This is a genomic window from Neobacillus canaveralius, from assembly GCF_047237705.1.
Lineage (GTDB): Bacteria > Bacillota > Bacilli > Bacillales > Cytobacillaceae > Neobacillus > Neobacillus niacini_K.
Genome location: NZ_JBDFLL010000001.1, coordinates 2909044 through 3139729, shown reverse-complemented (window position 1 = coordinate 3139729; position 230686 = coordinate 2909044). Strand labels below are relative to the sequence as shown.

Below are 230686 nucleotides of genomic sequence, written 5' to 3'. Positions count from 1 at the left end.
ACAATATGTTGATTAATTGGAAATTTCTAAATAAACTCAATATTACAGCCGTAAGAAAGCTGTACATAAAAAATAGCAGGAGAGGGGAAATGAGATGAAAAAGAAAAAAAGGATTGCCTCAGCATTACTTGCATTAACTATGGGAGTTTCTTTGTTTGCCTCAGCCGCTTACGGTGAGGGCACAGATTCAAAAGAAACGTACCGAGTCTTTATTAAGGGACCAAGTACTGAAAAAGCAAAAGCAAAGCAAACAACTGGAGTACGATGGGATTTTGGCGATGAAGGATATTCAACCACTGTCAATTCCAAACAATATCAAGCTCTACTAAATAATAAAAATTTAACGATTGAGCAGGTTTCAGAAGTACAATTGGATCGAATAGACAATGCTTCAAAAGACAAAATCGGTACAACAGCCATTACGTCACTTCCAAGTGACCGGACACCGTGGGGAATGCAAGCGATTTACAATGATCCAAGTATTACCGTTACATCAGGCGGCGCAGGGATTAAAGTTGCTGTTTTAGATACTGGAACGTATATCAATCATTACGATTTAGTAGGTAGCGTAGAACAATGTAAAGACTTCACCCAGTCATCTTCACCTATTGTTAATAATTCATGTACAGATCGAAACGGACATGGTACACACGTCGCTGGCACTGTATTGGCACACGGGGCCTCTGATGGTTTAGGTATCTATGGAGTAGCACCACAAGCGAAACTTTGGGCTTATAAGGTATTAACGGACAGTGGATCAGGTTATTCCGATGATATTGCAGGAGCAATTCGGCATGTAGCGGATGAAGCAGTAAGAACAGGCTCAAAAGTAGTTCTTTCTATGTCACTCGGCTCTAGCGGAAAAGATACGATGATTGCTAGTGCAGTAGATTATGCATATAGCAAGGGTGTTTTAGTTGTAGCAGCAGCAGGTAACTCCGGATATGCGGCCAATACGATTGGTTATCCAGGTGCCTTAAAGAATGCTGTTGCAGTAGCAGCCTTAGAAAATGTTCAGCAAAATGGCACCTACCGCGTTGCAAATTTCTCATCCCGTGGTAACCCATTAACAGACGGTGATTACGTTATTCAAGAAAAAGATGTAGAAATCTCTGCACCTGGTGCTGCGATTGAATCAACATGGTATGATGGAAATTACAATACGATCAGTGGAACTTCAATGGCTACTCCACATGTATCTGGCTTAGCAGCAAAAATTTGGTCATCTAATTTGTCTTGGACTAACGCTCAGCTTCGTTCTGAGTTACAAAGAAGAGCCAAGCTGTACGACATTAAAGGCGGATATGGTGCAACAACTGGAGATGACTATGCCTCTGGATTTGGTTTTGCAAGAGTAAAATAATCATAGAGAAAAGCCATCTGATACTTCAGATGGCTTTTCTCGTTACCGTTTGACTACGGAAAGTATAAAAATGGTTGCAATTATAGATAGTGCTCCCAGCCATTCAATTGGACTAAAGGAAACATGAAGCCAGGCTACGGCTAGAAAGGCGGCAGAGAGCGGTTCAATACAGGCTAGAAGGCTCGCTTCAGAAGCTTTTATGTATTTTAGGCTTTCCATAAAGCAGAGAAACGCGATTAATGTACCAACTAGAACGACAAATGCAACTGCCATAAAAGAAGCAGGTGACCAGTGACCTTCAAATTTCCATGGGGGATTGAAGATACTCAAACCAATACCTCCGATCATCATACCCCATCCAACTGTTAAAGTCGTTCCCCATTTTGAGAGCAGTTTTACCGGGTAAAGAGTATAAAAAGCCAGTGCAAATGCAGAAAGTATCCCCCAGCCAAACGCCGATCCGGATATCGCTAGTGAATGGATATTACCTTTTGTGACAAGCAGAAATGTCCCGCCTAGCGCAAACACTATGGCCATTACCTCATGGTTTACAGGTAAAGACTTGGTACGGAAGCAAAAATATAAGGCGATAAGTACCGGTGCCAAGTATTGCAAAACGGTAGCAGTGGCAGCATTCCCTTGCTCTATAGCCATAAAAAAAGTATATTGAACACCGAGCATACCGATAATTCCAAACAAAACAAGCTGGAGAACATCCTGTTTATTTTTCCAAATACTCCATATATTTTGTTTCCCAACTATTTGAGCATATAGTAATAAACCCAGTCCGGCCAAAAGTAATCGGATCACCACAAGCCAGTTAGTACTGAAGCCTTGCTGATGAAATAGATACTGTGCCACTGTTCCCGAGACACCCCATGATGTCGCCGCGATTAATACTAATAAAATTCCTTTTGTCCGTGGATACGACAAAGAAGCACCAAGTGTGGTCAAAATATATCCCCTCCAATTAAACCATTCTATTAATTTATCAGAAATTGAAAAAGTTTAAAAGAAGATTTTGGATAGAAATTTAATAAAAAGTAAAAGTCATTAGACGTTTTAAATGTCTAATGACTTTTACTTTTATCTTGGCGTTAGCGTTTTTACAGAAATAGCAGGGGAGTAAGAGGTAACGATGCAGCCTTCTAGATGGTTTTCACTTAATAAACCCAATTGAAGTGCGGATTTAATTTTTGCGTCATCTGCCTTCTTAACAACCTGAACCAGTTCGTTCATTTGTAATTCTTCTAATCTTTTTACGGTAACGTCTTCATTATATTTTTCAATTTTCCTAATTTGCCTTTGCAGCTTATAGCCATTTATCGTGATTTCGGCCTTATTATCAGGACCTACCAGTTTATTAAAATAATCCTGAAACAGGTCCTTTAATTGATTCATTTCTAGTTCAATTTCCTTTTTCTTCTTATTAAGCTCATAATATTTAACCACCATCTCATCTGTAATGAAGGAATCATTCTGTTTAACCAAGATCCTCTCCTCCTTATCGAACGTATATTCTATTGTATTAGCACCAAAAGGGTATTAGTACGATTAACCTTCTACAATTATTTTAAAATCGGCCATTTTTGACACTAGGAAAAGAGGCGGACTCACACTAAAAATTTCTGATTTAACCACACGTTCACCTAGGTATATTTAGCGAATTCTGAAAATAAGATGAAGGTAGGATTTGCCCATGTTTCTAGTTTTCGCTACATAGGCAGTAGGACTCCAATGTTATGGGCGGTGCTATAAAAAATAGAAAAGAGGTGTTAGGGTTGAAGAAGATTTTAAGTATTGTATTTTTTATGTTACTGCTTGCGCTATTGGCAGCTTGCGGGAATGATGAAAAGACTACAAGTGATGAACCGGCAACGGAAGAAACAGCTGGCAGTGAAGATTCCAGCGGGGATGAGGATTCTGGTACTACAGGTGATTCAACATCAACATCTCTAGCAGGCAATGAAGTTTTCCAACAGAGCTGCATTACATGCCACAGTTCTGGTGACATTACAGGTGGTCAAGCGAAGCTTGATGGTGCCAAAATTCATGGAGATTTTAAAACAAAAGAGGATCTCTTAGCATTTGTTGAAAAGAATATGCCAAAAAGTGCTCCTGCTTCTTTATCAGCAGATGAGTACCAAGCTGTAGTAGACTATCTTTGGGATCAAAAATAAATAAATTACTATTTAAAGGTATTGGTTCAAAATAGAACCAATACCTTTTTTGAGCTCTTACAAATCCTGAAAATCTCTCATACGGTCTAAAAGCAATCCGTCAGTTTTGGTATTTTCTCCAATAACAAAATCCTTCATATAGCAGGTTAAATATTGGCCATATTTATTGTTTGTTTTTAGTAATAACTCGTCAACATAATAAACACCATTTGGTATTTGGTCAAGCAAGAGGACGGATAGGGAAGCATAAATCCCACATGCAACCTGGAAGTACGTGGCATTTGTTTTATATTGAGCAAAGATACTTTCGTTATCCAGCACGTTATAAATATAGCGCTCTTTATCTGGATAAACTAGCAATACTCCGACTAAATCCTCACCAGTCAATGGGGCAACCAGGGGATCGAGTACTTTCATTTCAAAATCCCACAAAACATCTGAGTCATCTATATGTTCGCGGATAATTTTAGTGGTATGGTCATTTACCTTATACAAAAATCCACTTTCCATATCGAATAGCTTGCCTAACGTATAAACTTCTTCATGTGGCATTAAACAACCGTAGAAAGTTTTCTTCCCTAAGGTTACTTTAAATTCGATATCATAAACGTTTTCATATAAAAAAAGCGGTGTACCTTTTTTCATGAACATTGGATAACACAAAATAGCTTCGTCTAGGAAGCATTCAGGGGACCAAGTTGTATAGATGACATCCTTTTTTGCCTGTGATTTCTTCTTGAAAAAAGATGTATCGTGCTCGACAATGTAGCAGCCCAGCGGTTGTTCATCCCCATGTTGTTTCATCAGTTCAAATGCCATCCACTGTACCACTCCTGGGTTCATACCAGAGCATACAATGGCAGTTGTATTTTTAAAAGTGTCCTTATGTTTTTCAAAATGATGTATTCGTTCTATCAGTGGAAAGCCTGCGAATTGTTCTTCATGGTCATCAATAAATGTATTTTCTAGAGCAGTATTAATATATTTGATCCCCAGCTGGTCACAGCATTGCAGCATTTCAACCGTATCGGCCCATGAAACATCAATCACAATACTTGTATTCGTACTGGTCAAATGGTTTTTCAACTGCACTTTATCTTTAAGGTCGAACTGATGGTAGGTAATCTGTTTGGTTAAATTTGGAACTAGACTTTGATAATATTGGGGATCCTTTTGTTTATGATCAATTAAGTGAATCGCACTATTTGCCATAAATTGATGTATAGGATCTTTCGTATCACTTGCTGAATTATTCAAAATGGAAAGAATAGATTTTGCGACCCCGCCAGCACTTCCCAAAATGGATATAACTGTTTGGTGATCTTTCATTTCAACACCTCGTCCATATTTTTTATAATATAATATGTTCAAAAGGGTGCAAAGGATTGGATTATTATCTGAGAATAATAATATATGAAAATTTTTTTTACGTTACCACTAGATTTTAAGGTAGAAGAAGTGATAATAATAGTAGATACACTAGCACATAGAGTAGGAGTTGAAGTTGTTGAGTAGTACATTTCCAAAATGGTATGATTTTTTTATGGGACCTTTGGAACGAAAGAAGTTTAAAAGGGTACGTCAGGACCTGCTTAAAAGCGCGACAGGGAAGGTGCTTGAAATTGGTTCAGGAACTGGAGTTAATTTTCCTTTGTATAGAAATGCTGAACATGTCCTCGCCATTGAACCGAGTCAGTATATGATCGACCAATCACTGTCAAAGCTTAAATTAGCAGCGGTACCAATTGAGATGGTTAATGCGAGCGCAGAGAGGCTTCCGTTTGAAGATCATACATTTGATACCGTCGTTGCAACTCTTGTTTTTTGTACGATACCTAATGCCGAAGAGGCTATTGATGAAATAAAAAGGGTGTGTAAACCTAACGGTAAAATACTATTATTTGAACACGTCAAGATGGAAAATACCGTGCTTAACACCATGCAGGAAGGGCTAACACCTCTGTGGAAAAAAATCTGCGATGGCTGCTGTCTGAATAGAGAAACATTAAAGGCATTTACATCTCGTGGATTGAAGATTGAGAGAGTAGAGAAATTTTATAAGGACCTTTTTATTGTAGTTGAGCTAAGGAATAGAAAAGCATAAGTAGCTTTTTATTCCCTCAAATCAGCTTTTTTCTCCTTGCAGGGAGTCAAAAATAACTTTTGATTCCCTCTTATCTGCTTATTTCACTTAGTGGGGAACCAATGACGCTTTTTGATTCCCTCGAATCAACTATTCTCACTCAGTGAGGCACCAAAGACAACTTTTGATTCCCTATAATATATATTTTTCGAGTTGAAGGGAAGCAAAAAAACCTCAAAATAATTTGAGGTTTTTATTGCGTTCTACGGGCAAAGTCGACAAATCTGAATTTGTCAGGACGGTGCCTGGATTCAGTATATTGAAAAAGGCTTGCATCCTCTAAATATACATAGTTTTTGATGACGACAATATTATGAAAACCATCCAGGTCCAAAAATGAACGATCTTCAGCAGTTGGTTCCTCTACGACGATTTCCTTTTTTGCAAAGCTAATCTTTAGGTTTAAGTCATTTTCAAGATAGGCATAAATCGAGTTTGCGCAAATTTCCTCTGTAATAGAAGGGACGTATTTTGCAGCAAGATAATCTTTATCAAGAATGATTTTCTTGCCGCCAATTTCCCGTGTTCTAACGATTTTCCATACTTGGTCCTTACTCGAAAGCTGAAGCTGTTGCTTGATATAGGCATCCGGCTTAAAAATTAACGATAACTCATTGACAATCGTCCTTGGCTTTTTGTCCATTTTATCGGCTAGTTCTTTAAAACTAACTAGGCCAGAAACCGGAAAATCAAATTTATTAATATCAATAACAATTGAACCTTTACCCCTTACTTTTTGAATGTAACCATTTTGAGCGAGCAGGTTTAAGGCCTTCCTAATCGTCTCTCTTGAAGTATCGAATTGTTCCTTTAAATCATTTTCAGAGGGGAGAAGGGAATTTGGTGGAATTTCCCCACTTTTAATCTGATCCACAATATTATTAAAGATTATTTGATACTTATTTGTCATAAAAATCTCCCATTATTTTTTCAAATGATAAACAATGGACTCATATGGGCGTAACGGTATTGCTTTCTCAAGCGGTGCTGAGTCCTCATAATTTGAGAGTAACACACTGCTTGTCAGTCCATCAATGTCTAACCCCACTGGGAGAGCATAAACAATGTCTTTTCCATAAAAATTATTAATAACCAACAGCATTTCATTTTTTGTTTTGCGTACAAATGCAAAGATTGATTCATCGTCTTCGGAAATCAATTCATAATCCCCGTTCGTGATGACGTCATATTCTTTCCGTAAGCCGATGAGTTCTTGATAATGATAAAACACAGAATCTGAATCCTGCATGGCATTTTCTGCATTAATTTCCTTATAGTTAGCCGCCGTATGAATCCACGGAGTGCCAGTTGTAAAACCAGCATGTTCGTGCTTATTCCATTGAACTGGTGTGCGAGAATTATCCCGGGATTTTTGTTTTAAAATCTCGATAATCTCTTGCTCTGGCAGTCCTTCTTTTTTCTTAATCTCAAAGATATTTAATGACTCAACATCTCGATAATCTTCAATCTTGTCAAACTTGGGATTGGTCATTCCGAATTCTTCCCCTTGGTATATATAAGGAGTTCCTTGCATCATATGAATGGTCGTTGCAAGCATTTTGGATGATTCTTTGTGATACTGTTGATCATTACCAAAACGAGAGACAACACGCGGTTGGTCATGGTTGCACCAGAAGAGGGCATTCCAGCCGCCGCCTTTATTCATTTCAACCTGCCAATTAGACAGAATGTTTTTCAAAGCTTGGAAGTCAAAATCCGCTTTCGTCCATTTTTCTCCATTCGGATAATCCACTTTTAAATGATGGAAGCTGAACGTCATATTGAGCTCTTCTTCACGTGGGTTCGTGTAGCGAATGCAATTATCAATAGAAGTAGAAGACATTTCACCAACAGTCATGATGTCATATTTTGAAAATACCTCTTGGTTTATCTCATGGAGGTACTCGTGGATTCTAGGACCATCTGTATAAAATTTACGTCCATCACTGTTATCCTCAGGGAACTGCTGATCTTTGGATATCAAATTGATAACATCTAGTCTGAAGCCATCGACACCTTTTTTAAGCCAAAAATGCATCATTTCATATAAAGCTTCACGAACTTTTGGATTTTCCCAGTTTAAATCAGCCTGGGTAACATCAAATAAATGAAGGTAATACTGTCCTGTGGTCTCATCCCATTGCCAAGCGGATCCGCCAAATTTGGATTCCCAGTTGGTAGGAGGGAGGTTGTCTTTACCATCTTTCCATATATAAAAATCGCGGTATGGATTATCTTTTGAAGATTTTGCTTGTTTGAACCACTCATGTTCAGTGGATGTATGATTGATGACAATATCCATAATGATTTTGATTCCGCGCTTGTGTGCTCCTGCAAGAAGCTGGTCGAAGTCATCCATCGTACCGTATTCCTCTTGAATGTTGTAATAATCGCTTATATCGTAACCATTATCTTTTTGTGGGGATTTATAGATCGGAGTAAGCCAAAGAACATCTACACCAAGCTCCTTTAAGTAGTCGAGCTTTTTGATGATTCCTTGAATATCGCCGGTACCATTACCGGTCGTATCATAAAAACTTTTTGGATAAATTTGATATACTACTGCTTTTTTCCACCATGATGTTGACATGATATACACCTGCCTATATTTTTTGAGACTCTAATAATGAAAAGGAGGGAGATGGTCTCCCTCCTAAATTGGAGTATTACTTTTTAAAAGAAAATTTGTTCATTCCTGTTTTTGCAAAGATAATTGTTAAAAGGAAAGGCACTACAATAGCCACTAACATGGCAATTGCAAACATCATCATGTGCTGTGGCTGGATAGAAAGGAATCCTGGAAGACCGCCAACACCGATTGAGTTAGCCATTACATCACTACCTACAGAAATAACTGCTGCTACTAGAGATCCAATCATAGCTGCAAGGAAAGGGAAGCCATATTTTAAGTTAATACCGAACATCGCTGGCTCTGTAACACCTAGGTAACAAGAGATCGCTGCTGGGATTGAAACTTGTTTTTCTTCTTCATTTTTACGATTAATGAAGATCATCGCAAGAACTGCAGAACCTTGAGCAATATTTGATAAAGCAATCATTGGCCAAAGGTTAGTTCCGCCAAGCTCAGACATTAATTGTAAATCAATCGCATTTGTCATATGGTGTAAACCTGTGATAACAAGTGGTGCATAAGCAAAACCAAAGATAGCGGCAAATAACCAGCCAAAAGCAGAAGTTAAGCTTGTATATACAACATCAGAAATCCAAGAACCAATTGTCCAACCGATAGGACCTAAAACGGTATGTGCAATTAAAACAGTTGGAAGTAACGCTAAGAATGGAACAACAATCATAGAGATTGAATTTGGAACAATTTTTCTAAGTCTTAACTCTAAGAATGAGAGTAAAAATCCAGCTAAGATAGCAGGGATTACTTGAGCTTGATAACCAATCATTTCAATTTGAGCAAAACCAAAATCCCAAGTAGGAATTTCTTTCGCTCCTGCGACGCCATAGGCATTTAGTAATTGAGGCGATACTAACGTAATACCAAGGACAATACCTAGGATTGGTGTTGCACCCATTTTTCTAGCGACTGCCCATGTGATACCGACTGGCAGGAAGTGGAACACAGCTTCACCGATTAACCATAGGAAAGCATGAACACCTGCCCAGAATTGAGACACTTCAACGATGGTCTTCGTTCCATCTTCAAGCAATTTAATATCACCGATTACGTTTCTAAATCCAAGGATTAAACCACCAACCACGAGTGCAGGAATTAACGGCGTAAAGATATCTGCAAGATGAGCAATCATACGTTGCAGCCAATTCATATTTTGCTTTGCAGCAACTTTTGCTTCGTCTTTCGATGCTTCACTAACACCGGCAACTTTAACAAAGTCATTATAGAAGGTAGATACATCATTTCCGATGATTACCTGGAATTGTCCTGCTTGGGTAAAAGTACCTTTTACCGGTTTAAGAGATTCAATTTTTGTTACATCCGCTTTACTAGGATCGTTTAACACAAAGCGCATTCTCGTAACACAATGGGTTACAGCCGCAATGTTTTCCTTACCTCCAACGTGTTCGAGCAGTTCTTTCGCTGACTCAGTGAACTTCGTCATTATTTTTTCCCCCTGTTGGAATTGGAAGTCTCCAATTCTATATATAGTTTATTATTTACTTGTATTTACCAATTAATGTGTACGGTTTCAACTCGCCACTCGAACGTGTATATACAAGTTTCTTGGTTACGGTTACATTCTAACTTGTATATACAAGACTGTCAATAAATTTATTTTTAATAAAAAATTGGGTGTTGACCCTTACTAATGAATTACTTATTATAGGAGGTATTATTACAAGTTCATAACTTTTCAACTTTAACGCTTTAAACTGTTGAAAGAATTTTCGGAAAATGGTACAATCAACTTGTTTAAATTCTTCTGAGTTTAGACCTCCTAAAACTAGAGCTTAGCCTTGACCACTAAGCTCATCTTTTGCCTTTGACAATTGTTCAAAGGTCTTTTTTTTGGTTTTTTTGATTAAAAGCTATATTTTATGAAAAACTAATATATTGTGGCTTATTAATATAAGGGAGTGTTTAACGTGAAGGAACAGATTACACCATATTTATCGTTTGATGGTAATGCGAAACAAGCTTTGGAGTTTTATAAAGAAGTTTTAGGGGCAGAAATTACAGGAGTCCAAACCTTTGGAGAAGCAGATTACCCAACTCCACCTGAAGCAAATGATCGGGTAATGCACGCGCAGCTTAAAAAAGGTAACATCTCGCTTATGTTTTCAGATACCTTCCCAGGTCAATCGACTGTTGTAGGAAACAATATAACACTTACTCTCGAGCCTGAAAGTGAAGAAGAAATTCAACATTTGTATGACGCTCTACGTAAAAACGGCAAACCACTTAACGAGCTAGAGGATACCTTCTGGGGAGCAAAATATGCAAGGGTTCAAGATCAGTTCGGGATTATTTGGGAATTGAATTATCAAAAGTCATAATGAAAAAGCACTTTTAGGAGTGCTTTTTTGAGTACAGAAAAAAAGAAAGTGGTGGGGCCACTTTCTAAAGGAGGTATTGTATCATGGGTTAGTATAATATATGTCCCTCTATGTACAGGCATGTAGTGAACATGTCCATTTTTCGAAAATTTTTTTCTTAATTTAAGGCTGTTTTGGGTAAGACTGTTGTTAAAATCCTAAAGCCGATTTTAACGTGGAAATAGTTATTTTGCACTTTTGAATTTAGGTTGCTGGCTCTTTTCTTATACGATATTTGTGCATTTTCTCCGGTAAACTTTATATTTTGTGTTCTATGGCAACAAAGTTTAGAAAAGAGCCTAATCTAAAAAGCGTTTTTTCATTTCCGCAGCAGGCAGCATGCAGCTGTCGCTTTTGCCAAACCAGTTATAACGATTTTTTGCCACCATGTCATAAAGGAAATCTCTAAAAATAGGAGGGAGGACCCTTAGTATCGAAAAGAACCTCCAAAATCCAGTTAATTTTCTGCATATCTGTAATGCTGCTTTTGATTTGATATATACTTTTTGCTCTTCAATAACTATGAGGCTGTCGATCTCTTTACTAACCCCATATCGCTTTAATAGCTGCTGTCCCGTGTCACTTTGGAGTGAAGCGAATTTGAAATATCCAGCTGGATCCCTCTTAATAATGAACTGAACACTGCTATTACAGAAGTTACATATTCCATCGAACAAAATAATTGCTTTCATATTTTCACCCATCCCTTGTTACAGTATAAATAATGATTACAATAATGTTAAATGGAAAGAATTCTTGAGACTTTAGAATACAAAACCCAATCAAAAAAACCTATTTCTAAAGGTCGAAATAGGTCATTACATATATAGTCCTGCCAAAAAGATCCCCAGTGTCTCTTCATAAATCTCGTCAAATTGGGTAAGTGGGAGGGGATTTGTACCTGTTCCGAGCTCGACGGTAAATCCTGGACGGCGCCAGTCTTGAATAAACCAATCCTTATACCCGGCATAGCTTTCGATACTCTTGACAGGCTCGTAGCCACTGACTCTTGCAAACTCATTAACAAGCACCTCAGACTCTGGCGGCTCCAAATTTTCAAATCCCCAGTAGATAACTTCACCTTGGGTATGAAAGGCTATGACGCGGGCAAAGTCACGTCTTCTTGTCAGATCTGCCATCGCAATTGCTTCAGGCTCCGATAACGGCCGTTCACCCCCATAATCCCGTGGTCCGGGTTCAGTAGGATTCCTAGCTTTCTCCAATTCCCAGAGAGCAGGGAACTGGTCATTTAGGTCAACACCTCTAATATTTGCTTTCCAGCCAGAAAAATCAGTGCTTCCACGATTAAGTTCGATGACTCTATTTCTCCAAGTGTCATTTTCCGGCGGACCATTCATTACAAGACTAACTCCGTCTGGGTTAACCATCGGGACTAGAGACAGCATGCTTTGCCTGTATAATGGAAAAGTAGATAGACCTCGTATGGAACTGCCATTCGTAAGCGATAAACAATAATCATTTAAGAATGTCATTAAGACAGGGGTAGTTATCCATTCATTTGCATGAAAAGAAGCATTATAGTGAACTCTTTTACTGCCATTACCTAGTAGAACTTCAGGTATCCGGTTGCCAAGGACTGAATTTCCTGCATTGGTTACCCGGAGAAATGGATACACCTCTTGCAAACGTGCGATATCCCTGATCATACGGCTAAAATCATAATGCTGCTTTCCTTGAACGAGTCTCCACGTAACCCTAAGTGGAACCTTGATATTTTGCCCGACTACTAGACGATTAGGATTTACGTTAGGGTTAGCGAGCAGCAGCGCATCAAGTGACAGATTACGGTTTTGCGCGATACTCCAAAAAGAATCTCCGCGTCGGATCTGATAATTTTGACCAAGAAATCCGGGAATTCGGATTCGCTGTCCGGCAGCAAGCTGACTGGGTTGAATATCCCGGTTAGAATCAATAATCAGTTGAATATTGATTCGATACAGTTGACTGTAATACCATAAAGTATCACCTTGCCTCACATAGATGTCCATGGAATCCTCCTGATGTTCAAAAATGGTCTTACTTAAAATGTATGCAGGAAAGTTTAGCATTTATGTAGGGTTTTAGATTATTTGCAGAAGAGGGCTAATAAAGGCTGTTTACTTGAAGATGGTTGTTAAAATCCTAAAGCCGATTTTAACGTGCAATGAGGTTTTTTGAGCTTTAGATTAAAGTTTGCAGGCTCTTTTCTCAAATATAGTTGCTTTCAAAAGCAACTATATTTGAGAAAAGAGCCTAAATAAAAGAGTGCCGCCCTTAGGACACTCTGTGATAGTTATATAGAGCGAATTTGGTCATTATTACCGAGACTAGGCTATCCTCATATTTTATGTCATATGAACGGTTTTAATATGTTGAAGATTTAAATTGACAGGATCACCTTTAGCCGTCAGCAATTCCACAAAATTATTTTTTATTCCCATTACTTTCCCCATACAATGCTCATTTTCCCCGATATTAAATACAATTAAAGTCCCAATCAATTTTTCAATCTGGACTTCAAACGATCGTGCGAATGTAATGTTAGAGGGGTTTACTGGTAAATTTGCATTGCTTAAACCATAGGGACGCTGATTGTTGGTATAAGGAATTAACCATTTTAAATGATTAAGGGATATAAACATGGTTTTGTAAATAGGGGAGTAAAATACAAAATAATTATTCATAATGCTGATAATGTAGCCGTGTACGGCTTGTTTACTTGTCACAAATATTTCGGTAAAAATACCCTTAGCTGCCGTTAGCGTTTTTCGTAATGAAATTTCCTCGTTAGGATTGAAAATAGGGGATTGGTCATCTGATAGAGTAATGATTTCATCAATTTCTTCCTTCTTAGGAATCTTCCAATTTTGAATATGGACAGTAGGAATGTATAAATAATCATAACCATTGTAGATAACCCACAAATCACTGCCGATGTCAATTAAGATTCCGCTTATGGGTTTATTCCCTGAGAGTTCAAGTTTTATATAGGTACCAACATGGTCTTTTAATTTCATTTACTCACATCCTTTCTAGTAAAATGATTCTACAAAAAGAGCAGGTGCATATAACTGTATATACAAAGAAAGATGCCCAGCTCTTTATTGTAAAATTTATAATGGATATTAATCGGCACAGGAATAGTAAATTTATGTTTACGGATAATCATTTGCTGCCATTATCTTGGGGGAGTGATTAAATGCGTTTTTGTGAGTTATTCCGATTCGGCCAGCCAGAGAAGATAGATCTTCGGTCAAAATCACGCATAGCTGGTTCACCAGAGAAACGTGATGCCCCAACTTCTTGAGCCTTAGGTTTTTTATCTTCTTTTTTTATCTCTACGGTGTTTATTTTTGTCTTTTCTATTTTCATTAGTGGATTGGTATCAAGGGTTTCTTTTACTTTTTTAACTTTATTTAATAGTTCCTGTGTAGAATTCGCTGTTACTTCCTTTTTCGGTGCAGGTTCTGCTTTCATTTGCTCACGTACAGGCTGTTTTACCTGAGCTCTTTTTTCCAATGAAGGTGCAGCAGGTTTTTGAGCAATTTCTTTATCATGTTTCACGATGTTTTGAACAACAACCTCGGATTTCTGCTTTTTCACTTCTTCTTGATGAGATTGAGGTATTTCAGTTCTTGACCACTTACTTTCCGAACTTTGTTTTACATTATGCTGAATGCTTTCATTGTGAACGCTCTGCTTTTTCTCTTCTTTTTTGCTTACATTGCTGATTTTTTCGAGTGATATCGAGGATTTAATAGGTTCAGCCCAAACCTTTTTCTCATTTTCCGGTTGATTTACAATTACTTTTGGTGAAGTTATCACGTCAGTTTCTACCAGAGTTACTACTTGTTGAACATCAGATTCCTTTTTGTCTGCCTTCATGAAAACTTCAGTTTCAACATAATTGTCGTTTGTATCTTCCGCTTTACTTTCGGAAACAGTTGATTCCGTTTCATTTTTGTTTTCTTCTTGTTTTTCTTCTTTGCGATAGCCTTTTAATATATTTGAAATGTGAGAGATTTTGATGAGAATTCGATCTTCACCATTGATTAGCGTAACAAAGTCGGTATCGACAATACTTAGTACACCGGTAAAAGATTGCTTATTTAAGCACAAAATAGAGACCCATGAATTCTTTAATGAGCTTAAAAGGTCAGCTAAGCTTTGAGTTTTCATAAATTCAGTGGTGATTTCTTCACCTTTATATTGCTTGGTATTTTTTGTAATTGCCTGTATTTTATCAATACTATAGTAATAGACATATGCCTTTTCGTCTTCTAGGATAATATGATCAGACTCTACGCCCATTAATTTACCTTTTATAATTTCTTCACCAACATACAGATTTACATTGTAGCCTTTTAGTAAATCCACAGTCGATGAAAAATTATCAGATCCCATTCAACGTTCCTCCTTATGGTAAATTTGTCGCTTCTCAAGCAAGAAGCGACAAGAGTTTTATCTTTTTACTGTCTTACTTGTGAGTTTTCTGCACGTGCCACTCTTTGTCTCACAACTTGTTTTTCTGTTTGAGACATAGTGTTTTCTTCTTTACCTTGATCTTTATTTTCTTCTTGTTTTTCACTTTCGATTTTTAATCCATAGCTAATATTACGGATATGCCACATAGATACGCGGACAACTTCTTCTTTGCTAATTAGCGATACAAAGTCTTTGTTAATTTCGCTAATAACACCTTCAAGTTTTTCCGGACCTCCACGGTTAATTCTTACCCACTGGAATTTTAGGTTTTCTAATAGACCTTGGAAGTTTTCGGCTTTTTTAAATTCGAAATTCTCTGGAACCTCAATTCCTATATCCATTGTGTCCTTTGAATTTTCTGTTACACTTTTGACATGGTGCGTATTGTAATAAAGTACACCATCATCCTTAGTTAACAGTACTAGATGGTCATCAAGAACAGCCATTAATTTACCAATTCTTGATTCTGGACCGCCTCTGTCAACCTTGATCGTCTTCCCCACTAAAGACTTCCACATGTCGTTATTCATAACAATATTTATCCTCCTTTAATTAAATAAACATTTACACTGCATTTATATGTGTCACGGTATGATGTTGTACTAAACGACGAGCCTTTTTTCTTACCTTTTTGTAAAAATAGGCAAAAAAAGAAGTATATGGAGTCCATATACAAGGAAAAAGGTCATAATGACGCCAGTTCTTTCGTTAAATAGCTATTTCTTTTGGTAATAAATTGGAGAATGACATCTTTTTCTTTATCAAAATATTTTTCATCCATATTTATATAGGGATCTGTCCGAATAAATGGCTTTAATAATTGAAATTGTTCTTCGATTATTGGCTCCAGAGTGTCGATATTAAAGTGAGTAGTTAAGATGGAAGACAAGATTTCTTTGTATTGTACTCTATATGGTTGAATATGGAGAAGTCGTCCTGTTAAGGTATTATACCCGGTGATGGGTACGAAATCGTAATCAAGCTTCCTTCCGTGAAGGTCTCTTCCCCAGGTCCCATCGTAATCCCAAGGGGTTATTTCAAATCGGTTGGTTTTGCTATTTAGATAGAGAGCATAGTTATGGATAAAACCGTCAAAGTTCTGGGTACAAACGACACCCGCAAGCCATTTGAGATATTTCTCAATATCTAGGATTTTACCAACCTCTTTTTCAAACTCCTCATTAGGTACGGTGTTAATCATTTCAATAAAACCCTCTAATAAAGATAGGTCTTTTTCCTCGCCGTATTTTATCGTATAGCCCTCATCTAAACTCGTTTTCAATTCGTTCTCAGGAGAGATTAAAGAGAAGTTCGCAAAATAATTAGTGGCATATATGATGGGCCCATCTGGAAGATTTCTTTTTTTCAAAAGATGTTGGTCGAAGGATTCTAGTTCTAAATAAATTCCTTTACAGAAACCATTGATATAAAGAAGCACGTGCTTGGAGTGGGGGGAAATGACCCCAATGATATCAAAAAAATCAAGAGAGAGTTTGTTCCGGCTCAGTGAAATATCATCGTATTCAGCATTTAGATGAATTTCATGTGCACCATCAAAGAGATAAGGTTTTTGAAAAATGATATTATAGGATTTTTTTTTCTTCTTTCTAATGACATTTCCCCTATAGGTGAGTCCTACTTTGTACCTTTTATTTCCAATTTTCAATAAGGCTGGAAAATGTTCATCCTCCCAAATATCATCTTCCAACTTTTGCAGCCATTTTGGATTAATGAAGATTTCATATTTTAACACGTAGATACTCCTATACATACATTTTTTCTAGATAGTATGCTGCCTCTAGGAGGATTGTGCAGTACAAACATCTAGTATTTTGATATTGGACAAATGCCAACACTTAAATATTTATGAACTGAAAGTAAAAAAATAAATGTTTGTCTATATCAAGCACCACTTTTTTACCATAAATTAGAAAGTGAAACGAATATATTTATGGAAAGTGGTGGAAAACCAAGATGGGGATGGACATGAATCAAATGCTGTCAAAAGCAAAGGATAATGGAGTCGTTTTATTTCTAAATAACAATCCAGATGATAAACAAGATAAAAAATGTTTCTGTAATGATCATTCAGATTCCAGTGGCAGCAAAGGGTCAGACGGAAGTTGTGGCTCTAAAGGAAGTAAAGGATCAACGGGCAGTAGTGGCAGTAGCGGCAGTAAAGGCAGCAAGGGCTCAGGCGGAAGTAGAGGTTCCGAAGGTTCACGAGGCTCTGGTGGATCCAAACGAAGAAAAGGCCCAAAAGGTCCAAAGGGTCCAAAAGGACGAAAAGGCAAACACAGTTCTGGTGGAAGTAGAGGTTCAAAAGGCTCTCGTGGTTCTGGCGGTAGCAAAGGATCAAGAGGCTCTCGCGGTTCTGGCGGTAGCAAAGGATCAAGAGGCTCTCGTGGTTCGGGAGGAAGTAAAGGTTCTTCTGGCGTCTATGGTTATGGCCGTAAAGACTCCGGCGGCAGCAAGGGATCTCGTGGAAGTAAGGGATCTCGTGGAAGTAAGGGCAGCAAGGGGTCAAGAGGTTCCGGTGGATCTCGTGGTAAAAAAGGTCCAAAAGGTCCAAAGGGTAGAAGAGGCAGTAAGGGTTCTCGCTCTTCGGGCGGTAGCAAAGGATCAAGAGGCTCTCGCGGTTCGGGTGGAAGTAAAGGTTCTTCTGGCGGTTATGGTTATGGCGGAAAAGACTCTGGCGGCAGTAAGGGATCTGGTGGTAGTAAAGGCAGCAAGGGGTCAAGAGGTTCCGGTGGATCCCGTAGATCTCGTGGTAAAAAAGGTCCAAAGGGTCCTAAGGGAAGACGAGGAAGCAAGGGATCAAGAGGTTCCGGCGGTAGTAAAGGATCTAAAGGCTCTCGTGGTTCCAGCGGTAGTAAAGGGTCTAAAGGCTCTAAAGGCTCTAAAGGTTCTGGCGGCAGCAAAGGATCTAAAGGCTCTCATGGTTCTGGCCGCAGCAAGGGGTCTAGAGGCTCTCATGGTTCTGGCGGAAGTAAAGGATCTCATGGCGGTTATGGTTATGGTGGTACAAAAGGATCTAAAGGCGGGCACGGTTCAGGTGGAAGCAAAGGGTCCAAAGGTGGTAAAGGCTCTGGCGGCAGCAAAGGCTCTAAAGGTGGTAAGCACTCCGGTGGAAGCAAGGGACCCAAAGGCGGTAAAGGCTCTGGCGGCAGCAAAGGCTCTAAAGGCAGTAAGGGTTCTGGCGGCAGCAAGGGATCCAAAGGTGGTAAACACTCTGGCGGCAGTAAAGGCTCTAAAGGCAGTAAGGGTTCTGGCGGCAGCAAGGGATCCAAAGGTGGTAAACACTCTGGCGGCAGCAAAGGCTCTAAAGGCAGTAAGGGTTCTGGCGGTAGCAAGGGATCCAAAGGTGGTAAACACTCTGGCGGCAGCAAAGGCTCTAAAGGCAGTAAGGGTTCTGGCGGCAGCAAAGGATCCAAAGGCGGTAAACACTCCAGTGGAAGCAAAGGCAAGGCCTCTAAAGGAAAAAAATAATAAACCCCAAACCGGTACTTCTGGAGTACCGGTTTTTTGTGGACCCATTACATTCGTAAGACAGCTGCCTGCAAATAAACCCTTTAGGCATTGGTTTAGCAACAAAAAAACAGGCGTTTATCCAACCATTATTTTAAGGAAATTTCTAGATACCTGCTGATTTACATAAATTCAAGATATTCGTTTAGTTCAAGCCTCTTAGAACCTACGTATGATAAAGCAAAGGACAAGAGAAGACACGAAAAGGAGATTTCTTAGAATGAAATTTTAATATAGATTGAAAGGAGAGAACTAACATATATGTATCAACCATCGACGGTAATCATAACCATATTTGCATTTTTTCTAACCATGGTGATGATTTTTATCCGTCCGAAAAACATGAATGAAGCTATTCCTGCAACGATTGGTGCAGTCATTGTGATGTTAAGCGGCAGCGTTTCTCTAGCTGACTTAATGGATATAAGCTCGAAAGTCACAGGGGCTGCTGTAACCATCATTGCAACCATTGTTATGGCGATTGTACTCGAAAGTTTTGGCTTCTTTAGATGGACCGCGGCATTGATGTTAAAAGTATCAAAAGGATCCGGAATTCGCTTATTCTGGTATACATTATTACTTTGCTTTTTGATGACGATGTTTTTCAATAATGACGGAAGTATTTTAATTACCACACCTATTCTCATTCTTATATTTAAAAATATCGGGTTAAAGAACAGCCAAAAGATACCATACCTATTAAGCGGTGCCTTAATAGCGACTGCTTCGAGTGCTCCAATTGGAGTAAGTAATATTGTTAATTTAATAGCACTAAAAATTATCGGCATGGACCTCTACCTTCAAACAGCCATGATGTTTGTTCCAGCAACGATTGGACTACTATTTTTGGCGTTTTTACTACTGCTTGTTTTCAAGAAGGACATCCCTAAAGAAATCCGGCTCCATTCCTACACGCTGCCATTGTTAAATAACAATCGTTTTCACCCATTACAAAGAAAAAACGAGGATATGTTTGAAAAACAAAAGAAGTTAATGATTCAAATGCTTATTTTTGTCTTTATCGTTAGAATCGGCCTTTTTGTAGCCTCGTTTTTGAATATCTCTGTTTCTTTGGTAGCCGTATTAGGTTCAATTATTTTACTAATCTGGAGATGGATCCATCTAAAGAAAAATCCAAAAGACGTATTATTTAAAATACCTTGGCATATCTTGATTTTCGCTTTCTGCATGTATGTAATCATATACGGTTTACACAATATCGGGTTAACAGCCCTTCTGGTAGAACATCTGAGTTCTATTGTAAATGGCAGTTTACTCCACGCAAGCGTTACCATGGGAATTATAACCGCTTTCCTATCGAATATATTTAATAACCATCCGGCATTAATGGTTTCGACACTCGCATTAACAGAGATGGGATTAAAACCATTATTGACGCAGACCGTTTACTTAGCAAATATTATAGGGAGTGATATCGGTTCCTTAATCCTGCCGATTGGTACCCTTGCCACATTAATTTGGATGGATATATTGAAGAAAAACAATATTAAAATATCCTGGTTAGAGTATATAAAAGTTACAATCATTGTCATTCCGCCAACGCTCGTTTTTACACTTATAGGTTTGTACCTATGGCTGCTGCTCGTTTTTGTATAAAGTAATTACAGCCCTTTCAAAGTGAAAGGGTCTTTTTAAGTTTTTTTTTTAATTAACCAAGTTTTCCATTGAAAAACTTGAACTATTCTACCTCATCCTGAATATATTTTAGGGAAGAGAGCAAAGGGAGGGAAGATGATGAGTTTCCGCGCTGACCAAATGTCAGAACCGCGCCGTAGAATCATACAGTTTATCAAAAATAACGGATCCTCATCAATGAGCGAGCTGGCTTCCTTCTTAGATATAAGTGGTGAAGGAGTACGGCAGCACCTTCTTCAATTAGAAAAAGAAGGTTGGGTGACTCGACATTCAGAAAACAATGGTGTTGGTCGTCCTGTACTACAGTATCGCTTAACAACTGCAGGCGAACATCTTTTCGAAAAGAATTATGATCACTTAACGATTGAAGTTCTAGATACATTAGCAAATTCCCTTGGAGAAGAAGCAGTAAAACATTTACTTTCCGCTATGATTGAATCAAGAATTGTCCAGTGGGAACCAAAATTAAAAGGATTACCCACAGAAAAGCGTTTAAATGTTTTAAAGGATTTCTATAAAAAAGATGATTCATTTATGGAAATAGAAAATAAAAATCATACTTATTCCCTGATTGAACGTAACTGCCCCTTCCATAATGTTGCATTGCAGCGACCTATACTTTGTAGTGTAAGTGTTTCTGTCTTAACACATTTATTAGGATGTACTGTAAAGCGAGAGAAACGACTTCAGAATGGTGATGGTTGTTGTGTTTTTCAGGTTCTTTTGGATGAACCTGTTAGTGAAAACACTCCTCGAATCATCATTGAGGATGAGTAGTCCTAAAAACCAAAAAGGGATGATGTGATCATGAAGAGTGAGCAGTTACAGATTTTATCTAAAAAATATCCACATTTATTTAACCAGCTAACTGATACCGAAAATGGCAACATTACCAGTGTTACTCAGTTTTCAGAGGCAGTAAAACAATTAATTAAACTTTGCGGCGACGACCCCGAGCGTGATGGTTTACTAGATACCCCATTTAGAGTCCTTAAAGCTTTTCTTGAGTACACAGAGGGTTACCACGAAGATCCGAAAATTCATTTAGAAAAGACGTTCGATATTCATCATAAAGGTCTCATTCTAATAAAAGATATTGAGTTTTACTCTTTATGTGAACATCACTTTTCTCCATTCTTTGGAGTCGCACATATCGGATATATTCCTAAAGAAAAAATTACAGGTCTTTCTAAGATGGGGCGATTAGTGGAAGGTTACGCAAAAAGATTTCAAGTTCAAGAAAGATTAACAACTCAGATAGCAGAAGCGATTGAAGACGTATTGGATCCAGAAGGAACGATTGTTGTGGTAGAAGCTAAGCATATGTGTATGTGCAGCAGAGGAATTAAGAAGGTGAACACCGTTACCACTACATCCAGTCTTCTTGGAATCTATGAAAATCGACCAGATCTTCGGGCTGAATTTTATTCACTAATAAAAAACACAAGGGAGTAAGTGACATGAATAATCAAATAAAAATTTCCGATAATGGTCCGTTAGAAGTTAGCGGTGATTTCCAGTTATATGATTCAGAAGGTAATGAATATCCGAAAAAAGGAAAAGTATATCTTTGCAGGTGCGGACTATCGAATAAGAAACCTTTTTGTGATGGCTCCCATAAGCGAGGCGGATTTGAAAGCAGCCCCAGAGTTTAGAGGATAATGTTTTTATATAGAATACCAAGAATGACACATATATGCTGTCATTCTTTTTTGTTTATAGAGAGCCTTTTTTTTAAAAAAGTCACGAAGCAAGGGTTTGTCTTTAACCTTTATTGCTTCCTTTCAATACTATAGTATTAAAAGGCAGGTGAGTAAAATGTACTTGGTCGGCTTTTATTCGCCAAAGGCGAAATCAGGTGTTACGGAATTATCATTATCTATTTATCATTGGCTAAAAATGAATACAGATTTATCAGCTGCATTTATTTCATATGGAACATTGGAAAAAGAAGGTCTCTCTGATGAGGTAATCCATGAATTCTCTAAATTATCTCTTACTGAACAGAAACGAATCGTTAAAAATATGAAAAAAGAGTACGATATTATTATTTATGATGCCTCGAGCCAGCTTTCTGAAGGAGTATTAAAGCTTTTGCCTATTGTGGATCGATTATTTGTTGTCGGTGAAGAAAATACAGACTTTGCTGTAAAACTCCATCAAATCATTGAATTCAACAAAATCTTTGATAAAAGTGTGAAAAGTTTCATCCAGCATTTAAAAAGAAATAAAACCTTTATTATCCGTGAAAATAAGGAAGGCCGTGTGATTGGCTTTAATCATACAAAAAAAGAAACAAATGATATTGGGCAAATGGTATATAGAGATTATGTAACGCGGTATTTAGAAGAAAAATTTATTGAAAAGAACGAAAAAATCTATCGAAAAATAAAACAAATCCCTAAAGAGACCTTGTTTCGAGGCTTATATGAGCTTGGAATTGATTTTGAGAAAGCATTGCTATTTCATGAATATGTTCTTTTACGTGAAGCGTTAGGGCAAAATTATGATGAAGCACTTGAAAATCTTTTCCCGCTATTAATCAATTCATCGTTTGTAGAAATACTAGAAAAATTTCAAAATGAAATAAAATTTATCACAAAACTAAAATTATCCTAAAAAAGTCAGGAACCTAAATTCCTGGTTTTTTTGATGCCTATTATAACTGTTGATCATAAATACTTAACAAATTTTCTCTTTACGGTATAATATTTTAGAAAATGGTTGAAGATGTAATCTATTTCTATTACTATTTTTATGTAGAGCCAAAGTTGAAAGTGAGTGGACAAAAATGGGCCGTAAATGGAACAATATTAAAGAAAAGAAAGCCTCAAAGGATGCAAATACAAGTCGTATTTATGCAAAATTTGGCGTTGAAATTTATGTTGCAGCGAGAAGAGGCGAACCAAATCCTGAATCAAACCAGGCATTAAAATTCGTTTTAGAACGTGCAAAAACCTACAATGTACCTAGACACATTATTGACCGTGCAATAGACAAAGCAAAAGGCGGATCAGAAGAAAGCTACTCTGAGCTCCGTTATGAAGGTTTTGGACCAAACGGATCAATGGTCATCGTGGATGCTTTAACAAATAACGTGAACCGCACCGCTTCTGACGTACGTGCTGCATTCGGTAAAAATGGCGGAAACATGGGTGTCAGTGGATCTGTCGCTTATATGTTCGACGCAACAGCAGTTATTGGTCTTGAAGGTAAAACAGCAGATGAAGTTCTAGAATTATTAATGGAAGCGGATGTAGATGTTCGTGACATTATTGAAGAAGATGAATCTGTTATCGTTTATGCTGAGCCTGATCAGTTCCATGCTGTACAAGAAGCATTTAAAAATGCCGGTATCACTGAATTTACTGTAGCTGAATTAACGATGCTTGCACAAAACGAAGTTACCCTTCCAGAGGAGAGCTTAGCTAAATTCGAAAAATTGATTGACACATTGGAAGACCTTGAAGATGTTCAGCAAGTATACCACAATGTGGATTTAGGTGAATAGGATTTCGAAGAAGACCTTTGTTTTCACAAAGGTCTTTTCTATTAAATGATTCGTAAAGCAGGTGGCATAATGTCCAAAACAATAAAAATACAACAACCAAAAATACCAGATGGTTTAACAACTAGAACTTTTCAAGCAATGGAAGATCCTTTTTATGAAATGTGTATCATAAGCGATTGTTCTATTTCGAGCGAAGAAATACATAGAATACGTTTTGAACAAGTCATTTTTAAAAATGTTACCTTTTTGGATGTTTCTTTTAGAAATATCGAGTTAACAGATGTTATCTTTGATCACTGTGATTTATCGAATACGGATTTTAGAGATGGCAGCATCCATCGGGTTGAATTTAAAGACTCAAAAATCTTAGGTCTTAATCTTTCAGACACTTCACTTGGGAACGTTTTATTTGAAAATTGTAATGCAAAAATGATTTCGTTTGGTTATGCCAAACTAAAGCAGGTAAACTTCAATTCTTGTTCCCTTCGTAACGCAGACTATTATGAATCCAAATTTAATAAGGTAGGATTTAAGGACTGTGATATAAATGAAGCCAATTTTGAACAAACCCCTTTGAAAGGGATTGATTTGACCACCTGCACCTTTGATACAATCAATGTATCCATAAAAGACATCGCGGGCTGTGAAGTTACAGCAGATCAAGCCTTAGGATTTGCACGATTACTAGGATTGATAATAAAATAAACCTAATCGGGAGCAATCTTATCAGATTGCTCCTTCTTACGGTATAAACATTGCTTCAAAAAGTATGAAAACAATACCAGCTGGGATGGCATGAAATAAAAACAAAATCGACAAACTAACTAAAAAAAGGGGATTTCAAAATGAAGCAAACTCTGGATTCAAAAGTGCTATCAGTATTAGAAGATAAAATTCAATTAATTAAAACAGATAAAGGTGCAATTTATTTAGTTGGACCGATCAAGCTTCCCGTTAATTTATACGGAGAAACAGTGGAGTTCAAATGGTACTGCTGGTTAAATTGCGATGAGGTTACTGAGAATTACGAAAGAATTATCGATAAATTATCGTCTTCAAACTTAGCAGAATTGCAACAGTCAAGTGTCTTAGTTTATGGAGATTTTGAGTTTGCTGAGGACGCAATAATTCGCATGCATTCTATTTGCCATACCGGTGATATTTTTGGCAGTAAAAGATGCGATTGCGGCTATCAGCTTAAAAAATCAATGAAAATGATTCAGGAACATGGAACAGGGGCATTATTCTATTTAGCTAACCACGAAGGAAGAGGTATTGGCTTATTCAGTAAGGCAATGGCTTATGTGCTTCAAGAAAATGGCTATGATACGGTTGAGGCTAATGAAGGTCTTGGATTTGTAGATGACTCCAGAAACTACAGCGACGCCATCCAAGTATTAAAAGCTATTCGTCAAAAACCGGTTACCCTAATGACAAATAATCCTAAGAAGTTGAATGCCTTAAAAGAAGCCGGATTAGAAGTTTCGGGCAGACAGCCGCTTTGGGGAGATATCTCCGAGTATAATGAGAAGTATTTACAAACAAAGATTAATAAGTCTGGACATCTTGAAGAAGATGAGGGGACTTGTCCAAATGACTAATCACGAATTTTATATGGATTTAGCCTTAAAAAACGCCCAGGCAATGAAGGGACAGACTGACCCGAATCCATTAGTGGGTTCCGTTATTGTTAATGACAACCGCGTTGTGGGGATTGGTGCTCATTTGAAGGCTGGGGAGCCTCATGCTGAAATCCATGCCATTCGAATGGCCGGGGAGAAAGCAAGAGGCGGTACCATTTACGTAACGCTGGAGCCTTGTTCCCACCATGGAAGAACAGGTCCATGCGCTGTTGCGATTGTAGAGGCTGGGATAAAGAAGGTTGTTATTGCGACCCTCGACCCAAATCCAATAGTAGCAGGAAATGGTGTGAAAATTTTAGAGGATGCCGGTATCGAAGTCATTATTGGTGTCCGTCAAGAAGAGTCACAAAGAATGAACGAAGTGTTTAATAAGTTCATTGTTGAGAGAACACCTTTTGTCACATTGAAAGCAGGCATTACCCTTGATGGGAAAATTGCGACTCATTCGTTTGATAGTAAATGGATTACTTCTGAGGAAGCGCGAAGAGATGTACACCATCTCCGAAATGAAAACATGGGGATTCTTGTTGGCGTTAATACGGTCATAAAAGATGATCCAGAGCTAACGACTAGGATACCAAATGGTCGTAATCCTATTCGGATCATTTTGGACTCTACTTTAAGAATTCCATTCGAATCTAAGGTACTGAATGATAACCTGGCGGAAACATGGATATTTACAAGCGAAACTTATGATAAAGAAAAAGCCAGGGTATTAGGAGGATCAGGGATTTCTATTTTCCCAACGAGCGGATCAAAACATGTTAACCCGACTGAAGTCCTCCAAATTTTGGGGGAGAAGCTTGTTTCCTCTGTATTAATTGAAGGAGGAGGCACGGTTAACTGGGCATTCCTCGAAAATAAATTAATTGATAAGGTAGTTATATATATGGCACCAAAAATTATTGGCGGCAGCAATGCCCCGTCCTTTTTAGCAGGGGCAGGGATGGATAAGATGAAAGATGCAGTACAATTAACAGACCTATCTGTTCAGCAAATTGGTCCTGATTATAAGTTTACTGGATATCCGATTTACTCACACGAGGGGCAATAAGATGAAATTTGGTTTTGATATTGATGATACCTTAATCAATTTAAGAGAACATGCATTTACTATCTACAACAAAAAATTAAATAAAAATGTACCGTCCGAAGTATTCCATGAGTTAAAAAGAGTAGAAATTCATGAGCCCTTTGGTTTAAGTGATGAAGAAGGTAGTCAAATGTGGAAATCCTCTTTAGAAGAGATTTACTATACAGACTGTCCACCTTTTCCAAATGCGGTTGAAACGTTACAAGAACTAGATAGAAACGGGCATGAAATCTATTACATAACTGCACGGCCAAAAGAACACGGAGAACGGACAAAAAAATGGATGAAAGAGCAGGGCTTTCCTGTTCGTGAGGACCGTTTTTTCTATGGCATGCAGGATCACGAAAAGGTTGAATTTATCAAAGAATTAAAGCTAGACTATTACTTTGATGATAAAGCCGAAGTTTTAGATACATTGACTCACGATTCCTTAAAAGTCTTTGTAAGGGACCAGTCTTATAATCGGCATTTAAAATATCCACGTATTTTAAATTGGACGGACTTAAATGAAATATTGAAAAAAGAGCTTGAATAGGTGAAATAAAACAGGAGGTGTAAATAGACCCTTCTGTTTTTTGTTTTTCATCAATTCTGGTGATAACAAGAGAATTATCGTGAAAAACAGTAATAATGACAAATGAGTGCGTTTACATTCAGTTTCACAAATTTGTCACAATCCTATATACTGTGTTTTGTTCACAACGGACCCGACTTTCATGAGAGTTGAGAGTCATAAAAAATGATTAGAAAGAGGTGCTTCATGAACCTTAACAAAATTAAAAATGAATGGTTCGGTAATATCAAAGGCGATGTATTATCCGGAATTGTGGTAGCTATGGCTTTAATTCCTGAGGCAATTGCATTTTCGCTTATTGCTGGCGTTGACCCGATGATCGGTTTGTACGCGTCATTCTGTATTGCTGTTGTCATCGCATTTGTAGGGGGAAGGCCGGGGATGATTTCGGCCGCAACTGGTGCAACTGCCCTGGTAATGGTAACGTTAGTGGCAGACTATGGGTTACAGTACTTACTTGCTGCAACCATTCTTACGGGAGTGCTTCAAATCATAATGGGCGTTCTCAAATTAGGACGTCTAATGAAATTTGTCCCGCGTTCTGTTATGATCGGCTTCGTAAATGCGCTTGCCATACTAATCTTTTCTGCCCAATTAACTCACTTTGTTGGGGAATCTTGGGTAATGTATGCAATGGTAGCAGGAGCTCTGGCGATTATTTATATTTTTCCCCGTTTTACAAAGATTGTTCCATCTCCATTAGTAGCAATCATAACCATTACTGTTATTGCGGTTATGACAGGTAGTGGAGTACGAACAATTGGTGATATGGGAGAATTGTCTCAAACTCTGCCATTTTTCTTAATCCCTGATATTCCGTTTACTTTTGAAACATTACAAATCATTTTTCCATATTCACTTTCGATTGCCATTGTTGGTTTGGTTGAATCTTTGTTAACCGCTTCTATTGTCGACGATATGACGGATACAAGTAGTGACAAGAACAAAGAAGCAAGGGGACAGGGAATTGCCAATATCGTTTCAGGATTCTTCGGCGGTATGGCTGGCTGTGCCATGATTGGACAATCGGTCATTAATGTTAAATCTGGCGGTCGTGGGAGATTATCAGCGTTAGTAGCAGGTGTATTTCTTATGGTGTTAATTATCCTGTTAAATGATTTCTTGGTGAGAATTCCAATGGCTGCATTAGTTGGAGTCATGTTCATGGTTTCCATCGGAACATTTGATTGGTCATCTCTTAGAAACATTCACAAGACTCCGTTTTCCGATACAATCGTCATGATTGCAACGGTTGGAACAGTTCTCGCGACCCATGATTTATCAAAAGGTGTTTTAGTAGGAATTTTATTAAGTGCGATTTTCTTTGCTTCCAAGATCTCAAAAGTAAAGGTAACAACTTTAGCTTCAAAAGGTTCACATAAAAAAGAGTATACTGTCTCTGGTCAATTATTTTTTGCTTCTGTTACAGACTTTGTAGAGAGCTTTAACTACACTGAGGATGTAAAGGAAGTAAGTATTGATTTAACACAAGCACATTTATGGGATGATTCAGCTGTAGGTGCCATTGATAAGGTAGTCATAAAATATCACCAGAATGGCATTAAAGTTCAGTTAATCGGACTGAATAAAGAGAGTAATAAATTGATAGAAAAACTTGCCGTTCATAATAAACCAGGCGGTCTTGAAAAGGCTGTCGGTCATTAATATATGGGTTAGCACGCTGATGATAATAGAATCAGCGTGCTTTTTTTATAGAATATAATTTCACAAAATCTCCATATTTTTCAATTATTACATCGATAGGATTCGACATAATCAGTTTGTATACCATTCCTGTTCCATACGAGATAAAGCTTATTTTTGAAGGTAAAAAAGATTTTAGTCGAATATCCAGCTTAACCGTCGCAATTTATTGGTGTGTTCCATTTAGTACAGGTGCTACAATGAGGGCAAATAAGTATTACATATCGGATTTGTCAATGAAAGAGGTGGTAAAAATGACTCAAAAACAGTGCATTGCCATGTTGTTAGCAGGAGGGAAAGGCACACGTCTAAAGGAATTAACTCGCAACGTAGCAAAGCCAGCTGTCCCGTTTGGAGGGAAATACCGGATCATAGATTTTGCGTTAAGTAATTGTAAAAACTCTAGCATTGATACGGTTGGCATCCTAACTCAATATAAACAAGAGACACTTCAGAATTATATAGAGAATGGAGAAAAGTGGGGGCTTAACCGAAAGATAGGGGGAGTAGCCATCCTTCAGCCAAATCAAAGTAACTATAAAGAAAATAGCTATGAAGGTACTGCACATGCTGTTTATGAAAACTTCCGGTTTATTGAAAGTCAAAATCCAGAATATGTACTCATTCTATCGGGGGATCACATTTATAAAATGGATTACAGTCATATGGTCAATGCTCACAAACGGTCTGGAGCCGATGCAACCATTTCCGTTATTCAGGTCCCATGGAGTGAAGCCAGCAGATTCGGAATTATGAATATTGATCAAGAGACAAATCAGATTATCGAGTTTGAGGAAAAGCCTGTTTATCCAAAGTCAAATCTTGCTTCTATGGGAATCTATTTATTTAACTGGCCAATTCTGAAGAAATTTCTCCAAAAAGAAGAGAACAATCCTTTTTCCACAAAGGATTTTGGCAAAGATGTTATTCCATCTATGCTTCAGGATAACTGCCATTTACATGCCTATCACTTTAAGGGTTATTGGAAGGATGTTGGAACCGTTCAAAGCTTTTGGGAAGCACATATGGATCTTCTATCAGTAAACACCAACCCTATCTTAAAAAATGAAGAATGGATAATTTATACGAACGGAATGAGCCAACCACCTATGTATTTGGATGGAAAAGCTTCCTTACACCAATCGATTATAAGTGAAGGCTGCAAGGTTTATGGAGAAGTTGAAAATTCAGTGTTATTTTATGGAGTAACAGTTCGAAAAGGGGCAATTATCAAAGATTCGGTCATTTTACCTAATACCGTAATAGGAGAAAATGCTGAGATCTATCGCTCTGTTGTAGGAAGTGGAAGTTTCATTGGGGCTAATTCTAAAGTGGGAGATTCAACACCATATAGTGAAATTACTCTAATAGGTGATAACGAATTTATTCAACCCCTAGTTTATAAATAATATCTAATGCGAAATCAAATGGTAGATCTCGCATTTTTTTTTAGATTCTGGAGTATCTAGGCTGCTTATTATGATATCTACAAAGTACGTCATTGACATTCATAGGAAGTTATCATACTATTATCTCATATTCAAGATAGCTTATTTCGAGTTACTTTTTGAACACATACCTCGAAATCGAGATAATAATTAATGAAATCAAATAAATGGGTAAAATAAATTATCACTTAAGTTCTACAGAAAGAGATATTTCAAAAAAACGCCCTAAATGATTTTTGGAGGTAAAAAGATATGAAACATATATTTAATAAGGGAAAAGATTTAACGAAACCAACCTTTTTAATGCTTCATGGTACAGGTGGAAATGAATTAGACCTGCTGCCACTCGCTGGAATGATTGACGATGAAGCTTCTGTATTAAGTGTACGTGGAAATGTGTTAGAAAATGGAATGCCGCGATTTTTCCGAAGATTAGCAGAAGGTGTGTTTGATGTAGAAGACCTCCAAATCCGAACGAATGAATTAAACGAATTTCTAGATGAAGCGGCGGGGAGCTATGAATTCGACCGTGATAATATCATTGCCATCGGTTACTCTAACGGAGCTAACATCGCAGCAAGCTTACTATTCCATTACCAAAATGCATTAAAAGGTGCAATTCTCCATCATCCAATGGTGCCGAGAAGGGGAATAGACCTTCCAGATTTAACGGGTAAAAACGTATTTATCGCAGCTGGCACCAACGATCCTATCTGTCCACCATCGGAATCATCTGAATTACAATCCTTATTAGAGAATGCCAATGCAAAGGTTGTCCTGCATTGGGAGAATCGGGGTCATCAATTGACGAGAGAAGAAGTGGATGCCGCGGCAGAATGGTATCGAAGATTATAAATATAAAAAACCAGATTGGATTTCCCATTCTGGTTTTTTCTGCTTATTTTTTCTCCGCAAGCCATGAAGCTACGGCATCTGCATCTTCTCCTGAAAGGATTCCTGCAGGCATACCGCCTTTTCCATTGGCAATAATTTCTTCAATCTCGTCTTTTGAGTATTTAGAGCCGATCTTGTCTAGGTCAGGAGCTCCTCCACTTTTTAAATCTCCACCGTGACATGACGAACAGCTTTGCTGAAATAGAGCGTCTCCATCACCAGCATCTGCTGTTTGTTGTTCATCGCCAGCCTGTTCCTCAGTAGTGGTTGTATCTTGTTCCGTTTCATCGTTACCGCCACCACAGGCAGTCAGAAAGCCAAGGAAGGCAATACAAACAATACTATAAAGTAGTTTTTTCATTTTTTTCACCTCCATATAATAATAGGTTTTCTAAGAAGGCGGTTGAATATTCTGCAATATCTCAAGAAATTGAATAGGTCTTGAAATCAATTATTACTTGATTTACTATATAAGTAAATAGTTATATATTAATAGGAGGTGATAATCTTGTCCAAAGCAAAAGTAGAATTAGAAAGGACTGCTACCGTTTTAAAATTATTAGGTGATAAAACACGCTTAACAATCGTTGCTATTTTACAAAAACGAGAATGTTGTGTATGTGAATTTCTTGAGGTGTTTGATACGAGTCAGCCATCAATCAGCCAGCACCTTCGAAAATTAAAAGATGCGGGGCTCGTAAAGGAAGAAAGAAGAGGTCAGTGGATATATTATTCTCTGAATCAACAATGTGAATTCTTCAGGCTAGTTGAAACGATTATGAGTAGTGTTCCAGAACCGATAGAAAAAATCAAAATCATTGAACAAAGCAATCCTACGCTTCGCTGCGGTTGCTAATGAGGAGTGTAATAAATTGAGTAGTACAGAAAAGAAACGTCTATCATTTTTAGACCGATACCTAACGCTATGGATCTTTCTTGCAATGGCAGTAGGTATAGGTTTGGGATTCATTTTTCCTGGGTTTGTAGAGGGAATGAATCGTCTGCAAGTTGGAACAACATCGATTCCATTAGCGATTGGTTTAATTTTAATGATGTATCCACCTCTTGCAAAGGTTCGTTATGAGGAAATCGGGCGGGTTTTTAAAGACGTAAAGGTGTTGTCCCTTTCTCTTGTACAAAACTGGATCATCGGTCCAATACTTATGTTTTTATTAGCAATCATCTTCCTTCCTGATAAACCAGAATACATGATTGGTCTAATCATGATCGGTTTAGCACGTTGTATTGCGATGGTTATTGTTTGGAATGACCTTGCAAAGGGAGATACGGAATATGCAGCTGGTTTAGTCGCTTTCAACTCAATATTCCAAATGTTATTCTTCTCCGTTTATGCCTATGTGTTTGTTACCGTCATTCCACAATGGGTCGGACTTGAAGGAGCGGTTGTAAATATAACGATATTGGAAGTTTCTAAATCAGTTTTCATTTACTTAGGAATCCCTTTTATTGCTGGAATGATTACCCGTTTTACATTGGTAAAGGCAAAAGGGAGACAATGGTACGAGAAAGTATTTATTCCTAGAATTAGTCCTATTACACTAATTGCTTTATTGTTTACGATTATTATTATGTTCTCGCTTAAAGGGGACGCTATTGTAAGCCTGCCATTAGACGTGATACGCATTGCTATTCCATTACTAATTTACTTTATTGTAATGTTCTTCGTTTCCTTTTTCATGGGTAAGAAAATTGGTGCAAACTATCCGGTCACTACCACTCTTGCATTTACAGCAGGCAGTAATAACTTTGAATTAGCGATCGCGGTTGCGGTTGGTGTATTTGGAATCCATTCTGGTGCCGCCTTTGCAGCAGTTATTGGACCACTTGTAGAAGTACCAGTCATGATAGCGTTGGTGAACGTAGCATTATGGTTTAAACGAAAGTACTTTAAAGATTCAGCAGCCTAGAAAAATAATAAAGGTGGGAAACATAGTGAAAAACAAAAATACGATTTACTTTTTATGCACTGGTAACTCTTGCCGAAGCCAAATGGCAGAAGGCTGGGCTAAAAAACATTTAAGCGTTGAATGGGAAGTAAAAAGTGCTGGTCTTGAAGCTCATGGATTAAACCCTAATGCAGTAAAAGCTATGAGTGAAGCAGGCATCGATATCTCCAATCAAACATCTGATGTGATAGATCCAGAAGTACTTAATAATGCAGATTTAGTGGTTACATTATGTGGACATGCTGCTGATCATTGCCCTGTAACACCGCCACATGTGAAACGAGTTCACTGGGGATTTGACGACCCAGCGAAAGCAGAAGGGACAGAGGAAGAAAAATGGGCATTTTTCCAACGTGTCCGTGATGAAATCGGAAACCGCATTAAACGATTTGCTGAAACTGGGGTATAGAACTATCATATTAATATTGAATAAACAAAAGGGGTAATTAGTGTTATTGCACTGATTATCCTTTTTTCAAACTGATGGTTACTATAAATCAAATTTTTTTGATTTTATAATTGACATATGAAAATATTGGATATATGATAAATACATCAAGAAAATTTGATTTAAAAAGCAGGTGAAAGAGTGAAGGAAGAAATCCAACTACAGGACATTTCAATGGATTCATTTTATGAAAAGTACGAGTTAAAGTTTAAAGCGATTGCTGATAAAAAGAGATTACAGATTATGAATATTTTAACGCAGAAAGGTGCCATGTGTGTTTGCGATCTTGCACCACTGGTTGATATGGCCCAGTCAAAGCTATCTTACCATTTAAAGATTTTATTAGAGGCAAACATTATTACAAAAGAAACCCGCGGAACATGGAGTTATTATGAACTAAATCAAGAAGAGCTCAACCATTTGTTATCACACGAACTGTGCTGCGTGTTTAAACCGAGTTGTTAATTTTTTTAAAGTATATACCAATTTTTTTTGATTAATATATCAATATTATTTGATTTAGGAGGGGTCAAGTATGTTTAATCAGTATGCGGAATATCGCTTGTTGAAATTACGTAAAGAAGAAATAGAAAGAAACGTTCAAAATACCTGGATACATTACAATAATGGAACCGAAATAAACGAATGTAAGAAAATCGATGTGAAATCACCTCTCGCCATAATGCCCTGCTGTGAGTGCACATGTTAATAGTATTAATTCTTTAGTAGTTAAGCTTCTTGTGGTTTATATTAGTAAAATGGAGGGAAAAGCATGAAAATGCATGTTGGAATTAATGTAACAGAGTTAAAAAGGTCGATAGAGTTTTACACAAAAGTATTTAATTCAGAACCAGTAAAAGTAAAGTCAGACTACGCAAAATTCTTACTCAATGATCCTGGTCTTAATTTCACTTTAAATGTAAAAGATGAAGTCTCAGGTAATCAGGTAGGTCATTTTGGATTCCAAGTTGAAACTCATGAAGATGTCCTTCAGCATAAAAATCGATTAGAAAAAGTAGGATTTTTTGCAAGAGAAGAGATGGACGTTACCTGTTGTTATGCAACCCAAGATAAATTTTGGGTTACAGATCCTGACGGGAACGAATGGGAATTCTTCTACACCAAAGGTGAAGTAGAAGCTACGGTGACAAATACTCCGTGCTGTAATACACCACCAGCTAGTCTAAAATAAAAAATAACTCCTGTTGTTAACACTACTACTAGAAAACGCTGAACGAATTCAGCGTTTTTTATTAAACATTCAAACAATTGTTTGACCATTTGAAACGCAATTGTATATACTAATAATCAAATGAACGTTTGAATGAGAAGGCTAATCGGGTGAATGATTATTCGACTTGTCTTTGCTAACCAAATGGAGGGGAAAGCTTATTATGAGTAATGCGTTAGAAAAAGCTAATGAAAAAACGGTTTATCGCGTTCAAGGATTCACCTGAGCAGGCTGTGCGACAAAGTTCGAAAAGAACGTAAAACACCTGGATGGTGTTTCTGACGCAAGTGTAAACTTCGGTGCTGCAAAATTAACCGTTTATGGCCATACAACCATAGAGGAAATCGAAAAAGCGGGAGCCTTTGAAAATATAAAAGTGGTTCCTGAAAAACAAAAAGTAGAAGAGAAGAAAGTACAATTTGTACCAAAACATACAACGGTCATCGTATCAGCTCTTTTCTTACTTATAGGATGGTTTTCAGGGCAAATGAATGGGGAAGAGAGTATCCCTTCCATTCTAGCCTATGGTGCGTCTATTTTAATAGGTGGGTTTCGGTTATTTAAAACTGGAATGAAGAATCTTATCCAGTTGGAATTTGATATGAAAACCTTGATGACCATCGCTGTCATTGGTGCTGCATTTATTGGAGAATGGGGAGAAGGAGCCACGGTTGTTATACTGTTTGCAATCAGTGAAGCACTTGAATCGTATTCAATGGACAAAGCACGACAATCAATCCGTTCTCTCATGGATATTGCCCCAAAGGAAGCCTTAATCCGAAGAGGAAAAAAGGAGTTAATAGTTGAAGTAGATGATATCCAGATAGGCGACACACTAATTGTGAAACCAGGGCAAAAAATAGCCATGGACGGGATTGTTATTAAGGGATTATCAGCAGTAAATCAGGCTGCGATTACCGGTGAATCTGTACCTGTTGAGAAAAGTGTTGATGCTGAAGTATTTGCCGGAACCTTAAATGAAGAAGGGTTACTTGAAGTACGAGTAACCAAACCTGTGGATGATACTACAATTGCGAAAATCATTCATCTGGTCGAAGAAGCCCAGGCAGAGCGTGCACCCTCGCAGGCATTTGTAGATGTGTTTGCAAAGTATTACACACCAATCATTATGCTCATCGCATTAGGTGTTGCTGTTGTACCACCATTGTTCTTTGGTGGAGATTGGGATAAGTGGCTTTATCAAGGCTTAGCTGCACTAGTGGTTGGCTGTCCATGTGCTTTAGTCATTTCCACTCCTGTTGCAATCGTAACTGCAATTGGTAATGCAGCTCGAAATGGTGTGTTAATTAAAGGCGGAATTCATTTAGAAGAAATGGGCGCAATCAAAGCCATCGCTTTTGATAAAACAGGAACCCTAACAGAAGGTGTACCAGTAGTTACAGATTATTTGCCACAAGCAAATACAGAAGCTAACGAACTATTAACCATTATCGCGGCCTTAGAGAACGGTTCTCAGCACCCGTTGGCGTCAGCAATTATAAAAAAAGCAGACCAGGAACACTTGCCATATAAAGATATTGTTATACAAGACTTTTCTTCTATAACTGGTAAAGGAATAAAAGGTAGAGTTCAAGGTAAAATGTATTATATTGGAAGTCCTAATTTATTTGAAGAAATCTTAGGTAATGGAATTCCTACACACATAAAGACAACTATTACAGGGCTTCAAAATAAAGGTAACACGGTCATGATTGCGGGGACTGAAACAGAAGTAGTAGGAATCCTTGCGGTTGCCGATGAGGTCAGAGGGAATAGTAAAGCTGTTATCCAAAAACTCCACTCGTTAGGCATTCAAGAAACCATCATGCTAACAGGGGATAATAAAGGGACTGCAAATGCAATTGGGAAACAGGTAGGGATTTCCACTATTAAAGCTGAATTGCTTCCACAGGATAAACTAACCTTTATTAAAGAATTAAGAAAAAAGTATGAACGTGTTGCAATGGTCGGGGACGGTGTAAATGACGCACCGGCATTGGCTGCTTCCACAGTTGGTATTGCAATGGGTGGAGCGGGTACGGATACGGCACTGGAGACTGCAGATATAGCGTTAATGGCAGATGACTTAGGGAAACTTCCATTTACATTAAATCTCAGTAGAAAAGCTTTGAGTATCATAAAACAAAACATTACATTCTCCTTAGGAATTAAACTTGTCGCATTATTATTAGTCATTCCAGGATGGCTGACGCTCTGGATTGCAATATTTGCGGATATGGGTGCAACACTGATTGTCACCCTAAATGGTTTAAGACTACTCAAAATCAAAGACAAATAATAAGGGGCTTCCAGTTTAGTTTAATAGTAAAGAGTTCCGTTCGGGTGCTTTTTTATTAAAATGAAACAGAGAATTGACGTATGAATTGCATACGTCTTTTTCTTTATTTATCAAGGTCAACCTTGAAATAGCTATAGAAATCTTTTTCGATAAAAAGCTACTGATTTCCAACTCTAGGATCAAGAGAGTCCGCACTTTTCGGTTGGGGGATCAGGTAAGCAACTGAGTCAATAAATAGGCGGAGAAATTCCGCTTAATTCGTTATCAGTATTAAAACAAGCCTAAATATACGGAGATATTCCGCCTATTGGCTCGAAAAAATCGAAAATGGGGGATTTTGCTTCGATTAAGCGGAAAATCTCCGTTTATTTTACTTATGCTTGTTACTCGATTAGAGGACAAGACACTTATTTAAAAAGGAGTGGGTTTTATCTAATAAATCAAAGACCAACCTCATTTTGATTAATAGAGAGGAAAAGAAACTCGCCCTATGGCGAGTTTTACTATTTTATATACTAATAATGATCGATGCTAATACGACTTGCATTTGAACACGTAATTTTAGAGTAGCACCTTAAAACGGAACCCTTTGCTTTAACGGGAAGCTTTAACTTACTGTAAACATCCAAGTAACACCAAATTTGTCCATCACGGAACCATGAAGCTTAGCAAAGAATGTTGGTTGAAGATCCATATGAACAGTACCGTTATCTTTTAGTACATTCCAAGCTTTAATTGCACTTTCCTCAGAATTAAGCTCCACACTGATACACACTTTTCCATCGCTTTGTAAATCCTGCCTATAATCAGAACCCAAGATAAACCCTGTTTCTGTTATTTTTAATTCTGCATGCAGAACAAGGTTTTTATCATCCTCAGCGACAGGGAAGTCTGGACTCGGAGGCATATCCCCATATTTCTGTATGGCAACCATTTCTCCATCAAACGCTTTTTGATACACTTTAAAAGCCTCATCGCATTCTCTGTTAAACATTAAATATGGTTTAATCATTTTTTTGTACGCTCCTTCTAGTTTTTTCTATGTATGAAAGCAATGGTGATAATATCATTATAACCGAACCTTTGTTCTATTATCAATTTTTAATAATAGTGAGTACAAAAGAAAAGCTGTCGATGAATTCTCGACAGCTTTTAAGGTTCAATTTTACGGTCTTCTTCCCAATATCGGACACTCTCTGTCTTAGATGTTGGTTCTCTTTTAACCACTTTTCCAGCTTCGTCGTAATAGACTTCATATTCCTGATAGATTTCCACGAAATAACCGTTCATTTTTTTTATATCATCGAGCCTATATTCCAACACTGGCACATCTGTCGGCGGTTCTACCTCCACCGGTTGTGCCACTGCAGGTTCACTTACCGTCGAGTAGGAATATTTACTATGAATAAACGAATACGGCGAATCAAGATAGGCTACAAACGCAACAATGACACACAGGAATAAAAACGTCGTGAAATGAGAGACTATTTTCATACATCTCGACTCCTTTTAACAAGTACATCCTCGTAACCTATCTTATGCATGTCCTTTTCACATATGCTAGTTTGTTTTAAGGACTAAGGATTTTCTCCGATAAAATTGATATAGTACCAAGGCTATAACTGAAATAATGGCACCAGATATATAAGGTAAACCGATTGAAAGCGAGAACAACCACCCTCCAAGAGGTGGACCAATTATTCTGCCTAACGAGTCAAAGGAAGAAAGCAGTCCGGTTGCACTTCCATGACCTGCGTCAGTAGTTTTCGTAAGCAGGGAAGAGACGCTAGGGCGAATAACGCCATTTCCAATACCAAAGATGGATAAAAATATAGCCGCAGTGGTGAAACTGTCAACAAACAGGATTAATCCAAAACCAATTGCAGATACAACAATTCCACCTTGAATTACTTTACCTTCACCATATTTCTTTGTTAATCTGCCGACCATACCGCCCTGGACCATAGCACCAGCAAAGCCCATAATCATGAATATATAGCCTAACTGAGTAGCACCTAGTCCTGCCTTTTTCGCAGCAAAATAAGCAAAGGTTGCTTCTAAGCCAGAAAGTGAGAGAGAAATTAACAGTTGTAACAAAAACAATACTGCTGCAGGACCAGAAAAAGCCTTCCATCTCGATTGCTTATTGTTTTGGTTCAAATCTTCATTATCTTTTTGTAAGGATTCTTTCAAGAAAAAGAAAATGATGACTAACGTTATCAAGGAAGAGGCACCAGCTAGATAAAATGGCATACTCATACTTGATTTTGAAAAAATACCGCCAATCGCAGGACCAAATACAAATCCTAATCCTACTGCTGCACCTACAATACCCATTCCTTTCCCACGGTTTTCCGGAGTGGTAACATCTGCAACATACGCCATCGCAGTCGGCATATTGGCTGAAGAAAGTACTCCGCCAATTATTCGTGCGGCGAATAACATCCATAGCTCAGTAGCCATCGCTTGGATGAAGAAGGATAATGATAATCCAGCAATTCCAATCATCATGATCGGCTTACGACCAATACGGTCTGATAATTTCCCCCAAAACGGTGCGAAGATAAGCTGCATCAGCGAATAAACAGCCATTAATAAGCCTAATTGAGTAGGAGAAGCACCCATTTCTTCAGCATAAAATGGCAGAACTGGAATAATGATACCAAAGCCTATCATTACAAGAAACATTACTAAAAATAAAATAGGTAAAGCTTTTTTTGTTTCCAAATAACTCCAACTCCTAAATGATCTAAACATTATGTAAAAAGTACTACAAATTTTTGGCGCTATGCTTAGGATAATAGAAAACATGAATCTAATACAAGCATTTCAAATTATTATTTAAAATTAATTTCTATGCTGATAGGATGGCACCTTATTACCCTCTATCAATAAGGTAGCACTAGTCTATCATCTGCTAGCAGAATTATAGCGGGGGGATATAGCTAAAAAAGAGCACAAGTCTAAAGTGACATGTGCTCTTTATTTAACAGCTTTACGAGTTGTTTCTGATGCGAAGTCTGCTATTAGGACAAGAATCATGTAACACAGTAATAGCAAGGTAATCTGTGTATAGTTAAAATAACTCATCGCAAGCTTAAAGTCCATCCCCAGACCACCTGCACCTACAAAGCCAACAACGATGGTTGTTCTCATTATAACTTCCCATCTATAGAGAATATAGGTAAGAAATCTTGGCAGAACAATGGGTAGAATTCCGTAAAATAGGATTTCAATTTTCGAAGCACCTGCAACTGCCAGGTTTCTGATTGGCCGGGGGTCCATATCTTCAACAGCCTCAGCCCAAAGTTTCCCAAGGATTCCGAAGTTGTGAAGGGCAAGCGCTAAGGCTCCTGGTAAGATTCCAGGTTTAAAAATAAAGATAATCATCATCGCCCAGACTAACTCTGGAACAGACCTTGAAAAAATATAAAGAAGACGGATGAAAGCGAATAACGGCCAGTTATACCATCTCTTTTTTAATGTAAGATTTCCATTGGCAATATTTCGTGCAGCAGGAATAACTGTAATGAAAGCGGCAATCGTGGAAAAACCAATGGCAATTATGCTCATTTCAAGTGTTTCCAACGTAAGCTTGAGTGCAATTGCCCAGCTTTCTCCATCTAAGAAGGCTGGATTCTCTTGATTGAATCCTAGGAGACCGCCGAAGAACTTTTTAGCATATTCCATATTTTTTTCAGATAATAGCTCAAATAATCTAGCATTTTCACCATAGGTAATATACATCCAAGAACCGACTATTAACAATGTAGCAAATAGCACTGATATCCAGCCAGATACAAATCCACTTTTTCTTTTATGATCTGTTAAGCCCTTTCGAACAAAATGACTCCAGCCATCAACAAATATCACAAGTGCAATTAAAAAGAAAACAAATGTCCAAACCGCATCATATTTTAAATCAGCCAGTGCCAATTGAATTTGAAAACCAAGTCCTCCTAAGCCAACAAAACTCATAATGGCTGAAGAACGAATAGCACATTCAAACCGGTACAAAGTATAACTTATAAAATCTGCCCAGACTAAAGGGAGATATCCATAAAACAGCGTTTGAAGTCGAGAGGACCCTGTTGCTTTTAAGGCGATAATTGGCTGCTCGGGAACGTCATTCAGCATATCTGCAAATATTCGCCCTAGAATCCCGCCATAAGGAATGGCTAGGGCTAGGATTGCAGCATATGGGGATAGTCCTACCGCTGCTACAAAGAGCCACGCCCAAATTAATTCATGAATCGAACGAGTAAACCCTAATATTCCTCTAAAAAACACCTTAGAAATTAAACGTGAAAATTTGCTAGAAGTTAACGTTCCAGATGCAAGGACACCTACAATAAAAGCATAAACAATGGCCAGTGACATCCCCGCTACTGCATAAGCAAGGGTAATCCAAGCTGATTCCAATCCGACTAATAATATATTTGGTGCTAGATTAGGCTTGATTAGCCCCTCAAATATCTGCAGCATGGTTGGAATACCGCCTGCATGAAAAAGCTCAGAGTTCCAATGAATGGAGGTAAGACTCCATACGAAAACTGCCAGCAACAGTAAAGTTAGAATGTATCTTTTATGCAATTGAAGGGAGGGGATCAGCTTCATCATACTAATCATTCCCCTTAAGCTGATAAAGCTCAGTTAACAGCTCATCACTTACTTTTTCTGTTGGCAAATCAAAAAATATTTCGCCATTTTTGAGCGAAATGATTCTTGTAAAATACTTCCGTGCGTAATCCACTGAATGCAGACTGGCCACTAACGTTTGATTTTCCTCTGAAGCAATTTTTGTCAGCATGGAAAGTACATCATCTGCACGAGCAGGGTCGAGTGAAGCTACTGGTTCATCTGCTAGAATGATCTCTGGATTTTGTACCATTAATCTTGCCATCGCCACACGCTGTTGTTCACCGCCTGACAATGTCGCCGTTATTTCGTAAGGTTTATCTCCGAGTCCGACTCGATTTAGAGCAGTAAGGGCTGCTTCTTTATCTTGAGGGATCAGGAGTGAAAATAAGGATTTGATTAATCCCCACTCTGCTAATTTGCCAGCAAGAACATTATGAATAACCGCTAGTGGGCCAATTAAATCGAACTGCTGTCGGATAACACCAATTTTTTTTGCAAACACCTTTCCTCGTTTGTAATCGGCAAGAGGAAAACTGTCAATAAGGAGCTCGCCGCTTTGAAGAGGAACAAGACCGGCAATGGAATTCAATAAAGTTGTTTTTCCAGCGCCGCTTGGACCAATTAAGGCGACCAATTCACCTTGTTTAATAGAAAAAGAAAGGGAAGATAAGGCTATCTTCCGCTCAAAATGTTTTGTTATGTTTTTGGCTTCAATCATTGTATTTAAAGACATGGAGCAACACCTACTACTTTATAATCTCTAATTCTTTCGCAACTTTTTCAATCTTTTCATAGTTATCATTTTTTGTTTCAATAAATTTGTCGGTCTGGAACAAATCAGAAATTTCTTTTGTATCACCTGGCATAGAAAGCAGGGAGTCTTTTACTTTTTGTTTTGCGTCTTTACCAAATACTTCTTCAACATTGCTATTGATTGTCCAGTTATAATCATAATAATCTGGAGTCGTATAGAAAACTTTTACTTTACTTGTATCTACTTTACCTTCTTTAACCGCTGCTTCCCAAACAGAAATATTTAACGCACCCGCTTGGTAGGAACCAGATTCGATTAATTTATAAGTTGTATCATGCGAGCCTGAGAAATTAGGCTTCCCATTAAAATCAGTGTTAGGGTCAATGCCTTCTTCATTTAAGAAATAACGTGGCATTAAATGTCCGGATGTAGAGCTTTCACTGCCAAATGTGAATGATTTTCCTTTTAAATCAGCTAATGTATTAATACCTGAACCTTCTTGGGTAATAAATACAGATTTGAACTCTGCGTCACGTGGACGCTGCACAATGGATTCAGCTTCCGGAACAAGATTTCTTGCCTGAACACTCGTTAAACCGCCAAACCATGCTAAATGTATCTCGCCACGTTGGAATCCTGTCACTAATGCAGCATAATCAACAGAAGGGACAAATTCTACCTTCATGCCTGTTTCATCACTTAATTGCTTCGCAACTGCGTCCATTCCTGTTTGAAGGAAAGCCGCATTTTGATCAGGAATCGCACCAATTTTAAATACTTCCTCAGTTTTTGTATCCTTATTTCCTTCTTTTTCTTCATTTGCTTTATCCTCAGTTTGCCCACAGGCTGCTAATGAAAAAACAAGCATAAATAAAATAATACCAGTTAACCATTTTTTCATAAAATCATTCACCTCATAAATTATGTAGTTTTTCACAGTAGTTATAACCTTTCCCAATTGATTATAATGAATAGTATCATTCTATTAAATTCATTTTATCTATAAAACAAATCGGTATTAATCTAAATTAACGATAGTAAAATAGGTCAATAGTAGTAACCCTTTAATAATAAAGAATTCTCCCGCACAGGATGAAGGAGATTGAGATTTCTTTATGCGTTTATCTTTTATGACTATTCTTTGACATTCGAAACTTCGATCAATAAATAAAGGAAAAGATGGATTAAAATAGAATTATTAGATAAAAATAGTTGAGGTGATTATATGAACGTAATAGGTTTTGGCGGAGTCTTTTGGAGGTCTAGGAACATCAATGAACTTAAAAAATGGTATTGTGAGGTATTAGGTATACCGTTGAATAACGAATGGAATGGTACCATTTTTCCTTCCCAAGAAGGTAATGAAACAATCTTTTCCTTTTTTAAAGAGGACAGTGATTATTTTCCAAAAGAACAGCAGGTGATGTTAAATTTTCAAGTTGAAGATATGAATGAATGTTTAGATCATCTCAAAAAACTTGGAGTTCCTTTACTTAAGGAAACTGAGAAGAGTGAGTTTGGTACATTTACCAGGATTGCAGATCCAGAAGGAAGATGGATAGAACTTTGGGCAAAATAAACATTAAAAAAGAATGAGCCGGCAGCTCATTCTTTTTTAAATGTTAGTTATTCGAAGACATGGAATCTCGGTCCACTGCCTGTGGCGGTTTTTCCATCCATCCTTCATCTATAAAGATTTTGGCCCCATCCTGCACATAAAGCCCTATATCCAATAAAAACTTGCTGTACATTGCGCCTATATCATGCCGCCCATTAAGGGATGAAGCATTCGCATATGACCTGATTTTCATGCTGAACATATCAATTTTATGAAACATCATTAATTTATCTGAAAATGGGGCAAATGTTGAGTTTTCTAGTAAGTCATCTAACAATGGATGTGCAGGTAAATCTTCATTATTTAACTGATGTCTACATGCTTCAATATGTTTCATCGTAATTTCTTTTCCACGATGCATAAAATTTTTAACTTTTTCATTTTTAGCCACCTGTCCAAAGGCCATTAATAACACTTTGCTGGTGGAGTTATTTTCCATATTATCGTATAAATGAGCAATCTCGAGACCATGCAAAGGGCGGACATGACCTAAGAAACCATTAAAATAACTTTCCTTTTGTACGAATTCAACCTTTTCTGGGACAGGAATCACAGGCGGTCTCGTTAAAAATCCCTTTTCTTTTAACGTATCATTTAGGGTTACTAACAAATCAGTGGTCAATTGATTACACTTTAGGATAAAATCCCTTACATCTTGTCTAAGCATTAATGGGATTGCAGTCGAGTAAAGACTTAAGCCTGCTTTCGCTGCGTACTTCAAATAATGAAGATAAAATTCATCTGCAAATAGTCTAGGAGCTCCTAAATTAACGTCATCCTCCGTAAAGCCAATAGGAATGGGAAAATTTTCGCTATCAAATATCTTTTTAATGTCTTTTAGAAATTCGTTACCAAGATTTAAGGCATTTTTAAGAATTTCTTTTATGTCTTTGTCATTCACATGCTGTAGGTAAAAACTAATTACACATTTTGACATGGTATTGCCCATATATACAGCCCAAAGCTTACCCATTTCAGCTGAAGTTAATTTTTCGACTGGTTGATCCGTAAGTTTAGAGGTAATCTTAATTGGCTTAATGGTCTTCATTAGATAAATTCTCCTAACGCTAATCGTTTCTTCTAGTTTTTTCATCTAATGTAAATCTATTCGTTTCAGTAAAGAAATCTCCACAAATAGAAGGTAGCGTAGGATTCCCAATTCGTCCAATTTACTGCTAATTTCAAGATCTCATCATTAGCGGGTTTCTTTTCTCTGCCTAGTCGGTGTTTAATCGCATTCTGCAGTCCCACATCATCAATAGGGAAAGCAGAGGGATATCTTAAGCAGCGCATCAATACATAATTAGCCGTCCAAGGACCGATACCACGTATTTTAACTAGCATTTTCTCAGCACTTTTATAATCTCCTATTTCGAGCAGCATTTCTTTTGATAATTTTCCATCAGCCATTAGTTTTGCAGCACCAAGGAGATATTCAGATTTCTTTTTCGTCATTCGAAGGCTTTCCAATTCCTCGACAGGTAATTCAGCAATATCTTGTGGGGAAGGGAAGACCCAATAGGTGACACCATTATGCATAACACTTCTACCGAATTTTTCTACTAAACGTCTTTTTAAGGTGTAGGCAAACGAGAGGTTTATTTGCTGCCCCAGTATGCCCCAGCAAAGCGCCTCAAATAAGTCGGGAATTCCAATAATCCGCAAACCATAAAAGGATTCTACGGCTTGACCCAAGAGTAAATCCTTCTTTGCCATATCATAAAATGGCCTCAAATCCCTGTCTAAATCAAACCATTCTCTGACATATTGGGTGACATCAGTACGGAGATTTTTGCTAGTTGGTACACTCTCTCCTAAAAAACGTACGATTAAATGGTTTGCATCTTCAGAATTAACTTCGATAATTGGTGTTTCTTCACCTATCGGAATTGCCTTGTAAATACGATTATCAGCGATGTGAAAAAGGCATTCGTTATTACTCCTCGATAGATAATTTATATTTTCTTGAAAGTTGAATTCTTTTGGTAAAACCAGTTTCAGTTCATTCTCAGTATCATCCCAAGGTTGGATCCTCATGATAAACCTCCGCTATAGATTACTAATTAAAGTTATACCACTTTGGAGGACTAAAAATCTTGTTTTTTTCATTCTGAAAGACTTAAATATGATTAATAGGTATACTGATTGAAAGAGCAGTAATTATGGCGGAGGTGTTGGTGATGAAACAAACACTATACTGGACACAGTTAGTTTATGAAAATTGGAAACTGTATATGGCAGCAACTTCTAATGGACTCTGTTACGTTGGCTCTCAGGATAAGCCTTTTGAGGAAATGGAGATTTGGGTAAAAAAACATTACACTGGCAGTCAATTCGTGCAGGATGTAACCGTAATGCAGCCATACGTAGATGAATTTAAAGAATTTTTTCAAGGTAAAAGGAATTCTTTTACCATTCCTCAAGAATTAAAGGGAACCAAATTTCAGACAGATGTGTGGAATGCACTCTGTAAAATCCCTTACGGAGAAATATGGACATATTCAGATATTGCCAATGCAATTGAAAGACCATCAGCAGTCCGAGCCGTTGGTGCGGCAATTGGAGCAAATCCAGTCCTCTTAACAGTACCATGTCATCGAGTAATTGGAAAAAACGGTAAACTTACCGGTTTTCGCGGCGGATTGGATATGAAGGAACAGCTTTTAAAGCTAGAGCAGAAAAACCATATAAATAGTTGATAAATGCATGAAGTTCCTGGACATACTATTTCTTATGAATTAAGAAAACGAGGTGCTTATTTCATGGAAGAGATCCAGGAAGTTAGATTTTGTGAAAACTGCGGCAGAGAAACAGTACATATGGTGAGAGAAGACCCGTTGGAAATCGAGTATATCTGCAAGGAATGCAATGATCAACAAGAACTGTTTAAATCGTTTTTTTAAGAAATGATAATATCATATTAAACAGAGCCTTTTCCTTTAGGCTCTGTCCTTTTTTTATCATGAACCCTATACCGACCCATACATAACATAGTAGTAACACCAAGGAGGGGTTACTTTGGTCACCAACCATAATAATGTTTCAATTGGGACAGTTTCTGGAGGCATTGTAAACTTTGGCGGTGCTGTTTACATTTCACCCATATCCATTACCAAAACTATCGGTGGCTCTGGCGAAAACAACACAAGCGCAGATTCTGGAATGGACTCAGAAACTGAGCAAAACATGAGTTTCCCTAAGCGATGCTAGAAAAGCACCGCTTTTTTTTTTGCAGTAAAGCGAGGCTGGTATAAAGAGGTTTCGTTGGTAAATAATACTTTAAGCGTACATCTTTAGTGGACAGAAGGGATGAAAGTGTTCTTTAAAAAGCTGTTTTCTTCAAGAAATCAATTAAAACCTAAAAACCAGGGTCTAATACCAGAGACAAGAGAAAAAATGTCCACTGAGTTTAAACAAAGACTGCAGAATAGTGCCGACATTTTGGAGAATGAAATAGGAATTTCAGGGATTACCATATTTTCTATAGGTACATTAATAGACAAAACCATGCTTCACAGAGATATTATTTATCCACTAAAAGACCTTTCCTTCGATTCGATCCAAAATATTATGGAGCATTTGTCAATTGGTGAAATTGAAAAGGTAAATCAGATGGAAAAGGCTGTCCAAGCTGCTCTAGACGGAAATGTAATCATTTTTTTAGAAGGGTATTCATCAGTTCTATTGGCAAAAATCCCTTCCAGAGTTGGACGTTCGATATCTTTTGCACAAAATGAATCCCAGGTCATAGGACCACAGATGGCGTTTACTGAAAGCTTAATGACAAATATCACCCTTGTTAGGAATTATATTAAGGATTCATCTTTATGTATTGAAAATTTACAAGTTGGGGCTCGAACTAATAAATTGGTTTCCATAGTCTACATTAACGGTATTGCCTCCGAACAAATGGTTAACAGCCTTAGAAAAAGGATTCAAAACTTAAAAATTGATGGAATTCTTGACAGTTCGATGTTAGAACAGCTTTTGGCAGAGAATTCATTGACCATATTTCCACAAATGGCGTTAACGGAACGACCTGATCGTGTATCAGATTGGCTGCTAAAGGGAAAACTGGCTGTCTTTGTAGATGGGAGCTCATTGACGATTGTTTGTCCACAATCCTTTTTGGAATTTTTTCAAAGTATGGAGGATAGTAATGTAAATTGGCAAATTGCCACATTCTGGCGATTATTAAGATTCATTGCGTTATTCCTGTCCGTTTTCTTTACGGCTCTGTATGTTGCGTCTTTAACTTATCACTATGAGGTCATCCCACAAACTTTATTGTTTACGCTTAGTGAGTCACGGGCAAAGGTACCATTTCCTCCGATAGTAGAAGCACTATTATTAGAATTTATTATGGAATTATTACGGGAAGCGGGTGCCCGTCTGCCAACAAAGGTAGGTCAAACAATGGGTATCGTTGGCGGTATCGTAATCGGAACAGCTGCTGTAGATGCAGGGTTCACCAGTAATATCCTCATTATCATCATCTCCTTAGGAGCTCTGGGGTCGTTCGTAACTCCAAGTTATACAATGGGAAATGTCATTCGTATCGTTCGATTTCCCCTAATCGTATTGGCTGGTTGCTGGGGATTTTATGGCATGATGTACGGCTTTTGTTTTTTACTCCTGCATCTGTTAAGACAATCCAGCCTGGGAACACCTTATTTAGCACCATTTTATCCGCCGCGTTTTGCAGACTGGAAGGACAGCATCATTCGACTGCCATTATCCTTCACAAACAAAAGACCGGACTTAACAATGGCTGAAGACGAATATAAATATGATCCTATAAAGGCAAAAAAACATACTTGACCTTAGGCAGCGGGTGACTCAATGAAAGTTCAATATCAACCTAACCCTCAATCTCTTTTAAGTACCTTTATACTATTTTTTATTATTCATTCCATACAAGTTGGGATAGGTATACAGGGGTTCCAACGGATCATTTTTTTGGAAGCGAAGCACGATGCATGGATTTCCGTTATTGTAGCTGGCCTTTTTACTCATATTGTTGTAATGATTATGATTAAGACCTTGCAACTTTATGAACCGACAGATATATATGGTATCCACATTGAAGTGTATGGAAAATGGATTGGAAATATCGTTAATAGTTTATATATCCTTTATTGCTTATGGATATTTGTAATTGTTTTAATTAACTATATTGAGGTTATGCAAACATGGGTTTTTCCCACCGTACCCACATGGTTATTTTCAATCTCTATCCTCTTATTAGTTATTTATGGGGTGACTGGTGGATTAAGGGTAATCGTTGGTGCATGTTTTTTCAGCATCATTCTTTCAATCTGTATGTTGGGTTTGATTGGCTTCCCTTTACGTTTTACTGATATTCATCATCTTTTTCCGGTGATGGAATCAAATATTACATCCATTCTAAAGGGTGCCCATAAAATGACTCTCACGATAATTGGTTTTGAAATTCTTTATGTGGTTTACCCTTTCTTAAAGGATAGAGAGAAAGTAACAAAGTTTGCACATCTCGGAATTGCCGGAACGAACCTCTTATACTTGATCGTTATGCTTATAACCATTACTTATTTTAGTCCTGGTCAAATGGAAAATACGATTTGGCCAACTCTTTCCTTATTTAAAATCGTAAAACTACCTTTTATCGAAAGAGCAGAGTATGTAGCCGTTTCTTTTTGGCTGCTCATCATCCTTCCAAATCTAATGTTATATTTGTGGGCTGCTGTACGAGGAGTAAGGCGTACTTTTGAAAAAAAAACGAAAGGACTCATCTGGTTTTTTTCGCTTGTCATTTTTATCGGCAGTTTGTTTTTCAATACACGATCAAAGGTCAATCATTTTAACGACCTTTTTGCTAGTATTGCATTTTATGTTACGTTTTGTTATCCATTTATTCTTTTTATCCTAGCTTTAATAAAGAAGAAGATAACATCCCTTAAGGAGAAATAAAAATGAGAAAAAAAGGGTGTTTTGGGTTTTGGACATTTACCTTTTTGTTGCTATGTGGCTGTGCAGAACCTAGGATTCTTGAAGAAGTCGGTCTTATTACTACTTATGGACTTGATATTGCAAAAAATGGCTCTATCTTAGGAACAATAGTTGAGTTAAAAATTGACCCTAGAGCACCCCAAGATGTAATTATTTTAGAAACTGAGGCATATTCGATAAGGGGAATCCGAAATAATGCAAATAAAAAGTCCTCTAAAAGACTTGCCTCTGGGCAGCTTCGTGTAATTGTATATGGTGAAGAATTGCTTAAACAAGGTAACACAGGGATAGCAGAAACTTTGACCAACGACCCATCCGTAAGTGATTTGGCATACTTAGCGATGGCAGATGGGCCAGCACGTGATATATTACAAGTGAAAGCTAAACATATTCCAGATATCGGAATTTATCTTTTTGACCTTATCGATCAAAACACAAAAGGAAAAATAATACCGTCAGCTACTTTGCAAGAAGTTTTACATAACCATTACGCGGTTGGCAGAGAACCAATTTTACCCATTTTAAGAACAGAAGGGAAGGAGGGAATAGGTTTTTCAGGGATAGCTTTGTTTAAAGGCAGTAAATTTGTTGGAAAAATAAGCACTCACCAAGGCTTTTATCTAAATCTAATCATAGACAAATATAAAGGCGGAATCAAAGATATCGAGATCGAAAGTTCGAAATTAAAGCCGAGAAACCGTCGGCTTAACAAGACGGTTGCCTCTATCGATTCCCTCGACAGCAGTAGTGATATTAAGCTAATAAACAAAGAAAAACCGGAATTTGATATCGATATTAAACTTTCTGGCAGGCTGCTTGAAATTACGAGTAAAATTGATCTAGGAAATCCGGTAACGATTAAACTAATCGAGAAGGCCATTACGAAGAGCATGACAAAAGAGATTGAGAAACTCATTGCCTATTGCCAAACAAAGGAAACTGATATTTTTGGTCTCGGAGAAATATATAGAAGTTCAGTGAGACACTCAAAGCTTACAGATGAAAAATGGTACAAAATGTTTAAAGAGGCTAAAGTAAATGTAAATGTAGACTTTAGTGTGAAAAGAACAGGGCTTATTGAGTGAAAAAAGCTGCCATTGAATTGGGCAGCTTTTTACTAATACTATTAAGCAGCACCTTGACTGCTTGGCTTTGTTGTCTGACTTTGCTTTCTAGGTCCAGCTATATTAAATACAATGTTTAAGAAAATAGCCGTCAAGCTTCCAGCGACAATTCCATTATTGGTAAGAATTTTTACACTTTCAGGAAGCTGTGCAAAAAGGTCAGGAACAGCGGTAACACCCAGACCCATTCCCACTGAACAAGCAATAATTAAGAGATTTTCCTGTGAAGCAAATTCAACTTTACTTAACATTTTAATTCCGTATGCGATAACCATTCCAAACATTGCTACCATAGCGCCGCCCAGAACAGGGGTAGGGATAACGGTTGTTAGAGCTCCAATTTTAGGAACGAATCCTAAAATAATTAACATTGTACCCATGGTGTAGATAACATTCTTACTCTTAACACCTGTCAGTTGTAAAAGTCCAACGTTTTGCGAATAGGTAGTATATGGGAATGCATTGAACAATGCACCTAACATAATCGCAAGTCCTTCGGCACGATAACCTTTTGCTAAATCACTTTCCTTTAACTTTCTTCCAGTGATATCACTTAGAGCAAAGTAGACACCCGTTGATTCTACTAAACTTACAATCGCAACAAGGGTCATCGTAATAATCGGTGTCCATTCAAAAGTAGGGGTACCGAAGTAAAAAGGCTTGACCATATGGAACCATGAGGCATCACCAACTGCTGCAAAGTTTACCTTACCCATTAATGCAGCTGCAATTGTTCCTCCCGCAAGACCAAGGAGAATTGCAACAGAACGAATAAAGCCTTTTGTAAAACGGTAAAGCAAGATGATAAATAATAATGTTCCAAATGCTAAACTGATATTTGAGAGACTACCAAAATCAGGACTTCCTTGACCACCAGCTATATTATTCATGGCAACAGGAATTAATGTAATACCGATTATCGTAACAACAGAACCCGTCACAACAGGAGGGAAGAACTTGATTAACTTACTAAAGAACTGAGCAATCAAGACAACAATTAAACCCGAGACGAGGATAGAACCATAGATTGCTGAAACACCATACTCTCCGCCAATGGCAATCATTGGACCCACAGCAGTAAACGTACACCCTAGAACAATCGGTAACCCAATTCCAAAAAAGCGATTCTGCCAAACCTGTAATATAGTCGCGATACCGCACATTAAAATATCTATCGAAACTAGATAGGTTAGTTGCTCTCCAGTAAGGTTCAAAGCACCGCCGACGATAAGAGGGACGATGACAGCTCCTGCATACATTGCTAATACATGTTGAATACCTAAAGATGCGATTTTGAATGGATGTTGTTTCATTAGACCAATTCCTCCATTTTTTCGTGTTTAAACGTTACTTCTCCATTTGATAGCGAGGCGATTCTAGCTAATGACTCAACTCGTAATCCTTGCTCCTTTAATTTATCAGCACCAGGCTGGAAGGATTTTTCGATCACAATACCGATACCAGCAACGGTAGCATTCGCCTGTCTGACCATTTTGACTAAAGCGAGAGCAGCTTCACCATTAGCAAGGAAGTCATCAATAATAAGAACTTTATCGTTTTCATTTAGATACTTGCCTGCAATAGCAAGCTCATTCGTTTCATTTTTAGTAAAAGAATGGACACTTGCTGTCAGAAGGTCATCCGTTAACGTAACGGATTTTCTTTTTCGAGCGAAAATAACGGGAACATTCATATATAAACCAGCCATCACAGCAGGGGCAATCCCAGAAGACTCAATCGTAACGATTTTCGTAATTCCTTCAGCTGCAAAACTTCTCGCAAATTCCTTCCCAATTTCATTCATTAATTGAGGATCAATTTGGTGATTTAAGAACGAATCCACCTTTAATACATTGCCATTAAGGACTCTGCCTTCCTTTTTAATCTTTTCTTCTAGTAATCTCATATTTATTTATCCCCCTATGAAAAAATAAAAAGCCCAAACGCCATTGCTCACATCAAATTTGAGTGAGGCAATGACATTTGGGCTTATTAACCAAATGGATGGACGCAAAAATTGCGCCGTTAGCATTACCCACTCATAGTCGGATTGTTAACGGCAATCCGGTAGAAACTTGCAGGCCATATCCCTGCGATTATATGAGTGAAACCTTATAAATTTATTTTCATTATAATCCTGGTGAAAAGGGAAAGCAATTGTTTTTTAACCAAAAGACGAACGAAAGATATTTTTAAAGACGTATTGTTCGTGTAAGGAAAACGCTTTACTTATTATTTTAAAAGGTCTCACTCTATGATTGAATAACCATTCATTTTCCGTTACTATTAAAATAGGAAGTTTATTCAGAAAATTCTAACCAAAGGAGAGTCGAACATGCAAAAAACAATCCCTGAAAATTGGTGGAACCAATTGAGGCTGCCTGTTATTTCTGCACCGATGTTTTTAGTGTCGGGTCCGGAACTAGTGAAAAATTGCTGCTTGAATGGTGTTATTGGGTCATTTCCAGCTCCAAACGCAAGACCAATTGAGGTACTTGATCAATGGATGGGTCAGTTGAATGAAGAATTAGAAAAAGCCAGGGCAGCAGAGCCTGACCGAAAAATTGCCCCTTGGGCAATGAATATGGTGGTACATAGCACCTATAGCCGTCTTCAGGATGAATTAGAGTTAATCAAAAAGCACAAGCCACAATTGGTCATCACTTCTTTAGGAAGTCCTAAACATGTGGTAGATATTGTTCATGCATATGGAGGATTAGTTTTCTCAGATGTCAGCGACCTAAAGTTTGCCCGTAAGGCTGCAGAAACGGGTGTTGACGGACTAATTCTTGTTGCAAGCGGTGCTGGCGGCCATGCTGGACAAATCAATAGCTTTGCGTTTGTCGATATGGTTCGTACTTTTTGGGACGGCATAATTGTCCTTGCCGGTGCGATTTCAACCGGAAAGAGTATATTAGCTGCACAGGCAGCCGGTGCTGACTTAGCTTACATGGGTACAAGATTTATTGTGGCTACAGAAAGTATGGCAAATGATGATTATCGTAAAATGCTTGTGAATTCTAGTCAAGAGGATCTCATCCTAACCGATGCATTTTCTGGTGTCAGGGCAAATATGCTAATTCCAAGTATCCAAAAAGCAGGACTTGATCCTGCTCAGTTGATTAAAAAGGAAAAAGTTGATTTTGATAATATGCACGGTAAACCAGAAGCGAAAGCGTGGCGTGATATTTGGAGCGCAGGGCATGGTGTCGGTGCGATTGATAAAATTGAATCTGCTGCAGAAATCATTCAACGACTAGAAGGAGAATATCAAGAAGCCCTAAAAAAAGTGAACCAAACTGCTGCAAAAGTAAGCAGGTTAACTGTTAAATAACAGAACCCTTCCCGATAACGGGAAGGGTTCTCTTTTCGGGTGCATTATTAGTGTCCTCATTTATCGGCTGAGGGTTCATGTTAAATACACGAGCTGATAAATAGGCGGAAGAATTCCGCTTAATTAGTCATTCATATAAAAAATGGCTAATATAGACGGAGAGTTTCCGCCTATTGGCTCGAAAAATTCAAAAAGGGAAGATTTTTCTTTGATTAAGCGGAAAATCTCCCTTTAATTACCCCGAAAAGAGCTCCATTTTGCATTTAACCGGAAAATCTCCGTCTATCATACTTCTGCTGGTTACTCGAATGCATTATCGGGAAGGTTCTTTTTTCTTGGAAACCATTTTAATTACTTTATAGCCAGGCTTTATTTTCACTCGTTTTGTTTCCTTAGCAGTTTTTACTTGATATAGAGTGAATTTTTTCGGCTGGTGCTCCAGCATTTCGACTTTTTGGACATTTTCATTGCGATAGGTTTTGTGAATCTTACGAATTTGTTTTTCTTGTTTTTCTCCAAAAAGCAAATCGTAAAGGTAAATAAAAATAAACACAAAAATGCCGCCTACAATAATTGTGTATAGTAATGATGAGATTGATTCCACGTATTTACATCCTTTCTGTTCCTAAACATGTATGCTCTCCATTATACCTTTTTTGCTTCATTTGAAAAATAACCTGTTTTCAAAATGGATAACCTAAAAATGTAAAAAAAATTTTATAGCGAATGTCTTTTTGGGATGAACATTTTCAAAAAAATGTGATAAAGTATAGTTAAGAAACCCTTTAATCAAGGGTATTAACTGAACATTTCAGTGTCCGTCTCAGGAGGACAAATGTTTTTCTAATAGCGACAATAAGGGGGAATAAAAGTGTCCAGTACTATTTTGGAGCAATTTTTAAATGAAAACCTGGAAGATTTAAAAGGTAAGGGTTTGTACAATGTCATTGATTCATTAGAAAGTCCAAATGGCCCAATGATTACAATAAATGGTAAACAGTTAGTTAATCTTTCTTCAAATAACTATTTAGGGTTAGCAACGGATGAACGCTTAAAGCAAGCAGCAAAAGAGGCAATTGAAACGTACGGTGTAGGGGCGGGAGCCGTTCGCACGATTAACGGAACATTAAAGCTTCACGTTGAGCTGGAAGAAAAATTAGCAGAATTCAAACATACAGAAGCAGCAATCGCATATCAATCTGGTTTTAATTGTAATATGGCCGCGATTTCCGCTGTCATGGATAAAGATGACGCGATATTATCCGATGAATTGAATCATGCATCGATTATTGATGGCTGTCGGTTATCCAAAGCGAAGATTATTCGTGTAAATCATTCCGATATGGAGGATTTACGAAGAAAGGCAAAGGAAGCAAAGGAATCTGGTCAATACAATAAAATTATGGTGATTACAGATGGGGTATTCTCCATGGATGGCGATATTGCATTATTACCAGAAATCGTTAAAGTTGCTGAAGAATTCGACCTTATTACATATGTAGACGATGCACATGGATCTGGTGTCCTTGGTGATGGTGCTGGTACGGTTAAGCATTTCGGCTTGTCTGATAAAATCGATTTCCAAATTGGGACTCTCTCAAAGGCCATAGGTGTAGTTGGTGGATATGTTGCAGGGAAGAAGAATTTAATTGATTGGCTAAAGGTAAGAAGCCGTCCGTTCCTGTTCTCTACATCACTAACACCAGCAGATGTAGCAGCAAGTAAACGATCCATTGAAATCTTAATGGAAAGTACCGAGCTTAATAAAAAGCTTTGGGAAAATGGAGATTACCTTAAAAAAGGCTTAAAGGGCTTAGGTTTTAATATCGGAAATAGTGAAACACCAATTACTCCATGTATTATTGGCGACGAGTCTCTTACACAGCAATTTAGCAAACGTTTAAATGAAGAGGGAGTATATGCAAAAGCAATTGTATTCCCAACCGTCCCGAAAGGAACAGGACGCGTTCGCAATATGCCAACGGCTGCACATACAAAAGAAATGCTTAATCAAGCGATTGCTATCTATGAGAAAGTCGGAAAGGAAATGGGCATTATTTAATCATAGAAAACCTTTGATGGGCGGATTTCATGACTTAAGTGAGGAGGACGGGGCAGAATGAAACGGATATTAATTACAGGTGCACTTGGACAGATCGGTTCTGAGCTCACCATGAAATTACGGGAAACGTATGGGGCGGATAATGTAATTGCTACTGATATAAGAAAGAATGAAAGTGAAGCTGCACAGAGCGGTCCCTTTGAAGTTTTAGATGTGACAGATTTACACATGATGGGTGAGATTGCGAAAAAATATAAAGTTGATACCATCATGCACTTGGCCGCACTATTGTCGGCGACAGCAGAGGCAAAACCAGTCTTAGCTTGGAATTTAAATATGGGTGGGTTGATGAATGCATTAGAAACGGCAAGGGAGCTTAATGCACAATTTTTCACTCCAAGTTCGATTGGCGCATTCGGACCATCGACACCAAAAGACAGCACACCACAAGATACCATCATGCGTCCCACGACCATGTACGGTGTAAATAAAGTAGCAGGCGAGCTTTTGGGCGATTATTATTATCACAAATTCGGAGTCGACACCAGGGGTCTCCGATTCCCAGGCTTAATTTCACACGTAGCACTGCCTGGTGGTGGAACCACCGACTACGCTGTAGAAATCTACTATGAAGCCATTAAAAATGGACGATATACTTCTTATATCGATAAAGGTACTTATATGGATATGATGTATATGCCTGATGCACTAAATGCAATTATCGATTTGATGGAGGCAGACCCATGCAAACTTAAACACCGTAACTCATTCAATGTTACGGCAATGAGCTTTGATCCAGAAGAAATTGCAAATGAGATTAGAAAGCATATCCCAGGATTTAAACTCACTTATCATGTGGATCCAGTCCGCCAAAGAATTGCCGACAGCTGGCCAAATTCGATTGATGCCATTGCAGCAGAGGAAGAATGGGGTTTCAAATTCGAATATGACTTAGCGGGAATGACTGAAGATATGATTAATAAGTTATCGAATAAGTTGACTATGAACCAAACGAAGGCGAGCGGAATTTAATCTTTTTTTAGGAAGATGACCTGTTTTATCGGGTCATCTGTTTTTTTGTTTTTATGGTCAATTTGTATAAGCTGTATGGTTTTTTGTAGGAACTGTACGGTTTTTTGTAGAAGCTGTACACTTTATTGTATGAACTGTACGGTTTTGCGGAGGTACAAAAAAAACAGCGTAGCACATGCCACGCTGTTATCTACTAGCATAAATTAATTTCTCTTTCTTCTCCGTAACCCTGCCGACAATCGCAGCATGGTGTTTGCCAGCTGAATGCAGGTTGTCCACATATTGAACAGCTTCTTCTTCACTCATTGAAACGAGGAGTCCTCCAGACGTAATCGCATCACAAAGAACTAATTGTTCCTCAGGAAGCAGGTCCTCATATACGACATCACCAAGTATCCATTTGTGATTCGATTTTGAACCTCCTGGAACCACTCCATCCCTGGCTAACTCTAACGCACCATCCAGGATTGGAACCTTTGAATAGAAGATTTCAAAGCTTACATCACTGCCGCGAGCCATCTCACTGCTATGGCCTAACAATCCAAATCCTGTAACATCCGTTACAGCATGAGGATGATAGTTCATTAACAATTCAGCTGCTGTTTTATTTAACTCAGCCATTGTATCCGTAACAATTTGTTCTTGCTCCGGTGTTACCACACTCCGCTTAATCCCGGTAGTGATGATACCTACACCTATCGGCTTCGTTAATACTAAAACATCGCCAGGCTTAGCGCCAATGTTTTTCCAAACCTTTTCAGGATGAACTATTCCTGTTACAGAAAGACCAAATTTTGGCTCTTGGTCATCAATCGAATGACCTCCAACCGTTAAGGCGCCAGCTTCTTTTACTTTATCCGCTGCACCACGCAGAATATCGGAAAGCATCTGGGCACCAAGCTTTTTAATTGGATACCCTACAATATTTAACACTGTTTTCGGTTCTCCACCCATTGCATAAACATCGCTTAATGCGTTCGCAGCGGTAATTTGTCCAAACATATATGGGTCGTCTACGATTGGAGTAAAGTAATCGACCGTTTGAATTAATGCAATCGAATCCGTTAATTGATACACACCTGCATCATCAGAAGTTTCATGACCTACTAGTAACTCTGGAACAGGGTCTTGCTTTGGTAATAGACGCAAAACTTGCGCCAGGTCCTCAGGACCGATTTTACAGCCTCAACCAGCTTTAGTTGATAAAGAGGTTAGGCGTATTTTCTCTTGCTCACTCATAGTTCCACCTCCATTTATTAGTATAACTGTTTCGAAAAAAAACTGCACACACTATGTACAAGCAAAAGATTTGCATGGAAAATACCGGTACGATAAAATGTTTTTACTATAGTGAAGTAGGAAACTAGAATTTTGTAATGGAGGAGTTAAAAGATGAGCAACTATCACGTTATTGTTGAATTCTGCATGCAATGAAACTACGCACCTAAAGCCGCGGGTCTCGCGGAAGAACTGTTTACACACTTTAACCGTAACATTGGAAAAATGGAATTAATTCCTGTTTCAGGTGGAGCATTCGAAGTAACTGTCAATGGAGAAAAAATCTATTCTAAGTTAGATACCGGGGTGTTTCCTGACACCGACGATATCATTAATAAAATATCACAAAAATAAACATAACCCTCATATCAGCCATTTGATATGAGGGTTTATTGTTTTAATAACGGTATTATGATAACTGGATTGGCAAAAAAATAATGCCGTAAGATAACTTAGGGCAGTGTAATGTAGCAGTTTTTCCCTGAACCTTTTTCATTTTTTGAAATGAGAACCTCTAATATACCATTAATATAATTCGCACTTACTTTTTGATTAATAACCTCAAAGGGGAACTCAATAGTACGTATTCTCTTTTGTTGATTAGAGGGAGTGGAAGATTTAACAGCAGTGATAACGAGCTTATTATCTTCAATAAAGACTTTAATTTCCGAGCTGTTATACTCGTTAAGTAATGCCTCCACGATCCATTCTTTGTCAGTCTCATATAAATCAATTCGAAATTGAACCAGGTCATCCTGGGTAGTTAGAGGATCGAGGCAGTAGTTTTCCAACCACTTTTCCACAAGATCAAAATCGATGGGCTGTATATTTTTTTTGGATTTCATAGCAATCCCCCTTGCATGGTTTATTTTATTCATTCAGAATGAAAGGGTGTAATGAAAAAACAGGACTAAAGTAGGTATAGTAAAGGAGTTTTTTTGGTGAAAGAATGGTTACGCTCAATTCCGGCGGTACATGAACTACAAAACCACAAGCAGTTCGAATCCCTCCTAAGGGAGAATCATTTGGATGTTACTCAACTAACAAAGCAATTAAAGGAAGCACTTGATCAAATACGATCATTACTAATAAATGGAGACTGGAATGGCGCCATCCCGGGCACAAATCAGTTTATAGATGATATTTTTCAACTATTAGGTGGCAATATTAAGAAACAATATTCTTATACCCTTGAAAGAGTAATTAATGCAACAGGAACCATCCTTCATACGAATCTTGGAAGAGCTAGGCTAAGTGACAACGCCATCCAGCATGTTGTCGAAACAGCCCAAAATTATTCAAACCTTGAATACAAGCTTGCTGAAGGGGAGCGTGGATCAAGGCATAGCCATGTAGAAGCACTTCTTAAAGAAATTACCGGTGCAGAGGCGGCAATGGTCGTTAATAATAATGCAGCCGCTGTTTATCTTGTTTTAAGAGTGCTTGCAGAAAATAAGGAAGTCATTGTTTCACGAGGACAGTTAGTAGAAATTGGCGGCTCATTTCGTATCTCCTCCATTATGGAAGAGAGCGGGGCGAAATTAGTCGAAGTCGGAACTACAAATAAAACTCATTTATATGATTATGAAAAAGCCCTGAATTCTGAAACGGCTATTATCATGAAAGTACATACAAGTAATTTCAAAGTGATTGGTTTTACCAAATCAGTCGAAACAGAAGACCTTATTAGACTGACTCAAGCTGCCGACGATGTTATTTTTTATGAAGACCTTGGGAGCGGTGCCCTTTTTGACTTCAGAAAGCATGGAATTGGAGATGAACCCGTTGTAGGCGAGGTCATTGATATGGGTGCAGACATTGTTACTTTTAGTGGGGATAAGCTCCTAGGTGGACCTCAAGCAGGAATTATTGCTGGAAAGAAGAAAATCATAGATATTCTAAAAAAACACCAATTAGCACGTGTTGTTCGCGTAGATAAAATGACTCTAGCCGCGTTGGAAGGTACACTAATTGATTATGCACGCGGGGAAAATGGAGTACATAACATTCCCACCATCCATGATTTATTAGTTTCTATTGATATATTAGACGAAAGAACGAAGAGTTTTGTTACAAACTTGTTACAAAACTCAAATGATTTTCAGGCGAAAATTTTTCCTGGTACAAGTCAAGTAGGCGGGGGAACGATGCCGGATGTGCAACTGCCAACCCTGGTCATTTCTCTTAAACATCACACCCTAACAGCAGAACAAGTTGGAAGAGAATTAAGAACAAAATATAAACCAGCAATTGTTGGAAGGATTCAAAAAGATGAATTTATCATTGATTTAAGAACAGTTACCGAGGAAGAAGAACAGCTTTTACTAGAAGCCTTACTTCAATTATAAAAGCAACCCCCTCATTGGTCTAGAGGGGGTTAGCACTATTTCAAAGGTCCCATCAATATATATTTTCAGCTATGAGAATTGTCCAGCTCCTGTCTCCGAGAAGCAGGCGCCATCCTCTTTTCTACATATCATGATGTGAATTGTGTTTTTGGCGTGTATGGTTGCGGTTCTTTACTTTTTTCGATCCGCTTAAAGGCTCAGGCTGGCCAGATATCTTTGGTTGATTTCTACGCATATCTTTGCCGTCGTTTTTGTTCACCATTTTCATCCCTCCTCCTATATTGTTAGGATGCAATGCCGCAGACTTTTTATGCTGAATAATTTGTTGTTGTGCTGTGCAATTTAACGTTATAGAAACATGAGGGGAGTGAAACAGTCAATGCCGGAGATTGATCGATTTCCATATAATAAGGACAAGCAGCAGGCTTTTCAGGCTGCTCAGCAGGGCTATGAAGAGGCACAGGGATTATTTAACACGATCATTAGTGACAGTGCCAGTTACGGTCATCAATTAAAGCATTTAAAAGAAGAAGTTAATGAAGCTTATCAGCAAATTGAAAATGCGTTAGAAGTGGCTTCAGAGCATCAAAGATCCCAGCTCGAGCGCTTTCAACAAGATTTGCAGAGCATCGTAGAAGAAGTTAATCTTACTGAATAGATCAAATTTAAAAAGCAGGGGATAACTCCTGCTTTTTATCTATCCATTATTGATTCTTTTTACGTTTTTTATTGTTCATTTTTTCTTTGATTGTTAGGGGCTCGTTAGACATTTCCTCATTATATCCAGCACCCATACCTTGACCTTTTGCTGCATTGGCGCCTGGAATTACATGATTTGACTTCTTTCGTTGCATGTTATTCACCTCCTATAAGAATTCAGTAGAATTCTCACTGATAAAGATAATATTTCCTTTTAAGTAAAAATAAATGACAAGAAAAAAGTTTTTTGAGATAATAAAAAGGTACACTATTCTAATCTTTAAGACTATTCAGTTATACGTCGTTATAAGATTTTTCTAAATATTTTGAACAATATACATAAAAAACATAAGAAAAACTTATCAAGCGCAATAACTTTCTTGTTATTTACTTATGTAAATGGTTGTATTAAGATTAGAATTGTGAGAAAAGTAGGGATGGATATGAATTTTCAAACTTTTCGACTTTTCGTTAATTTAGTTAATGATGACGAATTAGGGGGTTTTCACTATGGTGAAAAATGATGTATTTAACGCACGCACTTCCTTCGAAGCAAACGGTAAACGTTATCACTATTACCGCTTAAGTGCACTTGAAGAGGCTGGTATTGGCAATGTTTCTAAATTGCCATATTCCGTAAAAGTATTACTTGAATCTGTGCTTCGTCAGTACGATGGCCGTGTCATCGCAAAGGAGCACGTTGAAAACTTAGCAAAATGGGGAACTGATGAACTTAAAGATGTGGACGTTCCATTTAAGCCATCTCGCGTAATCCTACAAGACTTTACAGGTGTTCCTGCAGTTGTTGACCTTGCTTCTTTAAGAAAAGCAATGGCTGACCTTGGAGGCGACCCAGATAAAATTAATCCAGAAAAAACAGTTGACCTTGTTATCGACCACTCTGTACAGGTAGATGCTTACGGTTCAGCTGACTCTTTACGCGTTAACATGGATTATGAATTTGAACGTAATGCTGAGCGTTACCAGTTCCTAAGCTGGGCGCAAAAATCATTCAATAACTACCGTGCTGTTCCACCAGCAACTGGTATCGTACACCAAGTTAACCTTGAGTACTTAGCAGATGTGGTACACGTAGCCCAGGCAGCTGACGGTGAATTAGAAGCATATCCAGATACATTAGTTGGTACTGACTCCCACACTACTATGATCAATGGTATTGGTGTTTTAGGATGGGGTGTTGGTGGTATTGAGGCAGAAGCAGGAATGCTTGGACAACCTTCATACTTCCCAGTTCCAGAAGTAGTCGGTGTTAAATTAACTGGCGAACTTCCAAACGGGGCAACTGCAACTGACTTAGCATTAAAAGTAACTCAAGTTCTCCGAAGCCAAGGTGTTGTTGGCAAATTTGTTGAATTCTTCGGTCCTGGAGTATCTGTACTTCCATTAGCAGACCGTGCAACAATTGCGAACATGGCTCCTGAATATGGTGCTACATGTGGATTCTTCCCAATCGATGATGAATCCCTTGCATATATGCGTTTAACTGGCCGTGAAGAAGAGCAAATCAATGTAGTAGAACAATACTGTAAAGCAAACGGATTATTCTTTGATCCAGCTTTAGAGCCAGTTTATACAAATGTTGTTGAAATTGACCTTTCAGTTATTGAAGCGAATCTTTCAGGTCCTAAGCGTCCACAAGATTTGATTCCACTTTCAAAAATGAAAGAAGAATTCGTTAAGGCAGTTTCTGCACCACAAGGAAACCAAGGCTTCGGCTTGCAAGCAGATGAGCTTGAAAAGTCAGCTGTTGTTAATTTCAAAAATGGTGACGAAACAACTATTAAAACTGGTGCAGTAGCGATTGCTTCCATCACTAGCTGTACAAATACTTCTAACCCATATGTACTAGTGGGTGCAGGTCTTGTTGCGAAAAGAGCAGTTGAATTAGGAATGGAAGTTCCAAAATTCGTTAAAACTTCTTTAGCACCAGGATCAAAGGTTGTAACAGGATATCTTCGTGATTCTGGATTACTTCCATACCTAGAGCAAATCGGCTTCAACCTTGTTGGTTACGGCTGTACAACATGTATCGGTAACTCCGGTCCATTAAAAGAAGAAATTGAAAAGACAATCGCTGAAAACGATCTTTTAGTTACATCTGTTCTTTCAGGTAACCGTAACTTTGAAGGACGTATTCACCCGCTCGTAAAAGGTAACTACCTAGCTTCACCACCACTAGTTGTGGCTTATGCACTAGCAGGTACTGTGAACATCGATTTCGCTTCTGAAGCAATTGGTAAAGATAAAGATGGAAATGATGTATTCTTCAAGGATATTTGGCCATCCACTGCCGAAGTAAATGACGTTGTTAAACGTACTGTAACTCCTGAACTATTCCGCAGAGAATATGCGAATGTGTTCGGAGACAACGAGCGTTGGAACGAAATCCAAACGAGCAATGAGCCATTATATACTTGGGATGAAGATTCCACTTATATTGCAAACCCACCATTCTTTGAAGGCTTGTCACCTGAACCAGGTACAGTGGAACCACTAACTAACCTGCGTGTAGTAGCGAAGTTTGGGGATTCTGTAACAACTGACCATATTTCACCTGCAGGAGCAATTGGTAAGAACACTCCAGCTGGTAAGTATCTGCTTGAAAAAGGTGTTCAGCCTCGTGACTTTAACTCTTACGGTTCTCGTCGTGGTAACCATGAAGTTATGATGCGTGGAACATTTGCAAACATTCGTATCCGTAACCAAATCGCTCCAGGCACTGAAGGTGGAGTAACCACTTACTGGCCAACAGGCGAAGTGACACCAATTTATGATGCTTGCATGAAGTACAAAGAAAACGGTACTGGACTTATTGTTCTTGCTGGTAAAGATTACGGTATGGGTTCTTCACGTGACTGGGCTGCGAAAGGTACAAACCTTTTAGGCATTAAAACAGTTCTTGCTGAAAGCTTCGAGCGTATTCATCGTTCAAACCTTGTGTTAATGGGTGTTCTTCCACTTCAATTTAAAGATGGTGAAAGCGCTGAAACACTTGGGTTAACTGGTAAAGAAACAATTGATGTTCAAGTGGATGAGAATGTTAAACCACGTGACCTTCTAAAAGTTACTGCTACTGATGAAGCTGGTAACAAGAAAGAATTTGAAGTACTTGTTCGCTTCGATTCTGAAGTTGAAGTTGATTACTACCGTCATGGTGGTATCCTACCAATGGTACTTCGCGAGAAATTACAAGAAGCATAATATTCAAACCACCATGCAGCATTTGCATGGTGGTTTTTTAGGGTAATAACGTATATTCTAGAGAAAAATAAACTATTTACTTGTAGAGCGAGGGGTACGATGTAAATGGACTTTTCAAAAATCGCTGAAGATAAAATTAAGGAAGCCATAAAGAAGAAAGAGTTCGAAAATCTTCCTGGCACGGGGCAGCCACTGGAAATAAAGGATCATTTTCCGGGAATGTCTGATGAATGGAAAATGGCATATCGGGTGTTAAATAATGCGGGGTATTCACCTGAGGATGTAAAAAAAGAAATTTACAGGATTGAAGAATTGCTTGAAGGTGCAGTAGACGAAGAACAGAAAGAACGTCTACAAGCAAAACTGATGAAAAAAAGGTTGGAAATGGAAAGATTACTTGAAAAAAGAGGAACAGCGACAAATTCTCGTTTTGGGAGCTATGCAGATAAAATTTATAAAAAATTAAAATAGGTGCTCATTTAGAAAGAGTGATTAACAATGAATACTGATCATATTTTACGTTTATATGGCTGTAAAGAAGGTACTCTCATTCCAATCAATGACGGCTTTCATAATACCGTCTATACAAATGGAAAGCTTATATTTAGAGTTTCACCCTTCAGCAGGCGAAATCTTGAGGATATCATAAATGAATTGGCATTTATTAAGGGGTTATGGGAGAATGGAGTGCCAGTCTCACTACCTGTGGAATCTTTGCATAAGAAGTTAGTAGAACCAATTGGCAGGAACCATTTTGTCGTGGCATTCGAGAAAGCAAAGGGGACACCCATTGATGTTACCCATACTGAAGTATGGAACCATGATCTATTTTATCGATGGGGAAATGTAATGGGGAGGATGCATAGTGCTGGGAAAAAAATAAATGTAAATCGGCCCATTTGGACAGTGCACCAACCAGATTTATTAAATCTTTTCCCAAAAATTACTTCTGAAACAATAGCAGAAAAATACAAACAACTATTAATGCAGTTAGCAAAGTTCCCACTGACTCCAGACCTTTTCGGACTTATACATAATGATTTTCATCAAGGGAATATCTTTGTGGATAGAGGGCTGCTAACCATTTTTGATTTTGATGATAGTGCTCATCATTGGTTTGCTTACGATTTAGCCACTTCTTTTTATCATGCCTATTGGCAAGCTACCTCTTATACACCAGAAAACACCCAATTTAGCAGAGACTTTTGGGTGCATTTCTTACGTGGTTATCAGCAGGAACACACACTAAGCAAGGAACTCATTCAACAAATTCCAATCTTTTTGAAAATTAGAGAGATCTTTTTATATATTTTATTTTTGGAGAAGTGGAATTTGGATAACTTACAGGATTGGCAGGAGTATACACTTACCAATTTAAAAAATAATATTGAGAGCGGTAAGCCGTATTCCAATGTTAATTTTACGGAAATCATTGACAATTTTGACCTAGGTGAAATAAAATAATCATAACAAACGTAAAGGAATGGTAAAGAGGAATGAAGTTATAATCTTATTTTTTCAGACATTTATTCGAATAGCGAAAAAATGATGAACCTGAAGAATAGGATTAGTCTATCCTTTTTTAGTCCTGAACGTTTATATTTCAATTAAACATAAGTTAACTTTGGCCTTTTTAGGCTTATTAACGTATGGTTTTTTTGATTGAGTAAACTACATGACTCAAACTCTCTTCAGGTTCAATCGAAGGGAGTTTTTTTATGAACAAAAATAATTTATCTGTTATAAAAGTAACTGGGTTAGAAATGAGCTTTAATCTACGGAAAATCTTAGATAACATTTCTTTTGATATAAAACATGGCGAAAGAATTGGCCTAGTCGGATATAATGGGACAGGGAAAACAACATTGGCCAATATCCTTACTGGAAAACTCATACCTGATAAGGGATTCATTGAAAAATCACACGAATTAAAGATCGGTTACCTCACACAGTCTATTGATTATGAAGGCAGTGAATTTCAACATTCACTATCAGCTGAAGGTGAAATCTTGCAGCACTCAAGTAAGTTAGGCTTGAGAAAGGTTTCTGAATGGGAAGAGAAGCGCTTAAGCCATTTAAGCGGTGGAGAGAAGTTAAAACTCGCATTATCCAACGTATGGGCTTCCAAGCCTGGGTTCTTAATTCTGGATGAACCGACCAACCATCTTGATTTTAAAGGGATAGAATGGTTGATGGAAGAGTTGGAGAAATTTAATGGTCCAGTGTTGATTATTTCTCACGACCGTCATTTCTTAGACAAAACAGTGACACGTATTTTTGAGATAGAGAATATGAAGGTCAACTTCTACAATGGTAATTATAGTGATTATCAGAAGGAGAAGCAGCACAGACACGAAACTCAATTACACCATTATGAAGTGCAGCAGCGTAAAAAAGAAGAAATCGAAATGCAAATGGAGCAATTATCGTCCTGGTCCGAGAAAGCTCACAGAACATCAACAAAACAAGGCAGAGATTATGGAAAAAAAGAATATCACCGGGTTAAGGCAAAAAAACGAGATGCTCAAGTGAAATCTAAAATGAAACGTCTTCAGAGTGAGCTTGAAAAAAACAAAGTCGACAAACCGCTAGAGGAGATAAAAGTCAGATTTCAGTTTGATACAAAAGGTAATAGAGGAAAAAGGATTATCGAGGCAAAGAGTTTAACAAAGTCATTTGAAAAGAGAACCCTTTTCAGTGAATGTCACTTTTATGTTAATCACGGAGAACGTATTGGTTTATTAGGAGAAAATGGCTGTGGTAAAACGACCTTGATTAAAATGATTCTAGGAGAAACCTCGGTTTCTAGTGGAGAGCTTTGGAAAAGTGAATCGTTAAAAGTTGCATACCTAAGTCAGGATGTTGATAACTTACCACCTGATAAGTCAGCTTTAGAGGCATTAGGATTTACGGACCGAGAGAACATTCTAAAGGCGAGAACTTTATTTGCGAATCTCGGATTAAAGGAACAGTTTATTACCAAGCCGATTGGGACACTGAGCCTTGGAGAGAGAACTCGCGTTAAACTAGTCGACATGCTAATGAAAGACTATGATGTTCTGATCTTGGATGAACCTACCAATCACCTCGATTTGCCAAGCAGGGAACAGCTTGAAAAAACACTTAATGAATTCACAGGAACGATTATTACTGTTTCGCACGATTTTTATTTCTTAAATAGGCTGTGCGATAAACTACTTGTATTTGATAATCAAAAAATAATGCGTTTGGAAATGAAGCCGGAAGAGTACTTTAATAAGACCAGCAAAGCTGAACCTTCTGATAGTAAAGAAACTTTAATGTTAATCGAAAATAGAATTGCTACGATTTTAGGTGAATTATCCCTAATTGACCAAAAAAGTCATAAATACATGGAATTAGACAATGAATTTAACGAACTCTTGAAGCAAAAGAGAAAATTAATGTAAAAAAGCAAAAAGAGCTGAGCGAACTGCCCTAAAAATGGTCCCACCAGGAGGGACCATTTTTCATACATATTTCCTAATATCATAAACGAGACTAATCAAAACAACGGTTTTCATAACGGAAAGCAGGGTTTAGATGATTATCGAAATCAAATACAAAAAACTTTTATGTGATATTGGAAAACGTGTGTATGAAAAAGGATTCGTTGCAGCCAATGATGGAAATATCTCTGTCCGCATTGATGATAATGAGTTCTTAATTACTCCAACCAATGTAAGCAAGGGAATCCTGACCCCAGAAATGATTATTAAAGTAGATGGAGAAGGTAATGTCCTAGAGGGAGATTATAAACCTACTTCGGAAATGAAAATGCACCTCCTTGTTTATCATGAACGTCCTGATGTACATGCCGTTTTACATGCTCATCCACCACATGCAACGGCTTTTGCGATTGCTGGACTTCCTTTGGATCAGGCAATTATGCCTGAGGCCGTTGTCTCACTAGGTACCATTCCATTAGCCCAATACGGAACGCCTTCAACTGATGAGGTTCCGGAAGCAGTCAAAACACATGTTTACGATCATCAAGGTGTATTATTAGAAAACCATGGAGCCTTAACATGGGGGAAGAATTTAGAACACGCTTATTATTTAATGGAATCTTTAGAGTTCACTGCAAAAATAAATTGGATATCCAGACAATTAAAAGGGGATCGCGAACTTTCTAAAGAAAATGTGGCTAAACTCATTGATATTAAAGAGATGATGGGGGTAAAAGGTATTTCACCATTAGGTGTCGATGTACCCGAAGGCACGCAGGCAAAGAAGGTAACCGCAGTGAATGAACAGACTTTATCTGAACGGGATCTCGATTTAATTGTAGACCGGGTGACAACCAGTGTTCTTAACGCCTTAAAAAAGTAACATTATTTGCTTTTCTAGAATACTTTTACTACACTATTTTTAAAATGTCACATATTTGGCATATACAAACTGTATTTCAACTTACTTTATAGTGTAAAATCGATGTAGCATATTATTGAATCAAGGGGGTTCGGGGTATGGTGAAGAAAGTCATTGCTGCTGTGGTGTTAATAGCCTTACTTGGAGTTGCAATCGTGCAGGCTATGGATAAAAAGGCTGAACCCGAAAATGTAAGTCAAGAAGCTGCTAACATGGGCGGATTAAAGGTTGGGGCAAAAGCTCCAGATTTCGAACTTAAAACATTAGCCGGCGATACAGTTAAACTTTCCGATTTTAAAGGGAAAAAGGTTATGCTCAATTTCTGGGCTACTTGGTGCCCGCCATGCAAAGCAGAAATGCCAGCCATGGAGGAGTTTCATAAAGAAGCTGGGGATGATGTTGTTATTTTAGCCGTGAACATTGACCCACATTTAGATGTAAAAGCTTTTGTAGACGAAAATGGGATTACTTTCCCGATTCCGTTAGACGCGGAAGATATAGTAAATGAAACGTATCAAGTCCTATCTATTCCAACTACGTATTTTATTGACACAAAAGGCAATATCGGAAACAAATATATTGGCGCGATGAATCTTGACGCCATGAAACAGTATGCAAATGAACTGAAGTAGACAGTGGATGAGTAATCCATTGTCTTTTTTTATTGGTTTGACTGTGTTAGATGGGCTGTTGATTTCCACTCCAGGCACTTCGCTTTCCGCGGGCGTGCCGGGGAGCCTCCTCGGCGCTTTAAGCGCCTGTGGGGTCTCCCCAGCCCCGTACTCCCGCAGGAGTCTTCGTGCCTTCCGCTCCAATCAACAGGTGCAAAATCAACAATTAGCTTTAACACAGCCAATTGTTTAGCCCTTTAATGCTTTATCGCATACTTTTCTTTATAATTTTCAAAAAGTTGTAATAATTGCAACCGTTTCCGGGAATAATAACTGTTAGAATAGGTCATAAGGAAGGTGATATACATGAGAAAGCCTAGAAAACGTTCTTTTGCAGAACTTGTATCCGAAAATAAAAGTCAACTTTTGAAAGATAGAGCTGCGATGGAGAAAATTGAAATGCGTTTAGAAGAAAAGCGTCTTGGTAAAGCCGAATAAACTCACATAGATTACCAATCATGTTCCTCCTTTAAATCGGACAAAATGTTAAGGAGGAGGGATGATACATGAGTAATCCAAAACATAGTCAACAGGGCTATAGCACTGATGAACTTGGGAATAAATCATCACAGAAATATGGAGGCAACAAAGGGAAAAAATATCAGGATACATCAGGTAAACACGCACAAGTAATCCAAACTAAAGGTGAATAAATAAAATGGTAAAGACTCGTCTGGCAATTGCCAGCGGGTCTTTTTTATAGAAAAAATTTTCAGTGATTATTTTTTTCACTTCGAAACAAACTATATCTGTACCATGACACCACCAAGGAGGAACAATTCAATGACTAATAACAACAAACCGAAACCAGATGATCGAAGTGATAATGTAGAAAAGCTTCAATCTATGATTCATGATACGATTGAAAACATTGAAGCAGCAGAAGAATCATTAGCATTTACAGATAGTGAAACTCAGCGTCAGCAAATAAAAGCGAAAAACGAAAGACGCCGTGAAAGTATTGACTCCTACCGTGCAGAAATTAAGGATGAAGTTTAATTAAGAATTCAGGACCTGTTCATTTCGTACAGGTCCTTTTTTATTAGAGCCTTGAATTTCGTGTCAGAGAACAGGTTGTGGTAAGATAAAAGGTGAAATTTTGAAGAAGAAGTGATCCTAATGATAAGACAACAAACAAATCCGGTAAACGATAATGAAAAATTACTCCAGTGGGAAAATGAACTCAATGAAAAAGGGTTTATTTCTAATGAAAATGAGCTATTAACAGCCATACGCAGTGAATCCAACCCAGTTCTTTTATCTGGAATGTTAACAGTTGCTGCGTTATCACGTTTAGAGCGAAAGAACCAGGATTCATTAGCCTCAGCGTGGCTTCACAAGGCATTAGAAGTTCATCCAGAGAATAGAAAGGCGAAGGCCTACTTCATTCAATACGATTGGAAAAAGAAAAAAGACATTCTTGAAGTGCTAACGTTTCCTGCCATGCGTGAAACAGATAATCGAACAGCAAAGAAAAAAGTTGCGGAACAATACATACAAATTTGTCAAAGATTTTTAGCAGAAGCTGATGATCAGGTCGAGGATCTTACGGAAAAGATGAATCTTGCACAGACGATTGGAAACACGACGCTTTCCAATCAATACAAAGACCTTATTGAATTACTGTCTACTGCGATTGAGGTTAGTGGTAACCTCCTGAAGGCTGCTGAAGAGTATGAGGAATCCATTAAAGGTGTTTTTCATACGGCAACTTACTATGATGACTTAAAATTACATTTATCCAGTCTCGAAGACATTAAAAAAGATTGGCAGAAGTTTTTTTTGATTGAAGAAGACGACCGTCAAGAGTCAGCTAATGCCTTAGACCAATTAAATGAAATGGTTGGTATGGATGTCGTTAAAAAGCGAGTCAATAATTTTTATCAATTTTTAAAATACCAAAAGGACCGTAAAAAACTTGGATTCCAAATTAAGGATGAACTAAGTCTTAATATGGTGCTGACTGGAAATCCTGGAACAGGGAAAACAACGATTGCTCGGTTATTAGCAAAAATCTATCACGAGCTTGAGGTCCTGCCACGACCAGAAGTAATTGAAACGGACCGATCTCAGCTCGTTGGGGCGTTTGTAGGTCAAACAGAGGAAAACGTTAGAGCTGTCGTTGAGAAAGCGATTGGCGGGGTTCTGTTCATTGATGAGGCCTATAGTTTAAAACGTGAAGGACAATCAGGAAATGATTATGGGCAAACAGCGGTTGATACCCTTGTTTCACTTATGACCGGAAAGGAATATGGTGGAAAGTTCGCGGTTATTCTAGCAGGATATCCAGATGAAATGCGTATCTTTTTAGATGCCAACCCAGGATTAAGGAGCCGCTTCCCTCAATCGAATCTCATCCATTTGCCCAATTATTCCAATGAGGAATTACTTTTGATTGCCGACAAGATTTCCTCTGAAAACGACTATATTCTTACGGAGGAAGCGAAGATAGAAATCAATCATCGCCTTGAACAGGAACGGGTAGATGATACGTTTGGTAATGCAAGATCCGTGCGTAATATTGTGTTGGATGCGATCTTCAAGAAAGGGTCCCATAATCCCGCTTCAAATGAAGATATACTCACATACACACTATTGGAAAAAGAAGACTTTGGAGTCGAGAAGTATGAACACCGTGAGTCACCTTTTGAAAAGTTAGAACGGTTAATTGGATTGACTGAACTAAAAGGTGAATTGGAGACCCTCGTTTCCTTTGTTAAAATGCAGCAGTTTAGAAAAGAAAAAGCTGCCAACGGTACCGATTCAGCTTCATTCCGTGTTCACAGGTAACCCAGGAACTGGTAAAACGACTGTGGCAAAAATTTATGCTGAGCTCCTTAAAGAATGCGGGATGTTAAAAAGAGGTCATTTAATCGTCGCCTCTAGAGCAGATTTCGTTGCAGGATATGTGGGTCAAACCGCAGGAAAAACAAAGAAGAAGATAAGAGAAGCGCTCGGTGGCGTGTTATTTATTGATGAAGCCTATTCACTTTTAAGCCAGACAGCGGGTGATTTTGGTAAAGAAGTAGTTGATACCCTTGTTGATGAAATGACCAAGCATAATGAAAATCTTGTTGTGGCGCTTGCGGGTTACCCAAAAGAAATGGACCAGCTGCTAGAAAGTAACCCTGGGCTGCGCTCTCGGTTTAAGAAATTCTTTCTGTTCCCGGATTATTCGCTTGAGGAGCTGCTGGCCATTATCGAAACATACTTAGAAAGCTTTCAATACCAATTAACTGAAGTGGCCAGAACTCTTTTGAAACAAAGTATTGAAAATCATACTTTCGAAGGGAACGGAAGATTTGCTACCAATTTGGCTGATGAGATGATACAAGCTCAAGCAATGAGGCTCATGGGAGCACCACAGGAAGAGGATCTATTAGAAAAAGCCATTCATATTGAAGGTGAAGATGTGGAAAAGGCGCTAAATAAATTTCCTTTAAATAGGGAAGGGGAATAGAAAATGGATAATGTATTTATTTCAACGAGAGAAATTCAACTTTTATATGCGGATACTGACATGATGGGAGTCATCTATCACGCAAACTATTTGAAATACTTTGAGCTCGGAAGAAGCGGGTTAATTGAGGATCTTGGATATAGTTATGTAGATATGGAGAACGCGGGATATTTTGCGCCTGTATATGATATCCAGGCAACCTATAAAAAACCCTTGCGTTACGGCGATCGGGGTTTTGTAAAGACGTGGATTGAGAAAAATGATGGACTTAAAACAGTTTATGGCTATTCCATCATAAATGGTGACGAAGAAGTTTGTGCAGAAGGAACATCGACTCATATTGTTGTCAAAAAGGACAACTTTAGACCGATCGCATTTAAAAAGGCGTTCCCTGAATGGTTCCTGAAGTATGAAGAAATAAAGAAAAAGTAATGGAATGAGCTTTGGGGTGAATTTATGGCATTTGGAATCAAGAGACAGGAAGTAAAAGAGTGGAAACAAAAAATCGATGAGGGTGAAATCGCATTTCTAACTCATTATTGGCTGGATGACCGCTTCCCAGGAAGCAAAACGGTAACCAAGGTAGGGTGCAAGGACCTTGAAAAACTGGCTGAATGGGGAAGCAAATATGGGTTAAAAAAAGAATGGATTCACCACCGCCGTGACGGCTATTCACATTTTGATTTAATCGGAGAAAGACAAAAAGAAATATTACATAAAGAAGGATTGCTTCATCATATTTGGTGAAGGCAAGTAAAAAGTGTAAAAGCACACTTAAATGCAGAACTTTAAGTGTGCTTTTTATCGTTAAGGTTTTTTGTATTCTAAAACAGGCTCTTCATATTTTTGATGAAGGTTGACAATTAGATCATGGTCATCAAAATACCACAAATCTTTTTCTTCAACATAAAAGGTAATTCCACCTTCGGTTGTCTTTGCACCAATATCATTGGGTTCATCATTCGATATGCCAAGTGAAAATCCTTTTTGTACCGGACTGAATCCGCCATAACGGACATAGAAACGGACAAAATCACCGTTTTTTAGACTAAGCTCTTGTTTGTACCACTCTGCTGCTGCACTGCTGATTTGGATGTTCATTTGTTTCTCCTTTCAAAAATACCTCTTTAGTTATTATATAATAAAGCTTCTATAATTATCGATGATGTTGCTTTACACTATAATATTGGCAGTTGAATCCAGCCATTTAAGGAAGAGAATAGTAACACCACCGTATGAACTAAAATAACAGGCAAAATGCTTTTATATTTAGTTGTTAAAAAACCAAATATCAAGCCTGCAATTAGATACGTTAGAAGAACAGCGGGAGAGAATCCAAATATTGTTGTATTAACACTAAAGGCGATACCAGTAAACAGGATAGCCGTTGTTTCACTCGTAATCTTAATCATCTGTGTTAACAAAATACCGCGCCAAATGACCTCCTGAGCGGTGGCATGAATAAGTGAGAAGGTGAAAATGGAGAGGAAAACGGCGAAACCATCTTTTCTAAAAAATAAAAAAAGAAATCCTGCAACAATAAAAAGCAAAACGAGATATAGGATACTAAAAGATTTCGGTTTTTTTAAAAAGAAGCTAAGCCTTTTATTGAACTGTTTGATAACATACCACATCGATAGGATTGGAATGATGAACAAGATTTGATTGATGATAACTCGATAGAAAGGATCCGCAACTATACCTGCGATAAACTTATCTAGATAAACAACAATAAAATTGCCTCCAAAGAAAGAAATTACGACCCATGCAAATAAACGATTCTCTTCCTTGAGAAATACTAGCAGCAGGAATAAACCAAGGATTGTCCAAAAGAAGGGACTATAATAATTCCTAGTAAAAAAATAGACTAAGACAATAAACAACAAAGATAAAAAATTACCTTGATAATTGTTTTGTTTCATTCCGAAACATCCTTCCAAAATACTCATAAAAGGCCCCGAATTAACGGAGCCATTGAGTCATATGATCTTGAATTTCCTGATATTTAGCCGAAGCATTTTCAAGTCCAAAAGAGCCTGCATTTTCAAGAGGGACTACTTGATAATTGCTATTTCTTTGGCTTGAAACATAGGTTGGATAAAACGCAGGGTTTGATAATTCAATTTTCTTTCCTGATTCCGTAACATGTTTAGTTATTTCAACGGTGGCCATACCGCCAATATCCTTATAGTCCCGTACCTGACCAGAGATGAAGTTACCCAAGGAATAAATAACGAATGAGTTCCTGCCATCTTCTGTTTTAATCCATTCCATTGGCTGAAGCACGTGAGGGTGAGAGCCAAAAATAATATCTACACCTTCATTTGCAAGGAAGGCAGCCAAGTCCTTTTGTTCAGTTGTGGGAATTCGCTGGTATTCATTTCCCCAATGAATACTCATAATCACAACATCTGCTTCTTTTTTTGCCCGCACTATTTCTTCACTCATGATATCCCGATTTATCAGGTTTACTAAGAAATCCTTGCCATCGGGTATCGGTATTCCATTTGTACCGTATGTATAAGATAGAAAAGCTAATTTTATGCCATTTTTGTTAATGATTCTAAGTTTCTGCCGATCGTCTTCATCTAGAAAACTTCCAACATGAGGCAGTCCAATACTATTTAAATAATCTGTTGCGGAAAGAATTCCTCTTTCCCCCTTGTCTAACGTATGATTATTTGCAAGTGAAACGATATCGACCCCTGTATTAACGAGCGCATCTGCAACTTCATGTGGACTATTAAACATAGGATAACTTGAAACACCGATGTCAACGCCGCCTAACATACTTTCTTGATTCGCGGTTAGAACATCTGGGGATTCTAATATACTTTTTACATTTTCAAAGATAGGATTGAAATTATACTGTGTGCCATTAAAGGCGTCCTGATAAACCCTATCATGAATCAATATATCTCCGATGGCACCTATGGTTAATTTTTCTGTCAATGTCCTGCCCATTACAGATTGTATTCTGGCAGTATGCTCCTTAACAGGATGTTGTTTGGCAGCGGCAGCCTTATTATTGTGTTGTTGAATCAGCAGCACCGAAGCAAGAAGAATACACGCAGAAATGATGAATACGGAAGTTATTATTGCTTTTTTTCTCATAATTTCTCCTTCATGATTTGTTTTGAGGCAAAATATTTTAATGTATTCTACCAATACTATATTATATTTATATGCTATTTTTCGACTTTTTCCTGCATATTTCGAAAAAAATTAAGGAAGTGGTTTGTGATGTTTACAATAACCGAGAGTGCATGCACTATATTAGAAGATGTAATCGAGAGAGAAAAGCAATCCCCTCAGGAAGAACTGTTGGTTCGATTGAGTATGGGAATTGGCTGAGGTGGTCCAAAACTAAATCTGTCTCTGGAAGAGCGGAAAATTACTGGGGATCAGCTATTTGAATTTGGCAGGGTAAAAATTCTCATTCATGATCAGGATTATGTCCACTTTGACCAGACAAAGCTTGATTATATTAGGAATGAAGACGGTAAATTTGCATTTAAACTTATAAGAATATAAAATACGGAGTTTGTTTATTAAAAAATGGCTTTAAGGAATCAAAATTCCTTAAAGCCATTTAATTTTAGGTTCTGTTTTATTCTTGATTCGCGTAATATTTGCGCGATGTCGATAAATCACAAATGAGGCCAAAAGAGTTACAGCAATAAGGAGCGGGATGTCTCCATCAATAGCAGCATAAATCACTGCACAAATGCCGGCGAGCATAGATGACAGAGATACATATTTGGTCGTGTAAAGACTTGCAAAAAAGACCAAGAAAATAACTAAAAACATTAGCGGGGAGCAAAACAATAAAACACCGCCAGATGTGGCTACTGCTTTACCGCCTCTAAAACCAGCAAAGATTGGATAGGTGTGTCCGATAACAGCAAAAACCCCAGGAAGTAAAGGATTTATATCATCCAGTCCAAATATGACCGGCAAGGAAGCAGCTAAAGTTCCTTTTAGGATATCAGCCAATGTTACAGCTATACCTGCTTTTACTCCTAATGTTCGAAATGTATTCGTTCCTCCTAAGTTTCCACTTCCATGTTCACGGATATCAGTTTTATAAAAAACTTTACCAATGATTAAACCTGAGGGAATGGAACCTAGCAAGTAGGCGAGTAGTAAAACTAAAACAATTTGAACCATCAACGAATTCTCCTTCTATAAATAGTGCATGTCCTGTTATTTTACCATGTATTGGTGAAAAAACACTACTCCTGCTTTTAACTAATTCAAAAAGTACTTAAAAATACCTTCTCAATTTTTCGTTGATACCGTACGATAGAAGTGAGGAGGAAAAAGAATGGCACATATTGAATACCAGAAAAAGAAAGCATTATCACCAAAATGGATCTTAGGAGGATTGATGATTGCAACTCTATTGATTGCATCTTCTATTCTTTTTTTATTATATCCGTTTGCCTCTAAAGAAAGAGCAACCTATTTTACCGAAAAAAATCCGATCCTTTTCGAAGGAAGTCAGCGGGGAAATGCACTAATTGAAGGCAATTCTATCTTTCTTCCACTTTCATTTATGCAGGAGAACATAGATGACAGCATTATTTATGATGAAAAATCAAAGTCTATCATTATTACGACTGCAGAAAAAGTCATCCAAATGCCCACTGATTCCTTAACCTTCTTTGTTAATCAACAGCCGGTGGAGCTTCAAGTATCACCGATTATCTCTAAAGAGGGTCAAATATTTGTGGCAATCGACCCGCTGCTCTCATACTACCCGATTCAGTATACGGTATTAAAGGAAACCGGAGCACTTTGGATTCAGAAAAACGGGGACCACTATACGCAAGGTGAAATCATTGCTGAAGATGTTCACCCGGAAAACCTACGTTTACGAACGCAGCCTTCTCTAAAAGCACCGTATACCGCGGAAATGTCTAAAAAAGAGACTGTAATGATTGAGGCCGAGGAAAAGGGTTTTTATTTAGTTAGGAAAGAAAATGGAGTAAGTGGATTCATCAACAAGAAATATGTTGATAAAAACAATGAGGTTACCATTACAATCTCACAGAAAAATGAAACAGTAGCGATTCCAAAAATTAATGGACCAATTCAGTTAACGTGGGAAGCCGTATACACGAAGAATCCAGATCATACCCAAATACCGGATATGATGGGGGTTAATGTTGTATCACCAACTTGGTTCTCATTGACTGGGAATGACGGGACAATAAGTAACTTAGCGTCCTTAGATTATAGTAAATGGGCACAATCCAAGGGTTATCAAGTATGGGGATTGTTCTCAAATTCGTTTGATCCGGTGCTTACACATGAAGCGTTAAAAGACTTTGAAACACGTCAAAAGATCATTGTCCAGCTGCTGCATTTTAGTCAAATGTATCAATTGCAAGGGATAAACTTTGATATTGAAAATGTCTATCCCGCAGATGGACCACTTGTCACTCAATTGCTGCGGGAGGCAACACCGTATTTGCATGAAGCAGGGTTAGTTGTTTCAATGGACATTACGTTTTATGCAGGTGAAAACAATAATTGGTCATCCTTCTATGAAAGAGATAAACTTGCAGGCATTGTGGATTACCTCATTATTATGGCATATGATGAACATCCAGGATCGTCTCCTGTTGCTGGCAGTGTTTCAAGTCTTCCATGGGTTGAGACGAACCTGCAAAACTTGTTAAAAGAAGTACCAAAAGAAAAGTTAATACTAGGTGTCCCTTTATATTCAAGGTTGTGGAAGGAACAAGTGAAGGAAGATGGTACAACAGAGGTTTCCTCACAATCTATATCGATGGCAAAGGTAAAAGAATGGCTTGTAGAAAAAGGGATTCAGACTGTGTATGATGAGGCTAGCGGCCAAAATTATGCGGAATATTATGCAGTAGAAGAAAATTCCACCTATAAAGTATGGATTGAGGATGAATTATCGTTAACGAAACGAGCAAATCTGGCAGCCAATTATCAGCTGGCAGGTATGGCTTCTTGGTCCAGAGTCTTTGGAGATCAGACCGCGTGGACTGCGATGACCATAGACCCTAATAAAGCTGTAACACAGAAATAGACCACAAAAATGGTCTATTTTTTGCTTTTTTTAAATTAATATTCTGTCTAAGTTAAGAACAATTAGAGTCAATTTTATTACAAATATATGGAGAATTTTCAAACCATTTAGTTATCGATTGATGTGATTGTTTACAGGAAATATAATTTAACTATAACATTGAATAACATTAGGTAGGCCGGCCGAGTGGTCGGTTTTGTCATATACAATTTTAAGTAGGATGAAAGAGGTGAAAGATCATGGCCATTACAGTACCACAAAATCACAATTATCAATACCAAGATGTAAAGGTCTTATATGTAGAAGATGAGGTGTTTTCACGCGAAAAATTATTACGGATCTTAAATCGCCGTTTTTCAGATGTCCATGTTGCGATAGACGGTGAAGAAGGCTTTCAGCTTTATCAACAGCACCATCCTGACTTGATCATTTTAGATATTAAAGTTATGAGCGGTTTAGACATCATTAAAAACATCCGGAAGCATAATGAAAAAGTTCAAATTATTGTTACCACAGCACATGATGATAACGATATCTTTATCCAGTGTATTGAACATACCGTCAATCATTTTATTTTAAAACCGATCGATTTAGATCGATTTTTACTTGCAATTCAAAAATCAGTCCAGCAAATTCTGCAGGAAAAGGGATTATTGAAACAAAACCAGTTAACAAAGGCACTCTTAGATACACAGGATCATTTATTATTCATTGAGGACCACGGACATATTGTAGAGTTTAATCAAGCATTTGCTACCTTTACAGGTATAGAAAAGAAGAAGGGATTACATAAATCTAACCTTGTTGCTGAATTATTTGTTGAAGATCCAAATTATTTTTATCCTAAGAACAAAGGAAAATGGATAGAAGAATTTCTTCAGACAGAGAAAAAGTATGCAAAGGTCATGTGGAAAGGTCAAAAAGACAAACAAGGGATATATTTAATGAAAGGCACTCAAATTCCAGGTAAAAAACAGATCTTATTTGTCTGTACAGAAATTAGTTTGTTAGAAGAAGAGTATAAAAAGAATGAAATTCTATCCATGATGGACCCATTAACACGCAGTTTAAATCGGAAAAAGTTCGAGGAGCTGCTTGCAAGTGAGATAAGTCGGTCAGAACGATATAACCATCCTTTTTCTATTATTCTCATGGATATTGATTATTTTAATAATGTAAATGATTATTCTGGCCATAAAAAGGGGGATGAAGTGCTCGTTACAATATCAACCATTGTTCAACAAAGGATTCGTGAATCAGATGTGTTGGCACGTTGGAGCGGGGATGCATTTATTCTTTTAACACCTGAAACCAACAGCCCTGGAGCGATGGTGCTTTCTGAATCCATCCGTGCCTTAATTAATACATTTGTCTTTCCAAAAATAGGTTCCGTAACCTGCAGTTTTGGAGTTGCAGAATTTTCGGCTGGCAAATCGAAAATAGAGCTCATTTCTGAGGTTGAACAAGCATTATCTAAATCAAAAATTAAGGGAAGAAACTGCGTAACTTTTTATAACAGTTCAATAGGTGAATAATAGTGCTGGGTATATATATTTCAATTCTTTCAGTAGGATTAATATTCATTTCTTTTGTTATAAGCTATATTATTTTGCGTCATGTGTTAATGAAAAAGCAAAAGGAAAATGAAGAGAACTACAGGGAAATGGCAGAAAAATATGAGGTTGTAGTAAGAAACTTAGAAAGCAGAGTCGAGGAAGAAGCAGCGAAGAATCTTCAGAAGGATCATTACCTTCTTCAACATTCTAGGTTTGCATCGATGGGTGAAATGATCTCAAGCATTGGATATCAGTGGCAGCAGCCGCTCAATAGCCTCTCCCTCTTAATCCAAGACGTCCGTGAAGCCCTACAATATGGCGAAATAAATGATCAATATATTGACACTTTCACCAAAGAAGGCATGACTGAAATTAATTATATGTCAGGTACAATCAATGATTTCCGGAAATTCTATCAACCGACTAAACAGAAATGCACCTTTTCTATATCAGATTGTATTGAAAAAGCACTATCGATTTGTTCCTATAGCCTTAAGAATCATGACATTCATGTTGAGTTTGAATACCGAGAAGAGCATATGGCTTATGGATGTCCAAATGAATACAGTCAAGCTGTTTTAACGATCCTAGCAGACGCACGCAATGCATTTATATCAAGCAAAGTTAAAAAGAGAATATTAGATATTAAGATAGCGACAGAAGGCAGCTGTTTAGTTGTTGATTTTAAAGATAATGCTGGTGTCATTGATCCGTTATTGCTTTCAAGAGTTTACGAACTCAATCTCAACACAATAAATAGTAATACTTCGGGGATTGGGTTATATATGGCGAAAATAATGATAGAAAATATGGATGGAAGTGTTGCTGTTAAAAATACTGGGGACGGAGCGCAGTTTCGCCTTTCAGTGCCAAAGGCTGCTTCCAGGGACATTCCATCACCTGTCTGAAGTTTAATCACCAATGCTCCCGCTACACGGGAGCTATTTTTTTTTACAAATAATTGAGTTATGTTATAGTGAAGGTGGATAGTAAAATTAAGGAAATAAAGGGAGTGTTTGTTCATGGCAGTTGAAAATCCATCCTTAGAAGAAATCGGAGCTATATTAAAAAAAGCTAAACGTATTGCTGTTGTGGGGTTAAGTGACAAACCTGACAGAACTTCGTATATGGTTTCAGAAGTTATGCAAAAAGCAGGTTATGAGATTATTCCGGTGAATCCAGTTGTTGATGAAGTGCTTGGAGTGAAAGCGGTTGCTTCGTTAAAGGACATCGAAGGACATATTGATATCGTAAATGTTTTCCGCCGATCAGAACAATTGTTCGATGTCGCGAAGGAATTTGACGAAGTCGACGCCGATGTTTTTTGGGCACAGCAAGGCTTAGTAAATGAAGAAGCATATAAGTTTTTGAAGGAAAAAGAATATACCGTGATCATGGATCTTTGTATTAAAGTGGCACATGCGTTAACAAAATAAAGTATTTACGAAAGAAAAGCTGCTATCATTTGGCAGTTTTTTTTCATTTTTTTACTAAAAATACTGTTACAAAAATATGTTGTTTCAAATAAGACATTTGCCAAATCGAAATAAATCGCTAAAATAAAGCATAGACGCCGCAAACATGTGATACAATTAAGAGCGGCAAACATTCGTTCTAAATAATGGAAATAACTTTTTTACACGAATGAATAAACTTACTCATAAAGATAGCAATTAACAGATGTTTTTTCTTTTGCAGGGAATGAAAGGGGTATTTTAGTGGCAAGTAATCAGAAAGCTTTTGAATATAATGATGATGCCATACAGGTACTAGAGGGACTGGAGGCCGTCAGGAAGCGACCAGGAATGTACATCGGGAGCACTGATACACGCGGATTACACCATCTTGTATATGAGATTGTCGACAACTCTGTCGATGAGGCTCTAGGTGGATTTGGGGACCAAATCATTGTAAAAATTCACAAAGATAATTCAATAAGCGTCATGGATAAAGGACGCGGAATGCCTACTGGCATGCATAAAATGGGAAAACCAACTCCAGAAATCATACTAACTGTCCTCCATGCTGGAGGGAAATTCGGTCAAGGCGGATATAAAACCAGCGGTGGCTTGCACGGTGTAGGTGCCTCTGTCGTTAATGCCTTATCTGAATGGTTAACGGTAACGATAAAGAGAGATGGTTTTGTTTATGAACAACGGTTTGAAAATGGTGGTAAACCGGTTACGACCTTGGAGAAGATTGGGAAAACCAATCAAACAGGGACGACGATTCACTTTAAACCGGACCCGACGATCTTTTCTACCACCACCTATAATTTTGAAACATTATGTGAGAGGTTACGAGAGTCAGCGTTTCTTCTAAAAGGACTAAAGATAGAAATCATTGATGATCGTAATGATTTTCATGAGGTTTTTCATTATGAAAATGGTATTGAAGCCTTTGTTTCTTACTTAAATGAAGAAAAAGATGTCCTTCATCCCGTCGTTAGCTTTGAGGGAAGCCATAATGGCATTGAAGTGGAATTTGCCTTTCAATTTAATGATGGCTATTCAGAGAACATGCTTTCATTTGTAAACAATGTCCGGACGAAAGACGGCGGAACACATGAAGTAGGTTCAAAAACAGCTATGACTCGTGTTTTTAATGATTACGCACGAAAAGTTTCATTGTTGAAAGAAAAGGAAAAAAATCTTGAAGGTGCGGATATTCGTGAAGGATTATCTGCGATTATCTCTATCCGGGTTCCTGAGCAATTATTACAATTCGAGGGTCAGACCAAGGGTAAACTTGGTACGAGTGAAGCGAGGTCTGCAGTAGATGCAGTCGTTTCTGAACACCTGACTTACTTTCTTGAAGAAAATCCAGACATTAGCGCGTTATTGATTAAAAAGTCGATTAAAGCGTACCAAGCCCGTGAAGCAGCACGGAAAGCAAGGGAGGACGCTAGAAGTGGAAAGAAACGAAAGCGTTCTGATGCTCTTTTATCAGGGAAGCTTACACCTGCTCAATCAAGAAATCCGCAAAGAAATGAGATTTACTTGGTAGAGGGTGACTCAGCTGGCGGTTCTGCCAAACAAGGGCGCGACCGGCGCTTTCAGGCCGTACTTCCACTGCGTGGTAAAGTAATCAATACGGAAAAAGCGAAGCTGGCGGATATTTTTAAAAATGAAGAAATCAATACAATTATTCATACCGTTGGTGCTGGTGTAGGCTCTGATTTTAATCTAGAAGATGTAAATTACGATAAGGTCATTATTATGACGGATGCCGATACAGATGGTGCACATATCCAAGTGTTGCTGCTTACCTTTTTCTATCGTTATATGAAACCGCTAATTGAAGCAGGTAAAGTGTTTATCGCACTGCCTCCTTTGTATAAAGTAAGTAGGGGTACCGGTAAAAAGGAAATCATTGAATATGCCTGGAATGATGATGAACTTCAGGGTGCCATTAAAAAAGTTGGCAGAGGCTATATGATTCAGCGTTATAAAGGTCTTGGCGAGATGAATGCAGACCAGCTTTGGGATACGACGATGAATCCAGAAACACGGACATTAATACGTGTAAAAATAGATGACGCAGCAAGAGCAGAGCGACGTATCACTACTCTTATGGGTGACAAAGTTGACCCACGCCGTAAATGGATTGAAAGCAATGTGGCGTTTGGGTTGGAAGAAGATGATACGATCCTTGAAAATGAAAATATTATGGTCGCCCAGGAGGAATCTGAAGAATGAGCACAAATGAGAAATTCCGTGACTTACCTCTAGAGGATGTACTTGGCGATCGTTTTGGCAGATATAGTAAATACATCATTCAAGAACGTGCCTTACCCGATGCGAGAGATGGCTTAAAACCAGTACAACGAAGAATTCTGTTTGCCATGCATGTTGAGGGTAATACCCATGATAAGGGATTCCGAAAATCAGCGAAAACAGTTGGTAACGTTATTGGTAACTATCACCCGCACGGTGATTCCTCTGTTTATGATGCGATGGTGCGGATGAGCCAGGACTGGAAGGTAAGAAATGTCCTCGTTGAAATGCATGGAAACAACGGAAGTATGGATGGTGATCCTCCAGCAGCGATGCGTTATACAGAGGCACGCATATCTGCAATTTCTGCAGAATTACTTCGTGATATTGAAAAACAAACAGTCGATTTTATTCCTAACTTCGATGATACTTCAAAGGAACCAACTGTATTACCAGCTATGTTCCCAAACCTGCTGGTAAACGGCTCAACAGGTATATCGGCAGGTTACGCAACCGATATCCCACCGCATAATCTCGGTGAAGTGATTGACGGAGTCATCATGCGAATGGACAATCCTGACGTTTCAGTTGATGAATTAATGACGGTGATTAAAGGTCCTGATTTTCCAACTGGTGGTATTATTCAAGGCGTTGATGGTATTAAAAAGGCCTATGAAACTGGGAAAGGGAAGATCATTGTTCGCAGTAAAGCGGATATCGAAGATCTACGAGGCGGCAAGCAGCAAATTGTCGTGACCGAAATCCCTTATGAAGTCAATAAAGCGAATCTTGTGAAGAAGATCGATGAATTCCGTTACGATCGCAAAGTCGAGGGAATATCAGAGGTTCGTGATGAAACAGATCGAACTGGGTTGCGAATTGTCATTGAATTAAAGAAAGATGCGGACGCAAATGGTGTCTTAAACTATCTATATAAAAATAGTGATTTGCAGGTAGCATACAATTTTAATATGGTGGCTATTGCTAAAAAACGCCCTAAATTATTAGGTATACGTGAACTACTTGATGCTTATATTGAGCACCAAAAAGAAGTTGTTCTTAGAAGAACAAAATTTGAGCTAGACAAAGCAAAGGAACGTCAGCATATCGTTGAAGGGTTGATGAAAGCATTATCCATCCTTGATGAAGTGATCGCGACCATCCGTGCTTCAAAAGATAAACGTGATGCAAAGGATAATTTAATTGCTAAGTTTGCGTTTACTGAAGCACAAGCGGAAGCTATTGTTTCTTTACAGCTCTACCGCTTAACGAATACCGATATCACCGCTTTACAAAAGGAAGCAGAAGAATTGGCTAGTAAAATTGAAGAATGGACTTCGATTTTATTAAGTGAGAAGAAACTTCTATCTGTCATAAAAAAGGAATTAAGAGACGTCAAAAAACGGTTTGCTGATCCTCGCCGTTCAAAAATAGAAGCAGAAATTGAAGAATTGAAAATTAATCTTGAAGTAACGGTCCCTAGTGAGGATGTCATTGTAACCATTACAAGAGAAGGTTATGTCAAACGAACTAGCCTACGGTCTTATGCTGCTTCAAATGGCCAAGACTTAGCCATGAAGGACTCAGACCGTATACTGGCACAGCTTGATGTGAACACCAAGGACGTAGTTCTCCTGTTTACCAATAAAGGGAATTACTTATACTGTCCTGTTCATGAACTGCCTGATATACGCTGGAAGGATCTAGGGCAGCATGTTGCGAATATCATTCCAATTGACCGCGATGAAGATATTATTCAAGCGATCCCAGTGAAAGACTTTGAGATTGATGCTTATCTCGTATTTGTCACTAGAAATGGAATGGTAAAGAAAACAGAACTTAAGCAGTATAAAGCACAGCGCTATTCGAAGCCATTAGTGGGTGTAAATCTTAAGGATGATGATCAAGTAGTTGATGTACATCTTACAGATGGAACGAAAGAATTGTTCTTAATTTCAAATTTCGGCTATGCATTATGGTTCCATGAAGAAGAAATTAGTATTGTTGGTGTTCGAGCAGCTGGTGTAAAAGGTGTAAATTTGAAGGATGGAGACTTTGTTGTTGGCGGTAAAATTATTACTCCAGACAGTAAAGAAACCATAGTGATTACCACACAACGGGGTTCTATTAAGAGAATGAAACAGAAAGAATTCGAAAAAGCAACACGAGCTAAACGCGGAGTTGTCATTCTAAGAGAGCTGAAAGCCAATCCTCATCGTATAGTAGGCTTTGCAGTTGCGAATGACGATGATACTATCTTCATTCAAACGGAAAAGGGGCACATCGAAACAGTCGTAACATCAGAAATCCGCTTAAATGACCGATATTCTAACGGTTCTTTTATCCTTGATGAAAACGATAATGGAAAAGTAACAACCATTTGGAAGGTAGAAGGAACACCTAAAGCAGAAGAATAAAATGATTATCAAGACTCCCTAAATATTGGGAGTCTTTTTCATGTTTTTACCAAAATTGGGCATACTACGTGTATCAGATTTTGGAGGGGAAAAGAATGAAAAGAGAATTACTACTAGTTGCTGCTGCATTTTTTCTCATGTCCGTTACTGCGATTACCGGTGTTCACGCCTTCGATGAAAAAGCGAAAACGGTGACGATTTCAACACATGAATCGGATATCACTGGAGATGGTATCAATGAAAGTATTCAGTTAAAAGGGGTCCCATATGAAGACGAAGAGGGCTATTTAAAAGAGATTTATATTGACATATCTACCACTGATGAAAAACAGTATAAAATCCCACTGGATAGCGGGTCTAAAGCGTCATTAAAGCTGGTAGATCTCAACCAGGATGGCGTAAAAGACATATTCTCAAATGTATTAACAGGGGGAAGCGGTGGCATTACCCTAAATTATTTATATACACTGAAGGATTTTATAAAAAAAGAATTGGTTGTTCCTGAACCATTAGAAATTGCCAGTACTTTTGAAAATGGCTATAAAGCGAAGATAACCATTGGTCAAACAGGGAAAACCTATATGTTTGACTTAAAGGATCGAAAGAAATATTACAAAAAACTAGGACTTTATTATAAAGGGAGGTTAAACGAGCCAACCGAATTAACAGTGAATTCATTTCAATCTCTGAAGCCAGTTAAGTTAACAACTGGTGAGATGGTGTTAAAAGGGGTACAAAGAATTACTGGGATTGCAAATGCTGATACAATCGCGTTTGTGGAGTCTACATGGAAATATGGTGACCGTAAATGGAATTTGAATAACACAAGCGTTCACACTAGCAAAAAAAGCAGGTAGAAATGAAAAATTTTTGATTCTGTCTCATTTTCTTAAGTATACTTGTCTTTTGAGATACAAGATAAATTTGTTTTCATAATAATATTATGTAAACTGATAAAAAAGAAAAAGTCAGCAGGTGATTCTGCTGACTTTCATTATGATTCCTCTTTTGGCATATCCATTTTATCTACAGCTATTTTTAAATCATCATTCTTTATATGTGTATAAATCATAGTCGTTTGAATCGATGAATGACCTAATTGTCGTCGTAATTTTGGTACATCATTAATCTCTGCATGGTATCTGGTTGCAAAGGAATGTCTTAGTTTATGCACGGATAATGATGGCTTTCCAAACGCTGTAGCGTATTTTTCAATCAGATATTCAACAGCTCGAGCTTTTAGTCTTTGTGATGTTACTTTTGGACCGGTTGGGCCACCAACAAATAATGCCTTTTCATTTTTATCAACGTTATATTTGGAGGCTCTTACAGCTAAAAATTCTTGCAAATCTGCCATGGCCACCTGGCTAAAATATACGAATTGTTCTTTATTTCCTTTACGGATAACGCGCACACAATACTTGCTAAAATCAATATCGTCTAAATCAATCCCCACCAACTCCGAAAGCCGGAGGCCCGATCCTAGAATTAACGATACAATTGCTGTATCACGTTCTCTATTTAATTGATAAAAGTTATACAACCGCTTGTTTTCTTTGTTTAATTCACCATAATCATTGGCAATAAATAAGCGGAATTTCTCATATTCATCACCAAGCAGAATTTTTCCTTCCATTTTTGTTGCTTTCGTTTCCATACTATCTTTGACTTCATTAAATTCAATTTTAGCCATTACATTTCGAGTAATATATGGTTTAAAATCAGAAGTTTCGGCAATATTTTGTAAGTAATTGAACAGTGATTTCAAAGCGGATAATTTCCGATTAATAGTAAGTTCTTTATTATTTAATTGATAGTGAAGAAAGTTTAAAAAGCCATCAACCTCTATAACCGTTAATTGCTCCAAACGCTCTATTGGGATATCTTTGATGTTGCCATCCCATAGTTGTTCGCTGACCATCCAATTGAAAAAGATTTTATAGTCATGGCAGTAATTAAAAAGTGATGCCGTGGAAAGCTTTCGTAATTTATGATTTATGTATTCATCAACATACCAGGGTAATTCTTGAAGTAAGGACTGGAGTTTTATATAATTTGTTTGATTTGTCTTATTTACCATTTAAACACCTCGCTATTATATTTTAGCTTTTTATCTTAATTGCGTCAAATTTATATTTTACGCAGTTTATAATCAGATAAAGATTTACCATAATTCTAGCTCTAATTGTTCATTAAACTCCCCCTTCTCCCAACTTCACCTGAATTCAAGAAACTGATCTATTGTATTATTTTTGCTACCGTATATTTTAAAGAAATAATATATGAACTTCTTCTTAAGGGTATGCCGGCAATTTCATCGTGTTTTTGTTCTATGGTTGAGACAGAATGTAACATGTTCTAAATAAAAGATGAATAGTCGACGGGTTAACATTTATATAAAAGAGGCCAGCACCAAAAAATTACACTTTTGGTGCTAGCCTCTTTTTATTTTTAACTGCTTATTTTAAGAATATTTGAAAAGTATAAATGGTACGGTCACCCACATCAACTCTTATTTTGTATTTACCTACTGACATTGACTTCGTGTTAAGATTAAAAATATATTGATTTTCAGTAGAATTATAGCGGAATTGATGATCTTCTACCGCTGCACTTGTAGATAATCCATTAGAGTCTTCCACATAGATCTTAGCAGTTGCTAAAGGAAGGTAGCTACCTGTTTTATCTGTTAACTGGAACTTAACTGGTAGTGTACTACCTGCCTTGTAACTGGCAGATCCATCCGTTTTTAGAGGTGCAAGAATTCCACTCGATTGAATCGTTTCGCTGGAAGCAACTATCGGTAAATTAGACTCCCCTTCGCTGTTAACAGCCGTTACTTTGTAATAAGAAGTACCTAAAGGTGCAGTACGATCAGTAAACTCTGGGATGGTAGAAGATCCAACCTTCGTATATTCGCCATTTTCAGTTGATGAACGATAAATATTGTAGTTTTCTACACCTAGTATTGGAATCCAGCTTACATCTATATCGGCACGATTGTTTACCGAAGCCTTTATCCCGGCAGGAACAAGGTTTTTAATGGTTAAATCGTATCTTCTGGAATCATATCTGCTAAAGTTGTAGTTTCTGAAATCTGGCATGCGTGTTACACCAGAAATATGCTCCCTTAAATTGCTGGTACCATTAGAGTAAATATATACAGCAAGTTCTCCTGTAAGGTTATAAACAATTAACTCATCCCTAGAATCTCCACTCATGTCTGCTACCATTACTTGCTCTTTTGCATCCGTATGTCCGTTAAAGGTAACAATCGGATTAAAGTATCCATCATATAGTTTTGGTACAATTCCATTCGGATTGTCTGCATCTATCCCTCTTCTATATGTCGTGATCAGTGGTGTATAACTTCCTGTCCAGTTGTCTAGAGGACGTACGATACTTCCCCAATCTCCTTTAGCACGTTGTTCATGGTATAAAGTTTCGCCATTTGAAGTAAACAGGAACATTCCATCCTGACCTGGATTCCCTCTGTTGACTCTATCTAGTCCTGCAAGCTCCAGGCCAGGAGAGTCTACACGGTACTCACCTACTAATATTTGTTGTGGCTCTACTGTATCCCCATTTCTAAATAGTTGGTTACCCTCAAAGTCGAAAGCATAAGTATCGGAACCACCAAGAATGATTTCCTGTTTTCCATCACCGTTTATATCGGCTACCCAGTGAGTATCAACATGATCCGGTAAATTCTTTCTCCAGATCTCTTTCCCATCGTGAGAAATTAAGGAATAGTTGTTCACTAGTTCATCTCTTCCATCCCCGTCAAAGTCATAAGGTAGCAAGCTATGACCAGTGTTTCCTGGATAATACCATAGTTGGTTAAAATCCTTATCCATCGCCCAAATCTTTGAATATCTATCCTTCAATAAGATGTCTTGTGGCGTTTTGTTACCTGAGAAATTTGCGATAAAAATAGCATCATGCGCTCTTTGATCTGGAAGTTTATGCTTTTTCTCTATCTCACCTGTCTTCCCGTCAAAAATGTAAAAATACTTTTCTGTATCTTCAGCTAGTTGCATGACGGTCAATACCTCATTTTCACCATCAGCGTCAATATCATAAATCTGAGCAGGCTCATCGGCTCCGCTCGTTGTCACTCTCGGATCAACCGTTCCTTGCTGCCACAATAAGTTCCCTTCAATATCATACGCTGCCAAATGTCCTACATATCGAGGGTTCCGAGCATCATCTCTAACTAAGGCAGGCTGCACCATTAAAATATCTTGACGGCCGTCTCCGTTCATGTCACCAATACGCATCCTATTTCCTGTGCCTGCTGCGCTAATATCAATTTTGCTAATTAGGTTAGGAAAGGACCATTGTGTCATACCTAAAACCTCTGCAGATCGGTCCCCTTCTCCTGCAGCACTTACTGCTGAAACCTTATATAAATAACTAGAATCGCTTTCAACACTTTCATCAGTAAAATTGGTCGTTTGTGAGTTACCAATCAATTTATAATCCTTATAACCTAATTGTGTTCGATAAATATTAAAACTTTCAGCCCCGTTTACTGCTTGCCACTTTAATGAAATAGACGTTTGGGATACAGAAGGGATTTCTATTCCACTTGGGGCGGATAGGGCTGAAGTATGTACTTCAGTTTCAGCAAACACAGGTTGTTTTAATGGAACAAATTCAGCTATCATTGATAGTGATAGAACAGTAGCAAGTATCGTTTTAGATTTTTTAAACATGGTTTTCCCCCAGACTGAAAATAATATTAGGCAAAGAAAAGGAATGTTAACGTTAACATTTTTAGATAAAAAGAGAACTTAAACTACCTTCAAAGATGTTTGACCATCGATTCACCTCTCTTGCGTTAATCTGAAATCGCTTACACATTAAATTGTATTTATTTTCTGAAAACTATTGTAGTAAAAATACAGTTATCTTTGTTTAAAAAACAGAGTTACCCATAACAAAAGCAAGGCCTGATTGGCCCTGCTTGTTATTTAACTATTACTTTTCCAACCATTCCTTCATTGAAATGGTACCGGCATATCAGTTCATATGTACCTGGCTTTTCCGGTTTCACGGTAATGGTTTTTTCTTTTCCTGGCTGGACTTCAGCATCAATTCCAAGCTCTTTCACTGTGAAGGTGTGTTCTTTCTTACCTACGTTTTTCAATAACAACGTTGTCGTACTTCCATTGGGAATAGTGATAACTTTTGGATTAAAGTAATCATCGTTCAACTGGACCTCAATCGCTTTCACCGTCTCCATAGGATGTGTCGCAACACGGGATTCGGCAAATACGCCGAGTGAGCCTGATGTTGTCACAATCACAATCATTGCAAGCAAAACCATTAATCCTGATAACCACTTTTTTACAGACATTCGCAATTCCTCCTTTTCTAATCACTATTTTTCACCAATCCATTAAATATTATCAATGTAAATTGAGTCAATCTTCTCAAATTCATTCTGTGAATCATGTAAATCCGATATAATAAATTTATTATGCCTTTAAAGGAGTTTTCTTAATGGATCAAAAACAGTTAGAAGAAAAAATTATTCAGAACTATCAAGGCGAGGAAAAAATGATGATCCTCGTATTTGCTCAATGGTGTATTAACCAAGATTTAAATCCTGAGGAATTGTATTTGCGTGCCTATCCCAATCAGGCGGCGAACGAGGCATTAAAAGAAGCAATGGAATTAGTCGTACCTAAAGACGAGGCTGGAGAAATTGGTGATGAAACACTTCTTGGTGTTTTATCATTGTTTGGCAATGATGATTTAGCATTTGTTGTGACTGAGGAAATTGCTAAATTGAAACCAAGAAAATGAATGAATAATATTTGCTATTAAAACCAAAATAAAAACAGGGCTTGTAGCTCAATTATAGAGCGACCGACAGTTTCAAACGTAAACTGTTGTGTATTTTGTGGGTGCGAGTCCCACTAAGCCCTGTATCTATTCTCCCTCCTTCTAACATTCAGTATTATGTAAAATCTCTTCTGCAATCAATTTATAAGATTGAATTTTATCTGCCGGTGAATATGTGATGGTTACAATCATAATTTCATCTGCGTTATATCGGACCTGCAGATTCTCTATTCTCTTTTTTACTTGTTGAGGATTACCGATGATCATACTTTCCTTCATCTCATTTAATAGAGTTTTATCATTTTGAAGATAATCCTTCGCTTCTTGGATGGAAGGAACACCTCTCTGCCCTTCTCCTCTTTTTCTTTGAAGCCCCCATACGAGTGAACTTAAAGCCACATCTTCAGCTTTTTCTGATGTTTCTGCACAAATAACTGACACTGTAACAATTACTTGTGGAACTTCATTTGGTTTCCTTGGTTGAAAATAATGTCTGTATTGCTCAATAATAGCAGCACCATCTTGGTCACTCATGAACTGTCCAAATGCGTACGCAAGTCCGTTTTCTGCAGCGAGTATGGCACTTTTTTTACTTGTACCAAGCAGCCAAGGCATTGGTGGAACTGATGGGATCGGTGATGCTGACACTTTCGCATGCGGATGTTCAGGCGGCAAAGTATTGTCTATAAAATACAGTAGATCTTTTACTGATTTCGGCATATTCCACACCTGCTGTAAAAAGTTATCAGATAAAGCATTGGTTGCTTCTGCTGAACCACCTGGAGCTCTTCCAATCCCAACATCGACTCTATCAGGAAATAGGGTAGCCAGCATATTGTATACCTCGGCAACTTTATATGGTTTATAATGCGGTAATAATACTGCCCCTGAGCCGATCCTAATGTGTTTTGTATTTGCTCCAATATAACCTAACATTACTTCCGGTGCCGGACATGCAAGTCCTGGTAAATCATGATGTTCCGCAATCCAAAATCGCGTATACCCTAAGTTTTCACCAGCTTTAGCTAACTCCATCGATGCCTTAAGTGCATCAGATGCACTCTGATTAGAAGATATGGGTGCTTGATCCAAAATGCTTAACCTCATTTCCCACTCCACCCTCCTTCCTATTCATTTACTTCCAGTAACTGTAACTTAAACTGTCCGACTTGACCTTTTATATATAAATTTGTAAATGATGTAGAGTATTGCTGAATACTTGCTCTAAATGATAAATCCCGCTCAGGAACTTTCACATCAAATGTACCGTTGTACAAAAGCGTTGTGATATCATGATAATCCTCACTGGTTACATTAAATTCGACTGAAATTTTATGTAAATGACCTTCTTTTTCTTCATCATACTTGTTAACTTTAATCGTGGTTTCATTTAAGTCAATTTCATTTACCATAGAAGCATCTCCTTTAATCGATATAAAAATAATAGCACTTACACCAATAAAAACAAAAATCTTGCTTACGTGCTTTGTCTCCTTCCTTTTAAATTATGTTATGATAAAAAAAGTTAATATGGAGGAGTGTAATCATGAGCGTACATAAAGACTTAATTAAACATGCGAAAAATCAAAATCAAAGTTACCAAGAGTTTAAAGCTTTAGACGAACTTCGTGAAAAATATATAGAAGAAGCTGTTAAGTTATGTAAACAAGGAAAACCTTTTACAACAGATAAAATTAATGAAGTCACTAATAAAATGAACAGAATTAATTTGCGAATCATCTCACTTAGAAAAAATGTTACCACTGAAATGGTTCAAGAATACGTAAATTCAATAATAAATAAATAATCCAATAACAAAAAAAACGACAGATTCTGTTTCTGTCGTTTTTACTTCAAAAGCTCAGCTAATACTCAATCTCGTTCTCTTGCCCTCTGTGTATCTCGAATATTCTTTTGAACCGTAATCGCTGCAAATAAACTAAGAACAAAAGACATCCCATAGAATCCCTTTTCGCTCAAATCAATACTGCCTGCATTGTATAAACCGATGCCCATTAATGAAATAGAGACGATTAGTGCCAGCCAGCTAATACCATAATAAATATTCGTAACCGGAATTCCCTCATCTTTATCTCTAACTGCTTTCTGTAAAGAAACCGCTGCATAGAGCCCGAATATTAAAACGGAAAAGTAATATCCTTTTTCATTTAATTGCATCTCTGCGTTAAACAAGCCTATGAAATAAGCCGTAACACCTACTAACAGTGCACCCCAGGAAGCCCCAATGAAAGCCGGAGTCGGTTCTCCCTCTTTCCTTACTGCTTTCAATTTAGGATCCTTTTGTTTGCCTTTATCTAATAAAACCTCATTTTCATTAGACATAGAATGTTCCCCTCCATCTTTTTCTCTATAAAAAAGAACACTGCAGATACACTGTAGTGCTCCCACCTCATTCTATTATATAGAAAATTCTTACAAATAATAGATGATTTTTTCTAAAGTTTTAAAATTTGAATACAGAAAACTGTACAGCTTCTACAGAAAACCACTCTACTTCCATTTTCCTGAACTGTTTATAATAATATTTGCCTCGATATTTATGTTCATATCCTGGTAAGATTGGTACTTATCTAATGCTTTCCATTCTTTATAGTTCATTTTATTACGTACATATCGATTAATACCAAGTGAGTCTACTTCGAGTTTCTGCAACTTTACGATAAGCTCCTTACCCTCCTGATTAATTTTCTTGGTAATAATATTTTCTATTTTTTTCTGAATTTTTGGATCTGAAATTTCTTCTTTCCCGGTATATTCAATTACATCCCCTATTAATTCTATATAGATTAAGGCTTTCTTTGAATTTTTTGATGTTGATTGAACATGAACTCGGTGTTTTCTAAGTTCATAATTAAGCATGATTGACACTATTTCATCCTCTCCTACGTCAATTTGCTCGACGAAAGTACCTTCATTCATCTCTTCTCGAAAAAGGAAAAGATATTTGGCTTCAGAAGGTTTAAGGATTTTGACAAGTTTGTCTTCATGGAATAAACCTATGCCATTATAGACAATGTTATTTTTTTCAACTTTAAAGACCGGCAGGATTGGATCTATTCCGTCATCAAAGTAGTCCCTTAGGAATTGATAAATATTATAATTTGTCCGTAAGTTTTCTCGATTTAATTTCGTTAAAAACTGCTCCAAATAAGTAGCGTTTTGCCCCTCGCTTTTAATTTGCAGCATTAAAACATCACTGGCTTTATCTTCTGCTAATGCCAATTTCGCTCTTGTCCCGATACTTGGATCACGAACTAACGATTGTATATATGGTAACATTCCTTGTTTCGCCACCTCTTGGCCATACAGAGAAACACGAACTTGCCCGCTTTCAAGTCTTAAGTTTGTCTTCAATCTTACTTTTTCCCTTGCCTCTTTACTTGATTTACCTTCAACTATAATCGTTTTTCTATCATAATTTCCATCCTTTGTAATGAATGGAAAGGTAACGGTTAACTTTAAGGGATTCTTTTCGTTATCCGTAACATCATAACCTACAGCGTTAATTAGCGCTAAATCATCGATGATTCTCTGCTCCGCACATCCACTCAGAACAAATATCATAATTATCACGATTACCTTAATCATTGGCTGGCTTCCTGTTCATTTTTCTCGTAAATAGAACAATAATTATTAATAGAATTGGTAATATAAAGGCAATTGCAGTAGCTGCATATGTAATATACTTTAACCATTGTTCAACATCCTTTATAACCTTTGGAATAAAGGAAACCAAAAAACTGATTATCAGAATCCCAATTAAGAGATAGTTTGATTTTATCTTTTTAAATTGATAGTGTAATAATTCTTTTGTCCCCCATAAATACATGACGGTCGTCATCAGCACCTTTAAACCAAAAATTGAAAAAGTAAAACTTTCTACGCGTTCAAGGACTGGAAAAGATATGTATCCCAGCAGCGTTACCACCGGGTACATTTCCCTTAACAATTGATCAAAGCTGAAAAAACCAAAACTGACGAAGGTCACACCCAAATAAACTATGGAGGTAATGGAATTCCCAACTATAAGCGATGTTAATTGTTTCCTCTCTATCAAATGGATAAATAAAATGGACAGTTCATAACCTAAAAGGGCTGTGAAAATAGACAATCCTCCTTGTGCCATGTCCGTATCACCTTTAAAAATAAACGGTGTAAGCCGAATAAAGCTAAATTCCGGAAGGTGGAAGGCTAATAGAAACACGGTCCAAATCGAAAAATAAAATAATACCACCGTTGATTTAGCAATTTGATAAAGGTCCTTTTTCAGAAGCAAATACGATAAAATGTAACCCATAGAGAAAAAGTAAAAAAGGGATGCGTTTTGGTAGAACAAGACTTTTAGGATCATTGAAAACTTAACCATCACAAATACCCCTAGCAGCATCCATACGACGGCAATAAATAAATTAACTGGCAATGTTATCCATTTAGGAAAAATAGATATGATTTCAAAGAAGGACTTCCCTTTGCTTATTTTATATACGAGCCAAATGAGAACTAGATTGATATTTACAATAAGAAAGACGAAGATAAGTCCAATCCAGCCGTTTGTCCCAAAGGCTTCTGCGACAAGCCTGGGTAAAGTAAATATTGTAACACCAGACTGAATTAAATAAACCAAAATCGAAGCTTGAAAGGGTGATAACTTTTCTTTCATTTGTGGTTAACCCCTTTCGGCTTTTTTCTTAATAGGTCCCCTTATTAATGAGTATTTGAAGAACTTTGGATACATCGGCGATATTGGCAGTAAGTAAGGTGAGTTTAAATTAGTCAGGCTGCTTAAATGGATAATTAATATCCCCATTCCAAAAACAATTCCAATATTACCCCAAAATCCAGTAAGGATGATAAATCCAAAACGCACAATTCTTATCGATCCACTTAATAAATAACTGGGTATCACAAATGACGCGATGGCAGAGGCTGCTACTACAATAATGAGAATATTGCTGGTAATCCCTGCCTGTACAGCGGCCTGCCCAATTACAATACCACCGACAATACCAATTGTTTGTCCAACTTTTGTTGGAAGCCTGGCTCCTGCTTCTCGCAGCAGCTCTAACAAAAATTCTAAAAAAAGTGCTTCAATTACAGGGGGAAATGGCACTTTACTGCGTGACTCCAGTAATGTCGGAAGTAATGCCTGAGGAATCATCTCATAGTGATAGGTAGTAACGGCTACATATAAGGCAGTAAACAACAAGGTAACTAAAATCGCAATATACCGCGTTACTTTGATGAATGTGCTGACAATCCATCTTTGCCCGAAATCATCCATGGATTCCATAAAGTCAAAAAAACTGACAGGTGTACAAAAGGCAAACGGACTGGTGTCCATTAGCCCTACGATTTTTCCCTCAAACAATTTATATACCGTTACGTCTGGTCTTTCTGTGGTATAAAACTGAGGAAATGGTGAATTTGGATGTTCATCTATAATTTGAACAAGCATATTCGTATCTGCAATCCCATCGTTATGAACCGATAAAATCCTTTTTTTAATTTCTTCTAAATCTTTATCTGAAGCAACACCTTCAATATATAGTAAATAAACAGTTCTTTTTGACGTTTTACCTACATGCAATTTTATCGTCTTGAGTTGGGAACTCATCACTCGTTTCCTTATAAGAGATAAATTTACATCAACAGATTCCACAAATGAATCATGTGAACCAAGAATGACCGTTTCTGATTCAGATTGAGAAATAGAACGACCCGTCCCCTCTTTAAAAGGGAGCTCATAGGTATTTTTTTCGGTAAAAATGATAGCACTTCCAGACAATATGGCATCTTCAATACTATTCATATCTGTAAGTACTTTAAATTCTGAATGATTTAAAAAAGGCTGTAACTCTTCTGGCATTATATTTCTAAGTTTTGATAAAAATTTTTCATAATAATCCTTATTAATCAGATAACCAAAGTAATAAATTTTTACTGTTAAATGCGGAAACTCTGTGACACTCAAATCAGAACTATTATTAAAACTGTCAACAAATTGCTGTAAAATAGATTCTCCGTTTAAATTTGGTTCTTCAGTGGAACTAAATCTATTACTTAATTGCCTCTGCAGTTTGAAATCCTTCAAAAAGCGATTGCGATCCTTCCGCATTCGCACCCGCCCCATCTTTTTCTTTTATTTTTTGCTAACAATGGTAATTTATACATTTAATATAAGGTTGAATAATAATTTGTATTAAGAAGGCAAATTGCGACTAAAGGAGGTTACCGGTGAAAAATCTAAATCCATTTTCTCCTTGGGAAGAGCATTATTTTTGGGTCAATATACTCTTGGATCATGCGATTTTTGTGCGGGATTATTTATCATCAGTCGAAGTAAACCTTGTGGAGGAAGCGGCAGTGTTTATTGGGAGATTCACAAAAGTAAGAAACAGACTAGAACAAATTCCAAAAACGAATCCGGTAAATTCACAGGCATTGGTTGAATTTTCAAAGCTATCTGCTCAAGTTTCCTTTGATTATTACCGCTTTGAAGGAAGAATCCTTAACCTGCAATTAAATAATAAAATTCTAATTAACATTACCCCAACATATTTTAATGGCACCTTAAATGAAAACGGGGAATATTTGCGGATACTGCAATATTTTATGAATGGAACAGATTATCCCCCACTTCCATTAGTTGATTTATTAGACCTTTGGTTAGAGGACCAGCTTGGTCATGCTTCATTATTAAATCGCGCACTTGATGGTGTCGAACTTATCCTTCACGAAAAAGTAAATACACTAAGTAAGCTATTCTCAGCACATATTTTAAAAAATGACGCAATTAAAGGGTATTTACGGTTTATGCCTCCTCATTTTCCTGTACAGATCGCCTTTGCACGTGAAGTTAGTGGAACGGTCCTTTCATTTAACCAATTGGTGGAGCATGTGATTAAGCTTTATAAAGGAAAAGAAGTTTTAAATGCGACAACGCTACGGTTCTTAGAACATCATTTTCCTGAGTCCTGTTATTTTTTAACGAAACTTAGTGCATTTGTGCCTGAAATGGAAAGACCCCCTTGCTCTTTAACATCCTATTTTAAAAACTACCACAACAACTAGTAATGTTGGTTAATCCATTCTTTGTTTGCTCATACTAATTTTGGATTCATGATTATTAGAAATGGAGTTGAACATAAGAATGGAATTTGAAGCAAGAAATTCTACCGAAGCTGCCTTACACGAGTACAAATCCGGGTTAGGTGTATTTACTCAAAAAATGCCAGAATTTGCTAAACACTTCAATGCATTTACTGAAGAGTGCTTTAAAGAAGGTGCTTTATCTCAACGAGAAAAGCAATTGATTGCATTAGGCATTAGCCTTTATACACAAGATGAATATTGTATTATTTATCATACTAAGGGATGTCTCGACCAAGGATGTTCTGAACAGGAAATCCTCGAAGCGGTTGGTGTTACGGCTGCATTTGGCGGAGGAGCCGCTATGAGTCAGGCAGTTACACTTGTTCAGGAATGCATTACGGATTTAAATCAACTAAAACAATAATTCCCTTTAAAAAACCACTACAGAACATTAGTTCGTTCTGTAGTGGTTTTTTCAGTGAATATGGTTTTTAACTTGTTTCATGATGTATTGAACAAAATCGTCGTCTTTTACTAACCAGACCTCATAATTTCTTTTCAAGTAGCTTTCCCCGTCTTCAAAATTGGCATAGGTTTGTTCCAAGCGTTTTTGCCCTTTGTGAATAGCCCATTCATGGACATTTACTTGATGAAGCAGGAAGTAATCTTCTCTTCTGCTTTTATACAATGTACCAAACTCCGAACCCTTAAGGTTATAACGATTTCGTCTCGCGTCCTCTGGAATCGGTTCTAGGTGAAAGGTTTCGGTTACAAAACTTTTATATGCTTCTTCGGTTAACGAACACCCCGAGGCCTTTGCATGCCCTCCTCCGCCATATTGTCCTGCTACTTCAGAAACATCAATATGATCGTGAATAGTTCGGAAACCCATCCGCTTGCCGCCAATATTTAAAATCGCTATATAATCAAGATGTGGATATTCTTTCCCTAATTCATTTCCCAATTCGGAGTGATAGGATTCAGCATAGACCACACCTGCAAAAAGACCATTCAGTTCAGTCTGTACCAGCTCGCGTCGTTTCCTGCGAATATAGCGGTCAATTTTATCTTCTTCCATGTCTAATATTTTCTTTTCAAATTCGTCAAAATGAAAATGTTCACTTGTCCGAAGACGATTGATCATTTTTTCTTCAAATTCGTCAATTGATACGAGAAAAAATAAAGCATTTAGACGCTGGGCATCCTGATTATTATTTTTTTCCCATTCCCACGTATCATATTGTCTAACCAGCTCAACAAATTGTGATATCGCTGATGACTCTTCCAATAACTGATTTGAAAGAAGATAGTGATACAATAAGGAGGTTGCAGAAGTCAATTTCCCTTCTTCATCTTCTACGACCACATGCCCCCACGGATAGTCATTGTAATGCAGCGCAGTTTTATGATGATCGATTAACTGTACTCTTCCACCAGCTTGATAAAACTCATTGATCCTCTGCTCATTTTTTTCATTTACAGACAAATCGGTAATAAATAAAAAAGTGTTTTTATCATCATTTTCGAAAAACCATTCTACTTCTCGATTTAAACCAGAAATGGAATTGTAACGAACCTTTACATCCTCCCCAAAGGCCAGCTTTGCTAGAATTCCACACCCGACACCATCTAAATCATTATGTGACAACAGTTTATACATGCTCTTCACCTCATAAAATAGTATCGTATCAAAAGGTTAAAAATATTGAATGTCACCAAACAAAAAAACCGCCGCTTCTAAAAGTGCGAGTTTTGTTCCTAACTTTCTATAAAAGAAAGAATTTCATCTTTCTGTTTTAAAAAAACACTTCTTCCTAATTCACTAAGTATATCCATATATTTCACTTCATCGAACGGTACTTCCTCCCCTAAATCTTCATTTATTCGAAGATATTTCTTTTTAAGAAGAAGCTGGCAATGATAAGAGACGGATTCTGAAGATAAGTGAAGTGCCAAATCGAGAAGCTTTGGAGTGACCTTCATCGAAGGTAAATGGAACGGGAGCCATTGATTGATTCCCCAATATTTATCATTCTTGTTTGTAAAATCAATATTCTGTAATCCCGTACCAATGGATAATATGTTGATTTCCTTCATACTTTTTTGGAAGAAATGAATCGCTTCTGTCAGACAGACTAATGAAGGATTATTCGCCCAAAGCCCGCCATCAATAGATAAGTATTGATCCCCTATTTTATTAGGAGGAAAATAGACAGGTGCCGAGCAGGAGGAAAGGACTGCATCCCATACTTTTATAGATAGATCATCACAATCAGGATGACCATAGTTGGACCGGTGAGTAAACGGTTTTCCATGAGTAATGTCGACAGCAGGAATAAGCAGCGGCTTAGTTATATCCTGTAGTGTCACTTCACCAAACGCTTGTTTTAGCAGGTGTCTTAGCGCCCGGTCACTATACACACTCTTAAATAGCCCCACCTTTGCCTGCCTGGTAAAGATCTTTCCGCCAAAATACTTATAGCTCTCATATATCTCTTTCATGTTTTTATTTAGTGAAACAGAGGCAGCGATGATTGACCCAGTACTGGTGCCAGCAACTACATCAAACAAATCACCAACAGGTTGACCTACTTCTTCTTCTAATGCTTTTAGTATGGCAATGGCAAAAATTCCTCGTATTCCACCGCCATCTATACATAGTAATTTCATTCTATTTCACCTATATTAACCTTCTTTTTAACTAAGTGTGCCCCAGCTTCTCTAAACTTATCACGTTATTTCTTCGGTGTTCATTTCTATATTCTCCTTTGTTTGAGCAATGGCTGAAATCACTGACCCAACAGCTTGTATCCAGCTACCGTTTATGCCTAAAGATTGGCTGGAGGTTAATTGGTTGGACTCATTACTTTCCCTATATCCTTTAAATCGATCAGCGTTTTTTTCACGAAGGCTTTTTAGCTCTTCAGCCCCGCCAAGAGCTTGCATTGAATTTCCAGTAATCTGTAAGACATTTCCTACAATATTAAGTGTTCTAATGGTGGATGGATCATCAAGTAAATCCTCCGGAAGTGCGATACCTCCCCCTACTGCTTGCAGCAAATTTCCGTTAATATCCAACTTAAGCTTGTTCTCTTCTGAAATATTCAATAGAATTCCAGCTACAACAGTGGAATTGCCGATCGCTTGAGCTTCATTTCCAAGCTTTCCTAAGGTGAATCCTTCTTGTGCATCCGCAATTAAGGCATTACCAGTGCCTTGAAGGACATTTCCCCATAAGTTCAGACTTTCTTGTGTATCTTCATTAAGGGAGGGTGTACTTCCAACAGCAGCTGTAACGGTTCCTACAGCTTGAATCCACGCCCCGAAAAGTTCTTTTAGTTGATTTTCCATAGAAAAACCGCCCATCGATTAAACCTTTAATAAGTATATTCAATGGGTGGTGTATTGATATTCATCAAGGATTATTGTATTCATCATGTATTAGTTAGCATAAGACCTCTATCAATTAACACTGGAAACTCTTCATGCAAAAGCTTTATATCTTCAAGCTGGTTTTTTAGTAATAACTGTTGGTCTGGCATTAGTTTATGTTTCACCAACAACTCCATTACCTCAATTCGTAATAACCAATCTTCTTTATAATCAGTCTTTAATTTACTAATCACCTCAAGTATGACTTGTTCAATGTCATCCTTCTGTTTTTCACGTATATTTCTTACCTTCCCATACAACTGTTCTAACTGAGATAATTCTCTTCTAACAAGTGGCTTGGTTTCAACTTCCTCTAAATCCGCATAATATTGCTCAGAATCCGCCGCGCCTGCAAAAACTGAGGTAATGTACTCACCGATTGCCAAATCATACGTACCCCAATCTTGATGGAATAAGGTTTGTTCTCCGTATGAAACCGTACAATCCTTAAACGATATCAGCAGAAGTTTGCCATCATTCCGATAGAAATGTTGTGGAGTCCCTGCCACCTTAACACCACTCTCATAAACGATCGTCGATTTTTTTCCTATCTCTATTCCAATTCTTTCTAGTTCATCATCACTAAGCTGTTCTACTGCTTTTATGCTTTTTGCTATTTTTCCAATTGGAGCTCCGAATCCGTCTTGATGTGCCGTTTTTCCATGACCAGTCAATTCGGTATTTTGATAAGCCAATGCGGATGGACCTTCTGTTTGGATGTAAATTGCTTCACCATTTTCACCTTTAATAAGGTTACGTAAGGTTCCTGTTAGCTGCAGCCCTGAGCTATATTGAATCGTAGCAGTATGATTCGAACGAAGTGCTTTATCTAATCCTTTTGTTCCACCAACGTTAAATGCCATGGTTTTTGAAAATTCCATCACTGCATTGATTAATTGATCAAAGCTGTCACAAACGAAAAGCTGCGGCTGTGGTTTGGTAATATCAAAGCCAGTTTCGATAACAGTTTGCAAGTCAAAAGCAATTTTCTTAACCGCAGCCGTTAAACTGCTTCTTCCTTCCGATACAGAGGATAACAATCCAGCTCCATATATTTGTGGGTGATCGACACTGCCAATAAGGCCGTATTCAACGGTCCACCAATATAAACGGGAAATTTGTTCAGCTTCTGATAATTCGGTAACAGCCGCTTGTTTTTCTTCCATAGTCGTTTTAGCTTCCTCAATTTCTGCTTTGGTTGCTTTTCCGCTTTCTAATAAATTCGAATAGGTTCGGACTGCTTCAAATAATTCATGCTCTTCACTTGTTGCCAATGCTTTTGAACCAATTTGTCCGAAAAGCTTTACATATTCCGAGAATTTCTCCTCGCAAAGGATTGGTGCATGACCCGCCGCTTCATGAATAATGTCAGGTGCTGGTGTATATTGAATGTTTTCTAGTTTACGTATGTCAGATGCTATCGGCAGGATACCATGCGCTTGAAAGTCGAAGAAGATAACACCGGGGATAAAACCATCAATATTCGCTGCACCCCAGCCGAACGGCTCTAACGCTTTGTTCATATCTGTTACATTAGGTATTTTCTCAACCGATATCCCAGAGGACTTTAACCCGCCAACATACGCTTGATGAGCAGTGTCTTTTAAATAGTTATGGTTTTGTCTCATTACATAACGCCAAACCGCATGATCAATCGGTGTGTATTTCTCATATTGCTGGTCAACCACATATTTTTGTAAGTGTCTCGGAATTTTCCTTGCTTCCCCCATATAGAACCTCTCCCTCTAGAAGAAAATTAACTTTTCGTTTGTAAGTAAAATTCATCGTATTTGAGTGCTAATTCAAAATCTAAAGCAGTTAAACCCCTTGCATTCCATGACGAAATTCTTAAGGTTACGACCTTATAATCTATTGAAATAAATGGATGATGGTTAACCTGCTCAGACAGGTTTGCTGCAAGATTCACAAACTCAATTCCTTTTAAATAATCGCGAAAACGATACTTTCGCTCAATCCATTTTTCATCCGTTAATCTCCAGTCAGGAACGGAGGATAACTTTTCTTGAACTTCTGAAGGCAATAATTTTCCCATTCGCTTCTCTCCTTTATACAAATAAAGCGCTTTCATAAAAACTCACAGTCATCAATAAATACTATTCAATTAGAATAAAAAAAACACTGTCAGTTATCTATTGTTTGGAAATGAAAAAAATCTACCTGTTTTCCAGATAGATTTTTTCACTTATTTCATTGGGTTAAATGTAACATTGATTTGGACAATTTCTGAACGTGTACCAATTCGGAGCGGCAGTCCCCACACACCATAGCCGGAGGAAACAATGGATTGGAGCTGCCCTTTTTTCAGATAGCCAAAGTCGTTTTCAAAAATCATATTCGTTATGAGATTGCCGGGTGCAACCTGACCCCGATGTGTGTGACCCGATAGAATAAGGTCCACCCCGTTCTTTTCGGCAATATCTAAATCATATGGCTGATGTTCAAGAAGAAAAATAGGTTTCTTTAAATCGACCTGCTTCATTAATTCCGGAAGCTCTGCTCTTACAACATCCTGATATCCCCTGTCTTTCCTTCCCACAAGGACAATCCCTTCAGGAAGGTTTAGGACCTCGTCATCTAAAACCTTCATGCCGCTATTATTAAAAATCTTTACAAGATCCACGTCATCACGATCATGATTCCCTAAGGAAGCATAAACAGGAGCTTGGATTTGTTTTAGTATCTCTGGAATTCCCTTTTCAAGAAAAGGTGTAATATCATCATCGATAATATCTCCTGGAAAAAGTACTAAGTCAGGTTTTTGTGTATTTATGTACTCAACGAGTTTTTTTGCCTGCCCGCTTCCGGACAAATCTCCGAAATGCATATCCGATGCCATAATAATTTTCAAGCTTTGTTTCCCATCTACCTGTTTCGGGATAGTAATCTGATAGGCTTTCGCTTTCGGACTGTATGCATTAAACATTCCGAATAAGAATGAACCAACAATCACAATTAATACGGTGTATCCTGTCCATTTAACAAACTTCTTTTTCTGTATCTTTGTAAATCTTCTTAAAAAAACCGCTAAATTGGCTACAGGTATCAGCAATAGTAGAAAGTAAAATAACGAAAGCCACGCAGCACCGAGCCAAGTGAAGAACAAACTCTCATCGAGCCAGCGTGAGAAAACAAAAGAATAAGCAAAAATAACGAGTACAACCCAGAACATTATTTTTATACTCTTTCGTTCACCACTAATTTGCTTCAGCCAAACCCAAATATTATAGCCAATGTAAAAAATCAATACATTATATAGTAAAATAATTCCTATTCCAACAGCCCACACAGAAGTAAATCTCCTTTTCACTAGAAGTCTTACTATAATTAGACAATATTTGAGCTTATTTAACAAATAAATAGGACTCACAATTTACCATTTTTTCGCAAGGTTGATATTACCAACACATCCTCCTCTTATTTTTTGATACAATTTTAAAGTCAGAGAATAATAGGGAGGAATACAATCTATGAAAAAAAGCAAAATCCTCCTTGCCCTGGTAATCCTCATTACCTTTACAGGGGGAATATTTACAGGAGTGTTATATTCCAAAAATAAAACAGAACAAGCGTCAAAACCGCTTAAAATAGAAAAAGCCTCAGAATCAGTAAAAAATCCCGAAGAAAAAGCAATTCCAAAGGAAAGTATTGAGGAATCAAAAGTGTTATTGGGGTATGTACAGGATTTTCGCGACCCGAATGTGGTTGATTACTCCAAGTTAACACATGCAATCTTCTCGTTTGCACATCCGACACCGGATGGAGGGATATTGCTAAATGGTGATACAGCCATCAATAATTTACGTGCGATGGTTAAAGAAGCTGACAAACACAATACAAAAGTAATCTTAGCGGTTGGCGGCTGGTTTCATATAAATGGCGGGGAATCCTACGAGCCGTTTAAAACAGCCATCAGTAATCCTGACTCTAGAACAAGACTAGTGAATGAACTTACTAGTATTGCAGACCGTGAACAACTGGACGGTATTGATATAGACTTTGAGCACCCTCGTTCAAAAGCCGACGGTGCAAACTTGGCTGCATTTGCTAAAGAGCTAAGTGATCAGCTTCATCCAAAAGGTAAAGAACTATCGATTGCGGTTTATGCCAAAATTCATGCGGTGACAGGCACCGAGATGGGCTTTGTTGTTTATGAACCTTCTACTTTCCAATATGTCGACCATGTAAATATTATGGCCTATGACGGCCAGTGGGATGGCGGTTACAACGCAGCGAATTTATCTCCTTATCCGTTTACGGAGAAAATAGTAAACTATTGGGCAAATTTGTTTGACCAAAACAATTTGCCGAAAGAAAAGCTTGTTTTAGGAGTTCCTTTTTATGCTCAGCCTGAAGACCCTGCCATTAAACAGGTCTCGTATGCGGCCATCATCAATCAGGATCCTGCAAATGCAGCTAAGGATATGGTTAGTATGAACGGAACGACATATCATTATAATGGTGTAGAAACGATTAAAAAGAAGACGGATTTAGCACTCGATCACGGCTTTGGCGGAATGATGTTGTGGGAAGCAGGTCATGACAGCAAAGGCGACCATAGCTTAACAACAGCAATATACGATGAATTAGTTAAATCGAGTGATAACCTCGCAAAAAAATAACAAAAGGCTGCACACTCTAAACGAAGAGCGTGCAGCCTTTTCTTATGCTTGTAAATTCATCAATCTTTCTTTTACTTCTTCTTCACTTAATCCGTGCTGAGCCACATAGCGGTTTCTTGGGTGTGTTCTGCACTCATGTGAACAGCTGCGTAAATGACGGTGTTCATTTTCCTCAGAGCATAGAATCTTCTTATTACACTCTGGATTAGCACAGTTAACGTAACGCTCACAAGGCTCTCCTGTGTAATAATCCTTACCTACCACCACATGCTCTTTTTGATTGACTGGAACCGCAATGCGCTCGTCAAATACATAAAGCTGTCCATCCCATAAGTCACCTTGAACCTCTGGGTCTTTTCCGTAAGTCACAATTCCGCCTTCTAATTGTGAAACATCTTCAAATCCTTCTTTCACAAGCCAGCCTGAAAATTTTTCACAGCGGATACCGCCTGTGCAATAAGTAAGAATCTTTTTACCTTCGAATTGCTCCTTGTTATCTCTTATCCAGTCTGGCAAATCACGGAAATTTAATATATCAGGTCGAACGGCGCCTCTGAAATGACCTAAATCAAATTCATAATCATTCCGTGCATCAATCACAACCGTATCTTCTCTTTGCATAGCTTCAAAAAATTCTTTCGGTTTTAAATGCTTTCCTGTTGTAACAAGAGGATCCACATCGTCTTCTAAACGTAGTGTAACAAGCTCTGGTCGAAGACGAACACGCATTTTTTTGAACGCATGCTCTGTTGCTTCATCAATTTTAAAGATGGTACCTGCAAAAAGTGGATGCTCGTCCATGTATTTCATATATGCATCCGTTTGCTCAGGTGTACCTGAGACCGTACCGTTAATACCTTCAGAAGCTAAAATAATCCGACCCTTTAAACCCAATTCATTACAAAACTGAAGATGCTCTTGTTGAACCTCCTCAGGATTCTCAATAGTGACATATTTATAATATAATAACACTCTAAATTCTTGATTCATATTTACCACCTTATTAACTTTTATACATTCTTTATATTAATAACCGAATTATTATATCAAAAACCCTACATATATTTCAATTGATTAGAATTACTATTCCCTTTATTAAAATAAAAAGGCATCCTACCGTTGATTTTAATTGGGTAGGATACCTATTAATGGGTCGTTTGTAGATATATTCAAAAAGCGTGTAGATAATTAATGATTTTGTGCAGATATCCTTTAAGAATGTGTAGATTTCGGCCAATATTCAGTAGAAATATCCGGAAAACGTGTAGATATCTTCAAAAAACCACCATTTGAGACATTTTGTTATTCTCCAAATTTCCATACGCTGTGACTTAGGTTCCCATATCGAAAACTGCGATGTAATAATTTTGCTTTTTTGTTATCATCTGCTGCACCCATTGCGTAAAAAATCGGAACAAAGTGTTCATTTCCATATGGAGGTACAGCATATTGTGCATTGGGAGCTAGTGAATCATACTTAAACAATGAATCCGTATCCCATGTGTGAAGATGATGGGCTAACCAATCATCGAACTCCACCGCCCATGTATCTACTTGTCCATTATCCGCAAAATTCACGGCCCTTAAATTATGAACTGTCCCCCCGCTGCCAATGATTAAAACATCTTTGGCACGTAATGCAGAGAGTGATTTTCCGATTTTATATTGTTCTTCCGGTGTAAGTGAAGGGTTAACAGACATTGCTATTACAGGCACATCTGCATTTGGGTAAAGTAAACGGAGCACCACCCATGCGCCATGATCCAATCCGCGTTTCGTTTCTACCTCAACAGGAATACCATTTCCTTTGAATAAATCCATTATTTCATTAGAGATATCCTCTGAACCTTTAGCTGGATATTTAATGGTATAGAGTGCTGGGTCAAATCCACCGAAATCATAAATGGTGTCATATTGAGCTACTTTGCTTACTTTTTGTGCTCTAGACTCCCAATGCGCGGAAAATAAAACAATTGCCTTTGGACGTGGTAAAGACTGTCCGAGTTTACTTAAGAATTGAGTATACTCATTGTTTTCAATCGCAAGCAATGGTGCACCATGAGCGATAAACAGCGATGGCATCATAGTACTTTTCCCTCCTGTATTAAAGTGATTGTGTCTGGTTATTTTGTCCTTTGAAAAACACTTTATCTAGCGCAAACATCTTACTATCGTTGATGGCAATAAATAATGCGATTACTAGTAATGCTAAATCTAATTCCCAACCAGCACCTTGACCATTTCCTAAGAAGCCGCCAGCTAATTTCACTTTAACAGTCGCTCCAAGCATTAATACCACAAACAATCCTGATACAATTCTGCTTCCTAACCCAAGGATTAAAGCAAGTCCTCCAACCATTTCTACCACTGCAACACCGTAGGCAAGAACACCTGGTAGACCAATGGAATCAAACCAGCCCACGATATTTTCAATCCCGCCTTGGAATTTCACTAATCCATGGATAAAAAACGTTGCCCCTAATACTAAACGTAAAATTAATGTACTTACCTCAATCTTTTTCATATTAACTACCTCTCCCTTAATGTTTTTATTTTTCTAATTCTTGTATTAACCAGTTTGTAAAATCCTGCAGATTACGTAAGGAAACACTATGTCCTTCTTGGTAAGTCTTAAAAGTAACATTTGCACCTAATTGACGAAAATACTCGTTGTTGGCAAGACCCCATTCAAATGGAAGTACTTGGTCCATTTCTCCATGTGTTATAAACACGGACACTTCATCCACAGGTTTGATCGCATATTCTTCTTTTACAAATGCCGGAATGTAACCACTAAGTGCAACAATTCCTTTTATTTTATTTCCTAATGTTAAACCTAGCGTCATTGCTAAAATCGCACCTTGGCTAAAACCTAATAAGTATAATTGAGATGTATCTAGCGGATACTGTTCGCAAGCATAGTCAATAAAGCTCGTAAGTTTACTCACACCTTCATCAAAAACTTCTCGATGCGGCTTGCCGTACCCTTCAATAGTAAAGAAAGCATAGCCTGGAGGCTGCGGGAGATGACCGCGAATACTGAAAATGTAGAACTGTTCTTCTAATCCGTTTACCAAAGACAGCATGTTTTGTTCATTACTGCCAATTCCATGCATGATAAACAATGCTGGATATTTTTTATCCGGATGGATTTCTTTTGGACGGCGAATTTCATAGACCATAGGTGCATTCATATATATCATCCCTTCCGATTGTATTTAATTTGTTAATAAATATTCATATTAGTAAACACACATTTAAAAAATAAAATGTTTTATAATATGAACATTTGTTGCTTATAGGATAACAACGAATCCTATGGATTGTCAATGGATTTTTTGCTAATATATAAATATGTTCTATATTAGGAAACCATAAAGGGTGATCAAACTGGATATCGGCGCAAAAATACGTGCAATTAGAAATCGAAAAAAAATCACAATAGCCCAAATGTGTGAAGGTACTGGCCTTTCAAAAGGGTTTATTAGCAATGTAGAAAACAATAACACCTCACCATCGATCAACACGCTGCAAACTATTGCCAACTATTTAGAGGTTCCATTACCTTACTTATTATTAGAAAAAAAACAACATTTACGCGTAGTCAGAAAAGATGCCAGAACAACAACCTCATTAAATCAGTTAAATATTGAACACATCTCATCAATGGGTGGTTTGAGTTTAAGAAGTGTGGAATTTCCGCCAGGTGCCTCGATTGGAGACGCCCATGCGCACGAAGGGGAAGAATGTCATTTAGTGCTTGAGGGAAAAGTCCTGGCAGAGCAAGGGGAAGATTCCGTTATTTTAGAAGAAGGTGACTCCTTCAGCTGGAATGCAAGTGTTCCTCATACAGTGAAAAATATCGGAGATTGTAAAGCGGTTGTATTGATTGCTGTTTATTCAAACAAAGAACAATAACAATTAAAGGCAGGGTGTCGATTTCGAGACACCCTTTCGATTTAAATACCTTCGTAATACCATGTACCTTCCTGAAGAAATTTTTTACATTGGTTGTTTAAAAATAAATACTCCAAATGAGCAAGTGTTTCTCCAACAGCAAAGCGAGTTTCATGGATATTCAAATTTTGAAACAATTGTTGATTAACCTCATAGATGGTTGCTGGTTGTTTAATGGCGTCATACGTCTCCGCTAATCTTTCATGATGATGTGCCAATAGTTCTTCTATTCTTTTATTAGCATTTCTAAATGGCTTCCCATGAGAAGGAACACAAAAGTCTACGTCCAAAGATTTAATTTTTTCCAAAGATGTCATAAAAGATTGTAATGGATTTGGATTTCCAACGAACCAATAAGAAATATTGGGAGAAATTCTTGGTAAAATATGATCGGTTGAAAATAAGATACTATTCTCTTTATTAAATAAAGTGATTAATCCATCGGAATGCCCCGGTGTAAAAATAACCTCGTATTCGTATTTGCCAAATACGAACTTCATTCCTTCTTCCAGATAATGTTGAACAGTGGGATAAGGCTTAACTTGTGGGTTAAAACCACGTTCATCCGTCGTTAACAAGTGAGATAAATTATCAGGAAGCCCGCATTTATCATAGTTTTCATTTACACTCCCTAAAGAGTCCTGCTCCCAATAGGTTAACCCAGCCTCAGCATCAATTTCTGTCATCCATACCTCTGCATTTGTAAGCTGCTGCAATGTCCCGGCATAGCCAAAATGGTCTGGATGGTAATGAGTTAGAATGATGTCCTTTATTTCATGCTTTTCTATGAATGGTCTCCATGTATCCCTGGATACTTTATTATTTAATCCTACGTCGATAATGGTCCACCCGCTTGCCCCTTCAGCTAAAAAACAATTTACATGATTTAATCGAAAAGGCAGCGGTATGGTTACTTGTGTTACACCTATTTCATTGAACAAAAACCCTTCTCCTCCTTACCCTCTAGTTATTATTGGGCTGTGTTAAACTAGGCTGTTGATTTGCGCTCCACTAAGGAATGCTTCTTAGAATAATCATCGCAGGGACAGGCGGTCTTTGCCTGTTCCGAGGCGCTATGCTTTCCGCGGGCTCACCCCGTGAGCCTCCTCGGTCGTTCCGACCTGCGGGGTCTCACTCAGCTCGTTCATCCCGCAGGAGTCAAGTGCCTTCCGCTCCAATCAACAGGTTCATAAATCAACAGTATCCCTTAACACAGCCTATTGTTAAAAGAAAATAAGCAACAAAATGGTTCTTTTGCTGCTTATTTCCTCTTTCAGTTCTTATTCACTAATTCTTTCGATGATTGTTCCGTTGGCCATTCCCCCACCTTCACAAATTGCTTGAAGACCGTAGCGGCCGCCTGTTCTTTCTAATTCATTCATCATCGAGATCATCAATTTGGCGCCTGTTGCTCCGAGTGGGTGTCCAAGGGCAATAGCTCCCCCGTTAGGGTTCAATTTCTTAGGATCTGCCTTAATTTCTTCTAGCCAGCACATTGGTACAGGAGCAAACGCTTCATTTACTTCGTAGGTGTCCATATCTTCGATTGTCAGCCCTGCTTTGGCTAAAACCTGTCTTGTTGCTTCAATTGGACCTGTCAGCATCAAAGTTGGATCAGAGCCTACTACCGAACGGGCAACAATTCGGAATCGAGGTTTAAGCCCTAATTCCTCCGCCTTTTCATGTGACATCAATAATACAGCCGCAGCACCATCACTCATTTGACTGGCATTTCCGGCATGAATTTTACCATTTTCTTTAAAGACTGTTTTAAGCGTGGACAACTTTTCTACAGTGGAGCCCTTACGAGGTCCTTCATCCTGCCTCACTACCACCGTACTGCCATCCTCTAAAGTTACTTCTAAAGGCATAATCTCCCTGTCAAATCTGCCTTCTTCTTGTGCTTTTAACGCACGATTGTGACTTTCAACGGAAAATTCATCTAACTGGGAGCGTGTAAATCCCCACTTATCAGCAATTCTTTCTGCAGATAAGCCTTGGTGTATAATTTCATACCTTGAGGTAAGCTCTTCACTGGACGTTGAATTTTGACGGGTCGAACCAAGTGGGACACGTGTCATGCTTTCAACGCCCCCGGCAATAACAATATCCATATCCCCGCTTAGAATGGCTTGTGCTGCAAAGTGAATAGCCTGCTGACCGGATCCGCATTGACGATCTATAGTGGTTGCTGGTACATGAATAGGGAAATCTGCCATTAGAACTGCATTACGTGCGATATTCAGACCTTGTTCTTCCACCTGTGAGACACAGCCCATGATGACGTCCTGTACGATTCCTGGTGAAATGCCAGCACGATTTACTAATTCTCTTAATACTTTTGCGGCCAAATCATCTGGACGCACGTTACTCAATAGCCCTTTTCTTTTTCCAACAGGTGTACGAACTCCCTCAACGATAACAACTTCACGCATTTTTATCTTCCTCCAATTTGAATTTTATTTTTTAAAAATTAACGACTTACCTTGGTGCCATACGAATGGCACCGTCTAAACGGATAGTTTCTCCATTAAGCATGACATTCTCGATAATCGACTGAGTTAATTGTGCATATTCAGATGGACGTCCGAGTCTGGATGGGAATGGAACTTGGGATTCCAAAGCAGCTTTTGCCTGCTCAGACAATGAACCGAAAAGAGGTGTTTCAATAATGCCAGGAGCGATTGTCATCACCCTGATACCGGATTTCGCTAAGTCGCGTGCAATTGGCAATGTCATTCCTACAACACCGCCTTTTGAGGCACTGTATGCAGCCTGACCAATTTGACCATCAAAAGCGGCAACTGACGCGGTATTGATAATGACCCCTCTTTCACCTTCTTGATTTGGCTGATTGTTGACCATTTGTGCCGCAGCAAGGCGAATGACGTTAAAGGTACCAATTAAATTGATTTCAATTACTTTTTTAAAATTATCAAAACTATGTGGTTGATTTCTGCCAACCGTTTTTTCCGCGACAGCAATACCTGCACAATTCACTACCGTATTAATGCTGCCAAATTGAGCAATAGCAGAGGTGATTGCGTTCTGGACATCTTCTTCACTTGTTACATTCGTTTTGTAAAAAACCGCATTTTCACCTAATTCTTCGGCTAAAGACGTCCCTTTTTCTTCAGAGAGATCAAGAATGGCGGCTTTACCGCCGTTTTTTACAATATTTCGGACAGTTGCTTCACCTAGTCCTGAAGCACCGCCCGTTACCAACGCAATGGAATCTTGTATTCTCATCTTCTTATCCCCTTTCTTTTTTCAATAACCTAGCTCTTTCAAAATTTCGTTTGTATGTTCCCCAAGACTGGGTGAATGACGTCTTGTACTAACAGGTGAATTTGATAGTTTGATAGGATTTCCAATTTGTTTGATTACCCCCACTTCAGGATGAGTAATGTCTTCAATCATTTGACGATGTTTAATTTGTGGATTGTCTGTAAGTTCTTCTGGAGTTAAGACTGGGGAGACACAGGCATCAATACCTTCGAAAAGTTCAATCCATTCTGTTAATGTTTTTTGTTGGATGGCTGTTTGAACTTCCTGCTTCATAATGCGCTGCTGTTCTAAAGGTTCATCTAGTTGGTCAATCAGTTCTTCCTTTCCAATTACTTGGCAAAATTTTTTCCAAAACTTATATTCAAGTGCACCAACGGAAAGAAATCGATCATCTTTTGTTCTATAAATCTCATAACATGCTTTCCCGCCATTTAAAGTTAGTTCCCCACGGTTGAGCTTTTCTCCGGAAGTCCAGTAGTTTGGCAGAATCGTATGCATCCATGAAAGAGCTCCATCAAGCATGGAAATGTCCACAAATTGACCTCGATTCGATTTCTTCGCATCAATAATGGCGAGTAGGATTCCGACTGCAGCCATCAATGCTCCTCCGCCAATATCACCTATTTGAACAGATGGGATCAGAGGCTTTTCGTTTGGTGCTCCTTGTAAATGCAGCAGCCCCGAGTAGCTTAAAAAATTCAAATCATGTCCAGCCTCTTTTGCGTATGGTCCTGATTGGCCATAACCGGTTATTGCGCAATAAATTAGTTTGGGATTATGTACCTTTAAATCCTCATATCCAATACCAAGACGATCCATAACCCCTGGTCGAAATGATTCTATTAGGACATCTGATGTTTTGAGTAAAGAAATAAACGCCTCTTTATCCTTTTCGTCTTTAAGGTCTAGGGTAATGCTGCGTTTATTGCGATTTAAAGAGATAAACATAGCACTTTGATCATCGTTTACTCTTGGTTCGTACCAGCGGGCATAATCCCCGCTTTTGGGATCTTCCACTTTTATTACATCTGCCCCATAATCAGCCAGTAGTAAAGAACAATAAGGGCCAGGCAGAAGTCTTGTGAGGTCAAGAACGCGTATACCTTCAAGAGGTAACAAACTATCATCTCCTTACTTTAAGTGACAACGCTTACACTTCTATTTTAAATAATAGCAATTTTCTTATAATTTTACAATTGATTTATTTTTTGAACCCGTGTTTAAAATTCGTTGATTTTTCAGAAAAGCTGTCCTATATTTAAGATTACAAAGATTAATAGTTAGGGGGGAAAGAAAATGTCCTCTTTTAGAGCGCAAAAAATGGCGAAAAAAAAGCAGGAAATCCTTCGTTCTGCTGCGGCCGTTCTTGTTAATAAAGGATACCAAGGAACAACGATGGAAGAAATTGCTGCCAAGCTTCTAATGACAAAAGGTTCGATGTATTACTATTTTAAAAATAAAGATGACCTACTGTATCAATGCCATTTAATGATTATGGAGATTTGTTTGGATGGAATTGAGAGCGTTATCGATAGTAATCGTAACCCAATTGAAAAGCTAAGATGTGCGATTAAAGAACATATTCTACTTGCAACAAGTGAGAAATCAATGTTCATGGCTCTATCAAAGCCAAATCATAATTTTTCAGAAGAGCAGTTACAAGAAGTTCTCGAGTTAAGAAAAAGTTACTCTCACTATTTTGATAGAATCATACATGAAGGTATAGATAAACAGGTGTTTGGTCCTGTGGACGTAAAAATGGTGCGTCTAATTATTTTAGGTGCTCTCAACTGGATCCAAGAATGGTATGACCAAAATGGTCCTCAAAGTGCAGAAGAAATCTCTGACGCCTATGCAGACTACTTATTAAAAATGGTAGTGAAATGAGGTTAAATGGCTGGAGTGACCAAAGCTGCTTTCATTTTGATTTCCGGTCACAGCAGAGAGCCTGTATTGACCCAAATTCTTTTTCCTCATGCTCTTCGGTCACTCCAGACTGCCTGCATTGACCAAAATCTTTTTCTTCATGCTCTTCGGGCACTCCAGACGAAAGCCTCCTTATCAAACAAGGAGGCTTTGCTTATCATCCTATTTTTTCTTCATGATCTGTATTTAAAAGTACTCTTTTATTTGAAGTAATCGGGGTAAGGTTGGATCGCTTTAATAAATAGTTTAAATGATCCAGTGGCATTGAGCCATGACCTTTTCCATCTTCTAGTGTAAATTGAACGGTAACCCCATTGTTAGTGGTAACCGTCAACGATTCAGCAGAATTAAAATTCCCCTTAATGGTTTGAGAAATTTGATATTTCATTCCTGTTTCAATTGACATTCGCTATCTCCTTTACTGGTATTTAATCATAGTATTCTCCGATAATTTTTATTCATACAAAATTATTCCATTTAGCTTTTATCGAAACTGGTTATTAAAATATGTTGTGTTAGAATATCATTATCTAGGAGGAGGTGCGCTTATGGAAGAGTTTAGTGAATTATTGAAAAGGCAGCGTGATTTCTTTCAAACTGGAAAAACAAAAGATGTAACATATCGAATAGAAGCATTAACATCCTTAGGGGACATGATTCGCTCACATGAGACAGACATTATGGCAGCACTTAAGAAGGATTTGAATAAGAGTGACTTCGACTCTTATATTAGCGAAATGGGAATATTGCTAGAGGAAGTCCGCTTTACTCTCAGAAATATAAGAGATTGGACACAGCCAAGAAAAGTAAAAACAGCAATGACGCAAATTGGATCAAAGAGCTATATTTATTCTGAACCATATGGGGTAGCATTGATCATTTCTCCTTGGAATTATCCCTTGCAATTAGCCATTGCTCCTCTGATTGGTGCGATTGCTGCGGGAAATTGTGCTGTACTTAAACCCTCTGAACTAACACCAGAAACATCAAAACTTATGGCAGATTTGATTAATAAGACATTTCCTGAAGAGTACGTTTCCGTCGTCCAAGGTGATGCCGATACCACTCAGCTGTTATTAAAAGAAAAATTCGATTATATCTTTTTTACTGGTAGTGTTTCAGTTGGAAAGGTAATTATGGAAGCCGCTGCAAAGCACTTAACTCCTGTTACTCTTGAACTGGGAGGGAAAAGTCCTTGTATCGTTCACCATGACGCGAATCTTAAATTAGCAGCCAAACGAATTGCCTGGGGCAAGTTTATCAATGCTGGGCAAACATGTGTTGCACCTGACTATTTATATGTCCACAAAGACATTAAGGAAGAATTCATAAAAATCTTCAAGAATACCATTAGTGAACTATATGAAGATATCGTCAAAAATGGCGAATTTACGAGAATTGTAAGTGAACGTCATTTTAATCGTGTAACCAGCTTACTTACGAGTGGGGAAATCCTTCATGGCGGCAATTATTCCAAGGATTCTCTTACAATTGAGCCAACAGTCCTAGGTGGCGTAACGTGGGATGACCCAGTGATGCAGGAGGAAATTTTCGGACCGGTCCTCCCTATCCTTGAATATGAAAATGAAGCAACAATGATTCAAAAAGTTAATGAACACCCTAAGCCGTTAGCTCTTTATATTTTCTCGGAAAGTAAAGAATACCAAGATAACCTTTTAGATTCTGTTTCTTTTGGCGGGGGCTGTATAAACGATACCGTCATGCACCTTAGTTCACCTTACCTTCCATTTGGTGGTGTTGGCGAAAGTGGAATTGGTGCCTACCATGGAAGGGGAAGCTTCGATGTCTTTTCCCATCAAAAGAGTATCTTAAAACAAACGACCACCTTTGATTTACCATTCCGATATCCAAACCGTAAAGACGCACTAAAACAAATCAAACGTTTTATAAAATAACTTTTAAAAGCCTTACAGATAGCTTCTGCAAGGCTTTTAAAAGTTATTTAGTTGGTTACACCCTCGCATTGATATACTAATTCTCCACCCATATAGGTTTCTAGCACTTTTATCTCATCAATTTTTTCGGGACTCATTTCAAGAATATCTTAATCAAGAACGATAAAGTCCGCTTGATAACCCGTACTTGTGAATCAAAAAATACCCTTCCCTATTTCAATGAAAGAGTATTTTTATCGTATTAATATTAAACCCAGCCTCGGAACTGGGATGCTTCTGCTACTTTTTTTATCCCAACCATATAAGCAGCTAAACGCATATCTACTTGATGAGTCTGTGCTTGTTGATATATCGTATCAAAAGAGCTAACCATTACCTTTTCAAGTTTTTCCATTACTTCTTCTTCCGTCCAATAGTATCCTTGATTGTTTTGCACCCATTCAAAGTACGAAACGGTTACTCCACCAGCACTTGCAAGAATATCCGGAACAAGCAAGATTCCTCGTTCTGTTAAGATTTTGGTCGCTTCTAGAGTAGTCGGTCCGTTTGCGGCTTCAACGACAATACTCGCTTTAATGTTTGCTGCATTCTCTTCAGTGATTTGGTTCGAAATCGCAGCTGGTACCAAAATGTCACAGTCCAATTCTAGTAATTCTTTGTTGCTTATTGTGTCGGTAAATAGTTGAGAGAATGTACCGAAGCTATCTCTTCTATCGAGTAAATAATTAATATCTAATCCGTTTGGATCATATACTGCACCGTACACGTCGGACACTGCAACAACCTTTGCACCAGCATCATGCATAAATTTAGCCAAATAACTGCCCGCATTTCCAAAGCCTTGGATAACGACTCGGGCACCTTGCAGCTCGAATTCCTTTTTCTTAACGGCTTCATTAATACACATAGTTACACCACGAGCAGTTGCGGTTTCACGCCCATGTGATCCACCCAATACCAGTGGTTTACCAGTAATAAATCCTGGAGAATCAAATTCACGTAAACGACTGTACTCATCCATCATCCAAGCCATAATTTGTGAGTTTGTATAAACATCCGGAGCAGGAATATCTTTAGTTGGTCCTACGATTTGACTAATCGCACGCACATAGCCGCGGCTTAATCTTTCAAGCTCTCTAAATGACATCTGCCTCGGGTCACAAATGATACCGCCTTTACCCCCGCCATAAGGAAGATTCGTAATCCCACACTTCAAGCTCATCCAAATGGATAACGCTTTTACCTCCGCTTCATCAACATCAGGATGAAAGCGAACACCGCCCTTTGTAGGTCCGACCGCATCGTTATGCTGTGAACGGTACCCGGTAAATATCTTTACACTGCCATCATCCATCCTAACCGGAATACGGACAGTCAATAACCGAATTGGTTCTTTTAGCAGTTCATACATTTCGTTCTTGTAACCAAGCTTCGTTAGTGCCTCCTGTATGACGGTTTGCGTAGAGTAGAATAAGTTTAACGATTCTTTTTCCTTCTGTTGTTCTTTTGACATTTCTTTAAGTACAGTCGTAACAGACATTTCAGACACCTCGTCGTTTTTGTGGTATTTGATAATCCTCTATTAAGCTAACACTTTCGTAATCTTCTCTAGTGCCCAATCAATTTCTTCCTTCGAGATGATTAGCGGCGGTGCAAAGCGGATAACGGTATCATGTGTTTCTTTACATAATAAGCCTTCTTCCTTTAATTGCTCGCAGTATGGTCTTGCTTCTTCTGTAAGCTCGACTCCAATAAACAAGCCGCGTCCTCTAATTTCTTTAATCCGTGGATGCTTGATCGTTTTTAATTGTTCTAAGAAATAATCACCTAATTCTAGTGAACGTTCTGCTAATTTTTCCTCTTCAATCACTTCTAAAGCAGCAATTGACACTGCACATGCTAGTGGATTGCCTCCGAAAGTTGAACCATGCGATCCTGGATTAAATACTCCCAATACATCTGAGTTGGCAACAACGCAAGAAATCGGGAATACTCCACCGCCTAGTGCTTTACCTAAAATTAACATATCAGGATTTACTTCTTCCCATTCGGTTGCAAACATTTTACCTGTACGCGCTAAGCCAACTTGAATTTCATCAGCAATAAACAATACATTGTTTTCTTTACATAGATTTGCTGCAGCCTTTAAGAATCCTTCAGGAGGTAAAATGATTCCAGCTTCCCCTTGAATTGGTTCAATTAAAAATGCAGCGGTGTTTGGTGTGATGGCGGCTTTTAATGCTTCAAGATCTCCATAAGCAATCAGATTAATTCCAGGAAGCATTGGACCGAAACCACGCTTGTATTCGGGATCAGATGATAATGACACTGCGCCCATTGTACGACCATGGAAGTTACCTGTACATGCGATGATTTCTGCTTGATTTTCAGCAATTCCCTTAACATCATAGCCCCAGCGGCGCGCAGCCTTAAGGGCTGTTTCAACTGCCTCTGCACCTGTATTCATCGGAAGCGCCATTTCTTTATTCGTTATTTTACAAATTTTTTCATACCAGGGACCAAGCTGGTCATTATGGAATGCGCGTGACGTTAATGTTACTTTATCAGCTTGGTCTTTTAATGCTTGAATGATTTTTGGATGACGATGTCCTTGATTTACCGCAGAATAGGCACTTAGCATATCCATATAACGGTTTCCTTCTGGACTTTCAACCCAAACTCCCTCTGCCTTAGACACTACGATTGGCAGTGGATGATAATTATTAGCACCAAATTTTTGTGTTTGCTCAATAATTTCTGTTGTTTTATTTAAAGTAGTATTCATTTTGTTTCCTCCTTATAGCGTTTCAGATGTTGTTTTTGCTTGCATATGGAGAAGTAAATAATCAGGGCCGCCTGCTTTTGAATCTGTTCCTGACATATTGAATCCTCCAAATGGCTGATATCCAACTATGGCACCTGTACACGTACGGTTAAAATAGAGATTTCCTACGTGGAATTCTTCACGGGCACGTTCAATATGCTCACGGTTTTTAGAAATTAAGGCACCTGTTAAACCGTAGTCTGTGTTGTTTGCGATTTTCATCATATGGTCAAAATCACGAGCTTTAGAGAAAGCCACCACTGGTCCAAAAATCTCCTCTTGCATAAGTCGGGCATTTTCGTCTATATCAGCAAAAATGGTCGGCTGAATAAAATAACCTTTCGAATCATCGCCTTCTCCACCAGTCATTAGTCTGCCTTCTTGTTTACCCACTTCGATATAATTCATGATTTTTTTAAATGATTTTTCATCAATCACTGGGCCCATATAATTAGATAGATCTTCTGGGTTACCAAGTGTAAGTGTCTTTGTTAACGCTACAGCTTTTTCGAGCACTTCATCATAAACATCTTGATGAACCACTGCACGAGAGCCTGCAGAACATTTTTGACCAGAGAATCCAAAAGCTGAGTAAACAATACTTGCTGCAGCTAAATCTAGGTCGGCATCATTGTCTACAACCACTGTATCTTTACCGCCCATTTCAGCAATGACGCGTTTGATCCAAATTTGACCTGGGTTAACTTTTGCTGCTCTTTCATTGATCCTGCAGCCTACATCACGAGAGCCAGTAAAGGATACGAAACGAGTTTTCGGGTGGTCAACTAGATAATCCCCAATCTGGGCACCGCTGCCAGGTACAAAGTTCAATACACCATTTGGTAGACCAGCCTCATGCATAAGCTCTACAAATTTTGCAGCCACAATTGGAGTGGAATTTGCTGGCTTAAGAAGGACTGTGTTACCAGAGACAATTGCTGCAACTGTTGTTCCAGCCATAATCGCCAATGGGAAGTTAAATGGTGAAATAATAATTCCTACACCAAGTGGAATATAGTGATATTGATTGTATTCCCCATCACGGCTTTGAACAGGAAAACCTTCTTTAATGCGGAGCATTTGACGACCGTAATATTCGATAAAATCAATGGCTTCAGCAGTATCCGCATCCGCTTCCTTCCATGGCTTTCCAGCTTCTTTTACAAGATAAGCAGAAAATTCATGTTTACGACGGCGTAAAATAGCTGCAGCACGGAATAGAATGTTGGCACGATACTCTGGCTTCCACTTTTTCCAAGATTCAAATGCAGTTAATGCTGTTTGCATAGCCTTTTCTGCTAGTTCTTGGTCTGCCATAGAAACACTGCCGATCACTTCTTCTTTATTTGCTGGATTAATAGATTGAATCTTCTTATCGGTAGAAATAGATTCCCCGCCAATCACAACAGGATATTCCTTACCTAGCTGGGATTGAACATACGAAAGAGCTTGTTGAAATGCTTGTTTATTTGCTTGTTCTGTAAAATTAGTAAATGGTTCATGCGTATACGGTTTCATTCTTTTGCCCCCTTGTGGTTTGTACAAAATATAATAATGCAAGTTCCGTGCCAAACCTAAAATCTACATAAATAAGGGATTTATATTATTAAACGCAAAATATTTTTGCGCCAAATTTTTAAAATATTTTTAATGCAAAAATATTTTGCGCTATTTTAGATTATTTGTTTTAATAGAAAGATAAACTATAAGGGGAATGACTCTCATGGATCAGACAAAAATGACAGTTGAATACCTGCAGTATCTTATTTCTATGTATAAAAGGATCTTAGATGAAGTGGATGTTGGGGTACATGCAGTAGACGCTTTAGGAAATACGGTTATCTATAACAATAAAATGGCCCAAATTGAATCGATGGACATCCAAGATGTCATGAATAAGAATTTACTAGATGTCTTTATGTTTAAAGAAGATCAATCTAGTACACTTGTCAAAGCGCTCCATGATAGAAAAGAGACAAAGAATGTTAAACAAACTTATTTTAATAACAAAGGTCGGGAAATTACAACTAACAACAATACCATTCCAATTTATGAAAAAGAAGAACTGTTGGGTGCAGTTGAAATCGCAAACGACGTGACAAAGCTGGAACGTTTAATAAAAGGGAATATTACGCGAAAAGGAACCACTAGATATACCTTTGACAGTATTACAGGAAACAGTACAGTAATGAAGGAAGTTATTGAAGGTGCCAAACGCGCGGCGCGTACCTCTTCTTACGTATTAATTGTTGGAGAAACCGGTACTGGAAAAGAGTTGTTTGCCCAGAGTATTCATAATGCCAGCAACCGTTTTTCAGGACCTTTTATATCTCAAAACTGCGCGGCATTGCCTGATAATTTAATAGAAAGTCTTCTATTCGGAACAAAGCGCGGTGCTTTTACCGGATCCATCGACCAGCCAGGATTATTTGAACAGGCAAATGGCGGAACGTTATTACTTGATGAGATTAATTCTCTTAATCTAAATCTTCAGGCTAAACTGCTTCGTGCACTTCAAGAAAAAACTATCCGCCGGGTTGGGGATACGAAGGATACCCCTGTTGATGTTCGTGTGATTGCAAATATTAACGAGGACCCAATCGATGCGATAACCAATAATCATATGCGTAAAGACTTGTATTACCGTCTTGGAGTTGTTACTGTCTTCATTCCACCTTTAAGAGAGCGTAAGGAGGATATCCCTTTCCTCGTCCAACATTTTATCAAAAAATATAATGAACTCTTTCAAATGAATGTAAAGGGCTTATCTGAAGAAGTGAAGCAATCGTTTTTGGACTATGATTGGAACGGTAATGTCCGAGAGCTGGAGCATATCATTGAAGCTGCGATGAATATCATCATGGATGACGAAGATATCATTAAGTATCCTCATCTCCCTTATCAATACCGCAGTAAAATGCACGGAAAAGAAAAAAATATCCCCGCTGCTTCGGTAGATAACTTTATCAAAGAACAGTCCGATTTACCTGCTTCACTCAAGGATCAAATGGAATACTTTGAGAAGTCCTATATTGAACATGTCTGGAAAAATAATGATTACAACATTTCAAGAACAGCAGATGTACTAGGATTAAGCCGCCAAAGCCTTCAGTATCGAATGAAAAAACTAAACATCAAACATGAGTAACAAGAACCAGTAAAATTGTCCGGAATTCTTCATAAAATTTGCAGGAATTTGTCGATAAATAAAGGAATATATAATTAGACCTAAAAAAGGAGGAGAATAAATGAAGAAGATATTTACATTACTTTGTACTAGTTTAATTGTGTTATTGATGTTTGTTGGTCCCGGAAATTCAGTAAAAGCCGCAAATCCAATTTTAGTACCAGATTTGTTTTCATGCGGATGTGAAGATCATGGTATCTACCCGATAACAGGTTCTGAAAAGAATAAAATTGTTGCAGAACTTTTGAGTAGCGACGCTTTTAAGACTCAAAAATCGTTGCTCAACAAGGATTATACTTTTAAGGGTGTAAATGAAGTACAAGTTGCTAAGGTCAAAGGTGCAAACATTGTAATGGTTGCTGTTCCTTTTTTCAAAAAATCAGGAACTTTAGAATTTGCAATGTTTACAAATGGAGAATCTAAGGGTATGGCCTTTCCGCCAACAGAAGAAGATCACAACCATTAAAATCCCTAAAAAAGCTAGAGCTGGTATTCCAGCTCTAGCTTTTTTCAAAGTTATTGACTATCCTCTTTCTCATCCATTATCTCATCAAAAGCAGCCGACACTTTATCAAACCCATCGTCACAATGGTAGGAGTTCCATTTACCGATCAAAATGGAAATATTAAAGTGAATGTCGATATTAATGGAGCTTTTGTGGGGACTGTTTTGATGTAAGTTTTAATTTAAGTAAAATAACAGGCCCTTAGTATCTTCCTAAGAGCCTGTTAAATAATTTAATTCAGTTTATTAAACATTCACCAAAACGGATTTTCATTAATTATATTTTTTGTCAAAATCAAACTCGATATCCTCAAGTTTAACCACTTTCGTTTTCCTAACCAGTTTATATCCAAAGAATAAACAAAGGAAAAACGGAATGCCTAAATACGCCGCTACAACACCGCCCCAATCAATCTGGTCCGCAAGAAAGGCTTGGAAATTTTGAGCTAAAATTACGATAATTCCACAAGCAATCGCAAAAATTGGTCCAATCGGAAACCATTTTGCCTTATACGGTAACCTGTCTAGCGAATGCCCTTGGGCGATAAGGGCTTTTCGGAACCGATAATGACTGATGGAAATACCGAGCCAAAAGATAAATCCAGTTATACTAATGGCATTCATTAACCAAATATAGACCATACCATCACCGAAAAAGGAAGCCAAAAAGGCAAGCGCACCTATAGCACAGGTTAGAATAATACCTGCAACTGGAACTCCACGATTGTTAAGTTTTCCAAAAATCCGTGGGGCTTGTCCTGCTTTCGCCATTGAATACAACATACGAGTTGAAGCATATAGGCTGGAATTACCAGCTGATAATACCGCAGTTAAAATTACAGCATTCATAAGAGAAGCCGCAAAGGCAATCCCCGCCTTTTCAAAAATGAGGGTAAATGGACTTACCATCACATTATCATTTTGTAAATTCGGATTGGTATATGGAATAAGAAGTCCAATCACAGCAATCGCCAAAATATAAAAAATTAGGATTCTCCAGAAAACGCTTTTAATCGCCATTGGTACATTTTTGGCTGGATCCTCACTTTCTCCCGCCGTAACTCCCACAATTTCCGTACCTTGGAAAGAAAAACCCGCTGCAATAAAAACTACAAAAACACTTAAAATTCCTCCTGAAAAAGGAGCTTTGTCCATTGTAAAGTTTTTAAAACCTACTGCTTCTCCTCCCATAATGCCGAAAATCATCAATAAGCCAACAATAATAAAGATTACGATTGCTGAAACTTTAATTAAAGAAAGCCAATATTCCCCTTCTCCATACCCTTTAACAGACAAATAATTTAATAGGAAAATTAGTGCTAAGAATGAAGCACTCCAAACCAAGGATGGACTATCAGGAAACCAGAATTTCATAATCATTGTAGAGGCAGCTAACTCAGCTGCAATAGTCATTGCCCAGCTAAACCAATACGTCCATCCAATCGCAAAACCAAATGCAGGATCAACAAATTTAGTTCCATAGGTACTAAACGCACCACTTGTAGGCATAAAGGCAGCCATTTCTCCTAAGCTTGTCATTACAAAAAAGACCATTGCGCCAACTAAAGCATAAGCCAGTAATGCTCCCCCGGGTCCAGCACTGCTTATAGCAGCACCGCTGCTAAGGAATAATCCAGTACCAATTGCTCCTCCTATTGCTATCATCGATAGATGACGTGATTTCAACTCACGTTTTAATGTCTGTTCTTTTTGCTGCTCTACAGATTGCTGGAATCTTTCAATTTCACGCTCTTGTAACATTCTCTTCAGTCCTTTCTTTATTTTAATTAAAGCGGTTACAAAATAAAAAAATCTATTAAAGTAAAAAAAGTGTCTACAAGTCATGGTAAATAGACTTGTAGACACTTAAATAGTGTGTCACAAGTTCCACCTTCCTTCTCATAAACGCTTACGAGGTTAGCTGTCGGATTCGGACCTCTTGAGTAGCCCTACCTTTAAAAGGATTCACCCCTTGGATTTATTTCATCCATATGGTTCCCCCGTGCCTAAACGGTTTCAGCGATATAGAAATTTGAAACTATTTTTAATATTATAATAGTTATTATTTTAATAAAAGTAAAATTATTTTTAAAAAATTTATGAATACTTATACTCGAAAAAAACACTGTTATTTCTTCAATACATTAACAAAACTGGATTAATATTGTAATTCTACTATATCAAAATCATTATAGTAAATTACTTGACTAATAACTTTACACCCTTTAATACTGTTGTAAGTTGCTCTTGCTTCTTCTTGGTTATCAAACTCAAACATTTGAATATTTTTTTCTGAATACACCGTAATGATCCACATTAATATCCCTCCCTTAATATATAAGTTTTGCTTGTCGAGACTGAACCTTCTGAACATTCAAAATAAAGCAAACCAGTCTTTTCAAGTTTTGATAAGAATGATGTAATGGAGTTTTTCTCCTTTCATTAGCTTATTTAATTAACCAATTTTCACCATTAGCACGATAGAAACTTTATATATCTTGTTATACTTTAATGCAATAACTATGCCAACTTGATTTCCCGTACGAAATATACGTTTTATTATTATTTATTAGCAATTTGCGCAAAGATTTTTTGCCTGTGCCAAAATATTTTGCATAATAAACTATTCTAAGCATTTTACAGAACAGTTATCAAAATGTCTTTGAATTTTATTATTTCCTAAACGATAAAAAAGCTGGCAGCTGCCAGCTTTTCTGAATACTATTCCTATTCCTCGTCCTCATCCATGATCTCATCAAATGCTGCAGAAATTTTATCAAATTCCTCATCGCTCTCGATTGCAGTCAGGTCTCCATCCTCGTCAACCTTTAGAAAGAAAATATCAATGTCTTCTTCAGTTTCCTCTTTAATATCTTCAACAAATCCTACCGCCACATAATTGGTACCTTCTATATTGATGGAAGCAAGTACTTCTACTTCCTGCTCCTGATCTGTTTCATCACTAATTGTAAAAACTTCTCCAACTTCAATATTTGCCACGTTACATCTCCCTCTCATAAAAGAATAAGCATTTCATTCAATAAGTATCTCTAAAAAGATTGGAATTAATGCTTGCAAATAACTTATTTTTCCTCAATAACTTTTATAAACTCACGCAAATAGTCCGGTAAATCAGGCGGACGTCTGCTTGAGACGAGGTGCCCATCAACTACTACTGGTTCATCATACCAAGTTGCACCGGCATTCTCCATATCATCCTTAATCCCAGGTGTACTAGTTACCTTCTTACCCTGCAAGATTTTTGCGGATATTAAAACCCAGCCAGCATGGCAGATCTGTCCAATCGGCTTTTTGTTTTCTTCGAAATGCTGAAGCAGTAAAAGAACTTCAGGAAAGCGGCGAATCTTATCAGGTGCCCATCCACCTGGAACCAAAATCGCATCGTATTCTTCCCCTTTAATATCACTATAGGAGTAATCCGATTTAGCCGGCACACCATATTTTCCTATGTACTCCTCCTCAGCCTTTTCACCTGCTAAGTGAACGACGGCTCCCTCTTCTCTTAATCTGAGTATTGGATACCATAGCTCTAGATCTTCAAAATCATGATGGACAAGACTGACTACCTTCTTACCTTCTAAACGCATAATTTTTCCCTCCTCCTTCTTAATTATTATGACATAGAAAAATCAAACCAACAAAAAAGACACCACCTTATCTAACACAAAGTGGTGTCTTTCACCTTAAAGCCAACCAAAGTATCTTACTATTTGGGTAATAATTAGTGGAACAAGAATCGCAATTACCGTTGGAATCAAAAAGGCCAAGAACGTCCATTTTTTACTTTTTGTTTCTTTATAAATATTTAGAAGCGTCGTTCCGCACGGATAATGAAGCAGCGAGAACAACATCATGTTTAGCGCTGTCAGCCACGTCCACCCATGGTCGAGGAAGATTTGCTTTAAATCAACCAAGCTATCCACCTCTGTTAAGGATCCTGTTGATAAATAACCCATTAACAGAATTGGAAGGACGATTTCATTAGCTGGCAAGCCTAAAATAAACGCCATCATAATATAACCATCAAGACCCAGTAATTTCCCAAATGGATCTAAGAATTCAACTGCATACATCAGAATACTGGTATCACCAATAAAAATGTTTGCAAACACCCAGGTTAAAATCGCCGCCGGTGCTGCAACTTTCACCGCACGCATTAATACCGACCATGATCTTGTTAGCGATGAGCGAACCACCGTATCAAAAATTTTGGGTTTCCTGTATGGCGGAAGTTCTAAAGTGTAGTGGGTTGGAATTCCTTTTAATGCTGTCTTTGATAGCACCCAGGAGACAAAAAAGGTGACAATGATACCAAACATAACAATCCCAACAATCACTCCGGTAGTGACGAGTGATTTAAGTCCGCCTGTAAAATTTGCAGCCATAAATAACGAAGCTAATACAATTAACGTTCCCCAACGCCCATTACATGGAACAAAATTATTGGTCAATATCGCCAGCATTCGTTCTCTGGGCGATTCGATAATCCTTGTAGAAATCACCGCTGCTGCATTACAGCCAAAACCCATCGCCATCGTTAAGGATTGCTTACCGTGAGCACCTACCCTTTTAAACAGGCGGTCCATATTAAAAGCAACACGTGGAAGATAACCATAATTCTCTAAGAGTGCGAAGGTTGGAAAAAAGATTGCCATCGGAGGCAGCATGACGCTAATAACCCACGTAGTACCACGGTATAACCCGAGAACAAGAATGCCATGAACCCAGTCAGGTGCTTGAATAAAGGTAAAAAATGCAGTTAAATATTTCTCCAACGAACCAAAGAACTCTGCTAACATCGAGGACGGTATATTTGCCCCAGCAATCGTCAAATAAAACAATACGCCCAACATCGTGAGCATAATCGGAAATCCAAAAATCGGTGAGGTAAATATCGCATCTAGCTTTTCAGTCCTAGTGTCTCTTTTGGACTTTGTATACTTAATGCCCTCAGCACAAAGGCGATGACTTCGGTCATAGAGCTGTTGGACAATATCATCTCTCAGCTTGGCTGTTGAAAGCTGCTGTGCTTCTGTATAAAGCTGTTGAATACTCATTTAAGCTCTCTCCTTTTGTCCAAAGCGCTGGTTAATCTCATTCAGTAACTTTTCATCACCATCCAACAGTCTTAACGAAACCCAACGTGCAGACAACTGATTTCCAATAAGTTCAGAAACTTTTGGTTCTATTTTCTTTATTTGTTCTTCAATATCATCAGGGTAGGTCGTTTGGACCGGTTGACATTCTATTGCCCCGGTCACGATTCGATCAATTGTATCGAGCAGCATAGCGAACCCTTTTTTGTTTCGTGCTGAAATTTTAATCACCGGAACGCCTAATCGATTTGTTAAAATCCGCTCATTAATGTTAATCCCTTGTTTTTCTGCCACATCGATTAAGTTAATACATATAATTACATTTTTTGTCATTTCCAGCACCTGTAAGGCTAAATTAAAGTTTCTCTCTAAGGATGTCGCATCCAGTACAACAACAGTAACATCAGGCTTTTCGAAAACAATATAATTTCGTGCCACCTCTTCGTCACTTGAATTGGAAAAAAGCGAATAGGTACCTGGTAGATCGATCAAATTAAACGTTTTATCTTTATACTGAACATTCCCCTGTGCGAGTGAAACAGTCTTACCAGCCCAGTTTCCTGTATGCTGTCTTAAACCCGTTAGGGCATTAAATAAAGTACTCTTACCGGTATTTGGGTTTCCTGCTAAGGCTACTCGATAACTATTCCCCATCTGTCATCAACACCCCTTCTATACGAGAGCTTTCCTCTTTTCTTAACGCAATTGTCGTTTGACTGACACGATAAGCAATTGGATCTCCTAAAGGGCTTTTTCTAATGACCTCGACAATCGCACCTGCCACAAAGCCTAAATCTAACAATCTTCTTCTCATCACACCGTCCAGATTTAAAGAAGTGATTTGAATTAAATTTCCTTTTTCACCATCAACAAGTTTCATTATTTTTGGTATGCCCATATCTCTTTCCCCTTCGTTAAAGTTTTTCCTTCGTGCAACTTTTTCTTAATTATATGCTATTACATACCACTTGTGTCATTTTTTCGAAAAAAAAATTAGCTGCCTATTGTTAGGCAGCTAAAAATATAAATTTTAGGTCAATACTTCCCTTAAGAGTATTCCAAGTGTAATTCCTATAAACATCGATGTCAGCGTACCCAATAGAAAATACTCTGCCCAGTTGCGGTCATCCATTTGTTTGAACCGTGCAATCGACTTAGCCGCAACGATAAATCCAATCGCTGGATATGCACTGTAAAAGGTTAACATTATAACTAGTAATCTCTCAATATAGCCAATTAATTTTCCACGGGAGAGATCATGTTTGCTAAAAATTGTATAGTTGTATTCCTCTGTCAACGCTCTATTACCCGTATAATTCTTGGCATATTGAGCCTCTTGCCGTTCATTTTTAAATGTATATTTTCCTTCAAAGGTTAAAAGCTGATTAGGCAGTGAGCCTAATAGGATTTTTATCATGTGCCCACTTACACTAGTGGCAAGAATCATAATAATAAAAATGAATAATACCGAGTTTGTGGTGCCCAATTCTTTCCCGTTTAGAAAAAATTCATGAATTCCTGCAAGCTTAATACCTAAAAAAAACTGTCCAGCAAGCAGGATTATTCCAAGGTGAATCAGCTGATCAATCATGAAGAAACTAGCTCTTTTTAAGTTTTCTTCATTGCTTATTTTTAAGGTATCAAGGAGCCTGATTTTAAGGATATCGATCATAAAATGGCTGCTCACAATAAAGAGCAACGAAAAAATAAGACTGGTTATACTCACTTCTTTAGATGAAGAAAGGTAAAAAACAGTCAGCACAAGTACATTTACAAGAAAATGGTGGCCGATATGCTTCTTAATATTTTTCATCTTGTCTACGACCATTTCATCGGTCTGCATATAAAAATCAGCGATAAGATGGACAAGAATGAGGGATAATATTAGCATGGAAACTCCTCTCTACCGGTCATTGCTTCATATGATTTAATTTCAAATGATGTCGAATTGATTCCACTAATGATTCACTTTTTGCTTTCACCGGATTATCGATATACGATTTTTCCTGCAGTGAATCTAGAATGGTGACCAATTCACTAAAAACCTTTATAATTTCTTCAGATTTTCCTTTTTTATAATGACTGGAAATGGTCGGTGCTGTTTTTTCGAGCAGCTTTGCTACCGCCTTTTGCTGCTGCAAAATAAGGTAATAGGTAAAAACCTGTTCCTGAATAGGAGTTTGCTCATTTAACATGGACATTTGTAAACGTAACAATGAATTGATTAAAACCTCAAACTCATTCCTAAACTGGTTATATGGAAATTGTGAACTAGCTTGATAAAATTGATCAAGTTCAAATTTAAATAGTGGTCTGACTGGCTCTTGTTTTAATAAATCGTTCGCATATCTCGCCTGCTTAATTAATGGATGAATCCACTTTTCAATATCGACTTCTTCTAGCTCTTTATCACTATCACCAAAAGACAAACCAAAATAAGGGGTATGGTCACGATACTGCCAAACCCTGCTGATAAAAAAAGCGATAATATATGCCGTGGAATAGCCATAACCAGCAAAAATAATCTCATCGCCCGCACGGTGTTTTACTTTGCAATGGCCAAACTCCTTCGTCCAAACATTAATTGAGTTCACCATCTCATCTAGGTAGTTCGTCAATTCTTCTCCCATTTCAGCGGATGAAGAGTTACTTACATCTAAAATAAAAATTGAAATAGGATGATTCATTAGCTTAACTTCTCCGTTCTAAAATTAGATTATATAGTCTAATTTTAGTGAATTTAGAGTAAATAGTCAAACTTTCATCCAATTAGATAAAAATGCACCTATATGACCGTAAAACTCCGCCACTCTTGTGGCAGGAGATCTTGATACTGCCTCTGTAAAAACCGGTCGTCTACCAGCACAATGGTCCCGTGGTCCTCTTCCGAACGAATTAACCGTCCGCCCGCCTGTAAAACTTTGTTCATTCCAGGAAATACATAGGCATAATCATAACCGCTCTTTTCCTTTTGATTAAAATGTTCCTTTATCAGATTCCGTTCATAACAGAGTTGCGGCAGACCTACACCTATCACCACCACTCCATTTAACCGATCACCTTTTAAATCGACACCTTCTGAAAAAACACCGCCTAGTACGGCGAATCCAATCAGTGTCTCTGATTGATTTGGTTTGAACTTTTCTAAAAATGCTTCTCTTTCCTGCTCTGACATTCCCGCACCTTGAAGTAAGGTATGTATTCCTGGGAATTCTGTAACGAACTGCTCATATACCGCAAGTAAATATTGATAGGATGGAAAAAAAACTAAATAATTACCTGGTCGATTTTGACTTAATGCATGAATCATTGATGCAATTGGCTCATTGGTTCTCTCTCGGTCACGATATCTGGTCGAGAGCGGTTTAATAAAAATATCTGTCTGTTCTTCTTTAAAGGGCGAAGGAATTGACAGTGAATAATCATCCACTTGCCCGCCTAGTATATCCTGATAATAAGATAACGGAGATAGTGTGGCTGAAAAAAAGACTTTTGAACGATAGTTTTTTCCCATTTTCTGCAGTAATTTGGATGGATCGATACAGAACAATTTTAATGCTAGATTGTTTTTATTTTTCTCTCCATAAATCACATAATGCTCATCAAGTAATTCAACTATTTTCAAAAAAGCATTGACTTGAAAGTACAGCTCCAGTAGGTTTGGGGCGTTCTCTTTTTGTAGATAAAGTTCGGCACCTTCATTAAATTGGGTTAACAACTCAACCAATTCTTCATCAAGCTGCACCAAAGTAAATTCACTCTGCTCGCCATGGATTTTTTTCAATGAAATAAACCAGGCATTTATTTTTGAAGCATAATCAGATATAACCTTATTGACAGTTTTAAATTCCTTTTTTAATTGAAGAAACGTATCCTTGTTTAAGGAAGCAGAGAACATTTCTCTTCCGCGATCAACCAGATTATGAGCTTCATCAACTAACAAAAGTGTTGACTTCTTCTGCTCCTCGAACAATCGTTTTAACGATACACGAGGATCAAAAATATAATTATAATCACAAATGACAGCGTCAGCTGCATAAGCAAGATCAATTGAGAATTCAAAAGGACAAATGGTATGTTTGCGAGCGTATTTCTCGATTACCTCACGATTCATAAGGTTTTCATTTGATACAATATCTAATACAGCTTCATTTATTCGATCATAATAACCATCAGCAAACTCACAAAAATCCTTCTGACATTTGGTCTCATCCTTAAAACAAACCTTGTCTTTCGCCGTAATCGTAACGGATTTCATACATAGCCCGCATGATCGCATTCGTTTTACAGCCTCTTCTGCCGTTGTCCTGGTAATGGTCTTAGCAGTAAGATAAAAGATTCGATTTAGATATCCTTCACCTATTGCTTTGACAGCCGGGAAAAAGGTTGAAATCGTCTTGCCAATCCCAGTTGGTGCTTTAACAAACAAACTCTTTTCTTCTGAGATCGTCTTATAAACACCACCAGCTAGTTTCCTTTGACCAGCACGGTAAGAATCAAATGGAAAAATCAGTTGTTTACTACTTTCATTCCGCGCTTTACGGTGATCATGAAGTAGTTTTGCGTAGGGATAATAATTCTCTACCACCTCATGAACAAAAACATCTAGTTCCTCAAATGTAAAACAATTTTTTAGATATCTTTTCTCATCACTTTCAACCTGCACATAGGTAAGCTGTACAAAAATCTCCGGTAACTGATGGTCCTTGGCATATATATAAGCGTACATTTTTGCTTGTGCCCAATGAACAGGTATACCCTCTTGACCAAGGTGTTCCATCGGCTGAGAGGTGGATTTAATCTCATCTATGATTACCTCTCCATTCCGGAATAATAAACCATCACATCTTCCATCAATAGTGAATACGACGTCTTTAAAGGGGAGATCAGCTCGAAGATAAACTTCCTTTTGATCAGAATCTTGATATGTACGTTGAATTTTTTGGTGAATTCTTGTTCCATCTAACATCGTGGACTGTGTTCTGAACCTGGAGTCAATACTGCCACTGCTATAAACATGTTCCACGAGCGTCCTAACAGCTATTTTAATGGTATTAGTCAAGAATCTCACCTTCTCCAAAATAAGAATATATGTTTGGATAATATTATAACAGAAACCCTATCGTTTTGGATAAAAAAATAGAGAACAAGAATCTACCTTGTTCTCTGTTACTTATTATGAACGAATCTGACCTGTTCCCTGCACAATTGCCTTAGTGGTAGTAATGGCTCTAAGCCCCATTGGACCGCGTGCATGTAATTTTTGTGTACTAATTCCAATTTCAGCTCCATAGCCAAATTGTTCCCCATCGGTAAAACGAGTAGAGGCGTTATGATAGACAACGGCTGCATCGACTGCCTGGAAAAATAACCGTACATTTTCATCATTTTCACTGATGATGGCTTCTGAATGCTTCGTTCCGTATTGGTCGATATGTTGTATGGCTTCCTTCACACTCTTTACCAATTTCACGGCTAGAATCGGTGCTAAAAATTCATTCTTCCAGTCCTCTTCGACCGCAATTTTCACAAATGGGAATTGCGCTGCTAGCTCTTCATCCCCTCTAAGCTCCACTCCTTTTTCCTTTAAGGAATGAACGATCTCTGATATATGTGGCCAATCCTCATGAAGGACAAGAGTTTCAGCGGCATTACAAACAGAAGGTCGGTGCAATTTTGCATTAATCGTAATATCAACGGCCATTTGTTTTTGTGCAGTTTCATCAATATATATATGACAATTTCCCACACCCGTTTCAAGCACAGGAACGGTGGCATTTTCAATAACCGATTGAATCAAACCTGCACCTCCGCGAGGAATAAGTACATCAAGATATTGATTTAGCTTAAACATTTGCGATGCTGTTTCCCGGCTCGTATCCTCAAGCAGCTGTACCGCATCTGCGGGTATTTTACTATCTGCGAGAGCCTCACGCATCACTTTAACTAGTGCTTTATTCGAATGGAGAGCAGAAGTGCTTCCTCTTAACAGAACGGCATTTCCGGCTTTTAAGCAAAGACTTCCTGCATCAACGGTTACATTCGGACGAGCTTCATACACCATTCCGATGACACCGAGTGGAACACGAACTGTATGAATTTGTAAACCATTGGGCCGCTCCCAGGCTTCAATCGTTTCCCCGATTGGATCTTCAAGTTCAATCAATTGGCGAATTCCTTCTACAATCTGTTCGATTCTTTCTTCCGTAAGCAATAAACGATCCAACAAAGAAGGCGAAAATCCTTTTTCCTCTCCTGCTACAATATCTTTAGCATTTTCAGTAAGGATCAATTCTTTCTCTGTCAATAATCGGTCAGCCATTTTTGCTAAGGCTTCATTTTTTTCTTCAGTAGAGAGAATAGCAAGAACCTTTGATGCGGCTCTTAGTTTTACGGCTTTTTCTAATAATTCACTCATAGTAAATTTCACTCCTCCGGCAAAAAGACCCAGTTATTTCGATGAATCACTTCTGCTCTTTTATTGATAGAAAAATTTTTCGTTTTCTCGCCTGGTAAACCTTTTACCATTTGAAGATTTTTTGCAGAATAATAGATTTGTCCTTTACCAATCAATTCACCTCTTCGATTGTGAACCTCAACAACATCCATTGCGTTAAAATCACCAATAACATTCGTAACACCAACAGGCAGCAAACTTTTTCCATTTGTAACAATTGCCTCTTCTGCCCCATCATCTATCTCCACAATACCGGCAGTATGAGAATGAAAGGCGATCCATTGCTTTTTCTTTTGCATTTGCGTCTGGAAAGAGCCTCCAATATACGTTCCGTCACCTTGACCTTCCAGTATATTGGAAAGTTCCTCCCTGCCCTGACCGGTCCCGACAAAGACACTCACCCCGAAGGAAAGGGCCTTTTTCGCTGCCAGTAGCTTCGATTTCATGCCGCCTGTTCCAACGGAAGAACCACTGCCTCCTGCTGCTTCAAGCAGGACATCGCTAACCCTCGGAATGAAGTCATATTTTTTTGCATCCTTCATCACTTTTGGGTTTCCATTATATAAGCCATTTACATCCGTTAAGATAATTAATGCATTCGCATGTAAAAACCCGCTTACGAGCGCAGATAGCATATCATTATCACCAAAGGTTAATTCCTCAATCGAAACAGAATCGTTTTCATTAATAATCGGTATAACGCCCTTTTGAAGCAGCTCCGATATGGTATTGTAAAGATTGTGAAACCGCTCAAGGCTGTAAAAATCTTCTCTTGTTAATAGAATTTGTGCTGGGACAATACCAAATTCTTTAAATTGTAAATGATAATGCTGCATCAACAATCCTTGTCCAACTGCGGCTGCAGCCTGCTTTCCTGCTAAAGTTTTTGGCCGTGCCGGATACCCTAGCGCCCCAAATCCTGCTGCGACTGCTCCGGAAGAGATGAGTATGACATCATGACCTTGTTCTTTTATGCATGCCAGTGCTTCGACATGCTCACGAATTTTTTCTTCTGATATCGTACCTGAAGCTGTTGTTAACGAGCTGCTTCCTATTTTTACAACCACGAGTTGTTTCTTCATTTCCTCTAACCCCTCTTAAAAAAATAAAAAAACGATTCTTCTGTCCCTATAAAAGGACGGAAGAATCGTTTCCGCGGTACCACCTTCATTGATGCTTTTAGCATCCACTTTGACTCCGTAACGAGGGAAAACGGCTTATGTTTTCATAAGCGGTGTGAAAAGGGCAGGTTCAATCTCTTTCGCGTGAGAAACCTTACAGCCTGTGGGTTTCACTCTCTTTCACGTTCCCAAGTTTACTAATCCCTTACCATTATCAATTTGTAATTTTATTTATTATCTAAAGAAATGAGCAAATTGTCAAGGATGTTTTTTGAAAATTAAAATATTGCTCACATTCTTTATTCAAAGTCTTTTGTTAATAATTGTCCGATCAAATAATCGCATACTTTTTCTGAATTTAATTTTGCTGCAATAAAAGGAGGCTGTAACCCTTTTCCTCTTCCTAACTGAAAACCGAGCCAGAGAATATGCTCATCAATGACGACAAACGGGAAGGAACATGCAGCCTCCTGCCATGAGTCGGGCTGTATTTCTGGAATTGGTTTCTCAGAAATAACGGTAAGTTTGGCGTACGAATTACGATGAACTAAAACATTTATCCATGACTCAGGTAAAACAATTGTTACTGGTAAGGAAATCACGATGGAAGACCGGGCATTTTCTATGTCCTTAAGAACCTTGTCTAATTTTAGTGCATGGATCCACTTTAAATTAGTATGCTGATTTTTAATCCAAGAGCCAATATCCTTTGTTCTGACACTTTGTTGATGTTTTTCTTGATGTTCAACCAACTGCCGAATCGTTTTCCTATTATAGACATGTTTACGGATAAAGGCGATATTAGAGACGTGAATAAATTTTCCCTTTGTTCTTGTAATTGCCACATTAATGAGTCGTTCACTATCTTTTCCCGTTAGTAGCATTCCCGCTCGTTCCTGCGGATTGGAATCAACTGTATCAAAGATCATAACATCTCTTTCACTGCCTTGAAAGCGGTGGACGGTCGCAGAAACAATATCTGCCGTTAACCGTTCTTTTTCATATAAATCCTGCAGCAAGAGATCCATTAAGTTTGCTTGTGCACGGTAGGGAGTTACATACCCAATGGAACGCGCACCACCTAGATAAGATTCATGAATCAATTGAAAAGAAATCAGAGCCTGCCATAGATTGGACCTTGAATTAGAACTTTTTTCATTTATACAAAAAGCACCCATATAACTTGTATCTAAAAGGATGGCAGCTCGTCCAGGAAAAGGTGCGTAATCAACAATCTGCTCCCTGCTGCTTAGTACACTTGAATGATCGCCTACAAGTGAATGATAAATGTATTGATTGGTAAACGCAGAGATCTCTGGGTGCATTCTTCGCTGTTCCTTCAATAAGAATAAATGCGGATGGAGCTTACCCTCCTCAACCCAATCTACAACACCTGCTCGATGAAAAACATCCTCTTTCAGCCATTTTGTTACGAGCGAGTCTCTAGAGGAAGCGATTGGCGGTAATTGTTTAAAATCCCCGCAAATGATTACTCGTTTACCAAGCGAAGCGGCGAATGCTGCCTGTGGAACATACGCCATACTTGCTTCATCCACGATAACAACATCAAATTCCTTACCATATATAGCAGGATCACTTGCTGCTTTGGCAAGTGTTGACCCCACCAAAAGGGCGTTCTTTACAAACTCTATTTCTTTTTGACGTATTTTTTCAAGCACTCTTGCAATCTTTTTCTCAAGTTCCAATAGCTGATTTGTATCCCTTTTACTAAAGGAACGGGCAATATCTTGTTTTAGTTTTTTTCTTTCTTCTATTAATGCATTTTTATCTTCTACAAGACTATGTTCCTGTTTCTGGAGGAGCTGACTGGTGGTAAGTGCTTCTTCGCTATCCTCTCCCACGCTGGTATTTGATCCATACCGAAGCACATCCCCTTCTTTGAACCGGTCTTTCTTTTTTATAAAAGCAGAAATCTCACTGATTAATACATCTACTGCTTGATTACTATGCGATAGAATAAGTACCGTTTTTTCTTGAAAATATTTATTTGCAGCAACCCGTGCAAGGGTATAGGTTTTACCGGTTCCAGGCGGTCCCCACACAAAGGTAACGGGGTTGTATTTTGAGCGTAGAACTAATTCATGGACATTGCTTTTGATTTTATCTACGGGATGCTTTGCGGGCATTGAAGGGTCCATTAATCGGTTGACCCTTAAACGTTTCTGCTTGTTTTTGTTGATTTCATCTAACCGTTCGATGAGCTGTTCAAGCAGCTCCCAAGGATCGTGATAGATATAGGCTTCAGGTATTAAGTCACCCAACGATTGTTCTAATTGAACAATGATCCCCTTACCCTCAGAAGAAAGGGTCCGCCCTCCCTGTTTTATGCCGCCCCATACAATCGTAATAGAAGAACCTACTGGTATTTTTAATGAGAATGCCGTATCAAAATAATAGGTAAAGGTCCCATCGTTGGACAACAGCCTGCCATTGGTGACTCTATATTTGTTACTGCCATACTTTTTCAAGAAAATTATTTCGTTTTGCAGTGCCTGATGCCACTCTTTCATATAAACCGTCTTCATCATCGTTTTCATCCTTTAATTACTCTAAATAGTCAATATACTATAGCATGTTTTAGCCAAAAAAATAAATCTAACTCGTAAAATTATGAATCTATGAATAAGTAAAATGTTATACAGAGAATAATTTCGACATTATATTTATACTTCATCTCGGCGCGTTCGTTATAAAATCAAAAACAGATATACTTCGTTTTCAATTGAGCCTTTTTACCTATAATTCATATCACTCGTGCAAGTAATTTGTCATATTTCCAAAAATATCCTCGATAAAAAAATTGCTGTCAACTTGTAGGAAAGAAAGGAATTTTCAAACTGGAAAATGAATAGTTATTTAGTACCAGCCGCACGAGGTTGAATACGACAAACAGGTTAAAATAAGGTCTTTATTTCGAGAACGGTTTGTGACTTTGGACTGGGTATCCCTGGAGTTAGACTCGAATTTCTGTGGATATACATAGGCCTTTTGCGTGGTAAAACCATTTCTCTAGACTGTTTAAGGAGGTAAAGATGAAACGAAGAGATTTTGTTAAATATGCAGGTGGTGGTCTTGCTGCTTTAGTTGTAGGAAGTGTGATGCCTGCGTGGATATCCAATAATTCACTTTTTGCTGTTAAACAGGTGCAGGAACTTAACTTTACCATTACAGACGCTATAAAAGACATGGCTACACATAATTCTATTAACCAAGCACAATGCTACTTTTGGTTGTACAAAGAGGCTAATTTCCCAGCAGAAATTCCTGGACCACATATTTTTACTACTGAAGGAAGTCTCATTAAGGTTTCCATTACAAATGGGCTTGACGAACCACATGCTTTTTTCATACCAGGTATGGTGAACAGTGGTCCAATTGCACCTGGAGCGACAAAGAATATCGAATTTATCGCATCCAAGGCAGGGACTTATTTGTATTATGACAACCTTAATGCACCAGTGAATCGTGTAATGGGTCTTCATGGAGCATTGATTGTTAAGCCGAGCGAGGCTGCTCCAGGACATAAGTTCACGCCATATGCTAATCCGACACCTGCCGTGCAACAGTTATTTGATGATTTTGGATCAACCTCCCACTTCCCTGGATTAGCCTGGGAACAAGGAGACCCAACAACACATACACCGGCCTTTAGACAATATGTATGGCTGCTCCATGCAGCTAGTTCCCGTTTGTTTGCTGAAGTTGGAAACTATCCGCCAGGAAGAGATTATCCTGCTGCACAATTTATAAGTGCCTATCAAAGGGATCAATTTCGATCAGATGGATTAAATAAAAAACCTGATTATTTTACCATAAACGGTCATTCCGGATGGTTTGCAGCTCATAATCCAACCATTACCCCACATCATAGGGTAGGAGAACCAGCTGTCATCAGAATACTCAACGCAGGGATTTCTATGCATTCGTTGCATATTCATGCAAACCATGTATATGCAACGGGAAAAAATGGAGTAGTGGAAGAAAATCCGATTTGGATGGATACCTTAACGGTCAAACCACTTGACGTTATCGAATGGGTTGTTCCTTTTACCAGACCACCAGATGTGCCTAATGAAAGGGGAATTGGACTTCCGGATAAACCATTGATTTCCATTCCTAATCCACGTATTTCAGGATCTGCTCCCCACCCCGTCTGGCCTCCAACTGAAGAGTTGGGAACGTTTATGCCAAAACGCGGGGAAGAGGCTGGAGATTTCGATATCTCTGTTCAATTATCACCCATTTGTTATCCGATGCATGATCACTCTGAAGCTAGCCAAAGTGCGCAAGGCGGGAATTACGGATTAGGGATGATGAGTGGACTACATTTTATTGGTGACCGGAATACACCTGGAGGAGTCACAACCTTCCCTAATGCTTCAACCATTCATGGTCCAGAGGCAACGGGACCGGCAGCAGGACCAGATGTATACCATGAAGGACACTAATTTTCGAAATCTTTTTGAAACAAAGGAGAAATGATATGTCTTTTACAAAACCAGTTAATCAGATCCCAAGAAGATCCGTAGAAGGAAATGAAGGTACATGGGTTAAAAGCTTTAATCCGCCGAAAGAAAGTCCACCTACCCCTGAACTGCTAGAGCCGACAAATCCGGTTCCTGCATTTATTGCATCAACCGTGGCTGGAGCTACAAATTTACTTCCGAATACAATTCGACCACATTTAATGCACGGCACTGAACTTAAGATGTGGGATGGACGTGAGCTTAATTTCTTTCTCATTGGGGATAATGATATCCCTGATGCATTTGACGGAACCTTCCCTGGTCCTACAATCAGAGTACCTCGCGGGGTGGTTTTCCATGCCACAGTTGAAGGACATGGTCAGGCACCGCATACGATACATTGGCATGGGATTGAACCGACTGCCATGAATGATGGGGTCGGACACACCTCTATGGAAATCGGTGATTATACCTATCAATGGCAGCCCAATCACATCGGAAGTTATTTTTACCACTGCCACAGGAACACCATCCAACATTTTGATTTTGGACTTTACGGATTTTTAATTGTTGAACCACCAGATGCTTATGATCCGAGCGATGGTAAAAATGTTGGCGGCTATCCGCGCCGGACAGCAGCAAACTTAAGCAACTTCCCTAAATTCCCTGGCTTTATCGGCGGTAATCTTGAAAGTGGTGATCCCCATGCGATGACCGTTCCCTACGATGTTGAGGCACTCTGGGTTATTGACGATATTGATTCTGTTTGGCGGGATCAGGCTGAGCATGCTCATCAGACCTTTCCTGAACATGGTGATAGACCAGGAGTTAACGATGAGTTTCACACGAATGACAGAGGAAATGAAGAATTCTTTTCCTTTCATGATTACAACCCTGATTACTTTGTTGTCACCGGAGTTAATTTCCCAGGACGCGTTGGCAGTACTGTTTCTATTCGACCTGGATTAACCATCCCTGCTTCATTAAATAGTGGTGTGGCTGGAATGCAGATTTCTGTTAACGCTAGAAGAAATCAGAACATTCTAATCCGGTTATTATGTGGTGCATATACCAAAATCAAGGTGACCTTCCCAGTTGATGTTGTCGTTATTGCAGTTGATGGTCGTTCATTAGGTGTTCCTCCATTTGGTCGGTATAATCACCCATATACAGTTCCTGCAGGTACTCCGATAGAAATGTCTACTGCCCAGCGCTGTGATGTGTTGATGAGGTTTGATCGCCCAATTAGCTCTTATGCACAAGTCGAATACAGGCACCATTTAAGCGATGCTTTTCTTTTGAATGGCAGGATTCCAATCGTTATTAAATAGTCTTATAGACAAAAAATCCTAAGTATGATCTTCCCGCACTTAGGATTTTTATATATTTAGTTGATTTTCTTAAGTGACTCTGTAACTGTCTTAATAATAAAAGTAATATCTTCCTGCTTTATATTTAATGGCGGCGATAAAGTTAATACATTATTGTATCCCGCAACAGTAGCTCCGTTTTTGCCAATTAATAGCCCTTCCTGTTTGCAGTTGGCGATTACTTGATTAACTAGCGACACATCTAAAGGTTCCTTTGTCTTCTTATCCTTCACTAATTCAATTCCAACCAATAATCCCTTTCCACGTACATCCCCCACAAATGGGTGTTCCTGAAGAAGATTCGTTAATTCGTTGACCAATTGTGTCCCAAGGTTTCGCGAACGGTCAAACAGGTTTTCTTTTTCCATAATTTCTAGGTTTTTTAATGCCAGGGCACAAGCAGCTGGATTGCCGCCAAAGGTGTTCACATGGCGGAAGTAATCATATTCTTCCGTTCCTTTAAAGGCTTCGTAAATTTCTTTACGTACGGCCGTCGCGGATAATGGCAGGTACGCACTCGTAATCCCTTTCGCCATTGTAATAATGTCAGGCTTAACATCGTAGTTCATAAAGCCAAAAGCTTTTCCAGTTCGACCAAAGCCACAAATTACTTCATCAACTATCAACAGAGCACCATGTTTTTCGCAAACCTCTTTGGCTGCTTTCATGTATCCCTCAGGCGGAACTAAAATTCCTCCACCCGTAATAATAGGCTCCATAATCATCGCAGCTATCGTTTCGCTTAGTTCCCAGGTCATGGTCCGATCGATTTCTTTTACAGATGAAAGTTCCTTTGGATCACTTACATTAACATCATCCCGATAGGAATCTGGTGGAGAAACATGAATGAAGCCTGGAGCAAGTGGCTCATACTTATACTTCCTTTGTGCTTGACCAGTTGCTGCTAGTGCCCCCATAGAATTTCCATGATAACCGCGGTAACGGGATACTATTTTGTAGCGATTAACATCCCCTTTTTGCTGATGATATTGACGGACCATCTTAAATGCAGTTTCATTCGCCTCTGAACCGCTGTTTGAGAAAAAAATGACGTATTCATCGCCGAGCATCTCATTTAATTTTTCAGCCAGTTTGATAGCCGGGATATGACTTTGAGTAAGTGGAAAATAAGCCATCTCCTTAAGCTGTTCATATGCCGCATCTGCAAGTTCTGTTCTACCATAGCCAACATTTACGCACCATAATCCAGCCATTGCATCTAGATAGCGCTTTCCATCGGCATCGGTTACCCAAGACCCTTCGGCCTTTGTAGCGACGATGGTGGTTTGGGGATTATAAGGCTTCATCGAATGCCATAAATATTTATCATCCTGTGCAAGTAATTCCTCATGTGGACGACCTGTTTGAACCATGTTCCGTCCCTCCTTTTTTATGCTTCAAATCGGGATGTGATCATTTTTTTACGAGTATAGAAGTTTAAGCCATCTTTGCCATTTACATGGAGATCACCATAGAAAGAATCCTTCCAGCCTGAAAATGGAAAGAACGCCATTGTCGCCGGAACACCAACATTAATACCAAGCATACCAGCGTCTGCCTCTTCACGGAATTGCCTGATTGCCTTTGCATTATTTGTATAAATGGTAGCTCCATTTCCATATCTGGATTTTCGAATATATTCCAATCCCTCATCCAAATCACCGGCACGAAGCAGGCTTAAAACTGGGGCGAAAATTTCGTCCTTGGCAATCGTCATGTCAGGTGTAACATGATCAAAAATGGTTGGTCCTAAGAAATTCCCTTCTGAATGCTCACTAATCTCTTTGCGTCCATCACGGATTAAGTCAGCACCTTCTGAAATTCCTTTTTCAATGTAACCGAGAACCTTGTCACGATGTTCTTTTCTAATGACAGGAGTTAATAACACTTCATCATCCATTCCATTTCCGATTATTAATTCATCTGCTTTTTTCGATAATGCCTTAACGAATGGTTCATTGTCACCGACAACCACAACTGCACTGCATGCCATACAGCGCTGCCCCGCGCTTCCAAACGTTGAGGAAATAATATGCTGGACCGCCTTATCCAAATCTGCATCTGGCATGACAATGTGATGATTTTTCGCTCCGGATAGGGCTTGAACTCTTTTTCCATTAGCTGCTGCTCGTTCGTAAACATACTTTGCAACAGGCTGAGAACCAACAAAAGAGATTGCCGCGATATCTTTATGATTGAGCAATCCATTTACGACATCATGTGCACCATGGACGACATTTAATACTCCAGGAGGAGCCCCCGCTTCAGAAAACAACTCTGCTAGTCTATTAGCCAAGATCGGTGTCCGTTCAGACGGCTTTAACACAAAGGTATTTCCACAGGCAATCGCTAAAGGGAACATCCAAAGCGGCACCATCATCGGAAAGTTAAACGGAGTAATTCCCCCAACAACCCCTAAAGGATACCTGAACATTTCCGAATCAATCTCCTCCGCAATCCCTGATAATGTTTCACCCATCATCAACGTCGGTGCTCCAGAGGCAAATTCAACACACTCAATACCACGCTGAACCTCCCCATATGCCTCCTTAAATGCTTTACCATTTTCTTTAACAATCAGTCTTGCTAATTCTTCATGGTTATCACTTAATAGACTATGATACTTAAAGAGGATTCTGGCACGTTTTGGCACCGGAACCTTTTTCCACTTGTTAAAAGCTTCCTTTGCAGCCACAACTGCATCATTCACATCTTCTTTTGTTGAAACCGGGACTTTTGTGAGTAATTCATTTGTCGCTGGATTTGGGACATTAAGTGTCTGACCGCTGTTTGAACTTACCCAGACCCCATTAATAAAATTTTGTAAAACGGATGTATCCTTTTTTGTCACGCTCATTTATTCCCCTCCATCGTAAAATGTTTGTATTGTATACAAAAGCTTTCAAAAGAGGAACGGCATTAAGCACCGATCCCCTTTCATACTTCTACTCTCATTTTATGCCTAAATTCTGTTTAATAAGTAAACTGGAAAAATACTTTCTTGCATTTGCCGTGCCAATAAGCAATGTCTCTTTATCCTTGCTACTTGGGTGGTAAAACTCAACGGAAGCACCATCTAAGTGTTCATGGACAGCATTAATTCGAAAGCCCTTCTGAATGAAAAAATCAAGCTTATCACGTTCATTAAGATATTGTTGATAATCTGACATCATATCCTCCTATAATTTAGAAATTTTCATTAGTCAAATTTTAAACTAGCAGGTGCTTCCTCGATGACAGACTCATAACCTTCCTCAATAACCCAATCACGCCCGACTGAGATTCCCAGATATTTCGCATCACTCGGATCTTCAATTTCAGCTTGGCGATACTTCTTAAACCACCAGTATTTGGCCAGGACATAATAGATAACTGCTCCAAGTAAGAACCCTACTAAAAATCCATATGCCGGGAAAAGATAAGAGATATACCCGCCGATGATCCAAGCAATTAAACCTGCAAGATTCACACCGCCCCAATATCTAAATTGACCATGGTCTTCGTATAACTCCGGCACATTTACTCGTCTTTTGCGGATTAAATAATAATCCGCAAACAGAATACCAACGATTGCTGACAATACGCCTCCAACGATTAGAAGAATAGGAATAATGACGCCAAATAACTCCCAAGGTTGAACAATCGTACCAACGATTCCTGCTGTAATAACACCCGCCCAAAATGGAAACTTCGGTCCGCCTACATTAGAGAAAATCGTTGCAGCTGGCACAACATTTGCAGCAGTGTTCGTAGACCACTGGGCTAATACGATCATCAATAGTAAAACCGCAAGGACAATTCCGCTGGCAGATTCTTGAAGTGCCACCACGGGATCAGCATTTAGTACCGCAATGTAAGAGACGGCACCAATGATGATCATGAAGGTTTGCGTTAATGGCATGGCAATAAGGTTTCCGATTAAAGAACTTTTATTTCTCTTAAACCAGTTCTTTTCGTTCACAGGGGCTTTCATAAATCGCGAAATTGACGGGATATCTGCACTCAATGTCGCCCAAAAGCCCATGTTACTAAAAATAACAACCATAAAAGCGGTAACCGCTGCACCACCGGTAACAGGTGATTCTACCCAGCTCCAAACATCTCTTCCTGCAGCCTGTGCTTGGTCTGATAGTGAAGAATACATCCAAATGGAGATTAAGATAATGATAGGCGCTGCTAAATCTGCAAATCGCTCAATAGACTTAATTCCTAGAGCGGTATTAACCAATTGAACAATTGCAAAAATAAAGAAGCAGACAAACCAATTATCAAATCCAAATAAAATATTTAAAATGCCGTTCATAGCTGTCGCACCGAAATAGGTATTAATCCCAAACCAGGCAGACGCGGTAACTCCCCTTGTAATCGAAGGAATATGGGTTCCAATGGTTCCAAATGGGGCTCGCATGTACACAGGAAATGACAGGCCATGCTCTATGCCGATATCCGCAATTAAGGATATAAAAAATCCGATGGCGAGTGAGCCAATGATGGTTGCAAGAATAACGAGTGGTAATGAGAGACTTTGAACCCCTGCACCGCCAATGGCAAAGGTAGCAAGTACTACAACCATCCCTACCCACATAAATGAATATCCTAGCTTTGTAACTTTTCTATCTTTTTGTTGAATTGGTAATAAATCTGAAGACTTTAAGTGGCTTTTTTTCATATGAACACTCCTTTTCGGTTTAGATACTAGAATTTATACGTTCAAATTCACATCACCGACAACAACAGACGTTATTTAAAGGGGCAATTGCTTGGAATAGCAAGCAATTGCAGGAGTCGTTCAACAATGAATGGAGAAAATGGTAATTTATCTGATGCTGTTAAATGGATAAGGTTTCGTTTTGGTTTAATGGTGCGTTTACACTGTATTTGGCTCTCTTTAAATATTGACCTGAACCTGGTTTGCCGACGAACTGCTTATCCCGCACGACGAATTCGCCTCGTGATAGTACGGATACTGGCTCTCCAGTGACTTTCATTCCTTCAAAGGCATTGTAATCGACCGCCATATGGTGAGTTTCAGCAGATATCACTCTTTCCACTTGTGGATCAAAGATTACAATATCCGCGTCAGCCCCCACGGCAATACTTCCTTTTTTCGGGAATAAGCCAAATAATTTAGCCGCTCGAGTGGAAGATAAATCAACAAACTGATTAAGACTAATACGTCCCTTCCTCACCCCCTCAGAGAATAAAATCGATAGTCGATCTTCAATTATCGGTCCACCGTTTGGAATTTTGGTAAAATCATCTCTTCCTAAATCCTTCTGTCCTTTAAAGTCAAAGGAGCATTGGTCAGATCCAAGCGTTTGAAGCTGACCGCTCTTTAAAGCATTCCACAACACCTCTTGGTTCCATTTTTCTCGTAGTGGAGGTGACCAAACATATTTAGCACCCTCAAAATTTGGCTTTTCTAAATAACTTTGATCTAAGACTAAATATTGTGGGCAGGTTTCGCCCCAAACATTAAAGCCCTTGCTGCGTGCTTCGGCGATTTTTTCCACCGCATCTGCACAAGAAACGTGAACCACATATAGTTGGGAGTTTGCCAGTCCGGTCAGTTTCGCTGCTCTTCCCGTTGCCTCTCCCTCTAATTCAGGTGGTCTTGTCAATGCGTGATAGATTGGGTCTCTGTTTCCTTCTGCAATGGCCTTTTTCGTTAAATAATCAATGACATCTCCATTTTCAGCATGGACCATCACAAGCGCTCCATGTTCTTTGGCTGAAACAAGGGTTCGGAAAAGCGTTTCATCGTCTGCCTGGAAAACGTTTTTGTAGGCCATAAACACCTTGAAAGAGGTAATACCTTCTTCATTGATTACATTAGGAAGTTCATTTAAGACATTTTCATTGATTTCAGCAATCATTAAATGAAAGCCATAGTCGATAACTGCCTTTTCTCTCGATTTTGCATGCCAGGTTTTGATTGCATTTTTTAACGGTTCACCTTTATTCGTTAAGCAAAAGTCTATTATCGTGGTTGTTCCCCCAAAAGCTGCCGCCATGGTTCCTGTTTCAAAATCATCCTTTGTCACGGTTCCTCCAAAAGGCATATCTAAATGTGTATGAGGATCAATCCCACCAGGAATAACAAGACAGCCATTGGCGTCGATTATTTCTGCTCCCGGTGCTGAAAGATTCGTGCCAATCTGAGATATTTTTCCGTCTTCAATTAATATTTCTGCTGTATAGGTATCTGAGGCAGTTACAATCGTTCCGTTTTTAATCAGTTTCTTCATACCAATTCTCCCTTCTTATTTGTGAATATCAATCTTACATTCTGCCGCAAGACTCAAGGCAGACTGTCTTTCATTCCAGGTCATCGGAGGCAATTCATATGGCACTTCCACCATATCGATTGCTCCATCAACAGGGCAGACAATAGAGCAAAGATTACAGCCAACACAATCCTCTTCTCTAACTTTCAAATAACCATTCCCGTTCTCGTCTGTTAACCTATCAATACATTGATGGGAGGTATCCTCACAGGCAATATGGCACTTGTTACAGTTGATGCACACCTCGGTATTGATTTTTGCGACAATATTATAATTAAGATCCAAATTCCCCCAATCCGAATATTTTGGAACGGATTTACCAATGATTTCGCTAACAGATCCAATACCCTTGCCATCTAAATAATGACTGAGTCCTTCAATCATATCTTCAACAATACGGAATCCATGATGCATAGCAGCGGTACAAATTTGCACACCAGTTGCGCCCATTAACATAAACTCCACGGCATCCTGCCAGTTCGAGATCCCGCCAATAGCCGAAATCGGAACATTAATATTTGCATGCCTGGCGCACTCTGCCACCATATTTAAGGCAATTGGCTTTACTGCAGGACCACAATAGCCGCCATGCGCACCTTTGCCAGCAACATGAGGAATGGTATTCCATGTATCAAGGTCTACTCCCATTAAACTATTAATGGTGTTGATCATACTGATAGCGTCGGCTCCGCCGTTACATGCAGCTTCAGCAGTAGCTGTAATATCCGTTATGTTTGGTGTTAGTTTTACGATGACAGGCGTTTTTGCTACTTCCTTTACCCAGTACGTCTGACGTTCTACTAGTGCTGGTACTTGCCCGGATGCCGACCCCATTCCTCGTTCAGCCATTCCGTGCGGGCAGCCAAAGTTTAATTCCAGACCATCCACCCCAACATCCTCAACACGTTTAACCAGTTCATGCCACTTCTCTTGTTTTGGCTCCATCATTAAGGATGCAATAATTGCATGGTTTGGAAATCTCTTTTTCGTTTCATAGATTTCCTTTAAATTAACATCTAAAGGCCGGTCGGTTATCAATTCGATATTATTGAACCCAACAACTCTCTGTCCGTTAAAACTTATCGCCGCAAACCTGGAGGTAACATTTAAGATGGGGTCACCTAATGTCTTCCAAACGGCACCACCCCACCCTGCTTCAAATGCTCGCTGAACCTGATACCCTGAATTAGTTGGAGGTGCAGAAGCTAACCAAAATGGGTTAGGAGATTTTATTCCTGCAAGATTAATACTCAAATCAGCCATATGAATTCACCCCTTTTTTATAGAAACATCCTTTCACAAAGGAAAACGCTTACATAAATATATCCTTACGAATTTTAAATTATTTTGCAGTACCAACTGCTGTAATTTGTTTATGAATGCTATAGGCTGCCAGTTTCCCTTGCTGTGCAGCGGTAACCACCATGGCGTCACCTTTGCCTTTTCCAAAAACAACATCACCACATGCATATATTTTGGGATTGGAAGTTTGATAGTTTTCTTTATTTACCTGTACGACTCCACTTTTATGCTGTAGTTCTAGTGCCTCAATTAGCTCAAGGTGTCTTGTTTGACCGATTGCTTTGATAACAGCGTCAACCGGAATGATATATTCAGATCCTTCAACTGGATTAGGTCTTCTGCGTCCATCTTGATCAGGCTCACCAAGATTCATTTTGATACATTCAATTCCCGTTACCTTTCCATTCTCATCCCCAATAATTCTCTTAGGTGCTGTTAACCAGCGGAATTCTACACCGTCCTGTTTAGCAAATTCAAATTCAAAATCATAGGCTGTCATTTCCACTTCTGTTCGACGGTATAATATTTTTACATTTTCTGCACCTAAACGTACGGAACAGGTGGCACCATCAATGGCTGTATTTCCTGCACCGATGACAGCTGCACGCTTTCCAACAAAAGCCTCTGATAATCTTCCGCTTTTAGTTTCCTTAACAAACTCAATGGCATCATAGACTCCATCGAGGTCTTCACCTTCGATACCTATATGAGGAACATGTGCCATGCCAACCGCTAAAACAATACAATCATAATCTTCAAGTAAATCCTTTACGGACACATCTTTACCAACAATTGTATTGGTTTTGATTGTTACATTAAGTTTTTCAACCTGTTCCACCTCCCAATACGAGATGGATTGCGGAAGACGGAAAGAGACAATCCCGTAGGTATTTAATCCGCCGGCTTTTTCTGCAGCTTCAAATATCGTCACTTTATATCCAAATCGAGCTAGTTCTCTAGCCGCTGAAAGTCCAGCTGGTCCCGCGCCGACAACAGCAACAGATTTACCATTTGGTGTTCCAGGCTCAAACAAAGTCTGCTCATTTTTGATCGCCCAATCGGTAGCATATCGCTGCAGGTTACCGATCATAATGGGTTTTGTGGAATGGTTTAAGACGCATGCACCTTCACACAGCTCCTCTGTTGGACATACTCTCGCGCAGCTTGCTCCAACTGGATTGGAGGTCATAATCGTTTTTGCAGAGCCAAGTAAATTACCTGAGGCGATTTTTTTTATAAAAGTTGGGATATCGATGCCTGTGGGACATGCCTTAATACAAGGGGCATCATAGCAATAAAGGCAGCGATTCGATTCTTCCAACGCTTCTTGATTGGTAAGTGCACGTTCTACTTCTTGGAAATTTCGTTCTAGATCGATAGTGGAGATTCGCTGTATTTTTTCCAATAAAAAGCCCTCCTTCTTAAAAGTGATTTTACTGAAAAATTTTGCATCTATTGTAAATTTTACAGACCATAAAACTGCATTATATTTATACAACCTGTAAAATGATGCTCGTATTCTACTATCCAATAGGTAACTCGATTCAGGTAAAACATGAAAGGTGATCCTTATTACTAGATGATGTTTTGAAGGGAAATTGCGTTGAATATAGTAGTAGATAAATGAGAGTTATTCTTGTACCAATGTTAATCTTTTACCAATTTATCACATGTGAACAAAAAATTTTGTAAAATCACATCGAACCAGCAATTGAACTTTATGAAAAAAATAAAATGGAAACCTTACGAAAAAACCAATATTTTCACGTAAAAAACAGAGTTAATCGAAAAGTCAGCGACAGTTAATCTAACAAATAAGTTCTCGACATTCTTAAATTTATTGCCGAATGAATCGACCAACAAAAAAAGTGCACCTAATTGGTACACTTTTTATCGATTTATTGATTACCTTTTTTTCACCCACTCTGCAACTTGAATTGTTCGATATTCTTAGTGTTTTACGGTAGCTTAAAGCTTTTTCCATTCTGAAAACCGTCCATTGAATCAATTTCATGTGAAAGATAGATATGTTTTCCCTTTATATCAGACTGCGCCACAACGGCCATCGCGGCTGCAACTTTTCTTGCTTGTATCCCCCGGTACGGACGCAGTGGACCTATCATGATTTTGTTCAACACAACACTAGCTTTTTCGGCGAATTTCTCTCCCAACCGGAACTCTTCCCGCTTCCCCAGCAATAATGAAGGTCTGAAAATATGCAGTGAAGGTATGTTTAAATTAATAAGAGTTTCCTCTACTTCCCCTTTTACTCGACTATAAAAGAATAATGACTTAGTGTCGGCACCCATAGAACTGACAATGAAATACTTTTTTGCGCCGTATTTCTTTGCTATTTTTGCGGCTTCAATAGGATATTGGTAATCTACTTTACGAAAAGCTTCTTTTGTCTTTGCAACTTTTATGGTTGTACCTAAGCAGCAGAAAACATCTGTGACTTTAAATAACTCATTGTATTGATTTAATTTATCGAAATCAATGATATGTACTTCACATATTTCAGATTCAACTTGAATCGGTCTGCGAACCAATAGATGTACTTTTTGATAGTGCCCATTTTCACTCAGTATTTTGACTAATTCTTTTCCGATTAGACCCGTAGCCCCGAGCACAAGTGCTGTTTTTTTATTTACACCCATATTTTTCAGCAAGCCCCTCTCAACTTTAAGCAATCTCATAAGGAAATTATACCATGCACAAAAGGTTCAAATAAAAAGAGGAAATGAAAATGTTTTTTCACAATAAATGTTATATCATTTTTATGTAGGCCACTTAAAGGAGAGCGAACGATGAAATATGAATGGAGAAAAAAAGAGAAAGATTTGTATTTGCCTGGTTCCCACCCAGCTAAGATTGCAGTTCCTCCAATCCATTACTTCACATTAAAAGGGAAAGGCAATCCAAACGGCGAAGCTTTTAAGGAAAATGTGAAGGCACTATATGCATTATCATATGCGATAAGGATGCTACCAAAGAAGGGTATAACTCCCGATGGCTATTTCGAATATACGGTTTTCCCTTTAGAAGGTGTCTGGGACTTGGATGAAGAAGGGCGACAATTAGAACAGCTGGACAAAAACAGACTCGTTTATAAGTTGATGATTCGCCAGCCTGATTTTGTTACAGCAGAACTCTTTTCGTTTGTCAAAGAAGTATGTGCGAAAAAGGTATCAGATGTACTAATACGGTCAGCTAAATTTGAAACGATTGAAGAGGGCTTGTGCGTCCAATGTATGCACATCGGAGATTATGATAGTGAACCTATAACTTTTTCAAAAATGGATGATTTTTGTGCCTCCAATAACCTGACCAGGATAGACAAGAGGCACCGGGAAATCTACATAAGTGATCCAAGAAAGTCGGAACCTTCAAAATTAAAAACAGTTCTGCGGTATAAAGTAAAGTAACGCTTGGAATCTTGCATCCAAGCGTTTTCTTTTAATGTATTAACGCAAAAAGTTTCTCAAGCCCCTCCAAAAGCCTTGGGGATGGCCGGCAGTATAGTTCTTCTTCAAGAATCAGGATTCTGTTATCGTCAACAAAACCAAGTGTTTCATATCCGGGACGTTTGGTAACATTGTTTTTCTGAACTTTTTCCTTTCTTACTCCTACCCAGGCAAGGCAAATAAAATCTGGTTTTCTACTCAGGACGTCCTCCCAATCTGTCTGAACGCTGGCTAATTCCACGTCATGAAAGGCATTGATGGCACCCGCTGCTTCAGAGATTTCGGTAAGCCAATTGATTTTCCCCGGAGTAAAGATTGGTTTTGGCCACCACTCCCAATAAAGAGAAGGCTTCTTGTTTGTGTTTACGCCTTGTTGTTTGACTGCATTTAGCCGATCTCGAAATGCTTTTGCTGCAGTCTTGCCAAGTTCCAACTGATTCAAGGCTTCAGCAGTTTTGAGTAAATCCTCTTCAATGTCCGTCAAATACTGAGGGTTTAAAACAATGTGAGGGATGCCGCGCTCTACTAATGCTACTACATTCTTTTCCATCCCTGGCACACTTAAAGAAGCAAGGACAAGGTCCGGCTTCAGTCCTTCAACAAGGTCCATATTTATTGATAAATCAGGTCCTAGTTTAGGTAAACTGGCAATGGACGCGGGCCAGTCCGAATAATCGTCAACTCCCACTAAAAGATGATACAAACCTAAGTATTCCATTATTTCAGTATTACTTGGGCACAATGATATAACTCTCAAAACTCTCCCTCCCTTTCTCATATCGTAACTTAGATACAAATAAACAACCAGCATATTTTAGCTGGTTGTTTGTTTAACAGTATGAACTAAAGTGGTTAAAAACTGGTGTATTAATTGAAACGCCTCGTGGATGGAAATATTTTCTGTATATCCATTTACGTAATTTAATGCGAAGTTCAAATCCCATAAACCATCGTCATGACTAAACACTAAATCAAATTTTGCTTCATCACCATGTAAAGAATGATTTAGCTGTTCCTTTAATAGTTTCTCAAACTTCTTTTGAAGCTTTAAACCCAGCATCACATCATAGGTTCCAAAGACATCATCAACCTCGACTGACACACCCTCTATACCAATTTCTTCAAATAACTTAGACTCTACATAAATAAATTCATTTTTATGTTCTTTTAGATATGTAATTGGCTGGTTTAAAAAATTCGACGATTCATTGGCAATCATCGTTTCTGTTTCCTTGCTGCAACGTTCAATATAAGCATCAGTAAAATTTGAGTTCAATTTGTTATCCATTTAATACCCTCCTATAAAAACAATCCCACTTTAACTATATAGTTATGTAAAATAAAAAAGCAAATTTTTCAATATATAAAAAACGTCTAAACTCACATGGAGTTTAGACGAGAAGTATCATACTAGTTTTCAGCTAGTTTATTTACTACGTTTTTTCCTGCTGGATTATCCTCTATAGTATCTTCTGCTTGTTTCGCACGTTTCATAAAGAAAGCAAGGATAAGGGCAACAGCAGCAATAAAGACGGACACGAAAAAGGCAAAATTGATGCCGTCTAAGGTGGCGCTCATCATGATTTGCTGCTTCATTTCAGCTAGTGCTGCTTGCGTTGGCTGCTCAGTCAAGTTTGCCATAGCAGCTTCGCCTAACTCTTTAGCCTTTGACTCTGCACGGTTTGACATGACAGTTACCAACAATGCTGTTCCGATTGCTCCTGAAACTTGCTGAAGTGTATTGTTCATAGCAGTACCGTGTGGGTAAAAACGCGCAGGCAGTTGGTTTAAACCGTTTGTAGAAACTGGCATCATCACCATCGACATCCCCAACATTCGAACTGAATATAAAAGCAGTAAATGTGTATACGTTGTTTCAAGTGATAATTGGCTGAAAAGATAGCTGGTTACTACCGTGATAACTAAACCAGTTATAGCTAAAATGCGTCCGCCAAATTTGTCGAATAGTTTTCCTGTAATTGGTGACATGAGTGCCATAAGTATTGCTCCTGGAAGCATCATTAGCCCTGCGTCAAGCGGCGAAATCCCGCGTATTGTTTGAACATAAATCGGCAACAACAGCATCCCTGAAAACATTGCCATTGTAAGCACCATAGAGATAACAGATGATAAAGCAAACATAGGGTACTTAAAGATCCTATAATTTAGCATAGGCTGATCTTGCTTTAATTGACGTAGGATGGAAACAAGTAATGAAATAGCTCCAATCGCAATCGTTAAATAAACTTGTGGACTGTCCCAGCCTTGCTTTCCAGCTGAACTGAACCCATAAAGCAAGCCGCCAAAGCCCACGCTTGTAAGTAAAACAGATAAGAAATCAAGTCGAATATCAACTTTTTCTTTTTTATCTTTTAATAAGAAGAAACCGATTAATAGAACAATCGCTGCAATTGGTGTTACAAAGTGGAACAACATTCTCCAATCATAGTGTTCGATTAACCACCCTGATAATGTTGGTCCAATTGCAGGTGCCCCCATTAATACTAATCCAAAAATCCCCATTGCAGCTCCCCTTTTCTCAATAGGGAAGCTTACTAACATGACATTCATTAAAAGTGGCATCATAATCGCAGAACCCGCCGCTTGCGTCATCCTGCCTGCTAATAATACCGGAAATACATGTGCCAACCCAGCAAGAATGGTCCCTGCTGTAAATAAGCCCATGGCAACTAAGAAAAGTTTTCGGACAGAATATTTTTGAATTAAAAATGCTGTAGTTGGTATTAATATACCATTTACTAACATAAAACCCGTAGTCAACCATTGCACAGTTGAAGCATCTACCTCTAAATCAGCCATTATGGATGGAAGTGCAATATTTAGTAAGGTGTTATTTAAAAAAGCAATAAATGCCCCAATCATCAGGATTACAATAATCCCGTATGGGGGACGTTTCGATTCATTTTTTACGTGTTCCATGTTCTATGCCCCCTGTGTAAACTCTTTGTTCATTTTTTTATACTCCTGTTTCACGCTTTATTAATAATATACCGTCGGTTCATTTTTTGCAATCAAAAAATACTACAAATTTATGGATTTGTAATGCCCAAATTTTTAATGTAGTATATTTTTATACAGTCAGTATATTCAGGATTATAGGTGATAAAATGAATGATCGAAAACAGCATGTCATAAGTAAGGCCCATCAATTATTTATTGAAAAAGGTTTCCAAGCTACATCGATTCAGGACATTTTAGATTTTAGCGGTATCTCAAAAGGAACCTTTTACAAATATTTTTCATCAAAGAGCGAGCTACTAATTGCTATTTATAAGGCAACCTTCAAAAAACTCCAAAAGGAAAGAGACGATTTATTGATTGGCAAAAGTCCTTCAGATATCGAGGTCTTTATCAAACAGCTAGAAATGCAAATGATTTCTAATCGAAAAAATAAGTTAATTGCTCTTTACGAGGAAGTAATGTCAACAAATGATGCAGATTTGAAACAATATATCCGCATCGCACGATTACGATCACTAAGATGGATGTTTAGCAGGTTTATTGATATCTTCGGCGAAAAAAATAAACCATACTTATTAGATTGTGCCATTATGTTTCAGGGACTCATGCAGCACAACCTCCAATACAATCGCTTAGCTACAGATTCTAATGAGAAAATTAGCCATGTTGTCAGATATAGTGTGAATCGTTTAGTTAAGATGGTTGACGAAGTAGCTGAAAATGAAGAACAATTGCACCACCCTGAGCTTTTAGAAAAATGGCTCCCAGGTCTTCAAAATAATAACCATGAATTAATCGTTCAATTTTACAAAATTGTCAGTCCTATGAGAAATTGCATCACAAAACACTTTCAAGATAAAAACGACCAAGAAAAATATAACGAACTGTTAGATTTTATCCAAGAAGAAATCATGCATACGAGGGCACCAAGAAAATTTCTAATCGAAAGCGCCCTCCAAACACTGCAAAACAACCCTGCAGACATCTGGAAAAAAGAGGTCCTTCAGCTTAACCAAATCATAACTGCATTCTTTCTACATTTGGAAGAAGAGGAAGAACACTAAAAATAGACATTATAATTGGCTCTGCTATATAAAGCTACAGGGCCAAGTATATAAAATGCGCAGAAAAAATTACTAGAAATAACAAAAAGGAATGGAGTGTAAAATCTCCATCCTTTTTGTTTTATGTATGGTCTTATTTTGGTTCTACGTGAACATGTACGTCATACACCTTATGTGTCCTGATTAACTCCTCTTCAACTTGTGTGGCGATATCATGCGCCTTTTTTACATCTAATGTAGAATTTACGAGAATGACAACATCAACAACAACGTTATTCCCGTAATTTCTAGCTTTAATTTCTTTCACACCCTTTACGCCCTGACAATGATGGATGGTTTGTTTATATACTTCTATTTCTTTTTCATCAAATCCATCCGTTAAATAAAGAGAGGCTTCTTTAAAAATGTCCCATGCTGTTTTACAAATGAGGAGTCCCACAATTACTGCTGCCAAAGGATCAAGCCAAGGGAGTCCAAATTGTGCACCTATAATACCAATAAAGGTACCCACACTTACCCAGGCGTCAGAGAGATTATCCTTTGCTGCTGCCATGACCGATTGACTGTTTATGTCTGTTGCTAGTTTTTTATTATACCGATATACCCAGTACATCACGAACGCACAAAAAAGCCCCGTCCATGCCGAGATAACATCTGGTATTCCTATTTGTACGTAAAAAATACTTACGATCGCTTCGTATGCAACCTTTAAACCGACGGCCGCCATGATAAAGGAAGCGACCATGGAAGCTACGGTTTCTGCTTTCCAGTGTCCATAAGGATGATCATCATCCGCAGGTCTTTGGGATAATTTTAGACCTATCAGAACTGCCACTGATGCAATGATATCTGTTACATTATTTAAACCGTCTGCTTTCAACGCCTCAGAATTTGCTATATATCCAACCGCTAGTTTTAATGCAGACAAACAAATATAGGCGATAATACTTACAATCGCTCCACGCTCTCCTCTTTTTAAATCAAGAAATCCTTGTTCTTCTAACATTTTCCTCACCTACTTCTTATCCCTATTTATATTATTGAACAAAAACCTCTAGTGGGTCTAGAGAAACCTTTTTCCCCAGCTCGAACTTTATAACAAGTACGAAAAAGAGTTGTATTAGGTAAAAACTAAAGAAGCTTAACCTTGAAATTCAGCTTGCAGTTAAGTATTCTAAAAACATATTGAGCAAATTAAGGATGTGTTTAACCTGCGATTAAATAAATTTATTTCCGAGTCTGGAAAAACATCAAGACGCGGTGCAGATAAATGGATAGAGGAAGGAAGAGTCACAATTAATGGGAGTGTCGCTAAGGTCGGCAGTCAAGTCGAGCCTGGTGATGTGGTTCGTGTGAACGGTGAAACCATTCGGGTAGCCAAAAATAATGTTTATATTGCTTTAAATAAGCCTGTTGGAATTACAAGCACAACTGAAAGACATATAAAAGGTAATATTATTGATTTAGTGAATCACCCACTGCGAATTTTTAACATTGGTAGATTAGATAAAGATTCCGACGGCTTAATCCTTTTAACAAATGACGGAGATATCGTCAACGAAATATTACGTGCGGAAAATAAACATGAAAAAGAATATATCGTTACGGTTGATAAGCCGATTACATCTGACTTTTTGAAAAAGATGTCAGAAGGAGTTAGAATCTTAGATACAACAACCCTGCCCTGTAAAGTGGAACAGCTGTCCAAGTATGTTTTTAAGATTATTTTAACACAAGGGTTGAATCGCCAAATTCGTCGTATGTGCTCTGCTCTCGGATATTCGGTTGTTCGTCTTCAGCGGATTCGAATTATGAATATTAACTTAGGAAATCTCCCTGTTGGTCAATGGAGGGATTTAACGAAGAAAGAAAAAAATCAATTATTTAGTGATCTCAATTACGAACCCCGAGAGTGGTGAAAAAGATGAGTCGAAACGTAATCGTTCGACTCATCTTTTTATTTGCTTTAATATTCAAATAATATATGATATTACTTAGGAACACGAAGGTTTTTAGAGGAGGAGAAAAAATGGAAAAAACAGTAGCAAAGCGGTTAACCCGATCAGAAGTTCCTGAAGAGTTAACATGGAATCTTGATGATTTATTTGTGTCAGATCAGGCATGGGAAGCTGAACTTGCACTGATTGAAAATGATACTGCGAAGATTGAAGTCTTTAAAGGTACGTTACATACTAGTCAAATGAGTTATCAGCATGCTTGATTGCGGAAGAACAACTATTAATGAAAATGGTCAAAGCAGCAACATATGCAAGCTTAAAGCACTCCGCTGATGGGACAGATTCCCTCAACCAGGCTAATACTGCCAAATTAGCTGCTCTACGGACAAAAATCACTGCTGCATTATCATTTATAAATTCTGAAATCCTTTCACTTGAAGAAGGTACTGTAGAGAAATATTTACAAGAGAATTTTGAACTTCAACCATTCCGAAAAGATTTACTGGAGCTGCTTGAAACAAAAAAACATCGGCTTTCACCTGAAACAGAAGAAGTATTAGCAGCTTTGGGTGAAGTACATGGTGCCCCTTATACTATATATAATATGGCTAAATTAGCAGACATGGACTTTTCCCCTATTGCTGATAGTGAAGAGAATGAATTACCTGTTTCTTTTGCCTTATTTGAAAACCGCTATGAGTTCTCAGCAGATACAGAAATTCGTAGAAAGGCCTATGACTCTTTCGTTTCAACTCTTAAACAATACAAAAACACAATCGCAGCTGCCTATTCTGCTGAAGTAAAGAAGCAAGTGACTCTTTCACGTTTAAGAAATTATCAGTCAGTTGAACAAATGCTTTTAGAACCACAGCAAGTAACACTTGAAATGTACAACAATCAGATCGATATTATCTTTAAAGAGCTCGCCCCTCATATGCGCCGGTTTGCTAAGCTTAAGAAAAAGGCTTTAGGCCTTGATGGCATGAAGTTCTGTGATTTAAAAGCACCATTGGATCCTGATTTTAATCCAGAAACAACCTACGAAGAGGCAAGTCAACTTATCCTGGAATCGTTGAAGGTAATGGGACCAGAGTATAGTGAAATCATTGAAAAAGGCTTTAAGGACCGTTGGGTTGATCTTGCCGATAATATTGGAAAATCGACAGGTGCCTTCTGTTCAAGCCCATATGGTGCACACCCATATATTTTAGTTACATGGCAGGATAATATGCCAGGCTGCTTCACCCTAGCACATGAATTCGGCCACGCAGGTCACTTTTACTTAGCAAACAAGCATCAAAGAATTATGAATGTCCGCCCTTCCCTGTACTTTATAGAAGCTCCATCAACGATGAATGAGCTTTTATTAGGACAGCACCTGTTAGCAAAAAATGAAGATAAACAAATGCGTCGTTGGGTAGTCCTTCAGTTGCTCGGAACGTATTATCATAATTTTGTTACTCATTTACTGGAGGCTGAATATCAACGCAGGGTTTATGCGTTAGCAGAAAACGGGAAAGCACTTACTGCCAATACACTATCTGAAGTGACCAGAGCCGTACTCACAGAATTCTGGGGAGATACGGTGGAAATCGATGAAGGTGCAAGCCTAACCTGGATGCGCCAACCTCACTATTATATGGGCTTATATCCATACACCTATTCTGCTGGTTTAACTGCCTCTACTGCTGTGGCGCAATTGATACAAGAACATGGTCAGCCTGTTGTTGACACCTGGCTGGAAGTCCTTCGTGCAGGTGGAACAATGAAACCACTAGAGCTTTTAAAACATGCTGGTGTAGATATGTCGACACCAGCGCCAGTTCAAAAAGCAGTGGCTTATGTAGGTTCGCTAATAGATGAATTAGAAAAGTCATACGAGTAATCAAGTGCCAGGCACCTTCTCATTGTGAGATCAGTGCTTGGCACTTTTTTATTGTGAGATCAGTGCTTGGCACTTTTTTATTCATGATAGATGGTAATGAATAATAAATAAAAAATTTATACACAATATTTTTTTAAGGAGGTGTTAAGATGAAGCATGTAAAAGCTTTAGCCATTAAATTTGTTTCAAGTCTTGTCCTCCTGTCGCTTATCCTCGGTTTATTATTTGACATGGCATTCAGCAACATCTTTCTTATCACACTTGTTCTTGGTGTCGCAGCCTATCTCATCGGAGATCTATTGATTTTACCAAAGACAAATAATACCATAGCAACGATAGCGGATTTTGGATTAGCGTTATTCATTATCTGGATAATGAGTGAAAATCTAACCTATGGGGACAGCCATTTTTTAATGTCTTTAATTGCTGCACTTGGTGTTGCATTATTTGAGTATATGTTCCATAAATATGTTGCAAATAATGTTCTTCCAAACAAAGGCAGACAACAACAAACAAGGCCCCTACAATACCAAACAGAAGCTTCAAAAGAGCTGACTCCAGTCAGGCAAGATGTAAGAAGCTCTACTGAAGAAAACAAAAAGCCCGAATAAGAGTATAAGCACCCTCTGAATCATGTTCAGAGGGTGCTTTTCAGGCTGTCGAGTATGTTCGACAGCCTTTACTTTTTTTATAACTTTAGGAAATGCACCGTCTTTAGTATGTGGGGCAAGACCCCGGATTAAGGACTAACCCTCCTTTGATGCGCATACGATTTGTCCTCAAGACCCCGGATTAAGGACTAATCCTCCTTTGATGCGCATACGATTTGTCCTCAAGACCACCGATTAAGGACAAATCTTCCTTGGCACCGCGTACATTTGTCCTTAAATCGTAGCACGTACAAGATTTAAGGAATAATCGTTAGGTCAGATTCAGCGAAAAACAACAAATTGCCGAGAGGAATACCCTTTCTCGACAATCAGTAGAATTCCCAATGAGATCTGTCCTTCATATGCATGATGAAAGACAAATCAAGAGAATTCCCTGTAAGATTTGTCCTTCATAAGGTTGATGAAAGACTAATCAAGAGAAAACCCAGTGCGATTTGTCCTTCATAAGGTTGATGAAAGACTAAACAGTAGATTCCTCATCGAGTTTAGTCCTTCATAAGGATTTACGAAAGAAAAATTATTTCTTTACAGAGCCATTATAAAAAAACAATATGGTTTATCTCCTCTAATACCTAACCTTTTGAATTCTGTTATCCATTTCATAAGTGAACGGTTTTGGTTGAGCAGCGATAAAGTCTACGAGTACGTCTAAGTCAACTGGTCCTATCACTTTATTTTGCGCTTTCGTAAATACTGTGAAACCATCTCCTCCACCTGCGAGGAAGATATTTGCCGCTACAGTATAGGTTTTATTCGGATCCAATTGAGTACCATCAGGAAGTAGGATATTTACAACCCTTTGCCCATTCGGAGCATTTTCATCCCATGTGTATGTGAATCCAGAAATTTGAAGCATCGTTGTTTTAGTGCCCCACTGTTGATTAAGAACATCGCGTATTTGCTGTCCTGTCATGGTCATTTTAACCATATCATTATTAAATGGCTGAACGGTGTAAATTTCCCCCCACGTAATGTCCCCTGGATTAATATCGGCTCGAATACCGCCCGGATTCATAAACGCTATGTCTGTATTTAAGGCTTGCCTTTGCGCGTCAGCTATTAAGTCTCCAAGGATAGATTCTCCGTTATCATTGCGGAGCGCTGTTAAATTAACCGACGTTGAGCCAATTATCCTATTTACTATCGGTTCAACCGTAGCTTCGTATTTCGCTACCATCCCAGCTATTTCTGGGTCCGGTTTTATACCTTCTTGAAACGTTGTTACGATTTCTGCCCTCTTAGTAACGATATCTTTCGTTTTCGGGTCAATCTCAATATCGACATCAGAAAATGCAGTACCATAAGAATAGGATTGAACTACTAGCTTATTGTCAATTGTTGCATTCATATAAGCATGATTATGTCCGCCAAAAATAATATCCACTTCGTCGTCAACCTTATTGGCGATATCGACAAGCATGCCAGTTGGATTTTCACCATTCACACCTGATGTACCTGGATTGTGTGCCAAGACAACGATTGATCGAACTCCTTGCTTTTTCAATTCTGCTACATTACGATTAATAGCCTCCACTTCGTCAGAGAAGGTTAAGCCTTCCACTCCGCTTGGGACTACGATTGTCGGTGTCTCCGTAGTTACGACCCCGATAAATCCAATTTCCATCCCATTTACTTTTAAAATTTTATAAGGCGGTAAAATGGATTCTCCAGTTTTTTGATCAATGACATTCGCTGCCACCCAAGGGAAATCGGCTCCAGCAAAATTGCCTGTTTCTTCATGAGTCCCGCCATTAATAAGACGAAGTAGTTCTTTTACTCCCTCATCAAATTCATGATTGCCTACTGTTCCAATATCGAATCCTAGTTTGTTCAATATCTCGATTGCAGGCTCATCCTGTAAGAGTGCTGAAGCTGGCGGACTTGCCCCTACCATATCCCCAGCTTGTACAAGGAGCGTGTTCTTATTTTCTGCTTCCCTTTGTTTTAAATAAGCTGCTAAGTAATCTACTCTGCCTGCCGGTTTTCCACCAACATTACGCGTTACATTTATTTGTCCGTGTAAATCATTAATCCCCAAAAGTTGAACTTGAATATAACGATTATTCGCAGCAGGGGGGTTTTCCTTTTTCAGTTTTGTTTCCGGACGATTAGAAAGATGGCCATGATATTCTTCTGACAAGCCTTGATCATTTCCTAAAGAATTTTTAGTTATGGTGCCAACATTACCTTTATTGTTTTGCGAGGTAGCCATAGGATTTAAATTGTTAGAATGGTTGGCTGCTTGTTTTGAATTTAAATTATTTGCTTGGTTTCCATCTGTAGCATTTTGATTACCTGCACAACCAATTAAACTGATTGTAAGCAATGATATAAGCAATTTATAGAGCCATTGCATATAATTCCTCCTTGTTTTTTCTATAGAAGCTTTGGTATTTTTTGCTTAAAAACAAAGTTTATGCAAAATTGACCATTTCAAAAAAGCTATTATTGAAACTTTCTTCCTAGCTAATCGTATATAAATAGAATCAAGTTATATAGAATTTGATTAAAAAGGGGAATTAGTTATGGGGAATATGTTTTTATTTTCATTGATTATTGCGATTGTATCTGCTCTTGTTCTTATTCCGATTTATAGGGTTGATACGTCCACCAATACGAAAAGTAATAAAAAGAGTCCAAGCGGGGCTAGAAGGTTAATTCCGGGAGCTATTATCGCTTTGATCTTTATTTTGATTCCTTCTGCCTTTGCTTACTATTATTTTACGAATTATGACCGAAACCTCTCCTCTTTATGGGGACTTGCCATTATTATTACTGCTTTAGGTGCACTCATTGCTACTGGAGCGGAAAGGAAAGTGAAAGCACTGCTCTTTGCAGCAAGTCTAATCCTTGGAATTTACTTTCTCACAGCCTTTCTCTTTAACGCGGATGAAAAATATGAGATTGCAAAGATGGACCAAAAAGTAGAGATTAAATCTTTTGATGAAAAAGAAACACCTGCTAGTGTACCACCGGAGTTTGCCCGTAATAAAATGAAAAAAGCTTTTGGTCAAGTGCCAAATACAAGCTATTATGAACTGGGAAATCTTCAAATTCAAAAAGTCAATGGAGATTATGTTTATATTGCACCTGTTGAGTTTTCTGGGTTTTTCAAATGGTGGAAAGGAAAAGAAACGCCTGGTTACTTTACCTTAAGCGCCACTGATTCTTCTGATAATCCAAAATTTATCAAGTCAGACATGATTTATACACCTTCTTCCTATTTTAATAAAGATGTAGAACGACATATTCGGATGCAATTCCCGAAACATATTTTCTACGGTGATGTTCAATTAGAAATTGATGATGATGGGAAACCCTATTACATCCGCTCGTACGGTCAATTTATTTCAGCACGAAATGGCTTTGACGTTAAAGGTGTAGTCGTAGTAGATTCGAAAAATGGCGACACAAAGTCATATACTCTATCAACTGTTCCTGATTTTATTGATGGTGCAGTATCACCTGAAATTGTCAGCATGCAAAACAGCTATTTCGGAAATTATGTTCATGGATTTTGGAATAGCCTCTTTGGAAAGTCAGATGTCAAACTTCCTTCTGATGAAGGAACAGAGGCAAATGTAAGTCCAATTTTTGATCAAAAAGGGGTTATGTATTATTTCACTGATTTTACCTCACCTAAAGAAGGTGTCGATTCCATGCTTGGTTACTCATTGACCAACTCGCGTACAGGGGAAGCAACCTATTACACAGGTAATCCAGAAGAATCTTATATGGATTCACAAGGGGCACTGCAAATTATTGAAAAGAAATTTATTGAAAAGAAATGGCATGGGGAAATGCCTGTCATTTATAACTTCTACGGAGAAGCAAGCTGGCTGACACCAGTTCTGGATTCGAATGGATTTTTACAGAATTACTTTATCGTATCCGCCGCTAATCCGGAAATTTCCGTGTTTGGTGTTACTCCAAACGAAGCTCTAAAACAATATAAAACCGCTCTCCAACGAGGCGGCGGTTCAGTGGATGGCAGTTCGAAGGCGGATGAAAAACAGATTACAGGGACCGTTCTCCGTGTATATAAAGAAAAATCAGGCGACTTCACTGTTGTTTCATTCCTTTTAGATAATAAGAAAAGTTATATCCTATCCTCTGAAAAAGAACCATTGATCATTTATCTAAAAGAAGGAGACAGCGTAAACGTAACCTATTTGGATACGGATGAAGACTTCCTTCCTGCCAAGGAGATTGTTATTGAGGGCTTAGAATAATCCATAAAAAACACGATGAAGAGGAAAAGCTTCATCGTGTTTTTTTATGCTTATTAAAATTTATCGCTTTTGAAGTAAGGCTTGATATGCCGCTGAGGTTCTCATCTCAACGGTTAAGGTACCATTTGGATTATAAGTCGCTTTAACCAATAACGGTACACCCGCTGTATTCTTAAATTGAAAATCTTTACCTCCATATGAAACTGTTGCATCGCGACCTGAAGGTACATACCCCACTGTCAAGGAATGATGGTGCCATTCCACATATTCGATAGCTAATTGATCAACTGCATTAAACAAGGTAGAGGAGGTTTGACAAATACCGCCGCCAATTCCCATAACCAATTCCTTATTTACGATTTCTTGTGCCGGCTGGTATCCATGTGCTTCGTCACTCGGTCCAACAGTATAATTAAAAGAGAAGATATCTCCTGTTCCAACAATCACATTATCAATTGCCTGTGCAGACAATTCAATGTTTTTATTTCTTCCTGTTATACTTGGATTAAATTTTGTTGTATATGTCGCCACGACCACTTCAGATAAATGGGCAGCATCCTCAGGCTTATAGCCGCTTTCGGTCACATAGATAGGAAGAAAAACATCTCCTCCCTTAACGGAAGCCTCGATAATTTTATTCACTAGTTCTGCCTCTTCAAGAATGACTCTTGCTTTTCCTTTAATGACCTGACCATTAGCATCAATTTTATCCAGCATCATCTTCGTGTCATACCCAGGAGTTGTATCTGTTCCTCTTGCTAAATCCTTAGCCCAGTTTTCAAGCTCCTGCTTATATTTTTCATTATCAGTTCCATATCCCATATCGACTGGAATGAGGCTTTTAATAATGTTTTTTGTAGTTGGATCCACTACATTAACCACTTTAGGCTTATTAGCCTCTTCCTCAGCTTTTCTTTTTGCTTCGGCTTCTTCCGCCGCTTTCCTAGCCGCTTCTTCTGCAGCCTTTTGCTCTTCAAGCTTCTTTTCAAGTTCTGTTACTTTGTTTTCCAGTTCCGCTTCATTGCCATTTGTTTTTTCCGCACAACCTGCTAACCCTAGTAAACTGCCAACTAATATGAATGAAATCGCCCAGGTCCGTATAGACATTTATAACTTCTCCTCTTTTCCCCAAATCTCGCCATTCCTCACGGAGCACTTCCGAATATTCAGATAAAGGATTTTGCTCTCATTCTTCTAATCTATTCCGCTTTCAGACACACAATTCCTGCAATTTCCCTTAAATAATTTCCTGAAATTGGATTCATCATATTAGACGTTCTTCATTCAAATTAGTTTCAAAGCAATTTGAATGAAGATTCACGGTTTTGTTTGTTATTAAGAACAATATAATATATAAAATCAGCAGAGTAAGTGATTAAAACTTGTTAAAAATGAAATTAGTATGACATTCCATTCAATATAGAGAACAGATTGACTTATGTATTTTTTTCCTGGCTTTCATGGTAGCAAAAACATGATTCTACATGATCATTTACCATCCCTGTTGCTTGCATAAAAGCATAACAAATCGTCGATCCAACAAATTTAAAGCCGCGCTTTTTTAAATCCTTACTTAACCGATCACTTATTTCGGTTGTAGCGGGAACTTCTGATAAATCTTTAAAGTGATTGATAATTGGCTTACCGTCTACAAAAGACCAGATATACTCACTAAAGGAACCAAATTCTTCCTTCAACTTCAAAAACGCCTTCGCATTTGTAATTACGGCATTGACTTTGAGTTTATTTCGTACAATCCCTTCATTCTGTAAAAGTTCTTCGATTTTCTTTTCATCGTAGGAAATGATGATCCTGGGGTCAAAATAATCAAATGCCTTGCGATAATTTTCTCTCTTTTTCAGTATTGTGTACCAGCTTAAGCCTGCTTGTGCCCCCTCTAAGTTCAAATATTCAAATAGCAATCGATCATCGTAAACAGGCACTCCCCATTCATGATCATGATAATCAATATAAAGTGGATCCTGATTTACCCAGCCGCATCTTTTCATTGGACATTCCTCCTTAATACTATCATTTTAACAAACTTACCTTTTATCACGATATCCATTCACAAAATCAACATAAAAAAACTGCCGATATCACTCGACAGCATGTTCAATCATTATATTTTTAATACGCGACAGATATTTTCCGCTGCAAATGCTAAATTGGCTTCACCGGATTTCAATGCCTCATCTAAAGAAGAACAACCTTTCAATATCCCAACAATCGAAGTAAATCCGTGGTCGTATAGCGGTTCTACACCATTTCCAATTCTGCCAGCAAATGCGATCACTGGGATTGAATACTTCTTCGCAATTGATGCCACCCCAAAAGGTGTCTTTCCAAATAACGTTTGCCCATCAATGCTGCCTTCCCCAGTAAAAACATAATCCGCGCCTTTTATTCTATCCTCAAGACCAGTATATTCAATGACTAAGTCCACGCCTTTTTCTAGATGCGCATTTAAAAATGCCATTAATCCTGTGCCAAGACCACCAGCGGCACCAGCACCTTCTGTATGTGCAATGTCCTTACCCAATTCTCGTTTAATTACCTCAGCATAATGTGCTAAATTTTCATCCAAAAGTTTAACCACTTCAGGAGTTGCCCCTTTTTGTGGGCCAAATATGGCAGATGCCCCATTCTCTCCAATTAGAGGGTTCGTTACATCACAAGCAACATCAATTTTGACATTCTCAATTCTGCTGTCTAACCCGCTTAAATCAATCGAAGCTAATTGGTTTAATGCACCACCACCAAATGGAAGTTCCTGGTTATTCTTATCTTTAAAAGAAACACCAAGTGCCTGAAGCATTCCAGTCCCTCCATCATTCGTTGCACTTCCGCCAATTCCGATTAAAATACGACTTACACCCATATCAAGAGCATGCTTTATTAATTGACCCGTTCCAAAAGTAGTAGTCACTAATGGATTACGGTCTTCTGGTTTGATTAATTCTATTCCACTTGCACTTGCCATTTCAATCACAGCTGTTTGACCTTCACCTAATAGACCATATTCTGCTAAAACCTTCTCACCTAGCGGACCAATGACTTCAACATTGACCATTTCACCATTCGTCATACTAACGAGTGATTCAACCGTCCCCTCACCACCGTCTGCCATAGGAACAATCACACAATCTGCTTCTGGAAAAATAGAACGAATACCTTTTTCCATTGCAAGAGCAGCTTTTTTGCAGACATACTCTCCTTAAATGAATCAGGCGCTAAAACAAACTTCATAATAATCTGTCCTTTACATTTAAAGTAGAAAAAATTTTCCATTTATTAACTGATAAACCCATAAAATTGGTGAAAGATAGGGTGACCTTTTTAGCCACCCTACTACTATTTATCTCACTAAGCAAGGACGTTTGTTATCAAATTTCCAGTTAGGGATCAAGAATTGCATTCCCACAGCGTCATCACGAGATCCTAGTCCCATATTGTTGTACATTTCATGTGCTTTCATAATTTGATCCATATCAATCTCAACACCAAGACCTGGTTTATTAGGTATAGTTAAGTCACCATCTACAATTTGGAAGGGCTCCTTTGTTAAGCGCTCTGTACCTTCTTGCCAAATCCAGTGTGTATCGATTGGTGCAATTTCACCTGGTGCAGCAGCTGCCACATGTGTAAACATCGCAAGTGAAATATCAAAATGGTTATTGGAGTGTGAGCCCCAAGTTAATCCCCATTCATTACACATTTGAGCTACACGTACAGAACCCTGCATAGTCCAGAAATGTGGGTCAGCTAATGGAATATCAACAGACTGTAAGGAAATGGTATGACCCATTTGTCTCCAATCCGTTGCAATCATATTTGTTGCAGTCGGAAGACCTGTTTGTCTTCTAAATTCAGCCATAATTTCACGACCAGAATAGCCATTTTCAGCACCACATGGATCTTCTGCATAAGCAAGGATTCCATGCATATCTTTACAAAGCTCAACTGCTTCTTTTAATGACCAAGCACCATTTGGATCAAGGGTAATTCTAGCATCTGGGAATCTTTCTTTTAATGCTTTAATGGCTTTAATTTCTTCCTTGCCTTCAAGAACGCCGCCTTTAAGTTTAAAATCATTAAAGCCATATTTTGCATGGGAAGCTTCCGCAAGACGTACAACCGCTTCTGGTGTTAACGCTTCTTCATGACGGATACGGTACCATTCTTCCTCTGCCTCTGGGTTGCTGAAGTAAGGTAAATCCGTTTTATTTCGGTCGCCAATATAGAACAAGTATCCTAATGTTTTAACTTTATCACGCTGTTGACCTTCGCCTAATAATGCAGCTACTGGTACATTTAAATGCTTACCTAAAAGATCAAGTAATGCTGCTTCAATTGCTGTTACAGCATGGATCGTAATCCTTAAATCAAAGGTTTGTAATCCACGGCCGCCAACGTCACGTCCTTCAAATGTTTTTCTAACAGTATTTAAGATATTGTTATAATTACCAATTGAAGAACCCACTACCAATGGAATCGCATCTTCTAACGTTTTACGAATCCCTTCACCACCTGGTACTTCTCCAACACCGGTATTTCCATTGCTATCTTTTAGAATTAAAATATTTCTTGTAAAATATGCACCATGTGCACCACTAAGGTTAAGAAGCATACTGTCACGGCCAGCTACAGGGATTACAGTCATTTCGGTAACAACAGGGGTAACATTAACTAAAGTCTCTACAGTATTCATTGGGATTGCTCCTATCGATTGTTTTTTAGTTAATCTATCATTCAGTTAGAGAGAACGAAGGACTTTCCATTTCGCTCCGTTCTCTATGATTATTCAGGCGAATTAGCGTGATACTTCTGTATTTGCTAGTTTTTCATAATATTTTAAAAGACTGCTATGGTCGTCAAACTCATGACCATCAACTTTTAATCCGTACATCATCTCTAAAACTGCTGATGTTAATGGTAGTGGTGCTCCTACTTCATGACCTGCTTCCATTGCATTTGTTAAATCTTTAATGTGCAGGTTGATACGGAATCCTGGGTTGAAGTTACGTTCTAACATCATTGGTGCTTTTGCTTCAAGGACTGTGCTTCCAGCTAATCCGCCGCGGATTGCTTCAAATACTGCTTCTGGATTTACGCCGGCTTTTTGTGATAGTACAAATGCTTCTGAGACAGCTGCAATGTTTAACGCAACGATAACTTGGTTGGCTAATTTTGTAACATTACCAGCTCCAATTTCGCCAACTAGAACAACTGAACCTGCCATAGCTTCTAAAACTGGTTTAACTTTTTCAAATACTTCTTTCTTACCGCCGACCATTACAGAAATTGTTCCATCAATTGCTTTTGGCTCTCCACCGCTAACCGGTGCGTCTACCATGTCTACGCCTTTTTCAATCAACACTTTATACACTTCTTGTGAAGCAGCTGGTGCGATGGAACTCATGTCGATATAAACTAATCCTTCATGTGCACCTTCAATTAATCCATTTTCACCTAATGCAACTTGTTTCACATTTGGAGAGTTTGGCAGCATAGTGATGACGATATCAGACTTTTCTGCGATCTCTTTTGGCGTTTCTGCTACTTCTGCACCTAATTGTTGAAGCTCACTCACTGCATTTTTATTAAAATCACTAACAATCAGTTGATATCCAGCCTTGATCAAGTTTTTGCTCATAGGCTTACCCATAATTCCTAATCCAATAAATCCAATTTTCATCATAATAATATTCACTCCTACAGAAATTTTTATTTATTAAGAGTAATACTGGATGTAAAACTCTTATTTACCAAGGTCAAATTTATCCTTGGGGCAGGGAATTTACTGCCCCAATTCTCAAAAAATACTAATTATAAAAACATATTAAGAATTAATACTCCAATTAATCCAAGAATAGATAGTGCTGTTGTATATGTTGTTCTAGTTTTTAATGCTTCGGCAACTGATAAATTGAGATATTCTTTGTACATCCAGAAACCAGGGTCATTTACGTGTGAGAATGCTACACTTCCGCTTGTTACGGCAAGAACCATTAATTCCATGCTAATTCCAGAAGCTTGTGCAATCGGAAGGACAATACCTGCTGCAGTCATAACCGCTACAGTTGCTGAACCTAATGCGATACGCAAGATTACAGCGATCAACCAAGCAAGGACAATCGGTGAAATATCCCAGCCACTTGTTAATTCTTGAATATAATCGGCCACACCACTATCTACTAAAACTTGCTTGAATGCACCACCGGCACCGATAACTAAGATGATCATACCCATTGGCTTAATCGCGTTTGAACATGACTTCATAACATCTGAAAGCGGGCGTCCAATTTTAGGTCCAAGGATATAGAAGGAAATCAATAAGGAAATCATTAATGCGATTGGTGCTGATCCAAAGAATTCCATATAATGTCTCAAAGAGTTATCTTCTGGTAAAGTGATCTCAGTTACTGCTAATACTGCCATAAGAACTACAGGAATAAGCGCTGAAGAAATACTTGCTAAAAAGCTTGGCATTTCTTCTTCTTTAAAGATTTTTGATGTTCCTAGTCCTTCAGGAATAGAAGGGTTTAACTTTTTAATAAATGGAATTTTTGGCCACATTAAGGCGATAAAGAATCCTACAGGGATTGCTATGATCAGACCATATAATAGTGTTACACCCTGACTTGCTCCAAAAACACCTGCTACAGCTGCTGGTCCTGGATGTGGTGGTAAGAAGCTATGCGTTGTTGATAATCCTACAACTGTTGGTAATGCCACCCAAAGCAAATTCATTTTTGTCTGACGTACAATTGTGAAAACTAACGGAATCAATAAAACAAAAGCAACTTCAAAGAACATTGTGATACCAAGGATATAAGCTGCAAGTAACATAGCAACTTGAACTCGTTTCACACCCATTTTGTCAATCAAGGTGTTAGCAATTCGTTGAGCGGCTCCAGCTTCAGCCATTACCGTTCCCAACATCGCACCGAAACCTAAGATCAAGATTAAATCATCGACTTGTCCGCCAATACCACTGACAATTGTTTCGAGAAGCGTATTAACATCCATCCCTTGCAGTAAACCAACAAATAAAGCAGCCAATAATAATGCAACAAAACCATTCATTTTTAAAGGAATCATCAAAACAAGAATTAACGCAACACCTAAAGCGACATATAATAATGGCATAGTTGTTTCTTCCTTCCAAAGGGAGATAATTTTTTAATAGATTTGATACAATTCTAGATCCTTTAATACATTTGCTAATAACTCTCTACTTTCAGGGCTCATCTCAGACGCAGGTGCTAAAGCATAACCTACATCAATTCCTACCATTCTTAAACCTTCTTTTAAGACAACAGGGAAAGTTGCTTTATCCACCGCAAGTCTTAATGGAGCAAGTTTTAATTGTAATTCAAGTGACTTTTGAAGGTCTCCTGCTGCAAACGTGTTGTAAATCTCAGAAACTAGCTTTGGAGCAATGTTACCAGTGGAGGCAATCGCACCAGATCCTCCGTGGCATAAACCTGCATAAATTAAGGTGTCTCTTCCAGCAAGTACGGAGAATGTTTCACGGTCAGTTACCCGAAGGTACTCGGCCATTCTTGTCATATCACCGCTGCTGTCTTTGATTCCGATAATATTGGCCACTTTACTAAGTTCTTCACAAGTCTTAACCTCAATTTTCACCTGTGTGCGCGCTTCATTTCCATAAAGGATAATTGGTAATTTAGTAGAATTTGCAATCGCTTTAAAATGGTCTGCCAGCTCACTTTGTGTTGGTGACATGAAATAAGGTGTCAGAACAGATAATGCTGCAACCCCTCCAACCTCTTCAACCATTTGCGCTGTTTGGATACAGTCGCGAGTGGTAATTTCACTTGCACCACAGTAAACTGGTACTCTTCCTGCTGTGTGATCAACTGTAACTTCTACCACACGGCGTTTTTGTTCTGCTGTTAATCCGTAGATCTCACCGCTGCTTCCTAAAATAAATAATCCATGAACACCACCAGAGATGGTGTAATCAATTACTTTTCTTAGTGCATCCTCCATTAAGTTTCCATTCTTGTCTAAAGGTGTTACTAATGCTGGTATGACTCCTCTTGGCTTAAACATGACTGCCTCCTTCTTGATCTCCCTATATTTCCTAAGAATACTAGTGAGTCATTGTGACTGATTTGTGAAACTTTTCACATGATTGTTTTTTTTAAAAGATTACTATTTCTTGATTTTCACTATTTCCAAGTTAACAATCTAATAATAATCTTTTTTTGAGTAACCACCCGTGAAACTTGTTACAAATTGAAGAATGTTGATGAATTGGATCTTTTGAAAATTTCTTTATCTCTTATTTTGTCGACCCTCTTCATACATCTATCGTAAACGGTTTAAAAGAAAATATCTTCATTCATTTCGATAAAAATCCTTATTATCTTTTTGTGCATTTGAACAAAATTGATTTTACAGGTCATTTCAATAACAGAAATCCCAATTTTAATCAAGTGAACATTTTGTTACGCTTTTTCCTTGATTTTAAAGTTTTTTTCGTTTTTCAGGAACCGTTTACAATATATATTGTATAATTAGCTTACAAATTAATCATCGGTCAAAACGATAATAATTTCTCTCATTTTTTAGGCAAATAAACAATTGGTACAAAATCGGGAGGCAGCGAAAATGAAAATTAACAAAGAATTAGCACAAGAGATCTCGAATAAAGTAATGCAGGTAATTCCCTATAACGTTAATATAATGGATGATATCGGAAGGATTATTGGAAGCGGTGACAAGAATCGAATCGACAACTACCATCAAGGTGCTACCTTAGCGATTGAACAAGGATCGATTGTCTCTATCTACCATACTGAAGGCGGAGCAAAACCTGGTGTGAATATCCCTATAAATTTTAGAAATAGAATTATCGGTGTTATCGGCATTAGCGGTGACCCTCAAGTTGTGAGTCCCTTTGCGGAATTAGTAAGAGTCACAGCTGAACTACTTATTAATCAAGAGTTTTTATTTAGAGAACGCCGAATTAAGGAACAAATGAAGGAAGAGTTTTTATATCAGTGGGTTTTTCGGACTGAAGTTTACGATAAATCCTTTGTTAATAACGGTGAGGTCTTTGGAATTGATCTTACTATCGAGCGAAAAGCCATCGTTGTTAAAAGCAATGCAAATAAAAATATCCCTCTTCTCGATCAGGAATTTATCTTTCGTCTTAATCCTAATCTCACTCTATTTATTGTTCCATACCAGAGTGAAATCATTAAAAGGATTGAAAAGAGTTTAGAAAACGTTGAATATAAAATTGGGATTGGAAATCCTTATACGCACGTGGCTACGTCCGTTCATGAAGCGAAAAGAGCAATTGAAATTGCAGAAAAACTAGGAATGAATCAAATACACTGTGATTATAAGAGTCTAAAATTCATTGATTACTTAACGAATAAAGACAATTCACTTAATGAAATGAAAAAGTTTTATCAAGAGCTTGAAGAAAATCCAAAAGGACGCGAATTAATAGAAACACTGATTAGCTATATTACAAATAGCGGTGATATGAATGCCATTTCAAAGGAACTTCATATTCATCGAAACAGCCTGGCATACAGATTACAAAGAATTGAAATCCTTACAAATAAAAACCCAAAGAAATTCACTGATTTATTTGAGCTGTTTACTGGCTATGTTTTATATAAAATGAAATCTGCATGACGAAAAAGCCTTCACATATCTGTGAAGGCTCCTACTGTTTTGGATTTTTATCTTATCCTATTATGGAAATAATCCCAATTCCGATAACAGCTATAATTGTAAAGTGTAAACCATTGAAACGTAAGCCCGTCTGAACCCCTGAAATACCATTGAAACGACTAACCATTAAGTTTAACCCCGAGAACGGACTTAATGCAGTGGAAATAGACCATGTTAATAAAAGTAATAATGCAAGGCCGATATTACTAATCCCTATTTCCGCAGCATTTAGTTGCATCGCCAAGGCCCCTACCGCTGCAATTTGATGAACCCCAATGTAAGTAATCCCTAATACGATCACCATAACAGCGAGTGCAAATAAGAGGAACGATTGATGTGCCAAATTCGTAAGAAAATGACTTACACCATTGGCAGCTGTAGTCCCTTTCATCGCAAATGCCAACATTCCTGCACTCATAAAAAGCATGATTTCATTATTCAACATCAAAACGGTTCTGTCGCGAAAATCAACCAATGGCGGGATCAGTTCCTTCCAGCGTTTTGATTGAAGCCCAAATAATAGTGGAATGACGATGGAAACGAGACAGACAATAACAATCATTGACCAGTTTGTTATACTCTCAACCAGTAAACAAGTACCGATCAAGATGATAACAAAAAATACTAGTTTTATTAGTTGGTTTCGGGTGTTTGTTTCTATTTTTAACTTGGCGGAATGTTCACGAGCAAGCGGATGACGTTTTATCCAAAACGCGAATAATATGTTGCCGATTACCAAAGAAAGCAGAGATAAACCAATTCCATAAATGATATATTCCTTGTATGGTATATTCAGATAATGCAATACCAGTGATACGGAAGCAAAATAAGGTGACCACATTACAGCGGTGGAGAAGCCGACTAAATAACCTTTTGCCGACAACGCTGACGGCAGCTTCAGTTCATCCAAAAATTCATTTATGATTCTTACAGATCCCAAATTTAAAATTGGGGTTAAGAAAAACAGCGTTCCAGTAATTCCTGCATATAATTTTTTGGGCTGTGCTAATAAATTTTTCAATAAAACAGAAATGGACTGAAAATAACCGCCAAGCCTTAATGGAATCGAAAGCAGTGGAGCCAAGGTGATGAGGCTTAACAATGGCAAAATTAAAAAGATTCCCTCACTTATTCCTTCAATACCGGTACCTTTATTCCATTCAATCAGTAATCCCGAGGTCATCATAAAGATGCCAAGCCAACGCGGGAATTTATCAGCCTTTAATGCACTTCCCAAAAAGGCAAGAATGGATAAGCCAACCACAATGTATTCAAGCCACTGTACCTTAACAAAGTACTGAATTAAAAATAACACACACATTCCTAAAATCAGGTAACTACGCATTACAGTCTCTCCTTGCTGTATTACTTTTTTCATAAATTGTTATCCTTTATAGTAGACCTTTAATGCGCCTCTTACAATCTATTAAATAAATATTCTCTAAATCTTAACATTTGGTTTGTGATCCATACGTTCTTTCCTTTTGCCTTTCATCCCAAATAGAATCCGTATAAATGGTATTCTTGAGATAATAAAATGGTAGCTACCGATAATGATAATGAAAGCTAGTGATATAAGAAGGACTAGTTTTACCGTGATTGACCAATCAACCTCTGCAATCATAAAACCGAATGTAACAATTACCGGCTGATGGAGTACATAAAAGGGCATAGATGCTTGGTTCCCATACTTCAGCCATTTATTTGAAAAAGATAGCTTTTTATCGGCAAAGGCAAAAATAACAAGCAGCCAGCTCCAGCAGTTTAAGGCTTTAACAGCAGCCAGGAGAATCGATGAACGGTTACCTGCTGCAGGCATTCCTGTCATAAATCCATACACAAATAAGACAGTGGTAAGACAGGCTAATATCATCATCTTAGGGAGAAGCCTTGAAACAACAGGTTTAAAGGAAGCTTTTGTGAAGAAAAAAAAGCCATATAGAAAAATAACCAGATAAAAACTAATATCCCAGCCACCTAGATTTACCACATCCACTAATACAGATACGATCATTAAAGGGAAGGTTAAAACGATAATATGTAATGGTTTTAAATCCTTGGATACGGAAGGTTTCTTTCTAATAAACAAAGGCAGGGTAATAAAACTAAAGACTAGTAAGACCAAGAGATACCATAAATGCAATCCAACAAATGCAAAATTTCCTGACCCACCAATATCGAGATAAACTCCATCAAAATAATGTGGATACCAGTTAAAAAACGAGCCGGAATACTGCCCATGACTGACCCGCTCCATATAGATTTGAGGAGGAGTTAGAATCATGACCCCAAACAAAAGGGGAATCCCTAGTCGTGAGAGCCTTTCCTTAATATATTGGCTTCCCGTTCTCTTCTGTAGAGCGTAGTACGAATTGATTCCCGATACTGCGAAAAAGATTGGCATTAACCAGGCACTCATAAATAAAGAAATGGCCGTGATGTAGGTCGGGTCAGTCTCATTATTCTTAACATGCCAGGCCCATGGATTAAAAAACATAAAACCATGATAAATGAAAACGGCTAGTGTAGCTAAAACACGAATCCAATCTATATCATATTGTCTTTTCATCATAAATATCCCCTTGGAAAATAATTTTCACTCCATATCCCGGTACTATTTTACTATAAAAGATCTTTTCCAATTGTCGAATTATAGGGAATTATTCAATATTTCCTAATAGACTCTAAAAAAACAAACAGCCATCAAACGATGGCTGTTCATATTTTATATTAATATAATATTATCCGGCAAAGTAACAGAGGTTAGGATTTTGGTCTCTTTTACTCTGTCGGCAGCATAGGAAGAGCCATTTAATACTTCAAAATCCAGATAACCAGGATGGCACATTACTTCTACGGTTTGATTTTCTACATCCCGATGAGATAACTCAATGAAATATTCCTGAGTTACACCCTCACCATAAAAATCATGTAAAAAGCAGTCTGTAAATGTTGGCACCCCTTCAACAGGCTGTTCAGAAATCCGCCTTACAGGTAAATTGTACTTTCTGGATAGCCTCTGAATCACTGGTAAGAATTCTGGAATACCGTGGACATGATGATGACTGTCAAAATGAGTAGCTGTAAGTCCAAAGTCTAAAAATCGATCAATTTGTGCCGTCCATTCCCTTTCTAGTTCAATTAAGGATAGGTTTTGATCATTAATAAGATCTTTTAGTTTTTTAAAATTACCCTGTTCATCAACTAGGGTTGAAACATCTGACAGCAAAGGTTTTCCAAAAGTTAGAACAAGGTGAATCCCAAGCTTTAATGCGGGGTGTTCTTTTGCCAGTTCTACTGCATGATTGACACCAGGCATATTCATCATCATCGTTGTGGAATTGACAATTCCATATTTATGAGCATCGATAATTCCATAATTAACTCCCCTGGAATATCCAAAATCATCTGCATTGACAATCAGTTTAATCAATCAAATCGCCCCTCCCTTCTTCATTTTTGAAAAAATTGTGGTAAATACTTCTTATGCGCTTCTAACATTTCATCCACGATTTTCTTTGCCACCGTATCCGATGCAACGAGTGGATTTATCGTTAACGCAAGAATCGCTAGATTATAGTCACCCGTGACAGCTGCTTCACAAGCAACCCGTTCAAATGACTTTATTTGCTGAACAAGACCGCGGACGGGTACAGGAAGGTCTCCCATGACCAAAGGTTTAGGTCCTTCTTTTGTAATAATACAGCTGACTTCGACAGCACTGTCGTCGGGAATACTGGCAATCGAGCCATTATTTATCGTATTAACAGGCTGAATGTCACACTTGTCATTATAGATAGATGAAATTAACCTTACAGCCGCATCACTATAATAGGCACCTCCGCGTTTTTCGAGTTGTGGCGGTTTAATAGAAAGATTTGGATCTTTATAAAGTTCAAAAAGATCATCTTCTAATTTCTTTACCACTTCCGCTCTTGTGCCAACAGTTTCCGCATTTTTAATGTCTTTCTCTACCATTTCACGAGTTTTGTAGTAATAATTATGATACGGGCATGGGAGCACACCTAATGCGGTGATGAATTCTGACTCCCATCCTTGACCTTGCACATTTTTAACAAAACTTGAGTTTTCCAGGTTCGTTAAGAATTCGATTACCCGCTCCTTCACACTAACACCGTCAACGTACACGTCTAAACCGTATACCATGTGATTTAGACCAGCAAAATCAATGCGAACTCGTGAATGTTCAACGTTCAACAGTTTTGCGATTCCCATTTCCATTCCGATAGGTACATTACATAAACCTACTACTTTTCGATGGTCACTATACCTGAGTACCGCTTCTGTTACCATTCCAGCTGGATTCGTAAAATTAACCAGCCAAGCGTCTGGGCATAGTTCCTTCATATCTTTTACAATATCTAAAATAACAGGGATTGTTCTTAAGCCTTTAAATAGACCCCCAGGTCCATTTGTTTCTTGACCCAGAACTCCGTATTTTAACGGAATCCTTTCGTCTTTTGCTCTTGCCTCCAGTAAACCGACGCGGAATTGTGTCGTAACAAAGTCAGCACCTGCTAATGCTTCCCGTCTATCCAATGTCAGGTGAACCTGGACAGGGAGCCCGGCTTTTTGAAACATTCGTTTTGCTAGATTTCCAACAATCTCTAGTTTTTCCTTTCCTTCCTCCACATCTACAAGCCAAAGTTCCCGCAGTGGAAGTTCAGCATACCTTTTGATAAAACCTTCGACGAGCTCAGGTGTATAACTTGATCCACCACCGATGGTTGTGATTTTAATAGATTTCTGCACAAATTCTTCCCCCTTGTTATCCTTTGTTCAATTCTTGACGAATTTCGACCATCTCTCTTGCTAAATCCTTTAATGTCATAGCCGTCATTAAATGATCTTGGGCGTGAATAAGTATAATCGGTATCTCGAATGATTCCCCAGCGGCTTCCGCGTGAATCAATTGTGTTTGGAACACGTGTGCTCTAGTTATTTCAATGTCAGCTTCATCAAGCTTTTCAAAGGCTTTGGTAAAGTTATTTTCTTTGGCTGCGAAAATAGCTTCCATAGCAAGACTTCGGGCATTTCCACTATGCAAAATTAATTGAAATGACAGGTTATATAATTCTTCTTTATTCATGGTCTACCCCTCCAAAATGACATACCAAGAGCTTGCCGCTGGGCAAGCTCTCTTGTATTCTTTTATTTTTTCCGTGCATAGATTAGGTCTGTTGATTTGCGCTCCACTAAGGAGGTCTTCTTCGAGTAATCACCGCAGGGACAGGCTGTCCTTGCCTGTCCCGAGGCACTTCGCTTTCCGCGGGCGGTCCGGGGAGCCTCCTCGGCGCTTAAGCGCCTGTGGGGTCTCCCCTGACCCGTCCTCCCGCAGGACATTGAATTACTTCCTTGAATCCGCCCACGCACGAAGAAAATGTGATAGCATTTTCGAGGAGTCTTCGTGCCTTCCGCGCAAATCAACAGAGTTATAACTATCAGCATTTAGCTTTAGCTCAGTCTATTCTTTAGCACCTTGTTCGACTTTGTAGTTTTGTTTATCCCACATTCTAAAGAATGGGTAGTAGATGGCAAAGGATATGGCTAGGTTGATTAGTTGCATTAGGGCACCTCTGAGGTTTCCGCCTGTCGCAAGGTAACCGCCGATAATTGGAGGTGTAGTCCATGGAACGGCAACTCCTGCGGTCTTCGGTGCAAAGCCTGTGCTCATACCAATATATGTGGTAATGGTTAGGGCTAGTGGTGCTAGAATAAATGGAACGATAAGCAATGGGTTAGCGACAATCGGGGCACCGAAAGTGATTGGCTCATTAATATTAAAAATTCCTGGTCCAATCGCTAGTCTGCCTAATGTCTTGGAATGCTGACTTTTAGCCATAAACATCATCATTAAGGCAAAAGTAAATGTAGCTCCAGATCCACCCATGTAAATGAAAATATCAAAAAATTGCTGCGTAACTACATTTGGCAATTCATTACCAGCAGTAAGTGCTACTCTGTTAGCGTCCGTTGCAGCCAGCCAGATAGGACCCATTACCCCGCCAACAATACTGGCTCCGTGTAATCCAGTCGACCATAAAAGCTGGACAAAGAATACAGCTATTAATGCACCAATTAGCGATCCTCCAAGTGCACCCAGCGGTTCCTGTAACAGCTGTCCAACTACGTTGTGTAAGGTTTCAAAGGAGGTATTTTCTATCAATAAACGAATCAGCCAAACCACTAAAATAACAATAAATGCCGGAAATAAAGCGATAAAAGACTTACTTACACTTGGAGGTACTCCATCAGGCATTTTAATTACGATATTCTTTTGAATAATAAATCGATAAAGTTCAGTTGAAAACATCGCAAGGATCATTGCAACAAACAACCCTTTGCTTCCCAATAATGCAATAGGGAGTACTCCGCCAACTTGAATAGCTTCGCTAGCCCCTTCTGGTGTAAACATTGTAAAATATGGTGTGGCCAGTACAAAAGCCGAAACAGAAATAGCCCCTGCATTCAAAGCATCTACTTTGTAATGTTCCGCCAATCGATAGGCAATACCAAACCCTGCTATCAATGCCATAATGTCAAAAGTAGCAGTTACTGGATAAAGCAGTTTCGTCAGCCAGGCGTCACCAAATAAACCTGCCATAAATTCTGGATACCCTTTAAAAGGTAAGAATCCAATAATTAAGAAAATAGATCCAATAATAATAAGCGGCATTGTTAAGATAATTCCATCACGTAATGCTTGTAAGTGTTTCTGACCGGCAACCTTTCCTGCGATTGGCATAAACTTTTCTTCCAGTACTTGAGTAAATTTGGCCATATCTATTCACCCCTATGTGAAATTATGAACCTATTAAATTTCTCGCAAACTTTAATACCTCCGCACCATTGCACATTCCATAATGAACAGGGTTAATCGCATCAACGGGTATCCCTTTCTCTAATCCTTTTTTCTTTAATTGAGGCAGCAAATAGCGCACCTGTGGACCTACAAGTAACACATCTGCAGCATCCAAGTGGTTATTAACTTCATTTGCACTCACTGCCCATATTTTCGCTTCAATTCCTTCTGCTTTTGCAGCAGTTTCCATCTTCGCTACCAAAAGACTGGTAGACATACCTGCTGCACAGCATAATAAGATATTCAATTACAGTCCCCCACTTCCACATAAATCTTGTAATCGCTTACAATTTTACAGGAATTTTCAATCACCCCTGTTATCAAAAATGTTCCTTAAAAACTCAATCCTCCTGCCTATAAAATTTCTTAACCGTACTAAACTATATTCTCATTTTTTAAATTTAGGACAATTCTACGATTACCCCAATAAAAAAAGAGAAATCGTAATAAATACGATTTCCCATTTTATATGTTAGGTCTTTGCTAATTTATTTACAACCTGCTTTCTAGAAGAAGTCTCATCTAGTCGATCTTCTGCAGGTTTTGCCCTTTTAATAAAAAAAGCAAGAACCAAGGCCGCGCCAATAATAATGGCTGATATAAAGAAGGTATAGTTAATGCCTTCTAACATTGCTTCCATTGCAATTTGCTGCTGCATTTGGGCAAGTGCTGCTTCTGTTGGTTGCCCGGACATTTTTTGCATTGCAGCCGATGCAAGTTCTTTTCCATATGTTTCTGAACGATTAGACATAATTGTAATCAATAAACCTGTACCAATAGCAGCTGATACCTGCTGCATAGTGTTGTTCATTGCTGTACCATGTGGATAAAACCGTTGTGGTAATTGATTTAATCCGTTCGTAGACACCGGCATAAACACCATTGACATTCCAAACATTCGAATTGCGTGTAAAAGCACCAAGGACATATAGGATGTTTCAAATGATAACCGGCTGAAGAAATAAGTAGTAACTGTCGTAATAGTCAAACCTACTACTGCTAAAATTCTTCCGCCAATTTTGTCAAATAATTTTCCGGTAACTGGTGACATAAGAGCATTCACAATGGCTCCAGGCAGCAGCATTAACCCTGCATCAAAAGGAGAGATCCCCCGGATTGTCTGAACATAAATTGGGAGGAGCAGAAAACCTGAAAACATGGCAATATTGACGATTGCTGAAATAGCCGATGAAAGGGCAAACATATTATATTTAAATATCCTAAAGTTAAGCATTGGCCGATCTTGCTTTAATTGGCGTAAGATAAACCAAACCAATGAAACTACCCCGATAATGATCGTCAAATAAACATGCGGGCTGTCCCACCCTTTGCTGCCGGCTGAACTAAAACCATACAACAGTCCTCCAAAACCAATGCTCGATAGCAAAAGCGAAAAGAAATCAAGGTTGATATTTACTTTCTCCTTTTTATCCTTAAGCTTCAAAAATCCTATGATAAGAATAACTGCTGCAATTGGAGATACGAAATGGAACAGCATTCTCCAATCATAATGTTCGATAATCCATCCGGATAAAGTTGGACCAATGGCAGGTGCAAACATCAGGATTAATCCAAAAACCCCCATTGCCGCTCCTCTTTTTTCAATAGGAAAGCTTACTAACATTACATTCATTAACAGCGGCATCATTATTGCTGAGCCTGAGGCTTGCACCATTCGCGCAGCTAATAATAAGGGAAATGTATGGGCGATTCCAGCGATAAGAGTACCAATTGTAAATAATCCCATCGCGACTAAAAATAACCGGCGAACAGTATACTTTTGAATTAAGAATGCAGTAGTAGGAATCATGATCCCATTTACTAGCATAAATCCGGTCGTCAGCCACTGAACTGTCGATGTATCGACATCTAAGTCCTTCATAATTGAAGGTAAAGCGACATTTAATAATGTATTATTTAAAAAAGCAATAAAAGCACCAATCATCAAAACTGCTATAATACCATAAGGCGGGCGGTTAGTCTTATTCATGGTTTGTTCCATTTTATGTATCCCCCTGGTTCAAGAACTTCTTATTTATTTTACCAATTAAAGCAAAATTTATCATAAGCTACTAATTTTATTATTCAAGGCTGATAGAAACGAATAGACAAAAGAAATGAAAAACTCGGGACCTCAATAATGAGCCCCGAGTTTTTCATTTTATTCAATTTTGCACTTTAGGAATGTGACCCCTTTTATAAAAATATTGCAAAGCGAGTAATATCGCAAACAATACTAAACCGACTAAGTCGGAGATATTTTCTGGATAAATTAAACATAATCCCGCTCCAAGAGAAGTGATACGTTCCATCCAATTCAATTTTCTCACCCAAAAGCCTATAACTCCTGCACTAATGGCGATCATACCAATAAATGCTGTGAATAAAACCCAAATTAGATAGGTCCATGTGGTATCTATCATCAGTAATTCCGGTGACAAAACAAACATATAGGGGATGATAAACGCTGATATGGCAAGTTTTGTTGATTCCACACCCGTTCGAAAAGGTTCGCCTCCCGATATTGCCGCTGCGGCAAAAGCAGCTAGCGCAACTGGAGGGGTAATATCAGCCACAATGCCAAAATAAAACACAAATAAGTGAGCAGATAAATCAGGAACTCCTAACAAAATGATCGCTGGTGCTGCAATCGTTGAGGTAATGACATAATTAGCCGTGGTAGGGGAGCCCATTCCCAATATCAAGGAAGCAATCATCGTCAAGAACAATGTTGGCAGCAGTGCCCCTCCTGCAATATCGAGAAGTCCATTTGCCATTTTTAATCCTAGTCCTGTTTTCGTTACAACACCGACAATAATCCCTGCGGCAGCGGTTGCCGCAGCAACACCTAAAGCGGACCGTGCTCCATCAACTAAAGCTTCAATGATCCCTTTAAATCCGATCCTTGTTTCCTTTCTAATCGCACTTACCACGACCGTAATCACAATGGACCATAATGCAGCACGAATGACACTCATACCGGACATTAACAAAAGCACAATCGCAATAATAGGAAGTAATAAGTAAAGTTTCCCTAGAACCTCTTTCCTGCTTGGCATTTCTTCCTTCGTTAACCCGCGAAGACCGATTCGCTTTGCTTCAAAATGAGTCATAATCCAAATACCTGTAAAATATAGTACGGCTGGGATTGCAGCAGCCTTCGCTATTTCCCAGTAGGTGATACCTCCTCCAATAAATTCAACCATCAAGAATGCCGCGGCTCCCATAACCGGTGGCATTAACTGTCCACCTGTAGACGAGGACGCTTCCACAGCGCCGGCAAATTCCTTTTTATATCCCAGGTTTTTCATCATTGGTATCGTAAATGCCCCGGATGTTACCACATTAGCAACAGAACTTCCGCTAATTGTTCCTTGTAAAGCGCTTGAAAATACTGCTACCTTCGCAGGTCCCCCCACACTTCTGCCAGCGATCGCAATCGACAGATCGTTAAAATACTCACCTACTCCAGTCTTAATTAAAAAGGAACCAAATAATAAGAAGAGAAAGATAAAGGTCGATGATACACCAATCGGTGTACCAAGAATTCCTTCTGTTGTAAAAAACATCGTCTGGACTAATCGATCCAATTCTAACCCTCTGTGTGCGATGGCACCAGGCATATACGGTCCAAAAACCGCGTAAACCATAAAAACGATTGCAATAATGGTAATTGGCAGACCAACTGTCCTTCGCGTTGCCTCTAACACTAGTAAAATAGCTGAAAGACCAACAAAAAAGTCCATCCCGGTGATATTTCCTGTCCGTAAGACCAAATCATCAATCATGACCGGCCAATAAGCGCCAACAATGACTGAAACGATCGCAAAAATGATATCATACCAAGCGACCTTAATCTCCTTTCCCCGATTTTTTTTTCGAGCAGGAAATAGTAAAAAAATGAGTGCGAGCGCAAAACCTAAATGGATGGAGCGCTGCAGCTGCGCGGTTAACATGCCAAATATTCCAGTATATAAGTGAAAGAGGGAAAAGGCTAATAAACCTGCGAAGGCAATCCAAAGAGGAAGTCCTTTTAGTTTTCGCGTGCCAGCTTCAGGGTCATATTTTTCTAAAAGCTCCTGCTGCTTAGCCTCTGACAGAGTTTCTTCATAGTGACTCAAGGATATTCACTCCTTTCCATTGAGTAAAAAAGTTCAATTTGCATATTTCCACTTTTACAGACGTGCCTGGTTTTATTGTACGAGATAAAGGGTATTCCTTATTTTTAAAAATCAATGTATGATTGGCACGAACCTGTCCGATTCGTAGGTGAAAGAAGGGAAAATCCCGTTTCATGTTTTTGATGTAGTAAGCACCATTTATTTGTTCAAATGTTTCTCCTTTTTCGGCATTAGAGGGCATGCCGATGGCAAAATCCTCATACATAAGCTCATATTGTTGAATCCTCTCGCCGTGTGTAATTTTATAGCTTTCAACCACATCTGATAAATGAATGGAATGAGTGTATTTGATTGCAAAATGAGTTTCGTTTTTTACAGGAATGTAAGCAAACTTTGCATTGCTGTGATTTGGCTGGAAAACAATCGCTTTCTGAAAGGGTAAGAATGCTAAACAGATAAGGATGATAAACGAGATTAATAGATATTGGATAGGTTGAAGTCTACGCATTTTCGCCTCCCTTTCTTATGGAAAAGGTGGCCGGCTGTTATTCATCCCAGCCGGCCAATTCATTCACCAGCGAAATCTTTTACTGTGCTTTTACTCCCTTTTCATCAAAGTATTTTTGTGCACCAGGATGTACATCAATCCCCACACCGTTTAATGCATTCTCGACCTTGATTAATTTCCCTTTGGCATGTGTCACTTTATCAAGATTTTCAAAGATTGCTTTCGTAATGTTATAAACCACATCATCCGCAAGATCGCTGCTTGCCACTAGCATTGCTTGAACAGCTACCGTTGTTACAGCAGACTCCAATCCATATGTTCCAGCAAGTACCTCTTCTTTTACATAGAATGGATATTTTTCGATGATGGCATCGATTTTATCTTGTTCAACTGGAACAATAACTACATCCTCGGTAGCACCAAGGCTTTCAACCGCACCCGTCGGCGTCCCTGCTGTTACAAATGCCGCGTCAATGGTACCATCTTGAATCCCTTGTGTAGACTCATCAAATGATAAGTCCTGTTTATTAATATCATCAAACGTCATTCCATGGACTTCGAGGATTTGTTCAGCATTTGCCACTGTACCCGATCCAGGTGCGCCTACTGAAACCTTTTTGCCTTTTAAATCTTCAACAGATGTTATCCCGGATTCTTTTGTGGTTACGATTTGGATTGTTTCCGGATATAAGGTAGCAATCGCCTTTACATTGTCAACCTTGTTGTTTGCAAACATTAATTTTCCCTCAGCAGCATACGAAGCAATATCCGTTTGGGAAAAGGCAATTTCGGCATCACCATTCTTAAGAGTGGTCATGTTTTCCGCAGAAGCACCACTAGTTTCAGCATTTGCATCAATACGTGTTTCATCTTTAATAATCTCCGCAAACGAGCCTCCTAATGGATAATAGGTTCCACCCGTCCCCCCTGTTAAAATACTAATAAATTGTGGCTTTTCTTTTTCTTCATTTGCCGGCTTTTCCCCACCCTCCTCTTTGTTACCACATGCTGCTAGAATCATAGAGAGTGTTAAGAGAATGACCATTGAAAGATGAAACCTCTTCTTTTTCATAAAATTTCCCCCTTTTTATAAAATGCCGTCCATCAATCAATACTTATTATTCAGAAGGTACAAACTTGTCAATTTTAACAAGAATAGCCCTTTAGTCCTATTCCTCTGCAAAAAAAGAAACCCCTTACAATTGAAGGGGTCTTAAAGTTACTTATCTACGTTTCTTCTTAGTGTCTTTTGTCAATCTACCTAACAAAAATGCACCAGCAGCAACACCTATTATTGTATTGGTCTTCTTATTAAATACCTGTTTTGCAACAAGATTTAAATTTTGCGGTCTTTCTGCGAGACGTCTCATGAAATAGCCGTACCAGTCATTTCCAAAAGGTACATACGTGCAGAAGTTATAGCCTTCTTTAGCCAGCTGCAGCTGCATGTCTTTTCTAAAACCATATAGCATTTGAAACTCAAACTGATCGTTTGGAATGTTGTTCTTTTTAACAAATTCCTTTACGTGGTTGATGACATTGTGATCATGTGTGGCAATGGAAGTAAATTTGCCGTTTATTAAATGCCATTCGATTAGTTTAATAAAATTTGCGTCAATGTCTTTTTTATTTTGGTAAGCGTATTCATCGGGCTCCTTGTAAGCACCTTTTACAATCCGCATACGGTAGTTTTTATATTTTTCTAGGTATTCATCAGCGCGAAGCAAATATGCTTGAATAACAGTTCCAACGTTGTCGTATTCCTTTGATAAATCATCCAAAAGATCGAAAGTCGGCTGGAGGTGACCAGTATCTTCCATGTCAACGTTTACAAAAATACCGTAATTGTTTGCTCTTTCAACTATTTCTCTTAAGTTACTTAAGCAGAAGCTGTATTCGATATCTAGACCTATTTGCGTAGGTTTTAAAGAGATATGGGCATCGACTTTATGCTCATAAATCGCTTCAATAACATTCAGAATTTGTTCTTTTGCTTCTGTTGCCTCTTCTTCTTTAAAGACAAATTCACCTAAGTTATCAACGGTACAAGAAATTCCGTTTGCATTGAGTTCTTTAATACTTTTAATTACTTCATCGATATTTGTACCTGCAACCACACTTTGTGCACCCATTTTTAAGCCATACTTTTTAGCTGCACTATTTAAAAATTGATTTTGAGATAAGCCAATAAAAATATCTTTCAACATAGCGATTTCTCCTTGCTGTTGTTATTTCACTATTATTTTAGCATAAATTTTTCAATTGCTCCTCATAGTTTTTAAAAAATTGTCCAAATTGAATTCATTTGTACTCTAGACCCAAAAAGGGGCTGCAGAGATATCTCTCAGCAGCCCTGGCAGTAGCATCATCTTCGATTACGATTACGCAGGAATGTAGGAATATCCAGCGTATCTTCTGAATGTTGTCTTTGTCTATCCTGACTAGGCTTTGGTTCTTCTTGAACATTTTGTTCTCGTCGTGAGATTCCTTGAGATTGAGGTCTTGAGATAACATCCCGTGACGGACTAACTGTGTTCTTTCGTGAAGATAATTCTGTTTCAGAAAAGCCTGTTGCAATGACGGTTATCATGATTTCATCTTTTAGGTCTTCATTGATAATCGATCCAAAAATCATGTTTAATTCCTTGTCCGCAGCAGAAGAAACGATATCAGCCGCCTCTTGAACTTCGTATAAACTTAAATTGCTACCGCCAGTGATGTTCATGAGGACACCCTGAGCGCCATCGATAGAAGTTTCTAACAACGGACTTGAGATTGCTTTCTTCGCTGCTTCGATAGCCCGGTCCTTACCTTTAGCCATACCTATCCCCATTAAGGCAGTCCCTTGATTAGACATTATCGTTTTTACATCGGCAAAATCGAGGTTAATTAATCCTGGTACGGCAATTAAATCGGAAATCCCTTGTACACCTTGTCTTAGCACGTTGTCTGCCTCGCGGAAAGCTTGTATCATAGGAGTCTTTTTATCTACGATTTGCAATAAACGATCGTTTGGTACAATAATCAATGTATCTACTGCTTCACGCATTAAGTCAATCCCAGCAGCTGCATTTGTTGCACGTTTACGGCCTTCAAATCCGAATGGACGAGTCACGACACCAATGGTTAAAGCACCTAGCTCACGGGAGATTTGTGCGATGGCTGGTGCAGCTCCAGTCCCTGTTCCTCCGCCCATACCAGCGGTAACAAAGACCATATCTGCTCCTTTTAGCACTTCTTGGATTTGCTTTCTACTTTCCTCTACAGCATTTCTGCCAACCTCTGGATTGGCACCAGCACCTAAGCCTCTAGTTAAGGCAGCTCCGATTTGCATTTTAATTTCTGCTTTTGATAGTTTTAGAGCTTGGGCATCGGTATTTACGGCAATAAATTCTACACCTTGAACGCCGTCTTCTATCATTCGGTTTACAGCGTTATTACCTCCGCCGCCAACACCAATCACTTTTATTCTTGCTACTTGATCTATGTCCATTTCAAAATCCCACATAGTCTACTTCCTCCTGCTCCCGCAAAATCATTGTCTCATTATTCAAAATTCAAAAAATTCAATTGTTTATTTGTAAGTTTTATAGCTTTTAGCAGATTTATTACACTAGTATAATCTAACTTAAGCATATTTTTGTGAATTTTGTCGAATCCTTTATTCTTAAATTCTATTTTAACAAAAAACTGGGGATTTTTATATAGTCCTGCAGTCATTCCTCTTTTTTTTATCATTAAAATTTTGTTACAAACATACAAAAGGCTCAGTCCTATGACTGAGCCTTAATATTATGAGAATATACTTTTGATACTTTCTATTAATTGTTTAAAGAAATCGGCTACTTGTTGCAGAAAATTCTTGTCGCCCACTGCTTCTTCAATCCGCTGCTGAATATCCTGGGTAAGATTTTCGAGCTGCGATTTAACATTATCGAAATTAATATTCAAATTTCTCATTTTTTCAAACAAGTCTAGTAACAACTGCCGGTCTTCAGGACTTAGACTGATTTCAAGTGTCTTTAATTTTTCATCAATAAGTGCAGCAAGTTCTTCTTTTGTTGCAGGGTTTTGTTCAGCAATTTCCTTTTTGATTTCTGTCAACAGCTCACTTACTTTATCCTGATCAAGCCCCTCTTTTTTCGCTAAATCAGTAGCCAAGTTTAGTTCTTCATTGGCGACTTCTGTGCGCTCCAAATCTAGTGTTGCGCCTTCACCTTCATCATAAGCTTTATAAATACCAACTAATGCAGAGTGTCCACTGACTTTAACAGGTGAAGCAACATCCACGACTGCGTCTTGAATTCCCGCTGTCAATAAGGCGTTTGCGTACATTTCATCGGTAACCTCTGTAATATTTTCAGGAGTTACCTGATTAATAACAAGCCCTTCACCCGCATCCTTACGCGTAATTTTTGCGGAGGAATACATATTAGAATGTGCGTCGCCTTTAATATACTTAACTAAGTCTTCCCCGGAAACAGTAATCTCTTTCACTTTGCTCGTGTCCGTTACTTTTAAAAGATCTCTCACTTCATCCTTTTGAGCAACTGATAATGCTTCCCCATAAACGACAATCGGCAGACCAAACTTTTCATTGATACTCTCTTCCGTATTACCGCTAGTATCGGCTAACACCATGCTTGTACTACTCACTGAGAATATTATTGTAAGAATAATTGTAAATGCAGCCATCTTATAAAAACGTTTCATATAATCTCTCCCTATCAAATTTCTAAGGTGCTTCAATTTAAAAGACGAATAAGTAGATAAATAGGTTTCAATTTTTTGTGTGGCAAAAATAGTAAGACCACCCGGAAGGATGGCCTCTAATCCTTTGCAAAGCCTTGAACTCTTTTTAAAAAGTTAAAGAAAACTAGACCGGAAAATGCTCCTAAAAAAATGAACCCTGATACAATTGATAAACTTGATGATATGATACCAAAGCCGATACCAGCTGTAAAGGTTATGATGCTCTCTATCAATGATTGAACAGACTCAATTGTAGCCCTTATCTCCGAACTCCCATGATGATGAAGGTATCCCGTTACGACCGGGTCTATAACCCCACTGGCTAAAAAAATCAGTATGATCATGAATAAGCCAATTACACCTGGAAATATAGCTGTCATGAAAAAGCCAACAGTGGTAATCCCTAGTATGAACAGAATAATGGATTGTGCTTTGAAATAGGTAAGTAGATTAGCCGCTAGTAAATTCCCTGGAATTCTTGCCAGCGAAATACAAGCCGAAAATAGCCCGAAAAATAGTACCGAGAACCCGATCTCATCTAAATACAGCTGCCAAAACTCATCTAAATACGTGATACACGCTGCTATTCCCATCGCATTTGTAATAATCGTAACTACCTTTGGATTGCTTTTATAGAAGTATATGGACTTTCTTACGTAAACCATAAAGTCCGAATGACTTTTTTCCATTTTCTGCTGCTGACCGTTTCTAGGTGGTTCCTTCAAAAGTATGGTAAGTATCAATGCAAGAAACATACTTGCTGCAGACACAATATAGTTAAATTCAAATCCAAAGTATTTCGCCATAACACTTCCTGACAGAGCGGCAAATAATGATGCCGTAAAATCGAGTGAATTCATCCTGCCAACAATTTTTTCAAAGGATTTTTGCTTTTTGTCTGTTAATAGTGAGTCATATAAAAGGGCATTCCATGCACCACTTAAACAGGCGCTCGAAATGCCTGCCAGAAAAACAACCAAAGCAAATGTCCAAAAATTATAGGCAAACAGCAGGATTATAAATTCAAAGACCGAAAAGACGGCACCAATTATGAGCAATGTTTTTCGTCGAAATTTGTCCGCAAAAATTCCTGTTGGTATTTCAAAAATGACAATACTTACGGTATAGATGATTTCACAAAGAACAACCATCAACACCGTCATACCCCGCTGCTCCCAAAATATTCGTTCGATTACGTAAGCTGGGATAAGGTTATGAAAAAAAATTATTAGGTAGAGCTTATTTACGTTTACTATCATCCAGTTGATTCCTCCTTTTTTTCTTTTAAAAAAGAAGGAGGAAGGAGGTGGACGAATGGTCTTTTTAGCTTAACAAGGAGGTCTCACTAAATACATAAAATCAACTCCTAATTTTTTCACCTTTTTCTATTTTAGTTCAAAGAATTAAATTTAGTACACAATTTAGTATGCCTAAATTTCATTTAAAAGCCTCTTTCCCCCATCGATGATATCAAAACTGGGTGAGAATTTGTCCTGCAGCAAACATAGAAAATCACTCCAGTTCAGAGTTATATACTTTAATAATAATGTAGTATGATGGAAATGGAAATTTTTAAATTATAAGGAGGTCTTTCTATTGAGTGGGGATTTCAAAGCCTTAGTTGTTGATAAGACAGAAAGTGATTTTACGATTGGGATAAATAATATTTCTATTAATGATTTACCTGCAGGTGAAGTATTAATTAAAGTTGCATACTCTAGCATTAATTATAAAGACGGCTTAGCCAGTATTCCTGAAGGGAAAATTGTCAGGTCCTACCCATTTGTACCAGGGATTGATTTAGCAGGCGTGGTAGTATCTTCAGAAGACCCTCGCTATAGAGAGGGAGATCAAGTCATTGCTACCAGCTATGAAATTGGGGTGTCCCATTATGGCGGTTACAGTGAATATGCGCGGATTCCTGCAGATTGGATTGTACCTTTACCTGAAAACCTTTCTTTAAAAGAGGCAATGATTTATGGAACCGCCGGGTTAACAGCAGCCCTTTCCGTTCAAAGACTTGAAGAAAATGGACTTACGCCTGAAAAAGGTAAAGTATTAGTAACTGGTGCTACTGGCGGCGTTGGAAGTATCGCTGTTGCCATCCTGGCTAAGCGAGGCTACGATGTTGTCGCCAGCACTGGAAAAGAAAATGAACATGACTATTTACATACACTCGGCGCAAAAGAGGTTGTTTCTCGGGAAGAAGTATACAACGGAAAGGCCAAAGCGTTAGATAAGCAGGTTTGGGCTGGTGCGGTGGACCCGGTCGGCGGAGAATCCCTTGCGGCTATTTTAAGTAAAATCCACTACAATGGTTCCGTTGCGGTCAGTGGATTAACAGGCGGCGGTAACGTCCCTACTACTGTGTTTCCGTTCATCCTCCGTGGTATCAATCTTCTAGGGATTGATTCTGTGTACTGTCCAATGGAAGTTCGTAAACCGCTTTGGAAGCGAATGGCCAGTGACTTCAAACCGGAAGTGCTAGAATCCATTTCCAAAGAAATAAGTTTAGAAGAGCTTCCACAGACTCTCCCTCTTATTTTACAAGGGCGTGCTAAAGGACGATTTATCGTAAAAATGTAAGAGAAAAGCCGCAAAACTAGCTAAAGTTTTGCGGCTTTTTATGAGTAACCGTCATTTCTTTTTAGTAGTTTTCGAACTCTCATCAACCTTATGAGTGACCGCCCTCTATTCTTTTACCACTTTGAGGACTCTCATCAATGAACGTTTTAGGCTTCGGTCCCGCTCAGATTACCAATTGCCTTAATTTTCACTATTAACGGGAACAGGATAACCGAGTCTTGCTGATATTTTCTGGCCTGTTTGTATCATAATCGGTCCAAGCTGGTTCAACCTCTCGGTGGTCATTCGTGTGGTTGGACCAGAAATGCTGACAGCTGCAACGACATTTCCTAGATGATCAAAAACAGGAGCAGCGATACAGGTAATCCCATACTCATTTTCTTCTAAGTCTAACGCGTAACCCCTTTGTCGTATTTTTTTAAGCTCACGGAGGAATTCTTCCATCGAAGTAATAGTATGGTCTGTATGAAAGGGCATCCCTTTTCGCTTAAGAATCGCAAGAACATCACTTTCAGGTAAAAAGGAAAGGATCGCCTTCCCAACGGACGTACAATGCATCGGGGCTCTTTTTCCAACCTTTGAATGAGTTCTTAAGGTTTCATTTCCTTCTAATTTCTCAATATAAACGACTTCTCCCTGGTCATAGACAACTAAATGAATTACTTCATTGGTCATATTTTCGAGTTTTTGAAGAAAAGGCTTCGCTTCGGTTCTTAAATCAATCGATTCTAACAGCTTTGAGCTAATATCCAGGAATTTAAGTCCGAGCTTGTATTTCCCTGTTTCTGTATCCTGTTCAATATAGCCATATAGAACAAGTGTGGATAGTGTTCTAAAAACCGAGCTTTTGTTGATATCAATTTCATTCGCAATTTCAGTAACACCGAGACCGCCCTTTTTCATCCCCACAAGCGCGATGATATCCAGCGCCCTGCTTACAGACTTTACCACATTATCTCTGTGCAAACTTCCCCACCTCTTTGCCAAGGCATTTTAGAAAAAAATGCCCTGAATACATCTATGATTAGGATCGAACTGAATATTTTAATTTCGCTTCGAGACGGCGGCTATGCAAGATAGGTTCCGTATATCCACTTGGCTGGTCATAGCCCTTAAATACTAAATCACACGCTGCTTGAAATGCCACCGATTGCTCGAAATTAGCTGCCATCGGTCTGTATGCAGCATCCCCAGCATTTTGTTCATCCACCACCTTCGCCATTCTCTTCATCGTTTCTACCACTTGTTCCTTGGTGCAAATTCCGTGGTGCAGCCAGTTCGCAACGTGCTGGCTGGAAATACGAAGGGTTGCTCGGTCTTCCATGAGCGCAATATTATTGATATCAGGTACCTTTGAACAGCCAATACCCTGTTCAACCCACCTAACGACATATCCGAGTATTCCTTGAGCATTATTATCAAGTTCTGCCTGGACTTCCTCTGGACTCCAGTTCGTATGGTCAGAAACAGGAATTTGTAAAATATCATCCCGCAAATCAGAAATACTGCTGAGAAGATTATTTTGTATATCTTTTACATTTACTTGATGATAATGCAGAGCATGAAGCGTTGCGGCTGTTGGCGATGGAACCCATGCTGTAGTTCCTCCTGCCTGCAAATGCCCTATTTTTTGCTCAAGCATGCTCTTCATCAAATCAGGCATTGCCCACATTCCTTTACCTATTTGCGCACGCCCTTGGAAACCTGTGGAAAGACCATTGTTCACATTAGATTTCTCATAGCTTTGCAGCCAAAGCGTGGATTTCATCTCATTCTTGCGGATCATCGCACCCGCCTCCATTGACGTGTGCATTTCATCACCCGTCCGGTCAAGGAATCCTGTGTTAATAAAGACAACACGCTCCTGTACTTCCTTGATACAAGCTTTTAGATTTAACGATGTTCGGCGTTCCTCATCCATGACCCCAATTTTCAGGGTATTTCTGGCTATCCCGAGTAAATCCTCAGTCCTGTTAAATAACTCATTCGCAAAAGCAGTTTCTTCTGGTCCATGCATTTTTGGCTTTACAATATAAATCGAGTTGTTTGCGGAATTTTTGAAAGAGGTATTTCCGATTAACGAATGCTTTGCACACAGAGAGGTAACAACTGCGTCGATAATCCCCTCCTGGACTTCATTCCCGCTACCAACTAGAATGGCATTATTGGTCATCAGATGGCCGACATTCCGAACAAGCATTAAAGCGCGCCCTGGCAAAGTAAATTCACTTCCAGCAGGAGATAGATAACTGCGGTCAGGATTGAGCGTGCGTGTTAAGGTTTTATTTCCTTTTGTAAAAGTTGCACTTAGGCTGCCTTTATTTAAGCCTAACCAATTTCGATATACGAGGACCTTATCCTGTGCGTCTACCGCGGCAACAGAATCCTCGCAATCCATAATTGAGGTAAGAGCCGATTCTAGAAGAATATCTTTTATACCGGCAGCATCACTTTTTCCAATTGGATGACTTCGGTCAATTTGTATTTCAAAATAGTTATCGTTATTCTTCAACAAGACAGCAGTAGGCTGTTCTGGCTCACCTTGGTAACCAACAAATTTTTCTTCATTTTTCAAAGTAGTGATATCTCCATTACGCAAGGTAACCCTCAAACTTCCTTGCTCAATGGCATAGCTTACTGCCTCTTTATGTGTTCCAACCTGTAAAGGGATGGTCTCATCAAGAAAGCTTCTAGCAAATTCGATGACTTTTCCCCCGCGAACAGCATTATATCTCCCTTGGTTTTGTGCGCCGCCTTCATCACTAATCACATCTGTACCGTATAAGGCATCGTACAAGCTTCCCCACCGTGCATTTGCAGCATTAATCGCATAACGGGCATTGTCAACAGGTACAACTAATTGAGGACCTGCTTTTAGAGCGATTTCATCATCTGCTCCTTCAGTAGAAATAGTGAAATCCTCTGGTTCTGGCAGGAGATACCCGATTTCTTCTAAAAATGCTTTATATCTATCAAAATTTAAATCTTTATTTTCCCTATGCCATCTATTAATTTTTGTTTGCAGTTCATCCCTTTTTACAAGCAATTCCTTATTTCTCGGAGTCAAATCCTTAATGATTTTTTCAAACCCTGCCCAAAACTTATCCTCGTCCACTTGGCTTCCTGGCAATGCTTCAGAATTAATAAATTCATATAACTCACTTGCAACCTGTAAATCTCCTACATTCACATAATTACTCATTCAAACATTCCTCCCTAGTAAAGCATTGTTTTCTTTTTTTATTTCCACGCATCGCCCAGGTGTCGGAAACAATTTACCAGCATTTAAGAGATTATTAGGATTAAATACTTCACGAATATTGGTTTGAGCAAGTATTTCTTCCTCCTTAAAAACAAAGCGCATTTCTTCTCGCTTTTCGATTCCTACCCCATGCTCACCAGTAATCGTTCCGCCAACATCTGCACAAGCCTTCAAACATAGGCTTCCAGCTTCCAGTGCTTTTTCGATTTCTCCTGGTTTACGGGCATCAAATAAAACAAGTGGATGGAGATTTCCATCGCCTGCATGAAATATATTGGCAATCCGCAAACCAGATTCTTCACTAATCTGCGCAATTTTCTCCAGTACCTCTGGAAGCTTGCTTCTCGGAATAACCCCGTCCTGTACTAAATAATCAGGTGAAATGGCACCCATCGCTCCAAATCCTGTTTTACGATTAGCCCACCACCTTCCTCTTTCAGCCTCATCCTTGGCCGCACGGACTTCACGAACCTTATTTTTTCTACAAACTTCCAAAATCTCATTAATTTGTTCTTCTAAACCTTGGGCAATTCCGTCTACTTCTATTAGTAAAACTGCTTCAATATCCTTTGGATGTCCTACAGGGAATGCCGCCGCCTCCACCGCTTCAATCGCTGTTTTATCCATCATTTCCAGTGCTGCCGGAACAATTCCTGCAGAGATAATATCTGAAACCGCCTGACTTCCATCTTCTACCTTGTCAAAATAAGCGAGGACCGTCTGTTTTCCTTCTGGATTTTTTAAAATACGGACTGTTATTTTCGTGACAATTCCCAGCGTCCCTTCTGAACCAGTTAAGAGCCCGAGTAAATCGTAACCTGGTTCATCCAAAACTCCATTCCTGCCTATATCAATAATGTCTCCATTCGGAAGTACGACTTCCAAACCAAGGATATGGTTCGTAGTGACACCATATTTCAAACAATGTGCACCGCCTGCATTTTCAGCTACATTCCCGCCAATCGTGCAGCAATATTGACTTGAAGGATCGGGGGCATAGTAATAACCTCGATCAGAAATGGAGTTTGTTAGTTTAAGATTGACGAAACCTGGCTCAACCACTGCTCTTCGATTTTCAAGGTCAACACTGATTAGCTGTTTCATCCGAACCATGCTAATGATGACTTCCTCATTAACAGGAATGGCCCCTCCACTCAAACCTGTTCCAGCACCACGAGCCAGAAACGGGAGACCGTGATCAGCGCAATATTTTACTAGTTTCGATACTTCCTCAGTATTTTTTGGAAAAACAACAGCCTTTGGCAAATGCTTATGAATCGTAAATCCATCGCAATCATATGCGAGCAAGTCTGCTTTTTTATATAAAATGGACCTTGTTCCTCCTACGATTGCCGCAAGATTGATAATGTGCTGGTCAGAGGTATCAATCCTTATGGCGGACATGATGGTCACCCCCATCTTCTTTTTGATAAGCCCAATCAAGAAGCTGAACGGTGTGGACAATCTTCTGATTTCTTCCGTATTTTTGCACTCCTAAGGCCATTTGCATCATACAGCCGGGATTTCCCATCGAAATCATATCAACATCCTCTGGAATGTTTTCCATTTTACTTTTGAGAACAGCGTCCGCCATTTCAGGGTTGGTAATATTATAGATTCCCGCACTCCCACAACAGCGATCTGCATTTGGCATCTGTACCATTTCAACACCTGGAATATCAAGCAGTATGTCACGAGGTTCCTGCCTCACACCCTGACCATGAGCTAAATGACAGGCATCATGATAAGTGATACGAGTATTTATGGCTGCTTTTGGTTTATCATAGCCGGTGTCGTGCAAGTATTTGGAGATATCCACTACCTTCTTTTCGAATTCTTCCGCTCGTTTTTTCCATTCTGGTTCATCACGGAATAATTCTGTATATTCCTTCATCATGCACCCACAGCCAGCCGCATTGACGATTACTTTATCTGTTTTTTCAAAAGCTTCGATATTCTGCTTTGCCAGCTTCCTTCCCATTTCGCGATCGCCGGCATGAACATGCAGTGCCCCGCAGCAAGTTTGATTTGGTGGAATGCTGACGTCATTTCCATTCCGAGTGAGAACATTGATGGTCGAATCATTGATATCACTAAAAAACACATCCATAACACAGCCGGTCAGCAGCGCCACTTTATGCTTGGTTTCACCTTTAGATTTTATTAGTGTTTTACGAATTGACCTTTTGACTTCCGGCATAATCGATTCCAGTTCGATTAAATGCTGTGGCATAATATTGATTAGCTTTGTTTTCCGGATCGCCTTTTGCAAGCCGCTCCGCTGGTAAAACCTTAACAAACCACCGAGTGAACGCAGCCGATTATGATGTGGGAACACACCATGAAGAAAGAACTTGTTAACCGCTCCCTTCCAGCCTTTAAGCGGCACCGCTTGACGGATCTGTCCACGTGCTTCCTCAATTAACCCGCCAACGTCAACGTCAACAGGACAAGCCGTCGTACAGGCACGGCAATCAAGACAGGAAAAAACGGGGTTCGCAAAATGTTCATCCACGCTCAGCTTTCCTTCAGCTACTGCTTTTATGAGATAGACACGGCCTCGGGGTGAGTGCTGCTCCTCACCGGTTTGTTCATATGTAGGACAAGATTCCAAACACATCCCACAATGGACACAATCCGCCCACTTTTTTTCCTGCGGTGGATCACGCCATAGATAATTACTTAAAGAGGATGTACAAGGCGTGTCTTGCTTCAAATCACTTTCCTTCACACTCATGTTAAATCCCCCCAACATAACGATTCTTATTTAAGACCGTGTTTGGATCTATCTTTTGTTTGATTCCTTCATAGAGAAAGTGTGACGTGGTTCTTTCTCCCCAGACATTTATTTCACTGCGGAGAGAAAATGGAAGGTGCTTTACAATCGCATATCCTCCGTAATTCATTGCACTTTTTCTTATGTGTTGAATGGCAGATAATATATCCTCGTTTGCACCACGAATGGTCACGTAGCATATGCCAGTCCCTAAACCGCCATGTGCTTCGATGGAAACATGACAAGCATCAGCGATTAGCTCTGCTTCTTTTAAAATCTTTATAGCATCAAAGTTGACAACGCCAATTTTTAGAACCGCCTCTGTTGTGGTTTCGTTAGTTAAGCCGTTAGGTTGTTGGTGATAAAAATTATCCCAGAAGGATGTTGCTTCATTTTGTGAAAGGGATCTTATGGTGGTTTTATCAGGCACAATACTTCTGATAACATTTACTTGATAGTGTACGGAGCTTTTAACATCTTCAAACGAAATCAGCATTGTAAATTGATTAGTGTTTGTCAATTTCCCAGCTAAGGAGGGGTTTAGTATCTCGAGGCTGATGGGTTCAATCATTGAATCAAGCACTTTTGCAGCAAATGCTCGAATCTCTTCAATATTTCTTTCAGAAAAGGATACAAAAAGAATAGATTCATATTTAGCAATCGGGCGCAGCTTTACAGTCACTTCTGATATAACACCAAGGGTCCCCATTGCTCCGATAAATAACTTATTCATATCATACCCGGCTACATTTTTTACTACTTTTCCACCAGAACGAATCAGCATTCCGTCAGGGTACACCAACCTTAGACCAATTACATTGTCTCTCGCTGCCCCATATCCAAGTCTTTTAGGTCCGCTATCGTTAGCTGAAACAATTCCTCCAATCGTCGCATGTTTTGGATTGTAAGGATCTAGAGGGATCATTTGCTTGTAAGGTGCTAAATAGGTTTGGATTTCCTGGAAGGAGGTACCGGCTTTTACTGTTATTGTCATATCACCAGGATTATGCTCAACGATTCCAGTATATTGAGCTAAGGATAAGAGAATGTCCGCTTTTTCCAGCCGTCCTCCATATCCTCTTTTTGTACCGCCTCCCATGATGAAAACGGAATGTTTATGGGTATTGGCATACGCTAAAACAGCTGAAATTTCTTGTTCTGTTTTTGGACAAATCGTTACTTTTCCAGAATTTCCAAGTGGATGATATTGGTCATCATCACTTATCTGTATTTCTTTAAAATACGCTTTTAATTCAGTTAGACTTGCGTCCGTAATCAATCACTTCACCTCCATTTGTTGCGTAATAACAAACAGCGTTTCTGCTTTATTGTAAAAAAACCTACCACTTAATTTTATTTTTCCCTCTAATAATTGTCAATCTATTTAGAAAATTTAAAAATCCCCCAATTTAACATTGGGGGGCGGACAACTATTCTATATGATTATTCAGTTTAGTTAATGTTTCTCCGATGGAATCATGGATTACATAGGAATCCTTGTTATGGTCAAAGGGTGTATCACCTTTATTGACAATAATCATAGGAGTGCCTTCTCTCCTGTATTGCGGGAATGTGGAGAACGGGGTAACCTTTAAACTTGTTCCCAATACTAAAAGGCAATCCGCTTGCTGGACGATGTTAATGATTTCGTTGAAGCCCTCAATCGTAAACCAATCCCCAGAATCTCCAAATAGGACGACATCCGGTTTGATATACCTTTCCTTTTTAGCAAGCGTACTACAGTGGTCGCAAACATAAAATTCTTCCGTCGTGTTTAGTCTGCTGATCATTTCTTCGATGGTATAGGTTTTTCGGCAGTTTTGACAGGTAGCAGTTTTCATCGTCCCATGAAATTCAATAACCTGTTTAGAACCTGCTTTTTGATGGAGGCCATCAATATTTTGCGTGATAATATGACTGACTTTCCCATCGGTTTCCCATTGAGCCAGGATTTCATGCCCTTGATTAGGTCTTGCTTCTGGGTGGTAAAGATTTTGAAAAGCAAATTGGTAAAATCCAGCTGGGTTATGATAAAAATTATCAAGTGAGAGAATATATTCAGGGGCCATCTGATAAATCCCTGTTTGTGAACGAAAATCCTTGATACCTGATTCGGTACTAATGCCAGCACCCGTTAGGACGACAATATTTTTCGCGTTCTTTATCAGTTTCGTACAGGTTTGCAGCATGCTGCTCTCCATATCACCACTCCTATGAAACATAGTGCTTTTTTAGGGATATCAGCGTGTGTAACGTATGCTATCAAATTGCTAGCATCATGCTAAACGCCAGTTTTTTGGCTATCCGCCAGTGTTTCTGGTTTTACGCCAGTATTCTCTGCCATCCGCCAGTATTTTTCAATATCCGCAACTAAATCCCCATATCCCTATTTTAAGTCATCAAATTCTCTAGCAATCCTCTCGAATGCTTCTTTTATCATCGGTCGTGGTGATGGAATACAGATTCTCTGATGGTGCAAGCCTTCTTCTCCAAACATTTTTCCATCTTCTAATAAGACATTTGCTTTGTTATAGATTCGGTCGTGAACTTCATCTGGAGATATGCCGTAAGCACTAAAGTCCATCCACATGATGTAGGTTCCTTCAGGTATTCTCACCTTCACTTTTGGCATTTTCTCCGCTAAAAAGTCCACTGCCCATTCCATTGTTCCGTCGATATATTCTTTCAACTGTTCTAACCAATCCTCCCCCTCATGGTAAACGGCGATGAGGGCAGAAACGGTAAAGGGGGATGGTAAATGCATGCCCATTACACCATTGAAGGTCTTCCGCAGCTCAGGATTCGTGATGATCACATTGGTACAATGAAGTCCTGCTACATTAAAGGTCTTGTTAATCGCCGTAAACGTGATAATCTTATCAGCGTGCTCTGGAGCTGCTTTTGCAATCGGAATAAAGGTTTGATTACGCCTGACGATATCGCCATGAATTTCATCAGCTATGATTAGCACATCATTTTTTGCACAAATATCTGCTAATTTTCTTAACTCTTCGTTGGTAAATACTCGTCCTGTTGGATTATGCGGGTTACATAAAATGAACATTTTCGTGTTTTCATCTTTTGCCTTTGCTTCAAAATCCTCAAAATCAATTGAATAATAGCCATCCTCATCACACACAAGTGCATTATTCAGCAGCGTTCTTTCGTTTGCGTTGATTGATGATGTAAAGGGAGGGTAAACTGGCCGTTGGATGATAACTCCTTCTCCTGGTTTTGTAAGTGCCCTTACTGCAACATTCAACGCATGAACAGTCCCAGGGCTATAGACGATTTCTTCTTTCTTGAATTCCCAATCATGTCTCTTTTTGAACCAATGCTGTACAGCTTCAAAGTACTCATCAGGAAATACAGAATAACCGAAAATCCGATGATCAACCGTCTTATGTAAGGCGTCAATTAACGGTTGAGGAACCGGCAAATCCATATCAGCTGTAAATAACGGTATGGTATCTTCATCATACCTTTCCGTAAAACCCATATTTTTTAAGATTTGACCTCCATCCCACTTTATAGAATAAGTACCTCTTCGATTTACGATCTCATCAAAATTATATTTCATCTTATACGCCCTTTCGTTCGTTATTTTGCAAAGCTTCTAATTTCTAATGTATGCTTTATATATGTAGATTTCAATCATAACGATTTCTAAATAAAAATAAGTGCCAGGATTTCCTAGCACTTTTTCCTTCTATATTAATTTGCTTTTTAAAGAATTTCTAATACCCACTTTTCCTCCATGATTGAGTTTATTTTCCAAATGATGATCAAAGACGATGATGTTTTTAAATTCAGCAAAAAGAATATCTCCTCTTTTGACAGGAGTCATATGTTGGTATTGATCAATACTCATCTCTGCTTCAAAAAGCGCACCCGTATCCTGGCGTCTTAATTCGACCCTTACAGTGGAACCAATAATATGAATATGTGAAACCTCGGATAAAACGCTGTTTCCTTGGGATATTTTACGCAGAACAATTTCGTGCGGCCGAATATAACTGATTGTCTCCGACGCCTCAGAATCCCGAAACTCGTTGACTCTTCCTAAGAAACTATAAACAAAAGCGTTTGCAGGTTTTTGATACACTTCCTCTGGAGAGCCAATTTGTTCAATCTTTCCCTGATTCATCACGACTACGGTATCAGCCATTTCCAATGCCTCTTCCTGGTCGTGGGTGACAAAAATAGTGGTAATATTTAGCCTTTGATGAATTTCCCTTAACCAGTGACGCAGTTCCTGGCGAACCTTCGCATCGAGTGCTCCAAATGGTTCGTCAAGAAGCAAGACTTCTGGTTCTACAGCAAGTGCCCTTGCCAATGCAATCCGCTGCCTTTGTCCCCCTGAGAGCTGTGATGGATAGCGATTTGCCAGCTGTTCTAATTGAACGAGCTTCAGCAATTCATTTACCTTTTCGGCAATTTCATTTTTAGAGGGGCGCGTTTTCCTTGGTCTTACCTTTAATCCAAATGCGATATTATCAAATATAGTCATATGCTTAAATAGCGCGTAATTTTGAAAAACAAACCCTACATTCCGTTCTTTAATGGTTTTATAGGTGTAGTCCTTATCATTAAAAAAGATTCCTCCAGAATCTAATCCCTCTAAACCAGCAATCAGCCTCAGTAGTGTTGTTTTTCCCGAACCAGATGGTCCTAATAATGCCACAAAATCTCCTGTCGGAATTTTTAGATTGACATTGTTAACAGCCGGAAATGTTCCAAAAGCCTTTGATACGTCTCTGATTGTAATCCCCATTTCCACAATCCTCCATTTTAAATACAAATAATCTCTATTAGTGTTTTTTCGTTTTCCACTCCACAACGCTTTTTAAAATTAATGTTAATATGGCTAGAAGTGCAAGTAAGGAAGCCGCTGCAAATGCCGCGGTGAAATTGTATTCGTTATATAAAATTTCAACATGAAGTGGAATGGTATTCGTTAACCCTCTAATATGGCCAGAAACAACCGATACCGCTCCGAACTCACCCATTGCCCGAGCGTTACAAAGAATGATTCCGTAAAGTAACCCCCACTTAATATTGGGCAATGTCACACGAAAAAACATTTGCCATCCGCTTGCACCAAGCGTAATAGCTGCTTGTTCTTCTTCTGTTCCTTGTTCCTCCATGATGGGAAGTAGTTCTCTGACTACAAATGGAAAAGTAACAAAAATAGTCGCTAAAATGATTCCTGGTACAGCAAAGATAATCCTGATATTATTTGCCTCTAAAAACGGACCCAATACTCCCTGTGAACCAAACAAAAGTACAAAAACGAGCCCGGCAATAACAGGTGAAACCGCAAACGGGATGTCAATTAACGTAATTAAAATATTTTTACCTCTAAAATTAAACTTGGTAATCGACCAAGCAGCCAACACCCCGAAAATTGTGTTAACTGGGATCGTTATCGCAGCTGTAAGTAACGTTAATTTAATCGCCGATAAGGCGTCACGTTCTGTCAAAGATGCGAAGTATAGCTCAATTCCCTTATTTAGTCCCTCAGAGAAAACAGCGATTAAAGGTACAAGAATGAATAATCCTAGAAATCCTAAGGCAATGGTGATTAGCGCCCATTTTTTTAGGAGACCTGGCTCGGAATTGGCTTTTACATTTTTCTCTCGAAGCTCTTGAACAATCATATTCCCCTATCTCCTCTAGTTCATTTGATACTTTTTCGTTGTTCTCCATTGCCAGAAATTAATTAAGAATAATAGAACGAATGAAAATACAAGCATGACAACCGCGATAGCAGCGGCACCAGCATAATTGAATTGCTCTAATTTTGTTATGATTAGTAATGGAACAATTTCCGTTTTCATTGGCATGTTGCCGGATATGAATACAACAGAGCCATATTCGCCCAAAGCCCTTGCAAAGGCAAGGGCAAATCCTGTTAGGATAGCAGGGAAAATGGCCGGTAAGATAATTTTCACGAAAATCTGAGTCGAACTCGCACCAAGTGTAGAGGCTGCCTCCTCATACTGACGGTCTAAATCCTGCAATACCGGCTGCACGGACCTTACGACAAAGGGAAGTCCGATAAAAGTTAAGGCCACCATAATTCCAAGCGGTGTATAAGCTACCTTTATCCCCATAGATTCAAAGTATTGCCCTATCCAGCCATTAGGAGCATAAATGGTGGTAAGTGCAATCCCTGCCACCGCGGTTGGAAGAGCAAACGGTAAATCTACCAGGGCATCAATAATCCGTTTCCCATAAAATTCGTACCTTACTAATACCCATGCAATCAGTGTCCCGAAAACCGCATTAACCAAAGCTGCAATAAGCGATGTATAAATCGTTAATTTATAGGAAGCCACCACTCTTGTCTCGGAAACGGTCTCCCAAAATTCTGCCAGGCTGAGCGTCGATGCTTTTAAAAATAGGAATGCAATCGGAATCAACACGATTAAACTTAGATAAATGAGTGTGTATCCCATGGAAAGACCAAATCCTGGTAAAACTCGATGTCGCTTTCTCGTATTAGCCACTTAAAACTCTCCTTTATTCTTACGGTTTGTAGATTTCGTCAAAGACCCCGCCATCATCAAAATGGGTTTTCTGGGCATTTTTCCAGCCGCCAAAAACTTCGTCAATCGTAAATAGGTTTATTTCAGGGAATTGGTCTTCGTACTTTTTAGCTACCTCTTCGGAACGTGGACGGTAATAATTTTTAGCCGCAATTTCTTGACCTTCCTCTGTATATAGATAGTCTAGATAGGCTTTAGCAACCTCTTCTGTTCCATGTTTCTTTGTAGTTTCATCAACAACGGTGACAGGCGGCTCTGCTAAGATACTTACGGATGGTACAACAATTTCAAATTCATCTTTGCCTAATTCATTTAACGCCAGGAATGCTTCGTTTTCCCATGCTATCAACACATCACCAATTCCTCTTTCCACAAACGTAGTAGTAGACCCACGTGCACCTGAATCTAAAACAGGAACATTTTTATAGAGTTTGGTAACAAATTCTTTTGCCTTTGCTTCGTCTCCATTGTTTTGCTCAAGTGCGTATCCCCATGCTGCTAGGTAATTCCATCTAGCTCCGCCAGAGGTTTTAGGATTAGGAGTAATGACGGATACGCCATCTTTCACGAGATCATCCCAGTCTTTAATTCCTTTTGGGTTATCTTTTCTAACAAGGAAGACAATTGTAGATGTGTATGGTGAACTATTGTTATCTAATCTTTCTTGCCAATTCTCTGGAAGCTTTCCAGCTTCAGCGATAACATCGATATCATACGCTAGTGCAAGAGTTACGATATCTGCCTCAAGACCATCAATAACTGATCGTGACTGCTTTCCTGAACCACCATGAGATTGATTGATCGTTACTTTTTGCCCTTTTTCTTTTTCCCAATATGCAGCAAAGCTTTTATTGAATTCTTCATAAAATTCTCTTGTTGGATCGTATGAAACATTTAAAAGTTCAACTTCTTTTTTTACAGCAGCAGTATCTGTTTCTTTCTCAGTTGTTGCGCTTTGGTTCGAGCACCCGGCAGCCCATAATAAGGATAATGATAATAAAGTAATCCAGAATTTTTTCTTCATTTTGATTGCCCCTTTTTATTGTTTTTTTATAGGCTTTTTCCATTAAAAAAAGCCCAATAGTTAATTATCGTACATAGAGTATGTACGGGAAACTACAGGGCCTTCGGGTGTCCGATCGGCAGTTATTCATAATTTTTATTACCTGCTTTTTGATTGATTTGATAATGGCAAAATCTGTTTGCTTTTTAGCGGCAAACGGTGCTTTTCTAAGCGGTCGATTTGGGTAATTTGTGAATCGTGAACGGTTATTTGAACGGTGCCAAATTCCAAGCCTTCTAGTAAACTAGCTATTTTTTCCATCACCTGTTGATCCAGTGCTTTTGACGACAATGATATCCTCTCCTTCTAACTTAGTAATTCGGTTTAAAAGTAAATCCTCCAGTGTGGTTCGTTCTAAAACAAACGCAATAGTATCACGGACCATCGACCACAACGGCTTTAATTGACATCCCCCCTCTAATGGACATGGCTCATATTTTGTAATGGATGCGCAGCTCATTGGTGATAGAGGACCTTCCAAATCCCGAATAACTTCCCCAATATTTATTTCTCGGGGTTCCTTTTGCAGCATGTAACCACCCTTGGCACCTCGTTTGCTCGTTACATAACCAAGCTTTTTTAATTGAAGTAAGATTTGTTCCAAATAATGAATACTTACTAGGGTTTTTTCAGAGATTTCTTGAATGCCTAGTACATTTCCTTGATGATTTCCCAGCTGAAGTAAAGCTCGAAGTGCATATTCACCTTTGCTCGATACCTTCATTCAATCCCTCCTCCATTAATGTTGAGTAATTCAGTCAACATTAACTCCCAAAAATAATCCACTTGAGTTCTAAAAAAATGGATTTTAGCTAGTTATAAATATATGCAGTGTTTATTGAAAGGGCACTTGTCTATTGAGCCCTTTTCTAGGTCTTACGCGTCTACTACATTTAATTCCGATTAAAACTATGGGTTTAATATAAAAATATATTAATTGTTATTATTAGAAAAATCAATACATTTTTTTCAAAATAAAAAATAATCTTTTCATTTGTTTTTTTTGAAGAAATGCTCCTTGCTCATCATACTCATCTCTTCTCAGGGGATACTAAACCCTATATTAGTGTAAATCGGGAGGTATGTTAAAAAAATGAGCGAAAAATCATTGTCCATTTTTGCCTTAGGGGGCATAAATGAAATCGGTAAGAATATGTATGTGCTTGAATATGGTGATGATATAATAATCATTGATTGTGGTGGAAAATTTCCTGATGAGAGTTTAATGGGTATTGACCTGATTATCCCGGATATGCAGTATTTAGAGGAAAATCAGGATAAAATCCGTGCGATGCTCGTGACACATGGACATGAAGATCATATCGGTGGTATTCCTTTCTTTTTAAAGAGATTTAAAGATGTACCTATATATGCTACTCGTTTTACCTTAGGGTTAATTGAGTTAAAGTTAGAAGAGCATCGCCTTCTTCGAGATACAGAGCTTGTTACCATTCACTCTGAATCAACGCTTGAATTTGGAAAAATTGGTGTTTCTTTCTTCAAGGTGAGTCATAGTATCCCTGACTGCTTAGGTATAGTCTTCCACACACCAGAAGGGAATGTCGTTCATACCGGTGACTTCAAATTTGATTTAACACCTTCAAATGACCAATATTGTGATATTCATAAGATGGCTGCTATTGGCGAACAAGGGGTTATTGCACTAATATCTGAAAGTACCAATGCGGAACGCAAGGGTTTATCTCCATCTGAGCAAATGGTTGGTGACCATTTATTAGAGGCTTTTATGAAGGCAGATGGTAAAATTATTCTTTCCACTTTTGCATCAAACGTGAACCGTGTTCAACAGGTGGTTGAGGCAGCGATAAAGACGAATCGTAAGCTAGCCTTACTTGGACGAAGTATGGTTAACGTCGTTGATGTTGCAATGGAACGCGGATACTTAGATATGCCAGAAGGGATGCTCATCAGTGCGAATGAGATTGAACAGTTCCCTCCTGATAAGGTGGCAATTCTTTGTACCGGAAGTCAAGGTGAGCCTAATGCCGCTCTTGCAAGGTTATCAACAGGAAATTATCGTGATGCAACCATTTATCCTGGAGATACCGTTGTGTTAGCAGCGTCGCCTATCCCAGGTAATGAGAAGGGTGTTTCGAGAATTATCGACAATTTGTTTCAATTAGGGGCAAAGGTCATTTATGGATCTGGCAGCTCAACCGGTATGCACGTTTCTGGACATGGCTACCAGGAAGATTTGAAACTAATGCTAACGTTAATGAAGCCAACCTACTTTATCCCAATTCACGGAGAATATAGAATGCTCCATCATCACAGGCAGTTAGCAGAATCCGTGGGTGTTGAAAAAGGAAATACGTTTATTATAAAAAATGGTGATGTTGTTGATATTGAAAATTCAGTTGCACGACAGACTAGAAATATTCCTTCTGGGGATACCTACGTAGATGGCATTAGTGTTGGCGATGTCGGGGAAATTGTTTTACGAGACCGAAGACAGCTTTCAGAAGATGGGATGCTGGTCATTGTGTTAACCATCAGCAAATCCGATCGTAAAATTATCCAAGGTCCTGACACGATTACCCGTGGATTTGTATATGTAAAGGAATCCGAGGATTTAATTAGAGAAATTAACCGCCTTGTTAAAAAAGTGATACTAGAATTAGAAGCAGATAATATTCGCCAGTGGAACGTGATGAAGCAAAATATTAAAAAATCAGTCGGGCAGTATTTATTCAAGCATACGAAGAGAAAACCGATGATTCTCCCGATTATCCTCGAAATCTAAAGCAAATGTCAGGCACTTGAGATTGTGCCTGACATTTTTATTTTTCTCGACAACGCAGATATTTTCTGTTTATCGCAGAAATAATTAAAAAACATAAAATATATCTTGATTTCAGAACTAATTTATTTTACAGTTATTCAAAATTGGCTATACTCCTAATAGAATTGGAGGAAAGATAATGTTTCGTTTACTACGATTAATTGCATTATTATTTTTACTATATATTTCTTGGCCATTTATTACAAAACAACTAGATAATTCGGACATCCATGCTAATTTTGTATCGTCGTTAAAAGAAAATCTAGAAGTACCCGAAACGATTAGTGTTTTATATGATGATATCCAGCAGATGTTGAAACAGCTTGGCTTTCAATTAGAGGAAATGCCGTTGACTCAGGAAGAATCGAATGAAGCACCCCAGAAAAAGGTGGAGTTAACACCACCTGCTGAACAAACTTTTTCTATTCATAATATCGAGCTCGGGAATGCAAAGACTGACATTGAGCATAATCTGGGATTAGCAAACCGGACTTCTCTCAATGAATATGGTGTAGATTGGAATGCGTATCATGATAATTATCATAACTTTTTTATGGTTATGTATGATAATAATAATCAGGCTGCAGGTCTATACACAAACCAAGACTTATTGACTTCCACTAATGGAATTAAAATTGGTACTTCATCAAAAGAAAGTGTTCGTAGTATTCTCGGCGAACCGATAACGAAAGTGCAAAAGGGAATGGTCATATATCAGCTACAAGAGGATAGTGACAATGATCTATTTTTGATTGATGAAGCTTATGTGACGATATTTTATGACAAGCATGAGAATAATACGGTAACCGCAATTCAAATCGTCAGCAAATCGATGGAGGATAACAAAAAAGATTTTTATACAGAAGCATCGCAAACCTTAAAAGAAGGCTTTGAATATCAAATGTTTGATTTAACCAATGCAGCCCGGGTGAATCACCAACTACCCATCCTCACATGGGATGACCATGTCCGTGAAACAGCTAGAGAGCATAGTGCCGATATGGCCGAACATGATTATTTCGATCATAAAAATCTTCAAGGACAATCACCATTTGATCGTATGAAAGAGGATGCTGTTGCGTTCCATACTGCAGGGGAAAATCTCGCATATGGTCAATTAAGCAGTATTTTTGCCCATGAAGGATTAATGAATTCACTAGGACACCGTGAAAATATCCTGCGTCAAGAATATGAGTATTTAGGAGTCGGTGTCGCATTTAATGAAAAATCACAGCCTTATTATACCCAGAACTATTATGCCAATTAGTGACACGAATTTGAGATGATCATAAAGGGAAAATTAAATACGAGCAATTCTACATTGCTCAAAAAACTTCGTCGGGAGTGATGTATCATGGCTAGAAACAAACTATTGGTTCCTGGTGCAGACAATGTTCTGAATCAAATGAAGGAAGAAATCGCCAACGAGTTTGGAGTTCAACTTGGTGCTGATACGACCGCACGAGCAAACGGCTCAGTCGGTGGCGAAATGACCAAACGTCTAGTCGCGTTGGCTGAACAAACATTACGAAATCAACAAGGTATATAACTTGTGATTTCACTAAGAAAAGTGGAAGCGCCTCTAGGCGCTGAAGCTAGACAAGAAAATGGGCTGTCCGAATTACTCGGACAGCCTTTTTCTTATCCCCTTAATATAGGAAGCGTACAGCAGCGGAAGGATCCACCGGATTTAATGATTTCTGAAATATCCACTTCTATCACTTCGAATCCACGGTTACGCAGATTTTGATTCACTTGTTTATTAATAGGTAAACTTAAAATTTTCTTATTCCCTATACATAAGACATTTGTTCCTAGTGTAAATTGTTCTTCTTCTGATACCTCAATTAATTCATATCGAGACGAAAAAAGCTCGATATCCTCCTTTGTTAATGCGGGACGATAAATCAGGGCAGTATCAGGAGAGATAACATTAAATACACAATCCAAATGAAGGTATTTTTCTTTAAAAGGGATGGCTTTTACATTGTATTGGATTAAAAGACTCTGCAAATGTTCTACGGCCTCCTGATGGGTCCGGTTACTTAATCCAACGTAAATCGTCTCCCCGTCAATGATCACATCTCCACCTTCAATCCTGTCTTCTGCCAAATTGAAATAAGACATTTCTTCATCATCGAGCCACTGTTTTAAAACATCTTCTTCGCCGATACGAATATCGTGAGCCATTTTCGCAACAAATATGGTTTGTCCGAGCGTAAAGCCAATATCACGAGTAAACACCTGCTCTGGGAATTTTTTATGATAAGGTAATAACACAACCTCTATTCCATTGGATTCAAGGGTTCTAACAAACTCCCTATGTTGTTCCAACGCACGTTTAATATGTATCCCTTCATCCTTAAATTCCTTTTGTGTTTCGTTGATGACTTCACGGATGGTCATATATTGGGGCTGACAAAGGATTACACGGTTCAATGGGTCATACTCGTTTGCACAAAATGTTTTATGATTTAGCGTCATGTGCGCTCCTCCTAAATAATCTTCTTTTATAGGATTGCTTAAACAAATTCTCCCATTCATTCATAAAGTAATAAAAAGTGTACTTGGCGGTGAGGACTCTATGTTTGAAATGAAGAAATCAAAATACGGCAGAGGAATATTTGCAACCCGCGACATCAAGAAAGGTGAACTCATTCATGAAGCACCCGTGATTATTTCCAGTAAAGATGAATATAAATATTTGAAAAAAACCATCATGATTGAATACGTATTCTGGTGGGGTGAAGATTTAGAAGAATGTGCATTAGCACTTGGGTACGGTTCACTGTTTAACCACTCCTACACCCCCAATGCCTTATATAAACTTAATCTAAAAAACCAGACCATTGATATTTATGCATATCGTGATATCAAAAAAGAAAATGAAATTTTAATTAATTACAATGGCGATCCTAATGACGATGAACCAATGTGGTTTGATGTTTTTTAATAACATAAAATCAAATCATAACTCTTTATCTGCCTTAACAGACAAAAAAGCATCCAGTGAAAAGTGGATGCTTTAACCTGTTGGTAATTTTATTTTATCCATAATCGATGTTAGGTAACTTTTGACAGTTCCGGTTTTGTTGTGTTGAGAGGATGGTTGTTGAATTGCATATCCCTCATTCGAATCCTCGTCCATAAGTTCATCGGAATAAATTCGCTTTCCTTCCATTATTCTTCGTATGGAAGAAGCTAATTCCTCACTGGGATTGTCTTTCAGTAAATATCCCCATACGTCAGCCTTCATCGCACGCTGATAATATCCTGGTCGTGCAAAGGTTGTTAAAATAATTACTTTACAGTTGTTATGCTGTAATTCTTCTGCCGCCTCGAGACCTGTTTTTTCAGGCATTTCGATATCCATAATACAAACATCAGGCTGCAAGTTTTGCACAAGAGTAAGTGCCTCTTCCCCATTACCCGCCTGACCAACTACTTCGATATCCTCTTCCAAGTTCAACAGATTACCCATGGCCTCTAACAGCAGCTCCTGATCCTCTGCGATTACAATTCGAATCATCTTCAATCTCTCCTTATCAGGCAACTGCTACACATACAGAGACTCCCCTCAAAAAGGAGAGTCAGCCAAGGTGGGGCACATTACAATTCTGGTTTTGCTTGAACTGAAATTCGTTTCTTCGCTAATGCCTTCACATCTTTAAAAGCAACAAAGTTCTTTGTATTTTCATCCCATAAACGGAACCTGAGTGACTTTAAGCTTGTTGCAAGTGAAATCGTTGGTACGTTTTGTAAAGGTTGCGTCTCATTATGTGCCTCTTCCAGCAAATAATTCGGAACCCTTGGGCTTAAATGGTGTACATGGTGATAACCAATATTACCAGTTAAAAATTGCAAGAGTTTTGGAAGTTTATAAAATGAACTTCCCTCTACTGCTGCTTTTACATATTCCCAGTCTTTATCTTCTTCAAAGTAAGAATCCTCAAATGTATGCTGCACATAAAATAACCAAATACCTGCTGAACCAGAAATCATGAATATAGTACCTTGTACGAGTAAAAATGACTGCCAGCCGATTGTCATGCAAAACAATGTAATCAAGGCAACAAGAATAACATTCGTTAAATAAGTGTTCATTCGCTCTTTTTTACGAGCATCTTTTCTGTTAAAACGATTTTTAAGCGCGAATACATAAATTGGTCCTAAACCAAACATCACGATAGGATTACGATAAAAACGATAGGCTAAACGAAGTTTCAGCGGCGCTGCTAAATACTCATCAACCGTTAATGTCCAAATATCCCCTGTGCCACGCTTATCTAAGTTACCACTTGTCGCATGATGAACAGAGTGTTCGTGACCCCATTGGTCAAACGGGAACAATGTCAATACTCCCATTGCTGTACCAACTGCACGATTTGCCTTTCTGTTCTTAAAAAACGAATGGTGGGTACAGTCATGAAAAATGATAAAAATTCGTACTAAAAACCCTGCTGCAGCAATCATTGGAACCAATGCTAACCAATAAGAAACAGATAAGCTTTGATAAGCAAGGAACCACAATAAGATAAACGGTCCGACCGTGTTAACAATCTGCCATATACTTTGTTTCGTTGTTGATTTTTCAAAAGGAGCCACTTGTTTTCGTAAATTCTTCGTATTTTCTTGTACTGACATAATTTTAATTCCCTTCGGTTTGTGTCGTTAAATCAAGTATAAGGAAATAAAATCATTATTGTAAGTACCAGGTGTCATATGCAGAGTATGACAAACGTCATATACAGGTTGTCTCTTACACGAAAACAGAAAGTTATGCTATAATAAAATAGTTGTGTTTTAACAAATTAAAGCGGTAGTGTAAGTGATAAAACATGCTTGCCGCTTCAAAAGGGTGCTAATAAATGAAAAATGAAATTGATACGATTTATATTTTAGAAAATCCCGAAAAGAATCTGATTAAATTTGCAACTGGTTATCAGCTTAAATATGAAGATACCATAAAAGATGTTTTTGGTGTGGCATGCCTCAATGATTTAGAAATGATGATACAGTTTAACAAGCCTTTCCAAGATAGCGTTTGTACAAGTAAGAACATAACCATTAAGAGTCTTTCATTAAATCAAGTTATCCGTATTGCTTCCAAAAAGGAACTCCTTCAATTAAGGGAGCAATTGTTAGAGCAATTAGGAAATTTACCGATACCACGTCCTTTCGATTCGGTCATCCAGCTCCAAGAAGGAATTTTTCGCTGGGACGAACAAAATTCGTCATACATTTTAGATCAGCTTGGTGCTTAATTTATTGTTCTAAATCAGTAACCCGCCATAGGTATGGGTTACTTTTTCTATGAAAATCATTATCTTGGCAGGTGTTCCATCTCATGTCCTCAATGGAAAAAGCAATTATTATTGGTGGAGGTATTTCTGGTAAATTGGCGGCACGTGTGTTGTCGGATGTTTATAAAGAAGTAATCATCCTCGAACGTGACAGCGAATCAGAAGGGCCATCATCACGAAAGGGTGCCCCGCAAGGTGAACATTTACATGCCCTCCTTCATGCTGGTGAGTATGGTCTCGAGCAGTTATTTCCTGGTATAACAGAGGAATTTTATGATAGCGGGGCTGTAAAAATAAATTCAACCATTGATCTTTCATGGTTTCACCATGGAGCATGGAAGATTCGATACGATGGCGGTTACAGTACCACACTCCAAACGCGCCCACATTTAGAATGGCATATAGAAAAATATTTGAAAAAGATTCCTAACGTTGTATTTCATTACAATCAAGTGGTCCAGGATCTTTTATATAATGAAACAGAAAATCGTATTTTCGGTGTTCAACTAAAGGATACTTCATTAACAGCAGATATAGTGGTAGATGCCAGTGGTGTAAGCAGTCTTACATCAAGCTGGCTAACCAAACGTAATATTCAAGTTCCCGATGAGAAAGTGGATATCAACTTAAGTTATATTAGTAAACAATTTCAGCTAGTTGAAAATCATGACACAGACTGGAAGATTAAGATGGTATACCCTAATCCACCTCATGAGAAGATAGGCGGCACAATCTCAAGGGTTGAGGATAATCGTTTTATTGTCACCATCATGGGATATCATAATGCCATTAATGAAAAAGAAGTTTTACAAAGTGACATCGGCTTCCTTGAACTTACAAAGCAACTGCCAAGACTAGATATCTATGAAACAATAAAAAATGCAACTCCTTTGACTAAAACATCCCTGTATCGTATCCCTTCTATCGTTTGGAAACGATTTGATAAGGTTGGAAATTTTCCAAATGGGATTGTACTCATTGGAGATACGTTTTGTAGAATTGATCCCGTATTTGGACAAGGAATGAGTATAGCCATTCTAGAGGCCGTAGCATTGCAAATGCTGTTACAGACTCATAAAGGGGAACTACATAAACTTCCAAAAGCCTTTCATAGAATGGCCGCAAAAATCATTTCTCCTATTTGGAACATGGTCATTACAGAAGATTTCCGGTATCCGCAAACCACTGGGAAAAGGCCATTCGGTCTTTTTATACAGCAATGGTACGCAAGAAAAATCTTCCTTTTATCATCGCAAAATAATGAAGTCTACGACGCTTTTGTCAAAGTGATGAACCTGGTTCGACCGATTTCATCCTTGATGACACCGAGTATCATCAAAGCTATATTGATTCATACATTTTCAAAGAAACCATAAATATAGGTTCCATAGGTAAAGGACAAGCTGCATAAAGTTGAAGCTTGTCCTTTTTGGTATTACCTACTTTTTATATATTTATTACATTACCAAAGTCACAATATAAAGAATTTATTGAATATTTTATTGAAATATCATCCTATATTATTTTATACTTTTAATATCATCTTGTTATACAACATCTGAAAAATATAAAACCATTAATACATAACAAAGGAGGAATTCTATGTTTGAACAACTTGTTACTAACATTAACGGTTATTTATGGAGCCCACCACTCATCATCTTTATTTGTGCAGTTGGACTGTACTTTAGTGTACGGACAAGATTTCTACAGATTCGTCATGTAAAGGAAATGGTGCGTCTTTTATTTTCTGGTAAGAGCTCTAATGAGGGTGTCTCTTCCTTTCAAGCATTGGCAATGTCTTTATCAGGACGTATTGGAGTCGGGAATATTGCAGGAACGGCAACTGGAATTGCCTTCGGGGGTCCAGGAGCTGTATTTTGGATGTGGGTAATCACCTTTATCGGTGCAGCATCTGCATTTGTTGAGTCTACTCTAGCTCAAATATATAAAGAAAAGCAAGATGGAGAGTATCGAGGCGGTCCTGCCTTCTATATTGAAAAGGGGCTTGGGTGGAAATGGTTCGCCGTTATTTTTGCCGTGGCAACACTTCTCGCAATGGCTGTACTTATGCCAGGTATTCAGGCGAATTCTATTGCAGAGGGCGTTCGCAATGCGTTTGGAATCGACAGTACTATTACTGGTTTAGTAGTTGTTTTACTAATGGGTCTTATTATTTTTGGTGGCGTTAAGCGTATCGCAAGAGTTGCAGAATTTCTCGTCCCTTTTATGGCGGCTGGATATTTACTGATCGCGATAGCTATTATTGCTGTAAATTTCGATAGAATTCCTGAAGTATTTACACTGATTTTTAAAAGTGCGTTTGGCGCTGAGGAAATGTTCGGTGGTATTCTCGGATCAACCATTATGTGGGGTGTAAAACGTGGTCTATATGCGAATGAAGCAGGACAAGGAACAGGTGCTCACCCTGCTGCAGCCGCAGAGGTATCACACCCAGCAAAACAAGGACTAGTCCAAGCATTCTCCATTTATCTAGATGTGTTCTTAATCGTTACAGCAACTGCTTTTATGATTTTATTTACAAATTCGTACAATACCGTAAATGAAAAAACGGGGGAAGTCTTAGTTGAAAATCTAAAAGGGGTAGAAACTGGTCCCGCTTATACTCAAGCGGCTGTGGATACGATTCTTCCAGGATTCGGATCTGGATTTATTGCGATTGCTCTATTCTGCTTTGCCTTCACGACGATTTTTGCTTATTACTATATCGCAGAAACCAATCTTGCTTATCTAATTAAAGGCAATCAAAGAAAATTAGCTATGACCATATTAAAAATTGTTCTCTTAGGTTCCACTTTCTATGGATCAGTAAAGACGGCAGGGACAGCTTGGGCAATGGGTGATATCGGACTCGGAATCATGGTATGGCTGAACTTAATTGCTATTCTTTTATTATTCAAACCAGCGAATATTGCTCTGAAGGATTATGAAGCGCAGCTGAAGCAAGGCCTTGACCCTGAATTTAATTCTACAAAGTTAGGTATTAAGAATGCAGAATTCTGGGCTGACGGTTATCAAACAAATAAAAAAGAAGAAAAAAAACGTGCTGCAAATTAATAATTTTTACCGATAAACACAGTGCCAGGCACCATCCAATCATGAGGAAGGTGCCTGGCACTTTTCTAGCCTTCTTTTTTTAATAACCATTTTCAATCATTTTGATGGTATCATATAGTTTTCTGTTTACTGGGGTTGATACTTGATATTTTTCACCCATCTGCAATACTGCTCCCGCAAACAAGGCCACCTCGCTAAATCGCTGCGCTTCCAGATCCTGTGCCATGGAAGGTTTCCCTTCCGGGCTTAATGTAGCTAACACGCTTAACCAATATCTCAGGTCTGCCTCAGTTAAATTGACCCCTTCGTATTCGGATAAGGTCATTACCTCTCTCATCGCAGCAATCATCGTTTCCCTTGCTTCGCCTTCCCGTTGTATTTCACCGTAATCGCTTTTATAGACCGCAACAGTTTGATTAACTCCAACATTGAGCATGAATTTTCCCCATAGCCGCTTATTCATATTGGTGTCTACCTCGTAAGGGAAACCAATTTTATCAAAAAAAGCCGCTACGCTTTTAACCTTATCAGAAATGATCCCAGGATCGTGATCACCAAAGCAAAGCATTCCCATATGGTCATATGTAAGCTTATTCCCTACTTTTACCGCGTCCATCCCTTGTGCAACACTGTAAAGAATCTTATCCATTCCATATTCTTGGCCAATAATACCCTCACTGGTAATTCCATTTAATGCGGATAAAATGATCGTGTCCTTTCCTACATGATGGTGCACAGCTCGGATGGCCTCATGTAAGCCTTCGTATTTCACTGTAAAAATCAGTATATCTGCCGGTTCACATGGTTCTTCAGGCGTTACATAGTAGAAGTCACAAGGTTCACCATTACAATAGACATGTTCGCTTTTATATTTTTCGATACGGTCGCGGTCTGCAATTATCCTTACATCTTCCTTTGGCATTCGCTTGGTAAAATGGTTCCCAAATAAAATCCCTAATGCTCCTAATCCGATAATTGATACTTTTTTTATTTCCATCAGATAAGTCCTCTCACCTTTTTATTAGTGGCGCTTTTCTCCAATCTTGTTGCTTTTTAATAGTAAATTCGATTGATTGAGCATTATTTTCATTGAGAATAGCCTATATTAAGGAGAAAAGAGCCTGCAAACTTAGTTCTAAAACGCAAAACAACTTATTCCACGTTAAAATCAGCTTCAAGATTTTAACAACAATCTTTTAAACAGCCTTATTAAATTTTATCATGAAATTTTAGTTGATTAATAATGATTCGTTTTTCGATATAATAGAGATATAGAAAATTTTATAATGAGGGATAAAACGTGGATAACGAAAATACCGAACCAAAACTTTCAGATGACGAATTCGACTGGGAGGCATTTTTTAATCCTGAAGATAAACAGGAATGGGAAAAAGAGAAACTTCAAAAGAAAAAACAGAAGAAGTTTATGGTTAAGATCGTTAGTTCCCTGCTCGTACTGGCGCTTTTGATTAGCGGACTAGAGGTGTGGATTAACATTTTCAACCTCCCTGCGATTAACTTTGTTAAAGTGTCTAATCAATTATCCAAACAGCCTGAAGTAAAAGAATACAAAAAATCGGTTGTAACGATTGAATGGGATGGAGTAAAGGGAACAGGCTTTACGGTTTCTCCCGCAGGATTAATTGTTACCAATGAACATGTGGTCGAACATACAAATAGAGTAAATGTCCATTTCAAAAATGGTGAGTCATATGCTGGCAAGGTAATTGCGATGCACCCGGAAATAGATGTCGCGATTGTAGAAATCGACGCAGATAACCTCCCTTTTCTCCCACTTGCTATCGACAAGAATTGGGAAAGATGGGTTGGCGAGGAAATTATCTTTATCGGAAATCCGTTAGCTTTTACCCAAATTGCCAATCAAGGTACCATCATAGGAAAAGCTCAATTAACGAACTGGGATGTACCGGTGATGATGATTGAAGCCCCTATTTATAAAGGAAATAGCGGCAGCCCAGTACTGAATCAAAATGGTGATGTCGTTGGAGTGATATTTGCTACCTTACAAAACCCAGAAATTGAAACAAAAGAAATTATTGGGGCTGCAATCCCATCGTTTTATATCAACGAAATTTTAGAAACAGTAAAAGATTAAAGTATAAACGCCAATCGAAAAAATCAGGCCTCATGACATGTTCATGAAGCCCATAATTCGAAAATATCAAATAAGTCAGACCTCATGTAGTGCGTCATGATCCATTCTGTTTCTTTAAATAGTTTCTACGCACCATTTCATCGTATATATCTTTAAACAAGATATCGCTGTTTCTACCTTCTATGACCTCTTTCATATAAGAATCTTTTATTTTGAAAAAAGCTTCGAGGTTGAAAATATTCTTATATTTATCAATCGATCCGAGGACGTCCAGCGTTAATAAGGTTCTTTTACATTTAAGACATCTGCCGCAATTCTTGATTCTAACGAGACAAACATTTAAATATTTGTAGGAGAGTTCAAATTCCGAAACCATTTTTGTCTTTTGTACCCGGCTGAAATTACTTCCTGCCGAATAGAAGGTCACGTTTTCTGTTGATAACAAAGGCAGACTAATTGGATCATAGGAAGCTGAATCCTGATTAAATTTGGCAGTTAAGGTTTGATAGCCCGCAGAATAGTAATAGACATGAAACAACTTTTGAAATACTAACAGCGCCGATACGTTTCTTAACGTATGGGTTCTTACAAAACTCATCTTTAGGATATCGTGGATATTACTATCTACCACAATTAGGTCTTTCCCTAACTCTTTAGCGCATGCATTTGCCCATGCTGTTCTGTCTTGATATATTTTCTCTTGCCACCTACGGCTTCCCATCATTTGGTTAGATCCTGTATTAAAAAAGGTAAAATGAGTAATTTGATAATTTTCTGGAACAGCCCCACCTAAATGCTCATAAGCAGTACACAAAGAATCAATTCCACAAGATAAACCCGTACCAACTGCGCCCTCATTAGGTAAAGGTGTTGACTGAAGATTATCGCATAGCACTCGAATCTTTTTATATCGATAGATTTGAGCAATTAACGGAATTAAATGGTAATTTAATGCATAATACAATTTTTCCGAGACAGCACCTTTTACTAGAATATTTTGTCCTTTTCTAATTCCAAGCCAAAGCAGACCAACCAAGAAAGCATCGACTCGCTCCGTAGTCATATACGTTCCATATGTCTCATTTGTCTCATACCAAAGGATATTCTCAATTCCCCCATCATCAAATCTGGCTTGCAGGCGAACTTTCCCATTCATATTTACTTTTTCCGGTTGGTATATAGTAAGCAATGTCGTCACCGCCATAAATTATTTACCTACTATACTATGTAAAAAAAACTCAATGAATTGGACAAACCCACACATCAAAAAAATAAAAACCACCAACTGGCGGTTTCCTAATTCAATGGCATAAACATTACCGGTTTTTTCCCGCTTTCAACAGCCCTTTTATCTGAAACATAGCCACTTTACCTTCTTTACGTTCAATAGCTTGAACGAAGCTGCCTACGACAATTAATTCAGCTAATGATCCTAGCGACAGACCTATCGCGCCGATGGTACCATTCCATTGCGCAGCAAGATTCACGCCAATGATTAAAGCGATCAATGTAACGATAAAATTTGCTCCTTGAGAAAAAATCGTTATCTTCGTGCGTTTGTACACCATTAATAAACCGTTAAAGTAATCTACAAATGGAAATACAAGTGCCATTAACATCGTAACTCTGAACACTTGTATGCTAGCGTCCAACAACCTCCCGCTGACCCCAATTACATGTTCGAAAAACAATTCCCCCAGCGGAGTATACGATAAAATAGCTACCAAGATACACGGGACAAAACCAATCATAAGTAAGAATTTTTTCACAAGAGCATGATGTTCTCCATAAAAATTGATAACAATTTGATGGATATAAGAGAATAGACTTAAAATCAATTGAGTTACACTTAGGGCAATAGCGTAGCTTGCAATCGCGAGCTCAATATTTACCGTTTTACCTAAAGCAATATTGATGGCAGGACCAATCATAACCACAATCACAGAAGAGAACATCAGCGGACTATAAAATTTAAAGATACTTTTCTTTGATTCTATTTTAAGTTCATGCTTCTCAGGCATTTTGCGAACTAAAGACCTCGCTTCTATGAAGCTAATAATACACTCGATGATCATTCCGATTAAGAAAATCATCGCACCGGATACTCCTGTAATATGACCAGTGTGAATGAAGTATAAGGACAACAAATACATGGCGGCAAGCCTTATGACCATACCAATTGTTAACCATTTTGTTTGTCGATTATAAATAATCACACCCTGGGCTAAACAACGAAGTGCAGAAAATATCGTGACGACGATCAGTACTTGGTAGATAGCCTTAATATCATCCACCATATTAGCTTTCGCTCCAAAGATTTTTGAAAAAATAAAATCTCCTGCCGGTGTATAAGCCACAGCAAATGCAACCAACATTAAACTTCCGATAAGATAAAAGGAAAAATGGGACATTAACTTATACGATTCTTTATCCCGTACCAAGGAAGAACACGTCTGTCTGAGCAAATTGCCCAGTCGTTCGGTAATAACAAACAAACTCATCGCAATCGCATAACCTGCCAAAATAAATTCAGAATTATCCGCTCTAACTAACGTACTGTTAATAATAATATGAGAGATCGTAACAAGACTCGCAGATAATGCTAAAGGAATAAAGAAAATGAACAAGGATTTCATATTCAGATTTTCTTTGGTTTTTTTCATTCTCTCCAACACCTTCTAATTAGACTATCTTCCTAAAATTTATTTCGGCACACTAAATTTATTCCATTTTATTATAAATCTTATGGGTTTTCATGGATATAATTATTTTTACAAAAATGAAAATAACACCGACCTCTTTTGACGAATGTCGGTGTTAGATACGTTTTTAATCATTACTCGCTAATAATGGAATCTTAACTTCCACCCCTAAACGAGTAAGTAACTTAGCAAGGGTTTCAAGTCCAGATTTCGGATTGATTTTCGTTTCAAGGTAATAGGTAGTACCTGTTAGTTTCGACTTATACGTGTGCAATTGGGTAAAATTCCGTTTATCTTTATGAACGGGTTCAAGTGCCATCGCATAGCGTTTTCCTGTATCGGTGGAACCAAGAACCACTCCCTCTTTTATCTTTTCATGAAGAGGAAGATGATGATCCTCAATCCAATTTAAACCTTCTTTCCAAAGTGCCGGCACACTTTCACCACGAATAACCGTGTTGCCTTTTCCAAGCTTTACATTGATATACAAGGAATCCCATTTTTTATTACTTGTCTGAATGGACTCCTCCTCAACCTCTGGTACAACGGCGGAGGCTTTTTCATTTGTTTTCTTCTTCAACTGTTCAAACAACTTTTCTACTGTTCCAATTCCGACATTTTCATATTTTGCGAGAATCACAAGCTCCTTCGGCAGCTGTCCGACACTTTCAATTTGGTCTTCATTAAGTTGTCTTAATAAGCTTGGAATTCCAGAGAATTCATCCGAGGTAAGCGGGACTTTGGCAAGTTCCTCGGTGACAATGATATGGTCGGCCTTATAAAAGAAAAACAGTTCACCAGGTCGTTCATGCGAAAGCTTTCTTCTAACTTTTTCTTCTTCAATAAAAGTCTTTAATTCCTCAAATAGGATCTCATCATTTTTTTCACTGTACCGTTTTACATGCTTGTGAAGTCCTTCCAGATTCTTTGGCAGCTCACTCATGATCCTTGCTTGCTGCTCTGCGCCTAATCGAATCAGAAAGGTTTCAGATTTATCAAATCGTTGTGGCAGCAAGAATGCGTCACGGAGAAAATAAGGAACTTCCAGCTTTCTTCCATTGAGTGAAATGGTACGAATTGTCGTCACACCAGGAATACTCTCTTCCACTACAGGTACCTCTGCTTCCATCGTTTCAACGCTAACTGCCGCTTCTGCCAGTGCAGTCTCAGGAGAGAGCTTTTCCACGGAATGCGAAAGGAGTTCTTCAAATGACTTGAGTCTAATCTCCAGCTCAGACATATCATATCTTTTTTCCATTATCGGAGATGGATCCTGATAATCCGGAACCGTAATATCTACTGGTCCATATACTTCTACATACCATTTAACAATTTTGTATAACTCCTCCCAAGATAAAAGCGCCTCTGAATAGCGGAACATTCTTGAATTATGTGCCGCTTGATTTCCAATTTGCCTAACAAAATGGAGAGCATCTCGTATCTCAGGAATTAAATATCCTTTGTCGTTAAGCATATCTAGCTGATCTTTCAAATTAGTTCGAGGATCTTCTGGCAATTCCTCAGCCCGAATCACCTGCTGCAAAATATTCTCCACAAACACACGTGCGTGTGTCAGCATGGTTCTAGGGCTGGTAAAAATACTATTTTCCAATTCACGTGCAACTAACGCTAGTTCTTTAGAAAGCGGCTCAATAAATTGATAGAAGTATGATTGGTTTTCCATGTAAGCAAGCTCCTCTAAATATATAATATTCTTATTTTATCATATCGAAGCACTCTTGGAATATACTAGTAGATTCATCCAATAAGAAAAGCCGCCTCGATAAGAGAACGGCTTCTGATTTATTCGGTTTAATTTGTAAAAATAGTTCCAATGATTTCATCGTAGGACATTCCACTATTTACAGTAAAGGAACCAGGACGCAGAGCGTTTTGTAATCCTCTAGCTTCAATATCCTGTGTGAACACAAACGCATCAGGGATTAAACTTGCTTGAACGAGCACATTCGCAACATCGATACTCGTCATCCCATCTGCTACATTCACTACGACTTGAGTTACGGGTTTATCCTGCACTTTTGAATCAGCAGGCTTTGTTTCAATACCCTTTGCTGCTTCCAAAGTCTTTTCTAATTCATCTTTCGTTTGGACCACATAACCCGCAGATTCAAGCTCATCCTTCATCTGTGCAGCAGTTAGTTTAACATCTCCGGAAGATTTAGCTGACGCTTCTTCAGTGGTTGTATCATCAGTGAAGTATACAACACCACAAATCGTTGTGGCAATTAGGATTCCTGCTGCAAAGCTGCTCAATAAATTAATTCGCATTTGCCACAAGTCCCCCTTCATCCTTTATTTTCAGATAAGGTGTTAGCAACTGTTCAATTTCTATTGCTGGTACTTCTTTCATCTCAGCGATGCTCTCAATCGAGTAATTACGTCTATATAAGTCAATTACTTCGCGCATAAAAAGCTTCTGTTCTGCAGAAAGTTGAAGTCCAGCTTCTTTTGTTACTACTTCTATATCAAGCTCGATATCTCGGATTGAGTCTTGTATGCTATTGATTTCTTTCATCATGGATACATGTACTAAATCAATTTGCTTTTTTTCGGCTTTAGAGTCACGGTATGTCTTAACTATTGAAAATACAAGCAATAATGCGGAAAGAAGAAACAATCCGAATAATGTCCATTCCATCGAAATACTACCTCCTTCTTTTTAATAGAACAACACAGAAATCTATTATACATCCAAAACAAATAAATTTCGATTTTATTCTACAAAATACATCAAAAGTCTGAGAGATTTGTAAAAAAGCAGGTAATTCAATTTGCACCCTAATGGATTGTTTTTTGGTAAAGGAGTTACTATTCACCCAATTAAAAAAGCCGCTTCACAATCGCGAAAACGGCTTTAACCATACAAAGTTCTTCTCCCTATAGAGAGTTTGCTTCCATCCCCATTTGGCTCCATTCTTCTCGTGATGGTCCATAAACACCTGGGACCTTCAATCCAGCTTGGCGCATAAGAACGGTCATTTGTCCACGGTGATGAATGATATGCTTGTTAAGCATACTAAGCATAACAGCTCTTGGCAGGTCCATTCCGAATACATTTTTCGTTTCGCTTAGGGATTGGTCTGTCCACTGTTCACTTATAGCGGCACCGGTTTCTGCACTAACACTCCGGAACGTCTCTGCAATTTCCCTAGCTGAAGTTGGAAGGTCAGTTTCGTTTAACGAATTTTTCACTGTAACACCAAACTCCATTAGCATTCCAGGTGTACTCGCAACAATGTGCCAGGCGATTTCTCCTAACGTACGATCCTCCGGTGAAACTCTTTGTTGAAGCGACTCATCTGTTAAGGAATCCAAGACCTTTTGTGTAGAAGCTGCTTCTTGATTCCATTCATTGATAAAATGAGAAATGGCTGTATACATTGTATTTCCTCCAGTACGATTTGTTTTATTTGACTACAGTAGCATAATATACCATTTTTACTGATATTACAAAATTCCCCATACTAACATTTCCTGATTTGATGTTTTTATTCTCAAATCGTGATTACCATGATAGAATCTAAACGTTGTAAAATAAGTCTAGTAATATGGATTATCGGTGGTGTGTTGTGAAAGAGACTGTATTAATTCAAACTAAAAAAAGAATTAAGCTGGATTTAGGCTTTCTAAAAAAGGACATGGTTTTTACCATTTCACTGGTTTTAGCGGCGGGGAGTTGTTTATTTCAAACTCCTAAAATAGAGCACCTAAATTTCCCCGTATTAATTAGTTTATTTAACTTAATGCTTGCGATTAAGGCTTTCGAGGAACTAAGAGTTTTAGATAAAATTGCGATTTCAATCTTAAATAAATCCAATAATACTAAATCAGTT

The 230686-nt window shown here is 38.4% G+C and carries 213 protein-coding genes, 5 pseudogenes and 2 riboswitches (1 of these 220 cut by a window edge); of the genes and pseudogenes, 87 read left to right on the top strand and 131 right to left on the bottom strand.

The window, feature by feature from the left end; translation table 11 throughout:
• The first annotated feature begins 94 nt into the window (after nucleotides 1-94).
• Nucleotides 95-1363 carry a S8 family peptidase gene (locus ABC255_RS15715; RefSeq protein WP_412994878.1) on the top strand — a complete coding sequence of 423 codons (1269 nt, stop codon included), beginning with the start codon at nucleotides 95-97 and terminating at the stop codon, nucleotides 1361-1363.
• 42 nt (nucleotides 1364-1405) lie between these two features.
• On the opposite strand, the gene ABC255_RS15710 is transcribed toward ABC255_RS15715, so the two are convergent.
• Nucleotides 1406-2317 carry an EamA family transporter gene (locus ABC255_RS15710; protein WP_412994876.1) on the bottom strand — a complete coding sequence of 304 codons (912 nt, stop codon included), beginning with the start codon at nucleotides 2315-2317 and terminating at the stop codon, nucleotides 1406-1408.
• A 132-nt stretch (nucleotides 2318-2449) separates the two neighbouring features.
• Nucleotides 2450-2854: a hypothetical protein gene (locus ABC255_RS15705; protein WP_412994874.1), complete on the bottom strand. Its 405-nt coding sequence runs from the start codon at nucleotides 2852-2854 to the stop codon at nucleotides 2450-2452.
• 290 nt (nucleotides 2855-3144) lie between these two features.
• Between ABC255_RS15705 and ABC255_RS15700 the strand changes: the two genes are divergently transcribed.
• Nucleotides 3145-3543, top strand: a complete 399-nt coding sequence (locus ABC255_RS15700; protein ID WP_412994872.1) for a c-type cytochrome — start codon at nucleotides 3145-3147, stop codon at nucleotides 3541-3543.
• Between the two features lie 57 nt (nucleotides 3544-3600).
• Here ABC255_RS15700 and ABC255_RS15695 read toward each other — a convergent pair whose 3' ends face one another.
• Complete coding sequence (locus ABC255_RS15695; protein ID WP_412994870.1) at nucleotides 3601-4872, bottom strand: S-adenosylmethionine decarboxylase related protein; 1272 nt, start codon at nucleotides 4870-4872, stop codon at nucleotides 3601-3603.
• 178 nt (nucleotides 4873-5050) lie between these two features.
• On the opposite strand from ABC255_RS15695, the gene ABC255_RS15690 reads away from it, so the two are divergent.
• Entirely contained in the window at nucleotides 5051-5647 is a 597-nt protein-coding gene (locus tag ABC255_RS15690; protein WP_412994869.1) for a class I SAM-dependent methyltransferase, read from the top strand.
• Between the two features lie 232 nt (nucleotides 5648-5879).
• Here the strand turns inward: ABC255_RS15690 and treR are convergent, their stop codons facing one another.
• From treR to treP, 3 genes are all read right to left on the bottom strand, one after another.
• A complete protein-coding gene (treR, locus tag ABC255_RS15685; protein WP_412994867.1) occupies nucleotides 5880-6596 on the bottom strand; it encodes a trehalose operon repressor in 717 nt (238 codons plus the stop codon).
• Nucleotides 6597-6608: 12 nt separating this feature from the next.
• A complete protein-coding gene (gene treC / locus ABC255_RS15680) occupies nucleotides 6609-8276 on the bottom strand; it encodes an alpha,alpha-phosphotrehalase (protein WP_412994865.1) in 1668 nt (555 codons plus the stop codon).
• 76 nt (nucleotides 8277-8352) lie between these two features.
• The gene (gene treP, locus ABC255_RS15675; RefSeq protein WP_412994863.1) at nucleotides 8353-9777 is read right to left on the bottom strand and encodes a PTS system trehalose-specific EIIBC component; all 1425 of its coding nucleotides are present in this window, start codon (nucleotides 9775-9777) and stop codon (nucleotides 8353-8355) included.
• 484 nt (nucleotides 9778-10261) lie between these two features.
• Here treP and ABC255_RS15670 point away from each other — a divergent pair, with 484 nt between their 5' ends.
• Nucleotides 10262-10672: a VOC family protein gene (locus tag ABC255_RS15670; protein WP_412994861.1), complete on the top strand. Its 411-nt coding sequence runs from the start codon at nucleotides 10262-10264 to the stop codon at nucleotides 10670-10672.
• A gap of 338 nt (nucleotides 10673-11010) precedes the next feature.
• Here ABC255_RS15670 and ABC255_RS15665 read toward each other — a convergent pair whose 3' ends face one another.
• The 6 genes from ABC255_RS15665 to ABC255_RS15640 all read right to left on the bottom strand — a co-directional run bounded on the left by ABC255_RS15665 (nucleotide 11011) and on the right by ABC255_RS15640 (nucleotide 16949).
• Nucleotides 11011-11403: a thiol-disulfide oxidoreductase DCC family protein gene (locus ABC255_RS15665; RefSeq protein WP_412994859.1), complete on the bottom strand. Its 393-nt coding sequence runs from the start codon at nucleotides 11401-11403 to the stop codon at nucleotides 11011-11013.
• Nucleotides 11404-11529: 126 nt separating this feature from the next.
• Nucleotides 11530-12720 (bottom strand): M14 family metallopeptidase, encoded by a 1191-nt coding sequence (locus tag ABC255_RS15660; protein ID WP_412994858.1) that lies wholly within the window; start codon nucleotides 12718-12720, stop codon nucleotides 11530-11532.
• Nucleotides 12721-13056: 336 nt separating this feature from the next.
• Nucleotides 13057-13728 carry a DUF2642 domain-containing protein gene (locus tag ABC255_RS15655; protein WP_412994857.1) on the bottom strand — a complete coding sequence of 224 codons (672 nt, stop codon included), beginning with the start codon at nucleotides 13726-13728 and terminating at the stop codon, nucleotides 13057-13059.
• Between the two features lie 178 nt (nucleotides 13729-13906).
• Complete coding sequence (locus ABC255_RS15650; RefSeq protein WP_412994855.1) at nucleotides 13907-15115, bottom strand: hypothetical protein; 1209 nt, start codon at nucleotides 15113-15115, stop codon at nucleotides 13907-13909.
• A gap of 65 nt (nucleotides 15116-15180) precedes the next feature.
• Complete coding sequence (locus ABC255_RS15645) at nucleotides 15181-15726, bottom strand: hypothetical protein (RefSeq protein ID WP_412994853.1); 546 nt, start codon at nucleotides 15724-15726, stop codon at nucleotides 15181-15183.
• A gap of 155 nt (nucleotides 15727-15881) precedes the next feature.
• Complete coding sequence (locus tag ABC255_RS15640; RefSeq protein WP_412994851.1) at nucleotides 15882-16949, bottom strand: CotH kinase family protein; 1068 nt, start codon at nucleotides 16947-16949, stop codon at nucleotides 15882-15884.
• A 297-nt stretch (nucleotides 16950-17246) separates the two neighbouring features.
• On the opposite strand from ABC255_RS15640, the gene ABC255_RS15635 reads away from it, so the two are divergent.
• The 14 genes from ABC255_RS15635 (at nucleotide 17247) to ABC255_RS15570 (ending at nucleotide 31208) form a co-directional block, all read left to right on the top strand.
• Nucleotides 17247-18845 carry a hypothetical protein gene (locus ABC255_RS15635; protein ID WP_412994849.1) on the top strand — a complete coding sequence of 533 codons (1599 nt, stop codon included), beginning with the start codon at nucleotides 17247-17249 and terminating at the stop codon, nucleotides 18843-18845.
• 140 nt (nucleotides 18846-18985) lie between these two features.
• Nucleotides 18986-20341 (top strand): arsenic transporter, encoded by a 1356-nt coding sequence (locus ABC255_RS15630; protein ID WP_412994848.1) that lies wholly within the window; start codon nucleotides 18986-18988, stop codon nucleotides 20339-20341.
• A 138-nt stretch (nucleotides 20342-20479) separates the two neighbouring features.
• Entirely contained in the window at nucleotides 20480-21157 is a 678-nt protein-coding gene (locus ABC255_RS15625) for a helix-turn-helix transcriptional regulator (RefSeq protein WP_412994846.1), read from the top strand.
• 30 nt (nucleotides 21158-21187) lie between these two features.
• Nucleotides 21188-21835, top strand: a complete 648-nt coding sequence (gene folE / locus ABC255_RS15620) for a GTP cyclohydrolase I FolE (protein WP_412994844.1) — start codon at nucleotides 21188-21190, stop codon at nucleotides 21833-21835.
• 5 nt (nucleotides 21836-21840) lie between these two features.
• Nucleotides 21841-22035: a CDGSH iron-sulfur domain-containing protein gene (locus tag ABC255_RS15615; RefSeq protein WP_412994842.1), complete on the top strand. Its 195-nt coding sequence runs from the start codon at nucleotides 21841-21843 to the stop codon at nucleotides 22033-22035.
• Nucleotides 22036-22138: 103 nt separating this feature from the next.
• Nucleotides 22139-22999, top strand: a complete 861-nt coding sequence (locus tag ABC255_RS15610) for a hypothetical protein (RefSeq protein WP_412994840.1) — start codon at nucleotides 22139-22141, stop codon at nucleotides 22997-22999.
• 172 nt (nucleotides 23000-23171) lie between these two features.
• Nucleotides 23172-23891: a YebC/PmpR family DNA-binding transcriptional regulator gene (locus ABC255_RS15605; protein WP_412994838.1), complete on the top strand. Its 720-nt coding sequence runs from the start codon at nucleotides 23172-23174 to the stop codon at nucleotides 23889-23891.
• A 69-nt stretch (nucleotides 23892-23960) separates the two neighbouring features.
• Nucleotides 23961-24596, top strand: coding sequence for a pentapeptide repeat-containing protein (locus tag ABC255_RS15600; protein ID WP_412994836.1), 636 nt, complete (start codon nucleotides 23961-23963; stop codon nucleotides 24594-24596).
• A 140-nt stretch (nucleotides 24597-24736) separates the two neighbouring features.
• Nucleotides 24737-25492 carry a GTP cyclohydrolase II gene (locus ABC255_RS15595; protein WP_412994834.1) on the top strand — a complete coding sequence of 252 codons (756 nt, stop codon included), beginning with the start codon at nucleotides 24737-24739 and terminating at the stop codon, nucleotides 25490-25492.
• Nucleotides 25485-26588 (top strand): bifunctional diaminohydroxyphosphoribosylaminopyrimidine deaminase/5-amino-6-(5-phosphoribosylamino)uracil reductase RibD, encoded by a 1104-nt coding sequence (gene ribD / locus ABC255_RS15590; RefSeq protein ID WP_412994832.1) that lies wholly within the window; start codon nucleotides 25485-25487, stop codon nucleotides 26586-26588. Before ABC255_RS15595 ends, ribD begins: the two co-directional genes overlap by 8 nt.
• 1 nt (nucleotide 26589) lies before the next feature.
• Nucleotides 26590-27162, top strand: coding sequence for a 5' nucleotidase, NT5C type (locus ABC255_RS15585; protein WP_412994830.1), 573 nt, complete (start codon nucleotides 26590-26592; stop codon nucleotides 27160-27162).
• A 225-nt stretch (nucleotides 27163-27387) separates the two neighbouring features.
• The gene (locus tag ABC255_RS15580; protein WP_412994828.1) at nucleotides 27388-28866 is read left to right on the top strand and encodes a SulP family inorganic anion transporter; all 1479 of its coding nucleotides are present in this window, start codon (nucleotides 27388-27390) and stop codon (nucleotides 28864-28866) included.
• 293 nt (nucleotides 28867-29159) lie between these two features.
• A complete protein-coding gene (locus tag ABC255_RS15575; protein WP_412994826.1) occupies nucleotides 29160-30314 on the top strand; it encodes a glucose-1-phosphate adenylyltransferase in 1155 nt (384 codons plus the stop codon).
• 291 nt (nucleotides 30315-30605) lie between these two features.
• Nucleotides 30606-31208 carry an alpha/beta hydrolase gene (locus tag ABC255_RS15570; RefSeq protein WP_412994824.1) on the top strand — a complete coding sequence of 201 codons (603 nt, stop codon included), beginning with the start codon at nucleotides 30606-30608 and terminating at the stop codon, nucleotides 31206-31208.
• A 43-nt stretch (nucleotides 31209-31251) separates the two neighbouring features.
• Here ABC255_RS15570 and cccB read toward each other — a convergent pair whose 3' ends face one another.
• Entirely contained in the window at nucleotides 31252-31608 is a 357-nt protein-coding gene (gene cccB / locus ABC255_RS15565; protein WP_412994822.1) for a cytochrome c551, read from the bottom strand.
• 147 nt (nucleotides 31609-31755) lie between these two features.
• Here cccB and ABC255_RS15560 point away from each other — a divergent pair, with 147 nt between their 5' ends.
• From ABC255_RS15560 to ABC255_RS15530, 7 genes and pseudogenes are all read left to right on the top strand, one after another.
• On the top strand, nucleotides 31756-32103 hold the full coding sequence (locus ABC255_RS15560) for an ArsR/SmtB family transcription factor (RefSeq protein WP_412994820.1): 348 nt from the start codon (nucleotides 31756-31758) through the stop codon (nucleotides 32101-32103).
• A gap of 16 nt (nucleotides 32104-32119) precedes the next feature.
• Nucleotides 32120-33175, top strand: a complete 1056-nt coding sequence (gene arsB, locus ABC255_RS15555; RefSeq protein WP_412994818.1) for an ACR3 family arsenite efflux transporter — start codon at nucleotides 32120-32122, stop codon at nucleotides 33173-33175.
• A gap of 25 nt (nucleotides 33176-33200) precedes the next feature.
• Nucleotides 33201-33623 (top strand): arsenate reductase (thioredoxin), encoded by a 423-nt coding sequence (gene arsC / locus ABC255_RS15550; protein WP_412994816.1) that lies wholly within the window; start codon nucleotides 33201-33203, stop codon nucleotides 33621-33623.
• Nucleotides 33624-33836: 213 nt separating this feature from the next.
• Nucleotides 33837-34127 (top strand): ArsR/SmtB family transcription factor, encoded by a 291-nt coding sequence (locus ABC255_RS15545; RefSeq protein WP_412998568.1) that lies wholly within the window; start codon nucleotides 33837-33839, stop codon nucleotides 34125-34127.
• 70 nt (nucleotides 34128-34197) lie between these two features.
• Entirely contained in the window at nucleotides 34198-34371 is a 174-nt protein-coding gene (locus ABC255_RS15540; protein WP_412994814.1) for a hypothetical protein, read from the top strand.
• A 63-nt stretch (nucleotides 34372-34434) separates the two neighbouring features.
• A pseudogene (locus tag ABC255_RS15535) lies at nucleotides 34435-34874 on the top strand (ArsI/CadI family heavy metal resistance metalloenzyme).
• Nucleotides 34875-35056: 182 nt separating this feature from the next.
• The gene (locus tag ABC255_RS15530) at nucleotides 35057-37192 is read left to right on the top strand and encodes a heavy metal translocating P-type ATPase (protein WP_412994812.1); all 2136 of its coding nucleotides are present in this window, start codon (nucleotides 35057-35059) and stop codon (nucleotides 37190-37192) included.
• A 607-nt stretch (nucleotides 37193-37799) separates the two neighbouring features.
• Here the strand turns inward: ABC255_RS15530 and ABC255_RS15525 are convergent.
• The 6 genes from ABC255_RS15525 to ABC255_RS15500 all read right to left on the bottom strand — a co-directional run bounded on the left by ABC255_RS15525 (nucleotide 37800) and on the right by ABC255_RS15500 (nucleotide 43488).
• Nucleotides 37800-38204 carry a VOC family protein gene (locus ABC255_RS15525; RefSeq protein WP_412994810.1) on the bottom strand — a complete coding sequence of 135 codons (405 nt, stop codon included), beginning with the start codon at nucleotides 38202-38204 and terminating at the stop codon, nucleotides 37800-37802.
• A 140-nt stretch (nucleotides 38205-38344) separates the two neighbouring features.
• The gene (locus ABC255_RS15520; RefSeq protein WP_412994808.1) at nucleotides 38345-38686 is read right to left on the bottom strand and encodes a hypothetical protein; all 342 of its coding nucleotides are present in this window, start codon (nucleotides 38684-38686) and stop codon (nucleotides 38345-38347) included.
• Nucleotides 38687-38752: 66 nt separating this feature from the next.
• Nucleotides 38753-39919, bottom strand: a complete 1167-nt coding sequence (locus ABC255_RS15515; RefSeq protein ID WP_412994806.1) for an MFS transporter — start codon at nucleotides 39917-39919, stop codon at nucleotides 38753-38755.
• Between the two features lie 255 nt (nucleotides 39920-40174).
• On the bottom strand, nucleotides 40175-41812 hold the full coding sequence (locus tag ABC255_RS15510; RefSeq protein WP_412994804.1) for a PhnE/PtxC family ABC transporter permease: 1638 nt from the start codon (nucleotides 41810-41812) through the stop codon (nucleotides 40175-40177).
• 1 nt (nucleotide 41813) lies between these two features.
• On the bottom strand, nucleotides 41814-42566 hold the full coding sequence (locus tag ABC255_RS15505; RefSeq protein ID WP_412994802.1) for a phosphonate ABC transporter ATP-binding protein: 753 nt from the start codon (nucleotides 42564-42566) through the stop codon (nucleotides 41814-41816).
• 13 nt (nucleotides 42567-42579) lie between these two features.
• Nucleotides 42580-43488, bottom strand: a complete 909-nt coding sequence (locus ABC255_RS15500; protein WP_412994800.1) for a putative selenate ABC transporter substrate-binding protein — start codon at nucleotides 43486-43488, stop codon at nucleotides 42580-42582.
• A 324-nt stretch (nucleotides 43489-43812) separates the two neighbouring features.
• On the opposite strand from ABC255_RS15500, the gene ABC255_RS15495 reads away from it, so the two are divergent.
• On the top strand, nucleotides 43813-44166 hold the full coding sequence (locus ABC255_RS15495; RefSeq protein WP_412994798.1) for a VOC family protein: 354 nt from the start codon (nucleotides 43813-43815) through the stop codon (nucleotides 44164-44166).
• Nucleotides 44167-44209: 43 nt separating this feature from the next.
• On the opposite strand, the gene ABC255_RS15490 is transcribed toward ABC255_RS15495, so the two are convergent.
• Both ABC255_RS15490 and ABC255_RS15485 read right to left on the bottom strand, forming a co-directional pair.
• Complete coding sequence (locus tag ABC255_RS15490; RefSeq protein WP_412994796.1) at nucleotides 44210-45298, bottom strand: DUF3231 family protein; 1089 nt, start codon at nucleotides 45296-45298, stop codon at nucleotides 44210-44212.
• Between the two features lie 20 nt (nucleotides 45299-45318).
• The gene (locus ABC255_RS15485; RefSeq protein WP_412994794.1) at nucleotides 45319-46242 is read right to left on the bottom strand and encodes a DNA-3-methyladenine glycosylase family protein; all 924 of its coding nucleotides are present in this window, start codon (nucleotides 46240-46242) and stop codon (nucleotides 45319-45321) included.
• Between the two features lie 143 nt (nucleotides 46243-46385).
• Here ABC255_RS15485 and ABC255_RS15480 point away from each other — a divergent pair, with 143 nt between their 5' ends.
• The 6 genes from ABC255_RS15480 (at nucleotide 46386) to ABC255_RS15455 (ending at nucleotide 51278) form a co-directional block, all read left to right on the top strand.
• Nucleotides 46386-46904, top strand: coding sequence for a methylated-DNA--[protein]-cysteine S-methyltransferase (locus tag ABC255_RS15480; protein WP_412994792.1), 519 nt, complete (start codon nucleotides 46386-46388; stop codon nucleotides 46902-46904).
• A gap of 63 nt (nucleotides 46905-46967) precedes the next feature.
• On the top strand, nucleotides 46968-47108 hold the full coding sequence (locus ABC255_RS15475; protein WP_412994790.1) for a hypothetical protein: 141 nt from the start codon (nucleotides 46968-46970) through the stop codon (nucleotides 47106-47108).
• 115 nt (nucleotides 47109-47223) lie between these two features.
• Complete coding sequence (locus tag ABC255_RS15470; protein WP_412994788.1) at nucleotides 47224-47415, top strand: spore germination protein; 192 nt, start codon at nucleotides 47224-47226, stop codon at nucleotides 47413-47415.
• Between the two features lie 99 nt (nucleotides 47416-47514).
• Nucleotides 47515-49026, top strand: a complete 1512-nt coding sequence (locus ABC255_RS15465; RefSeq protein WP_412994786.1) for a spore germination protein — start codon at nucleotides 47515-47517, stop codon at nucleotides 49024-49026.
• A 21-nt stretch (nucleotides 49027-49047) separates the two neighbouring features.
• Nucleotides 49048-50154, top strand: coding sequence for a GerAB/ArcD/ProY family transporter (locus ABC255_RS15460; protein WP_412994784.1), 1107 nt, complete (start codon nucleotides 49048-49050; stop codon nucleotides 50152-50154).
• 2 nt (nucleotides 50155-50156) lie between these two features.
• Nucleotides 50157-51278, top strand: coding sequence for a Ger(x)C family spore germination protein (locus ABC255_RS15455; protein WP_412994782.1), 1122 nt, complete (start codon nucleotides 50157-50159; stop codon nucleotides 51276-51278).
• Between the two features lie 41 nt (nucleotides 51279-51319).
• On the opposite strand, the gene ABC255_RS15450 is transcribed toward ABC255_RS15455, so the two are convergent.
• Together ABC255_RS15450 and ABC255_RS15445 are read right to left on the bottom strand one after the other, a co-directional pair.
• Entirely contained in the window at nucleotides 51320-52630 is a 1311-nt protein-coding gene (locus ABC255_RS15450) for a nucleobase:cation symporter-2 family protein (RefSeq protein WP_412994780.1), read from the bottom strand.
• Nucleotides 52630-53223: a xanthine phosphoribosyltransferase gene (locus tag ABC255_RS15445; RefSeq protein ID WP_412994778.1), complete on the bottom strand. Its 594-nt coding sequence runs from the start codon at nucleotides 53221-53223 to the stop codon at nucleotides 52630-52632. Before ABC255_RS15445 ends, ABC255_RS15450 begins: the two co-directional genes overlap by 1 nt.
• 116 nt (nucleotides 53224-53339) lie before the next feature.
• Nucleotides 53340-53441: riboswitch (purine riboswitch) on the bottom strand.
• A 211-nt stretch (nucleotides 53442-53652) separates the two neighbouring features.
• On the opposite strand from ABC255_RS15445, the gene ABC255_RS15440 reads away from it, so the two are divergent.
• Nucleotides 53653-54651, top strand: coding sequence for an NAD(P)H-dependent flavin oxidoreductase (locus ABC255_RS15440; protein ID WP_412994776.1), 999 nt, complete (start codon nucleotides 53653-53655; stop codon nucleotides 54649-54651).
• Nucleotides 54652-54964: 313 nt separating this feature from the next.
• On the opposite strand, the gene ABC255_RS15435 is transcribed toward ABC255_RS15440, so the two are convergent.
• Nucleotides 54965-55255, bottom strand: coding sequence for a hypothetical protein (locus ABC255_RS15435; protein WP_412994774.1), 291 nt, complete (start codon nucleotides 55253-55255; stop codon nucleotides 54965-54967).
• A gap of 267 nt (nucleotides 55256-55522) precedes the next feature.
• Here ABC255_RS15435 and ABC255_RS15430 point away from each other — a divergent pair, with 267 nt between their 5' ends.
• Nucleotides 55523-56713 carry a glycine C-acetyltransferase gene (locus tag ABC255_RS15430; RefSeq protein ID WP_412994772.1) on the top strand — a complete coding sequence of 397 codons (1191 nt, stop codon included), beginning with the start codon at nucleotides 55523-55525 and terminating at the stop codon, nucleotides 56711-56713.
• 57 nt (nucleotides 56714-56770) lie between these two features.
• Complete coding sequence (locus ABC255_RS15425; RefSeq protein WP_412994770.1) at nucleotides 56771-57745, top strand: L-threonine 3-dehydrogenase; 975 nt, start codon at nucleotides 56771-56773, stop codon at nucleotides 57743-57745.
• A gap of 186 nt (nucleotides 57746-57931) precedes the next feature.
• On the opposite strand, the gene selD is transcribed toward ABC255_RS15425, so the two are convergent.
• Nucleotides 57932-58984, bottom strand: coding sequence for a selenide, water dikinase SelD (selD, locus tag ABC255_RS15420; protein ID WP_412994768.1), 1053 nt, complete (start codon nucleotides 58982-58984; stop codon nucleotides 57932-57934).
• Nucleotides 58985-59191: 207 nt separating this feature from the next.
• On the opposite strand from selD, the pseudogene ABC255_RS15415 reads away from it, so the two are divergent.
• Nucleotides 59192-59377: pseudogene (locus ABC255_RS15415) on the top strand (Rdx family protein); the annotation flags it as partial.
• A gap of 98 nt (nucleotides 59378-59475) precedes the next feature.
• Here the strand turns inward: ABC255_RS15415 and ABC255_RS15410 are convergent.
• Nucleotides 59476-59868, bottom strand: coding sequence for an Hsp20/alpha crystallin family protein (locus tag ABC255_RS15410; protein WP_412994766.1), 393 nt, complete (start codon nucleotides 59866-59868; stop codon nucleotides 59476-59478).
• 96 nt (nucleotides 59869-59964) lie between these two features.
• Between ABC255_RS15410 and selA the strand changes: the two genes are divergently transcribed.
• Nucleotides 59965-61371: an L-seryl-tRNA(Sec) selenium transferase gene (selA, locus tag ABC255_RS15405; protein WP_412994764.1), complete on the top strand. Its 1407-nt coding sequence runs from the start codon at nucleotides 59965-59967 to the stop codon at nucleotides 61369-61371.
• Nucleotides 61372-61492: 121 nt separating this feature from the next.
• On the opposite strand, the gene ABC255_RS15400 is transcribed toward selA, so the two are convergent.
• The gene (locus tag ABC255_RS15400) at nucleotides 61493-61633 is read right to left on the bottom strand and encodes a small acid-soluble spore protein P (RefSeq protein ID WP_412994762.1); all 141 of its coding nucleotides are present in this window, start codon (nucleotides 61631-61633) and stop codon (nucleotides 61493-61495) included.
• 117 nt (nucleotides 61634-61750) lie between these two features.
• Here ABC255_RS15400 and ABC255_RS15395 point away from each other — a divergent pair, with 117 nt between their 5' ends.
• On the top strand, nucleotides 61751-62029 hold the full coding sequence (locus ABC255_RS15395) for a hypothetical protein (protein WP_335537229.1): 279 nt from the start codon (nucleotides 61751-61753) through the stop codon (nucleotides 62027-62029).
• 46 nt (nucleotides 62030-62075) lie between these two features.
• Here the strand turns inward: ABC255_RS15395 and sspO are convergent, their stop codons facing one another.
• Nucleotides 62076-62225 (bottom strand): small acid-soluble spore protein SspO, encoded by a 150-nt coding sequence (gene sspO, locus ABC255_RS15390; RefSeq protein WP_034673441.1) that lies wholly within the window; start codon nucleotides 62223-62225, stop codon nucleotides 62076-62078.
• A 355-nt stretch (nucleotides 62226-62580) separates the two neighbouring features.
• Between sspO and acnA the strand changes: the two genes are divergently transcribed.
• From acnA to ABC255_RS15330, 12 genes and pseudogenes are all read left to right on the top strand, one after another.
• On the top strand, nucleotides 62581-65292 hold the full coding sequence (gene acnA, locus ABC255_RS15385; protein WP_412994760.1) for an aconitate hydratase AcnA: 2712 nt from the start codon (nucleotides 62581-62583) through the stop codon (nucleotides 65290-65292).
• Between the two features lie 105 nt (nucleotides 65293-65397).
• Nucleotides 65398-65763, top strand: a complete 366-nt coding sequence (locus tag ABC255_RS15380; RefSeq protein ID WP_412994758.1) for a DnaJ family domain-containing protein — start codon at nucleotides 65398-65400, stop codon at nucleotides 65761-65763.
• A 27-nt stretch (nucleotides 65764-65790) separates the two neighbouring features.
• The gene (locus ABC255_RS15375) at nucleotides 65791-66756 is read left to right on the top strand and encodes a phosphotransferase enzyme family protein (RefSeq protein WP_412994756.1); all 966 of its coding nucleotides are present in this window, start codon (nucleotides 65791-65793) and stop codon (nucleotides 66754-66756) included.
• 254 nt (nucleotides 66757-67010) lie between these two features.
• Nucleotides 67011-68720 carry a ribosomal protection-like ABC-F family protein gene (gene abc-f, locus ABC255_RS15370; RefSeq protein WP_412994754.1) on the top strand — a complete coding sequence of 570 codons (1710 nt, stop codon included), beginning with the start codon at nucleotides 67011-67013 and terminating at the stop codon, nucleotides 68718-68720.
• 133 nt (nucleotides 68721-68853) lie between these two features.
• A complete protein-coding gene (locus ABC255_RS15365) occupies nucleotides 68854-69642 on the top strand; it encodes a class II aldolase/adducin family protein (protein ID WP_412994752.1) in 789 nt (262 codons plus the stop codon).
• A 137-nt stretch (nucleotides 69643-69779) separates the two neighbouring features.
• The gene (locus ABC255_RS15360; protein WP_412994750.1) at nucleotides 69780-70313 is read left to right on the top strand and encodes a redoxin domain-containing protein; all 534 of its coding nucleotides are present in this window, start codon (nucleotides 69780-69782) and stop codon (nucleotides 70311-70313) included.
• Nucleotides 70314-70658: 345 nt separating this feature from the next.
• Entirely contained in the window at nucleotides 70659-70790 is a 132-nt protein-coding gene (locus tag ABC255_RS15355) for an FbpB family small basic protein (RefSeq protein WP_034672833.1), read from the top strand.
• A gap of 68 nt (nucleotides 70791-70858) precedes the next feature.
• Nucleotides 70859-71005: a small acid-soluble spore protein N gene (gene sspN / locus ABC255_RS15350; RefSeq protein ID WP_335531081.1), complete on the top strand. Its 147-nt coding sequence runs from the start codon at nucleotides 70859-70861 to the stop codon at nucleotides 71003-71005.
• A gap of 130 nt (nucleotides 71006-71135) precedes the next feature.
• On the top strand, nucleotides 71136-71351 hold the full coding sequence (gene tlp, locus ABC255_RS15345; protein WP_412994748.1) for a small acid-soluble spore protein Tlp: 216 nt from the start codon (nucleotides 71136-71138) through the stop codon (nucleotides 71349-71351).
• Between the two features lie 120 nt (nucleotides 71352-71471).
• Nucleotides 71472-73812, top strand: a pseudogene (locus ABC255_RS15340) (AAA family ATPase).
• A 3-nt stretch (nucleotides 73813-73815) separates the two neighbouring features.
• Nucleotides 73816-74244: an acyl-CoA thioesterase gene (locus ABC255_RS15335; RefSeq protein WP_179595568.1), complete on the top strand. Its 429-nt coding sequence runs from the start codon at nucleotides 73816-73818 to the stop codon at nucleotides 74242-74244.
• A gap of 24 nt (nucleotides 74245-74268) precedes the next feature.
• On the top strand, nucleotides 74269-74559 hold the full coding sequence (locus ABC255_RS15330; RefSeq protein WP_335531088.1) for a hypothetical protein: 291 nt from the start codon (nucleotides 74269-74271) through the stop codon (nucleotides 74557-74559).
• A 60-nt stretch (nucleotides 74560-74619) separates the two neighbouring features.
• Here ABC255_RS15330 and ABC255_RS15325 read toward each other — a convergent pair whose 3' ends face one another.
• The 4 genes from ABC255_RS15325 to plsY form a co-directional block, all read right to left on the bottom strand.
• Nucleotides 74620-74913 carry a HesB/YadR/YfhF family protein gene (locus tag ABC255_RS15325; protein WP_412994746.1) on the bottom strand — a complete coding sequence of 98 codons (294 nt, stop codon included), beginning with the start codon at nucleotides 74911-74913 and terminating at the stop codon, nucleotides 74620-74622.
• Nucleotides 74914-74990: 77 nt separating this feature from the next.
• A complete protein-coding gene (locus ABC255_RS15320) occupies nucleotides 74991-75734 on the bottom strand; it encodes a CPBP family intramembrane glutamic endopeptidase (RefSeq protein ID WP_412994745.1) in 744 nt (247 codons plus the stop codon).
• Nucleotides 75735-75774: 40 nt separating this feature from the next.
• Complete coding sequence (locus tag ABC255_RS15315; protein ID WP_412994743.1) at nucleotides 75775-76926, bottom strand: CapA family protein; 1152 nt, start codon at nucleotides 76924-76926, stop codon at nucleotides 75775-75777.
• A 468-nt stretch (nucleotides 76927-77394) separates the two neighbouring features.
• Nucleotides 77395-77982 carry a glycerol-3-phosphate 1-O-acyltransferase PlsY gene (gene plsY, locus ABC255_RS15310; protein WP_412994741.1) on the bottom strand — a complete coding sequence of 196 codons (588 nt, stop codon included), beginning with the start codon at nucleotides 77980-77982 and terminating at the stop codon, nucleotides 77395-77397.
• Nucleotides 77983-78139: 157 nt separating this feature from the next.
• Here plsY and ABC255_RS15305 point away from each other — a divergent pair, with 157 nt between their 5' ends.
• The 7 genes from ABC255_RS15305 (at nucleotide 78140) to ABC255_RS15275 (ending at nucleotide 88425) form a co-directional block, all read left to right on the top strand.
• Nucleotides 78140-79879: a glycosyl hydrolase family 18 protein gene (locus ABC255_RS15305; protein ID WP_412994739.1), complete on the top strand. Its 1740-nt coding sequence runs from the start codon at nucleotides 78140-78142 to the stop codon at nucleotides 79877-79879.
• 239 nt (nucleotides 79880-80118) lie between these two features.
• A complete protein-coding gene (locus tag ABC255_RS15300; protein WP_412994738.1) occupies nucleotides 80119-81414 on the top strand; it encodes a GGDEF domain-containing response regulator in 1296 nt (431 codons plus the stop codon).
• Nucleotides 81415-81503: 89 nt separating this feature from the next.
• Nucleotides 81504-82343 (top strand): sensor histidine kinase, encoded by an 840-nt coding sequence (locus tag ABC255_RS15295; protein ID WP_412994736.1) that lies wholly within the window; start codon nucleotides 81504-81506, stop codon nucleotides 82341-82343.
• 114 nt (nucleotides 82344-82457) lie between these two features.
• Complete coding sequence (locus ABC255_RS15290) at nucleotides 82458-82871, top strand: CoA-binding protein (protein ID WP_412994735.1); 414 nt, start codon at nucleotides 82458-82460, stop codon at nucleotides 82869-82871.
• 282 nt (nucleotides 82872-83153) lie between these two features.
• Nucleotides 83154-85133, top strand: a complete 1980-nt coding sequence (gene parE, locus ABC255_RS15285; RefSeq protein ID WP_412994733.1) for a DNA topoisomerase IV subunit B — start codon at nucleotides 83154-83156, stop codon at nucleotides 85131-85133.
• Nucleotides 85130-87568, top strand: coding sequence for a DNA topoisomerase IV subunit A (gene parC, locus ABC255_RS15280; protein ID WP_412994731.1), 2439 nt, complete (start codon nucleotides 85130-85132; stop codon nucleotides 87566-87568). Before parE ends, parC begins: the two co-directional genes overlap by 4 nt.
• A 95-nt stretch (nucleotides 87569-87663) precedes the next feature.
• Nucleotides 87664-88425: a hypothetical protein gene (locus ABC255_RS15275; protein ID WP_412994729.1), complete on the top strand. Its 762-nt coding sequence runs from the start codon at nucleotides 87664-87666 to the stop codon at nucleotides 88423-88425.
• Nucleotides 88426-88562: 137 nt separating this feature from the next.
• On the opposite strand, the gene xerS is transcribed toward ABC255_RS15275, so the two are convergent.
• From xerS to ABC255_RS15260, 3 genes are all read right to left on the bottom strand, one after another.
• On the bottom strand, nucleotides 88563-89648 hold the full coding sequence (gene xerS, locus ABC255_RS15270; RefSeq protein ID WP_412994727.1) for a tyrosine recombinase XerS: 1086 nt from the start codon (nucleotides 89646-89648) through the stop codon (nucleotides 88563-88565).
• A 379-nt stretch (nucleotides 89649-90027) separates the two neighbouring features.
• Nucleotides 90028-92286: a PxKF domain-containing protein gene (locus ABC255_RS15265; RefSeq protein WP_412994726.1), complete on the bottom strand. Its 2259-nt coding sequence runs from the start codon at nucleotides 92284-92286 to the stop codon at nucleotides 90028-90030.
• A 254-nt stretch (nucleotides 92287-92540) separates the two neighbouring features.
• Nucleotides 92541-92930, bottom strand: coding sequence for a cupredoxin domain-containing protein (locus ABC255_RS15260; protein ID WP_412994724.1), 390 nt, complete (start codon nucleotides 92928-92930; stop codon nucleotides 92541-92543).
• Nucleotides 92931-93076: 146 nt separating this feature from the next.
• On the opposite strand from ABC255_RS15260, the gene ABC255_RS15255 reads away from it, so the two are divergent.
• Together ABC255_RS15255 and ABC255_RS15250 are read left to right on the top strand one after the other, a co-directional pair.
• Nucleotides 93077-93382 (top strand): hypothetical protein, encoded by a 306-nt coding sequence (locus tag ABC255_RS15255; RefSeq protein WP_335531127.1) that lies wholly within the window; start codon nucleotides 93077-93079, stop codon nucleotides 93380-93382.
• A 37-nt stretch (nucleotides 93383-93419) separates the two neighbouring features.
• Nucleotides 93420-93504, top strand: a pseudogene (locus tag ABC255_RS15250).
• Nucleotides 93505-93523: 19 nt separating this feature from the next.
• Here ABC255_RS15250 and ABC255_RS15245 read toward each other — a convergent pair.
• Nucleotides 93524-94528 (bottom strand): LLM class flavin-dependent oxidoreductase, encoded by a 1005-nt coding sequence (locus ABC255_RS15245; RefSeq protein ID WP_412994722.1) that lies wholly within the window; start codon nucleotides 94526-94528, stop codon nucleotides 93524-93526.
• Nucleotides 94529-94548: 20 nt separating this feature from the next.
• A complete protein-coding gene (locus ABC255_RS15240) occupies nucleotides 94549-94833 on the bottom strand; it encodes a DUF3219 family protein (RefSeq protein WP_412994720.1) in 285 nt (94 codons plus the stop codon).
• A 134-nt stretch (nucleotides 94834-94967) separates the two neighbouring features.
• Between ABC255_RS15240 and ABC255_RS15235 the strand changes: the two genes are divergently transcribed.
• On the top strand, nucleotides 94968-95228 hold the full coding sequence (locus tag ABC255_RS15235; RefSeq protein ID WP_412994719.1) for a DUF2533 family protein: 261 nt from the start codon (nucleotides 94968-94970) through the stop codon (nucleotides 95226-95228).
• A 65-nt stretch (nucleotides 95229-95293) separates the two neighbouring features.
• On the opposite strand, the gene yiaA is transcribed toward ABC255_RS15235, so the two are convergent.
• The 4 genes from yiaA to ABC255_RS15215 all read right to left on the bottom strand — a co-directional run bounded on the left by yiaA (nucleotide 95294) and on the right by ABC255_RS15215 (nucleotide 99557).
• Complete coding sequence (gene yiaA, locus ABC255_RS15230) at nucleotides 95294-95764, bottom strand: inner membrane protein YiaA (protein ID WP_412994717.1); 471 nt, start codon at nucleotides 95762-95764, stop codon at nucleotides 95294-95296.
• Between the two features lie 168 nt (nucleotides 95765-95932).
• A complete protein-coding gene (locus ABC255_RS15225; RefSeq protein ID WP_412994715.1) occupies nucleotides 95933-97030 on the bottom strand; it encodes a Ger(x)C family spore germination protein in 1098 nt (365 codons plus the stop codon).
• Nucleotides 97023-98102, bottom strand: coding sequence for a GerAB/ArcD/ProY family transporter (locus ABC255_RS15220; protein WP_412994713.1), 1080 nt, complete (start codon nucleotides 98100-98102; stop codon nucleotides 97023-97025). Before ABC255_RS15220 ends, ABC255_RS15225 begins: the two co-directional genes overlap by 8 nt.
• 6 nt (nucleotides 98103-98108) lie before the next feature.
• Nucleotides 98109-99557, bottom strand: coding sequence for a spore germination protein (locus ABC255_RS15215; protein WP_412994711.1), 1449 nt, complete (start codon nucleotides 99555-99557; stop codon nucleotides 98109-98111).
• Nucleotides 99558-99676: 119 nt separating this feature from the next.
• Here ABC255_RS15215 and ABC255_RS15210 point away from each other — a divergent pair, with 119 nt between their 5' ends.
• Together ABC255_RS15210 and ABC255_RS15205 are read left to right on the top strand one after the other, a co-directional pair.
• Entirely contained in the window at nucleotides 99677-100513 is an 837-nt protein-coding gene (locus tag ABC255_RS15210; RefSeq protein ID WP_412994709.1) for a DUF2935 domain-containing protein, read from the top strand.
• Nucleotides 100514-100592: 79 nt separating this feature from the next.
• Nucleotides 100593-100958, top strand: a complete 366-nt coding sequence (locus tag ABC255_RS15205; protein WP_335536221.1) for a carboxymuconolactone decarboxylase family protein — start codon at nucleotides 100593-100595, stop codon at nucleotides 100956-100958.
• Between the two features lie 51 nt (nucleotides 100959-101009).
• Here the strand turns inward: ABC255_RS15205 and ABC255_RS15200 are convergent, their stop codons facing one another.
• The 6 genes from ABC255_RS15200 to ABC255_RS15175 all read right to left on the bottom strand — a co-directional run bounded on the left by ABC255_RS15200 (nucleotide 101010) and on the right by ABC255_RS15175 (nucleotide 107273).
• The gene (locus ABC255_RS15200) at nucleotides 101010-102194 is read right to left on the bottom strand and encodes a DHH family phosphoesterase (RefSeq protein ID WP_412994708.1); all 1185 of its coding nucleotides are present in this window, start codon (nucleotides 102192-102194) and stop codon (nucleotides 101010-101012) included.
• Nucleotides 102195-102292: 98 nt separating this feature from the next.
• A complete protein-coding gene (locus tag ABC255_RS15195) occupies nucleotides 102293-103204 on the bottom strand; it encodes a CBASS cGAMP-activated phospholipase (protein ID WP_412994707.1) in 912 nt (303 codons plus the stop codon).
• Nucleotides 103205-103264: 60 nt separating this feature from the next.
• Nucleotides 103265-103885 carry a DUF6944 family repetitive protein gene (locus ABC255_RS15190; protein ID WP_412994705.1) on the bottom strand — a complete coding sequence of 207 codons (621 nt, stop codon included), beginning with the start codon at nucleotides 103883-103885 and terminating at the stop codon, nucleotides 103265-103267.
• Nucleotides 103886-103968: 83 nt separating this feature from the next.
• Nucleotides 103969-105696 (bottom strand): aromatic amino acid hydroxylase, encoded by a 1728-nt coding sequence (locus ABC255_RS15185; protein ID WP_412994704.1) that lies wholly within the window; start codon nucleotides 105694-105696, stop codon nucleotides 103969-103971.
• Between the two features lie 26 nt (nucleotides 105697-105722).
• The gene (locus ABC255_RS15180) at nucleotides 105723-106019 is read right to left on the bottom strand and encodes a 4a-hydroxytetrahydrobiopterin dehydratase (RefSeq protein ID WP_412994703.1); all 297 of its coding nucleotides are present in this window, start codon (nucleotides 106017-106019) and stop codon (nucleotides 105723-105725) included.
• Nucleotides 106020-106169: 150 nt separating this feature from the next.
• On the bottom strand, nucleotides 106170-107273 hold the full coding sequence (locus tag ABC255_RS15175; RefSeq protein WP_412994701.1) for a metallophosphoesterase: 1104 nt from the start codon (nucleotides 107271-107273) through the stop codon (nucleotides 106170-106172).
• 181 nt (nucleotides 107274-107454) lie between these two features.
• Here ABC255_RS15175 and ABC255_RS15170 point away from each other — a divergent pair, with 181 nt between their 5' ends.
• On the top strand, nucleotides 107455-108606 hold the full coding sequence (locus tag ABC255_RS15170) for a glycoside hydrolase family 18 protein (protein ID WP_412994700.1): 1152 nt from the start codon (nucleotides 107455-107457) through the stop codon (nucleotides 108604-108606).
• A gap of 42 nt (nucleotides 108607-108648) precedes the next feature.
• Here ABC255_RS15170 and trhO read toward each other — a convergent pair whose 3' ends face one another.
• The 4 genes from trhO to ABC255_RS15150 all read right to left on the bottom strand — a co-directional run bounded on the left by trhO (nucleotide 108649) and on the right by ABC255_RS15150 (nucleotide 111788).
• Nucleotides 108649-109596: an oxygen-dependent tRNA uridine(34) hydroxylase TrhO gene (gene trhO, locus ABC255_RS15165; protein ID WP_412994698.1), complete on the bottom strand. Its 948-nt coding sequence runs from the start codon at nucleotides 109594-109596 to the stop codon at nucleotides 108649-108651.
• A 312-nt stretch (nucleotides 109597-109908) separates the two neighbouring features.
• Nucleotides 109909-110691, bottom strand: coding sequence for a DODA-type extradiol aromatic ring-opening family dioxygenase (locus ABC255_RS15160; RefSeq protein ID WP_412994696.1), 783 nt, complete (start codon nucleotides 110689-110691; stop codon nucleotides 109909-109911).
• 19 nt (nucleotides 110692-110710) lie between these two features.
• On the bottom strand, nucleotides 110711-111130 hold the full coding sequence (locus ABC255_RS15155; RefSeq protein WP_412994694.1) for a DoxX family protein: 420 nt from the start codon (nucleotides 111128-111130) through the stop codon (nucleotides 110711-110713).
• A gap of 25 nt (nucleotides 111131-111155) precedes the next feature.
• Entirely contained in the window at nucleotides 111156-111788 is a 633-nt protein-coding gene (locus ABC255_RS15150; RefSeq protein ID WP_412994692.1) for an alpha/beta hydrolase, read from the bottom strand.
• 208 nt (nucleotides 111789-111996) lie between these two features.
• Here ABC255_RS15150 and ABC255_RS15145 point away from each other — a divergent pair, with 208 nt between their 5' ends.
• Nucleotides 111997-112524, top strand: a complete 528-nt coding sequence (locus ABC255_RS15145) for a helix-turn-helix domain-containing protein (RefSeq protein WP_412998567.1) — start codon at nucleotides 111997-111999, stop codon at nucleotides 112522-112524.
• Nucleotides 112525-112565: 41 nt separating this feature from the next.
• On the opposite strand, the gene ABC255_RS15140 is transcribed toward ABC255_RS15145, so the two are convergent.
• The 4 genes from ABC255_RS15140 to ABC255_RS15125 all read right to left on the bottom strand — a co-directional run bounded on the left by ABC255_RS15140 (nucleotide 112566) and on the right by ABC255_RS15125 (nucleotide 116970).
• Nucleotides 112566-113504 (bottom strand): MBL fold metallo-hydrolase, encoded by a 939-nt coding sequence (locus ABC255_RS15140; RefSeq protein ID WP_412994691.1) that lies wholly within the window; start codon nucleotides 113502-113504, stop codon nucleotides 112566-112568.
• Nucleotides 113505-113843: 339 nt separating this feature from the next.
• Nucleotides 113844-114998, bottom strand: coding sequence for a thiolase family protein (locus ABC255_RS15135; RefSeq protein ID WP_412994689.1), 1155 nt, complete (start codon nucleotides 114996-114998; stop codon nucleotides 113844-113846).
• Nucleotides 114999-115044: 46 nt separating this feature from the next.
• Nucleotides 115045-115812, bottom strand: a complete 768-nt coding sequence (locus ABC255_RS15130; RefSeq protein WP_412994687.1) for a 3-hydroxyacyl-CoA dehydrogenase — start codon at nucleotides 115810-115812, stop codon at nucleotides 115045-115047.
• A 21-nt stretch (nucleotides 115813-115833) separates the two neighbouring features.
• A complete protein-coding gene (locus tag ABC255_RS15125; protein WP_412994686.1) occupies nucleotides 115834-116970 on the bottom strand; it encodes a CaiB/BaiF CoA transferase family protein in 1137 nt (378 codons plus the stop codon).
• A gap of 177 nt (nucleotides 116971-117147) precedes the next feature.
• Between ABC255_RS15125 and ABC255_RS15120 the strand changes: the two genes are divergently transcribed.
• Nucleotides 117148-117738, top strand: coding sequence for a TetR/AcrR family transcriptional regulator (locus ABC255_RS15120; protein WP_412994684.1), 591 nt, complete (start codon nucleotides 117148-117150; stop codon nucleotides 117736-117738).
• A 31-nt stretch (nucleotides 117739-117769) separates the two neighbouring features.
• Here ABC255_RS15120 and ABC255_RS15115 read toward each other — a convergent pair whose 3' ends face one another.
• Both ABC255_RS15115 and ABC255_RS15110 read right to left on the bottom strand, forming a co-directional pair.
• Nucleotides 117770-117892: a hypothetical protein gene (locus ABC255_RS15115; RefSeq protein ID WP_412994682.1), complete on the bottom strand. Its 123-nt coding sequence runs from the start codon at nucleotides 117890-117892 to the stop codon at nucleotides 117770-117772.
• 42 nt (nucleotides 117893-117934) lie between these two features.
• Nucleotides 117935-118183 (bottom strand): hypothetical protein, encoded by a 249-nt coding sequence (locus tag ABC255_RS15110; RefSeq protein ID WP_412994680.1) that lies wholly within the window; start codon nucleotides 118181-118183, stop codon nucleotides 117935-117937.
• Nucleotides 118184-118325: 142 nt separating this feature from the next.
• Between ABC255_RS15110 and ABC255_RS15105 the strand changes: the two genes are divergently transcribed.
• On the top strand, nucleotides 118326-119693 hold the full coding sequence (locus ABC255_RS15105; protein ID WP_412994679.1) for an aldehyde dehydrogenase: 1368 nt from the start codon (nucleotides 118326-118328) through the stop codon (nucleotides 119691-119693).
• Nucleotides 119694-119940: 247 nt separating this feature from the next.
• Here ABC255_RS15105 and ABC255_RS15100 read toward each other — a convergent pair whose 3' ends face one another.
• The 3 genes from ABC255_RS15100 to pruA all read right to left on the bottom strand — a co-directional run bounded on the left by ABC255_RS15100 (nucleotide 119941) and on the right by pruA (nucleotide 124035).
• The gene (locus tag ABC255_RS15100) at nucleotides 119941-121206 is read right to left on the bottom strand and encodes a Glu/Leu/Phe/Val family dehydrogenase (protein ID WP_412998566.1); all 1266 of its coding nucleotides are present in this window, start codon (nucleotides 121204-121206) and stop codon (nucleotides 119941-119943) included.
• A 69-nt stretch (nucleotides 121207-121275) separates the two neighbouring features.
• On the bottom strand, nucleotides 121276-122478 hold the full coding sequence (locus ABC255_RS15095) for an ornithine--oxo-acid transaminase (protein WP_412994678.1): 1203 nt from the start codon (nucleotides 122476-122478) through the stop codon (nucleotides 121276-121278).
• Between the two features lie 12 nt (nucleotides 122479-122490).
• On the bottom strand, nucleotides 122491-124035 hold the full coding sequence (pruA, locus tag ABC255_RS15090) for an L-glutamate gamma-semialdehyde dehydrogenase (protein ID WP_412994676.1): 1545 nt from the start codon (nucleotides 124033-124035) through the stop codon (nucleotides 122491-122493).
• A gap of 205 nt (nucleotides 124036-124240) precedes the next feature.
• Here pruA and ABC255_RS15085 point away from each other — a divergent pair, with 205 nt between their 5' ends.
• Both ABC255_RS15085 and ABC255_RS15080 read left to right on the top strand, forming a co-directional pair.
• Nucleotides 124241-125665, top strand: coding sequence for a sigma-54 interaction domain-containing protein (locus ABC255_RS15085; protein ID WP_412994674.1), 1425 nt, complete (start codon nucleotides 124241-124243; stop codon nucleotides 125663-125665).
• Between the two features lie 100 nt (nucleotides 125666-125765).
• Nucleotides 125766-126170, top strand: coding sequence for a hypothetical protein (locus ABC255_RS15080; RefSeq protein WP_412994673.1), 405 nt, complete (start codon nucleotides 125766-125768; stop codon nucleotides 126168-126170).
• Nucleotides 126171-126481: 311 nt separating this feature from the next.
• On the opposite strand, the gene ABC255_RS15075 is transcribed toward ABC255_RS15080, so the two are convergent.
• From ABC255_RS15075 to ABC255_RS15015, 13 genes are all read right to left on the bottom strand, one after another.
• Nucleotides 126482-127969, bottom strand: a complete 1488-nt coding sequence (locus ABC255_RS15075) for an amino acid permease (protein WP_412994671.1) — start codon at nucleotides 127967-127969, stop codon at nucleotides 126482-126484.
• Nucleotides 127970-128099: 130 nt separating this feature from the next.
• A riboswitch (cyclic di-AMP (ydaO/yuaA leader) is annotated at nucleotides 128100-128240 on the bottom strand.
• Nucleotides 128241-128366: 126 nt separating this feature from the next.
• Nucleotides 128367-128525, bottom strand: a complete 159-nt coding sequence (locus ABC255_RS15070; protein ID WP_412994669.1) for a hypothetical protein — start codon at nucleotides 128523-128525, stop codon at nucleotides 128367-128369.
• A gap of 410 nt (nucleotides 128526-128935) precedes the next feature.
• The gene (locus tag ABC255_RS15065) at nucleotides 128936-129208 is read right to left on the bottom strand and encodes a DUF1292 domain-containing protein (protein WP_412994667.1); all 273 of its coding nucleotides are present in this window, start codon (nucleotides 129206-129208) and stop codon (nucleotides 128936-128938) included.
• Nucleotides 129209-129291: 83 nt separating this feature from the next.
• Complete coding sequence (locus tag ABC255_RS15060) at nucleotides 129292-129816, bottom strand: type 1 glutamine amidotransferase domain-containing protein (RefSeq protein WP_412994665.1); 525 nt, start codon at nucleotides 129814-129816, stop codon at nucleotides 129292-129294.
• Between the two features lie 96 nt (nucleotides 129817-129912).
• A complete protein-coding gene (locus ABC255_RS15055) occupies nucleotides 129913-131286 on the bottom strand; it encodes a nucleoside recognition domain-containing protein (protein WP_335531011.1) in 1374 nt (457 codons plus the stop codon).
• Nucleotides 131287-131979, bottom strand: a complete 693-nt coding sequence (locus ABC255_RS15050; protein WP_412994662.1) for a FeoB small GTPase domain-containing protein — start codon at nucleotides 131977-131979, stop codon at nucleotides 131287-131289.
• The gene (locus ABC255_RS15045; RefSeq protein WP_335531015.1) at nucleotides 131969-132223 is read right to left on the bottom strand and encodes a FeoA family protein; all 255 of its coding nucleotides are present in this window, start codon (nucleotides 132221-132223) and stop codon (nucleotides 131969-131971) included. Before ABC255_RS15045 ends, ABC255_RS15050 begins: the two co-directional genes overlap by 11 nt.
• 132 nt (nucleotides 132224-132355) lie before the next feature.
• Complete coding sequence (locus ABC255_RS15040; protein ID WP_412994660.1) at nucleotides 132356-133216, bottom strand: DUF3307 domain-containing protein; 861 nt, start codon at nucleotides 133214-133216, stop codon at nucleotides 132356-132358.
• A gap of 19 nt (nucleotides 133217-133235) precedes the next feature.
• Nucleotides 133236-134012 carry a hypothetical protein gene (locus tag ABC255_RS15035; RefSeq protein ID WP_412994658.1) on the bottom strand — a complete coding sequence of 259 codons (777 nt, stop codon included), beginning with the start codon at nucleotides 134010-134012 and terminating at the stop codon, nucleotides 133236-133238.
• Between the two features lie 98 nt (nucleotides 134013-134110).
• The gene (locus ABC255_RS15030; protein ID WP_412994657.1) at nucleotides 134111-136387 is read right to left on the bottom strand and encodes an ATP-dependent DNA helicase; all 2277 of its coding nucleotides are present in this window, start codon (nucleotides 136385-136387) and stop codon (nucleotides 134111-134113) included.
• Between the two features lie 114 nt (nucleotides 136388-136501).
• On the bottom strand, nucleotides 136502-137743 hold the full coding sequence (locus ABC255_RS15025) for a glutamate-5-semialdehyde dehydrogenase (protein ID WP_412994656.1): 1242 nt from the start codon (nucleotides 137741-137743) through the stop codon (nucleotides 136502-136504).
• Nucleotides 137744-137751: 8 nt separating this feature from the next.
• Nucleotides 137752-138864 (bottom strand): glutamate 5-kinase, encoded by a 1113-nt coding sequence (proB, locus tag ABC255_RS15020; protein WP_412994654.1) that lies wholly within the window; start codon nucleotides 138862-138864, stop codon nucleotides 137752-137754.
• 338 nt (nucleotides 138865-139202) lie between these two features.
• A complete protein-coding gene (locus ABC255_RS15015; RefSeq protein WP_412994652.1) occupies nucleotides 139203-141452 on the bottom strand; it encodes an AAA domain-containing protein in 2250 nt (749 codons plus the stop codon).
• A gap of 504 nt (nucleotides 141453-141956) precedes the next feature.
• Here ABC255_RS15015 and ABC255_RS15010 point away from each other — a divergent pair.
• Nucleotides 141957-143372, top strand: coding sequence for a multicopper oxidase domain-containing protein (locus ABC255_RS15010; protein WP_412994651.1), 1416 nt, complete (start codon nucleotides 141957-141959; stop codon nucleotides 143370-143372).
• Nucleotides 143373-143407: 35 nt separating this feature from the next.
• Nucleotides 143408-144721, top strand: coding sequence for a multicopper oxidase domain-containing protein (locus ABC255_RS15005; protein ID WP_412994650.1), 1314 nt, complete (start codon nucleotides 143408-143410; stop codon nucleotides 144719-144721).
• Nucleotides 144722-144777: 56 nt separating this feature from the next.
• On the opposite strand, the gene ABC255_RS15000 is transcribed toward ABC255_RS15005, so the two are convergent.
• From ABC255_RS15000 to ABC255_RS14965, 8 genes are all read right to left on the bottom strand, one after another.
• The gene (locus ABC255_RS15000) at nucleotides 144778-146133 is read right to left on the bottom strand and encodes an aspartate aminotransferase family protein (protein WP_412994649.1); all 1356 of its coding nucleotides are present in this window, start codon (nucleotides 146131-146133) and stop codon (nucleotides 144778-144780) included.
• Nucleotides 146134-146150: 17 nt separating this feature from the next.
• A complete protein-coding gene (locus ABC255_RS14995) occupies nucleotides 146151-147617 on the bottom strand; it encodes a CoA-acylating methylmalonate-semialdehyde dehydrogenase (RefSeq protein ID WP_412994647.1) in 1467 nt (488 codons plus the stop codon).
• Between the two features lie 94 nt (nucleotides 147618-147711).
• Nucleotides 147712-147930: a hypothetical protein gene (locus tag ABC255_RS14990; protein ID WP_412994646.1), complete on the bottom strand. Its 219-nt coding sequence runs from the start codon at nucleotides 147928-147930 to the stop codon at nucleotides 147712-147714.
• A 29-nt stretch (nucleotides 147931-147959) separates the two neighbouring features.
• Nucleotides 147960-149429, bottom strand: a complete 1470-nt coding sequence (locus tag ABC255_RS14985; RefSeq protein ID WP_412994645.1) for an NCS1 family transporter — start codon at nucleotides 149427-149429, stop codon at nucleotides 147960-147962.
• Between the two features lie 160 nt (nucleotides 149430-149589).
• Nucleotides 149590-151008, bottom strand: coding sequence for a dihydropyrimidinase (gene hydA, locus ABC255_RS14980; protein ID WP_412994643.1), 1419 nt, complete (start codon nucleotides 151006-151008; stop codon nucleotides 149590-149592).
• Nucleotides 151009-151023: 15 nt separating this feature from the next.
• Entirely contained in the window at nucleotides 151024-152310 is a 1287-nt protein-coding gene (gene preA / locus ABC255_RS14975; protein ID WP_412994641.1) for an NAD-dependent dihydropyrimidine dehydrogenase subunit PreA, read from the bottom strand.
• Nucleotides 152311-152389: 79 nt separating this feature from the next.
• Nucleotides 152390-153754, bottom strand: coding sequence for an NAD(P)-dependent oxidoreductase (locus tag ABC255_RS14970; RefSeq protein WP_412994640.1), 1365 nt, complete (start codon nucleotides 153752-153754; stop codon nucleotides 152390-152392).
• A gap of 553 nt (nucleotides 153755-154307) precedes the next feature.
• The gene (locus ABC255_RS14965) at nucleotides 154308-155006 is read right to left on the bottom strand and encodes an NAD(P)H-binding protein (protein ID WP_412994638.1); all 699 of its coding nucleotides are present in this window, start codon (nucleotides 155004-155006) and stop codon (nucleotides 154308-154310) included.
• A gap of 150 nt (nucleotides 155007-155156) precedes the next feature.
• On the opposite strand from ABC255_RS14965, the gene ABC255_RS14960 reads away from it, so the two are divergent.
• Nucleotides 155157-155774, top strand: a complete 618-nt coding sequence (locus tag ABC255_RS14960; RefSeq protein ID WP_412994637.1) for a GyrI-like domain-containing protein — start codon at nucleotides 155157-155159, stop codon at nucleotides 155772-155774.
• 31 nt (nucleotides 155775-155805) lie between these two features.
• On the opposite strand, the gene ABC255_RS14955 is transcribed toward ABC255_RS14960, so the two are convergent.
• From ABC255_RS14955 to ABC255_RS14945, 3 genes are all read right to left on the bottom strand, one after another.
• A complete protein-coding gene (locus ABC255_RS14955) occupies nucleotides 155806-156570 on the bottom strand; it encodes a cobalamin-binding protein (RefSeq protein WP_412994635.1) in 765 nt (254 codons plus the stop codon).
• A gap of 57 nt (nucleotides 156571-156627) precedes the next feature.
• The gene (locus ABC255_RS14950) at nucleotides 156628-157101 is read right to left on the bottom strand and encodes a branched-chain amino acid aminotransferase (RefSeq protein ID WP_412994633.1); all 474 of its coding nucleotides are present in this window, start codon (nucleotides 157099-157101) and stop codon (nucleotides 156628-156630) included.
• Between the two features lie 122 nt (nucleotides 157102-157223).
• Nucleotides 157224-158753, bottom strand: a complete 1530-nt coding sequence (locus ABC255_RS14945; protein WP_412994632.1) for a DHA2 family efflux MFS transporter permease subunit — start codon at nucleotides 158751-158753, stop codon at nucleotides 157224-157226.
• Nucleotides 158754-158941: 188 nt separating this feature from the next.
• Between ABC255_RS14945 and ABC255_RS14940 the strand changes: the two genes are divergently transcribed.
• Complete coding sequence (locus ABC255_RS14940) at nucleotides 158942-159859, top strand: TetR/AcrR family transcriptional regulator (protein ID WP_412994630.1); 918 nt, start codon at nucleotides 158942-158944, stop codon at nucleotides 159857-159859.
• A 133-nt stretch (nucleotides 159860-159992) separates the two neighbouring features.
• On the opposite strand, the gene ABC255_RS14935 is transcribed toward ABC255_RS14940, so the two are convergent.
• Complete coding sequence (locus ABC255_RS14935) at nucleotides 159993-160865, bottom strand: cation diffusion facilitator family transporter (RefSeq protein WP_335534727.1); 873 nt, start codon at nucleotides 160863-160865, stop codon at nucleotides 159993-159995.
• Nucleotides 160866-161061: 196 nt separating this feature from the next.
• Here ABC255_RS14935 and rluF point away from each other — a divergent pair, with 196 nt between their 5' ends.
• The 3 genes and pseudogenes from rluF to ABC255_RS14920 all read left to right on the top strand — a co-directional run bounded on the left by rluF (nucleotide 161062) and on the right by ABC255_RS14920 (nucleotide 164313).
• Nucleotides 161062-161778: a 23S rRNA pseudouridine(2604) synthase RluF gene (rluF, locus tag ABC255_RS14930; protein WP_412994628.1), complete on the top strand. Its 717-nt coding sequence runs from the start codon at nucleotides 161062-161064 to the stop codon at nucleotides 161776-161778.
• A 110-nt stretch (nucleotides 161779-161888) separates the two neighbouring features.
• Nucleotides 161889-163702, top strand: a pseudogene (gene pepF, locus ABC255_RS14925) (oligoendopeptidase F).
• 149 nt (nucleotides 163703-163851) lie between these two features.
• Nucleotides 163852-164313, top strand: a complete 462-nt coding sequence (locus ABC255_RS14920) for a YndM family protein (RefSeq protein ID WP_412994626.1) — start codon at nucleotides 163852-163854, stop codon at nucleotides 164311-164313.
• A 625-nt stretch (nucleotides 164314-164938) separates the two neighbouring features.
• On the opposite strand, the gene ABC255_RS14915 is transcribed toward ABC255_RS14920, so the two are convergent.
• Entirely contained in the window at nucleotides 164939-166729 is a 1791-nt protein-coding gene (locus tag ABC255_RS14915; protein WP_412994624.1) for a bifunctional metallophosphatase/5'-nucleotidase, read from the bottom strand.
• A 169-nt stretch (nucleotides 166730-166898) separates the two neighbouring features.
• Between ABC255_RS14915 and ABC255_RS14910 the strand changes: the two genes are divergently transcribed.
• Entirely contained in the window at nucleotides 166899-168605 is a 1707-nt protein-coding gene (locus ABC255_RS14910; protein ID WP_412994622.1) for a hypothetical protein, read from the top strand.
• Between the two features lie 60 nt (nucleotides 168606-168665).
• Here ABC255_RS14910 and ABC255_RS14905 read toward each other — a convergent pair whose 3' ends face one another.
• The 7 genes from ABC255_RS14905 to dapA form a co-directional block, all read right to left on the bottom strand.
• Nucleotides 168666-169712: a VanW family protein gene (locus ABC255_RS14905; protein ID WP_412994620.1), complete on the bottom strand. Its 1047-nt coding sequence runs from the start codon at nucleotides 169710-169712 to the stop codon at nucleotides 168666-168668.
• A 329-nt stretch (nucleotides 169713-170041) separates the two neighbouring features.
• A complete protein-coding gene (locus ABC255_RS14900) occupies nucleotides 170042-170614 on the bottom strand; it encodes a DNA-3-methyladenine glycosylase I (protein ID WP_412994618.1) in 573 nt (190 codons plus the stop codon).
• A 113-nt stretch (nucleotides 170615-170727) separates the two neighbouring features.
• Entirely contained in the window at nucleotides 170728-171789 is a 1062-nt protein-coding gene (locus ABC255_RS14895) for a glycerate kinase family protein (RefSeq protein ID WP_412994616.1), read from the bottom strand.
• A 174-nt stretch (nucleotides 171790-171963) separates the two neighbouring features.
• On the bottom strand, nucleotides 171964-173316 hold the full coding sequence (gudD, locus tag ABC255_RS14890; RefSeq protein ID WP_412994614.1) for a glucarate dehydratase: 1353 nt from the start codon (nucleotides 173314-173316) through the stop codon (nucleotides 171964-171966).
• Between the two features lie 102 nt (nucleotides 173317-173418).
• Entirely contained in the window at nucleotides 173419-174306 is an 888-nt protein-coding gene (gene garR / locus ABC255_RS14885; RefSeq protein WP_459564444.1) for a 2-hydroxy-3-oxopropionate reductase, read from the bottom strand.
• 128 nt (nucleotides 174307-174434) lie between these two features.
• Entirely contained in the window at nucleotides 174435-175757 is a 1323-nt protein-coding gene (locus tag ABC255_RS14880) for a gluconate:H+ symporter (protein ID WP_335532950.1), read from the bottom strand.
• 33 nt (nucleotides 175758-175790) lie between these two features.
• Nucleotides 175791-176687 carry a 4-hydroxy-tetrahydrodipicolinate synthase gene (gene dapA, locus ABC255_RS14875; protein ID WP_412994612.1) on the bottom strand — a complete coding sequence of 299 codons (897 nt, stop codon included), beginning with the start codon at nucleotides 176685-176687 and terminating at the stop codon, nucleotides 175791-175793.
• A 561-nt stretch (nucleotides 176688-177248) separates the two neighbouring features.
• On the opposite strand from dapA, the gene ABC255_RS14870 reads away from it, so the two are divergent.
• Nucleotides 177249-178289 (top strand): CdaR family transcriptional regulator, encoded by a 1041-nt coding sequence (locus ABC255_RS14870; protein ID WP_412994611.1) that lies wholly within the window; start codon nucleotides 177249-177251, stop codon nucleotides 178287-178289.
• Nucleotides 178290-178341: 52 nt separating this feature from the next.
• Here the strand turns inward: ABC255_RS14870 and ABC255_RS14865 are convergent, their stop codons facing one another.
• The 15 genes from ABC255_RS14865 to ABC255_RS14795 form a co-directional block, all read right to left on the bottom strand.
• Nucleotides 178342-179706, bottom strand: coding sequence for a TRAP transporter large permease subunit (locus ABC255_RS14865; protein ID WP_412994609.1), 1365 nt, complete (start codon nucleotides 179704-179706; stop codon nucleotides 178342-178344).
• A gap of 63 nt (nucleotides 179707-179769) precedes the next feature.
• Nucleotides 179770-180897, bottom strand: coding sequence for an acyltransferase family protein (locus ABC255_RS14860; RefSeq protein ID WP_412994607.1), 1128 nt, complete (start codon nucleotides 180895-180897; stop codon nucleotides 179770-179772).
• A gap of 156 nt (nucleotides 180898-181053) precedes the next feature.
• Nucleotides 181054-181761: a chitin disaccharide deacetylase gene (gene chbG, locus ABC255_RS14855; protein WP_412994605.1), complete on the bottom strand. Its 708-nt coding sequence runs from the start codon at nucleotides 181759-181761 to the stop codon at nucleotides 181054-181056.
• A gap of 20 nt (nucleotides 181762-181781) precedes the next feature.
• The gene (locus ABC255_RS14850) at nucleotides 181782-183101 is read right to left on the bottom strand and encodes a 6-phospho-beta-glucosidase (RefSeq protein ID WP_412994603.1); all 1320 of its coding nucleotides are present in this window, start codon (nucleotides 183099-183101) and stop codon (nucleotides 181782-181784) included.
• A 16-nt stretch (nucleotides 183102-183117) separates the two neighbouring features.
• Nucleotides 183118-183438: a PTS sugar transporter subunit IIA gene (locus ABC255_RS14845; RefSeq protein ID WP_412994601.1), complete on the bottom strand. Its 321-nt coding sequence runs from the start codon at nucleotides 183436-183438 to the stop codon at nucleotides 183118-183120.
• A 375-nt stretch (nucleotides 183439-183813) separates the two neighbouring features.
• On the bottom strand, nucleotides 183814-185130 hold the full coding sequence (celB, locus tag ABC255_RS14840) for a PTS cellobiose transporter subunit IIC (RefSeq protein ID WP_412994599.1): 1317 nt from the start codon (nucleotides 185128-185130) through the stop codon (nucleotides 183814-183816).
• Between the two features lie 22 nt (nucleotides 185131-185152).
• Nucleotides 185153-185458 (bottom strand): PTS sugar transporter subunit IIB, encoded by a 306-nt coding sequence (locus ABC255_RS14835; RefSeq protein ID WP_307300814.1) that lies wholly within the window; start codon nucleotides 185456-185458, stop codon nucleotides 185153-185155.
• 225 nt (nucleotides 185459-185683) lie between these two features.
• Entirely contained in the window at nucleotides 185684-187213 is a 1530-nt protein-coding gene (locus tag ABC255_RS14830) for a DHA2 family efflux MFS transporter permease subunit (protein WP_412994597.1), read from the bottom strand.
• 163 nt (nucleotides 187214-187376) lie between these two features.
• Nucleotides 187377-189332 carry a TRAP transporter permease gene (locus tag ABC255_RS14825; RefSeq protein ID WP_412994595.1) on the bottom strand — a complete coding sequence of 652 codons (1956 nt, stop codon included), beginning with the start codon at nucleotides 189330-189332 and terminating at the stop codon, nucleotides 187377-187379.
• The gene (locus tag ABC255_RS14820) at nucleotides 189319-189840 is read right to left on the bottom strand and encodes a DUF1850 domain-containing protein (RefSeq protein WP_412994593.1); all 522 of its coding nucleotides are present in this window, start codon (nucleotides 189838-189840) and stop codon (nucleotides 189319-189321) included. Before ABC255_RS14820 ends, ABC255_RS14825 begins: the two co-directional genes overlap by 14 nt.
• 79 nt (nucleotides 189841-189919) lie before the next feature.
• Nucleotides 189920-190912 carry a TAXI family TRAP transporter solute-binding subunit gene (locus tag ABC255_RS14815; RefSeq protein ID WP_412994591.1) on the bottom strand — a complete coding sequence of 331 codons (993 nt, stop codon included), beginning with the start codon at nucleotides 190910-190912 and terminating at the stop codon, nucleotides 189920-189922.
• Nucleotides 190913-191063: 151 nt separating this feature from the next.
• Nucleotides 191064-192047, bottom strand: coding sequence for a proline dehydrogenase family protein (locus ABC255_RS14810; protein WP_412994589.1), 984 nt, complete (start codon nucleotides 192045-192047; stop codon nucleotides 191064-191066).
• Nucleotides 192048-192205: 158 nt separating this feature from the next.
• Nucleotides 192206-193348 (bottom strand): cell division protein FtsZ, encoded by a 1143-nt coding sequence (gene ftsZ / locus ABC255_RS14805; RefSeq protein ID WP_412994587.1) that lies wholly within the window; start codon nucleotides 193346-193348, stop codon nucleotides 192206-192208.
• Between the two features lie 284 nt (nucleotides 193349-193632).
• Nucleotides 193633-194553, bottom strand: coding sequence for a DUF1002 domain-containing protein (locus tag ABC255_RS14800; protein ID WP_412994586.1), 921 nt, complete (start codon nucleotides 194551-194553; stop codon nucleotides 193633-193635).
• A 116-nt stretch (nucleotides 194554-194669) separates the two neighbouring features.
• The gene (locus ABC255_RS14795) at nucleotides 194670-195851 is read right to left on the bottom strand and encodes an MFS transporter (protein ID WP_412994584.1); all 1182 of its coding nucleotides are present in this window, start codon (nucleotides 195849-195851) and stop codon (nucleotides 194670-194672) included.
• A gap of 337 nt (nucleotides 195852-196188) precedes the next feature.
• Here ABC255_RS14795 and ABC255_RS14790 point away from each other — a divergent pair, with 337 nt between their 5' ends.
• On the top strand, nucleotides 196189-197178 hold the full coding sequence (locus ABC255_RS14790) for an NADPH:quinone oxidoreductase family protein (RefSeq protein ID WP_412994582.1): 990 nt from the start codon (nucleotides 196189-196191) through the stop codon (nucleotides 197176-197178).
• A gap of 180 nt (nucleotides 197179-197358) precedes the next feature.
• Here the strand turns inward: ABC255_RS14790 and ABC255_RS14785 are convergent, their stop codons facing one another.
• From ABC255_RS14785 to ABC255_RS14725, 13 genes are all read right to left on the bottom strand, one after another.
• Nucleotides 197359-198144, bottom strand: a complete 786-nt coding sequence (locus ABC255_RS14785; protein ID WP_412994580.1) for an IclR family transcriptional regulator — start codon at nucleotides 198142-198144, stop codon at nucleotides 197359-197361.
• A gap of 58 nt (nucleotides 198145-198202) precedes the next feature.
• The gene (locus tag ABC255_RS14780; RefSeq protein ID WP_412994578.1) at nucleotides 198203-200380 is read right to left on the bottom strand and encodes a malate synthase G; all 2178 of its coding nucleotides are present in this window, start codon (nucleotides 200378-200380) and stop codon (nucleotides 198203-198205) included.
• Nucleotides 200381-201844 carry an FAD-linked oxidase C-terminal domain-containing protein gene (locus ABC255_RS14775; RefSeq protein ID WP_412994577.1) on the bottom strand — a complete coding sequence of 488 codons (1464 nt, stop codon included), beginning with the start codon at nucleotides 201842-201844 and terminating at the stop codon, nucleotides 200381-200383. It abuts the gene before it with no gap.
• Nucleotides 201825-203177, bottom strand: a complete 1353-nt coding sequence (locus tag ABC255_RS14770; protein WP_412994575.1) for a (Fe-S)-binding protein — start codon at nucleotides 203175-203177, stop codon at nucleotides 201825-201827. The genes ABC255_RS14775 and ABC255_RS14770 overlap by 20 nt, the downstream gene beginning before the upstream one ends.
• 1 nt (nucleotide 203178) lies before the next feature.
• Entirely contained in the window at nucleotides 203179-204495 is a 1317-nt protein-coding gene (locus ABC255_RS14765; protein ID WP_412994573.1) for an FAD-binding oxidoreductase, read from the bottom strand.
• A 151-nt stretch (nucleotides 204496-204646) separates the two neighbouring features.
• The gene (locus ABC255_RS14760; protein ID WP_412994572.1) at nucleotides 204647-205417 is read right to left on the bottom strand and encodes an NAD-dependent protein deacylase; all 771 of its coding nucleotides are present in this window, start codon (nucleotides 205415-205417) and stop codon (nucleotides 204647-204649) included.
• A 185-nt stretch (nucleotides 205418-205602) separates the two neighbouring features.
• The gene (locus ABC255_RS14755; RefSeq protein WP_412994570.1) at nucleotides 205603-206796 is read right to left on the bottom strand and encodes a MalY/PatB family protein; all 1194 of its coding nucleotides are present in this window, start codon (nucleotides 206794-206796) and stop codon (nucleotides 205603-205605) included.
• A 129-nt stretch (nucleotides 206797-206925) separates the two neighbouring features.
• Nucleotides 206926-207990, bottom strand: a complete 1065-nt coding sequence (locus ABC255_RS14750) for a sulfate/molybdate ABC transporter ATP-binding protein (RefSeq protein ID WP_412994568.1) — start codon at nucleotides 207988-207990, stop codon at nucleotides 206926-206928.
• A 37-nt stretch (nucleotides 207991-208027) separates the two neighbouring features.
• Nucleotides 208028-208876: a sulfate ABC transporter permease subunit CysW gene (gene cysW / locus ABC255_RS14745; RefSeq protein ID WP_412994566.1), complete on the bottom strand. Its 849-nt coding sequence runs from the start codon at nucleotides 208874-208876 to the stop codon at nucleotides 208028-208030.
• Between the two features lie 15 nt (nucleotides 208877-208891).
• Nucleotides 208892-209728 (bottom strand): sulfate ABC transporter permease subunit CysT, encoded by an 837-nt coding sequence (gene cysT / locus ABC255_RS14740; protein WP_412994565.1) that lies wholly within the window; start codon nucleotides 209726-209728, stop codon nucleotides 208892-208894.
• Nucleotides 209729-209747: 19 nt separating this feature from the next.
• On the bottom strand, nucleotides 209748-210791 hold the full coding sequence (locus tag ABC255_RS14735; RefSeq protein ID WP_412994563.1) for a sulfate ABC transporter substrate-binding protein: 1044 nt from the start codon (nucleotides 210789-210791) through the stop codon (nucleotides 209748-209750).
• Nucleotides 210792-210929: 138 nt separating this feature from the next.
• The gene (locus ABC255_RS14730) at nucleotides 210930-211091 is read right to left on the bottom strand and encodes a YezD family protein (protein ID WP_412998564.1); all 162 of its coding nucleotides are present in this window, start codon (nucleotides 211089-211091) and stop codon (nucleotides 210930-210932) included.
• Nucleotides 211075-211554 (bottom strand): RrF2 family transcriptional regulator, encoded by a 480-nt coding sequence (locus ABC255_RS14725; RefSeq protein WP_412994561.1) that lies wholly within the window; start codon nucleotides 211552-211554, stop codon nucleotides 211075-211077. Before ABC255_RS14725 ends, ABC255_RS14730 begins: the two co-directional genes overlap by 17 nt.
• Before the next feature lie 369 nt (nucleotides 211555-211923).
• Between ABC255_RS14725 and ABC255_RS14720 the strand changes: the two genes are divergently transcribed.
• The 3 genes from ABC255_RS14720 to ABC255_RS14710 all read left to right on the top strand — a co-directional run bounded on the left by ABC255_RS14720 (nucleotide 211924) and on the right by ABC255_RS14710 (nucleotide 215182).
• On the top strand, nucleotides 211924-213594 hold the full coding sequence (locus tag ABC255_RS14720) for a ribonuclease J (protein WP_412994559.1): 1671 nt from the start codon (nucleotides 211924-211926) through the stop codon (nucleotides 213592-213594).
• Nucleotides 213595-213772: 178 nt separating this feature from the next.
• Complete coding sequence (locus ABC255_RS14715) at nucleotides 213773-214900, top strand: CAP-associated domain-containing protein (protein ID WP_412994557.1); 1128 nt, start codon at nucleotides 213773-213775, stop codon at nucleotides 214898-214900.
• Nucleotides 214901-214987: 87 nt separating this feature from the next.
• The gene (locus ABC255_RS14710) at nucleotides 214988-215182 is read left to right on the top strand and encodes an alpha/beta-type small acid-soluble spore protein (RefSeq protein WP_063251859.1); all 195 of its coding nucleotides are present in this window, start codon (nucleotides 214988-214990) and stop codon (nucleotides 215180-215182) included.
• Between the two features lie 92 nt (nucleotides 215183-215274).
• On the opposite strand, the gene ABC255_RS14705 is transcribed toward ABC255_RS14710, so the two are convergent.
• Entirely contained in the window at nucleotides 215275-216117 is an 843-nt protein-coding gene (locus tag ABC255_RS14705; protein WP_412994554.1) for a dimethylarginine dimethylaminohydrolase family protein, read from the bottom strand.
• A gap of 34 nt (nucleotides 216118-216151) precedes the next feature.
• Here ABC255_RS14705 and ABC255_RS14700 point away from each other — a divergent pair, with 34 nt between their 5' ends.
• The gene (locus ABC255_RS14700; protein WP_412994552.1) at nucleotides 216152-216586 is read left to right on the top strand and encodes an SET domain-containing protein; all 435 of its coding nucleotides are present in this window, start codon (nucleotides 216152-216154) and stop codon (nucleotides 216584-216586) included.
• 72 nt (nucleotides 216587-216658) lie between these two features.
• Here ABC255_RS14700 and ABC255_RS14695 read toward each other — a convergent pair whose 3' ends face one another.
• Together ABC255_RS14695 and desA are read right to left on the bottom strand one after the other, a co-directional pair.
• Nucleotides 216659-217162, bottom strand: a complete 504-nt coding sequence (locus tag ABC255_RS14695; RefSeq protein ID WP_412994550.1) for a response regulator — start codon at nucleotides 217160-217162, stop codon at nucleotides 216659-216661.
• Between the two features lie 80 nt (nucleotides 217163-217242).
• The gene (desA, locus tag ABC255_RS14690) at nucleotides 217243-218277 is read right to left on the bottom strand and encodes a Delta(5) desaturase DesA (protein ID WP_412994548.1); all 1035 of its coding nucleotides are present in this window, start codon (nucleotides 218275-218277) and stop codon (nucleotides 217243-217245) included.
• A gap of 224 nt (nucleotides 218278-218501) precedes the next feature.
• Between desA and ABC255_RS14685 the strand changes: the two genes are divergently transcribed.
• From ABC255_RS14685 to ABC255_RS14675, 3 genes are all read left to right on the top strand, one after another.
• On the top strand, nucleotides 218502-218897 hold the full coding sequence (locus tag ABC255_RS14685; RefSeq protein ID WP_335534120.1) for a hypothetical protein: 396 nt from the start codon (nucleotides 218502-218504) through the stop codon (nucleotides 218895-218897).
• Between the two features lie 92 nt (nucleotides 218898-218989).
• Complete coding sequence (locus ABC255_RS14680) at nucleotides 218990-220312, top strand: NAD(P)/FAD-dependent oxidoreductase (protein WP_412994546.1); 1323 nt, start codon at nucleotides 218990-218992, stop codon at nucleotides 220310-220312.
• Nucleotides 220313-220538: 226 nt separating this feature from the next.
• A complete protein-coding gene (locus ABC255_RS14675) occupies nucleotides 220539-222014 on the top strand; it encodes an alanine/glycine:cation symporter family protein (protein WP_412994544.1) in 1476 nt (491 codons plus the stop codon).
• Nucleotides 222015-222093: 79 nt separating this feature from the next.
• Here ABC255_RS14675 and ABC255_RS14670 read toward each other — a convergent pair whose 3' ends face one another.
• Complete coding sequence (locus tag ABC255_RS14670; RefSeq protein WP_412994542.1) at nucleotides 222094-223011, bottom strand: ketopantoate reductase family protein; 918 nt, start codon at nucleotides 223009-223011, stop codon at nucleotides 222094-222096.
• Between the two features lie 303 nt (nucleotides 223012-223314).
• Between ABC255_RS14670 and ABC255_RS14665 the strand changes: the two genes are divergently transcribed.
• Nucleotides 223315-224130: a S1C family serine protease gene (locus tag ABC255_RS14665; protein ID WP_412994540.1), complete on the top strand. Its 816-nt coding sequence runs from the start codon at nucleotides 223315-223317 to the stop codon at nucleotides 224128-224130.
• A 94-nt stretch (nucleotides 224131-224224) separates the two neighbouring features.
• Here ABC255_RS14665 and ABC255_RS14660 read toward each other — a convergent pair whose 3' ends face one another.
• The 6 genes from ABC255_RS14660 to ABC255_RS14635 form a co-directional block, all read right to left on the bottom strand.
• A complete protein-coding gene (locus ABC255_RS14660) occupies nucleotides 224225-225334 on the bottom strand; it encodes a hypothetical protein (protein WP_412994538.1) in 1110 nt (369 codons plus the stop codon).
• Between the two features lie 112 nt (nucleotides 225335-225446).
• The gene (locus tag ABC255_RS14655) at nucleotides 225447-226793 is read right to left on the bottom strand and encodes a multi antimicrobial extrusion protein MatE (protein ID WP_412994537.1); all 1347 of its coding nucleotides are present in this window, start codon (nucleotides 226791-226793) and stop codon (nucleotides 225447-225449) included.
• Nucleotides 226794-226959: 166 nt separating this feature from the next.
• Nucleotides 226960-228516, bottom strand: a complete 1557-nt coding sequence (locus ABC255_RS14650) for a DUF4145 domain-containing protein (RefSeq protein WP_412994535.1) — start codon at nucleotides 228514-228516, stop codon at nucleotides 226960-226962.
• A gap of 128 nt (nucleotides 228517-228644) precedes the next feature.
• Nucleotides 228645-229121, bottom strand: a complete 477-nt coding sequence (locus tag ABC255_RS14645) for an aminodeoxychorismate lyase (RefSeq protein ID WP_412994533.1) — start codon at nucleotides 229119-229121, stop codon at nucleotides 228645-228647.
• Nucleotides 229111-229491 (bottom strand): hypothetical protein, encoded by a 381-nt coding sequence (locus ABC255_RS14640; protein WP_412994532.1) that lies wholly within the window; start codon nucleotides 229489-229491, stop codon nucleotides 229111-229113. Before ABC255_RS14640 ends, ABC255_RS14645 begins: the two co-directional genes overlap by 11 nt.
• Nucleotides 229492-229730: 239 nt before the next feature.
• On the bottom strand, nucleotides 229731-230234 hold the full coding sequence (locus ABC255_RS14635) for a DinB family protein (RefSeq protein WP_412994530.1): 504 nt from the start codon (nucleotides 230232-230234) through the stop codon (nucleotides 229731-229733).
• A gap of 188 nt (nucleotides 230235-230422) precedes the next feature.
• Here ABC255_RS14635 and ABC255_RS14630 point away from each other — a divergent pair, with 188 nt between their 5' ends.
• Nucleotides 230423-230686, top strand: the 5' end (the start) of a protein-coding gene (locus ABC255_RS14630) for an SLC13 family permease (RefSeq protein ID WP_412998563.1). It continues 888 nt past the right edge of the window; 264 of the gene's 1152 nt are visible here — the first part of the coding sequence; it begins with the start codon at nucleotides 230423-230425; the stop codon falls past the right edge of the window.

Excerpts from the sequence above, each read along its gene's own strand:
- ABC255_RS15715 (WP_412994878.1), top strand. The coding sequence starts at position 95 with ATGAAAAAGAAAAAAAGGATTGCCTCAGCATTACTTGCATTAACTATG.
- ABC255_RS15695 (WP_412994870.1), bottom strand. The coding sequence starts at position 4,872 with ATGAAAGATCACCAAACAGTTATATCCATTTTGGGAAGTGCTGGCGGG.
- treR (WP_412994867.1), bottom strand. The coding sequence starts at position 6,596 with ATGACAAATAAGTATCAAATAATCTTTAATAATATTGTGGATCAGATT.
- treC (WP_412994865.1), bottom strand. The coding sequence starts at position 8,276 with ATGTCAACATCATGGTGGAAAAAAGCAGTAGTATATCAAATTTATCCA.
- treP (WP_412994863.1), bottom strand. The coding sequence starts at position 9,777 with ATGACGAAGTTCACTGAGTCAGCGAAAGAACTGCTCGAACACGTTGGA.
- ABC255_RS15665 (WP_412994859.1), bottom strand. The coding sequence starts at position 11,403 with ATGAAAGCAATTATTTTGTTCGATGGAATATGTAACTTCTGTAATAGC.
- ABC255_RS15660 (WP_412994858.1), bottom strand. The coding sequence starts at position 12,720 with ATGGACATCTATGTGAGGCAAGGTGATACTTTATGGTATTACAGTCAA.
- ABC255_RS15655 (WP_412994857.1), bottom strand. The coding sequence starts at position 13,728 with ATGAAATTAAAAGACCATGTTGGTACCTATATAAAACTTGAACTCTCA.
- ABC255_RS15650 (WP_412994855.1), bottom strand. The coding sequence starts at position 15,115 with ATGGGATCTGATAATTTTTCATCGACTGTGGATTTACTAAAAGGCTAC.
- ABC255_RS15645 (WP_412994853.1), bottom strand. The coding sequence starts at position 15,726 with ATGAATAACGACATGTGGAAGTCTTTAGTGGGGAAGACGATCAAGGTT.
- ABC255_RS15635 (WP_412994849.1), top strand. The coding sequence starts at position 17,247 with ATGATAAACAAGATAAAAAATGTTTCTGTAATGATCATTCAGATTCCA.
- ABC255_RS15630 (WP_412994848.1), top strand. The coding sequence starts at position 18,986 with ATGTATCAACCATCGACGGTAATCATAACCATATTTGCATTTTTTCTA.
- ABC255_RS15625 (WP_412994846.1), top strand. The coding sequence starts at position 20,480 with ATGAGTTTCCGCGCTGACCAAATGTCAGAACCGCGCCGTAGAATCATA.
- folE (WP_412994844.1), top strand. The coding sequence starts at position 21,188 with ATGAAGAGTGAGCAGTTACAGATTTTATCTAAAAAATATCCACATTTA.
- ABC255_RS15615 (WP_412994842.1), top strand. The coding sequence starts at position 21,841 with ATGAATAATCAAATAAAAATTTCCGATAATGGTCCGTTAGAAGTTAGC.
- ABC255_RS15605 (WP_412994838.1), top strand. The coding sequence starts at position 23,172 with ATGGGCCGTAAATGGAACAATATTAAAGAAAAGAAAGCCTCAAAGGAT.
- ABC255_RS15600 (WP_412994836.1), top strand. The coding sequence starts at position 23,961 with ATGTCCAAAACAATAAAAATACAACAACCAAAAATACCAGATGGTTTA.
- ABC255_RS15595 (WP_412994834.1), top strand. The coding sequence starts at position 24,737 with ATGAAGCAAACTCTGGATTCAAAAGTGCTATCAGTATTAGAAGATAAA.
- ribD (WP_412994832.1), top strand. The coding sequence starts at position 25,485 with ATGACTAATCACGAATTTTATATGGATTTAGCCTTAAAAAACGCCCAG.
- ABC255_RS15585 (WP_412994830.1), top strand. The coding sequence starts at position 26,590 with ATGAAATTTGGTTTTGATATTGATGATACCTTAATCAATTTAAGAGAA.
- ABC255_RS15580 (WP_412994828.1), top strand. The coding sequence starts at position 27,388 with ATGAACCTTAACAAAATTAAAAATGAATGGTTCGGTAATATCAAAGGC.
- ABC255_RS15575 (WP_412994826.1), top strand. The coding sequence starts at position 29,160 with ATGACTCAAAAACAGTGCATTGCCATGTTGTTAGCAGGAGGGAAAGGC.
- ABC255_RS15570 (WP_412994824.1), top strand. The coding sequence starts at position 30,606 with ATGAAACATATATTTAATAAGGGAAAAGATTTAACGAAACCAACCTTT.
- cccB (WP_412994822.1), bottom strand. The coding sequence starts at position 31,608 with ATGAAAAAACTACTTTATAGTATTGTTTGTATTGCCTTCCTTGGCTTT.
- ABC255_RS15545 (WP_412998568.1), top strand. The coding sequence starts at position 33,837 with ATGGATTCATTTTATGAAAAGTACGAGTTAAAGTTTAAAGCGATTGCT.
- ABC255_RS15540 (WP_412994814.1), top strand. The coding sequence starts at position 34,198 with ATGTTTAATCAGTATGCGGAATATCGCTTGTTGAAATTACGTAAAGAA.
- ABC255_RS15525 (WP_412994810.1), bottom strand. The coding sequence starts at position 38,204 with ATGATTAAACCATATTTAATGTTTAACAGAGAATGCGATGAGGCTTTT.
- ABC255_RS15520 (WP_412994808.1), bottom strand. The coding sequence starts at position 38,686 with ATGAAAATAGTCTCTCATTTCACGACGTTTTTATTCCTGTGTGTCATT.
- ABC255_RS15510 (WP_412994804.1), bottom strand. The coding sequence starts at position 41,812 with ATGATGAAGCTGATCCCCTCCCTTCAATTGCATAAAAGATACATTCTA.
- ABC255_RS15505 (WP_412994802.1), bottom strand. The coding sequence starts at position 42,566 with ATGTCTTTAAATACAATGATTGAAGCCAAAAACATAACAAAACATTTT.
- ABC255_RS15500 (WP_412994800.1), bottom strand. The coding sequence starts at position 43,488 with ATGAAAAAATGGTTAACTGGTATTATTTTATTTATGCTTGTTTTTTCA.
- ABC255_RS15495 (WP_412994798.1), top strand. The coding sequence starts at position 43,813 with ATGAACGTAATAGGTTTTGGCGGAGTCTTTTGGAGGTCTAGGAACATC.
- ABC255_RS15490 (WP_412994796.1), bottom strand. The coding sequence starts at position 45,298 with ATGAAAAAACTAGAAGAAACGATTAGCGTTAGGAGAATTTATCTAATG.
- ABC255_RS15485 (WP_412994794.1), bottom strand. The coding sequence starts at position 46,242 with ATGAGGATCCAACCTTGGGATGATACTGAGAATGAACTGAAACTGGTT.
- ABC255_RS15480 (WP_412994792.1), top strand. The coding sequence starts at position 46,386 with ATGAAACAAACACTATACTGGACACAGTTAGTTTATGAAAATTGGAAA.
- ABC255_RS15475 (WP_412994790.1), top strand. The coding sequence starts at position 46,968 with ATGGAAGAGATCCAGGAAGTTAGATTTTGTGAAAACTGCGGCAGAGAA.
- ABC255_RS15465 (WP_412994786.1), top strand. The coding sequence starts at position 47,515 with ATGAAAGTGTTCTTTAAAAAGCTGTTTTCTTCAAGAAATCAATTAAAA.
- ABC255_RS15460 (WP_412994784.1), top strand. The coding sequence starts at position 49,048 with ATGAAAGTTCAATATCAACCTAACCCTCAATCTCTTTTAAGTACCTTT.
- ABC255_RS15455 (WP_412994782.1), top strand. The coding sequence starts at position 50,157 with ATGAGAAAAAAAGGGTGTTTTGGGTTTTGGACATTTACCTTTTTGTTG.
- ABC255_RS15450 (WP_412994780.1), bottom strand. The coding sequence starts at position 52,630 with ATGAAACAACATCCATTCAAAATCGCATCTTTAGGTATTCAACATGTA.
- ABC255_RS15445 (WP_412994778.1), bottom strand. The coding sequence starts at position 53,223 with ATGAGATTACTAGAAGAAAAGATTAAAAAGGAAGGCAGAGTCCTTAAT.
- ABC255_RS15440 (WP_412994776.1), top strand. The coding sequence starts at position 53,653 with ATGCAAAAAACAATCCCTGAAAATTGGTGGAACCAATTGAGGCTGCCT.
- ABC255_RS15425 (WP_412994770.1), top strand. The coding sequence starts at position 56,771 with ATGAAACGGATATTAATTACAGGTGCACTTGGACAGATCGGTTCTGAG.
- ABC255_RS15410 (WP_412994766.1), bottom strand. The coding sequence starts at position 59,868 with ATGAAATCCAAAAAAAATATACAGCCCATCGATTTTGATCTTGTGGAA.
- ABC255_RS15400 (WP_412994762.1), bottom strand. The coding sequence starts at position 61,633 with ATGGTGAACAAAAACGACGGCAAAGATATGCGTAGAAATCAACCAAAG.
- ABC255_RS15395 (WP_335537229.1), top strand. The coding sequence starts at position 61,751 with ATGCCGGAGATTGATCGATTTCCATATAATAAGGACAAGCAGCAGGCT.
- sspO (WP_034673441.1), bottom strand. The coding sequence starts at position 62,225 with ATGCAACGAAAGAAGTCAAATCATGTAATTCCAGGCGCCAATGCAGCA.
- acnA (WP_412994760.1), top strand. The coding sequence starts at position 62,581 with ATGGTGAAAAATGATGTATTTAACGCACGCACTTCCTTCGAAGCAAAC.
- ABC255_RS15380 (WP_412994758.1), top strand. The coding sequence starts at position 65,398 with ATGGACTTTTCAAAAATCGCTGAAGATAAAATTAAGGAAGCCATAAAG.
- ABC255_RS15375 (WP_412994756.1), top strand. The coding sequence starts at position 65,791 with ATGAATACTGATCATATTTTACGTTTATATGGCTGTAAAGAAGGTACT.
- abc-f (WP_412994754.1), top strand. The coding sequence starts at position 67,011 with ATGAACAAAAATAATTTATCTGTTATAAAAGTAACTGGGTTAGAAATG.
- ABC255_RS15365 (WP_412994752.1), top strand. The coding sequence starts at position 68,854 with ATGATTATCGAAATCAAATACAAAAAACTTTTATGTGATATTGGAAAA.
- ABC255_RS15360 (WP_412994750.1), top strand. The coding sequence starts at position 69,780 with ATGGTGAAGAAAGTCATTGCTGCTGTGGTGTTAATAGCCTTACTTGGA.
- ABC255_RS15355 (WP_034672833.1), top strand. The coding sequence starts at position 70,659 with ATGAGAAAGCCTAGAAAACGTTCTTTTGCAGAACTTGTATCCGAAAAT.
- sspN (WP_335531081.1), top strand. The coding sequence starts at position 70,859 with ATGAGTAATCCAAAACATAGTCAACAGGGCTATAGCACTGATGAACTT.
- tlp (WP_412994748.1), top strand. The coding sequence starts at position 71,136 with ATGACTAATAACAACAAACCGAAACCAGATGATCGAAGTGATAATGTA.
- ABC255_RS15335 (WP_179595568.1), top strand. The coding sequence starts at position 73,816 with ATGGATAATGTATTTATTTCAACGAGAGAAATTCAACTTTTATATGCG.
- ABC255_RS15330 (WP_335531088.1), top strand. The coding sequence starts at position 74,269 with ATGGCATTTGGAATCAAGAGACAGGAAGTAAAAGAGTGGAAACAAAAA.
- ABC255_RS15325 (WP_412994746.1), bottom strand. The coding sequence starts at position 74,913 with ATGAACATCCAAATCAGCAGTGCAGCAGCAGAGTGGTACAAACAAGAG.
- ABC255_RS15320 (WP_412994745.1), bottom strand. The coding sequence starts at position 75,734 with ATGAAACAAAACAATTATCAAGGTAATTTTTTATCTTTGTTGTTTATT.
- ABC255_RS15315 (WP_412994743.1), bottom strand. The coding sequence starts at position 76,926 with ATGAGAAAAAAAGCAATAATAACTTCCGTATTCATCATTTCTGCGTGT.
- plsY (WP_412994741.1), bottom strand. The coding sequence starts at position 77,982 with ATGGTTCAAATTGTTTTAGTTTTACTACTCGCCTACTTGCTAGGTTCC.
- ABC255_RS15305 (WP_412994739.1), top strand. The coding sequence starts at position 78,140 with ATGGCACATATTGAATACCAGAAAAAGAAAGCATTATCACCAAAATGG.
- ABC255_RS15300 (WP_412994738.1), top strand. The coding sequence starts at position 80,119 with ATGGCCATTACAGTACCACAAAATCACAATTATCAATACCAAGATGTA.
- ABC255_RS15295 (WP_412994736.1), top strand. The coding sequence starts at position 81,504 with ATGAAAAAGCAAAAGGAAAATGAAGAGAACTACAGGGAAATGGCAGAA.
- ABC255_RS15290 (WP_412994735.1), top strand. The coding sequence starts at position 82,458 with ATGGCAGTTGAAAATCCATCCTTAGAAGAAATCGGAGCTATATTAAAA.
- parC (WP_412994731.1), top strand. The coding sequence starts at position 85,130 with ATGAGCACAAATGAGAAATTCCGTGACTTACCTCTAGAGGATGTACTT.
- ABC255_RS15275 (WP_412994729.1), top strand. The coding sequence starts at position 87,664 with ATGAAAAGAGAATTACTACTAGTTGCTGCTGCATTTTTTCTCATGTCC.
- xerS (WP_412994727.1), bottom strand. The coding sequence starts at position 89,648 with ATGGTAAATAAGACAAATCAAACAAATTATATAAAACTCCAGTCCTTA.
- ABC255_RS15265 (WP_412994726.1), bottom strand. The coding sequence starts at position 92,286 with ATGTTTAAAAAATCTAAAACGATACTTGCTACTGTTCTATCACTATCA.
- ABC255_RS15260 (WP_412994724.1), bottom strand. The coding sequence starts at position 92,930 with ATGTCTGTAAAAAAGTGGTTATCAGGATTAATGGTTTTGCTTGCAATG.
- ABC255_RS15255 (WP_335531127.1), top strand. The coding sequence starts at position 93,077 with ATGGATCAAAAACAGTTAGAAGAAAAAATTATTCAGAACTATCAAGGC.
- ABC255_RS15245 (WP_412994722.1), bottom strand. The coding sequence starts at position 94,528 with ATGAGGTTAAGCATTTTGGATCAAGCACCCATATCTTCTAATCAGAGT.
- ABC255_RS15240 (WP_412994720.1), bottom strand. The coding sequence starts at position 94,833 with ATGGTAAATGAAATTGACTTAAATGAAACCACGATTAAAGTTAACAAG.
- ABC255_RS15235 (WP_412994719.1), top strand. The coding sequence starts at position 94,968 with ATGAGCGTACATAAAGACTTAATTAAACATGCGAAAAATCAAAATCAA.
- yiaA (WP_412994717.1), bottom strand. The coding sequence starts at position 95,764 with ATGTCTAATGAAAATGAGGTTTTATTAGATAAAGGCAAACAAAAGGAT.
- ABC255_RS15225 (WP_412994715.1), bottom strand. The coding sequence starts at position 97,030 with ATGATTAAGGTAATCGTGATAATTATGATATTTGTTCTGAGTGGATGT.
- ABC255_RS15220 (WP_412994713.1), bottom strand. The coding sequence starts at position 98,102 with ATGAAAGAAAAGTTATCACCCTTTCAAGCTTCGATTTTGGTTTATTTA.
- ABC255_RS15215 (WP_412994711.1), bottom strand. The coding sequence starts at position 99,557 with ATGCGGAAGGATCGCAATCGCTTTTTGAAGGATTTCAAACTGCAGAGG.
- ABC255_RS15205 (WP_335536221.1), top strand. The coding sequence starts at position 100,593 with ATGGAATTTGAAGCAAGAAATTCTACCGAAGCTGCCTTACACGAGTAC.
- ABC255_RS15200 (WP_412994708.1), bottom strand. The coding sequence starts at position 102,194 with ATGTATAAACTGTTGTCACATAATGATTTAGATGGTGTCGGGTGTGGA.
- ABC255_RS15195 (WP_412994707.1), bottom strand. The coding sequence starts at position 103,204 with ATGAAATTACTATGTATAGATGGCGGTGGAATACGAGGAATTTTTGCC.
- ABC255_RS15190 (WP_412994705.1), bottom strand. The coding sequence starts at position 103,885 with ATGGAAAATCAACTAAAAGAACTTTTCGGGGCGTGGATTCAAGCTGTA.
- ABC255_RS15185 (WP_412994704.1), bottom strand. The coding sequence starts at position 105,696 with ATGGGGGAAGCAAGGAAAATTCCGAGACACTTACAAAAATATGTGGTT.
- ABC255_RS15180 (WP_412994703.1), bottom strand. The coding sequence starts at position 106,019 with ATGGGAAAATTATTGCCTTCAGAAGTTCAAGAAAAGTTATCCTCCGTT.
- ABC255_RS15170 (WP_412994700.1), top strand. The coding sequence starts at position 107,455 with ATGAAAAAAAGCAAAATCCTCCTTGCCCTGGTAATCCTCATTACCTTT.
- trhO (WP_412994698.1), bottom strand. The coding sequence starts at position 109,596 with ATGAATCAAGAATTTAGAGTGTTATTATATTATAAATATGTCACTATT.
- ABC255_RS15160 (WP_412994696.1), bottom strand. The coding sequence starts at position 110,691 with ATGATGCCATCGCTGTTTATCGCTCATGGTGCACCATTGCTTGCGATT.
- ABC255_RS15155 (WP_412994694.1), bottom strand. The coding sequence starts at position 111,130 with ATGAAAAAGATTGAGGTAAGTACATTAATTTTACGTTTAGTATTAGGG.
- ABC255_RS15150 (WP_412994692.1), bottom strand. The coding sequence starts at position 111,788 with ATGGTCTATGAAATTCGCCGTCCAAAAGAAATCCATCCGGATAAAAAA.
- ABC255_RS15135 (WP_412994689.1), bottom strand. The coding sequence starts at position 114,998 with ATGCGTGAAGTTGTTATCGTTGAGGGAGTTCGTACACCTGTTGGAAAA.
- ABC255_RS15130 (WP_412994687.1), bottom strand. The coding sequence starts at position 115,812 with ATGAGAATACAAGATTCCATTGCGTTGGTAACGGGCGGTGCTTCAGGA.
- ABC255_RS15120 (WP_412994684.1), top strand. The coding sequence starts at position 117,148 with ATGTCCTCTTTTAGAGCGCAAAAAATGGCGAAAAAAAAGCAGGAAATC.
- ABC255_RS15110 (WP_412994680.1), bottom strand. The coding sequence starts at position 118,183 with ATGTCAATTGAAACAGGAATGAAATATCAAATTTCTCAAACCATTAAG.
- ABC255_RS15105 (WP_412994679.1), top strand. The coding sequence starts at position 118,326 with ATGGAAGAGTTTAGTGAATTATTGAAAAGGCAGCGTGATTTCTTTCAA.
- ABC255_RS15100 (WP_412998566.1), bottom strand. The coding sequence starts at position 121,206 with ATGTCAAAAGAACAACAGAAGGAAAAAGAATCGTTAAACTTATTCTAC.
- ABC255_RS15095 (WP_412994678.1), bottom strand. The coding sequence starts at position 122,478 with ATGAATACTACTTTAAATAAAACAACAGAAATTATTGAGCAAACACAA.
- pruA (WP_412994676.1), bottom strand. The coding sequence starts at position 124,035 with ATGAAACCGTATACGCATGAACCATTTACTAATTTTACAGAACAAGCA.
- ABC255_RS15085 (WP_412994674.1), top strand. The coding sequence starts at position 124,241 with ATGGATCAGACAAAAATGACAGTTGAATACCTGCAGTATCTTATTTCT.
- ABC255_RS15080 (WP_412994673.1), top strand. The coding sequence starts at position 125,766 with ATGAAGAAGATATTTACATTACTTTGTACTAGTTTAATTGTGTTATTG.
- ABC255_RS15075 (WP_412994671.1), bottom strand. The coding sequence starts at position 127,969 with ATGTTACAAGAGCGTGAAATTGAAAGATTCCAGCAATCTGTAGAGCAG.
- ABC255_RS15070 (WP_412994669.1), bottom strand. The coding sequence starts at position 128,525 with ATGTGGATCATTACGGTGTATTCAGAAAAAAATATTCAAATGTTTGAG.
- ABC255_RS15060 (WP_412994665.1), bottom strand. The coding sequence starts at position 129,816 with ATGCGTTTAGAAGGTAAGAAGGTAGTCAGTCTTGTCCATCATGATTTT.
- ABC255_RS15055 (WP_335531011.1), bottom strand. The coding sequence starts at position 131,286 with ATGAGTATTCAACAGCTTTATACAGAAGCACAGCAGCTTTCAACAGCC.
- ABC255_RS15050 (WP_412994662.1), bottom strand. The coding sequence starts at position 131,979 with ATGGGGAATAGTTATCGAGTAGCCTTAGCAGGAAACCCAAATACCGGT.
- ABC255_RS15045 (WP_335531015.1), bottom strand. The coding sequence starts at position 132,223 with ATGGGCATACCAAAAATAATGAAACTTGTTGATGGTGAAAAAGGAAAT.
- ABC255_RS15040 (WP_412994660.1), bottom strand. The coding sequence starts at position 133,216 with ATGCTAATATTATCCCTCATTCTTGTCCATCTTATCGCTGATTTTTAT.
- ABC255_RS15035 (WP_412994658.1), bottom strand. The coding sequence starts at position 134,012 with ATGAATCATCCTATTTCAATTTTTATTTTAGATGTAAGTAACTCTTCA.
- ABC255_RS15025 (WP_412994656.1), bottom strand. The coding sequence starts at position 137,743 with ATGAGTGAATTATTAGAAAAAGCCGTAAAACTAAGAGCCGCATCAAAG.
- proB (WP_412994654.1), bottom strand. The coding sequence starts at position 138,864 with ATGAAGAAACAACTCGTGGTTGTAAAAATAGGAAGCAGCTCGTTAACA.
- ABC255_RS15015 (WP_412994652.1), bottom strand. The coding sequence starts at position 141,452 with ATGATGAAGACGGTTTATATGAAAGAGTGGCATCAGGCACTGCAAAAC.
- ABC255_RS15010 (WP_412994651.1), top strand. The coding sequence starts at position 141,957 with ATGAAACGAAGAGATTTTGTTAAATATGCAGGTGGTGGTCTTGCTGCT.
- ABC255_RS15005 (WP_412994650.1), top strand. The coding sequence starts at position 143,408 with ATGTCTTTTACAAAACCAGTTAATCAGATCCCAAGAAGATCCGTAGAA.
- ABC255_RS15000 (WP_412994649.1), bottom strand. The coding sequence starts at position 146,133 with ATGGTTCAAACAGGTCGTCCACATGAGGAATTACTTGCACAGGATGAT.
- ABC255_RS14995 (WP_412994647.1), bottom strand. The coding sequence starts at position 147,617 with ATGAGCGTGACAAAAAAGGATACATCCGTTTTACAAAATTTTATTAAT.
- ABC255_RS14990 (WP_412994646.1), bottom strand. The coding sequence starts at position 147,930 with ATGTCAGATTATCAACAATATCTTAATGAACGTGATAAGCTTGATTTT.
- ABC255_RS14985 (WP_412994645.1), bottom strand. The coding sequence starts at position 149,429 with ATGAAAAAAAGCCACTTAAAGTCTTCAGATTTATTACCAATTCAACAA.
- hydA (WP_412994643.1), bottom strand. The coding sequence starts at position 151,008 with ATGAAGAAACTGATTAAAAACGGAACGATTGTAACTGCCTCAGATACC.
- preA (WP_412994641.1), bottom strand. The coding sequence starts at position 152,310 with ATGGCTGATTTGAGTATTAATCTTGCAGGAATAAAATCTCCTAACCCA.
- ABC255_RS14965 (WP_412994638.1), bottom strand. The coding sequence starts at position 155,006 with ATGGGTGTAAATAAAAAAACAGCACTTGTGCTCGGGGCTACGGGTCTA.
- ABC255_RS14960 (WP_412994637.1), top strand. The coding sequence starts at position 155,157 with ATGAAATATGAATGGAGAAAAAAAGAGAAAGATTTGTATTTGCCTGGT.
- ABC255_RS14950 (WP_412994633.1), bottom strand. The coding sequence starts at position 157,101 with ATGGATAACAAATTGAACTCAAATTTTACTGATGCTTATATTGAACGT.
- ABC255_RS14945 (WP_412994632.1), bottom strand. The coding sequence starts at position 158,753 with ATGGAACACGTAAAAAATGAATCGAAACGTCCCCCATACGGGATTATT.
- ABC255_RS14940 (WP_412994630.1), top strand. The coding sequence starts at position 158,942 with ATGAATGATCGAAAACAGCATGTCATAAGTAAGGCCCATCAATTATTT.
- ABC255_RS14935 (WP_335534727.1), bottom strand. The coding sequence starts at position 160,865 with ATGTTAGAAGAACAAGGATTTCTTGATTTAAAAAGAGGAGAGCGTGGA.
- ABC255_RS14920 (WP_412994626.1), top strand. The coding sequence starts at position 163,852 with ATGAAGCATGTAAAAGCTTTAGCCATTAAATTTGTTTCAAGTCTTGTC.
- ABC255_RS14915 (WP_412994624.1), bottom strand. The coding sequence starts at position 166,729 with ATGCAATGGCTCTATAAATTGCTTATATCATTGCTTACAATCAGTTTA.
- ABC255_RS14910 (WP_412994622.1), top strand. The coding sequence starts at position 166,899 with ATGGGGAATATGTTTTTATTTTCATTGATTATTGCGATTGTATCTGCT.
- ABC255_RS14905 (WP_412994620.1), bottom strand. The coding sequence starts at position 169,712 with ATGTCTATACGGACCTGGGCGATTTCATTCATATTAGTTGGCAGTTTA.
- ABC255_RS14900 (WP_412994618.1), bottom strand. The coding sequence starts at position 170,614 with ATGAAAAGATGCGGCTGGGTAAATCAGGATCCACTTTATATTGATTAT.
- ABC255_RS14895 (WP_412994616.1), bottom strand. The coding sequence starts at position 171,789 with ATGGAAAAAGGTATTCGTTCTATTTTTCCAGAAGCAGATTGTGTGATT.
- gudD (WP_412994614.1), bottom strand. The coding sequence starts at position 173,316 with ATGAATACTGTAGAGACTTTAGTTAATGTTACCCCTGTTGTTACCGAA.
- garR (WP_459564444.1), bottom strand. The coding sequence starts at position 174,306 with ATGATGAAAATTGGATTTATTGGATTAGGAATTATGGGTAAGCCTATG.
- ABC255_RS14880 (WP_335532950.1), bottom strand. The coding sequence starts at position 175,757 with ATGCCATTATTATATGTCGCTTTAGGTGTTGCGTTAATTCTTGTTTTG.
- dapA (WP_412994612.1), bottom strand. The coding sequence starts at position 176,687 with ATGTTTAAGCCAAGAGGAGTCATACCAGCATTAGTAACACCTTTAGAC.
- ABC255_RS14870 (WP_412994611.1), top strand. The coding sequence starts at position 177,249 with ATGAAAATTAACAAAGAATTAGCACAAGAGATCTCGAATAAAGTAATG.
- ABC255_RS14865 (WP_412994609.1), bottom strand. The coding sequence starts at position 179,706 with ATGAAAAAAGTAATACAGCAAGGAGAGACTGTAATGCGTAGTTACCTG.
- ABC255_RS14860 (WP_412994607.1), bottom strand. The coding sequence starts at position 180,897 with ATGAAAAGACAATATGATATAGATTGGATTCGTGTTTTAGCTACACTA.
- ABC255_RS14845 (WP_412994601.1), bottom strand. The coding sequence starts at position 183,438 with ATGAATAAAGAAGAATTATATAACCTGTCATTTCAATTAATTTTGCAT.
- celB (WP_412994599.1), bottom strand. The coding sequence starts at position 185,130 with ATGGCCAAATTTACTCAAGTACTGGAAGAAAAGTTTATGCCAATCGCA.
- ABC255_RS14830 (WP_412994597.1), bottom strand. The coding sequence starts at position 187,213 with ATGGAACAAACCATGAATAAGACTAACCGCCCGCCTTATGGTATTATA.
- ABC255_RS14820 (WP_412994593.1), bottom strand. The coding sequence starts at position 189,840 with ATGCGTAGACTTCAACCTATCCAATATCTATTAATCTCGTTTATCATC.
- ABC255_RS14815 (WP_412994591.1), bottom strand. The coding sequence starts at position 190,912 with ATGAAAAAGAAGAGGTTTCATCTTTCAATGGTCATTCTCTTAACACTC.
- ABC255_RS14810 (WP_412994589.1), bottom strand. The coding sequence starts at position 192,047 with ATGTTGAAAGATATTTTTATTGGCTTATCTCAAAATCAATTTTTAAAT.
- ftsZ (WP_412994587.1), bottom strand. The coding sequence starts at position 193,348 with ATGTGGGATTTTGAAATGGACATAGATCAAGTAGCAAGAATAAAAGTG.
- ABC255_RS14800 (WP_412994586.1), bottom strand. The coding sequence starts at position 194,553 with ATGAAACGTTTTTATAAGATGGCTGCATTTACAATTATTCTTACAATA.
- ABC255_RS14795 (WP_412994584.1), bottom strand. The coding sequence starts at position 195,851 with ATGATAGTAAACGTAAATAAGCTCTACCTAATAATTTTTTTTCATAAC.
- ABC255_RS14780 (WP_412994578.1), bottom strand. The coding sequence starts at position 200,380 with ATGAGTAATTATGTGAATGTAGGAGATTTACAGGTTGCAAGTGAGTTA.
- ABC255_RS14775 (WP_412994577.1), bottom strand. The coding sequence starts at position 201,844 with ATGTCCGCCATAAGGATTGATACCTCTGACCAGCACATTATCAATCTT.
- ABC255_RS14770 (WP_412994575.1), bottom strand. The coding sequence starts at position 203,177 with ATGAGTGTGAAGGAAAGTGATTTGAAGCAAGACACGCCTTGTACATCC.
- ABC255_RS14760 (WP_412994572.1), bottom strand. The coding sequence starts at position 205,417 with ATGGAGAGCAGCATGCTGCAAACCTGTACGAAACTGATAAAGAACGCG.
- ABC255_RS14755 (WP_412994570.1), bottom strand. The coding sequence starts at position 206,796 with ATGAAATATAATTTTGATGAGATCGTAAATCGAAGAGGTACTTATTCT.
- ABC255_RS14750 (WP_412994568.1), bottom strand. The coding sequence starts at position 207,990 with ATGGGGATTACAATCAGAGACGTATCAAAGGCTTTTGGAACATTTCCG.
- cysW (WP_412994566.1), bottom strand. The coding sequence starts at position 208,876 with ATGATTGTTCAAGAGCTTCGAGAGAAAAATGTAAAAGCCAATTCCGAG.
- ABC255_RS14735 (WP_412994563.1), bottom strand. The coding sequence starts at position 210,791 with ATGAAGAAAAAATTCTGGATTACTTTATTATCATTATCCTTATTATGG.
- ABC255_RS14730 (WP_412998564.1), bottom strand. The coding sequence starts at position 211,091 with ATGGAAAAAATAGCTAGTTTACTAGAAGGCTTGGAATTTGGCACCGTT.
- ABC255_RS14725 (WP_412994561.1), bottom strand. The coding sequence starts at position 211,554 with ATGAAGGTATCGAGCAAAGGTGAATATGCACTTCGAGCTTTACTTCAG.
- ABC255_RS14720 (WP_412994559.1), top strand. The coding sequence starts at position 211,924 with ATGAGCGAAAAATCATTGTCCATTTTTGCCTTAGGGGGCATAAATGAA.
- ABC255_RS14715 (WP_412994557.1), top strand. The coding sequence starts at position 213,773 with ATGTTTCGTTTACTACGATTAATTGCATTATTATTTTTACTATATATT.
- ABC255_RS14710 (WP_063251859.1), top strand. The coding sequence starts at position 214,988 with ATGGCTAGAAACAAACTATTGGTTCCTGGTGCAGACAATGTTCTGAAT.
- ABC255_RS14705 (WP_412994554.1), bottom strand. The coding sequence starts at position 216,117 with ATGACGCTAAATCATAAAACATTTTGTGCAAACGAGTATGACCCATTG.
- ABC255_RS14695 (WP_412994550.1), bottom strand. The coding sequence starts at position 217,162 with ATGATTCGAATTGTAATCGCAGAGGATCAGGAGCTGCTGTTAGAGGCC.
- desA (WP_412994548.1), bottom strand. The coding sequence starts at position 218,277 with ATGTCAGTACAAGAAAATACGAAGAATTTACGAAAACAAGTGGCTCCT.
- ABC255_RS14685 (WP_335534120.1), top strand. The coding sequence starts at position 218,502 with ATGAAAAATGAAATTGATACGATTTATATTTTAGAAAATCCCGAAAAG.
- ABC255_RS14680 (WP_412994546.1), top strand. The coding sequence starts at position 218,990 with ATGGAAAAAGCAATTATTATTGGTGGAGGTATTTCTGGTAAATTGGCG.
- ABC255_RS14675 (WP_412994544.1), top strand. The coding sequence starts at position 220,539 with ATGTTTGAACAACTTGTTACTAACATTAACGGTTATTTATGGAGCCCA.
- ABC255_RS14670 (WP_412994542.1), bottom strand. The coding sequence starts at position 223,011 with ATGGAAATAAAAAAAGTATCAATTATCGGATTAGGAGCATTAGGGATT.
- ABC255_RS14660 (WP_412994538.1), bottom strand. The coding sequence starts at position 225,334 with ATGGCGGTGACGACATTGCTTACTATATACCAACCGGAAAAAGTAAAT.
- ABC255_RS14655 (WP_412994537.1), bottom strand. The coding sequence starts at position 226,793 with ATGAAAAAAACCAAAGAAAATCTGAATATGAAATCCTTGTTCATTTTC.
- ABC255_RS14650 (WP_412994535.1), bottom strand. The coding sequence starts at position 228,516 with ATGGAAAACCAATCATACTTCTATCAATTTATTGAGCCGCTTTCTAAA.
- ABC255_RS14645 (WP_412994533.1), bottom strand. The coding sequence starts at position 229,121 with ATGCGAATTAATTTATTGAGCAGCTTTGCAGCAGGAATCCTAATTGCC.
- ABC255_RS14640 (WP_412994532.1), bottom strand. The coding sequence starts at position 229,491 with ATGGAATGGACATTATTCGGATTGTTTCTTCTTTCCGCATTATTGCTT.
- ABC255_RS14635 (WP_412994530.1), bottom strand. The coding sequence starts at position 230,234 with ATGTATACAGCCATTTCTCATTTTATCAATGAATGGAATCAAGAAGCA.